The organism is Thiorhodovibrio winogradskyi, from assembly GCF_036208045.1.
GTDB classification, from domain to species: domain Bacteria; phylum Pseudomonadota; class Gammaproteobacteria; order Chromatiales; family Chromatiaceae; genus Thiorhodovibrio; species Thiorhodovibrio winogradskyi.
Genome location: NZ_CP121472.1, coordinates 975,344 through 1,203,061, shown reverse-complemented (window position 1 = coordinate 1,203,061; position 227,718 = coordinate 975,344). Strand labels below are relative to the sequence as shown.

218 protein-coding genes, 5 tRNA genes, 1 other RNA gene and 3 pseudogenes (2 of these 227 only partly in view) are annotated in these 227,718 nt (G+C 60.4%); 92 read left to right on the top strand and 135 right to left on the bottom strand.

The window, feature by feature from the left end; genetic code table 11:
* Positions 1-294, top strand: the 3' end of a protein-coding gene (locus Thiowin_RS05495) for a PAS domain-containing sensor histidine kinase (RefSeq protein WP_328986732.1). Its footprint begins 804 nt before the window's first position; the window shows 294 of its 1,098 coding nt (coding positions 805-1,098); the start codon falls outside the window, past its left edge; its stop codon occupies positions 292-294.
* 72 nt (positions 295-366) lie between these two features.
* Here the strand turns inward: Thiowin_RS05495 and Thiowin_RS05490 are convergent, their stop codons facing one another.
* The 4 genes from Thiowin_RS05490 to Thiowin_RS05475 form a co-directional block, all read right to left on the bottom strand.
* On the bottom strand, positions 367-2,094 hold the full coding sequence (locus Thiowin_RS05490; RefSeq protein ID WP_328986731.1) for a diguanylate cyclase: 1,728 nt from the start codon (positions 2,092-2,094) through the stop codon (positions 367-369).
* A gap of 126 nt (positions 2,095-2,220) precedes the next feature.
* On the bottom strand, positions 2,221-2,910 hold the full coding sequence (locus Thiowin_RS05485) for a sensor histidine kinase (RefSeq protein WP_328986730.1): 690 nt from the start codon (positions 2,908-2,910) through the stop codon (positions 2,221-2,223).
* Entirely contained in the window at positions 2,907-4,133 is a 1,227-nt protein-coding gene (locus tag Thiowin_RS05480; protein ID WP_328986729.1) for a response regulator, read from the bottom strand. Before Thiowin_RS05480 ends, Thiowin_RS05485 begins: the two co-directional genes overlap by 4 nt.
* A 77-nt stretch (positions 4,134-4,210) precedes the next feature.
* Positions 4,211-4,531, bottom strand: coding sequence for an endoglucanase (locus Thiowin_RS05475; RefSeq protein ID WP_328986728.1), 321 nt, complete (start codon positions 4,529-4,531; stop codon positions 4,211-4,213).
* 269 nt (positions 4,532-4,800) lie between these two features.
* Between Thiowin_RS05475 and Thiowin_RS05470 the strand changes: the two genes are divergently transcribed.
* Positions 4,801-5,337 carry a retropepsin-like aspartic protease family protein gene (locus Thiowin_RS05470; protein WP_328986727.1) on the top strand — a complete coding sequence of 179 codons (537 nt, stop codon included), beginning with the start codon at positions 4,801-4,803 and terminating at the stop codon, positions 5,335-5,337.
* Between the two features lie 93 nt (positions 5,338-5,430).
* Here the strand turns inward: Thiowin_RS05470 and Thiowin_RS05465 are convergent, their stop codons facing one another.
* Positions 5,431-6,384 (bottom strand): KpsF/GutQ family sugar-phosphate isomerase, encoded by a 954-nt coding sequence (locus tag Thiowin_RS05465; protein WP_328986726.1) that lies wholly within the window; start codon positions 6,382-6,384, stop codon positions 5,431-5,433.
* Between the two features lie 171 nt (positions 6,385-6,555).
* Entirely contained in the window at positions 6,556-7,782 is a 1,227-nt protein-coding gene (locus Thiowin_RS05460) for a TraB/GumN family protein (protein WP_328986725.1), read from the bottom strand.
* A 357-nt stretch (positions 7,783-8,139) separates the two neighbouring features.
* Here Thiowin_RS05460 and Thiowin_RS05455 point away from each other — a divergent pair, with 357 nt between their 5' ends.
* Positions 8,140-8,490: a hypothetical protein gene (locus Thiowin_RS05455; protein WP_328986724.1), complete on the top strand. Its 351-nt coding sequence runs from the start codon at positions 8,140-8,142 to the stop codon at positions 8,488-8,490.
* A 175-nt stretch (positions 8,491-8,665) separates the two neighbouring features.
* Here the strand turns inward: Thiowin_RS05455 and Thiowin_RS05450 are convergent, their stop codons facing one another.
* The 11 genes from Thiowin_RS05450 to Thiowin_RS05400 all read right to left on the bottom strand — a co-directional run bounded on the left by Thiowin_RS05450 (position 8,666) and on the right by Thiowin_RS05400 (position 17,396).
* Entirely contained in the window at positions 8,666-9,091 is a 426-nt protein-coding gene (locus Thiowin_RS05450; RefSeq protein ID WP_328986723.1) for a ClpXP protease specificity-enhancing factor, read from the bottom strand.
* Between the two features lie 170 nt (positions 9,092-9,261).
* Positions 9,262-9,867 carry a glutathione S-transferase N-terminal domain-containing protein gene (locus tag Thiowin_RS05445; protein WP_328988011.1) on the bottom strand — a complete coding sequence of 202 codons (606 nt, stop codon included), beginning with the start codon at positions 9,865-9,867 and terminating at the stop codon, positions 9,262-9,264.
* A 329-nt stretch (positions 9,868-10,196) separates the two neighbouring features.
* Positions 10,197-10,943, bottom strand: coding sequence for a cytochrome c1 (locus tag Thiowin_RS05440; RefSeq protein ID WP_328986722.1), 747 nt, complete (start codon positions 10,941-10,943; stop codon positions 10,197-10,199).
* Entirely contained in the window at positions 10,940-12,181 is a 1,242-nt protein-coding gene (locus Thiowin_RS05435; RefSeq protein WP_328986721.1) for a cytochrome b, read from the bottom strand. Before Thiowin_RS05435 ends, Thiowin_RS05440 begins: the two co-directional genes overlap by 4 nt.
* Positions 12,181-12,774, bottom strand: coding sequence for a ubiquinol-cytochrome c reductase iron-sulfur subunit (petA, locus tag Thiowin_RS05430; protein ID WP_328986720.1), 594 nt, complete (start codon positions 12,772-12,774; stop codon positions 12,181-12,183). Before petA ends, Thiowin_RS05435 begins: the two co-directional genes overlap by 1 nt.
* A gap of 566 nt (positions 12,775-13,340) precedes the next feature.
* Positions 13,341-14,093, bottom strand: coding sequence for a Nif3-like dinuclear metal center hexameric protein (locus Thiowin_RS05425; protein ID WP_328986719.1), 753 nt, complete (start codon positions 14,091-14,093; stop codon positions 13,341-13,343).
* A gap of 69 nt (positions 14,094-14,162) precedes the next feature.
* Positions 14,163-14,663: a hypothetical protein gene (locus tag Thiowin_RS05420; RefSeq protein WP_328986718.1), complete on the bottom strand. Its 501-nt coding sequence runs from the start codon at positions 14,661-14,663 to the stop codon at positions 14,163-14,165.
* Positions 14,664-14,869: 206 nt separating this feature from the next.
* Positions 14,870-15,100, bottom strand: coding sequence for a hypothetical protein (locus Thiowin_RS05415; protein ID WP_328986716.1), 231 nt, complete (start codon positions 15,098-15,100; stop codon positions 14,870-14,872).
* A 5-nt stretch (positions 15,101-15,105) separates the two neighbouring features.
* Positions 15,106-15,279 carry a hypothetical protein gene (locus Thiowin_RS05410; RefSeq protein WP_328986714.1) on the bottom strand — a complete coding sequence of 58 codons (174 nt, stop codon included), beginning with the start codon at positions 15,277-15,279 and terminating at the stop codon, positions 15,106-15,108.
* 235 nt (positions 15,280-15,514) lie between these two features.
* Positions 15,515-17,017 (bottom strand): helicase HerA-like domain-containing protein, encoded by a 1,503-nt coding sequence (locus Thiowin_RS05405; protein ID WP_328986713.1) that lies wholly within the window; start codon positions 17,015-17,017, stop codon positions 15,515-15,517.
* Between the two features lie 64 nt (positions 17,018-17,081).
* On the bottom strand, positions 17,082-17,396 hold the full coding sequence (locus Thiowin_RS05400; protein ID WP_328986712.1) for a hypothetical protein: 315 nt from the start codon (positions 17,394-17,396) through the stop codon (positions 17,082-17,084).
* 51 nt (positions 17,397-17,447) lie between these two features.
* Here Thiowin_RS05400 and Thiowin_RS05395 point away from each other — a divergent pair, with 51 nt between their 5' ends.
* A complete protein-coding gene (locus Thiowin_RS05395; protein WP_328986711.1) occupies positions 17,448-18,053 on the top strand; it encodes a peptidylprolyl isomerase in 606 nt (201 codons plus the stop codon).
* Between the two features lie 18 nt (positions 18,054-18,071).
* Here Thiowin_RS05395 and Thiowin_RS05390 read toward each other — a convergent pair whose 3' ends face one another.
* Positions 18,072-18,572, bottom strand: coding sequence for a Slp family lipoprotein (locus tag Thiowin_RS05390; RefSeq protein ID WP_328986710.1), 501 nt, complete (start codon positions 18,570-18,572; stop codon positions 18,072-18,074).
* A 94-nt stretch (positions 18,573-18,666) separates the two neighbouring features.
* Positions 18,667-19,272, bottom strand: coding sequence for a Slp family lipoprotein (locus Thiowin_RS05385; RefSeq protein WP_328986709.1), 606 nt, complete (start codon positions 19,270-19,272; stop codon positions 18,667-18,669).
* Between the two features lie 155 nt (positions 19,273-19,427).
* On the opposite strand from Thiowin_RS05385, the gene Thiowin_RS05380 reads away from it, so the two are divergent.
* From Thiowin_RS05380 to Thiowin_RS05365, 4 genes are all read left to right on the top strand, one after another.
* Positions 19,428-19,916 (top strand): hypothetical protein, encoded by a 489-nt coding sequence (locus Thiowin_RS05380; protein ID WP_328986708.1) that lies wholly within the window; start codon positions 19,428-19,430, stop codon positions 19,914-19,916.
* Positions 19,917-19,985: 69 nt separating this feature from the next.
* The gene (locus tag Thiowin_RS05375) at positions 19,986-20,216 is read left to right on the top strand and encodes a hypothetical protein (RefSeq protein WP_328986707.1); all 231 of its coding nucleotides are present in this window, start codon (positions 19,986-19,988) and stop codon (positions 20,214-20,216) included.
* Between the two features lie 288 nt (positions 20,217-20,504).
* Complete coding sequence (locus tag Thiowin_RS05370) at positions 20,505-20,984, top strand: hypothetical protein (RefSeq protein ID WP_328986706.1); 480 nt, start codon at positions 20,505-20,507, stop codon at positions 20,982-20,984.
* Positions 20,985-21,374: 390 nt separating this feature from the next.
* On the top strand, positions 21,375-21,638 hold the full coding sequence (locus tag Thiowin_RS05365) for a hypothetical protein (RefSeq protein WP_328986705.1): 264 nt from the start codon (positions 21,375-21,377) through the stop codon (positions 21,636-21,638).
* Between the two features lie 459 nt (positions 21,639-22,097).
* Here the strand turns inward: Thiowin_RS05365 and Thiowin_RS05360 are convergent.
* From Thiowin_RS05360 to Thiowin_RS05335, 6 genes are all read right to left on the bottom strand, one after another.
* A tRNA-Lys gene (locus Thiowin_RS05360) sits at positions 22,098-22,173 on the bottom strand.
* A gap of 22 nt (positions 22,174-22,195) precedes the next feature.
* Positions 22,196-22,271 (bottom strand) — tRNA-His (locus Thiowin_RS05355).
* A gap of 37 nt (positions 22,272-22,308) precedes the next feature.
* Positions 22,309-22,385 (bottom strand) — tRNA-Arg (locus Thiowin_RS05350).
* A gap of 91 nt (positions 22,386-22,476) precedes the next feature.
* Positions 22,477-22,553 (bottom strand) — tRNA-Pro (locus tag Thiowin_RS05345).
* A 237-nt stretch (positions 22,554-22,790) separates the two neighbouring features.
* A complete protein-coding gene (locus Thiowin_RS05340) occupies positions 22,791-23,204 on the bottom strand; it encodes a DUF6858 family protein (RefSeq protein WP_328986704.1) in 414 nt (137 codons plus the stop codon).
* Positions 23,205-23,284: 80 nt separating this feature from the next.
* A complete protein-coding gene (locus tag Thiowin_RS05335) occupies positions 23,285-24,217 on the bottom strand; it encodes an SLAC1 anion channel family protein (protein WP_328986703.1) in 933 nt (310 codons plus the stop codon).
* Here Thiowin_RS05335 and Thiowin_RS05330 point away from each other — a divergent pair.
* From Thiowin_RS05330 to Thiowin_RS05315, 4 genes are all read left to right on the top strand, one after another.
* Positions 24,216-24,392, top strand: coding sequence for a hypothetical protein (locus tag Thiowin_RS05330; RefSeq protein WP_328986702.1), 177 nt, complete (start codon positions 24,216-24,218; stop codon positions 24,390-24,392). The two genes, Thiowin_RS05335 and Thiowin_RS05330, sit on opposite strands and share 2 nt — an antisense overlap.
* Positions 24,393-24,723: 331 nt before the next feature.
* Positions 24,724-25,809, top strand: a complete 1,086-nt coding sequence (locus Thiowin_RS05325) for a hypothetical protein (RefSeq protein WP_328986701.1) — start codon at positions 24,724-24,726, stop codon at positions 25,807-25,809.
* Between the two features lie 18 nt (positions 25,810-25,827).
* On the top strand, positions 25,828-26,607 hold the full coding sequence (locus Thiowin_RS05320) for a hypothetical protein (protein WP_328986700.1): 780 nt from the start codon (positions 25,828-25,830) through the stop codon (positions 26,605-26,607).
* A gap of 133 nt (positions 26,608-26,740) precedes the next feature.
* Positions 26,741-27,301 (top strand): ankyrin repeat domain-containing protein, encoded by a 561-nt coding sequence (locus Thiowin_RS05315; protein WP_328986699.1) that lies wholly within the window; start codon positions 26,741-26,743, stop codon positions 27,299-27,301.
* Between the two features lie 55 nt (positions 27,302-27,356).
* Here the strand turns inward: Thiowin_RS05315 and Thiowin_RS05310 are convergent, their stop codons facing one another.
* Together Thiowin_RS05310 and Thiowin_RS25200 are read right to left on the bottom strand one after the other, a co-directional pair.
* Complete coding sequence (locus Thiowin_RS05310) at positions 27,357-28,007, bottom strand: hypothetical protein (protein ID WP_328986698.1); 651 nt, start codon at positions 28,005-28,007, stop codon at positions 27,357-27,359.
* 113 nt (positions 28,008-28,120) lie between these two features.
* A complete protein-coding gene (locus tag Thiowin_RS25200) occupies positions 28,121-28,288 on the bottom strand; it encodes a BPTI/Kunitz domain-containing protein (RefSeq protein ID WP_408034201.1) in 168 nt (55 codons plus the stop codon).
* A gap of 273 nt (positions 28,289-28,561) precedes the next feature.
* Here Thiowin_RS25200 and Thiowin_RS05305 point away from each other — a divergent pair, with 273 nt between their 5' ends.
* Positions 28,562-29,422, top strand: coding sequence for a CHAD domain-containing protein (locus Thiowin_RS05305; protein ID WP_328986697.1), 861 nt, complete (start codon positions 28,562-28,564; stop codon positions 29,420-29,422).
* A gap of 116 nt (positions 29,423-29,538) precedes the next feature.
* Here Thiowin_RS05305 and Thiowin_RS05300 read toward each other — a convergent pair whose 3' ends face one another.
* From Thiowin_RS05300 to sdhC, 5 genes are all read right to left on the bottom strand, one after another.
* Positions 29,539-29,829, bottom strand: a complete 291-nt coding sequence (locus tag Thiowin_RS05300) for an FAD assembly factor SdhE (RefSeq protein WP_328986696.1) — start codon at positions 29,827-29,829, stop codon at positions 29,539-29,541.
* A gap of 100 nt (positions 29,830-29,929) precedes the next feature.
* A complete protein-coding gene (locus tag Thiowin_RS05295) occupies positions 29,930-30,622 on the bottom strand; it encodes a succinate dehydrogenase iron-sulfur subunit (protein ID WP_328986695.1) in 693 nt (230 codons plus the stop codon).
* A 76-nt stretch (positions 30,623-30,698) separates the two neighbouring features.
* On the bottom strand, positions 30,699-32,462 hold the full coding sequence (gene sdhA, locus Thiowin_RS05290; protein WP_328986694.1) for a succinate dehydrogenase flavoprotein subunit: 1,764 nt from the start codon (positions 32,460-32,462) through the stop codon (positions 30,699-30,701).
* A gap of 3 nt (positions 32,463-32,465) precedes the next feature.
* On the bottom strand, positions 32,466-32,831 hold the full coding sequence (sdhD, locus tag Thiowin_RS05285) for a succinate dehydrogenase, hydrophobic membrane anchor protein (protein WP_328986693.1): 366 nt from the start codon (positions 32,829-32,831) through the stop codon (positions 32,466-32,468).
* Entirely contained in the window at positions 32,828-33,226 is a 399-nt protein-coding gene (gene sdhC, locus Thiowin_RS05280) for a succinate dehydrogenase, cytochrome b556 subunit (protein WP_328986692.1), read from the bottom strand. Before sdhC ends, sdhD begins: the two co-directional genes overlap by 4 nt.
* A 151-nt stretch (positions 33,227-33,377) precedes the next feature.
* Here sdhC and aroK point away from each other — a divergent pair, with 151 nt between their 5' ends.
* Together aroK and aroB are read left to right on the top strand one after the other, a co-directional pair.
* On the top strand, positions 33,378-33,902 hold the full coding sequence (aroK, locus tag Thiowin_RS05275; protein WP_328986691.1) for a shikimate kinase AroK: 525 nt from the start codon (positions 33,378-33,380) through the stop codon (positions 33,900-33,902).
* 100 nt (positions 33,903-34,002) lie between these two features.
* On the top strand, positions 34,003-35,100 hold the full coding sequence (gene aroB / locus Thiowin_RS05270) for a 3-dehydroquinate synthase (protein WP_328986690.1): 1,098 nt from the start codon (positions 34,003-34,005) through the stop codon (positions 35,098-35,100).
* Positions 35,101-35,125: 25 nt separating this feature from the next.
* Here the strand turns inward: aroB and Thiowin_RS05265 are convergent, their stop codons facing one another.
* Positions 35,126-35,815: a hypothetical protein gene (locus tag Thiowin_RS05265; RefSeq protein WP_328986689.1), complete on the bottom strand. Its 690-nt coding sequence runs from the start codon at positions 35,813-35,815 to the stop codon at positions 35,126-35,128.
* A 107-nt stretch (positions 35,816-35,922) separates the two neighbouring features.
* On the opposite strand from Thiowin_RS05265, the gene Thiowin_RS05260 reads away from it, so the two are divergent.
* The 4 genes from Thiowin_RS05260 (at position 35,923) to Thiowin_RS05245 (ending at position 38,526) form a co-directional block, all read left to right on the top strand.
* Positions 35,923-36,597 (top strand): Fe2+-dependent dioxygenase, encoded by a 675-nt coding sequence (locus Thiowin_RS05260; protein WP_328986688.1) that lies wholly within the window; start codon positions 35,923-35,925, stop codon positions 36,595-36,597.
* 549 nt (positions 36,598-37,146) lie between these two features.
* On the top strand, positions 37,147-37,314 hold the full coding sequence (locus Thiowin_RS05255; protein ID WP_328986687.1) for a diguanylate cyclase domain-containing protein: 168 nt from the start codon (positions 37,147-37,149) through the stop codon (positions 37,312-37,314).
* Between the two features lie 9 nt (positions 37,315-37,323).
* Positions 37,324-37,791 carry a hypothetical protein gene (locus tag Thiowin_RS05250; protein WP_328986686.1) on the top strand — a complete coding sequence of 156 codons (468 nt, stop codon included), beginning with the start codon at positions 37,324-37,326 and terminating at the stop codon, positions 37,789-37,791.
* Positions 37,792-38,526 (top strand): response regulator, encoded by a 735-nt coding sequence (locus Thiowin_RS05245; protein ID WP_328986685.1) that lies wholly within the window; start codon positions 37,792-37,794, stop codon positions 38,524-38,526. It abuts the gene before it with no gap.
* Between the two features lie 50 nt (positions 38,527-38,576).
* Here Thiowin_RS05245 and Thiowin_RS05240 read toward each other — a convergent pair whose 3' ends face one another.
* The 8 genes from Thiowin_RS05240 to Thiowin_RS05205 form a co-directional block, all read right to left on the bottom strand.
* A complete protein-coding gene (locus tag Thiowin_RS05240) occupies positions 38,577-41,015 on the bottom strand; it encodes a sensor domain-containing protein (protein WP_328986684.1) in 2,439 nt (812 codons plus the stop codon).
* A 32-nt stretch (positions 41,016-41,047) separates the two neighbouring features.
* Positions 41,048-42,292: an HD-GYP domain-containing protein gene (locus Thiowin_RS05235; protein ID WP_328986683.1), complete on the bottom strand. Its 1,245-nt coding sequence runs from the start codon at positions 42,290-42,292 to the stop codon at positions 41,048-41,050.
* Between the two features lie 224 nt (positions 42,293-42,516).
* Complete coding sequence (locus tag Thiowin_RS05230) at positions 42,517-43,251, bottom strand: endonuclease/exonuclease/phosphatase family protein (protein ID WP_328986682.1); 735 nt, start codon at positions 43,249-43,251, stop codon at positions 42,517-42,519.
* On the bottom strand, positions 43,229-45,409 hold the full coding sequence (locus tag Thiowin_RS05225) for a VTT domain-containing protein (protein ID WP_328986681.1): 2,181 nt from the start codon (positions 45,407-45,409) through the stop codon (positions 43,229-43,231). Before Thiowin_RS05225 ends, Thiowin_RS05230 begins: the two co-directional genes overlap by 23 nt.
* A gap of 39 nt (positions 45,410-45,448) precedes the next feature.
* Positions 45,449-47,623, bottom strand: coding sequence for a catalase/peroxidase HPI (gene katG, locus Thiowin_RS05220; RefSeq protein WP_328986680.1), 2,175 nt, complete (start codon positions 47,621-47,623; stop codon positions 45,449-45,451).
* Between the two features lie 86 nt (positions 47,624-47,709).
* Positions 47,710-48,108 (bottom strand): response regulator, encoded by a 399-nt coding sequence (locus Thiowin_RS05215; protein WP_328986679.1) that lies wholly within the window; start codon positions 48,106-48,108, stop codon positions 47,710-47,712.
* Positions 48,109-48,525, bottom strand: a complete 417-nt coding sequence (locus Thiowin_RS05210; protein WP_328986678.1) for a DUF1523 family protein — start codon at positions 48,523-48,525, stop codon at positions 48,109-48,111.
* An 84-nt stretch (positions 48,526-48,609) separates the two neighbouring features.
* The gene (locus Thiowin_RS05205) at positions 48,610-49,635 is read right to left on the bottom strand and encodes an ATP-binding protein (RefSeq protein ID WP_328986677.1); all 1,026 of its coding nucleotides are present in this window, start codon (positions 49,633-49,635) and stop codon (positions 48,610-48,612) included.
* A 539-nt stretch (positions 49,636-50,174) separates the two neighbouring features.
* Between Thiowin_RS05205 and Thiowin_RS05200 the strand changes: the two genes are divergently transcribed.
* Both Thiowin_RS05200 and Thiowin_RS05195 read left to right on the top strand, forming a co-directional pair.
* Positions 50,175-50,456 (top strand): type II toxin-antitoxin system ParD family antitoxin, encoded by a 282-nt coding sequence (locus Thiowin_RS05200; RefSeq protein ID WP_328986676.1) that lies wholly within the window; start codon positions 50,175-50,177, stop codon positions 50,454-50,456.
* Positions 50,453-50,791, top strand: a complete 339-nt coding sequence (locus Thiowin_RS05195; protein WP_328986675.1) for a type II toxin-antitoxin system RelE/ParE family toxin — start codon at positions 50,453-50,455, stop codon at positions 50,789-50,791. The genes Thiowin_RS05200 and Thiowin_RS05195 overlap by 4 nt, the downstream gene beginning before the upstream one ends.
* 222 nt (positions 50,792-51,013) lie before the next feature.
* Here the strand turns inward: Thiowin_RS05195 and Thiowin_RS25195 are convergent, their stop codons facing one another.
* The 3 genes from Thiowin_RS25195 to Thiowin_RS05180 form a co-directional block, all read right to left on the bottom strand.
* Positions 51,014-51,262 carry a hypothetical protein gene (locus Thiowin_RS25195; protein WP_408034167.1) on the bottom strand — a complete coding sequence of 83 codons (249 nt, stop codon included), beginning with the start codon at positions 51,260-51,262 and terminating at the stop codon, positions 51,014-51,016.
* A 16-nt stretch (positions 51,263-51,278) separates the two neighbouring features.
* Positions 51,279-51,476 (bottom strand): hypothetical protein, encoded by a 198-nt coding sequence (locus Thiowin_RS05185; RefSeq protein ID WP_328986674.1) that lies wholly within the window; start codon positions 51,474-51,476, stop codon positions 51,279-51,281.
* A 226-nt stretch (positions 51,477-51,702) separates the two neighbouring features.
* Positions 51,703-52,290: a hypothetical protein gene (locus Thiowin_RS05180; protein WP_328986663.1), complete on the bottom strand. Its 588-nt coding sequence runs from the start codon at positions 52,288-52,290 to the stop codon at positions 51,703-51,705.
* Positions 52,291-52,560: 270 nt separating this feature from the next.
* Between Thiowin_RS05180 and Thiowin_RS05175 the strand changes: the two genes are divergently transcribed.
* The 3 genes from Thiowin_RS05175 (at position 52,561) to Thiowin_RS05165 (ending at position 54,836) form a co-directional block, all read left to right on the top strand.
* Positions 52,561-53,898 carry an FAD-binding oxidoreductase gene (locus Thiowin_RS05175; protein ID WP_328986673.1) on the top strand — a complete coding sequence of 446 codons (1,338 nt, stop codon included), beginning with the start codon at positions 52,561-52,563 and terminating at the stop codon, positions 53,896-53,898.
* Between the two features lie 387 nt (positions 53,899-54,285).
* Positions 54,286-54,564 carry an AbrB/MazE/SpoVT family DNA-binding domain-containing protein gene (locus tag Thiowin_RS05170; RefSeq protein WP_328986672.1) on the top strand — a complete coding sequence of 93 codons (279 nt, stop codon included), beginning with the start codon at positions 54,286-54,288 and terminating at the stop codon, positions 54,562-54,564.
* Positions 54,561-54,836 (top strand): PIN domain-containing protein, encoded by a 276-nt coding sequence (locus tag Thiowin_RS05165; protein WP_328986671.1) that lies wholly within the window; start codon positions 54,561-54,563, stop codon positions 54,834-54,836. Before Thiowin_RS05170 ends, Thiowin_RS05165 begins: the two co-directional genes overlap by 4 nt.
* 21 nt (positions 54,837-54,857) lie before the next feature.
* Here Thiowin_RS05165 and Thiowin_RS05160 read toward each other — a convergent pair whose 3' ends face one another.
* The 3 genes from Thiowin_RS05160 to Thiowin_RS05150 form a co-directional block, all read right to left on the bottom strand.
* On the bottom strand, positions 54,858-55,577 hold the full coding sequence (locus Thiowin_RS05160; protein ID WP_328986670.1) for a transposase: 720 nt from the start codon (positions 55,575-55,577) through the stop codon (positions 54,858-54,860).
* Positions 55,578-55,664: 87 nt separating this feature from the next.
* Positions 55,665-56,042, bottom strand: a complete 378-nt coding sequence (locus tag Thiowin_RS05155) for a type II toxin-antitoxin system VapC family toxin (RefSeq protein ID WP_328986669.1) — start codon at positions 56,040-56,042, stop codon at positions 55,665-55,667.
* The gene (locus tag Thiowin_RS05150) at positions 56,042-56,290 is read right to left on the bottom strand and encodes a type II toxin-antitoxin system Phd/YefM family antitoxin (protein ID WP_328986668.1); all 249 of its coding nucleotides are present in this window, start codon (positions 56,288-56,290) and stop codon (positions 56,042-56,044) included. Before Thiowin_RS05150 ends, Thiowin_RS05155 begins: the two co-directional genes overlap by 1 nt.
* A gap of 294 nt (positions 56,291-56,584) precedes the next feature.
* On the opposite strand from Thiowin_RS05150, the gene Thiowin_RS05145 reads away from it, so the two are divergent.
* Positions 56,585-57,841, top strand: a complete 1,257-nt coding sequence (locus Thiowin_RS05145; RefSeq protein ID WP_328985128.1) for an ISL3 family transposase — start codon at positions 56,585-56,587, stop codon at positions 57,839-57,841.
* Between the two features lie 436 nt (positions 57,842-58,277).
* Positions 58,278-58,394: a helix-turn-helix domain-containing protein gene (locus Thiowin_RS05140; RefSeq protein WP_328986667.1), complete on the top strand. Its 117-nt coding sequence runs from the start codon at positions 58,278-58,280 to the stop codon at positions 58,392-58,394.
* A 54-nt stretch (positions 58,395-58,448) separates the two neighbouring features.
* On the opposite strand, the gene Thiowin_RS05135 is transcribed toward Thiowin_RS05140, so the two are convergent.
* The 4 genes from Thiowin_RS05135 to Thiowin_RS05120 form a co-directional block, all read right to left on the bottom strand.
* On the bottom strand, positions 58,449-59,168 hold the full coding sequence (locus Thiowin_RS05135) for a transposase (protein ID WP_328986666.1): 720 nt from the start codon (positions 59,166-59,168) through the stop codon (positions 58,449-58,451).
* Between the two features lie 185 nt (positions 59,169-59,353).
* Positions 59,354-59,551, bottom strand: coding sequence for a hypothetical protein (locus Thiowin_RS05130; protein WP_328986664.1), 198 nt, complete (start codon positions 59,549-59,551; stop codon positions 59,354-59,356).
* Positions 59,552-59,777: 226 nt separating this feature from the next.
* Complete coding sequence (locus Thiowin_RS05125; RefSeq protein ID WP_328986663.1) at positions 59,778-60,365, bottom strand: hypothetical protein; 588 nt, start codon at positions 60,363-60,365, stop codon at positions 59,778-59,780.
* 171 nt (positions 60,366-60,536) lie between these two features.
* Complete coding sequence (locus Thiowin_RS05120; RefSeq protein ID WP_328986662.1) at positions 60,537-61,256, bottom strand: transposase; 720 nt, start codon at positions 61,254-61,256, stop codon at positions 60,537-60,539.
* 324 nt (positions 61,257-61,580) lie between these two features.
* On the opposite strand from Thiowin_RS05120, the gene Thiowin_RS05115 reads away from it, so the two are divergent.
* Positions 61,581-62,168, top strand: coding sequence for a Uma2 family endonuclease (locus Thiowin_RS05115; protein WP_328986661.1), 588 nt, complete (start codon positions 61,581-61,583; stop codon positions 62,166-62,168).
* Between the two features lie 120 nt (positions 62,169-62,288).
* Here the strand turns inward: Thiowin_RS05115 and Thiowin_RS05110 are convergent, their stop codons facing one another.
* Both Thiowin_RS05110 and Thiowin_RS05105 read right to left on the bottom strand, forming a co-directional pair.
* Entirely contained in the window at positions 62,289-62,975 is a 687-nt protein-coding gene (locus Thiowin_RS05110) for a hypothetical protein (protein ID WP_328986660.1), read from the bottom strand.
* A gap of 141 nt (positions 62,976-63,116) precedes the next feature.
* Entirely contained in the window at positions 63,117-63,815 is a 699-nt protein-coding gene (locus tag Thiowin_RS05105; protein ID WP_328986659.1) for a transposase, read from the bottom strand.
* Positions 63,816-64,644: 829 nt separating this feature from the next.
* On the opposite strand from Thiowin_RS05105, the gene Thiowin_RS05100 reads away from it, so the two are divergent.
* The 3 genes from Thiowin_RS05100 (at position 64,645) to Thiowin_RS05090 (ending at position 69,604) form a co-directional block, all read left to right on the top strand.
* Positions 64,645-65,634, top strand: a complete 990-nt coding sequence (locus Thiowin_RS05100; protein WP_328986658.1) for a hypothetical protein — start codon at positions 64,645-64,647, stop codon at positions 65,632-65,634.
* A gap of 261 nt (positions 65,635-65,895) precedes the next feature.
* On the top strand, positions 65,896-68,178 hold the full coding sequence (locus Thiowin_RS05095) for an efflux RND transporter permease subunit (protein ID WP_328986657.1): 2,283 nt from the start codon (positions 65,896-65,898) through the stop codon (positions 68,176-68,178).
* A 490-nt stretch (positions 68,179-68,668) separates the two neighbouring features.
* Positions 68,669-69,604, top strand: a complete 936-nt coding sequence (locus tag Thiowin_RS05090; RefSeq protein ID WP_328986655.1) for a PEP-CTERM sorting domain-containing protein — start codon at positions 68,669-68,671, stop codon at positions 69,602-69,604.
* A 111-nt stretch (positions 69,605-69,715) separates the two neighbouring features.
* Here the strand turns inward: Thiowin_RS05090 and Thiowin_RS05085 are convergent, their stop codons facing one another.
* From Thiowin_RS05085 to Thiowin_RS05070, 4 genes are all read right to left on the bottom strand, one after another.
* Positions 69,716-70,582, bottom strand: coding sequence for a ThiF family adenylyltransferase (locus Thiowin_RS05085; protein WP_328986654.1), 867 nt, complete (start codon positions 70,580-70,582; stop codon positions 69,716-69,718).
* Positions 70,583-71,333: 751 nt separating this feature from the next.
* Complete coding sequence (locus Thiowin_RS05080; RefSeq protein WP_328986652.1) at positions 71,334-71,564, bottom strand: type II toxin-antitoxin system HicA family toxin; 231 nt, start codon at positions 71,562-71,564, stop codon at positions 71,334-71,336.
* Between the two features lie 29 nt (positions 71,565-71,593).
* Positions 71,594-71,938, bottom strand: coding sequence for a hypothetical protein (locus Thiowin_RS05075; RefSeq protein WP_328986651.1), 345 nt, complete (start codon positions 71,936-71,938; stop codon positions 71,594-71,596).
* A 674-nt stretch (positions 71,939-72,612) separates the two neighbouring features.
* Positions 72,613-72,990, bottom strand: a complete 378-nt coding sequence (locus Thiowin_RS05070) for a hypothetical protein (protein ID WP_328986650.1) — start codon at positions 72,988-72,990, stop codon at positions 72,613-72,615.
* Positions 72,991-73,654: 664 nt separating this feature from the next.
* Between Thiowin_RS05070 and Thiowin_RS05065 the strand changes: the two genes are divergently transcribed.
* The 5 genes from Thiowin_RS05065 (at position 73,655) to Thiowin_RS05045 (ending at position 78,870) form a co-directional block, all read left to right on the top strand.
* A complete protein-coding gene (locus Thiowin_RS05065) occupies positions 73,655-73,858 on the top strand; it encodes a type II toxin-antitoxin system HicB family antitoxin (protein ID WP_328986649.1) in 204 nt (67 codons plus the stop codon).
* 259 nt (positions 73,859-74,117) lie between these two features.
* A complete protein-coding gene (locus tag Thiowin_RS05060) occupies positions 74,118-74,993 on the top strand; it encodes a DUF2887 domain-containing protein (RefSeq protein WP_328986648.1) in 876 nt (291 codons plus the stop codon).
* Between the two features lie 256 nt (positions 74,994-75,249).
* Entirely contained in the window at positions 75,250-76,242 is a 993-nt protein-coding gene (locus Thiowin_RS05055; protein WP_328986647.1) for a hypothetical protein, read from the top strand.
* Positions 76,243-76,487: 245 nt separating this feature from the next.
* The gene (locus tag Thiowin_RS05050; protein WP_328986646.1) at positions 76,488-77,453 is read left to right on the top strand and encodes an RpnC/YadD family protein; all 966 of its coding nucleotides are present in this window, start codon (positions 76,488-76,490) and stop codon (positions 77,451-77,453) included.
* Between the two features lie 346 nt (positions 77,454-77,799).
* Positions 77,800-78,870: a hypothetical protein gene (locus Thiowin_RS05045; RefSeq protein WP_328986645.1), complete on the top strand. Its 1,071-nt coding sequence runs from the start codon at positions 77,800-77,802 to the stop codon at positions 78,868-78,870.
* 190 nt (positions 78,871-79,060) lie between these two features.
* On the opposite strand, the gene Thiowin_RS05040 is transcribed toward Thiowin_RS05045, so the two are convergent.
* Positions 79,061-79,462 (bottom strand): type II toxin-antitoxin system VapC family toxin, encoded by a 402-nt coding sequence (locus Thiowin_RS05040; RefSeq protein ID WP_328986644.1) that lies wholly within the window; start codon positions 79,460-79,462, stop codon positions 79,061-79,063.
* The gene (gene vapB, locus Thiowin_RS05035) at positions 79,459-79,722 is read right to left on the bottom strand and encodes a type II toxin-antitoxin system VapB family antitoxin (protein ID WP_328986642.1); all 264 of its coding nucleotides are present in this window, start codon (positions 79,720-79,722) and stop codon (positions 79,459-79,461) included. The genes Thiowin_RS05040 and vapB overlap by 4 nt, the downstream gene beginning before the upstream one ends.
* A 498-nt stretch (positions 79,723-80,220) precedes the next feature.
* Between vapB and Thiowin_RS05030 the strand changes: the two genes are divergently transcribed.
* The 3 genes and pseudogenes from Thiowin_RS05030 (at position 80,221) to Thiowin_RS05020 (ending at position 83,064) form a co-directional block, all read left to right on the top strand.
* Positions 80,221-81,168, top strand: a complete 948-nt coding sequence (locus Thiowin_RS05030) for a hypothetical protein (RefSeq protein WP_328986641.1) — start codon at positions 80,221-80,223, stop codon at positions 81,166-81,168.
* A gap of 531 nt (positions 81,169-81,699) precedes the next feature.
* On the top strand, positions 81,700-81,867 hold the full coding sequence (locus Thiowin_RS05025) for a hypothetical protein (RefSeq protein ID WP_328985932.1): 168 nt from the start codon (positions 81,700-81,702) through the stop codon (positions 81,865-81,867).
* A 122-nt stretch (positions 81,868-81,989) separates the two neighbouring features.
* Positions 81,990-83,064 (top strand): annotated as a pseudogene (locus tag Thiowin_RS05020) (reverse transcriptase domain-containing protein).
* Positions 83,065-83,382: 318 nt separating this feature from the next.
* On the opposite strand, the gene Thiowin_RS05015 reads toward Thiowin_RS05020, so the two are convergent.
* Together Thiowin_RS05015 and Thiowin_RS05010 are read right to left on the bottom strand one after the other, a co-directional pair.
* A complete protein-coding gene (locus Thiowin_RS05015) occupies positions 83,383-83,811 on the bottom strand; it encodes a group II intron maturase-specific domain-containing protein (protein ID WP_328986640.1) in 429 nt (142 codons plus the stop codon).
* 15 nt (positions 83,812-83,826) lie between these two features.
* Positions 83,827-84,648 (bottom strand): reverse transcriptase domain-containing protein, encoded by an 822-nt coding sequence (locus Thiowin_RS05010; RefSeq protein WP_328986639.1) that lies wholly within the window; start codon positions 84,646-84,648, stop codon positions 83,827-83,829.
* Between the two features lie 456 nt (positions 84,649-85,104).
* Here Thiowin_RS05010 and Thiowin_RS05005 point away from each other — a divergent pair, with 456 nt between their 5' ends.
* Positions 85,105-85,260, top strand: coding sequence for a hypothetical protein (locus Thiowin_RS05005; protein WP_328986638.1), 156 nt, complete (start codon positions 85,105-85,107; stop codon positions 85,258-85,260).
* A 440-nt stretch (positions 85,261-85,700) separates the two neighbouring features.
* Here Thiowin_RS05005 and Thiowin_RS05000 read toward each other — a convergent pair whose 3' ends face one another.
* From Thiowin_RS05000 to Thiowin_RS04940, 11 genes and pseudogenes are all read right to left on the bottom strand, one after another.
* Positions 85,701-86,462 (bottom strand): IS110 family RNA-guided transposase, encoded by a 762-nt coding sequence (locus tag Thiowin_RS05000; protein WP_328986637.1) that lies wholly within the window; start codon positions 86,460-86,462, stop codon positions 85,701-85,703.
* Between the two features lie 13 nt (positions 86,463-86,475).
* On the bottom strand, positions 86,476-86,721 hold the full coding sequence (locus Thiowin_RS04995; protein WP_328986636.1) for a helix-turn-helix domain-containing protein: 246 nt from the start codon (positions 86,719-86,721) through the stop codon (positions 86,476-86,478).
* Between the two features lie 476 nt (positions 86,722-87,197).
* Positions 87,198-90,215 (bottom strand): annotated as a pseudogene (locus Thiowin_RS25190) (type I restriction endonuclease subunit R); the annotation flags it as partial.
* A 116-nt stretch (positions 90,216-90,331) separates the two neighbouring features.
* Positions 90,332-91,450 carry a Fic family protein gene (locus Thiowin_RS04975; protein WP_328986633.1) on the bottom strand — a complete coding sequence of 373 codons (1,119 nt, stop codon included), beginning with the start codon at positions 91,448-91,450 and terminating at the stop codon, positions 90,332-90,334.
* A complete protein-coding gene (locus Thiowin_RS04970; protein WP_328986632.1) occupies positions 91,447-91,584 on the bottom strand; it encodes a hypothetical protein in 138 nt (45 codons plus the stop codon). Before Thiowin_RS04970 ends, Thiowin_RS04975 begins: the two co-directional genes overlap by 4 nt.
* Positions 91,585-91,605: 21 nt before the next feature.
* A complete protein-coding gene (locus tag Thiowin_RS04965; protein WP_328986631.1) occupies positions 91,606-91,872 on the bottom strand; it encodes a type II toxin-antitoxin system RelE family toxin in 267 nt (88 codons plus the stop codon).
* Positions 91,869-92,123: a hypothetical protein gene (locus Thiowin_RS04960; RefSeq protein WP_328986630.1), complete on the bottom strand. Its 255-nt coding sequence runs from the start codon at positions 92,121-92,123 to the stop codon at positions 91,869-91,871. Before Thiowin_RS04960 ends, Thiowin_RS04965 begins: the two co-directional genes overlap by 4 nt.
* A 459-nt stretch (positions 92,124-92,582) precedes the next feature.
* Positions 92,583-92,849, bottom strand: a complete 267-nt coding sequence (locus tag Thiowin_RS04955; RefSeq protein ID WP_328986629.1) for a restriction endonuclease subunit S domain-containing protein — start codon at positions 92,847-92,849, stop codon at positions 92,583-92,585.
* Between the two features lie 338 nt (positions 92,850-93,187).
* Positions 93,188-93,412 carry a type II toxin-antitoxin system MqsA family antitoxin gene (locus Thiowin_RS04950; RefSeq protein ID WP_328986628.1) on the bottom strand — a complete coding sequence of 75 codons (225 nt, stop codon included), beginning with the start codon at positions 93,410-93,412 and terminating at the stop codon, positions 93,188-93,190.
* A complete protein-coding gene (locus tag Thiowin_RS04945; RefSeq protein ID WP_328986627.1) occupies positions 93,409-93,681 on the bottom strand; it encodes a DUF4258 domain-containing protein in 273 nt (90 codons plus the stop codon). The genes Thiowin_RS04950 and Thiowin_RS04945 overlap by 4 nt, the downstream gene beginning before the upstream one ends.
* Positions 93,682-93,692: 11 nt before the next feature.
* On the bottom strand, positions 93,693-94,052 hold the full coding sequence (locus Thiowin_RS04940; protein ID WP_408034166.1) for an N-6 DNA methylase: 360 nt from the start codon (positions 94,050-94,052) through the stop codon (positions 93,693-93,695).
* A 206-nt stretch (positions 94,053-94,258) separates the two neighbouring features.
* On the opposite strand from Thiowin_RS04940, the gene Thiowin_RS04935 reads away from it, so the two are divergent.
* The 7 genes from Thiowin_RS04935 to Thiowin_RS04905 all read left to right on the top strand — a co-directional run bounded on the left by Thiowin_RS04935 (position 94,259) and on the right by Thiowin_RS04905 (position 98,531).
* The gene (locus tag Thiowin_RS04935; RefSeq protein ID WP_328986626.1) at positions 94,259-94,459 is read left to right on the top strand and encodes a hypothetical protein; all 201 of its coding nucleotides are present in this window, start codon (positions 94,259-94,261) and stop codon (positions 94,457-94,459) included.
* A 6-nt stretch (positions 94,460-94,465) separates the two neighbouring features.
* Positions 94,466-94,768, top strand: coding sequence for a hypothetical protein (locus tag Thiowin_RS04930; RefSeq protein ID WP_328986625.1), 303 nt, complete (start codon positions 94,466-94,468; stop codon positions 94,766-94,768).
* A gap of 67 nt (positions 94,769-94,835) precedes the next feature.
* The gene (locus tag Thiowin_RS04925) at positions 94,836-94,958 is read left to right on the top strand and encodes a hypothetical protein (protein WP_328986624.1); all 123 of its coding nucleotides are present in this window, start codon (positions 94,836-94,838) and stop codon (positions 94,956-94,958) included.
* Positions 94,959-95,135: 177 nt separating this feature from the next.
* A complete protein-coding gene (locus Thiowin_RS04920; RefSeq protein WP_328986623.1) occupies positions 95,136-95,420 on the top strand; it encodes a hypothetical protein in 285 nt (94 codons plus the stop codon).
* 680 nt (positions 95,421-96,100) lie between these two features.
* A complete protein-coding gene (locus tag Thiowin_RS04915) occupies positions 96,101-97,492 on the top strand; it encodes an MBL fold metallo-hydrolase (RefSeq protein ID WP_328986622.1) in 1,392 nt (463 codons plus the stop codon).
* A gap of 12 nt (positions 97,493-97,504) precedes the next feature.
* Positions 97,505-97,630: a hypothetical protein gene (locus Thiowin_RS04910; RefSeq protein WP_328986621.1), complete on the top strand. Its 126-nt coding sequence runs from the start codon at positions 97,505-97,507 to the stop codon at positions 97,628-97,630.
* Positions 97,631-97,748: 118 nt separating this feature from the next.
* Positions 97,749-98,531, top strand: a complete 783-nt coding sequence (locus Thiowin_RS04905; RefSeq protein ID WP_328986620.1) for a hypothetical protein — start codon at positions 97,749-97,751, stop codon at positions 98,529-98,531.
* A gap of 15 nt (positions 98,532-98,546) precedes the next feature.
* Here the strand turns inward: Thiowin_RS04905 and Thiowin_RS04900 are convergent, their stop codons facing one another.
* Genes Thiowin_RS04900 through Thiowin_RS04890 form a run of 3 tightly spaced genes read right to left on the bottom strand, consistent with a single transcriptional unit; the run spans position 98,547 to position 101,841 of the window.
* Positions 98,547-100,574 carry a copper-translocating P-type ATPase gene (locus Thiowin_RS04900; RefSeq protein WP_328986619.1) on the bottom strand — a complete coding sequence of 676 codons (2,028 nt, stop codon included), beginning with the start codon at positions 100,572-100,574 and terminating at the stop codon, positions 98,547-98,549.
* Between the two features lie 11 nt (positions 100,575-100,585).
* Positions 100,586-101,395 (bottom strand): family 1 encapsulin nanocompartment shell protein, encoded by an 810-nt coding sequence (locus Thiowin_RS04895; protein ID WP_328986618.1) that lies wholly within the window; start codon positions 101,393-101,395, stop codon positions 100,586-100,588.
* Positions 101,392-101,841: a ferritin family protein gene (locus tag Thiowin_RS04890; protein WP_328986617.1), complete on the bottom strand. Its 450-nt coding sequence runs from the start codon at positions 101,839-101,841 to the stop codon at positions 101,392-101,394. The genes Thiowin_RS04895 and Thiowin_RS04890 overlap by 4 nt, the downstream gene beginning before the upstream one ends.
* A gap of 384 nt (positions 101,842-102,225) precedes the next feature.
* On the opposite strand from Thiowin_RS04890, the gene Thiowin_RS04885 reads away from it, so the two are divergent.
* Positions 102,226-103,629 carry a GH1 family beta-glucosidase gene (locus Thiowin_RS04885; protein WP_328986615.1) on the top strand — a complete coding sequence of 468 codons (1,404 nt, stop codon included), beginning with the start codon at positions 102,226-102,228 and terminating at the stop codon, positions 103,627-103,629.
* Positions 103,630-103,660: 31 nt separating this feature from the next.
* Positions 103,661-104,563 (top strand): glycosyltransferase, encoded by a 903-nt coding sequence (locus Thiowin_RS04880; RefSeq protein WP_328986614.1) that lies wholly within the window; start codon positions 103,661-103,663, stop codon positions 104,561-104,563.
* A gap of 243 nt (positions 104,564-104,806) precedes the next feature.
* Here Thiowin_RS04880 and Thiowin_RS04875 read toward each other — a convergent pair whose 3' ends face one another.
* Together Thiowin_RS04875 and Thiowin_RS04870 are read right to left on the bottom strand one after the other, a co-directional pair.
* A complete protein-coding gene (locus tag Thiowin_RS04875; protein ID WP_328986613.1) occupies positions 104,807-105,151 on the bottom strand; it encodes a diacylglycerol kinase family protein in 345 nt (114 codons plus the stop codon).
* Complete coding sequence (locus tag Thiowin_RS04870) at positions 105,126-105,383, bottom strand: hypothetical protein (protein WP_328986612.1); 258 nt, start codon at positions 105,381-105,383, stop codon at positions 105,126-105,128. The genes Thiowin_RS04875 and Thiowin_RS04870 overlap by 26 nt, the downstream gene beginning before the upstream one ends.
* On the opposite strand from Thiowin_RS04870, the gene Thiowin_RS04865 reads away from it, so the two are divergent.
* Positions 105,373-105,531, top strand: a complete 159-nt coding sequence (locus Thiowin_RS04865) for a hypothetical protein (protein ID WP_328986611.1) — start codon at positions 105,373-105,375, stop codon at positions 105,529-105,531. The genes Thiowin_RS04870 and Thiowin_RS04865 overlap by 11 nt on opposite strands.
* A 398-nt stretch (positions 105,532-105,929) precedes the next feature.
* Here the strand turns inward: Thiowin_RS04865 and Thiowin_RS04860 are convergent, their stop codons facing one another.
* The 4 genes from Thiowin_RS04860 to Thiowin_RS04845 all read right to left on the bottom strand — a co-directional run bounded on the left by Thiowin_RS04860 (position 105,930) and on the right by Thiowin_RS04845 (position 112,147).
* A complete protein-coding gene (locus Thiowin_RS04860) occupies positions 105,930-106,919 on the bottom strand; it encodes a Nudix family hydrolase (protein WP_328986610.1) in 990 nt (329 codons plus the stop codon).
* A 24-nt stretch (positions 106,920-106,943) separates the two neighbouring features.
* Complete coding sequence (gene argJ, locus Thiowin_RS04855) at positions 106,944-108,155, bottom strand: bifunctional glutamate N-acetyltransferase/amino-acid acetyltransferase ArgJ (RefSeq protein ID WP_328986609.1); 1,212 nt, start codon at positions 108,153-108,155, stop codon at positions 106,944-106,946.
* Between the two features lie 45 nt (positions 108,156-108,200).
* Positions 108,201-111,074 carry a preprotein translocase subunit SecA gene (gene secA / locus Thiowin_RS04850; protein ID WP_328986608.1) on the bottom strand — a complete coding sequence of 958 codons (2,874 nt, stop codon included), beginning with the start codon at positions 111,072-111,074 and terminating at the stop codon, positions 108,201-108,203.
* 89 nt (positions 111,075-111,163) lie between these two features.
* Positions 111,164-112,147, bottom strand: coding sequence for a M23 family metallopeptidase (locus Thiowin_RS04845; RefSeq protein ID WP_328986607.1), 984 nt, complete (start codon positions 112,145-112,147; stop codon positions 111,164-111,166).
* Between the two features lie 83 nt (positions 112,148-112,230).
* Here Thiowin_RS04845 and Thiowin_RS04840 point away from each other — a divergent pair, with 83 nt between their 5' ends.
* A complete protein-coding gene (locus tag Thiowin_RS04840; protein WP_328986606.1) occupies positions 112,231-112,899 on the top strand; it encodes a DciA family protein in 669 nt (222 codons plus the stop codon).
* 24 nt (positions 112,900-112,923) lie between these two features.
* Here Thiowin_RS04840 and lpxC read toward each other — a convergent pair whose 3' ends face one another.
* The 28 genes from lpxC to Thiowin_RS04700 all read right to left on the bottom strand — a co-directional run bounded on the left by lpxC (position 112,924) and on the right by Thiowin_RS04700 (position 144,675).
* Complete coding sequence (lpxC, locus tag Thiowin_RS04835) at positions 112,924-113,835, bottom strand: UDP-3-O-acyl-N-acetylglucosamine deacetylase (RefSeq protein WP_328986605.1); 912 nt, start codon at positions 113,833-113,835, stop codon at positions 112,924-112,926.
* A 573-nt stretch (positions 113,836-114,408) separates the two neighbouring features.
* Positions 114,409-115,578 carry a cell division protein FtsZ gene (ftsZ, locus tag Thiowin_RS04830; RefSeq protein WP_328986604.1) on the bottom strand — a complete coding sequence of 390 codons (1,170 nt, stop codon included), beginning with the start codon at positions 115,576-115,578 and terminating at the stop codon, positions 114,409-114,411.
* Between the two features lie 81 nt (positions 115,579-115,659).
* Entirely contained in the window at positions 115,660-116,889 is a 1,230-nt protein-coding gene (ftsA, locus tag Thiowin_RS04825) for a cell division protein FtsA (protein WP_328986603.1), read from the bottom strand.
* Between the two features lie 10 nt (positions 116,890-116,899).
* Positions 116,900-117,769 carry a cell division protein FtsQ/DivIB gene (locus Thiowin_RS04820; protein WP_328986602.1) on the bottom strand — a complete coding sequence of 290 codons (870 nt, stop codon included), beginning with the start codon at positions 117,767-117,769 and terminating at the stop codon, positions 116,900-116,902.
* Between the two features lie 11 nt (positions 117,770-117,780).
* Positions 117,781-118,710, bottom strand: a complete 930-nt coding sequence (locus Thiowin_RS04815) for a D-alanine--D-alanine ligase (RefSeq protein WP_328986601.1) — start codon at positions 118,708-118,710, stop codon at positions 117,781-117,783.
* The gene (murB, locus tag Thiowin_RS04810; protein WP_328986600.1) at positions 118,707-119,612 is read right to left on the bottom strand and encodes a UDP-N-acetylmuramate dehydrogenase; all 906 of its coding nucleotides are present in this window, start codon (positions 119,610-119,612) and stop codon (positions 118,707-118,709) included. The genes Thiowin_RS04815 and murB overlap by 4 nt, the downstream gene beginning before the upstream one ends.
* Positions 119,609-121,024: a UDP-N-acetylmuramate--L-alanine ligase gene (murC, locus tag Thiowin_RS04805; protein WP_328988010.1), complete on the bottom strand. Its 1,416-nt coding sequence runs from the start codon at positions 121,022-121,024 to the stop codon at positions 119,609-119,611. The genes murB and murC overlap by 4 nt, the downstream gene beginning before the upstream one ends.
* A 110-nt stretch (positions 121,025-121,134) precedes the next feature.
* Complete coding sequence (gene murG / locus Thiowin_RS04800; protein ID WP_328986599.1) at positions 121,135-122,241, bottom strand: undecaprenyldiphospho-muramoylpentapeptide beta-N-acetylglucosaminyltransferase; 1,107 nt, start codon at positions 122,239-122,241, stop codon at positions 121,135-121,137.
* Positions 122,226-123,500: a putative lipid II flippase FtsW gene (gene ftsW, locus Thiowin_RS04795; RefSeq protein ID WP_408034165.1), complete on the bottom strand. Its 1,275-nt coding sequence runs from the start codon at positions 123,498-123,500 to the stop codon at positions 122,226-122,228. Before ftsW ends, murG begins: the two co-directional genes overlap by 16 nt.
* A complete protein-coding gene (murD, locus tag Thiowin_RS04790; protein WP_328986597.1) occupies positions 123,497-124,939 on the bottom strand; it encodes a UDP-N-acetylmuramoyl-L-alanine--D-glutamate ligase in 1,443 nt (480 codons plus the stop codon). The genes ftsW and murD overlap by 4 nt, the downstream gene beginning before the upstream one ends.
* Positions 124,936-126,018 (bottom strand): phospho-N-acetylmuramoyl-pentapeptide-transferase, encoded by a 1,083-nt coding sequence (gene mraY / locus Thiowin_RS04785; protein ID WP_328986596.1) that lies wholly within the window; start codon positions 126,016-126,018, stop codon positions 124,936-124,938. Before mraY ends, murD begins: the two co-directional genes overlap by 4 nt.
* A gap of 2 nt (positions 126,019-126,020) precedes the next feature.
* Positions 126,021-127,487: a UDP-N-acetylmuramoyl-tripeptide--D-alanyl-D-alanine ligase gene (locus tag Thiowin_RS04780; RefSeq protein ID WP_328986595.1), complete on the bottom strand. Its 1,467-nt coding sequence runs from the start codon at positions 127,485-127,487 to the stop codon at positions 126,021-126,023.
* 1 nt (position 127,488) lies between these two features.
* A complete protein-coding gene (locus Thiowin_RS04775) occupies positions 127,489-129,117 on the bottom strand; it encodes a UDP-N-acetylmuramoyl-L-alanyl-D-glutamate--2,6-diaminopimelate ligase (RefSeq protein ID WP_328986594.1) in 1,629 nt (542 codons plus the stop codon).
* The gene (locus Thiowin_RS04770; RefSeq protein WP_328986592.1) at positions 129,114-130,907 is read right to left on the bottom strand and encodes a peptidoglycan D,D-transpeptidase FtsI family protein; all 1,794 of its coding nucleotides are present in this window, start codon (positions 130,905-130,907) and stop codon (positions 129,114-129,116) included. The genes Thiowin_RS04775 and Thiowin_RS04770 overlap by 4 nt, the downstream gene beginning before the upstream one ends.
* Entirely contained in the window at positions 130,897-131,184 is a 288-nt protein-coding gene (gene ftsL / locus Thiowin_RS04765) for a cell division protein FtsL (protein ID WP_328986591.1), read from the bottom strand. Before ftsL ends, Thiowin_RS04770 begins: the two co-directional genes overlap by 11 nt.
* On the bottom strand, positions 131,181-132,071 hold the full coding sequence (gene rsmH, locus Thiowin_RS04760) for a 16S rRNA (cytosine(1402)-N(4))-methyltransferase RsmH (RefSeq protein ID WP_408034164.1): 891 nt from the start codon (positions 132,069-132,071) through the stop codon (positions 131,181-131,183). The genes ftsL and rsmH overlap by 4 nt, the downstream gene beginning before the upstream one ends.
* Positions 132,072-132,206: 135 nt before the next feature.
* A complete protein-coding gene (gene mraZ, locus Thiowin_RS04755) occupies positions 132,207-132,641 on the bottom strand; it encodes a division/cell wall cluster transcriptional repressor MraZ (protein ID WP_408034163.1) in 435 nt (144 codons plus the stop codon).
* Positions 132,642-133,128: 487 nt separating this feature from the next.
* Entirely contained in the window at positions 133,129-133,704 is a 576-nt protein-coding gene (locus Thiowin_RS04750) for a DinB family protein (protein ID WP_328986588.1), read from the bottom strand.
* Between the two features lie 49 nt (positions 133,705-133,753).
* Positions 133,754-135,442, bottom strand: coding sequence for a glutamine--tRNA ligase/YqeY domain fusion protein (locus Thiowin_RS04745; protein WP_328986587.1), 1,689 nt, complete (start codon positions 135,440-135,442; stop codon positions 133,754-133,756).
* A 227-nt stretch (positions 135,443-135,669) separates the two neighbouring features.
* Positions 135,670-137,532, bottom strand: a complete 1,863-nt coding sequence (locus Thiowin_RS04740; RefSeq protein ID WP_328986586.1) for a phosphoenolpyruvate carboxykinase (GTP) — start codon at positions 137,530-137,532, stop codon at positions 135,670-135,672.
* Positions 137,533-137,775: 243 nt separating this feature from the next.
* Entirely contained in the window at positions 137,776-138,615 is an 840-nt protein-coding gene (rluB, locus tag Thiowin_RS04735; RefSeq protein ID WP_328986585.1) for a 23S rRNA pseudouridine(2605) synthase RluB, read from the bottom strand.
* Entirely contained in the window at positions 138,612-139,367 is a 756-nt protein-coding gene (scpB, locus tag Thiowin_RS04730) for an SMC-Scp complex subunit ScpB (RefSeq protein WP_328988008.1), read from the bottom strand. The genes rluB and scpB overlap by 4 nt, the downstream gene beginning before the upstream one ends.
* 20 nt (positions 139,368-139,387) lie before the next feature.
* Positions 139,388-140,239, bottom strand: coding sequence for a segregation and condensation protein A (locus tag Thiowin_RS04725; protein WP_328986584.1), 852 nt, complete (start codon positions 140,237-140,239; stop codon positions 139,388-139,390).
* A gap of 10 nt (positions 140,240-140,249) precedes the next feature.
* Positions 140,250-141,425, bottom strand: coding sequence for a tryptophan--tRNA ligase (locus Thiowin_RS04720; protein WP_408034162.1), 1,176 nt, complete (start codon positions 141,423-141,425; stop codon positions 140,250-140,252).
* Between the two features lie 123 nt (positions 141,426-141,548).
* A complete protein-coding gene (locus Thiowin_RS04715) occupies positions 141,549-142,238 on the bottom strand; it encodes a site-2 protease family protein (RefSeq protein WP_328986582.1) in 690 nt (229 codons plus the stop codon).
* A gap of 16 nt (positions 142,239-142,254) precedes the next feature.
* Positions 142,255-142,655, bottom strand: an RNA gene (rnpB, locus tag Thiowin_RS04710) — RNase P RNA component class A.
* A 49-nt stretch (positions 142,656-142,704) separates the two neighbouring features.
* Positions 142,705-143,136, bottom strand: coding sequence for a DNA polymerase III subunit chi (locus Thiowin_RS04705; RefSeq protein ID WP_328986581.1), 432 nt, complete (start codon positions 143,134-143,136; stop codon positions 142,705-142,707).
* Positions 143,137-143,175: 39 nt separating this feature from the next.
* On the bottom strand, positions 143,176-144,675 hold the full coding sequence (locus tag Thiowin_RS04700) for a leucyl aminopeptidase (protein ID WP_328986580.1): 1,500 nt from the start codon (positions 144,673-144,675) through the stop codon (positions 143,176-143,178).
* Between the two features lie 121 nt (positions 144,676-144,796).
* On the opposite strand from Thiowin_RS04700, the gene lptG reads away from it, so the two are divergent.
* On the top strand, positions 144,797-145,858 hold the full coding sequence (lptG, locus tag Thiowin_RS04695) for an LPS export ABC transporter permease LptG (RefSeq protein WP_328986579.1): 1,062 nt from the start codon (positions 144,797-144,799) through the stop codon (positions 145,856-145,858).
* Positions 145,859-146,165: 307 nt separating this feature from the next.
* Complete coding sequence (locus Thiowin_RS04690) at positions 146,166-150,455, top strand: nSTAND1 domain-containing NTPase (protein ID WP_328986578.1); 4,290 nt, start codon at positions 146,166-146,168, stop codon at positions 150,453-150,455.
* A gap of 39 nt (positions 150,456-150,494) precedes the next feature.
* Here Thiowin_RS04690 and Thiowin_RS04685 read toward each other — a convergent pair whose 3' ends face one another.
* From Thiowin_RS04685 to rsxA, 7 genes are all read right to left on the bottom strand, one after another.
* Positions 150,495-150,758 (bottom strand): RnfH family protein, encoded by a 264-nt coding sequence (locus Thiowin_RS04685; RefSeq protein WP_328986577.1) that lies wholly within the window; start codon positions 150,756-150,758, stop codon positions 150,495-150,497.
* A gap of 174 nt (positions 150,759-150,932) precedes the next feature.
* On the bottom strand, positions 150,933-151,646 hold the full coding sequence (locus Thiowin_RS04680; protein ID WP_328986576.1) for an electron transport complex subunit E: 714 nt from the start codon (positions 151,644-151,646) through the stop codon (positions 150,933-150,935).
* Positions 151,630-152,289, bottom strand: a complete 660-nt coding sequence (gene rsxG, locus Thiowin_RS04675) for an electron transport complex subunit RsxG (protein ID WP_328986574.1) — start codon at positions 152,287-152,289, stop codon at positions 151,630-151,632. The genes Thiowin_RS04680 and rsxG overlap by 17 nt, the downstream gene beginning before the upstream one ends.
* The gene (locus Thiowin_RS04670) at positions 152,286-153,458 is read right to left on the bottom strand and encodes an RnfABCDGE type electron transport complex subunit D (RefSeq protein ID WP_328986573.1); all 1,173 of its coding nucleotides are present in this window, start codon (positions 153,456-153,458) and stop codon (positions 152,286-152,288) included. The genes rsxG and Thiowin_RS04670 overlap by 4 nt, the downstream gene beginning before the upstream one ends.
* A 326-nt stretch (positions 153,459-153,784) precedes the next feature.
* Positions 153,785-155,287: an electron transport complex subunit RsxC gene (gene rsxC / locus Thiowin_RS04665; RefSeq protein ID WP_328986572.1), complete on the bottom strand. Its 1,503-nt coding sequence runs from the start codon at positions 155,285-155,287 to the stop codon at positions 153,785-153,787.
* A complete protein-coding gene (rsxB, locus tag Thiowin_RS04660; RefSeq protein ID WP_328986571.1) occupies positions 155,287-155,889 on the bottom strand; it encodes an electron transport complex subunit RsxB in 603 nt (200 codons plus the stop codon). The genes rsxC and rsxB overlap by 1 nt, the downstream gene beginning before the upstream one ends.
* Positions 155,890-155,933: 44 nt before the next feature.
* On the bottom strand, positions 155,934-156,509 hold the full coding sequence (gene rsxA, locus Thiowin_RS04655) for an electron transport complex subunit RsxA (protein WP_328988006.1): 576 nt from the start codon (positions 156,507-156,509) through the stop codon (positions 155,934-155,936).
* A 659-nt stretch (positions 156,510-157,168) separates the two neighbouring features.
* Here rsxA and nifL point away from each other — a divergent pair.
* From nifL to Thiowin_RS04630, 5 genes are all read left to right on the top strand, one after another.
* Positions 157,169-158,767: a nitrogen fixation negative regulator NifL gene (nifL, locus tag Thiowin_RS04650; RefSeq protein ID WP_328986570.1), complete on the top strand. Its 1,599-nt coding sequence runs from the start codon at positions 157,169-157,171 to the stop codon at positions 158,765-158,767.
* A gap of 60 nt (positions 158,768-158,827) precedes the next feature.
* Positions 158,828-160,393, top strand: coding sequence for a nif-specific transcriptional activator NifA (nifA, locus tag Thiowin_RS04645; RefSeq protein ID WP_328986569.1), 1,566 nt, complete (start codon positions 158,828-158,830; stop codon positions 160,391-160,393).
* Between the two features lie 391 nt (positions 160,394-160,784).
* The gene (locus Thiowin_RS04640; RefSeq protein ID WP_328986568.1) at positions 160,785-160,982 is read left to right on the top strand and encodes an Alvin_2107 family globule sulfur oxidation protein; all 198 of its coding nucleotides are present in this window, start codon (positions 160,785-160,787) and stop codon (positions 160,980-160,982) included.
* Between the two features lie 211 nt (positions 160,983-161,193).
* On the top strand, positions 161,194-161,517 hold the full coding sequence (locus tag Thiowin_RS04635) for a tetratricopeptide repeat protein (protein WP_328986567.1): 324 nt from the start codon (positions 161,194-161,196) through the stop codon (positions 161,515-161,517).
* A gap of 108 nt (positions 161,518-161,625) precedes the next feature.
* Positions 161,626-162,561 (top strand): DNA ligase, encoded by a 936-nt coding sequence (locus tag Thiowin_RS04630; RefSeq protein ID WP_328986566.1) that lies wholly within the window; start codon positions 161,626-161,628, stop codon positions 162,559-162,561.
* A gap of 479 nt (positions 162,562-163,040) precedes the next feature.
* Here Thiowin_RS04630 and Thiowin_RS04625 read toward each other — a convergent pair whose 3' ends face one another.
* Together Thiowin_RS04625 and Thiowin_RS04620 are read right to left on the bottom strand one after the other, a co-directional pair.
* Positions 163,041-163,604 carry an arsenic resistance protein gene (locus tag Thiowin_RS04625; protein ID WP_408034161.1) on the bottom strand — a complete coding sequence of 188 codons (564 nt, stop codon included), beginning with the start codon at positions 163,602-163,604 and terminating at the stop codon, positions 163,041-163,043.
* Entirely contained in the window at positions 163,601-163,849 is a 249-nt protein-coding gene (locus tag Thiowin_RS04620; RefSeq protein ID WP_328986565.1) for a thioredoxin family protein, read from the bottom strand. Before Thiowin_RS04620 ends, Thiowin_RS04625 begins: the two co-directional genes overlap by 4 nt.
* Before the next feature lie 244 nt (positions 163,850-164,093).
* On the opposite strand from Thiowin_RS04620, the gene Thiowin_RS04615 reads away from it, so the two are divergent.
* The 4 genes and pseudogenes from Thiowin_RS04615 to Thiowin_RS04600 all read left to right on the top strand — a co-directional run.
* The gene (locus tag Thiowin_RS04615; RefSeq protein WP_328986564.1) at positions 164,094-164,483 is read left to right on the top strand and encodes a metalloregulator ArsR/SmtB family transcription factor; all 390 of its coding nucleotides are present in this window, start codon (positions 164,094-164,096) and stop codon (positions 164,481-164,483) included.
* 153 nt (positions 164,484-164,636) lie between these two features.
* Positions 164,637-165,158, top strand: coding sequence for an arsenate reductase ArsC (locus Thiowin_RS04610; RefSeq protein ID WP_328986563.1), 522 nt, complete (start codon positions 164,637-164,639; stop codon positions 165,156-165,158).
* A gap of 71 nt (positions 165,159-165,229) precedes the next feature.
* On the top strand, positions 165,230-166,321 hold the full coding sequence (pstS, locus tag Thiowin_RS04605) for a phosphate ABC transporter substrate-binding protein PstS (RefSeq protein WP_328986562.1): 1,092 nt from the start codon (positions 165,230-165,232) through the stop codon (positions 166,319-166,321).
* Positions 166,322-166,457: 136 nt separating this feature from the next.
* Positions 166,458-166,817, top strand: a pseudogene (locus Thiowin_RS04600) (ArsJ-associated glyceraldehyde-3-phosphate dehydrogenase); the annotation flags it as partial.
* A gap of 105 nt (positions 166,818-166,922) precedes the next feature.
* On the opposite strand, the gene ubiV reads toward Thiowin_RS04600, so the two are convergent.
* From ubiV to Thiowin_RS04585, 3 genes are all read right to left on the bottom strand, one after another.
* A complete protein-coding gene (gene ubiV, locus Thiowin_RS04595) occupies positions 166,923-167,894 on the bottom strand; it encodes a ubiquinone anaerobic biosynthesis protein UbiV (RefSeq protein ID WP_328986561.1) in 972 nt (323 codons plus the stop codon).
* A gap of 98 nt (positions 167,895-167,992) precedes the next feature.
* Entirely contained in the window at positions 167,993-168,988 is a 996-nt protein-coding gene (gene ubiU / locus Thiowin_RS04590) for a ubiquinone anaerobic biosynthesis protein UbiU (protein WP_328986560.1), read from the bottom strand.
* 97 nt (positions 168,989-169,085) lie between these two features.
* Positions 169,086-170,033 carry a TIGR01212 family radical SAM protein gene (locus tag Thiowin_RS04585; RefSeq protein ID WP_328986559.1) on the bottom strand — a complete coding sequence of 316 codons (948 nt, stop codon included), beginning with the start codon at positions 170,031-170,033 and terminating at the stop codon, positions 169,086-169,088.
* Positions 170,034-170,241: 208 nt separating this feature from the next.
* On the opposite strand from Thiowin_RS04585, the gene kaiC reads away from it, so the two are divergent.
* From kaiC to Thiowin_RS04570, 3 genes are all read left to right on the top strand, one after another.
* Positions 170,242-171,948 carry a circadian clock protein KaiC gene (kaiC, locus tag Thiowin_RS04580; protein ID WP_328986558.1) on the top strand — a complete coding sequence of 569 codons (1,707 nt, stop codon included), beginning with the start codon at positions 170,242-170,244 and terminating at the stop codon, positions 171,946-171,948.
* The gene (locus Thiowin_RS04575; RefSeq protein WP_328986557.1) at positions 171,945-172,277 is read left to right on the top strand and encodes a circadian clock KaiB family protein; all 333 of its coding nucleotides are present in this window, start codon (positions 171,945-171,947) and stop codon (positions 172,275-172,277) included. Before kaiC ends, Thiowin_RS04575 begins: the two co-directional genes overlap by 4 nt.
* Positions 172,278-172,344: 67 nt before the next feature.
* Positions 172,345-174,528 carry a sensor domain-containing protein gene (locus tag Thiowin_RS04570; protein ID WP_328986556.1) on the top strand — a complete coding sequence of 728 codons (2,184 nt, stop codon included), beginning with the start codon at positions 172,345-172,347 and terminating at the stop codon, positions 174,526-174,528.
* Here Thiowin_RS04570 and Thiowin_RS04565 read toward each other — a convergent pair.
* On the bottom strand, positions 174,522-175,103 hold the full coding sequence (locus Thiowin_RS04565) for an NUDIX hydrolase (RefSeq protein WP_328986555.1): 582 nt from the start codon (positions 175,101-175,103) through the stop codon (positions 174,522-174,524). The genes Thiowin_RS04570 and Thiowin_RS04565 overlap by 7 nt on opposite strands.
* A 151-nt stretch (positions 175,104-175,254) precedes the next feature.
* On the opposite strand from Thiowin_RS04565, the gene glgX reads away from it, so the two are divergent.
* Positions 175,255-177,330, top strand: a complete 2,076-nt coding sequence (gene glgX / locus Thiowin_RS04560) for a glycogen debranching protein GlgX (protein WP_328986554.1) — start codon at positions 175,255-175,257, stop codon at positions 177,328-177,330.
* A 93-nt stretch (positions 177,331-177,423) separates the two neighbouring features.
* On the opposite strand, the gene Thiowin_RS04555 is transcribed toward glgX, so the two are convergent.
* Positions 177,424-177,975, bottom strand: a complete 552-nt coding sequence (locus tag Thiowin_RS04555) for a Uma2 family endonuclease (RefSeq protein ID WP_328986553.1) — start codon at positions 177,973-177,975, stop codon at positions 177,424-177,426.
* Between the two features lie 163 nt (positions 177,976-178,138).
* Here Thiowin_RS04555 and Thiowin_RS04550 point away from each other — a divergent pair, with 163 nt between their 5' ends.
* The 7 genes from Thiowin_RS04550 to Thiowin_RS04520 all read left to right on the top strand — a co-directional run bounded on the left by Thiowin_RS04550 (position 178,139) and on the right by Thiowin_RS04520 (position 191,857).
* On the top strand, positions 178,139-179,458 hold the full coding sequence (locus Thiowin_RS04550; RefSeq protein ID WP_328986552.1) for an FIST signal transduction protein: 1,320 nt from the start codon (positions 178,139-178,141) through the stop codon (positions 179,456-179,458).
* Between the two features lie 69 nt (positions 179,459-179,527).
* Positions 179,528-181,798 carry a putative bifunctional diguanylate cyclase/phosphodiesterase gene (locus Thiowin_RS04545; protein WP_328986551.1) on the top strand — a complete coding sequence of 757 codons (2,271 nt, stop codon included), beginning with the start codon at positions 179,528-179,530 and terminating at the stop codon, positions 181,796-181,798.
* A gap of 243 nt (positions 181,799-182,041) precedes the next feature.
* The gene (gene gnd, locus Thiowin_RS04540) at positions 182,042-183,058 is read left to right on the top strand and encodes a phosphogluconate dehydrogenase (NAD(+)-dependent, decarboxylating) (RefSeq protein WP_328986550.1); all 1,017 of its coding nucleotides are present in this window, start codon (positions 182,042-182,044) and stop codon (positions 183,056-183,058) included.
* A 94-nt stretch (positions 183,059-183,152) separates the two neighbouring features.
* Positions 183,153-184,736: a glucose-6-phosphate dehydrogenase gene (gene zwf, locus Thiowin_RS04535; protein ID WP_328986549.1), complete on the top strand. Its 1,584-nt coding sequence runs from the start codon at positions 183,153-183,155 to the stop codon at positions 184,734-184,736.
* A gap of 25 nt (positions 184,737-184,761) precedes the next feature.
* Positions 184,762-188,244: a mechanosensitive ion channel domain-containing protein gene (locus Thiowin_RS04530; RefSeq protein ID WP_328986548.1), complete on the top strand. Its 3,483-nt coding sequence runs from the start codon at positions 184,762-184,764 to the stop codon at positions 188,242-188,244.
* A 198-nt stretch (positions 188,245-188,442) separates the two neighbouring features.
* Complete coding sequence (gene ppx, locus Thiowin_RS04525; protein ID WP_328988005.1) at positions 188,443-189,960, top strand: exopolyphosphatase; 1,518 nt, start codon at positions 188,443-188,445, stop codon at positions 189,958-189,960.
* Between the two features lie 151 nt (positions 189,961-190,111).
* Positions 190,112-191,857, top strand: coding sequence for a diguanylate cyclase (locus Thiowin_RS04520; RefSeq protein WP_328986547.1), 1,746 nt, complete (start codon positions 190,112-190,114; stop codon positions 191,855-191,857).
* A gap of 90 nt (positions 191,858-191,947) precedes the next feature.
* Here the strand turns inward: Thiowin_RS04520 and Thiowin_RS04515 are convergent, their stop codons facing one another.
* Positions 191,948-192,421, bottom strand: a complete 474-nt coding sequence (locus Thiowin_RS04515; RefSeq protein WP_328986546.1) for a molybdenum cofactor biosynthesis protein MoaE — start codon at positions 192,419-192,421, stop codon at positions 191,948-191,950.
* A 457-nt stretch (positions 192,422-192,878) separates the two neighbouring features.
* On the opposite strand from Thiowin_RS04515, the gene Thiowin_RS04510 reads away from it, so the two are divergent.
* The 4 genes from Thiowin_RS04510 to Thiowin_RS04495 all read left to right on the top strand — a co-directional run bounded on the left by Thiowin_RS04510 (position 192,879) and on the right by Thiowin_RS04495 (position 199,595).
* Positions 192,879-194,801, top strand: a complete 1,923-nt coding sequence (locus Thiowin_RS04510; RefSeq protein ID WP_328986545.1) for a PrkA family serine protein kinase — start codon at positions 192,879-192,881, stop codon at positions 194,799-194,801.
* A gap of 72 nt (positions 194,802-194,873) precedes the next feature.
* Positions 194,874-196,142 (top strand): YeaH/YhbH family protein, encoded by a 1,269-nt coding sequence (locus Thiowin_RS04505; RefSeq protein WP_328986544.1) that lies wholly within the window; start codon positions 194,874-194,876, stop codon positions 196,140-196,142.
* Between the two features lie 3 nt (positions 196,143-196,145).
* Positions 196,146-197,756 carry a SpoVR family protein gene (locus Thiowin_RS04500; protein ID WP_328986543.1) on the top strand — a complete coding sequence of 537 codons (1,611 nt, stop codon included), beginning with the start codon at positions 196,146-196,148 and terminating at the stop codon, positions 197,754-197,756.
* 102 nt (positions 197,757-197,858) lie between these two features.
* On the top strand, positions 197,859-199,595 hold the full coding sequence (locus tag Thiowin_RS04495) for a putative bifunctional diguanylate cyclase/phosphodiesterase (RefSeq protein WP_328986542.1): 1,737 nt from the start codon (positions 197,859-197,861) through the stop codon (positions 199,593-199,595).
* Positions 199,596-199,645: 50 nt separating this feature from the next.
* Here Thiowin_RS04495 and Thiowin_RS04490 read toward each other — a convergent pair whose 3' ends face one another.
* The gene (locus Thiowin_RS04490; RefSeq protein ID WP_328986541.1) at positions 199,646-199,927 is read right to left on the bottom strand and encodes a cupin domain-containing protein; all 282 of its coding nucleotides are present in this window, start codon (positions 199,925-199,927) and stop codon (positions 199,646-199,648) included.
* 117 nt (positions 199,928-200,044) lie between these two features.
* On the opposite strand from Thiowin_RS04490, the gene Thiowin_RS04485 reads away from it, so the two are divergent.
* From Thiowin_RS04485 to Thiowin_RS04455, 7 genes are all read left to right on the top strand, one after another.
* Positions 200,045-200,551 carry a CinA family protein gene (locus Thiowin_RS04485; RefSeq protein ID WP_328986540.1) on the top strand — a complete coding sequence of 169 codons (507 nt, stop codon included), beginning with the start codon at positions 200,045-200,047 and terminating at the stop codon, positions 200,549-200,551.
* A 196-nt stretch (positions 200,552-200,747) separates the two neighbouring features.
* Positions 200,748-201,827, top strand: a complete 1,080-nt coding sequence (recA, locus tag Thiowin_RS04480) for a recombinase RecA (RefSeq protein ID WP_328986539.1) — start codon at positions 200,748-200,750, stop codon at positions 201,825-201,827.
* A gap of 176 nt (positions 201,828-202,003) precedes the next feature.
* Entirely contained in the window at positions 202,004-202,525 is a 522-nt protein-coding gene (locus Thiowin_RS04475; RefSeq protein WP_328986537.1) for a regulatory protein RecX, read from the top strand.
* 64 nt (positions 202,526-202,589) lie between these two features.
* Entirely contained in the window at positions 202,590-205,193 is a 2,604-nt protein-coding gene (gene alaS / locus Thiowin_RS04470) for an alanine--tRNA ligase (RefSeq protein WP_328986535.1), read from the top strand.
* A 25-nt stretch (positions 205,194-205,218) separates the two neighbouring features.
* On the top strand, positions 205,219-206,454 hold the full coding sequence (locus Thiowin_RS04465) for an aspartate kinase (RefSeq protein ID WP_328986534.1): 1,236 nt from the start codon (positions 205,219-205,221) through the stop codon (positions 206,452-206,454).
* Positions 206,455-206,716: 262 nt separating this feature from the next.
* Complete coding sequence (gene csrA, locus Thiowin_RS04460) at positions 206,717-206,944, top strand: carbon storage regulator CsrA (RefSeq protein ID WP_328986533.1); 228 nt, start codon at positions 206,717-206,719, stop codon at positions 206,942-206,944.
* Between the two features lie 142 nt (positions 206,945-207,086).
* Positions 207,087-207,177: transfer RNA gene (locus Thiowin_RS04455), tRNA-Ser, on the top strand.
* Between the two features lie 698 nt (positions 207,178-207,875).
* On the opposite strand, the gene Thiowin_RS04450 is transcribed toward Thiowin_RS04455, so the two are convergent.
* Both Thiowin_RS04450 and Thiowin_RS04445 read right to left on the bottom strand, forming a co-directional pair.
* Complete coding sequence (locus Thiowin_RS04450) at positions 207,876-208,181, bottom strand: hypothetical protein (protein ID WP_328986532.1); 306 nt, start codon at positions 208,179-208,181, stop codon at positions 207,876-207,878.
* Positions 208,182-208,214: 33 nt separating this feature from the next.
* A complete protein-coding gene (locus tag Thiowin_RS04445) occupies positions 208,215-208,553 on the bottom strand; it encodes a hypothetical protein (RefSeq protein ID WP_328986531.1) in 339 nt (112 codons plus the stop codon).
* 88 nt (positions 208,554-208,641) lie between these two features.
* Between Thiowin_RS04445 and Thiowin_RS04440 the strand changes: the two genes are divergently transcribed.
* Both Thiowin_RS04440 and Thiowin_RS04435 read left to right on the top strand, forming a co-directional pair.
* The gene (locus tag Thiowin_RS04440) at positions 208,642-209,034 is read left to right on the top strand and encodes an RpnC/YadD family protein (RefSeq protein ID WP_328986529.1); all 393 of its coding nucleotides are present in this window, start codon (positions 208,642-208,644) and stop codon (positions 209,032-209,034) included.
* Positions 209,035-209,320: 286 nt separating this feature from the next.
* On the top strand, positions 209,321-210,256 hold the full coding sequence (locus Thiowin_RS04435; protein WP_328986528.1) for an Rpn family recombination-promoting nuclease/putative transposase: 936 nt from the start codon (positions 209,321-209,323) through the stop codon (positions 210,254-210,256).
* Positions 210,257-210,474: 218 nt separating this feature from the next.
* Here the strand turns inward: Thiowin_RS04435 and Thiowin_RS25185 are convergent, their stop codons facing one another.
* Positions 210,475-210,726 (bottom strand): IS66 family transposase, encoded by a 252-nt coding sequence (locus Thiowin_RS25185; protein ID WP_408034200.1) that lies wholly within the window; start codon positions 210,724-210,726, stop codon positions 210,475-210,477.
* A gap of 863 nt (positions 210,727-211,589) precedes the next feature.
* Here Thiowin_RS25185 and rsgA point away from each other — a divergent pair.
* Positions 211,590-212,672, top strand: a complete 1,083-nt coding sequence (gene rsgA / locus Thiowin_RS04425; protein ID WP_328986526.1) for a ribosome small subunit-dependent GTPase A — start codon at positions 211,590-211,592, stop codon at positions 212,670-212,672.
* A gap of 6 nt (positions 212,673-212,678) precedes the next feature.
* On the opposite strand, the gene Thiowin_RS04420 is transcribed toward rsgA, so the two are convergent.
* On the bottom strand, positions 212,679-213,125 hold the full coding sequence (locus Thiowin_RS04420) for a zinc-ribbon domain containing protein (protein WP_328986525.1): 447 nt from the start codon (positions 213,123-213,125) through the stop codon (positions 212,679-212,681).
* A gap of 146 nt (positions 213,126-213,271) precedes the next feature.
* On the opposite strand from Thiowin_RS04420, the gene Thiowin_RS04415 reads away from it, so the two are divergent.
* From Thiowin_RS04415 to Thiowin_RS04405, 3 genes are all read left to right on the top strand, one after another.
* On the top strand, positions 213,272-213,745 hold the full coding sequence (locus Thiowin_RS04415; RefSeq protein WP_328986524.1) for a putative molybdenum carrier protein: 474 nt from the start codon (positions 213,272-213,274) through the stop codon (positions 213,743-213,745).
* A gap of 194 nt (positions 213,746-213,939) precedes the next feature.
* Positions 213,940-214,071, top strand: a complete 132-nt coding sequence (locus Thiowin_RS04410; RefSeq protein ID WP_328986523.1) for an NAD(P)H-binding protein — start codon at positions 213,940-213,942, stop codon at positions 214,069-214,071.
* Between the two features lie 123 nt (positions 214,072-214,194).
* Complete coding sequence (locus tag Thiowin_RS04405) at positions 214,195-214,656, top strand: YaiI/YqxD family protein (RefSeq protein ID WP_328986522.1); 462 nt, start codon at positions 214,195-214,197, stop codon at positions 214,654-214,656.
* A 96-nt stretch (positions 214,657-214,752) separates the two neighbouring features.
* On the opposite strand, the gene nadC is transcribed toward Thiowin_RS04405, so the two are convergent.
* Entirely contained in the window at positions 214,753-215,631 is an 879-nt protein-coding gene (nadC, locus tag Thiowin_RS04400; RefSeq protein WP_408034160.1) for a carboxylating nicotinate-nucleotide diphosphorylase, read from the bottom strand.
* A gap of 351 nt (positions 215,632-215,982) precedes the next feature.
* Here nadC and ampD point away from each other — a divergent pair, with 351 nt between their 5' ends.
* Positions 215,983-216,630, top strand: a complete 648-nt coding sequence (ampD, locus tag Thiowin_RS04395) for a 1,6-anhydro-N-acetylmuramyl-L-alanine amidase AmpD (RefSeq protein WP_328986520.1) — start codon at positions 215,983-215,985, stop codon at positions 216,628-216,630.
* A 5-nt stretch (positions 216,631-216,635) separates the two neighbouring features.
* Here the strand turns inward: ampD and Thiowin_RS04390 are convergent, their stop codons facing one another.
* Entirely contained in the window at positions 216,636-217,451 is an 816-nt protein-coding gene (locus Thiowin_RS04390; RefSeq protein ID WP_328986519.1) for a UDP-2,3-diacylglucosamine diphosphatase, read from the bottom strand.
* Between the two features lie 248 nt (positions 217,452-217,699).
* Between Thiowin_RS04390 and Thiowin_RS04385 the strand changes: the two genes are divergently transcribed.
* Positions 217,700-218,923, top strand: coding sequence for an argininosuccinate synthase (locus tag Thiowin_RS04385; protein ID WP_328986518.1), 1,224 nt, complete (start codon positions 217,700-217,702; stop codon positions 218,921-218,923).
* Between the two features lie 76 nt (positions 218,924-218,999).
* On the opposite strand, the gene Thiowin_RS04380 is transcribed toward Thiowin_RS04385, so the two are convergent.
* Together Thiowin_RS04380 and Thiowin_RS04375 are read right to left on the bottom strand one after the other, a co-directional pair.
* Complete coding sequence (locus Thiowin_RS04380) at positions 219,000-219,425, bottom strand: DUF971 domain-containing protein (RefSeq protein ID WP_328986517.1); 426 nt, start codon at positions 219,423-219,425, stop codon at positions 219,000-219,002.
* Between the two features lie 54 nt (positions 219,426-219,479).
* Positions 219,480-221,927 carry an HlyD family secretion protein gene (locus Thiowin_RS04375; RefSeq protein WP_328986516.1) on the bottom strand — a complete coding sequence of 816 codons (2,448 nt, stop codon included), beginning with the start codon at positions 221,925-221,927 and terminating at the stop codon, positions 219,480-219,482.
* Positions 221,928-221,973: 46 nt separating this feature from the next.
* Between Thiowin_RS04375 and Thiowin_RS04370 the strand changes: the two genes are divergently transcribed.
* Entirely contained in the window at positions 221,974-222,879 is a 906-nt protein-coding gene (locus tag Thiowin_RS04370) for an alpha/beta hydrolase family protein (protein WP_328986515.1), read from the top strand.
* A 20-nt stretch (positions 222,880-222,899) separates the two neighbouring features.
* Here Thiowin_RS04370 and Thiowin_RS04365 read toward each other — a convergent pair whose 3' ends face one another.
* Entirely contained in the window at positions 222,900-224,249 is a 1,350-nt protein-coding gene (locus tag Thiowin_RS04365) for a serine hydrolase domain-containing protein (RefSeq protein ID WP_328986514.1), read from the bottom strand.
* A 127-nt stretch (positions 224,250-224,376) separates the two neighbouring features.
* Positions 224,377-227,718, bottom strand: the end of a protein-coding gene (locus Thiowin_RS04360; RefSeq protein ID WP_328986513.1) for a non-ribosomal peptide synthetase. The gene runs 4,416 nt beyond the window's last position; only the last 3,342 of its 7,758 coding nucleotides appear in the window; its start codon lies off the right edge, out of view; the stop codon is at positions 224,377-224,379.

Genomic DNA, 227,718 nt, shown 5'->3' with positions numbered 1-227,718 from the left:
TTCGAGGCGTCACCTGCCGCTGCCCGGGTCCGCGTGCGCATTGAGCAGCAGGGGGATGGCGCACGGGTTGAGATCCACAACCAGGGAAAAATCCCAGCCGAGATTCAGCCGAAATTTTTCGACAAATATGTGACGCAGGGGAAAAACACTGGCAGCGGCCTTGGCACTTACTCGGCCCGACTGATCGTCGATGCCGTGGGCGGAAACATTGGCTTTCACAGCTGCGAGGAGACTGGCACCCTGCTTTGGGTCGAGCTGCCGGGCGACAGCCGCCAGGCCAAATCCCTGCCCTAGGCGTTGCCCGCTCAGGATGCATGGTTGGCAGTGGGTGGGTAGTGTTTGCCGGGCGCTGTTGCCGATAGCGAGTTACACACCGAGCTCCTTGCGCAACAGCGGCTCAAGCAAAACATACTCCTGCTTGAGATCCTCGACCAAGGCTCTGGCCAGGGTCAGGGTCGGGGCTGACTTCTCCAGTCTCTCGGCCAAGGTTTGCAGACGTCGCGCCGAAACAGCACCGGCCAGTCCTTTCAGGCTGTGCGCCTTGAAATGCAGCTGGTCGAGATCTTCCGCCTCCCAGGCCGCCCGCATCTCCTCAAGTCGCACCGGCGCATCGGCCAAGAACTGCTCGATGGTCGCATCGGCAATTTCCCGATCATCCCCCATGCGGCGCATCAGCTCCGTGACATCAAAGTGACCCAGATCCGCATTCTCGGAAACCCCTGGAGGCCACGAAGGCGACAACCCCTCTGAGCATCCTGCCCTGGCCCCAGGCGAGGGACCAGCGCAGACGGCTGCTGGCTTCCCGGGGGCCACCGATGCAAGGGTCGAGTCGAGGCGAGAGGGCTCCGCCGGCATGACCAGGGCATGGGCATGGAGCCGCTCAACCAGATCGCTCGCCGCATCATAGAGACTGTCAAGCTCCGCGTGCAACTCGGCATTCAGCGGCAGAAGGTAGAGCGCGCTCAATGCCTGCAGAACCTTTTCGGGTTGCGACAGGACTTCAGCCTCGGCCGAAGTCCCGCCATGGCGCCGCCGCTCCGGCATATCTTCGAGGCTCTCGACATCCAAGTAGGCAGGTTCCGCCGAGTCCGTGGCACCCTCCACGCTCACCTCGTCCCTCGCCAAGGCGTCGTCCGAGCGCTGGGGCGCCGCGATCACCCCTTCGTCGAGTTCGGCATCCATGACCTCATCCATCAGCACCACCCGATCGCGTCCCAAGGCTTTCGCGCGGTTAAGGGCACGGTCCGCCAACTCCAGCAGATAGGTGGCCTGATGCTCTTCGCTTGCTTGCACGGCTGCCACCCCAAGGCTGACGGTGACATGTGAACCCGCCGAGGAGTACTTGTGCTCCAACTTGAGTGCATTGACCGCGGCGCGCATGGCCTCGGCCGTGACCCTCACGCCCTCCATGTCTGTCTCGGGCAGAAGCGCGACGAACTCCTCGCCACCATAGCGCGCGAGCAGGTCTCCCTGGCGCTTGAGCGCGCTACCCAGCGCCGCCGCGCCCTGTTGCAGACAAACATCGCCGGCACCATGGCCATAGTGATCGTTTAACGCCTTGAAGTGATCGAAGTCGATCATGATCAGTCCCAGAGGCTTGCCGCTGTGGCGCGCACGCTGCCATTCCTTGTGCAGCAAAGTATCGAACTTGCGTCTGTTGTAGACGTGTGTCAGGCCGTCGATATAAGACATGGCCTCGAGCATGTCCGCTTTCAGGCGCATATTGATCTGATTGCGCACCCGCGCGCGCACAATCGGCAGGCTGATGGGTTTGGCGATATAATCCGCCGCGCCAAGGTTCAGGCCAACCTCCTCGGCCGCGCTGTCGCCAATGGCGGTGACAAAGATAACGATAATGTCCTTGGTCTCGTCGTCGGCCTTGAGACGTCGACATACTTCAAAGCCGTCAATCTCTGGCATCATGACGTCGAGCAGGATCAGGGCCGGCTTATCCGGGCCACGGGCAATGGCCAGCGCCTCCTCGCCACCACGCGCCTCGGCAATGCGGTAACTATCGCGCAGCATGCGGGAGAGCAAATAAACATTTGCCGGTTCATCATCGACAATGAGTATGCGGTAATCCTGCCTGTTCACGATACTGTTACTGTCAACTCCCGCACGAAATCCAAAAGCACCATCGCCACTCCAACCTTGTCTCAATCCTAGCCTGCCAAGGGCTTTGTTACCAGGGCCAGGCTTGCCACATCTGTGATGAAAGCCCTACCCCAGTGCTGGCAGTTTCAGCTCAAAATGACCACCACCCAGCGAACCAGCGTTGCTGAGCTCAATGAACCCGCAAGAGCCATCGGACCTGCGGTGCCGCTCGGCGACCAGGGCGCAGAAGTGCAGCCCCAAGCCAGTGCTGCCAAGCTTGGCGTCAGGCTCGGCGCTATCCCGCAGGCGTCGCCGCCCGAGCATTCCGGCAGGGAAGCCGGCACCGTCATCATCCACGCTCAAGCACAACCAGTTGCCGTCCTCGCGTGCGCTCAGGCGAATGGCTCCTCGGGTATATTTGATTGTGTTAGTTAGCACGTTTTCAATCAGAGATGTGACCAAGTAGTCATCAAGCGTCCAGATCAGTTGTTCATCGCAGTCAATGACAAAGGATAACTTGCAATGCTCCGTCATTGGTTTATTGTTGAGCCAAGCATCCTCCAGGAGCTCAAAAACATTGGTCTCGGCAAAGTTGGGCTCATACATGCCGTGGTCGTGGCGATAGATGGTCAGCAACAGGGTTAGATTATCCTTCATCCGCCGCGCTTCGTACTGAAGCTGCGCGAGCGACTCCTGCTCGTCCTTGCCGCATTCGCAGCCGGATAACGCATCAACGGCGCTCAGCACCCGGTTCAGGGAATTTTTCATGTCGTGAATGCCAATGGCCAACACGGCACTGAAATCAAGCTCGCTCATGTGTCAGTCTCCTTTACGCGCAAGGCTGCCAATGCCGGATAACGCGCCAGCTCACCAATGCTTGCCACGGCATCGGCTAGCGCGGCGCCCACGCGTTTGGGCAGCGGTGCCTTGTCAAGCAGGCCATCAAGCTCTTGTAGCAGAGATTTGTGCTCCGCGCCATCACTTAGTTGCAAACATAGCACTCTGGCCGCAAGTTCCCAGTAACCCAGCTGTCTATCATCGGCACAACGCCGGCTCATGGTCTTGGTGCGCTGCCGCGCCTCACGCAGGTCACCACGCACCACCAGCACCTTGATCAAACCCAGATAATCAGCCGCGTCTGGCAACCCCATCTGCTGCGCGATTTGAATCGCGCGGCGCCACGCCGGCTCAGCCAGTTGATAGCGCTGCAACCGGGTTGCCAGCCGTGCCAAAGCGCGCTGGCGACGTAACGACTTGGGCGAGCGTTCCAGTGCCGCCACCAGCACCTCGAGCGCTTCCTCCGCTCGACCCTGCTGTTCGCAAAGCGCGGCCAGGCGGTCATGCGCCGCCATATAGTGCGACGTCAGCTTGATCGATTCCCGATACAGCGTCTCGGCAGCAACCGTATCTCCTCTCGCTTCGGCAATCTCGCCACGCCGCGTTAGTGCCCAGGCCAGAGGTTTCCCGGCCATGGCCTCGGCACAGGCGGCCTCGGCGGCATCAAGATTGCCCGTGGATAGTGCCAGCTCGGCGCGGATACGCAGCAGATCAAGACGATTGGGTGGATTGTTGCCAAGCAACACCTCAAGCGCCTCCAGTGCCGCGACTGGCCCCTGAGAGCCTAAAGCAGCCGCCACTGGCGCTAGGGGCTCGCGTCGCTGCAACGCGCGCCCAAGACGCACGCGAAACAGGTCTTTGGTAAAGGGCTTGGAGACATAGGCATCGGGCGCGAACTCGAGTGCGCCCATCACCATCTCGTTGGAGTTTTCGGCCGTCACCATCACAAAAACAGTGGCAAGATTGATCACGCCCTCGGTGCGCGCCTGATCAAGCAATTGCTGGCCGTCAATCCCGTCACCGAGATTGTAGTCGCACACAACAACATCGAAGCGTTTGGCGCGCAGCGCCGCCAATGCCTCCTCACCGGTGGCCACGGGCGTGATTCGCTCAAAGCCGATCGACAACAGCATCTGCCGCAGCGTGCTGCGCATATTCTGGAAATCATCGACGATCAGCACTGTTTTCTTCGCCAGATTCATCGCCACACTATACCGAATGGGCGCGCAATCTGCAGGCAGAGTCAGACACAAACACGCAAGTTCGCCGAAACAAGAGGTCAGACGTAGATGTCCACACCGAAGACAGCGCGCACATACTCGCGCTCCTGATTGGTGCTCACATCATGATAGGCATCAAGTGCCTGGCGGGCCCTGGGGCTGTTTTCCTCGACCGCTAGAGCCGAGGAGCGTGCGTGACGACGGCTGAAGCGCTCGGCTTGCTCGGGCTCGAGCACAGGTCGCGGCGTAAAGGGCCTTTGCTCGGTTTTATCATCCGCCGGATGGGTTGCCGCCGGCTGCGCGGCCTCACGCTCCGCAAGCGAGGGCTGATCCCACTGACGGTTAAGAGGAAGGAGGTTAAGATGGCCGGAAATCAGCATAAATCTGGGCAATCCGGGTTAGGTCTGGTCCACTTACGCCGACCGACACGCAGGTGCAACCTCGAGCATGGGAGCAGTGTCAACAAGAGTGATGCTGGCAAGATTGATGCTGGCAAATCTCGCCATGAAAGAGCTGATTTCTCTTCCGGGGTGGTGACGCCCCATAAGCCATAAGTATAGTTGAGACAGCCACAATCGCATAAAGGTGCCTGCGGCTGATAGGGTTATCCTGATTTGAACTGGATTTAAACTGGGAGCAGAAGCGACCGATGCAAGACCCACAGCCCGGTTTTCGTGACCTGCCCTCGCGTCTGGGCCAGATCATGCTATTTGCTGCCTGGATTGGTGGACTCGGGCTCTTGGGACTGTTTTTCCAGCAGTATATCGAGGCTGCGCACAACCCTAATCGAAACCTGCGGGTCACGGCAAGCAGCGATGGGCGCGCGCGGGTCGTTCTCAAACCCAACCGCCTGGGCCATTATGTCGCGCCAGGTACCATCAATGGGAGCCCTGTCATTTTTCTGGTCGACACCGGCGCGAGCGCCGTCGCGCTGCCGCTTGATCTTGCGCGCGAACTCACACTCCCATTGCGACCGGGTGGACGCAGTAAGACGGCCAATGGTCTTGTTGACACCTGGACCACGCGTATCGACAAACTCACCATCGGTGCGCTGCACGCCAAGGACATCCATGCGATAGTCATGCCCAACATGCCTGGCAATGAGGTACTACTCGGCATGACCTTTTTGCGTCATGTTGAACTGCTGCAACGCGATGATGTTTTGACTTTACAAGCCCCGCGGTAACACAGGCGTCGATGGTCTCTCCCCCCCCAGTGAGCCCAGTGATCCCAGTGAGACCAGTGAGACCAGTGAGACCAGTAGACACCTAAAACCGGGTTATTTCTGAACCACGCCGAGAATGCCCGAATCATCCACTACAATCAGAGATGTAATCCGCCGTTCGGCCATGATCTCCACTGCAGCGCTCATGCGGCTATCGGGGCCAATGAGCATGGGATTGGGTGTCATCATGTCATCGGCTCGAGATTGAAAAAAACGCTCCTGATTGGTCTCGAGCGCGCGCCGCAGATCTCCGTCGGTAATCACGCCCAAGGGAGTGACGCCATCCTGACTGACAATGGCAAGGCCCAGCCGACCGCCGCTCATGGTTGCCACTACCTCCGCGGCCATAGCGTCCGGTTTGATAAAGGGCAGGTCATCGGTGCGCATTTCATCGCGCACCAAGGCAAGCATGCGCCGTCCCAGGTTTCCGCCGGGGTGAAAGCGCGCGAAGTGATGGGTCTGAAAATCGCGCGCCCGCATCAGGGAGACCGCTAGGGCGTCACCCATGGCTAAAGCCGCCGTGGTGGAGGCGGTTGGCGCAAGCTGCAAGGGGCAAGCTTCTCGCGCCACATGCACCCAGAGATGATGATCAACCTGACGCGCAAGCGTGGAACGAGTATTACCTGTCAGCGCAATGGTGCAATTGCCATTGTCCCGCAGAAAAGGCAGCAGACGCAGCAACTCCTCGGTCTCTCCCGAATGCGAGAGCGCAATGAAAATATCATTGCCGTCGACCATCCCAAGGTCACCGTGGTACGCCTCGGCCGGGTGCATGAAAAATGACGGGGTACCGGTGCTGGCCAGGGTCGCGGAAACCTTCTTGCCAATAATGCCAGACTTGCCCATGCCACAAACAATGGTGCGACCGGTGCTTGCCAGAATGGCTGACACGGCGGCACTGAAGCTCCCATCGACATGGGCCGCGAGCCCAGCAACGGCCTCTGCCTCTATGAGGAAGACCTCCTGCGCGATAGCCGCATAATCCAGTGGGTCCGATGATACAGACATGGTCAGTCGATCCCCATGGTGACGGCGAGACACCATCCCCGCGAATGACACGGCTGTTTAGGGTCATCTTGCGCAGGGCGCGCCTGACCTCCGACAACATATTTGGCACCCACCATCTCAATCCTTATCGTCATTTGTTTGCGGGATATTGGTCATTAGCGAAGCAGAAGGCTAGCCAAACAACTGTGCCACCAAATGGAAACCGGCGATATAGGTACCTAGGGCTGAACCTATTGTACTGAAAAGAAAAACCAACAAAATACGCGCCACACGGTTACGCCACCAGCCCGTCCAGCGTGCGATCTCATCGCGCAGACGATGGAAGTCACCAACCCGCGGGCGGCGCAGCGCAAGCTCGATCCCAGCGGCCACCATGCCAGCACCAATGGTGGGATTGAGCGACGTCAGGGGCGCGGCACAAAAGGCGCCTAGGACCGTCAGCGGATGCGCACCCGCCAGCGCGGCCCCGAACGCGGATAGTCCGCCATTGATGAGCACCCAGTCACCAATCACATTCCAGCCAACATCGGGACCCTGTGTGAAACCGTAAGCAAAAAGCCCAACAATGATCACAACCACCAGCCAGGGGAATGCGCGCCAAAGCTTGCCGGGAGGTGGCACCGACTGCAGCTCGGTGATGAGCTCATCCGCGGGACGCGACTGCTGTCGAAGCTCGCGCGCCACCCCCTTGCTATGTCCCGCGCCTATGACCGCAAGCACCCGCGGATACCGGTGTTGGCTGATTTCCTCGCGCAGCCGGGCGGCCATGAATTGGTCCCGTTCGCTGATCAGGGGCGCAAACAAATCCTGACGGTTCTCGGCAAACTCGCTGAATGCGGTTTCGAGCACATCTCCCTGCTTCAGCGCCTCAATGTCCTCTTCGGTGACTTGATCACGCGAGAGCAAACCCGCAACGAGTCCGACAAACAAGTTGAGCCGCTTGAAAAAGCCCATGTTGCGGGCTGCTCGCCTGAGCGTCACACCAATTTCTCGGTCAATGAGCAGCACAGGCAACCCAAGGCGCCGCGCCAGCATGATCGCTTCCCGCTGTTCAGCGCCTGGTTCGACACCAATTTGGTCCGCCAAGCGCTGCTGGTAGGCGGAAAGGGCAAGGTTCGCGGCAACCATGTGCGCTCGCTTTTGGCGAATGACAGCAAAAAGATCAAGCTCCGCGAGGGCATCCGGGTCAATCAGTGCCTGATACCGACTCTGGCAGAGCTCCACGGCCACAGCCTCATAAGCACCGGGCTCCCGTAGAAGCTCCCTGACTTTTTCAACGCTGGCACGCGAGACATGGGCAGTGCCGAGGAGAGTCACACTCGCATCACCAACAGACAGCGTCTCCATAGGCTCTTCACCAGCGCCGGCAGCAGCCCTTGAATCTCGCGCCAGCGTCATTTCAAACTCCCAGCGCGCAACAGCGCCCCGCGGCAAATCCCCGCTAGTTGACAAAAGAGATCTTGACGAACGCCAGCGGGTTGGGTTCCATAGCTAGACTGAAAGCCTTTTGCCAATCCCGAGAATCGATGTGCTTCAGAGTCATGCACATCGCAACGCGCCCACCCGGAGAATAAAGCGGTTGATTCACGGCAAAGCAACCGAGTTAAAATAACCCGGGTTGACACAAAGAAGCCAAAACTCGCCCGCTGAATCCTTGCCAATCCAACCTCGCGGAAAATTCGCAACATCATGCGCCCTCATCGCCCTTTGATCCTGGTACTTTGTCTCGCGATACTGTCATCCCTGCATGGATGCATGCAAGTCAAGGAGGAGCGAAAACATCGGCTGCTTGAGAGCGCGACCAGTGGCTACCGCCAAGCCATCCGTTGGGGCTACCATGATGCAGCACTGCAATTTATCGCACCAGAAAAGCGTCCTGAAGAGCCATCCAAACTGCTTGAGAATATTCGCGTCACTGGTTATGAGGTGGTGCGTGCACCGGTGATCCTCGAAGATAACAAGGCCGAACAACTTGTTCGTATCGAATATGTGTTAACAGATCGCCAGCAACTCAAGACTCTCGCCGACCGCCAGCATTGGCGCTATGATGAAGACACTTCAAACTGGTGGTTAGCTTCTGGCATGCCAGCATTCCAAACCCAATAGGCATTGGATACCAAGACACATTGGCGAGAGCGATTCTCGATGATGTCTGGGTGATGTCTGGGTGCTATTTTGACGTTATTTGGGCAGAACCGTATTTGGGCAGGGCTATTTGGGCAGAGTCGGGGTCGATTTTTTCCGAACTTGAGCAGGACCGCATCGCCCTGTGTGGGCCTGTCTATTTCACCACGCGAAGAGCCGGGCGCTTGGATTTTTTCTCGTCTTTGGTGTCTCTCCCTCCTTGTCCACCAACACTGGCCCCTTCTTGATCTCCCGATGCGCGGCTTTCAAGCTCATCTTCTTGCGGGAAGATCATGCCATGACCATTTTCGCGCGCGTAGATACCGAGCACGGCGCTTGGCGGCAAAGCGACTGCCGAAGGAACTCCTCCAAACCGGGCTGAGAAGGTGATCATCTCGTTGGAAATCAGCAGATCTTTAACCGCTGTTGGGGCAATATTGAGAACAATACGTCCCTCTTCAACAAACTTACGCGGCACATCGGCACCTGGATGCATCGCATCCACCAGCAAATGCGGCGTCATGCCGTTATCCAGTATCCACTCAAACAGCGCCCGTATCAGGTAAGGTCGGTTAGATAGCATGTTGTAGTCCTCCCGTGTCTGCCTGGGCCGACACAACCGGATTTGAACCCTGTTGTTCTAACGCGCGGGGCCCAAACCAAGCATACAGCCAAGGTAGATTGGCCCGACCAACGGGCGACGTGGGGATCAATTTCCCAAAAATTGTCATTTAACGGAAACGCACAGAACTGTCAACGCGCATCCGCCACCATATCACGCTCAACCTGAGTCAGGCTTTCCTGGAACGAGGGCCAGTCAAACAAGCGACGCGCGTATTCCTTGGCCGCATTCGCGGCCTGGGGAAGTTCGACACCCAGCACAGGCAGCCGCCACAAGAGAGGCGCGACACAGCAGTCCACCAGAGAGAATTCCGGGCTCATAAAAAACGCATGAGCACCAAACACCGGCGAGGTTGTTACAAGGCTATTGCGCAACTGTTTACGCGCGTCAGCGGCTTCAGCCGCAGTACCCTTCATGATGCGCGCCATCAAAACGGACCAGTCGCGATCAACCCGATACATGTAGATCCGAGTATTGGCCCGAGCAACCGGATCGATTGGCATGAGCGGAGGGTGCGGAAAACGCTCGTCAAGGTACTCCATGATGATCCGCGACTCGTACAGCCGCAGATCGCGGTCTACCAAGGTTGGCACTGAGGCATAAGGATTGGCATCGAGAACCTCTTCCGGGAGGTCGGATGCATCGACATCAAGGATATCGACCGTCATTCTTTTTTCGGCCAGAACCATGCGGACCCGATGGCAATAGGGGCAGGTGGGATCTGAAAACAGAGTCATTACTGAACGTCGAGGTGAGACCACGGCGAGCTTTCCTCATCGAGGCCGCGCACCGCCTAGCGGGAACACTGCGGCGGAGAAGTGGCGGAGAGACCAACACATCAGCAGGTCTTTCCGGAGTACGCCAACCCGGTTTGGCAGAATGCCAGCCCCGGGGAGCACAGAAAAAGAGCAGGTTGACGGACTAAAGAACAGAGGGATTACCCGCGCCTGATGGATCCGGCTAAATTGGGGTCACTTCGGGGCGGGCAGAGTGAGCCCATATGGTTATAGACCCACCCTGCGCCAGGGATTGACCGAATGGGGATCACCCAAGGATCGCACCGCCTCTAATGAATGTCTTTCCAGTACTCTTTTTTCAGGTTGTAGGTCAAGAAGAACATCAAACCCAAAAACAAGAGGACGTAAATGCCAAGCCGCCTGCGCTCGAGCTTCATCGGTTCACCGACATAGGTCAGGAAATTGGTGATATCCCGCGCCATGTTGTCGTATTCCTCTGGCGTTAGCGTGCCTGGCTCAACTAGCTTCAGCCCGGCGATATGGCCGTCGTCCTCGTGACCGCCGCCCTTGTAGACTGCTTCCTGCACCCCCTGCAGCCCGGCCAGCACATGCGGCATGCCGACATCGGGGAACACAAGGTTGTTGACTCCATAAGGGCGGGAGTCATCAACATAGAAGGACTTGAGGTAGGTATAGACCCAGTCCGGCTCGCGCCAACGGGTTGCCAGCGTGAGATCGGGAATGGCCGTTCCGAACCATTTTTCTCCGTCCTCGGGACGCAGCGCGTTGGTCATCAGTTCGCCGGATTTGGCGTCACCGAAGATGAGGAACTTCTCGAGTTGCGCCTCGGTGATGCCGATATCCGCCGCGACCCGGTTATACCGGGAGTACTGGAGTGAATGACAGCCCTGGCAATAATTCACGTAATACTTGGCGCCGCGCTGCAGCGAAGCCTTGTCTTTCAGATCAATGCCCGAGTGCTCCAGCTCTGGCCCATGCCCACCAGAGGCCATGACCAAGGCAGGGGCCAGCAGAGGCGTGGCGATCAGCAAAATTGCAAATAGACTCTTTCTCATGAGGTTACCCTCTCCGGCACCGGCTTAACCTTATCGAGCTTGCTGTAGATTGGCATCAGAATGAAAAACGAGAAGTAAACCACGGTGAATATCTGCGCCAGTAGCGTGTAGAGGTCACTCGATGGCTTGAGCCCGAGGTAGGCCAGCACCACAAAGGAGACCACGAAGGCACCCAGCATGAACCTGGAAATCGGGCCTTTATAGCGCATGGACTTCACCGGGCTGCGATCCAGCCAGGGCAGCAGGAAGAGGATCGCGATGGCGCCAAACATCACCAGCACGCCAGGGAACTGCGAACCCCCGATGGGCGGCACCGCGCGCAGCATGGCGTAGAAGGGCGTGAAGTACCAGACCGGAGCAATGTGCTCGGGCGTTTTGAAGGGGTCCGCGGGCTGGAAGTTGGGCGCCTCGAGGAAGAGACCACCAAAGTCCGGCGCGAAAAAGACCACCATGGAGAAGAGCGCCAAAAAGACCACCACACCAACCAGATCCTTGACCGTGTAATACGGATGGAAAGGAATGCCGTCGAGCGGAATGCCATTTTCGTCTTTCTTTTCCTTGATTTCGATCCCATCCGGGTTGTTGGACCCAACATGGTGCAGCGCGACGATGTGGATGAACACCAGGGCCGCCAGCAGGAAAGGAATCAGAAAATGGAAGGCAAAGAAGCGATTCAGGGTCGCATCCGAGATAACATAGTCACCACGCACCCAGGTGGAGAGTTCCTCGCCCACTTCTGGCACGGCGGCGAATAGGTTGACGATGACCTGCGCGCCCCAGTAGGACATCTGTCCCCATGGCAGCAGGTAGCCAAAGAAAGCCGTCGCCATCATCGCCAGGTAAATCACCACACCGATAATCCACAGCAATTCTCGCGGTTTACGGTAGGAACCCCACATCAGCCCGCGGAACATGTGCAGGTAGATGACGATGAAAAAGGCCGATGCACCCGTGGAGTGCAGGTAGCGGATCAGCCAGCCCCAGTCGACATCGCGCATGATGTACTCAACCGAGGCGAAGGCATCTTCAGCCGAGGGCTTGTAGTTCATTGCCAGCCAGATACCGGTGACGATCTGCAGCACGAGCACCGTGATGGCCAACACACCGAAAAAAGACCAGAAGTTTAGGTTTTTTGGCGCGTAGTAGCGCGCCATGTGGTCGTTCCAGACGCTCAGAATTGGGAAGCGCTTGTCGAACCACCCAAGAAGACCGCTGGGTTGCGCGTGTTCAGCACTCATTAAGCCTGTCCTCCATCCTCACCCACCAGGATGGTGGTATCAGTCAGATAGGTATGTTTTGGGATGACCAGGTTGGTCGGAGCCGGTACGCCCTTGTAAACGCGACCGGCAAGGTCAAACTTTGACCCGTGGCAGGGACAGAACCAGCCGCCTTTCCATTCCGCACCCAGATCATCGGGTGCCAGCTCCGGCCGGTAGGTCGGTGAACAGCCGAGGTGAGTACAGATGCCAATGGCGACAAAATAATTCGGCTTGATCGACCGAGTTGGATTCTGGCAATACTCAGGCTGTTGCGGCACGGTCGATTGCGGATCGACCAGTTTCGCGTCAAGCGTGGGCAGATTCTCCAGCATCTCGGGCGTGCGATTCACCACCCAGATCGGCTGGCCGCGGAACTTGACCCGCAGCAACGCGCCGGGCTCGAGTTTGCTGATGTCTGCCTTGACAGGCGCGCCAGCCGCACGCGCCTTGGCGCTTGGATTCATCGACGCGATAAAGGGTACAGCGACGAAGCCAGCGCCAACGGCACCGACGACGCTCGTGGCGGCGACGAGGACCCGCCGCCGCGTCTTATTAACGCCTTGTGCGCTCATTTGATCAAAAGACCCCCGTAGGCTCGTCCGGACGACGCCTCGGACCGGAGGCGTTCGCACAGTATCGAAAGAAAAAGGAAAATAAGAATATCGCGAAGCACTTCACAAAAGATCGCGCATTCTGGCCGATCATTGCCATGGCGGTCAAGCCGCTGGCAAGATTTTGACGCAGATACGGGGCTTAACCCGCGTTTGTGCGGTCTCTGACGCCAGACCCAACGCATGCCGCGGCCAAACCGACTGCAGCCAACCCGGGGCCCAGCCTGAGTCCAAGCGGGATCCTGGCTGGAACCGGACTGGAACCGGTTTGGAGCCGGGCTACGATCAGACTGAAACTGGGCCAGCTGCTCAGGTACCGGAGCAATCCCGGTGGCTCCGCGAGGTCCGATCACCCCGGCATTAAATGCTGCTGAGCCAAGACCCGGCCACGACATTCCGCAAATACCCCTGGAGTTTGATCGGATTTACCACCGCGCATCCCATATCAGGATCCCGGGACACTGATTAACCGGATCGACTGGTTTCAATGAAGCCAGGCCCCAGGAATCCCACACCAGAGGTATCGATCAAGCAGGGTTGTCAATATCAATGAAACGATGCCCTATTGCAAAGCGCTGGCTCAAATGCTCGCCAAGCGCCCGAATCCCCGCACGCTCGGAGGCATGATGACCGATGGCGAAATAATCCACCCCGGACTCGCGCGCCTGGTGCGTGGTCGACTCAGAAATCTCACCGCTTAAAAAGGCATCCACTCCCAGGCTCGCTGCCTGTTCAAGGTAGCGCTGACCACCCCCAGTGCACCAGGCCAACATGCGAATTGGTCGTTCGGAGGCGGGAATGTGCAATGGCAACCGTCCGAGCGCCTGGGCAATGCGCGCGGCAAACTGCCGCGGCGACTCCGCGGCCGCCAGATGCCCGCGCCACAGCAAGGGTTGCGCAGCCGAAACCGGCCGCGGTTGCTCAATGCTCAGTAATTGCGCGAGGCCACGATTGTTGCCAAGCTCAACGTGAGCATCCAGCGGCAGGTGATAGGCGAGCAGGGAGAGCCCGGCCGCATGCAGCGCCTTGATCCGGCGGCCCTTGATACCAACCACGCAGGGGTCTTCCCCTTTCCAGAAAAACCCATGATGCACAAACAGGGCATCGGCCCTATCCTCCGCGGCGGCATCAATGAGCGCCTGACTGGCCGTCACGCCCGTGACAATGCGCCCCACGCGCGCCCGACCCTCGACCTGCAGCCCATTTGGACAGTAATCCTGAAACTGCTCAATGGCGAGAATATCAGCACAGTAGTCAACCAGTGTTTGCAATTCAACCATTTTTTGGCATCCGTTTGTGCTGCATGGGTCGCCTGCATGGGCACCCATAGGGATACTTACAGCTGTGGGTCAGGGAGATTCCCAGCCCGCTCGGACGGAATTCGCGGGAGGACTGGAAAACCCGGGCCTCGCCGGTAAATCTGCTTCGCTGAGAAATCCGGAGCGGAGCAGAATCCCGGCCAGCGCCCATGCAGCGCGAGCCAGGTCATGGACATCGCCAAGCGTCGGCTGGATCCCCTGCGCAAGGCGCGCATCCCAATCAGCCAGTGTCTGCTCGAAGTGTTCGACTCGCTTGATGATGCAATCACCGCAATCGCCATCACAGTCCAGATCATCCAGGCGCGCCCGCGCAAGCAAGAAACGCGCCTGCGCGATCAGTCCCCGCATGGCACTGCGCGAATCCGGTTTGCGGGCACGCATGAAATAACTGGACATCATAGATGAGAATTTTGCATCTTCGGGAGCATTGTCAAGTATCCCAGCAATTCCAAAATTGGGTGTTTCATCTGGTGAAGATAAACGGGCCAACAATCGGGCGCTGGATAACGAAATTTGGAATTGCTGCTGCAAGCGCCAATTGAACGATGTCACAGCAACGGGCAACTCAAGGTAATGAACGCTTTGCGCGCAAGCGGGGAACCTGCTCCGGCTCCCGCTAAGTCGTTTGCAGGCAGGCCGAGCAGATAAGTTCAGGACACCTTATGTGTATGACCCAAGCCCGGAATCCGCCCCTGCCAGTCTCGCCGGTCTTCAGGGTTGGAGCGCTTCTCAGCCACTTAGTATAGGACTTGGCTGACATCATAGAGCGTGCGCGCCGGATTCGGCGCTCCTGGCACCTTCAACTCCGGCACCCAAGGTTTTTCGCTCGCCACGCCTTTCGCGAAGAGATCAACAATCTTGCCGTCCTCGCCAGACTGGCAGACGCGCAAGACGCGACAGGCGGCTTTATTACCCCAATCCTGAGAGAGCGGCCCATTGGCCCAAGCGGTCACGTGCTCAGCGGACACTTCTGTCAGTTGCCACAGATCAGGCGCCCGATGTCCTGCACGACCATGCCCATGTCAACCCTGATCGCGGGAGGAATTTTGTTCAGGTTCAGATGCTGGTCATGGATGTCGCGGAACTCCTGCTTGGTCTCGCCAATGATCATGCCGTTGGTGCAAACAAACCGCAGCCAACCGAGCAACAGTACCAGCTAGCTTGTCCCATCGACAGAGTTGAAGACATCAAGCCATATGTCGCACGAAAATTGGCTAGCCCAAAGGTTGGAATTAGCTTACTGACCTCCGGCCAAATACCGCTCTAGTAGCTGACCGGGCGAGCGCGCCAGCGCCAGTTTCCGTCAAGGGCTTTAAGGTTAGTAGTGCGAACGTCACCACTCAGATGCTTTCCACTCTACCCAGCTCTAATCCAAGCGCCGATCAGCGCCGCCTGCTGCCGCCAAAGAGCGAGCCCATGGCGCCGCGCACCAGTTGCCGACCAAGCTGGCTGCCGACTGAGCGCAGGGTGCTCTTTAACATTGCCTCCATGGGGGTTTGGCGGCTGCTCGAGCGGCTTGTGCCACGCGATTGCCTGGTTGTGGGCGGCGGTGGCTCATCCCCACGCTGCTCGGCGGCCCTGGCGGCCTGCTCGGCCATGGCCTTGAGGCTTTCATAGGCCGAGACGCGGTCGATGGCCTGGTCATACACACCACTGACCAGCGACTGACGCATTAGCACGCTGCGCTCCTCGGCGCTGATTGGGCCAAGGCGGCTGCCGGGCGGGGCGATCAATGCCCGCTCGACCGGGGTGGGAATGCCATCATCATCCAACACCGAGACCAGTGCCTCGCCGACGCCAAGCGAGGTGATGGCGCTTTCGGTGTCAATGGCCGGGTTTTGGCGGAAGGTCTGGGCCGCCGCGCGCACGGCTTTTTGGTCGCGCGGGGTGAAGGCGCGCAGCGCGTGTTGCACCCGGTTACCAAGTTGACCGAGCACTGTGTCTGGAATATCCAGCGGGTTTTGGGTCACGAAATACACCCCAACCCCCTTGGAACGAATCAGCCGCACCACTTGCTCGATTCGCTCGACCAAGACCTCGGGCGCGTCGTCGAACAGCAAATGCGCCTCGTCGAAAAAGAGCACAAACTTCGGCTTATCCGGATCGCCCACCTCGGGCAGTTGTTCGAACAACTCCGAGAGCAACCACAACAGAAAGCTGGCATAAAGGGTACGATTGTGAATCAGCGTCTCGGCAACCAGGATATTGACCACTCCCCGCCCGTCGATATCTGTCTGCATTAGATCGGCCAGGTCCAGCGCCGGCTCGCCAAACAGCGCCTCGGCGCCAGCCTGTTCGAGCCGCAGCAGCCGTCGCAGGATAGCGCCGACCGAGGCCTGGGACACATGACCAACGGTGGTGCGCAGTGCATCGGCCTGCTCGGAGGCGAAATTCAAAATCGCGCGCAGGTCCTTGAGGTCTAGCAGCAGAAGGCCTTGTTCATCGGCGAGATGAAAGCAAATGTTGAGCACACCCTCCTGGGTGTCATTCAGCCCCAGCAGGCGCGCGAGCAGCATGGGGCCCATTTCGCTCACGGTGGTGCGCGCGGGATGCCCGAGCGAGCCGCCGATGTCCCAAAAGCTGACCGGGTTGTGGTCATAGCGAAAACCCAGTGCTTCCAAGTCTAGCTCGCGCACCCGCTCGGCGACCTTGGTATTGTCGCCGCCCGCCTGGCTGATGCCGGCGAGATCGCCTTTAACATCGGCCATGAACACTGGCACGCCGATGCGGCTGAATTGCTCGGCAAGGGCCTGCAGGGTGACGGTCTTGCCGGTGCCGGTGGCCCCCGCGATCAAGCCATGGCGGTTAGCCTTGTCCGGGCGCAGCCAGATGACATGCTCGCTATCGCCAATCAGACTTTTGCCAATGAGAAGTGGCTCAGGCATGGGATGACTCCGTGGATGAGACTGATGTGCCAATGATCGGTGCAATCCTATCGCGCGTCCAGCCTCAGCAATTCCAAATTTCGTTTTCCAGCGCCTGGTGATTGGCTCTGTCATCAGTAGACGCGCCATTTTGGCGCGTCATGAAGCGGCTGGAAGCCGCTTCTACAGCGAATAAGACACCCAATTTTGGAGTTGCTAGTCCACAGCATTGGTTGATGCTTGGCTGAGTGACTAAGCCTTGATGTAAGGTGTCCGGGCGCGACGCCCCAATGACGAGGGTGCATCCGGGGTCCACCTCGGGAGGATCCAGATTGCCAAACCGCAGCCGTGCTTCGACAATGGCGCGCCGGCACGCGTTGGGAATCAAGGTTCTTTTCATTTTTCATTCTTCATCATCCTTTTCAACCTTGTTGCAGGAGACGAAATCCCCATGACGATCACAATCATAAAGCCTTCGCTGATTTTTCTTGCAGCCTCGAGCTTGGCGATCGGGCTGGCCTTTGCCGAGGACGACACTGAGCAGGCGGGCGAGACGGCGGCCAATCCGAAGGTGGCCATGGATGTGAGTATCGGCGGTGAGCCGGCTGGGACCATTGCGTTCGAGCTGTTCGCCGATACCGTGCCCAAGACGGCGGAGAATTTTCGTGCGCTCTGCACCGGACAGAAGGGCGAGGATCTGAGCTACGCCGGCAGCCCCTTCCACCGGATCATTCCCGGCTTCATGATCCAGGGCGGCGACTTCACGCGTGGCAACGGCAGCGGTGGCAAGTCGATTTATGGTCGCAAGTTCGATGATGAGAATTTCAAGCTCAAGCACAGCAAGCCTGGATTGCTGTCCATGGCCAATTCCGGACGTGACTCCAATGGGTCGCAGTTCTTCATCACTGTCGCGCCTACCTCTTGGTTGGATGGCAGGCATGTGGTTTTTGGTGAGGTGATCAGCGGCATGGAAGTGGTCGAAAAAATGGAGGCCACCGGCTCGCGTAGAGGTGCGACCAGCGCGCCTGTCGTGCTGGAGAGTTGCCGGGAACTTTGAGGGCGTCTCGGGCGCGCATTAAAAGCTGATGCCGATGCCGCCGCCGCTCCAGCCGGAACCGGCGCCGATGCTGATGCCGATGCGGGGACGGTGGCGGACCTGATCCGCGAGGGAAAGGAGGTCAAGGTTTGCTTGCGTTATCAACGGAATCCGCTCGCCCGCGTCAGCGCGGGTTTCCACCGAGGCGAGGCGCCCGGAGACGCGCAGCGGTTGACCTGGGAGAAGGTGTGCGGTTTCAACATAGCCTGGGTAGCGCACCCGAAAACGTCCGAGCGCCGGGGCATTGCCTTGGATCCGGCAAAAGGTGTCGAGCGGTCTTGCACTGATGTCGAGCTCGGTTGCCTTGGCCAGATGACGGGTTTCGATCAGGATGCCAGCCCAGGTGAAATGTTCTCCGAGCGGCAGGGTCTCGGGTGGCAACCCCTGCATGGCCGCCGGCGATGGGTAGGGATTGTCGACAGTGGCTGGACAATGTCCGCCATTGCTGGCACAGCCGCCGAGGATGATTCCTGTCAGCAAAATCCCTGCCAGCAAAACCCCTGCGGGTAGCATTCCAAGAGGTAAAGAATGCCCGCTCGAGCCGATGCCGGCCAGGCTTGACTGCTTGGATCTCTTACCAGATGCCATAACCGAAGCCTGTAGGGTACCAGCGGGGACCACAACACCAAGGGCCGCCAAAAGGATCGAACCCCGGCCCCCACCAGCCGTGGCCGTAGGGATAACTAATGACCACAGGATCGGGCACGGGCCAGAGGTAGGCTGTCAGCGCCGCGACCACCGGGTAGGGATAGGAGTAGTCGCCGATGGCATGGGGCTCGACGGCGATGATAGGACCGGCCACCGTCAACAAACGCTTGGCTGGATACAGGGTGGGGTCGATAAAACCCTGGAATTCCGCGATGAAGCGCCCGGTTGAGGGAGATCCCTCGCTGGGGCGTCCATCCTGCCCAAGCTGGCTTGCGAGGACGATGACGCGGGTTTTGTTGGCGCCATTGTTGACTTTGAGAATGCGCCCGCCCCAACGTGCCGACCGACCAATAAAGACCTCTGGCGTCTGTTGCACCTCGCCGAGCTGGATACTAGGCTGCACGGGGTCGCGAATCGCCACGGGAACCGGGCTGGCGCAGGCAGTAAGCAGCGCGCAACAGGCGACCAGGAGCGTGCCGCGCACGCCAGGAGGGTTGGAGTGAGCTGGCTGGCAGTTCGGGCTGGAGGGCACGGATTTTCACCATTGACCGTCGATCATGGGCCTGTACAACAGTATACGTCAGTGTCACCCAGGACATGGAAGGTCAGTTTCGCGAGGGGCTGTTGCGCCTGGCCGGGTGAGCCTTGTTCAAGGAAAACGAGGGCTTTCGCCAGACCCGCGGCCTAATGCAATTCACCGCCCGCTTGCTGCGCAGCGTCTGGATGCGCGACACCAACGATGTCTTCCTGATCGGCACCCAGCATCTCAATCTGAACGCTGTCGAGATGGGTGACGAGATCCAGCGCTTCAACGCCGCGCTCCTGCCCGCCCTGGTCAACGACATCGCCGACCATGGCAACGCGCGCGCTGAGGAAATCGACGCCGATCTCGGCTGCGATGCCGCCGGTCAGGTCGCCAAGTTGGTGCTCTCGGCCTCGCTGTCGCGAGCCGTCGGCGCCCGCAGCGGTCTGACGCAAGAAGACATCATCGAATACCTGGTCGCCCCGCACCCCAAGGCCGATGAATTCCTGGCCGGACTCGAACGCCTGCGCAAACGCGCCTGGTACCTGCACCGCGAGAACGAGCAGTTTTATTTCAAAGAAACCGAAAATCTTGGCCGGCGCATCAAGCGCGATGCCCGACAAGCGCCGCCGCCCAAAATCGAGGCGGCTTGACTGTGACGCCTCACCGGCCTGTTTCAGTCGCAGAGCCACTCGCGCGCCGCCTACCAAGACGTCCAGATCATGCCCCAACTGGACGAGGTGAAGCTCTCCGGCAATCGCATCCCGCTGGTGGTGCAGCCGGATGGGCGCACCCCGCCCGAGGCGATTCGCAGCTTCTACGAATTCCAGCAGGAAACAAACAATGTCCTGATCCTGTCTGGCAATGACAGCCACCTGGCCGACGAGGTCGAGGCCTGCCTGCGCGAGCCTTGGATTCTTAATGCTGATGTGGCCGTCAAGCCCCTCCCCTGATCTCAAGCAGGGGTCATCAGGAACGGGCGGTTAAAGGCTATAACCCACACAAGCCTGGCCGCCCATCGCATACCTACCACACCTATTTCATTGCCGGTTTGCGCTTGGTGTTGGAGGTCGAGGTCAAACCAGGCAACGAAAGTAACTCGAAATACAGCGCACCTGGCTTGTGGGAACTCCTGGGTCGGTTGCCTCGCGCATGATGGCCATCGCTGATCCGGGGGGATCGCGACTGGGCACCGAGGTCAACCCCTCTTTGGAATCGGGGCGCGTGCCGAGCAGGAAGGTGTGCCATTCCTGTTTAAGCCTCGCATGACCAAGGGCGTCAAGCAAAGCATCGAGCGACTGATGCGCGAGGTAGACTGGTGCGATGCCGGCGACGGTTGCCAAGGCGCGGAAACTCCGCTGCGCTTGCAGGGCTGGGGCCACCACCGCCGTGCCATCGTGTTGCGCCGACGGATCAAGACCGACGTCGGCGTCGTCGATGAGCGCAATTCCGATCAACTGCAGCTGAGCTTCGCTGAATTGACCGAGGAGAAGGTGGTCTATGAGCACGACTTGTTTATCACTTCACTCGCCAATGAGATCCTCACCGTCGCTCAGCTCTATCGCCACCGCGCCGATGCCGAAAATCCGTTTGACGAGCTGAAAAATCACTGTCGGCGGCCTGCCCGACACCATCCGCGACGACTGGATCGACGACCTCGAAACCCTGGGCGAGAAGATGGACCAGTACATCGCGGAGCACCGCCAGGCCACCGGCTTTGACCTGCGCTACAACGACAACATTAAACCGAGCGATGCCGCCCGTGCTGCCAAATGTCGCGACTGCCGACCGTGCTGGCCCGCCGTGATGTCGAGAATTTGATGCGGCAGGGGTGGGGTGGGTAAGCGGGACCAAGTGACAACCCGAGGATGAGACATTGGCACCACTTCTGCAAAGAGACAGGCCAAGCTGCGCGAGCGAGTCAAGGCGCTGCTGGCTAGCACCGATGCGACTGCATTCGCATCCGCGAGCAAGGCACAACTGATCGATGCCATCACCCGGGCGGCAGGCAAAGAGCCGAACCCAGTTGCTCTGGAATTGGCCGCTCGGGCGCCGCTGGAACGCATCGGCGGCATGCTCGAACCTGTTACCGTGACAACGCCTGCCCCCGCGTGGCGCTGGTTAATGCTGATCTCAGTCAGACCAACAAAGAGCTGGCCGCCCCAGACGTGAAGATTGCGCGCATGGAAAAGGCTCATGCTCACGAGGTCAGGCGTCTTGAGGATCGCGCTCAAGAGCTGGTCACGGTGAATGACAGCCTCGGAGATAAATACAGCGCCACCGTCTTGGAACTGGACAGGCTAAAGCGTCACGATCCTGTCACAGTAACGACCAAACCTAAGTGGGCACCGCGCCACAAAGCTGCTGCGGGCTGATCTTGGGCGATGGACAAATCCGGGCATCGGCAAGCACTGGTCGAGCATGAACTAGGACCATTGCCGGTTTTCGCTAGACGCGGTGAAAAGGATTAGCAGCGGTTTTTCCCGTTTTGGGGAATTGCAACGATCATTGCCTTTACCGCTCGGACATGGGGAGGACGTTGGAATAGCCATCTTGCCGCTTGCACCCAGGCCGCGCCGGGAGAGCTGGCTAGAAAACCTTAGTCTCGATGCTTCTCTGCAAGCATCGCTCGCGCTGCCGGGCCGAGGCTACAAAAGGCTACATCTCACTAACTTCAGCGGATGCCTCCTCGGTGGTTTCCTGGCTGCTGGAGCAATGCAAGAATCAGTTTCGAACGACGCCTAAGGCTTCCAGAATGTTACCCCCAGCGTTACCCCGAGGCACTGAAAAACAAAACGGCTTAACCCCGATTGAAGCTAAGCCGCTGATTTTCTTGGTGGGCCGTGAAGGATTCGAACCTTCGACCAAGGGATTAAGAGTCCCCTGCTCTACCAGCTGAGCTAACGGCCCTTTAGGTGCATTTTTTTGGTGGTGGGGTGGACGATGGGAATCGAACCCACGACCACAGGAGCCACAATCCTGTGCTCTACCAACTGAGCTACGTCCACCATTGTTACGCTGAAAAGGCCGCATCAACGACCGTATTGGCACGCCCGGCAGGACTCGAACCTGCGACCCACGGCTTAGAAGGCCGTTGCTCTATCCAGCTGAGCTACGGGCGCCAGCTGAGCCTTGGGTACCTGCCCAAATTTGTTAATTAGCGGTCTGATGATTGCCCCGCGTGGGGAGCGAAAAATGCAGGGCCTGCGAACATGGTCGGGGTAGAGGGATTCGAACCCCCGACATCCTGCTCCCAAAGCAGGCGCGCTACCAGACTGCGCTATACCCCGGTTTTTCAACCCGGCGAAAGTTCCAGCGCATTCAAGAGCCGTCCTATTTGAACGGCTTCGAGAAGTCGCGAAAGCTAAGAGCGGAGATGATACGTGCGAGCAAGAATGGCGTCAATACCTGAAATCGCATCTTCCGTGACGGGACTGGGTGTTAAAGGAAAATACCGCCGAGTCCGCTGGTGCCAGATCGGACCTTAGCTAGGTAGGATCTGGGCCAGGTCGGAGGTTGCGACAGGCCTAACCAGCGGTTGCAGGTTGAGGTGAGTCCACCAGGGCGCGAACCCAGGATTCCATGGCATTGTTGGCAAGTGGCATGGGCGCCTCCAGAAAGCTGATGACGAATTCGTCGCCCTGTTCAACAACGCCAATCGAACGGGGGCGCACCGCCATGACATGAGGATTGGGCAGGTGAGTGCCAAAGCAGAAAACAATGTGCTTGGCCGCGGTGATGTCCTTGGCAATTTCCCCACCGGGCATGTTGCTGGTGTGCTGGTGGTGATCGAAAATCGCGATGAAGCACGCCTTCGGGTGCTCTTCAACGCGGGTTTTTAGGTTGTCGATAATTTCATCGACATTTTGAAAGGGAGTTTCGCTTTTCTTGGTTTCAAGGGTGTAGACGGGGTATTTTTCCTGCAGCAGGGTTTGTTTCATGTGTCAGCCTCCAATGCGGTGAATTGGTTGAAAACGCCGGTTTGAAAATTGCCGGCTTCTTTCAGTAAAGAACGAAGGTGTCAATGCCCAGGCAAACAGATGCGATGCTTGCTGATAGCGACGATGGTTTTGATCATTAACAAGCAGACCACGCTGCTGACAATGAGCAGAAGACCCGCGCCAATATAGCCGAAAGCAAGTTTGTCTGTCATTTCATAGAACACTAGACTGGCAATACAGATGGCCGCCAAGGGGAATGAATAGGCCCACCAGGACAGAAAGAATTCCAGCTTGGCAAATCGACCCACCTGGGTGAATAGCAGCAAGGTGAGAAAAAGTCCGCTAAAGTAGAGCAGCCGTGCAATGGTATCGATATCACCAGTCAGGCGAGTGTAGGCAATAAAGCCAACCGCCGGTGGCGCGATCAGAATGAACAGCGTTGGCATCAGACGGTCGTCGATTGGGTTGTGAAATAAAATGCGATAAAACACAATGGTCATCAGCATGCCCCAGAAGACCATGCCGGTGCTGAAAAAGAACCAGGATACATCAACAAACCCAAGCGGAACCCCTGCCACTGGCACCAGAACATTGCCGACGGCGGGAATAAACCAGGCTGGGTTCATGTGATGGACCTCGAAATGCTCGTGGTGCATCCAAACGCTGACCACATAGAGCGTGAAGAACAAATGCAGTAGAGTGCCTGCCATCCATAGTGGGCGGCTGATGGCGGGATTGATGGCCAAATAGGCAATAGCCAGCAACAGCAAGCTGATTGAAATGGTCGGGAAAAAATTCAACTTGACTGGATGACGCAGTTCGGAAACCACGGCTTTGCGATAAAGTATGAGCTTGGCGGTATAAAACAGGCCAATCACCGTGAAGGCAATTGAGCTTAATACAACCAGCCAGATAGTAATGCCGATATCACGTGAGAAGACATGTTGGGCTTTTTCCCAGGCAATGGTGAGACCGGTCAGGCCCATGACAATAGCAAAGAATGAAATTGGCATGAAAGGCAGCCGACCGGAGGCCTGCCGCGCGCTTGCCTCCGCCGTTGGCTTTACTCTTGATTTTGCGGTTGTCTGTGTTGGCAATGGCCGCGAAGACGAAGCTGCCGCGGAAGCTGGTGGTGACATTGGGATGGCAGTCATGGCGAACATCCAGTTGGAAGGCTTTAATAATTGAGCGTAATTGTAGGGATTGGCGGTGGCGTGGCAATGAAGATTCGCAATCGCGCGGCATCGGCGGATCTCGGTAGCCTAAGAGACTCGGGACGAATTGAGCGAAGAATTTGGCCGCGGAGTTTGGCGTGGATGAATCAGAACTCCGAGCTTTATCCCTAGCCATGGGCTGCGACTTCAAGCGACCCTATGACTCAGGTGCGAGTTCTGGTGTGCTAAGATCGGGCGCTTGAAGCAAGCTAGGGATGTGTGGCGTTATGTCTGTCGGTACGTGCGACGGTTCGGCTCGAGAGCCAAGTATAACCAGGCTGAAGGCGGGCTGGGGTGATTCGCGCATGAGCGTTGATGCGATCGCCGAAGCCAAGCATGGCTTGATCCATGCGTGGATCGTCAGACGGGCATTGGGTATTGCCCCGGCAGCCTTGTTGCTTGCCCTTGCTCTCCTTGGCGGTGGTTGCGCAACAACGCCCAGCAGTTCTGGCGCTTACAGTACCATGAAGGGTCAGCCCAGCACTGTCCTGCAAGGCGCCGGGATTGACGCAGCGCGCTCGATCGCGATGGCCTCGGCACGCAGCAAAGGCTGGACCCTTGTCTCTGTTGCCGACGAATCAGAATCCGCGCAGCAAGGCTTAAAGTTGGAACGGGGCCTTTCTCATACTTCGCCGCAGGCGATCGCGCTTGGTGCTTTACCTGACGGGCCAGCGCCAAAGGTACAGGTCAGTGTCGACTTTGAGCAGCACGACCTTGGTACCGAGGTTGGTTTGCGTGCATTTGTGATTGTGAACCCCGGCACTGAGAGCGAAAAACGCATTGAGTATACGGATGATTACCAGGATGCTTTGGCCATCTCCTTGAGTTCATTGCAAAGCGCTTGGCTGGCGACCGGGCATCGACTGGCCTCGGCCGCACCGGTGCCGGAAACACCGCGGCCCGCGCCAGATGACATCACTGATCCCAGTGCCGCGGAGCAGGCGCAGGTTGCAAGAGTTGCGACTGAGTCCGCTATCGATGGAGCTGAGCGCGCGGAGGTTGCATCCGAAGATGGAGCAACTGCCGCCCCAGATCAGAACCTGCATCTGAATCAGGAACAGGAGCCGGAGCCGGAGCGAAACCAGCCCCAGACCCAGCAAGTCGCCGATGCTTCTGCTGAAACCGTGGAATCGACAATCGTCAGACGCGCGACAGATGACAACAGCGCAGCCGGACAAAATCAGATGCTGGTGCTCAATACTGGTGCTCGCACGGGCACTTGGGCTTACTATGCCGAGGGTTTCGCGGAACGACAGGGTTGTGAAGTGACCAGCAATGGTGCTGTCTTGTTGCAGAAGAACCCCACCTTTGAACTGCACGAGGTTGCTTGCCGCAATGGTCCGAACCTTCTGCTGAAGTGTCAGGACGGCGTCTGCGGGTCGATTCGATAGCTTGGGCTTGCTTTCGCGATGGCACGCTGTCTCCCCACTCTCCTGTGGTTGTTGCCTGTCCTGCTGCCTGGGCTGTCAAGTCATGGCGCGCTGGCGAATCCGCCCCTGTCTACCTATGAACCACCGCGCGTCTACCTGGATCAGGCCAATGTTCCTCGCGCGAAGGGGCTGGCGCTTGATGCCGCGCTGACCAAAGGCTGGCAGGTGGCGGTGAGTCAGCGAGACCACAGCGTTTTTGAGACCCTTATTCACGAATCCCGAGACGTGGGTGGTGGTGCCGATGCGCCGCCCGTTCCGGTGCTGTTGCGTATTCGTGCCGATTTCATACGGGATGCGGGGGGCGTGCTTGTCTCCTTGGCGGCAACGGAGATTCGCTCGCCAGGGACCAGAGCCGAGGTTCAGCGCGATGTAACCCAAAATTACCGTGTCAATCTCGAAAACGCCCTGGGTTCACTGCGCCAACAGTGGGAAGAATTTGCCTTGGGTGGTCGCCCTAGCCGCCAGCCACAAGCTCTTGAAATGAGCATCCGGGGAGGTCGGAGACAGGCTCCACGCCGGCCAGCGGTCGCGCGCGCGGCTGCCTCCGAGCAGGCATCGCCCGTGACTGGCCAGTGGTCTTACGAGGCGGAAAGACTTGCCGGTCAGTACGGCTGTCAGGTATCTGAACGCGGAGCCACACTTTTCGGCGACCGCGCTGAAAGCGACGCGACTGGCCATGAAGTCCATCGGGTCAGTTGCGACAACCGCTCGGCGCTTTTGGTGCGTTGCGATAGCGAGGGCTGTCGCATAGCACAGTGAGCCGGCTGCAGCGGCCGCAACCCGCCAAGCCAGCTTGGACAGGTTGCGGTTCAGGCAGAGATTAGCGATGGCGGCCAGGCGTCGTTGCGTTCCATCATTGCCCGGCGAGGCGCAAGCGGGCAGTCTCGCGCTGATGAAACACAAGACTTTTCGCTTGCCAAAGCGCGTTTTACTCGGGTGTGCTCTCGCTGCTGTTGCTGGCTGCGGTGACAATACAACAGAGTCAGGCGCGGAACTCCTGCAGCTTGCCGAGAGCGGCGATACTCAGGCGCTGAACGCCTTGCTCGGCCGGCGGGCAGAGCCCAATTACCGCGATGCCTGCCAGTGGACGCCGCTGATGAAAGCGGCTGTCAATGGACACTTGGATGCAGTGCGCTCTTTGCTGGATGCGGGAGCCGTGGTGGACGCCGCCGATACGGGTGACTATACCGCGCTCCTGCTTGCGGCTTCCAACAACCACGCCCGGGTGGTCGAAGCCTTGCTGGCGCGGGGTGCCATGATTGACCATCAGGAAAACACCCAGGGTTTTACCGCGCTCATCTGGGCAGCCAAGCGCGGTCATGCGCAAGCCGTTGATGCCCTGGTGCGCGCCGGCGCGGACAAAACCCTGCCGGATCATGAGGGACGCACCGCGGCCGACTGGGCTGCTGCCGAGGGACATGACCGGGTGCTGGCGCTGTTGCGGGAGGATTGAGAGGCGCGTCATCCACGAAATAAATCATCTAGACACGAAGACGCCGGCGATCAGTTCAGTCGCCCACTGTCTGACCTGGCCGCAGCAGCGGTGGAACTTCTTTGGCAAGTCGCTCGGCGGCTTGGGAGAAGGGGATGAACCGCAACCCGGGCAGAGGTTGTCGCCTGAGGCGCTCACTCAACGGACCGGTTTCGGTTAGCAAGATGGTGGGGCGGCCACTGGCGAGGCTGGTCGCTATATCGCGTTCAGTAATGGCTCCGCCACCAATGGCAAGGGTGACCGAGCCCGCGTCACCGGCGATGGTGGTTGCCAAGGCGCTGATCCAAGGTACCTCATCACCCCAGTGGTTGCCCGGTACCAAGAGATAACCGCTATGGTCTGGGTTGAGTCGCGCGCCCTGTGCGGCGTCTCCCGCCGGCGGGGCCAGAGTCCCACTGGCTGCCACGCCAAGCAGCGGGAAATCAACTCCCGCGCGACCTCTGGCACGCCCGAGCAGTGCCATCACACCATAATCCGTGCCACCGTCAATGGCAAGGGCGCCGCATTGCGCGATGATGGGCACAACCGTCTGCGTAAAGAGTGGCAATACGCACTCGGCAAGCTCTGGGTCAAGGCTTGCTGCCGCGCCGACCAGCACCAGCACCGGACGCGGCGTTTGAACGCCAAGCTTTGCGCTGGCCGTGGTGAGCTCGGATTCTTCCGTCACCCGGACGACAGGGATTCGGCTGGAAGACTTCAATTCGTCTTCTTAGACACAATAATTTAGCGACAGACCCAAAAAAAGCGCATTATTCCGCCCTTCCAAGTCGACTGCTGGCGCTAGGGACCGGCCTTGGCGCGGCATGCCTTGATGCAGGCCTTCATGGACTCGAACGGACGTGCTCCGTCGCAACCGCCGTAGGTAAAACGCTGGCAGCGATTGCTTTCATAATCGTAAAAAAACCCGGGGAAGGCGCCCTTGCAAGGGCCTGGATCAGGCGGCGTCATGCAATCCACATGAATTAGATCCTTCTGTAGTCCGCTGTTCATGCAGCCGCTGAGGAGGAAGGTCGCGGCAAAGGCTGGGACCAGATAGTTTGGATGGAAAGCGCGGAAAAGTGCCAAGTGTTGCGGCTCCGAAAAACAGTCAATGAAAAGACGCGAGCTTGCAGTCGTTGCTGCCCGGCGCTAATGTGGGACAGATTATCACCCGTTTCCATCTGGCGGAAGTTTTGAGCATTGGCAGCAAAGGTTAAATCATCCCCTCCCCTGACCGCCGAAATGCCTGTGGCCGCCGCCATTCGGGTCATTCTGCGGCACAATCTCGAGGCGCTGCTCGCCCATCAGGAAGTTGCACGCCACGGGACGGACATTGAGGGCGTTCATCAGATGCGCGTGGCTTTGCGACGCATGCGCTCGGCGTTGTCGCTGTTTCGCGCGTTGCTTGATCGCGAGCAGACGCGCGCCTGGCGCGAGCAAATGCGACAGCTGGCCGGGCAACTCGGGCGGGCGCGCGATCTGGACGTTTTTATTGATGAGGGCTTGGCCGATACCGCCGGTAAATTGCCATTGCCGGGAGAGACCGCGCTGCGCGAACTGGCCTTGGCTCGACGAGAGCAGGTATATGCCAGCGAAGTTCGGCCGCTGCTCGAAAGCGAGGCCTACCGGCACTTTTGCACCGAATTCCCGCGTTGGATAGAGCAGGGTCTCGATCTGCCCGAACCCAAGCTCGCACAGCCAATCCTTGCAAGGGCACGCAAGCTGCTCGATAAACAGGAACGCCGGGTGCTGGATGCGGGCAGTGCGGTCAATCGCCAAGACGCGTCGGCGATGCATCAATTGCGCATCGAATGCAAGAAGCTGCGCTATGCGGCAGAGTTCTTCCGGCCGCTGTTCACCGACATGGCAGAGTTCATTCGCTGCATGAAAGGCATTCAGGACCTGCTTGGCGTGATGAATGACTTGGCACTGACCCAAAGCCTGCTCGACGATCTGCTAGGGAACACTCCACAGGATCGCGATCTGCAGCGCTTTGCCGGCGCCCTGATTGGCTGGCGTAGCTATCATTTTCAAGGGTTGCTCGATGACTTCGACAACCGCTGGGAAGCGTTGGTTGCCGCTCGCCGTCCCTGGTGGGATTGATCTTGATTTTGCGCTGGGATGGGAGCTGGAGATTGAACTGGCTAGATTCGGCGGCAATGGCGCCTTGGTTTTGGCCCATCAGAGCAAAGGACAGCGACGGCAGGCGGAGTCCCTTATCACGGCCTGACCTCTTGACCTGGCTCCAGCTGAACGCTCCGGATGCGCTCAACCAGCGCGCGCAGCGCGGCATCTGATGGTTCGGAATGGCCAATCAGCCAGTCGTGCAGACGTTGGTCCTGACATCCAAGCAGACGCGCGAAGTCCGCTCTTTCGGTACTTGAGAGTTGGGCGTAACCCTGATCGATAAAGTCGCTGAGCAGCAAGTCGAGTTCAAGCATTCCGCGCCGGCATTGCCAGCGCAAGCGGCGCAGGTCGGCATCGGCTGAAAGAGGCTCGGTATCGTCCATGTATTGCTTTAGGGGCCCGGGTGGATCACAGCGGTCGGTGAAACTGGCCGGTTGGCAGTAACAGCAGCCGCATGATTTGTGGGAGCTGCATGCTTGGCGCCTAAACCGCCTTCTCGAGCATCAACTCTTTGATCTTGCCGATCGCCTTGGTCGGGTTGAGCCCTTTCGGGCAGACCTCGACGCAGTTCATGATGCTATGGCAGCGAAACAGCTTGTAGGGGCCCTCGAGTGCATCCAGGCGCTCATCGGTGGCCTGGTCGCGGCTGTCGGCGAGAAAGCGCCAAGCCTGCAGGAGCGCGGCCGGCCCATGGAACTTGTCCGGATTCCACCAGAAGGACGGGCAGGCGGTCGAGCAGCAGCCGCACAGAATGCACTCATAGAGACCATCAAGGCGGTCGCGCTCGGCCGGTGTCTGGCGGATTTCTTGCTCCGGCAGCGGTTCGGTGCGAATCAAGTAAGGCTTGACCGCGCGGTATTGCTCGTAGAACTGACTCATATCGACGATCAGATCGCGAATAACCGGGCGGCCGGGCAGGGGGCGGACCTCGACCGGTTCCTTCAGATCAGCCAGGGGGGTCACACAGGCCAGGCAGTTGACGCCATTGACATTCATGCCGTCAGAGCCACAAACGCCCTCGCCACAGGAATGGCGAAAGCCAAAGCTCTCATCAAGCGCGCGAATCTCAAGCAGCGCCTCGCGCAACATCATGCCCGGACGCGCCGCGACCTCAAAGCTCTGCATGCGCGGCTTGGTATCGCGCTCTGGGTTGAATCGATAAACCCGAATTTTCATCCCAAGTGCTCCCCACGAAAACTGCGTGCTGTCACCAACGTCCCCCAATCAACCCTTAAACTTCACCCTTCACCCTTCAATAAACCCGCGCCTTGGGCGGAAAGCTGTCCACCGTCAGCGGCTTGGTGCGCACGGGTTTGGCCTCGACCCGATCGCCTTCGCGCCAGAACAGGCTGTGCTTCATCCAGTGGACATCGTCGCGTTCGGGGAAGTCGACGCGCGAGTGGGCGCCGCGGCTTTCCTCGCGTGCCAGCGCCGTGGCCAGGGTGGCCATGCCGACATCGACCAGGTTGTCGAGTTCCAAGGCTTCGATGCGGGCGGTATTGAAGGTTCGGCTGTGATCCTGCAAGCGTGCGCTCTCGACCCGTGCGCGCAGCGCACGCAGCTTCTCGATGCCCTGCGTCATGGTGTCATGGTCGCGAAAGACGCCGCAATGATCTTCCATCAGCTTGCGCAAATCGGCTTTGACCACATGCACGGGTTCGCCGTCGCCCTGGCGCTCCCAGCGCGCGAGCCGAGCCAGGGCCGGCTCGAGATGGTTGGCGGTGAGGGGACGATGATTGGGGTTCTCGCTCAGATAGCGTTCGATGTCCTGCCCAGCGGCGCGGCCGAACACCAGGATGTCCAGCAGTGAGTTGCCACCCAGGCGATTGGCGCCATGCACCGAGACACAGGCGCATTCACCGGCGGCATAGAGTCCGGGGACGTATTCTTCCGGTCCATGGCGAGCCGGCGCCACCACCCGGGCGGCGCGGTCGGTCGGGATGCCGCCCATGGCATAGTGCGCGGTCGGAAACACTGGAATGGGTTTTTCAGCCGGATCGATGCCCTGGAAGACCCGGCAGATGTCGACGATACCGGGCAGGCGCTGATGAACAACATCGGCGCCGAGATGATCGAGCTTGAGCAGCACATGATCACGCTGCGGGCCGCAACCCCGGCCTGCGCGAATTTCGGTCACGATAGCGCGCGCCACCACGTCGCGGCTGGCCAGATCCAGCGCCTTGGGCGCATAGCGCTCCATGAAGCGCTCGCCAGTGGCATTGATCAGATAGCCGCCTTCACCACGCGCGCCCTCGGTGATCAGCATGCCCTTGCCAGCGACGCCGGTTGGGTGGAATTGATAAAACTCCATATCTTGCAGCGGCAAACCGGCGCGCAGTGCCATGGCCATGCCATCGCCCGTATTGATGAAGGCATTGGTGCAGGTGCGAAAGACCTGTCCATAGCCGCCGGTTGCAATCAGGGTGGTTTTTGCCTCGATCACCAGCGGTTCGCCGGTGGCGATATCCAGCACCAGGGCGCCGAGCGCCACGCCATCCTCGTCGCGCAGCAGGTCGACCGCGAAGACCTCATCGAAAAAATGGGTGCGTGCGCGGATATTCTGCTGATACAGGGTGTGCAAAATGGCATGCCCGGTGCGATCAGCCGCGGCGCAAGTCCGCGCGGCTTGCTCGCCACCAAAGTTTTGACTCATGCCGCCAAAGGCGCGCTGATAGATTTTGCCATTCTCGAGCCGGGAGAAGGGCACCCCGGCGTGTTCCAGTTCATAGACGGTCGGAATGGCCTCGCGGCACATGGTCTCGATGGCGTCCTGGTCACCCAGGTAATCAGACCCCTTGACTGTATCGAACATGTGCCAGTGCCAGTTATCCGGCAGCACATTCGCCAGGGCCGCGTTCACGCCACCCTGAGCCGCCACCGTGTGGGAGCGGGTCGGAAAGACCTTTGACACCACAGCGACGCGATAATCGGCGCTGGCCAGGCGCAGGGCCGCGTTCAGTCCGGCGCCGCCGGCGCCAATGATCAGGGCATCGAAATGCCGGTGCTGTAAATCCATGTCTTACCCCATGCCTCCCGATCCGATCACCAGAGCGCGTGCCAAAACCACCGCTTGCGCGGCCCAAAGTCCAGAGGCAAGCAGCATCAGGGCGAACAGGCTGAGTAACCCCATGCGCAGTCCGGACGGCTTGACATAGTCAATCAGCACATCGCGCACGCCGACCCAAGCATGCAGCAGCAGCAGCGGGATATAAAGCAGCAGCGCGAGCGCCACCAGCGGAGAGGCCAGCCAGCCGACGAAGGCTTGATGATCGACGGGGGGGGCGAACATCAGGCGAATAACCAGGTAGCTGCCGAACAGCGCGATATAGACCGCACTCAAGCGCTGTATCACCCAGGCTTTGAGGCCAGAGGCTTGACGGCTCATAGCAACACCCCGCCGAGAATGAGTGTGATCACCAGTCCCGCGCCCAGCGCGAGGGCCGCCGTGAGCCGCGCTTGCTTGAGGTCGATCGCCTGACCAAGGTCCATGACAAGGTAGCGCAGACCCGCGAACAGGTGATGCAAAAAAGACCACAGGAGCACCAGGAGCGCGAACTTAATCAGTGGAGCGCTTAATAGACCAGTGATGCGGTCATAGCCCGCTGGCGTCACCACGGCCGCCCCCAGCGCCCAAGCACCGACTGGGATCGCCAGCACCATGAGCACGCCGCTGATGCGATGCAGAATGGAAACCACCCCGGGCATAGGCAGGCGGATACGCCAAAGCTCGAGAAAGACGGGACGCGGCTGGGCCGTGGTCAGAGGCTGATGGGGGCTCATGTGCTAATGATGGGATCAGAATCAGCAAGGGTTCATTGTGACAAGGGGACCGAACGAAGGCCGACTAGTATAAGCGCGCTCAGGGCGTCCGCGCAGAAAGATTGATCGCTTGCCTTGCCCTGAGTCGGCAAATCTGGCATATCTGTGCGCCATGACATTGCCTCCAAATATTTTTTTGGTCGGACCCATGGGTGCCGGCAAAAGTACCATTGGGCGCCAGTTGGCCGAGACGCTGGGATACGAGTTCCTCGATAGCGATCAGGAAATTCAGCAGCGCACGGGTGTTGATATTCCCACGGTGTTTGAGTTCGAGGGGGAAGCTGGCTTTCGCGCCCGCGAGCGCCAGGTGATCGAGGATCTCACTGAACAGGACGGCGTGGTGCTCGCCACCGGCGGTGGTGCCGTGATGGTGGCCGAAAACCGTCAACGTTTGGCCGCGCGCGGGTTCGTGATCTACCTGCACTGCAGTGCCGAGCAGCAGCATGCGCGCACCGCGCGAGATCGCAACCGCCCCCTACTCGCGAACGAGGATCCCTTGACCACACTGAAAGAGCTGATGGCCGTCCGTGAGCCGGTGTACCGTCAAGTCGCTGACATGGTGGTCTCGACCGAGCGACGGGGAACCGCATCCGTGGTCAAGGAAATCGCCCGTCGGCTGGAAGATGAAACACCCTAAGGTGAGGTTTCAAGAACAACCTGGACGGGTAGGATCGATGAAGCGAAGCGGATCCACCCATCCCACTATGCTCCAGACCAGTCCTTACTCAACCAGCCTCATGAACAAACGGCTCGATATCAATCTTGGCGCTCGCTCCTACCCCATTTTCATCGGCCCCGGACTGCTGCGCGAGCCGGATCTGCTGCGGCCTTGGATCGGCGCCCAACAGGTCATGGTGGTCAGCAACACCACTGTCGCGCCGCTCTATCTGGAGTCGCTGCGCGCTGGGCTGACGGGTCTGCAGGTCGCCGAGTGCATTCTTCCCGATGGCGAAATTTACAAGGGACTGAACACCTGGCATGGCATTTTCGACGCCTTGCTGGCGCGGCGTTTCGCCCGCGACTGCACTCTGATCGCCCTCGGCGGCGGGGTGGTCGGCGACATCACCGGCTTTGCCGCCGCCTGCTATCAGCGCGGGGTTTCCTTCATTCAGGTGCCGACCACCCTGCTCGCGCAAGTGGATTCCTCCGTCGGTGGCAAGACCGGCATCAATCATCCGGCCGGCAAGAACATGATCGGCGCTTTTCATCAGCCGGTGGCGGTGATCGCCGACACCGACACCCTGAGCACCCTGCCCGCGCGTGAACTCGCGGCTGGCTTGGCCGAGGTGGTCAAATACGGGCTGATTCGCGATCCGGCCTTTTTCGACTGGCTTGAGGCCCGGGCCGATGCCTTGTGCAACCGCGATGCCGTCGCGCTGATCGAGGCCATCGAGCGTTCCTGCCAGAACAAAGCCGAGGTGGTCGAGGCCGATGAGCGTGAACTTGGCCAGCGCGCGCTGTTGAATTTGGGTCATACCTTCGGCCATGCCATCGAGGCCGGTCTGGGCTATGGCGACTGGCTGCATGGCGAGGCGGTCGCGGCGGGCATGGTGATGGCGGCGGAACTCTCGCGCCAGCTGGGCTGGCTGGATGCCGCTGCGGTGTCACGCATCCGCCGGCTGCTCACACGCTTCGGGCTGCCGGTGGCGCCACCGCCCGGGCTTGGCGGCGAGCGCATGCTGGAACTCATGGCGGTGGACAAAAAGGTGCGGGCCGGCGCCCCGCGGCTGGTGCTGCTGCAAGGCATTGGCAGCGCCCTGGTCACACGGGATGTCACCGCCGAGCAGATCATGGCCAGTATCGATGCCACCCGTGATCAGTCCGCTGGCGGCTGAGAGACAGTGTGCGAGGGCCTTTTGATCAATCCGCGCGTTGCAGAGCCTCATAACGACTGCTGAAGACTTGTTCGCGAAGCCGCTCGGCTTCCTCCTGGGTTTTCAGCAGGGGGCCGTCCCGCCAGCTTTGCGCGCTGTGATCGAACACCGAGAAACGGTAACCCTTGCCGACCTTGAACACCTTGGTCACATCTTGTCCGGCTTGCGCCATGGCGGCAAGTTTGCTGAGTCCGCGCGGAGCGCCGCTGCAATCCCGCGCGGTGGCCTTGAGCTGCTCGGCAGCCGGGCTGACGGCGCTCTCGGCCTCATCGCCAGCAGCCTGCACCGGTGGTTTGTTTGAGCTTTCGCTCTGTGGTGTGGGTTTAGCGGTGGTCATGTTGTTCGCCGCCGCCGGATGAAAAGAAAACTGATTGTTCTGAATCTCGCCCTGGATGTCGAGTTCCACGGATTTCAGCCCCGGCAGGCGGGCGAGCAGATAGCCGGCCATCAGCATGCCGAGCTTTTCGTTCTCGTTCTCCAGCGCGGTGAGCAGCTTGTCCGCGACAATCTGCCCGCGCTGCAAGCGGTCAGGCGCGGCGACCCAATCACGGCTCATCTGCCAGCCCTGATCCATATCGCGGTCGAGTTGGTCAAAAAATCCGCTGGCCTGGCTGAGCAGGCTCTCGGGGACGTTCAGGCTGAACACCTGGTCGTCAACAATGGCTTCTAGAATCATCAATAATTCTCCGGGCGGCCCTGACATCAGTGTTGCGTCGATCATAAGGACCGGCAGGCACTTTGACCACCGTGCCAGCGCAAAGAACCACCCGAGGTGATCCATTTATGTTGCTGACCATCCCTGAACTCCTCAACCAGGCGCAGCTCGAGAAACTGCAGCAGCTGCTGGAGGGCGCCAACTTTGTCGATGGCAAACTCAGTGCCGGCTTCGCCGCCGCGCGCGTCAAGCACAACCAGGAGCTGGCTGGAGAGCCCAAGCGCATGGACTTGCTCGCGCGCATCTTGATGGCGAGCCTCGGGCATCATCCGGTGTTTCGTTTCGGTGCCCTGCCGCACCGGGTGGCGGAGCCCATTGTCGCGCGCTATGCGCCGGGCATGACCTATGGTGCCCATATCGATGATCCCGTCATGGGCACCAGCGGCCCGCGCTTTCGCACCGATCTGTCGCTCACCGTGTTTCTGAATCCGCCCGAGTCCTACGCTGGCGGCGAGCTGACCATTCGCACCAGCTTTGGCGAACGTGCCATCAAGCTCGCGGCGGGCGACGCCGTGCTCTACCCATCATCGAGCCTGCACTGGGTCGCGCCCGTGACTCGGGGCGAACGCCTGGTCGTCCTGACCTGGATTCAAAGCTATGTGCGCGATCCGGCCCAGCGCGAACTGCTCTACGAACTCAACCAGGCCCGCGAGCAGTTGCTGAAAGATGCGCCCGAGGCCGGGCATACCGCCTATGTGGATCGCTCCTACAACAACCTGCTGCGCATGTGGGCGGAGTTGTAAAGGCGCCGCAATTCCAAATTTGGGTGTCTTATTCGGTGTAGAAGCGGCTTCCAGCCGCTTCATGACGCGCCAGGATGGCGCGTCTACTGATCACCGGGTGCTTGAAAACGAAATTTGGAATTGCTGGTAAAGAAGTTTCTATTTGTGAATGAATTGTGTTGGCAAAATCCAATCTCCGCGCGGAAGAAAGACGGCGCGATCGGGTAACGCAGCAGCCGATGGCGGATCAGTGAAACATCGCTTCCGACCTGTCCGCCTGTTGCGGCAATCATGAACCCGGGTGTAAACTTTAAATAAGCGGATACCAGTCTATTGTGTTTTCTATCCTGCCTGTTACCCATCCGTCTGGAGTTATCGATTTGTTGCCGGACAAGGATGGCACTGAAAACAGCACAGGCCAACTCCCGTTCAAATCCAGTTCAAATCCAGTTCAAATCCAGTTCCGGACATCAAGCATTGCAACCATGCGTGAAGTGTAATAACACAGGGTAACGTACTAAAACACGCAGCCCCATATCGGCTAAAATTATTTCTTAAATCCATGTTTCAATGATATCTAACACAGCCAACACAAACTTTTATGACCGCGCCACCGACTTGCCCAACCGGGACTTTTTTCTCGAGTCTCTGCAACGCCTGCTTGATCAGGGCGACACCACCAATGTCAACGTCCTGGCGGTGGAAATGGATGCACTCAAACGGGTCGGCATGAGATAGGGGCAGGCGGTGACCGAACCCCTGGTGCGCGACATCTCACGACGACTGCTCACCGAGCTTGGCATGGAACCGCCCAGACCGCCGCTCAAAGCTCCACTTGCAGTGAATCCCCAACAACCGCTGCTGGCGCGCATCAGCGACTCGGCCTTTGCGCTCCTGACCATGGGGGAGACGGGAGAAACCCTGGCGCTCGGGCAACGCTTGCTGACGGGACTCAACCACCCGTTGGAATTGGCGGGCATCGACCTGCCGATCAAGGCCAAGGCCGGGCTGGCCGATGCGCGCGGGACCGATCTCGATGCCGATACCCTGCTGCGGCACGCGCTCGCCGCGGCGGCCAGCGCGCGGCATGAATCAGGTGGCGTACAGCCTTACCGGTCCGATCCGTTGGAACGTGACACCTTTTTGCATCTGCTCGACACCAACTCATCGCCACGATGGAGGGCTCTGCCATGTCCACCACTTACCGATTATTGATTGTTGATTGTTGAGGATGACCCGGTGGATACCGAAATCATCCGCGAATACCTGAAAGAAACACCCTACCTACTGGAGTGCGCCAGCGACGGCGAAGCCGCTTGGTACCTGCTCGATGCCGAACCGGAGCGCTTCGACGCCATTATTCTTGATCGCGTGATGCCGCAGCTCAGCGGCATCGAGGACTGCTGCGCCGGCTTTGATTGGCGGCGCTATCTGGACTTCGACCCCGAGCGGATGTTTCACGCCGGCATTGCACCCGCTGACACCGCGGAGAAGCGCCAGAACAAAGCAGTCAACCCCGAGCCGCCCTTGGTTGATTGGACCGCGCTACGGCAGCGTTTCGAGAGCTCACCGGGCTTTGTACCGCGCCTGCTTCAAACCGCCATCAACAGCCAGCGAGACACCCCAGGGCGGATTCGGGCAACGGCGGCCAGTGGGGAGCTTGATGCCTTTTTCCGGCTCACCCACGCCATCAAGGGCTTTGCCGGCAACCTCTGCGCCGAGCCGCTGCGCGAGCAGGCTGACCGTCTGTGCGAACAAGCCCGAGGCGGTGACCATGGCGCCCTCGACAGCGCCGACGCCCTGGCCAGCGCGCTCGAGTGCCTGCTCAAGGAACTCGCGCGCCAGGTCGAGACCAGCACAGCTGATCGCCGAGATGCCGTGGGCCAACAGAGGGCCCGCGAAGGCGATAAGGCACCCAGGCATTCAGATGAAACCAGCCCACCGGGATGATGTGCCCATCAACAAAGCGGAAAATCAAACCGGCTCATCAAACTGGAGGATCAAAGCAGGCGCTCGCACAACGACACAAACGCCTCTGGCGCAACGGCCGGGGAGCATAAATAGCCTTGATATTCATCGCACCCGGCGTCCAACAGGAATTGGCGCTGACGCTCGTTCTCGACACCTTCGGCGATGACGCGCAAATTCAATGAGTGCGCCAGATTGATCACCGCGGTGGCAATGGCCGCGTCGCTGTCATCATCGGGGATATCGCGCACAAAGGATTGATCGATTTTGAGTTTATGGAGGGGAAAGCGTTTGAGATACCCCAGGCTCGAATACCCCGTCCCGAAGTCGTCAATCGCGAGCTTGACGCCCAGATCCGCCAGCGCCTTGAGTCGCACCAAGGTGTCATCGACGTGCTGAATGAGAATCGACTCGGTCAGCTCGAGTTCAATCTGCCCGGGCGGCAGGGTGCTGGCGCCAAGAAGCGCCACCAGGGAGTCAACAAAACCGGCATGGTGAAATTGCACGGCGGAGACATTGATCGACAGCGTCAGACGCATACCGCGCGCGTTCCACGCCTCGCCCTGCCGCAAGACCTCGCGCAGCACCCAGGCACCGAGAGGAATAATAAAGCCCGTCTCTTCAGCTATGGGGATGAACTGAGCGGGTGAGACCGCGCCCATGGTCGGATCGGTCCAACGCAGCAGCGCCTCGGCGCCGATGAGCTGACCGCTGCGCAGATCGAGTTGCGGCTGATAGGCCAGGTGAATCCGCTGATGATCGAGCGCCTCGCGCAGGGCATGCTCGGTCTTCACGCGCGTCAACAGATCGAAATTCATCTGTCGCCGATAGAAACGAAAATCGCCGCGCCCGCGCTCCTTGACGTGGTACATGGCGCTGTCGGCGTTCTTGATCAAATCGTCCAGGGTCTCGCCGTCCTCCGGGTAGATAGCCACCCCGATACTGCACCCCAGGGAAAACTTCATATCTTTGATTTCAAAAGGCCGCGACATGGCCTCGAGCAACCGCCGCGCGATTGTCTCGGCACCCGCGCCATCGCTTTGGTGCAGCAGCAGGACGAACTCGTCTCCACCGAGACGCGCGGTGGTATCGACCCGACGCAGAGTGCAGGTAATGCGCCGCGCCACTTCAATCAGCACTTGATCGCCGAAGACATGGCCAAGCGAGTCGTTGATCTGTTTGAAACGGTCGAGGTCAATGAAGAGCACGGCAAAGTGGGAGCGCTCGCGCCGGGCAAGACTGATAGCAAACTCGATGCGCTCGCTCAGTTGCGCCCGGTTGGGTAGCCCGGTTAGCGCATCCGTATAGGCGAGTTGTTCAATGCGCTGGCGGGCAGCCACGGTTTCCGACAGGTCTTTGGTAAAACCGACATAGTTCGCCGGCTCGCCATCGCTGCCAGCAACTCGCACCAGAGAAACCAGGCAGGGAATAGCGCGACCGTCTTTTGTGCGTTGCTCGGTCTCGCCCTGCCAGAATCCATCGCGCTCGAAGGCGCGGTCCAATTCCAAGTTCAAGGCGAGCTCACCAATCAGCGGCTGCAAGCGCTCCAAGGGGTGGCCAGAAAGTTCAGCCGCTGCAAAGCCTGTCAGACGCTCACAGGCAGGATTAGCCGCTTGCACGCGAAAATCAGGACCAGTGATCATGATGGCATCGAGACTGGCATCAAAGACACGAGATGCCAGCTTTAGCCGCTTTTCGTCCGCAAGACGCTGTGTAATATCGCGAAAAGAATACACCCTACCAATGGGATTGCCGCGAGCGAACTGCGGCAAGGTGACGCGCTCCAACACCCGCCCGATGCTCAGGCCAATAATATCCGTTGCCTCGCGCAGGGGATCGCCGAGGATGGCGGCGAGGCGCCCGGCATAGGCATCGGCGTCTAGCACCTGATCCGCCATCCAGGCATGCACGGACGCATCGTTGCGCTCGGTCAACAAGCTCTCTGGCAGAGCCCACAACTCAGCGAAACGTTGATTAAAACCGCGAATACCACCCTCAAGGTCCGCCACCAGAATGCCATCGGCGGTGGATTCGAGCGTGGCGCGCAACTCCGCGACCAACTTTTCCAACTCTGTTTCAGCCGCCTGACGGTCGCTCTGATCACAGAACCCAACAAAATAGTAGGTGATGTGATGACGGCAACGAACCTGGCTAATTCGTCGTTGCACGTTTACAAGGGTACCATCCGGGCGGCGGACCATGGTCTCGGAGTGCAAGTCCTGGGCGCGGCCAGCGGCGACTTCTTCCCAGAAAATGAGATCTTCGGGAACGTCCGCCAGATCGATCACCCGCTGGCCAATCAGCTGCCGCACCTCCCTACCGTGCAGTTCCGCCGCGACCCGGTTTGCCGCGACAATACGCAGTGCCCTGGGCTCAACGACCAGCACACCCTCAATCAAACCCTCGATGGCACCCTGCCACAGCTCAATGCAATCAGCTGCATCAGCACAGCCAAGGGGGTTGGGGGCCATGGCATCGTCCCGCGAATGATGTGGCGGTCCCATCAGCCGCCAGCCCGCTGCTCGAGTTGCCGCGCGCGCTCAAAGAAATAGCACATGCGTTGGCGCGGCGAGAGATAGTCGAATACCGCTCGCGGGAGCTGCACAGGTTTGATGCTGGCGCGAATGCCCAGGTCGTCGTGTTGTTCCAAGTCAATCACAGGGGCGTGCCGCGCCGGCACCCGCGGCTCGTGAATCAATAACCTTGGTTTTAGCGGTCGCGCGGCATTGACTGACACCACTAGGGCATAGCGGCTATCGGTTAGCTGCACCACGGACCCGGGAGGATAAACGCCCATCATGCGGATAAAGGCCCCGAGAATGCCCGCATCAAACTTTTCTCTGGATTGCGCGTACATCAAGGCCAGCGCCCGATGCGGCGTGGCCGCTGCCCCCGGATTGGGCGGGTTGCACAGACTGTCGTAATGGTTGACCAGCGCCACGATGCGCGCCCCGACTGACTGCGCCTCGCCGCGCAGGCGTCCAGGATAGCCACTCCCGTCGGCATATTCGTGATGCTGCGCGATAATGGTTCGAACCTCCCCGTCCAATTGCATGGCGGCGGCCATCTCGGTGCCAAATTCAACATGCTGCCGCAGCAGACCACGTTCGGCCGACGACAGCTCATGCTGCCCCCAGCGAATGCGCGAGGGCAATTCCATTTTGCCAATGTCATGCAATAGCGCCCCCACCCCCAGCCGCTTGAGCGCATCGGCATCCAAGCCAAGGCTCTGGCCAAGCAACAAGGAAATCACTGTCACATTGACCGCGTGCAGGGAGGAGGCTTCGCCGGCATTTTCAGACAGCAGGCGAATCATGGACTCGCCTTGATCGAGCAGACTGTCAACCACGCCGCCCACCATGGCGTCGGTTTGCGCCCGCGCCGCCAGCGGGTCGGTCTTGACCTGCGCGAGAATCTCCCGATAGGCGCGCGAGGCTTGATTGAACTCCCGATCGCAGCGCGCCAGACTTGCATGCTGGACCAGCAAGCGCTGTTCGGCCGCATCGACCTTGGTCTGGGGCGCGCGCGCGGGCGCCTCGGTCGCGGGTGGTTCGGGGAGGTCACTGCGCTCCGGTGACCAACGCAGTTGCTTCAGCCCCAGACCGCGAATGGTATCGATCTGGCTGTCCGAGCTGATCTTGAAGTTATTGACCGAAAACGGATGGGCCATCCAGCCGAGATCAAGAAAGACATACATGCCGACCCGGAGCTGATCAACATCGATGAATTGTGCCTGGCTCTCACTCATCGCCTCACTCGATCTGGCTCACGTTCTGCCTGCGGATGATCCCAAGGAAGCGGACCGGTATGGCCGAAGTATATCGCAGAAAACCCAGCCCACCTGGACCACGAACCTAACCGATAAGATGTGTTGCTCGCAGTCACTGCCGCAGCTGTGAAGACCCATGTCAACAAAGATCGCCAGACCGACGTCACCGATGATGATGACGGTCCAGAACTCGGTCAAGCGGATCAAGCAAAACGCGCCCACAGCGGGCGATGGTCCGAGGCCTGGCTACTCACTGGACCGCGCTCGACGCCCCAGGCCCGCAACTGCAAACCGCCGGCGTAGAAGATCCGATCCAACGCCAGCAACGGCCAGCGGGCCGGATAGCTCGCCCGCGCGGGCACGGCTGACAGACGCATGCGCAGGGGCTTGAGACCCGGCGCGAAGGGAACCCAATGATTAAGATCGCCGAGCAGCACCAGCGGCGGGCGCGGGTTCAGCGACTGCCAATGATCGATGCGCCGGGCGAGTTGGGCCACCTGGAGCCGCCGCTCGCGCATCCCCAGGCCCAGATGGGTCGCCATCACCCACAAGGTTCGCACGCCCGCATGGAGTTCCGCCTCGATCAGCCCGCGCGGCTCGCGCCCTGGCACGCTCAGATCCTGCCGCTCGCGCGCAACGACCGGCCAACGGCTGAGCAGCAGGTTGCCATAGTCGGCATCTCCATTGCGCAACGTGGGATCAAACAGCAGTTCATAGCCAAGCGCGGTCAGGCGCGGCAGCAGCGCCAGGGTGTCGGCCGAGGGCGCCGGTTCGGCCGGTGTTTCGACCTCTTGCAGGGCCAGCACATCGGCATCCATGGCGGCGATCACCTGGAGTATCCGCTCCCAGTCGCGACGACCGTCCGCCCCCAGGCCGCGATGAATATTGTAGCTTGCCACCGAGAGCACGCCGCGGTTAGTCCCCCTTTTCTTTCTCATTCTCACTGGCGCTGGCCAGCACACGCCGCCCCACCCAGAACAAGCCGCCAAGCGCCAGCACCCCGACCAGCAGCAGAGCCAGGGCACGCGGATCGGCGCGACCCAGCACGGCGATCAGCCCCTCGGCAAAGACCGTCAAGGCCAGGATGCCGGGCAGCATGCCGATCAGGGTGCCGAGCAGATAATCGCGCCAGCGCAGCGGCAGCACACCGGCCACCAGATTGAGCACCGCGAAAGGCGCGACAGGCACAATGCGCACCGTGAGGATAGTCAGCAGCCCACGCTGGCCCAGACGGTGCGCGATGCGCGACACCGAAGGCCCGGCCAGGCGTTCGAGCAGACCACGCCCGAGCCAGGCGCCGAGTTCACGCCCGGTCGCCGCCGACAGGGTCGCGCCGGTCAGGGACACCAGCATGCCGGTGAGCGGATCGAACAAAAGCGCACTGGCCAGAATCAACAGGGTCACCGGCACCGCGAGCAGGCTGGCGAGAGCAAACCCCAGGGTGGCCAGGGGCGGCCCCCAGAGGGTGCCTTGCATGCTCGCGGTCGCCGTGGCCAGCGTCCGAGGGTTCAACCAGCTGCCGAGCGGTGTCCAGCGCCAGAGCGCGGCCAGCGTCAGAAACAGCGCCAGGATGCCGAGCGCCGCCGTCAGCCGGCGGCGCACCGGCGTGGCCTCGGGATCCTCGGCGATCAGGCTGGTGACCCGCGCCGGATCGAGCGGTCGGTCGGGATCGACCAGGCGCTCATCGGGCATTTGACGCTGCCAGTCAGGATCGACGCGGCCATCAAGCGCGACCAGATGCGGGGCGGAGCCATCAGTGAGGCGCGCGCGCAGCTGTTCGATCGTAGCGATCAGTCCCCTACCCTGCTCCCCGTCCTGTTTCCGGTCCTGCTCCCACATGGCGGCCTCCTGCCGCTCCACCTCGGCCGGTGTGAGTCCTAGCCAGGGCGCCAGCAGCCGATGGCGCAAGGCGGCGATGGCGCTCTGCTCGGCGGCATCACGCGCCTTGACGCTGAGATCGCATTCACTGTCCAGACCCATGGAGCGGTCACTCAGATTAGCCGAGCCAACGCGCAGGATCCGATCATCGGCTATCAACAGCTTGGCGTGCACCATGGGCGTGCCCTCGACCAGGCCGGGCACTTCCGGGCAGTAAACCTTGAGCCGCCCATGGCGATCAGCCCGGCGCAGACTCGCCAGCCGGCGGGCGCGTATCACATCCATGGTGCGCTGTTGCAGCCAACTGCCGGTCTGCTTGGGCAGCAGGATCACAATCTCAGGCCCATCCGACCGCCGCAGCGAGCGGCACAGGTCGGCCACCGGCACACGCGCGGTCAGATATTGGTTTTCAATGTACAAAAAGCGTCGCGCGGCGGCGATCTGGGTGCGATAGAGCCGCTCGACCTCGCGCACTTCGGGCATATCCCCATGGGCTGGGAAAGTACAGGCGATGGTCACCGGAATGTCGCGCAGCAGTGGCTCGACACCAGGTGGCCAGGGGTCCGCCGTCGCTGGTCCGGTCGCGCAGGCCTCGGCCAAGCCGGAACCTGCCCCGGCACGTTGCCAGCGTGTGATCAAGAGCTGCTCGAGCGCCTCGGCCGCGTCCCCATCGACCAGCAATTGCACATCATGAAAGGGCGGATAGGGCGCGCCCTTGGGATCGCGTCGATGCGGCTCCTCGGCCCGGTGCGCCGGGGTATCCCAGCGCCATTGCCCGAGATCGAAGCCGCCGTTATAGGCGATGCGACCATCGACAGCGACCAGTTTCTGATGTTGGCTGGCTGCCAGAGGATGGGCGGAGTCCTTGCGAAAATACAGGCGCGGATGCCCTTCCCAGGGATCGTGACCAAAGAACAGCGGTTCGCGCTCCAGGGCGTAGATGGGGGCATAGTCCCACAGCAGGATGAAGACTTGCAGATCAGGCTCACGCGCAAGCTGATGAATCAGCAACGCGCCGAGCTCGCGCGGATGGCCGTCATCGGCGCCGCCGCGCTGTAACAGAATGCGGCTGTGCAGATCCCAGGCGGCGATGATGATCCGCCGGCGCGCGCGCAGGATGGAAGCGCGCACGGCGGCGAAATAGGCCTCGCCATCGACCAGGGCCGCCAGACGCGCGGCCTGCGCCGCGCGCGGCTGTTCGGGCAAGTGTTCAAGCATTTCGGATAACCTGATGCGCACCGAGCGCGGTGCCCTGATTTATGCCAGATCAAAACGATCCGCGTTCATGACTTTGGTCCAGGCGGCGACAAAGTCGCGCACGAACTTCTCGCGATTGTCATCCTGGGCATAGACCTCCGCGTAGGCGCGCAGGATGGCGTTGGAGCCGAACACCAGATCGACCCGGGTCGCCGTCCACTTGACCTGATCGCTCTTGCGCTCGCGGATCTCGTAGAGGTTGTTCGCCACCGGCTCCCAGCGGTAGGCCATGTCGGTGAGATTGACAAAGAAGTCGTTGGTCAGGGTGCCCTCCCGATCAGTGAAAACGCCATGCTGGCTACCGCCATGATTGGCGCCCAGCACCCGCAGGCCACCGATCAGCACAGTCATCTCGGGAGCGGTTAGTCCCATGAGCTGAGTGCGATCGAGCAGCAGCTCCTCTGCACTGACGGCATAGTCTTTTTTCAGCCAGTTGCGATAACCGTCGTGGATGGGTTCGAGCGGCGCGAAGGAGTCTGCATCTGTCATGTCGTCGCTGGCATCGCCGCGCCCGGGCGCGAAGGGCAGGCTGATCGAGAAACCTGCTGCTTGGGCGGCCTGTTCGATCCCGAGATTGCCGGCCAGCACGATCACATCGGCCAGGCTGGCGCCGGACGCGGCGGTGATGGGTTCGAGCAGGCCCAACACCTTGGCCAGACGCGCGGGTTCGTTGCCCTCCCAGTCTTTCTGTGGTGCCAGGCGGATGCGCGCGCCATTGGCCCCGCCACGCATGTCCGAGCCGCGGAAGGTACGGGCGCTGTCCCAGGCGGTGGCGACCATCTCGGCGATGCTCAAGCCGCTGGCGGCAATGCTGGCCTTGACGGCATCGACATCGTAGTCGGTGCGTCCCGCCGGGATGGGATCCTGCCAAATCAGGTCTTCGCTGGGCGCCCAGGGGCCGAGGTAGCGCGCTTTCGGACCCATGTCGCGATGGGTGAGCTTGAACCAGGCACGCGCGAACACCTCGGAGAGGTAGGCGGGATCCTGGTGGAAGCGCTCGGCGATCTGGCGATACACCGGGTCCATTTTCATCGCCATGTCCGCATCGGTCATGATGGGGTTGCAGCGAATCGAGGGATCCTCGACATCCAAGGGTTTGTTTTCGTCCTTGATGTCGACCGGTTCCCACTGCCAGGCGCCGGCGGGGCTCTGTTTCAGCTCCCACTCGTGGTTGAGCAGCATGGCGAAATAGCCGTTGTCCCACTGCGTCGGGTGGGTGGTCCAGGCGCCCTCGATGCCGCTGGTGACGGTATCGCGACCAATGCCGCGCTTGGTTTTATTGACCCAACCAAACCCTTGATCCTCCAAGGGCGCCGCCTCGGGCTCGGGGCCGAGCAGAGCCGCGTCGCCGTTGCCATGGCATTTGCCGACCGTGTGGCCGCCGGCGGTCAGGGCCACGGTCTCCTCATCGTCCATCGCCATGCGCGCGAAGGTCTCGCGCACATCGACGGCGGTCTTGAGCGGATCGGGCTTGCCATCGACGCCTTCCGGGTTAACGTAAATCAGCCCCATCATCACGGCGGCCAGGGGGTTTTCCAGGTCCCGCTCGCCAGCGTAGCGGCTGCCCTCGCTGTCGCTGGGCGCGAGCCATTCTTTCTCGGAGCCCCAATAGGTGTCTTTCTCGGGATGCCAGATATCCTCGCGGCCGAAGGCGAAGCCGAAGGTCTTCAGCCCCATGGACTCATAGGCGACAGTGCCGGCGAGAATGATCAAATCCGCCCAACTAATCTGGTTGCCGTATTTCTTTTTGATCGGCCACAGCAGCCGGCGTGCCTTGTCGAGATTGGCGTTATCCGGCCAGCTGTTGATGGGCGCGAAGCGCTGGTTGCCGGTGCCAGCGCCGCCACGCCCGTCGGCGATGCGATAGGACCCGGCGGCGTGCCAGGCCATGCGAATCATCAGGCCGCCGTAGTGGCCCCAGTCGGCCGGCCACCAGTCCTGACTGTCGGTCATGAGCGCATGCAGGTCGCGCTTGAGCGCCTCGGCATCGAGCTGCTGGACGGCGGCGCGATAGTCGAACGCCGCGCCCAGAGGATCGGTCTTGCGATCATGCTGATGCAAAATATCGAGATTCAGTGCCTTGGGCCACCAGGCCATGTTGCTGCTGGCGGCTGTTGTGTTGGCGCCGTGCAACACGGGACACTGGCCAGGTGAGGTGGTTGTGTTCTTGTCCATATGTTTTTCCTCGCATCGTGATGATTGCGGCTTTGCTTGGGTGATGTATCCAATGATGAGTAGGACGCATCTTAGGTCGCGCCCGACTAGTCGGCTAATCGTTTGAGGATATCGCCGGCAGCGCGTTTGGCTCCGCCGAGCACCACCGTCAGGCGATCAAGCGGACAGGGTTTTTCCAAAAAGTCATAGGCGCCCAGGCGCAGGGCGCGCACTGTGTCGGTCACCCCGCCATAGCCGGTGAGCAGAATCCATTCGCCCGGCACACCCTGCCCGCGCATGTCCTCGACCAGATCGAGCGCGTAGCCATCGGGCAGGCTCATGTCGGCGAGGATGACCAGCGGCTCGAAACCGCGGCCGACCAGAACGTCGCGCGCCTCGGCGAGCGTGCCGGCGGTGCGTGTCTCCCAGCCCTGACGGGCGAAGTGACGCGCCAGCTCATCGGCGAGCAAGCGTTTGTCTTCGAGAATTAGCAGTGGGTTGGCCATTTAGGTCGAGACACGCGCGGCCTCGTCTTTCGTCGGTGCTTTGCGACAGCGTTCGGGCGCGTCGATGGAAACGGCATTCGGGAACATGTCGAGCCAGGGAATACGAAAACCATAGCCGTTAACGGTGACCGCTTCCCGCGGGCATTCGCGTGTCACGCGACTGGCGATGGATTGCAGACTTGCGGAGTTGAATTTGAAATACGGCGGCGCAAAGCCGGCGTCGGCATTCTTGAAAATCAGGGTATCCGAGGTACCGGCCTTGACGGTTTCAATGCGGTACTGCACCTCGCGCCCGTCGCCAGTCACGCCGGTAATCTGCACCTCCCAGGAACTCGGCCCCCAGCGCAGCCACAGGAAACAGAGAATAAGGGCAGCGACAGTCGCCGCGCCGATGCCGAGTTTGCGTTTCATGGTCATGGTATTCCTCTCCTGTGTGATTCAAGCGCTCGCCCAAGGCTAGTTCCACGCCCGCCGCGAATGATCGGCGGAGATGGATCTGTTTCAGTGCAGCGGAAGCTTAGGAATAGTGTTTTTTACTCTTGCGTTCGCACCGATCCGCTCCACAGTCGGTGCCGCGGCTTTTGTCTCTGAAGTCATTGGTTGGTCTATGATCGCTTGACGGTCTGGCATATTAGCCTCCTGCTGTTGGTTTCTTGAGTTGGATGATTGAACATCTGGTGACACCACGCGCAGGCGCAGCAGCAGCCGGGTTGGCTCGATCTCCAGCCCTCCCCCCTGCTCGGCAGCGAAGCGGCGCAGCCGTTTCAGGCGCAGTGGAGCAAGTCCCTGCGCTGGCAGTTCGACATCCAAGTAGCGGTCGAGGGAATCGAGCGGTTGTTTGGGGGTGAACGACAGTTCCACCTCCTTGGCGGTCTCGACCAGAGACAGGCGCACCTGCCCGTTGCCACTGCCGAGCCGCGCCAGGGTCAGCGCCTGGCACAGCGCCAGTTCGCAATCGGACGCCGCAGCGGCAATCCACACCGGACCGCCCGGCCCGCCTTGATCCTCTCGGCTTGGCTGCCGGCTTGGCTCCCGGTCTGGCTCCCGATCTGGCTCCCGATCTGGCTCCCGGTCATGTTTCCGACGGTTTTCCTGATGGTTCTCCGGTCGTTCGCATTCGAGTCCTTCGGCGGCCGCCAGGCGCGTACAGACAAGGTTCAGATCTAGCGGACGCGGCACAGGCCAGCGCGGCACCACGGAACCTAGGGTGTCATCCAGTGCATGCTTTAGCTTGGCGGTGGCGCGCAAGGCAACTTGCACACGTTCTGCGATCTCGGAATCCGGATGTTCCAGCACCAGGCTCTCGCACACCAGGTCAATGGCCCCAAGCGGACTGCGCAACCGGTGGGCCAGTTCCCGCGCCTGCTCGGCGACCAGTGATTGGCATTCGAGATCGGCGAGATGACCTATCCTCTGACATCCGCCGCGCTCACTCGCGCCACCCGACCATTGGTCGTTTGGCCGGTTGCGAGCGGCCGACCCCAGTTGATCGCTGCTATCGCCGCTCGCTTGCGCTCTACTCTGCATCGGTTCCGCTCCTGTGGCCCCATCGGTTCCACTGCCAATGGATTTCAGTTGCCAATGGGTTTCAACAATCCAAGCCACTCAAACTTGGGCGCACTGTCCAGGATGCGCCAGGATGAGCCAGGATGCGCGCGCCCATCGGCTTGCAATCGGCTCACGCTTGGTCTCAGTATTGAAAGGAATTCGAGCAAAGATAATACCAACACCGCCGCCCCCCCCGGACTCCAAGTCTGGGCTGCACTTTACTAAGGCTGGAAAGGCCGATGGGCGTCTGACCCCTTTAGACCTAGCCATAAGGTTTGGGTGCAGACGGTTTAAATGCACCGCTTCCGGTGCTTATGCACCAGCCCTCCCGGTTCCCGGTTCCCGAAAGCGAAGCGCATCCCGCCAAAGCAGCCCCGATTGTGACAGGCGAGAATGGCCTGTCTACGCAAGCGGCAAGTTCAGGTGACCCGGATAATGATCAAGGCCCTTGAGGTAGTTTGCGTCATTCAAGGCTTGTTGGCAGAATCCGCCAGCCATGCAGCCTTAGGAATCATGCGATGCCCACTCGCAATGTCGTGCTGACCGATGTTCAAGCCAAGTTCGTCGAACAGATGGTCGCCAGCGGCCAGTACCAAAACGCCAGCGAAGTCCTGCGTGAGGGCTTGCGCCTGGTGCAGACCCGCGAGGCGGAGCAGGCGGCCAAACTCGCGGCCTTGCGCGAGGCAGTGGCGGTGGGCATCGCGGATATCGAGGCTGGGCGCTACACGGACTTCGCTACTGCTGAGGCACTGGATGCGCATCTCGCGACTCTGGCTGATGTTGCCATCAACGGCGCATGATGAGCTGCTGGCGTGTGCGTCTCTCGGAACCGGCCGAGAGCGAATTCTTTGCCATTTTGCGCTGGATGACCGAGCACTTCGGTAAACAGCAGGCGCGCGTTTACGACAGTACGCTGCTCGCGGCCTTGAAAGTACTGATCGAGGGACCGGGCGTCCTGGGTAGTATCGCTCGCTCGGAGCTGGGACCAAAGATTTCGACCTTGCATATAGCGCGCAACCGCCGCAAAGGCCGGCACTTCATCCTCCATCGCGCGCATGAAGTCGATCAACAGATTGAAGTGCTGCCTATCCTTCACGACAGCACGGACCTGGCACGGCATATCCCGCCGTCTTAGGCTAACAGATCATCAAAGCGCTTCTCCATGGCCTCGAAGTTTGCTTCTCGTTTTTCATCGGAATCGGTGTAGGACAACCAGGGTAGTGGCTTCGCGCCGCGAGCAACAAGGAGACACCATCATGGCTCTCGCGCAGGAAGACCTTCAACAAATCGGGGAATACGTCAAGGACCACATCAGTGAATGGATCGCCGAGCAAAGCCTTGGCAAACCGCCGGTGGTCTAAGAAATCGAACTGCGCGAGCGCATGGTGCGCGTCGAGGAAGAGCTCAAGCACCAACGGGAGCTGATGCGCCAGGCTTTGAGCAAGTCGACAGGCGTTTGGAACAAATCGACAAGCGCTTCGAGCAAGTCGACAAACATTTCGACGAGATGCGCGAGCGCCATGATAAGCACTTTATGTGGCTTGTTAGCTTTATCGCCACTGGCGTTGGCCTGGTGATTACCGCGATACGCTTTCTCTAACGTCATGGATCCGGCCTCGGCGCTAGCGGCGCACTCCGCCAGTCGCGGTTAAGTCTGGAGCGCCACCACATTGGTCACTCTCATTGTTCAGCAGATAGCGACAATTCAGGTCGAAGATCGCCTTGCGACCCAGAGTGCTGGCGCCTTGGTTCTCGGCACTGCAACACTGCAGCTCCTTGATCTGGTGCCGTTGTGAACTGACTGAGTCAAATTCTAGCATTCACAGCTTTATTGTTTTCGTGGTCTGCCCCGGGTTTTCGTCCCGGGTTTTCCCTTCTTCGATCAGTGAGTTGGGCTAACATTTGCCCAAGGAACTGGTAGATGCCTTCGGACCACTGGATGAATGGATCGCGAACGATCATGATGGGACTTCCCGCAGCTTGATGTCGTAGACCTCCGGTGGCTTGCTTAGGCCCTGGTGTTCTGACAACCAGCGCTGCCCCGTGCTACCAATCACGCGGAGTAAAATCCTCCGGATTAACGATCCGGGCTGAATCCCCGGTCGCGCGGATGCTAAACAGCCCCTGGCTGACCGCCATGGTGTCCGCGCCCGCGTCGGCCTTCAGCCACGCCACGGCACCATAAAGGCGATTCTTGGCATAACGTGGCAACCAGGTTTTGAAATGATTCATCCGTTCGAGAAACTTGCGCACATGCCCGGGTCTCAGCGTGGTCTTCACCTCCACGACCACCACCACCTCACCATCGTGTGCCAGGATGTCGAACTCATAATTCCCGCCGTCGGGTAACTGACCTTTCAGCCGCGTGGTGGTGTCGGAAATCGCAATACCCCGCGCCTGGAGCAAATTCACCAGATCACCCTCGACCAGGGACTCCATCAGCTTGCCCCACTGGCTCTCGAACAAATCCTGCAGCTCTTTCATGCGCCGGTCGGTTTCCTTCATCCGCCGATCCGTTTCCTGAGACATTTCCTGATATTTCCGGTCAGTTTCCTGAAACTTCCGGTCGGTTTCCTGAAACTTCCGGTCAGTTTCCCGGAACAGCTCCAGCACCTCTTCATAGGTTACACTCATTGTAAAACTCCATAACTTTCAGGACGCATTGATTATGGTATGACCACCGATGGCAGAGTCTGTTGCCGGTGATTACGGGATATGAACGCAGGAAGCCTGCTCAACATGATGGCCCTTTCCTATTCTCTCTGGAGGTAGGAGGGGAAAATCTGCCAGCAGGTGGGATCAGCGAGAACAATTCAGTAAACTCCCTAGCAACTCACTAAAATCATCAAAAACCCCAGCAGCCAAACCCATATACATGAGCCTGACAACTCGGGAAGAACCTCAATGCCCAACGCCACCAACACCCCCGCCGCGCTCACCGACTGGCGCAGCCTCCTCGGTAACGCCCAAGTGCTCGACGGCGCACAAGCCCAGCAAGCCTATGGCGCCGATACCACCGGCGTGCGGCGCACCCTGGCCGGGGCGCTGAGGCCGACCGATGCCGAACAAATCTCCGAGATTGTCCGCATCGCCGCCCGCCATCGCCAGCCGCTCTATCCCATTAGCACCGGCAACAACTGGGGCTACGGCGGCGCCCTGCCGGCGCGCGATGACTGCGTCATTCTGGATCTCAGCGGGCTCAAGCGCATTCTGCACTTCGATGCCGAACTTGGCGTGGTCACCGTCCAGCCCGGCGTCACCCAGGCCATGCTGGCGGACTTTCTCGACCAGGGCGGCCACCCCTTCCTGGTGCCGGTCACCGGCGCCGGGCCCCATTGCAGCCTGCTCGGCAACGCGCTTGAGCGCGGCTATGGCATCACCCCGGAGACCGACCACTTCGGCGCCGTCTCCGACCTCGAAGCCATCCTGGCCGACGGCACCCGCTATCGCAGCGCGCTGCGCGAAGCCGGCGGCGAGGACATCGCCCGACTGTTCCGCTGGGGCATCGGCCCCTACTCGGCGGGGCTCTTCACCCAGAGCAACTTCGGCATCGTCACCCAGGTGAGCATCCAGCTGGCGCGCCGGCCCGATGGCGTCTGCGCCCTGCTGTTCAGCCTCAAGGACGACAGCCTGCTGGAAACAGCCGTTGAGCGCGTGCGCACCATTTTGCAGCGCCTGCCGGGTGTGGTCGGCGGCATCAACCTGATGAATCAGCATCGGGTGCTGGCCATGACCGCGCCCTTTCCAGCCGACCGGCTCGACGCGCACGGACTGATTCCGCCCGAGGTGTTGCGGGAGATGGGCCGGGACTATCATGTCTTCCCCTGGACCGGCTTTGGCACCCTTTATGGCAGCAAGGGCTTGATTGCCGCCGCGCGGCGCGAGATTCGCCAGGCGTTGAAGGGCATCGCCTCGCGGCTGCTGTTCCTGAGTCCGAGCAATGCCAAAACCCTGGCCGGTCTGGCGAGCCTGTTGCCCGGCGCCTTCGGCCAGCGTCTGGGCAAAACGGCCGCCACCCTGGGTCGCTCACTGGAGCTGGTTGCCGGTCGGCCGAACGAAACCGCGCTGCCGCTGTGCTACTGGCGCCATCCGCGAGGGATGGGGGAGGGGCCGCTCAACCCAGCTCGCGATGGCTGCGGGCTGCGCTGGTACGCCCCCTGGTGCCCATGCGCCCGACCACCGTCCGCGCCTATGTCGAGATGGTCCGGCGCGTTGCGCCCCAGCATGGCATTGAGCCATTGATCACCCTCACGTCGCTCAGCGCGCGGGTGTTCGATAGCACCGTGCCATTGATTTTTGCCCGCGATCAACAGGCCTCGGTCGCCGCCGCCGAGCCTGCTATTGGGATCTGCTGCAAGCCGGGCGCGAGGTCGGCTGCTTCCCCTACCGGTTGGGGGTCGACAGCATGGAGCGGCTAGGTGCCGCCTGCGGGGAGTCGCGTCGTTTTCATGCGCGCTTGCATAATGCGCTGGATGCGGAAGGCCTCTTGGCACCTGGGCGTTATCTGGCACCTGACTGATGTGGGCAATGCTTCCAGCGTGATTCGGCAGGTGGAAAAATTGTTTTTAAAAACTGAACTGAACCAGTGCCCCTAAGCTGGTGACCTAGGTATTCCCAAGGAGAAAGCCCATGTCAACCATGACCCTCTCTGCCAAACGCCAGGTGGTGCTGCCGTCTGCATTGTGTCGCCAGCTCGCGCTCACCCCGGGAACTCAGGTGGAGGTTCAGCTCGCGCCTGATGGTGGGTCGATTATAATTGCGCCCGTGCGTAAGGGGGGAAAGAAACCGGCTACCGTGCTGTTTAATCGGGCGATTCATCGCGGCAAACCGGTTGTGATCGAAGACATGGATGCTGCCGTTGTCGCGGCGCGGCTGGCGCAGTCTGAAGCGTATCCAAAGGCCTCATGATTGCGCTTGATACCAATATTCTTGCGCGCGCCATCATTCAGGAGGCCGAGCCCGACGAAGCAACGCAATGCCAGCAGGCTGCTGCACAGGCGCTGCTCACATCTGGCCAGGCGTTGTTTTTGCCGGTCACCGTTTTACAAGAGCTGGAATGGGTGTTGCGTGGCGTGTACAAGCTGCCCAGAGACCAAGTGCTTGGGGTGATTGAAGACTTATTGGTGATCGAACATCTGGTGATTGATCGTGCTGCCGCCATGGCAGAGGCTGTTGAGTAAAAACAGGGACAGACCACCTTTTCAAACGGGAAGCTCACCCTGCTGGCTGATGTCACTCTCTTTACGCGGTCGCCCCGGCGATCCCCTCCAGGTTCGCCGCCCCACCATGGCGGCGATCTGCCGCTCGAATTGCTGACTACCGACCACGAAGCCGCCGTTGGTGCCCTCGCGCAAGCACTCCAGCAACTCCGTGCTGAGTGCATCTTCAAACAACCGCCGATAGGCGGCCAGGCGTTCGCTCTCGATGTCCGCCAGTTCCATGTATCGCGCATGCGGGCGGACGATCGGATCCGCGCTACCCAAGGCATTGGCGCGATAGCTTGACCAGGGATAATCGCCGGGCGCCACCACCAGCGACGCCCGCATCGGATTGAGTTCAATGTAGCGATAACAAGCCAGCAGGTAGCGATCCGCCTCGATCAGCGCGGAGCGGTAGCGCCCCTCGAACAAGCCTCCAGTTCTGCGGTAACGGCGATTAATCCGCTGTGCATACCCTTGTGCAACCTGCTTCATTACCTTCGGTATCCCTTCGGTCCGCTCGGCTGTCATCAACAGGTGAAGGTGATTGGTCATCAGCACATAGGCATGCACCGCCACCGAAGCCTCTTGCGACGCCATCCCCAAGGTGTCAAGGAAAAACCGCCGATCCTCGTCCTCAAAAAAGATCGCCGCACGGTCGATCCCGCGCAGAATCACGTGAACCGGGTAGCCGCCGGCGAGAATACGCGCGCGTCTGGGCATTGACAGACAGGCACTGAACAGATCAAAAGGACGAAAGTCTAGCAAGAAAACATGGTCTGTCCCGGTTTTCCGCTCCCAGCTATGGTGTTATGGCCTGAAAACCTCAATGTCAAGTCCGTCGACCATGCGGTAATGCTTGTCGTTGGCGGTGACCAGCGTGGCGCCAATTGAGATGGCGGTGGCGCCAATCAGTGCGTCGGCCATTTGCAGACCGTGACTGAGGGCGAAGGTCTCCATCAAAAAGATCGCCCTGGTAGAGATCTCCGGATCCAGCGGTTGTACATTCGCGCCCCAGTATTGTAGGGACCTGCGTAAAACCCCCAGCTCTGGTTTATCGCGAACGCCCTGAATCAGCTCCATATAGCTGACTGCGGACAAGACAAATCCACCTGCATTATCGAGCAGTTCGGCGGCTCTTACGTTGCCGCGAAGGTTCCAGATCAGGACATCCGTGTCGATGAGCATTAGCCGAAACTCCGAGGTGTGCGCAGCACCCGGACTTCTTCGTCAACGCTGAGGCTTGTCGCATGGCTGGCGTCGGCCCATAGACCAAATGCGGGATTGCGCTCTGCCCGACGCGCAGTCGGCGCTTCAAGCGCAGTCAGCATCGCTCGGGGCTTGCCGCGGAATGTGATGATCACTTTCTCACCGCGTTCGGTGGCGGCGATCAGCTCGCCTGCACGCAAACGAAGGTCTTTAGTTGTAGCTTGCATCGCCGATCCTCAGAAAGTTGCCTCTCTTACGTCTGGTATGGATTTTGGCTTGAAAGCCGGGCCGCGAAGCGGCATCTTTCCGAGAAAATTAATGTTCAACCAGTTGTAGGGCCTGTGGGTATGTGGGCGCGAGGCCCGAGAGTGTGGGCAACCCCGGGAGCGCGCCGCCCCCCGATCTTGCAGGTTTTCGGCGATGCTTGCTCGGCGCGATACTGGGGTTGTCCACACGTCCCGTAGGGCTCGGGCCGGTCCGCAGGACGCGTCCACATATCCACAGGCCTCGGAGGCCTGATCATGGAAACCACGTCGCTGTTCTCTGTTGCCCTGGGCTTGTCTGCTCCCTGGTTTGTCGATGATGTGCGCTTCGATCCAGTGGCTGGACGCATCGACTTCGCGCTCGGCTATCAACGTGGGGCGCACTTTCCCTGCCCGCATTGCGGCACCGAGCATCAGCCGGTTCATGACACCCAAGCGCGCGAATGGCGGCATCTGAACTTCTTCCAATACGAGGCGTATCTGCAGGCGAAGGTGCCGCGGGTGCGTTGCGCGCAGTGCGGCAAGACAACGCAAATTCCCGTGCCCTGGGCGCGGCCCAACACCAGCTTCACCCAACTGATGGAAGCCTTGATTGTGACCTTGTGCCGGGCCATGCCGGTGGCTGGGGTCGCGCGCTTGCTGCGCGTGAGCGACATGCGTGTGTGGCGCGTGCTGGAGTCCTATGTCGATGCCGCCCGTGCGCAGGAGGATTTCTCCAGCGTCAAGGACATCGGCCTCGATGAGACCGCCGCGCGGCGCGGACATCACTACATTAGCTTGTTCCATGATATGGAGGCTGAGCGACTGGTGTTCGCCACCGAGGGGCGCAAGGCGGAGGTGGTCGATCAATTCGCCGAGGATCTTGAGGCCCATGGCGGCTGCGCCGAGAACATCCGCTCGGTCTGCATCGATATGTCGACAGCTTATCAGGCCGGCGTCGCGGAACACTTGCCCTGGGCCGACATCACCTTCGATGAGTTCCATGTCATTCAAATGGTCAACAAAGCCGTTGATGAGGTGCGTCGCGCGGAGGTGAAAACCGAACCCGGTCTGAAGCGTTCGCGCTACCTATGGCTGAAGGACAAAAGCGACTGGACGCGCCGCCAGATCGGACAGTTTGCCGACCTGCGTCGGCTCAATCTCAAAACCCACCGTGCCTGGCGAATCAAGGAGGCACTGCGCGAGATTTTCCGCACCGCGACCTCCCGTGAAGAAGCCGAACCCTTGCTAAAAGCCTGGGTCAGTTGGGCGCGTCGCTGCCGCCTTGAGCCGATGAAGAAGGTCGCTCAGACAATCAAGGACCATTGGGAAGGCGTGCTTAACGCGTTCGATTCGCGCCTGACCAACGGTCGTGTCGAAGCCATCAATGGCCAGATCCAGGCCGCCAAAGCCAAAGCCCGTGGCTACGGCACGGTGAAGCATTTGATCACCATCGCCTACCTGATCGCCGGCAAGCTCACCCGACTGCCCGCTTGTCCCTTTGATGCAGCAGCGTGTGCCACCCTTTCGGCTTAACCTGCTGTGTAAAAAATCGGTTACCCATACCAAACGTAAGAGAGCCAGAAAGTTTCACATTGAAGTGTGACTTCAAAGCGCGTTTTCTACAAGCAGCGAATATCGGTTGGTCTAGCTGGCGATAGTCCTGGGGAAAACGGGGGCGGACCCCCGCGAAAACAGGCGCGTGAAAAAAGGGACTGAAAAAAGGGGTGGAGCACCTTTTTAAACTCGCGACGCCACCCCCAAGGTGTCAAGGGAAAACCGCCGATCCTCGTCCTCGAAAAAGATCGCCGCACGGTTGATCCCCCGCAGAATCACTTGAACCGGGTAGCCGCCAGCGAGAATACGCGCGCGTCTGGGCATTGGCAGAAAGTGACTGAACAGGTCAAGAGGACGATAGTCTAGCAAGAAAACGTGGTCTGTCCCGGTTTTTCCGGTTTTTCCGGTTTTTCGCGTGAGTCAGGCGGCGTTGGCGCAGATCGAATCGGGCAAGCACAAGACACGACAAGCCACACTGACTAAACTTGCCGAAGCGCTCGGCGTGAACCTCGAGCAGCTGGCCTTGGATTGATGTCGCTCTCGCATCACTGAGCCATTCGAGTACGCTGATATCGGGACCACCTTTTCAAACTGGAAGCTCACCCTGCTGGCTGATGTCATTCTCTTTACGCGGTCGCCCTGGCGATCCCCTCCAGGTTCGCCGCCCCACCATGGCGGCGATCTGCCGCTCGAATTGCTCACTGCCGACCACGAAGCCGCCGTTGGTGCCCTCGCGCAAGCACTCCAGCAACTCCGTGCTGAGTGCATCTTCAAACAACCGCCGATAGGCGGCCAGGCGTTCGCTCTCGATGTCCGCCAGTTCCATGTATCGCGCATGCGGGCGGACGATCGGATCCGCGCTACCCAAGGCATTGGCGCGATAGCTTGACCAGGGATAATCGCCGGGCGCCACCACCAGCGACGCCCGCACCGGATTGAGTTCAATGTAGCGATAACAAGCCAGCAGGTAGCGATCCGCCTCGATCAGCGCGGAGCGGTAGCGCCCCTCGAACAAGCCTCCGGTCCGGCGGTAACAGCGATTAATCCGCTGAGCATACCCTTGTGCAACCTGCTTCATCACCTTCGGTATCCCTTCGGTCCGCTCGGCTGTCATCAACAGGTGAAGATGATTGGTCATCAGCACATAGGCATGCACCGCCACCGAAGCCTCTTGCGACGCCATCCCCAAGATGTCAAGGAAAAACCGCCGATCCTCGTCCTCAAAAAAGATCGCCGCACGGTCGATCCCCCGCAGAATCACGTGAACCGGGTAGCCGCCGGCGAGAATACGCGCGCGTCTGGGCATTCGCAGAAAGGGACTGAACAGGTCAAGAGGACGACAGTCTAGCAAGAAAACGTGGTCTGTCCCGGTTTTCTTTGACGAGCGCCATGATAAGCACTTTATGTGGCTTGTTAGCTTTATCGCCACTGGCGTTGGCCTGGTGATTACCGCGATACGCTTTCTCTAACGTCATGGATCCGGCCTCGGCGCTAGCGGCGCACTCCGCCAGTCGCGGTTACGTCTGGAGCGCCACCACATTGGTCACTCTCATTGTTCAGCAGATAGCGACAATTCAGGTCGAAGATCGCCTTGCGACCCAGAGTGCTGGCGCCTTGGTTCTCGGCACTGCAACACTGCAGCTCCTTGATCTGGTGCCGTTGTGAACTGACTGAGTCAAATTCTAGCATTCACAGCTTTATTGTTTTCGTGGTCTGCCCCGGGTTTTCGTCCCGGGTTTTCCCTTCTTCGATCAGTGAGTTGGGCTAACATTTGCCCAAGGAACTGGTAGATGCCTTCGGACCACTGGATGAATGGATCGCGAACGATCATGATGGGACTTCCCGCAGCTTGATGTCGTAGACCTCCGGTGGCTTGCTTAGGCCCTGGTGTTCTGACAACCAGCGCTGCCCCGTGCTACCAATCACGCGGAGTAAAATCCTCCGGATTAACGATCCGGGCTGAATCCCCGGTCGCGCGGATGCTAAACAGCCCCTGGCTGACCGCCATGGTGTCCGCGCCCGCGTCGGCCTTCAGCCACGCCACGGCACCATAAAGGCGATTCTTGGCATAACGTGGCAACCAGGTTTTGAAATGATTCATCCGTTCGAGAAACTTGCGCACATGCCCGGGTCTCAGCGTGGTCTTCACCTCCACGACCACCACCACCTCACCATCGTGTGCCAGGATGTCGAACTCATAATTCCCGCCGTCGGGTAACTGACCTTTCAGCCGCGTGGTGGTGTCGGAAATCGCAATACCCCGCGCCTGGAGCAAATTCACCAGATCACCCTCGACCAGGGACTCCATCAGCTTGCCCCACTGGCTCTCGAACAAATCCTGCAGCTCTTTCATGCGCCGGTCGGTTTCCTTCATCCGCCGATCCGTTTCCTGAGACATTTCCTGATATTTTCGGTCAGTTTCCTGAAACTTCCGGTCGGTTTCCTGAAACTTCCGGTCAGTTTCCCGGAACAGCTCCAGCACCTCTTCATAGGTTACACTCATTGTAAAACTCCATAACTTTCAGGACGCATTGATTATGGTATGACCACCGATGGCAGAGTCTGTTGCCGGTGATTACGGGATATGAACGCAGGAAGCCTGCTCAACATGATGACCCTTTCCTATTCTCTCCGGAGGTAGGAAGGAGAGTAAAAACAGGGACAGACCACCTTTTCAAACGGGAAGCTCACCCTGCTGGCTGATGTCATTCTCTTTACGCGGTCGCCCCGGCGATCCCCTCCAGGTTCGCCGCCCCACCATGGCGGCGATCTGCCGCTCGAATTGCTGACTACCGACCACGAAGCCGCCGTTGGTGCCCTCGCGCAAGCACTCTAGCAACTCCGTGCCGAGTGCATCTTCAAACAACCGCCGATAGGCGGCCAGGCGTTCGCTCTCGATGTCAGCCAGTTCCATGTATCGCGCATGCGGGCGGACGATCAGATCCGCGCTACCCAAGGCATTGGCGCGATAGCTTGACCAGGGATAATCGCCGGGCGCCACCACCAGCGACGCCCGCACCGGATTGAGTTCAATGTAGCGATAACACGCCAGCAGGTAGCGATCCGCCTCGATCAGCGCGGAGCGGTAGCGCCCCTCGAACAAGCCTCCGGTACGGCGGTAACAGCGATTAATCCGCTGTGCATACCCTTGTGCAACCTGCTTCATCAGCTTTGGTATCCCTTCGGTCCGCTCGGCTGTCATCAACAGGTGAAGGTGATTGGTCATCAGCACATAGGCATGCACCGCCACCGAAGCCTCATGCGACGCCATCCCCAAGGCGTCAAGGAAAAACCGCCGATCCTCGTCCTCAAAAAAGATCGCCGCACGGTCGATCCCGCGCAGAATCACGTGAACCGGGTAGCCGCCAGCGAGAATACGCGCGCGTCTGGGCATTGGCAGGAAGGGACTGAACAGGGCAAGAGGACGAAAGTCTAGCAAGAAAACGTGGTCTGTCCCGGTTTTCTTGTGAACTGACTGAGTCAAATTCCACCATTCACAGCTTCATTGTTTGCGTGGTCCGTCCCGGGTTTTCCTTGGAACGGCGAGATGGTGCAGCGGGGAGGCGCGTACCTTATCATGCGCGCTTGCATGACGCGCTGGATGCGGATGGACTTTTGGCGCCGGGGCGTTACGCTGTGCGGGACTGAGCGGGCGCGACGGCATCCTTCCTTTATCGAGGTTCCGCATCGCATTCAATCTGACGACCGAGGTGGATCCATGTCATCGCTCCCTGCATTGAATCCCGAGATCACCTTCGACGACTGGCTGACCGGTGAGCGTGTCAGTCCCGACCAGCGGACCGAATTCGTCAGTGGCGAGGTCTTCGCGATGAGCGGCGGCACTGCCGAGCACAACGCGATTCTCACCAACATCAGCGGCCAGCTTTGGAGCCAGACGAAAGGTCGCCGCTGCTGGGTCTACGCGAGCGGAATGAAGCTCCGTATTCAGCAGGCCGACGCCGGCAAATACCCAGATCTGATGGCGCTCTGCGGCGAACAAGCCTTTCATGACGAGCGCCGCGATCTGCTGCTTAACCCGAGCCTGATCGGCGAGGTGCTCTCCAAATCCACCGAAGGTGATGACCGCGGCGAGAAATTCGCCCTCTACCGGCGCATCCCCTCATTGCGGGACTACCTGCTGGTTTCCCAACACCGGGTTCTCGTTGAACTCTACAGCCGCGAGAGCGACGGACGCTGGATTCTCGGCAGTTACGAGCATCTTGCCGACCGGATCAGACTTGAGAGCATCGACTGCACCTTGGCCCTGGACGAGGTGTATGACAAGGTTGATTTTTGCTCGCGGTGATGCGGTCAAAAAGCCGATCACTCTTTGATGATCCGACCACTGGAAACTTGATGATCCGACCACTGGAAACGCCTTGGCCTGACAATCTGCTCTTCACCCACGACTTTCTTAAAGCCAACATCAGAGCATCGAGAAACTCCGCAGAACGCCGGCGAGCCGCTCGTCTTCCCTGGCCAGATTGCGCAGCACATTCAGCAGGCGAGTCGGCAAGGAGCCCTGTTCGTGGCGCAGCTGGAGGTCCCGCTCCAGGTCTTGCTCCAACTGCGCCAGGCGCGCTTCCAAGGGACGCAACGCGGTGCGACGGTCCCATACGATGTAGCCGAAGAGGGAGACAATCAGCAGTGTCGTGACGGAAAACATGGTCAGCATCATCGCCAGCAGGTCATCAAAGCGCTTCTCCATGGCCTCAAACCGCTGATCCATGCTTATTTCCATGGCCGCGAACCGCTGGTTCATGGTCTGCTCCATGGCCACGAACCGCTGGTTCATGGTCTGCTCCATGGCCACGAACCGCTGGTCCACGTTTTCCTCCATGGCCGCGAACCGCTGGTCCATGGTCTGCTCCATGGCCGCGAATCGCTGGTTCATGGTCTGCTCCATGGCCGCGAATCGCTGGTTCATGGTTTCCTCCATGGCGGCGAACCGCTGATTCATGTTTTGTTCCAACGCCTTTTGTCCAACATCCAGACGCGTCAGCGACTCGATGATCTCGCGATCCGAGATGCGCGGTGCCGTCTCGATCGCCGGGGCATCCAGGCTTGCAAGGGCACATGCCAAGGTGCAGCACAAGGACATCCGGTAGCGCATGAAAGACCTCCGGCTCATTGACCTGACTGACGCAAATTCTACCAGCGCCCCGCGCACCTTTCAGCCATCGGTTGGCGCCCCTGTTAAATCGTTCGAAGCCCTGTGAGCTGACGGGGCAGCGAGTGAGTCAAATTCCACCATTCACAGCTTCATTGTTTTCGTGGTCCGTCCCGGGTATTCCCTCCAGCGAGAATACGCGCGCGTCTGGGCATTGGCAGGAAGGGACTGAACAGGGCAAAAGGGCGAAAGGCTAGCAAGAAAACGTGGTCTGTCCCGGTTTTCTCGATAGGCGGCCAGGCGTTCGCTCTCGATGTCAGCCAGTTCCATGTATCGCGCATGCGGGCGGACAATCGGATCCGCGCTACCCAAGGCATTGGCGCGATAGCTTGACCAGGGATAATCGCCGGGCGCCACCACCAGCGACGCCCGCACCGGATTGAGTTCAATGTAGCGATAACACGCCAGCAGGTAGCGATCCGCCTCGATCAGCGCGGAGCGGTAGCGCCCCTCGAACAAGCCTCCGGTACGGCGGTAACGGCGATTAATCCGCTGTGCATACCCTTGTGCAACCTGCTTCATCACCTTCGGTATCCCTTCGGTATCCCTTCGGTATCCCTTCGGTATCCCTTCGGTCCGCTCGGCTGTCATCAACAGGTGAAGGTGATTGGTCATCAGCACATAGGCATGCACCGCCACCGAAGCCTCATGCGACGCCATCCCCAAGGCGTCAAGGAAAAACCACCGATCCTCGTCCTCAAAAAAGATCGCCGCACGGTCGATCCCGCGCAAAATCACGTGAACCGGGTAGCCGCCAGCGAGAATACGCGCGCGTCTGGGCATTGGCAGGAAGGGACTGAACAGGTCAAGAGGACGACAGTCTAGCAAGAAAACGTGGTCTGTCCCGGTTTTCTCCTCATCGTCCCAAGGGCCGCCCCTGCCCGCTTTTCTGGTCCAGTCCCTGTTTCCCCTCTGACGCTTACTGCAAACTCCGAGTATTTCATCGATGGACTGTCAGGTTTTTTTACAGTTTAGATTTCACCCAAGCTAACACGGTGCGGATAGTTGCCAGCCTAGAATGCAAGATTAAATCAGTTGGTTATTGCGTTTTTTGGCCTTTTTGTCTGCAATTGATGGGAACAGCAGCACAGCTAGCGTGCCATGCTGTTCTCGGAATGCTCAAGATACACGCGCAACCCGCGCGGGAAAGTGTCAGGTTTTTTTACGTTCTCTAAATGAGAAAAATTCTACGTAGCGCGCAAAGTTAAATCATTATTTTTTAAAAAAATCAACATTCTAATGGAATGGTTATCGGAAAATATATTGAAAAAATGCTTTTTTGAAGCCAAAAAGAGAATTTTTACGAGTTTCGACAGCGGCTCTGGTCCTGTGAAACTGTCAGTTTTTTTACACTTCTGGCCATTGCTGCTTGTCCTGTGGTCGGCATGACCAACAACGCTGGTCTTATATAAATAAAAAAGCCTTTAAAACCAATATCAAAATATTTTCTCTGTTGTGTTGGCGCGAACTTTGCTTGAAAATATTCAGGTGCTGTATCGGAGAACGGGGGCTGTCCTCGAGTAGCGTTTTGCACAGATTTACAGCTTAACTAGAGCAGAAGGCACGCAACCTTCAGTTCGGTCGCCGTATTCAATTGAATAGGAGATTTCAGATGAGAATATTAACAATTTTAAGTGCAAGTGCTGCTGGCGCGCTGCTACTGAGCGGGCCTAGCTATGCGACTGTTTTCCCTTACACGCCGAGTGTGACCGGCGCGATTGAGGTTCAGACAAACACGCTTGCAGCTAATCACCTTAGCTCGGTTCAGATAACCGGGATCTATAAAAATGACGGATCCTTGGATCTTAGTGACCTGAGTTCGGCAACCAACATCATTACCGGTTCCCCACTTGATTCCACGGGTGCCCTGGGTTTCGTAACCTCGCCAGATAACGACTGGGGTAAAACGCCGTCGCCAAACATCGGTGAATTATATGACGGTCTGCTAAATGGTGAGGTTGGAGGGCCAGGTCAAGGGGATTATTATGTCGATCCCAGTTACTTTCTCACGAATCAAAACGATTCTTGGGTCGACGAAAATACCCCCGGCTGGATTTCTCTGGCGACATCTGATTACGAAGGCGAAAATGCAGGAGAGTGGTTCTCCGCTGACGCTTTAGCAACTGAGGATGAAAATGGCGATCCCATCGATCCCATCAGCTCTTATGGCTCAGTCAATGGCTATGATCTGAGCCAAGTATTGGACATTTCATTTACTTCGGAGGGCACATGGTCGCTACTTGTGGACCCATCTGCGATTCAAGCAGCAACGATTGAGCTTGGTCGACCAACAATTTTCGACCACCTGGCCTTCGTGCTAAAGGGTTCAAATAACGCAGACGCTAGTTGGGCGATTTTCGATTTCAATTTCTGGGATCTCATCGATAAGGGACTTGACATTAGCCTCGGTGATACCGTGTATTACTTTACTGGAAGATGGGACACAGGTGTTATCAACAATCAAGATCTGTCGCATGTCACGATCTGGGCACACGATCCTCCCGCAGGTAGCACTTCCGTCCCGGCCCCAACTCCCCTCGCACTGCTTGGTGTCGGCCTTCTGGCCATGGGCTTTTCGGGTCGCCGAGGGAAAAGGCGCTGAAGGAACTTGGCTAGCTAGCTTGGCTTCGGCCTAAAGCTGGCCACATCGTCTCGAACCCGCGACAGTCGCAAGCTGTCGCGGGTTTTTTTGTTCATCGGCATGCGCGCCTGCTGTGTGCCGAAAGATCCATTGTCCCCTTTGTCGCCGTTATCATGTGGCGGGCATGCGCGAGGTGTTACCGCGCATGCGTGCATACCTTTCACAGGCACGAGCTCATGAACCCTGTCTCTTCTTAATCCGCAAGTCGTACGGGAAGCCCCAATGAAGCCCTTTCTCCTCTCAGGGCGCACCGCCCTCATCATTCTCATCCTGGTGGCGCTCCTGGCCAACACCGCCCTTGTGCTGATCCGCCTGGACAACGCCCCAGAAGCCTACTTCCCCACCAGCTCGCCCACCGTGCAGTTCGAGAACCAACTGCGCGAGACCTTTCCGCTCGATCAAGTCCTGGTCGCGCTGTTTGAAGGCGAGGGCGATACCCTGTGGCAAGACGCCTTTCTCGCGCGGTATTTCGCCCTGGGCGAGGCGCTGGCGCGCGACCCCATGGTTGATCGGGTGCTGTCGCTCGCCAATCAGGACCACATCCGCAGCACCGAGGACGGCTTTGCCATCGAGCCCCTGCTCGATCAAGCCCAGGCGGATCAGCTCGATAATCCAAGGGAGCGCCGCGCGCGGGTGCTCGGCGACCGCTTCGCCGGCGGCATGCTCGCTAGCGAGGACGGCCAGGCCCTGGCCTTGGTGGTGCGCCCGCGCGCGCTAAACAACAGCCTGGAGCGGTTGGAGCTGGAAAACACCCTGCGCGCCGCCATCAGCGCCCACCAGCTTGATGATCATCTCACCGCCGTCGCCGGCCAGATCGCCCTGGATGTGGCGCAACTGCGCGCCATGATTCACGACACCCTGGTGCTGGTGCCCGCGACCCTGGGGTTTGGGTTGCTCATCATCTGGCTGATGTTTCGCCGCTGGCTGGCGGTGGCGGTCAGCGCCCTGGTGATTGCCGCCGTGGTCAATGTCAGCGTGGCGCTGCTGATTCTTGCGGGTAAACCCTACACCCTGATTTCCGCCATTCTGCCGCCGCTGATGTCCGCGCTCACCGTGGCGGCCTTGATTCATTGGCTCAACGCGGTGGCGCTCGCCGCGCGCCAGGGCCTGAGCGGGCCAGAGCGCGCCGCGCGCGCCGCCCATCAGGTCGGCAAGCCGATTCTGTTCGTGGCGCTGACCACTGGTGTGGGGCTGCTGTCGCTCAGCTTCAGCTCCATTCAGCCCATCGCTGCTTTCGGACAAGTGGCCGCCGCCGGCATGCTGGCCCAGGCTGCCATTATGATCTGGCTGGTCCCGCCCATTTTCGCCCGCTGGGATCGCGGCGCCTGGAGCCACCGTCGCCGGGGTGTCTCCTGGATTGACCAGAGTGTGCGCGCGCTGCGTCGCCAAGGCATGCGCCGCCCCCTTTGGGTGCTGGGACTCTCCGCCGTCCTGCTGGGCATCGGCCTGCCGCAAATCGCGCGCATTCAGACCGAGACCGATCTGCTGCGCTTTTTCCCACCCGCGCATCCCATCACCCAATCGACCGAGCGCATCGGCGAGCGGTTGGTTGGCGTCACCGCGCTGGAACTCGTCTTTCAGGCCAAGGGGCAGCGCGATGCCTTCAAGCAGCCCGAGGCGCTGCGATCCATCCAACGCACGCAGCAGTGGCTGGAGGCGCAACCAGAGGTGGATCGCGCCCTGTCGCTGGTGGATTTTATCGAGGAGATGCACCTGAGCTTCCATGGGGGAGACCCCGCCTACCGCGCGCTGCCGGACAGCCAGAACCTGATTACCCAGTACCTGCTGGTCTATGACGGGACCGATCTTTACGAGCTGGTCAACCGCGAGTTCGACCAAAGCCGCCTGGTGCTCAATCTCAACGTGCGCGGCGCCCGCGCCATTAACGATCTGATCGCGCGCATCGACAACCAGCTCGCCGACCAGAATCTCGGCGACCTGCGGGTACGCGTCGCCGGCTTTGGGCGCCTGTTCGCCGACCAGGAGCAACTGCTGATTCAGGGCCAAGTACGCGGTTTGGCCGCCGCCGTGCTGCTGATCGCGCTGCTGATGCTCATCCTGTGGCGCTCCCCGGTGCAGATGCTGGTCAGCATGATCCCCAACCTGGCCCCCATCGCGCTCATCTTCATCATCATGGGGCTGCTCGGTGTCTGGCTCGACATGGCCACCGCCATGATCGCCAGCGTCACCGTGGGCATCGCGGTCGACGATACCATCCATCTGATGCACAACTACCGCCACCGCCTGGCCGCCGGCAGCGCGCCCGTCTGGGCGCTGGCCCGCGCCTACCAGCAAACCGGGCGCGCCATCGTCGTGACCACGCTCATCCTGGGCGGACAGTTCCTGCTCATTGGCACCTCCGCCTTCAACCCCACCGCCGCCTTTGGCCTGCTCACCGCCGTCGGACTGGTCGCCGCGCTCTTCTTCGACCTTCTGGTGCTGCCGGCGCTGCTGCTTCTGACAACCCGGCGCCGGAAACCAAGGCCCCAACGCCAAGCCGAGTGACGCCAGCGCCGCCCGCTGGCCGGGGCAAAAGGCCAGCGGCTGGCGCGACTGTCAGCTTTTTTTACACCTGGCTTTTTGGCCCTTGGCGACATCCTGTTAAGTGTCTTCTTTATTCATAAAAACAGGTAGTTAAGTGATTTTTTCGGCCCTTTTCCCGTGCTGTGCGGCGCCTGTTTTGACCTTGATTGGGCCGTTTTGAGCCTGTTTTTCCGCTCAAATCGCGTCCACGGGTGTCAGGTTTTTTTACAGCTGGGCCATGCTGGCGTTTTCAAAAATAATGCGATAATAATCAGAGCCTTGAGAAGGTTTTTCGCCGTTAGCCCGCTTGTCATCAGGCTCTTCGGGGTGATTTTAGGCAAATCGAGTGTCAGCTTTTTTTACAGTCACGGCAGGGGGTGAAAAAAGAAGTCTTTTGAAACAATATGTTATAAGTTGGCATCTGGATTGCTTTAGAGATTTGCGTGGAGGGTTGGTGAGATCGGTCCTGTCCATGAACAAATTCAACTTACTGGGGAACAAAGAAATGAAATTGCACAAGAAGCATTTTGTGGGGTTTGCGCTGACGATGGCGGCTGCGCAGGCGGGTGCTACTCCATTTTTCGTCGATACCGACGGCACAGGGGTCGGGATTTCTGGAACCTTCGATGCAACGGTCTGTGCTACCTGCTCTGGCTTAAAGACGCAGATGGATTTCAGCTACAACTCTGAAACGACGATCACCCTGGACGACGCGAACCTGGTTGGTGACGCGATTACCACCATTGGCGGTCTTGGTGTAGATGGCTTTAATGACATCGGCTATGGCTATAACCGCATCAGCGGCTTTTTGCCCGGTAACGCTTCAGCTGGCTTCGTAAATGATTCCATTTTCTTTGATGTTTTTAGCGGCAGTTGGGGGTTGTCCTTTGACTTCGAACTCCAAGGGGAAATTACCGCCGCTTCTGGCAGTACAGTCGAGAGCTTGAAATACAACTCCGGCCTCATTGAGGTCTTTCTTGTCCGAGACGCCGATCCTCTTACTTCCGGCGGCGGCCTTGAATTCATCAATATCTTTGACATGACCGTGACCGGAAGCGACAACAGCAATAACCAAAACTTTATCGTAAACGGCTTTGTTTCCTTCAGCGGTGACGAAGACCCGCTTTTCCAAGACTTCTTCAATACCACAGGGGCCTCGTGTGCCGGATCTGGCAGTAGCTTCTATGACCTTGCAACCTGTGTGCCACCCGTTGAGGTGCGCTGGGTGCTTGACCAGAATCTTGACGACGAAGAAGTGACGTTCACTGCAGATCCGACGGTGGCAATGCTTTCGGGCAACCATAACGGGAGCATTAAGTTTGACGTACCCGAGCCAGCATCACTCGCATTGCTGGGCGCTGGCTTGCTGGGGTTTGGCGCTTTCGGTCGCAAAAAGGCCGCTGCGTAAATGCTTAATCCATGGGCTAACTGATTAGTCCGATATGGAAGGCGCCCTAAAAATTAGGGCGCCTTCTTTTTGCGTTGTTTTTTGGTGTAAAAAAACAGCTTATCCCGTCAGTCAATCAAGCAGGAGCCGCCGGATATACCAAAACATCAACCGCTGCATGGGGTGGCGATTGCCCCATGGCCGATAGGTTTTGATCAGCTTGTTGCGATAGGCATCAAAATGCAGCCCGTGCGGCACGCTGACCACATCACCACGCTGGAGCAGAAATTTCACCGCATTGGTACAAGCCACGCCAGCGGCCAACTCAATGCCAATGGCGGTGGAAGGCACCTTCTTCTTAAACAGATTTACCGAGCGGCGATCGACCAGATAATGCCGCTGCTGCATCGACGGCGATACGCCGACGATAAACTTTAAAATCTGATCCTCGAACGCAAAACCGTCCAGGCAGAAATACTGCTCAAAGCTCATGCCCTTGGGGTCGAAGGCAAGCATGGAGGTGCCCATTCCCATGGGCGCGGCGGTCACGGCGGGAATGCCGCGCTCATGACAGCGGGCGAATACCTTGCGGCGAATCTCCAGCGCGAACATATCCAGACTGTCCATGTACAAATCAACGCCGTCCAGAAAGTCATCGATATTCTCCAGGCTCAGTCCATTTGGCATCAGTGACAGTTGCACCTCCGGGTTGATGTCCCGCACCTGATTGGCCAGCACATCCAGCTTGGGCTTGCCCATGGTCGACTTCATCGCGCCCGCCTGCCGATTGATATTCGCCCACTCAAAGGTATCCAGATCTGTGATGGTGAACTGTCCCACCCCAAGCCGGGCAAGGGTCAGCAAATGGCTGCCGCCAACCCCGCCCAGGCCCCCAACAGCCACCCTGCAGCCGCGCAAACGCGCTTGCTCGGCTTCAGTAAACCACCCAATATTGCGCGAAAACGCAACCTCATAATCAAAGCGCTCTTGCTGAGACATTCCACACCTCTTTGTTAGCCGGCATTTCAAACAGCTCCCGCGCGTTCCGGTGAACCTTTACTGGGGAGTTTTTCGCGAGAGTTCTGGGAGTTCCGGGAACAGAAAACGAGCAAAAGGGGTCAGGATCGAATTAATTTTCGAGCCGCCCACCGGCTGCGGCACTTACCAAGCCCGGCACCCTTGACCCTGATGAAGAGCACGGACGCACAAACTCCCATCCAACCCCGCACCCGAGCCCTCGATGCGGGGTTTTTCATGTTTATCTCTGAGCATGAGCGGAGCCTGGGGCGCGGTTGCGCAGGTGTTTGCTCAGCCGGATGGCTTGAACTTGGGGTTGACTGCTTTTAGATTGTTGGCCCCGAGCTGGGCACCCGAGGGGGCGGAGGTTTAGGGGGAAAACCGGGACGGAAAACCGGGACAGACCACGTTTTTTTGTTGAGTTCCGGTGGCAGTTACTCCATGGTTTCGGCGCCGCCCTTCGGCGACCGCGCCATGCCAAACCGAGTTCTGGTGACAGTTTACTGAATCGAGCAGTTCCGGTGACAGTTTACTGAATTGATCTCGTTCATCTTGGCTTGTGCAATGGCAAGTTCCGGGTAATCAAAGGAATCAGGTTTGAATTATTTTTTGCTAAAATCTAGGCATGCAAAGACGCCCCGGTTGGGGGGCATGAGTGGCTCAGGGTGGTTGTTTAAAATCGCGTACAAAAACCCCACTCGCTGGCAGTGGTTTCCTTGAGGTGATGGTCTGGCTACCAGAGCCAGTGCCATTTTCGTTTCTTATCCGCTGCGCGGTAAAGCTCACGGCGAGTGATCCCAGCTTGCTTGGCCATGGAATCAGCAAGATCAAGCGTAAATGGCTCCTTCGGACAATCAACTGTGACCTTATGGAACTGTTGACCGTCCTGCTTGATCCACTGTTCGTGCGAGGTGCCAGTGCGTTTGGCAGGAGAGAAACCGAGTGCCTTCAGTGCGCGCTTCACCTCCGCGCAACTTAGATTCGGCCAGCGACTCATGCGTGGTGGGGTGCCACCGACGGCTGTGCGCTGCGCGCGAAATCGCACGCCTGGTGACGCAGTAAGAAGCCGGCAAGGCGCAAATGGATCAAGTAATACTTCAGTCGCTGCCGCCATGGGGCCATGCGTGGGACCAGTTGATCGTAATAAGCGCGATCAACGGTGTTGGCCTCCTCAATATAGCTGTCGATCTGCACGTCGAGCTTGCATCTGGCGTCCTGAGCGCTCTCGCCTTGGGCGGCCAGGCAAAGATCAATGCATACAGCGACCCACATTCGGGGAGCTTGCTGTTCGGCATAGCAGCGCAGGTGCAGCGGCGCTGGTTGGGTGAATTTTTTCATTCGCCACCACTCGATGTTGTGCTCGCAGCATCGTGTCTACACAAGACCCGGTGTAGGCAACGTATCGCGACCAGCAGATTTTCTCGTTACTCCTGGTTTAGTCTAGCAGGAATTGCGCTTCCAGCCTCCAAAGTTTACTGTTCAGGAGCATTTTGTGTTGTCTTGCAGGGGAATTAGGAATTAATGGGGTCAGTGCGGCCTGGCAAGGCCGCGTGTTCTAGCGGGTTAGAGTCCCGCCTGGGTAATCGTGAGCCGCGAGCCCAGTATCAAGCCTTGCGGCGCGAAGGGTAACTGACGCGACGATGCGTAGGCGTGAAAACAGGCGAGGTGCAAAGGTAACGGGTGAAGCCGACCCTGAAGGTGTAGAGCCCCGAAAATTGAATTGAGCAAAAGTGAGCAAAAGGGGTCAGGATCGAATTAATTTTCGAGCCGCCCACCGGCTGCGGCACTTACCAAGCCCGGCACCCTTGACCCTGATGAAGAGCACGGACGCACAAACTCCCATCCAACCCCGCACCCGAGCTCTCGATGCGGGGTTTTTCATGTTTATCTCTGAGCATGAGCGGAGCCTGGGGCGCGGTTGCGCAGGTGTTTGCTCAGCTGGATGGGTTGAACTTGGGGTTGACTGCTTTTAGATTGTTGGCCCCGAGCTGGGCACCCGAGGGGGCGGAGGTTTAGAGATAGCGTATCGCGGTGATGACCAGACCAACGCCAGTGGCCATGAATCCGACAAGCCACATGAAGTGTTTGTCATGGCGTTTGATCATCTCGTCGAAGCGCTTGTCGACTTGCTCGAAGCGCTTGTCCATGTCGGCTTTCATCAAGTCTAAGCGCTTGTCGACTTGCTCGAAGCGCTTGTTGATTTGGTCAAAGCCTTCGCGCATCAGCTCGCGTTGGTGCTTGAGTTCTTCCTCGACGCGCACCATGCGCTCGCGCAGTTCGATCTCATAGACCACCGGCGGTTTGCCAAGGCTTTGCTCAGCAATCCACTCACTAATGTGGTCTTTGACGTACTCGCCGATTTGTTGCAGGTCTTGCTGAGCCAGAGCCATGTGCCGTTCTCTGTGTTACCGGTGGGGCTGTTCCGCAACGGGTGATTTTACCAGGGGATTTGCAGCCGCGCGTAGTTGACCTGAAAGCTCATTTCGCGCCCAAATGCAGTGCGGTTGAAATGCTTCAAGGATGCGTTGCAGTTTAGTCCAAGGTGCGGCGGATTGGAAGACAAAGGGTGGAGTTCCAGGGACAGTTCCGGGGACATATATGGTCCGCCCCGCGATGCAAGGGGGAAAACCGGGACAGACCACGTTTTTTTGGGGAAAACCGGGACAGACCACGTTTTTTTGTTGAGTTCCGGTGGCAGTTACTCCATGGTCTCGGCGCCGCCCTTCGGCGACCGGGCCATGCCAAACCGGCGGTCATGGAGTTCTGGTGACAGTTTACTGAATCAGAAGCAAAGGGGGCAGGGTCGAATCGGCCAAATGGGGCCAGGCTCGAATTAATTTTCAGTTCTCCTGACCTGAAGGTCACGGACGTACGCACCCACTTCCAACCCCGCTCCCGTTTATACGGGGCGGGGTTTTTCGTGTTTGGTTGGCAAGGCAGGGCGCGCTGTTCGCGGCTAAAGACGGTCACACCCGAACGCTGAACCCTAGAATCGGCCAAACTTCAACCAAGAGAACAAACACACTCGAGAGGCTTGAATAGGAGTTAATGGCAATGCAAATGACCGTGCAAACTGAACGAGAAAGCGATGGTCGTTGGTTGGCTGAGGTCATCGACATTCCGGGCGCGATGCAATATGGCCAGACGCGCGAAGAGGCTGTGGCGCGCGCCGAGGCGCTGGCCTTGCGGGTAATGGCCGAGCGTATCGAACAGGGCGAGCCACCAATCGAGCCGATTCAGGTGACCTTTGCCGCATGAGGAGCAAATGGTGCGAGGCTTGAATTCATGTCGAGCCACCGACCGAGTGAAGCGCAGCCCGAACCCGGCTTGACTGAACGGGCACGGATGCCCGAGACCCTCATCCAACCCCACTCTCGATCCCTCGGGGCGGGGTTTTTGGCGCGTGGGTCAGCGCATGAGGCACTGTTCGCGACCTAAAGCCCTTCCCAATCTCGCCACCCAATCGGCTAAACTCCGCCCATCACAGCCGACACCGATATACCCCGCCCGGCCCGCGATGAAGACCGACCACCCGATTTATCTTTTTCTGCGCAGCGGTCCCGAAGCCTTCCGGGTCCTCACCGGCGGCCTGGAGCTCCAAGGCCCCTATACCGCCTGCTCGCTGACGCTCAAAACCATCGAGCGTCGGATCGATGGTCTGCTTGAACCCATTCATCACCCGGGGCCGACCTATGTGGTCGAATTCCAAGCCCAGCCGTCGGCCAAGGCGCTGTACAATCTGAGCAGCAAAGTCGGCCTCTACGGCGAGGAGCATCCAGAGCGGGAAGTGGTCGGCATCGCCGTGTTTCTCCATGCCGCCGACATCCCGAAACACCCACGCTGGGTCCATGCGCCAGGCTCGCCCATTCACTGTGTTGCCCTCGACAGCTTCCTGCGCGCGTTGCTTGATCGCGAACCGCACAACCCCTTTGTGGCGGTATTCGCCCCGCTGGTGATCGAGCGTGACGCCGAACTGGCCGAGCGCGCCCCGGCGCTCTGGCAGAGCATCCAACAAGCGCCGCTGGGAGACGAGATCCGCGCGACGCTGTCGGACGTCATGGAGTTTTGGTTTTTTGAGCGCTACAAAGACAAGTCAGCAAAGGAGATTTGGGCCATGTTGAACCTGATCACCCCGATCCAAGAAACCAAGGCGTATCAATCGATTTATGCCGAGGGATTGGCGGATGGCGAGGAGAAGGGCAAAGCGGAGGGCAAAGCGGAGGGCAAAGCCACAACATTGCATCGGCAACTGACCCGGCGCTTCGGCTCGCTGCAACCCTGGGTCGAGCGGCGGATCGCCGCCGCCTCCGAGGCGCAGCTTGAAACCTGGCTCGATGGCATTTTTGATGTCACCAGCGTTGAGGATTTGCTCGGAGGCGAGGACCGGCACTGACGCGCGGAAGCGAGCAAAAGGCGAGCAAAAGGAGCAAAAGGCGAGCAAAAGGAGCAAAAGGCGAGCAAAAGGAGCAAAAGGGGTCAGAGGAGCAAAAGGGGGCAGGATCGAATGGCAATTAATGTGGCCATATATGGTCCGCCCCGCGATGCAAGAGGAAAATCGGAATTATGGGGGCTCAATTCCTCACACTGATCCCTCCAGACCGCTGGCCCCACCATCTAGCCCCTGGGTTCGCGCCTCGCGAGTTTTTCCTGTGGCAGCCAACCATCACCACGCCATCGCCTCCCCCACCCCCCCCGGCAGATCGACTAAACTGCTACCATGCGCCGCCGCGACCAACGCATCCCCTGGCACAAACTCCTTAGGCCTTGCCCAGGCCGATGCCCTGATCGGTTTGCGCTATCAGGTCAGCACCGAAGAAGAACTTGCCCTGCGCAGTCAGCGCCTCGATGTGCTCATCATCGAACAGGGGCAATCCCCGGAGACAACCAGCAGACCCGCCGACGACAGCCCGGATGGACTGGAAGACCTGACCAAGCACAACCTGCTGAGCTTCAAAGCCGCCGATGCGCCCTTCAGCGCCTGGTTTGCCGAAGAATTGCTCAGTCACTCCGTCACCTATCGCAAAGTCGCCTCCCTGCGCGCCCTGGGCAAACGCCAGTCAGGCAAAGACCAACCGCTGGAGGAGCCCAAGGAAGGCTACCGGCTGTTACCGGCCGAGGACTTCCGCTGCTACGCCATCGCCACCCGCTTTCCGCGCCAACTGGTCAAACAACCGCGACCGGGCAGTTGTCAAAAGACCGAGAAAGCGGGAATCTATCACCTGCGCTTTGGCACCCGCGACCTGCGCCTGGTAGTGATCAACCAACTCGAACGCCACCCGCGCAACGCGCCCTGGGGCCTGTTCGCCACGGATGAAACACAGTGGCGCGCGGCCTATGCCAACTATCGCTCGCACAGCGACATCGGCATTCACCTGCACAATCTCATTGGGTATTTTCGCCTGGGAGAAGGACACATGGCCTACACGCAAGAAGACATGCACCGCGATGCCCGCGAATGGCTCAAGGGCGCACTGAGCGAACTCGACCCTGAAGAAGTCCTCCAATGTTACGCTCCCGAGGATCGTCTCAAGGGGCTTGATCCCGAGGATCGTCTCAAAGGGCTTGATCCCGAGGATCGTCTCAGGGGGCTTGATCCTGCCACCATCGAAGCCTGGTTGGCCAAGCAGCGCTGGGATCACTAAGCGCGGATTGCCCATCCCTCTGACTGCTCGGTTAAAGGGTTAAAGGGATCGATTTATTCTCGAGGCATTGCCCGGCGAAGCGCAAGCCAAGCCCGGCACTCCGGATCAGATAGGCAATGACGCCCAAAACCCCTTTCCAACCCCGCTCCCGAACCATCGGGGCGGGGTTTTTTGCGTTTGGATTGGCGGGGCTCGTGGCTCGGCTGCTCCCCTCTCGGCCACCAAATCGGCTACACTCGCCCCCCATGAGAGCCGACACCCAAGCCAGCGACACCAGCGACAAAGCCGACTACGACAGCCCCTGGAAAGAAGCGCTGGAGCGGTTCTTTCCAGAGTTTCTCGCGCTGCTGTTCCCGGCCATCCATGACCAGATCGACTGGCGCGTGGCGCCAGAGTTTCTTGACAAAGAACTCCAACAGATCGGCGGCAACAGCCCGCGCGGCCGCCGCCATGCCGATAAACTGGTTCGGGTGCGCGCCAAAGACGGCAGCGATCTTTATGTGCTGATCCATGTCGAAGTCCAAGGCGACCCCGAGGGCGACTTTGGCGCACGGATGTTTCTCTACCAGACCCGCCTGCGGGATCGTTACAACACAGATGTCGTCAGCCTCGCGGTCCTGACCGACACCAGCCCCCGCTTTCGCCCGAAGTCATTTCGCCACGCCCGCTGGGGCTGCGGGATCGTCTTTCGCTTCCCCATGGTCAAACTGCTCGACTACACCAGCCCCGAGCGCTGGGCCGAGATGGAAGCCAGCGACAATGTTTTTGCCTTGGTGGTCATGGCGCAAATTCAGGCCAAGGTCACCGACGATGCCGAGACACTGAAACGCTGGAAATTCCGTTTGATGCGCCTGATGTACGAGCGCGGCCACGAGCGCGCGCTCATTGAAGAGGTGTTACGCCTTATCGACTGGATGATCCGCCTGCCCGCGGCGCTGGAGGCGGAATTTCGCCAAGAACTCTATGCCTACGAGGAGCAACGCCAAATGCCTTATGTCACCACGTTTGAGCAAGCCGGAATTGAGAAGGGGATGGAGCTGGGAGTGCAGCAGGGCGAGGCCAGGACATTGCTGCGTCAGCTTGATTTAAAATTCGGCCCCGAGGCCGTGCAAACGCACCGCGAGCGCATCGAGCAGGCCGAGCTTGAGCAACTCGACACTTGGCTGGGTCGCATCCTCAGCGCCGAGACCCCCGAGACCATCTTCCACTGAGGCCTATGGCGCGCGTCAGTCAACGCCTGGGCGGCGCAACGCATCATCTCCGACGATTCCGAGGCACAGGTCGAGACCTGGCTGGACGGCATTTTCGATGCCACCAGCGCGGAGGATTTACTTGGGGGCGAGGACCGGCACTGACGCGCGGCGGCGCAAAATGCGAGTTCTGGTGACCGAGTTCTGGTGACAGTTTACTGAATCAGAAGCAAAGCAGAAGCAAAGGGGGCAGGGTAGAATTAATTTTCGCCATCCCCGGGACATAGACTCAATTCCTCACACTGATCCCTCCTGACCGCTGACCCCACCATCCAGCCCCTGGGTTCGCGCCTCGCGAGTTTTTCCTGTGGCAGCCAACCATCACCACGCCATCGCCTCCCCCACCCCCCCCGGCAGATCGACTAAACTGCTACCATGCGCCGCCGCGACCAACGCATCCCCTGGCACAAACTCCTTAGGCCTTGCCCAGGCCGATGCCCTGATCGGTTTGCGCTATCAGGTCAGCACCGAAGAAGAACTTGCCCTGCGCAGTCAGCGCCTCGATGTGCTCATCATCGAACAGGGGCAATCCCCGGAGACAACCAGCAGACCCGCCGACGACAGCCCGGATGGACTGGAAGACCTGACCAAGCACAACCTGCTGAGCTTCAAAGCCGCCGATGCGCCCTTCAGCGCCTGGTTTGCCGAAGAATTGCTCAGTCACTCCGTCACCTATCGCAAAGTCGCCTCCCTGCGCGCCCTGGGCAAACGCCAGTCAGGCAAAGACCAACCGCTGGAGGAGCCCAAGGAAGGCTACCGGCTGTTACCGGCCGAGGACTTCCGCTGCTACGCCATCGCCACCCGCTTTCCGCGCCAACTGGTCAAACAACCGCGACCGGGCAGTTGTCAAAAGACCGAGAAAGCGGGAATCTATCACCTGCGCTTTGGCACCCGCGACCTGCGCCTGGTAGTGATCAACCAACTCGAACGCCACCCGCGCAACGCGCCCTGGGGCCTGTTCGCCACGGATGAAACACAGTGGCGCGCGGCCTATGCCAACTATCGCTCGCACAGCGACATCGGCATTCACCTGCACAATCTCATTGGGTATTTTCGCCTGGGAGAAGGATACATGGCCTACACACAAGAAGACATGCACCGCGATGCCCGCGAATGGCTCAAGGGCGCACTGAGCGAACTCGACCCTGAAGAAGTCCTCCAATGTTACGCTCCCGAGGATCGTCTCAAGGGGCTTGATCCCGAGGATCGTCTCAAAGGGCTTGATCCCGAGGATCGTCTCAGGGGGCTTGATCCCGAGGATCGTCTCAAGGGGCTTGATCCCGAGGATCGTCTCAAAGGGCTTGATCCTGCCACCATCGAAGCCTGGTTGGCCAAGCAGGGCAGGAGTTCCGGGGACAGTGTTCTTAATTCCCCCTGACTGATCCCGCTTGACTACTGACTCCCACTATCCAGCCCCGGGGTTCGCACCTCGGGGCTTTTTTGTGTGCTCATATTGTGCGAATTAATGGGGTCGGGTTCGATTTAATTTTCGAGACACCCACCAGTCGCGGCGCCTGCTAAGCAGCCTAAATGCCTCGATCATAAAGTTATCGCGGTGCGCTGGCGGCTTAATCGGTTACCCAGTTTTCAACAACGAGGCCTGGGTAATCTTCAAAGTCCAACTCGTTATTGGTTACCAATATGGCTTGAATGCTCAATGCGTGTGCAGCAATTAAGCGATCCATGGCATTGCGCCTTCGATCAGGAACGGCGGCGCGCAGTACGCCGTATGCGTTGGCAGCGGCTTGACTAAAAGGCAAGTATGGAACACGCTGCTCGAAAAGCTCTAATGCTTTTTCATTGTGAGCCTTGGTATCAGCGTTTTTCTCGATGCCGGCTCGAAGCTCGGCATAGGTGATAATCGACATGCCAACATCGCCCCGTTTTAATGTCTCGAAGCGAGCGGCCACCGATGCCGACTGATGTTGCATAATGTAGATACAGATATTGGTATCGAGTAAATACCTCATGGCTGCTCTGCTGCTTTTCCAAAAGTACCCCAATCTCTGTCCGTTTCTGGCGAGGGCGCGCGCCCATCAGACATGAAGTCTGGCGTAAACATGGTACAAATATCCATGATGTCTGCAAGGGACTGAGCTTCCGTCGGTCTGAGGACGAGCGCGGTTCCAATGCGTTCAATCATCACTTCCTGGACGTTGTCTGCAAATGCAAGTTCTTTGGGAATACGCACGGCTAGGGAATTGCCACTTTTGAAAATACGGGTTTGCATCGGTCTGATTCCATGGTGTCGGAGTATATTCAGTATATACATTAAGCGCGGCTCCGGCCAAGCCCAGAACTCCTGACCTGAAGGGCAAGGACGCCCGCACCCACTTCCAACTTTGCTCCCGTTCATTCTGCCTGCAGTTCTGGGCCCAACTGCGTCGGGGAGTTCCGGGGACATACTCAATACCCCTGACTGATCCCGCCTGACCACGGCTCCCACCATCCAGCCCCCGGAATAAGTTCTGAGTTCTGAGTTCTGAGTTCTGAGTTCTGAGTTCTGAGTTCTGGTGACAGTTTACTGAATCAGAAGCAAAGGGGGCAGGATCGAATTAATTTTCGCAATCCCGGGGACATAGACTCAATTCCTCACACTGATCCCTCCTGACCGCTGGCCCCACCATCCAGCCCCTGGGTTCGCGCCTCGCGAGTTTTTCCTGTGGCAGCCAACCATCACCACGCCATCGCCTCCCCCACCCCCCGGCAGATCGACTAAACTGCTACCATGCGCCGCGACCAACGCATCCCCTGGCACAAACTTCTCGGCCAAGCCCTAGCCGATGCCCTGATCGGTTTGCCCTATCAGGTCAGCACTGAAGAAGAACTCGCCCTGCGTAGCCAGCGCCTGGATGTGCTTATCATCGAACAGGGGCAATCCCCGCAGGCAACAAGCAGACCCGCCGACGACTGCCCGGATGGACTGGAAGACCTGACCAAGCACAACCTGCTGAGCTTCAAAGCCGCCGACGAGCCCTTCAGCGCCTGGTTTGCCGAAGAACTGCTGAGTCATTCCGTCACCTACCGCAAAGTCGCCTCCCTGCGCGCCCTGCGCAAGCGCCAGTCAGGCAAAGACCAACCGCTGGAGGAGCCCAAGGAAGCCTACCGGCTATTACCGGCTGAGGACTTCCGCTGCTACGCCATCGCCACCCGCTTTCCGCGCCAACTGGTCAAACAATTGCGATCCGGCAGTTGTCAAAAGACCGAGAAAGCGGGAATCTATCACCTGCGCTTTGGCACCCGCGACATGCGCCTGGTGGTGATTAACCAACTCGAACCCCACCCGCGCAACGCCCCCTGGGGCCTGTTCGCCACGGATGAAGCACAGTGGCGCGCGGCCTTTGCCAGTTATCGCTCGCACAGCGACATCGGGATTCACCTGCACAATCTCATTGGGTATTTTCGCCTGGGAGAAGGATACATGGCCTACACACAAGAAGACATGCACCGCGATGCCCGCGAATGGCTCAGGGGCGCGCTAAGCGAACTCGATCCTGAAGAAGTCCTCCAATGTTACGCTCCCGAGGATCGTCTCAAGGGGCTTGATCCCGAAGATCGTCTCAAAGGGCTTGATCCTGAGGATCGTCTCAAAGGGCTTGATCCCGAGGATCGTCTCAAAGGGCTTGATCCTGCCACCATCGAAGCCTGGTTGGCCAAGCAGCGCCGGGATCACTAAATGGTTAAAGGGGTCAGTGCGGCCTGGCAAGGCCGCGTGTTCTAGCGGGTTAGAGTCCCGCCTGGGTCATCGTGAGCCGCGAGCCCAGTATCAAGTCTTGCGGCGCGAAGGGTAACTGACGCGACGATGCGTAGGCGTGAAAACAGGCGAGGTGCAAAGGTAACGGGTGAAGCCGACCCTGAAGGTGTAGAGCCCCGAAAATTACGTTGGAGAGTGCCGACGGGTTTGGCCCCCCGGCAGGCAACAATGCATGTCGCGTCACTGGTCAGTGGCATGGATACTCCCCGGGGTCCGAGGCCGTGTCGAGCCTTATATTGAGAGCACGTGGTAACCAGGGAGATCCGTGCATCGGTCCGCTGGAGGCGGGCACCGGCGAACAAGTGTAAAAAGCGAGGACGCCGGCGGTGGTGCACGGAAGTCGGAGCCACTCGTAAGAGCGATGACGCCCGGTAATGCGGGTCGAGCATAAGGGGTGGCGGTCTGAGATAACGTGACAGTGACACACGTCCCTACGCTGAGAGGACTAAGAGCGTGACAACCAAACTGAAACGTTTCACACTGAAGGCGCGCGAGGAACTGCGCACGCGGTTCACCTCCCTGATGGGGTTGTTGTTTGATCCCGAGGGGTTGCTTGATGAGCTTCGGACGCCAAGACGGACGCCCCGATTGGGCACAGGGCGCCCGGAGTTGATGGGGTAAGAAAGGAGGACTATGCCAAGGGCCTATTGGCTCGCTTGGAGGACTTGTCGGCACGGATACGCCGACTGGGCTATCGGCCGCAACCGGTGCGGCGAACCTACATCCCGAAAGGGGACGGACGCATGCGTCCGCTGGGTGTTCCGAGTTTTGAAGACCGTCTGGTGCAGGATCGCCTCAGCCAAATCTTGCAGGCCATCTGGGAGCCGGAGTTTCTGGACTGCTCCTATGGCTTTCGCCCTGGGCGCAGTGCGCATGATGCGCTACGTCGGGTCGCGGAGGTCATCACCAACGAACGGACGTTGCGGGGTGGTTGAAGCTGACATCAAAGGCTTCTTCGACCACGTCTCCCATGCCCACCTGCTGCGCTTTCTAGAACATCGCATCGGCGATCCGAACCTTCCACGGATCATCGAGCGGTTTCTGAAAGCCGGCATCATGGAAGATGGCGTATTTGCAGCCAGCGTCGAAGGGACGCCGCAAGGCGGATTGGTCTCGCCCGTACTGAGTAATATCTACCTGCACTACGTGCTCGACCTTTGGTTCGAGAAGCGTTTTGCAAAGCAGTGCGCGGGCAAGGCCTACCTGATTCGCTACGCCGATGACTATGTGGCCTGCTTCACGCACGAGGTCGACGCCCGCGCCTTTCTCACCGAAATGCAAAAGCGCTTGGCCGAGTTCGATCTGGAGATCGAGCCGAGCAAGACGGCGCTGCTGCAAGTTGGCAGTGCCCTGTTGACATCAAGAGGGCTTGGACGCTCGCGGGTGCAATACCAAGGACCACGCACCTTCAGCTTCCTCGGCTTCACCCATTATGTGGGTCGGAGTCGGACGGGGCGCTTCGTTGTTGGTCGCAAAACCGACGGCAAGCGCCTGCGCAAGAAGCTCAAGGCCCTCAACGACCGCCTGCGGGAGATGCGTACTGAGGGAGGGAACGCCATGGTGGCGTTTCTTGCGAGGCATCTGCAAGGACACATTCAGTACTATGGTGTCAGCGGTAACAGTCGCGGGCTGTCGAGCTACATCTACTTTGCCCAACGGCTGCTGTTTACGTGGCTAAACAGGCGAAGCCAGAAGCGCTCGCTTAACTGGAAGCAATTCTCGGCCTACATACGCCGCCTCCTGCCCAAGGCAGAAATTCGCCACAACCTTTACCCCGTCCCTTGGTGGATGACTCAGACTGGGAGCCGGATGCTGTAACACTCCAAGTCCGGTTCTGCGAGGAGCCGGGTAACAAAGCTGCGCATGGTCATAATATTGTGGCACCGCCGGGAAACCAGGCGGAAACAGAGAAAACAAACCTTGACCTAAACGCGGACAAGTTCCCGGCTTACTCTCCGAATGGTTAAAGGGGTCGGTTAAAGGGTAGAGTAGAGAGCATGTTGTCATCACTCGCTTTAGCTCATCTGTTTTCCGCCGCTTTGGCGGTGCCTTATAGCCGAGGCGTAGCGATGACTCCCAGCCCTCCCTCATCATACCGTGCATGCGATTTTCCCGCACACGGCTTTCCGATGCTCTTCACACCAAGGCATGCACCGTCTTCCAGCCGGGCACCTTAGGGAGCTTGTGCAGTCCATGGCGGTCATAGAGGTCGCGAGACGGGAATTTGGCATGGCCTGCCTTCCAGTTCTTGACCTTATGTCGCTTTCGCAAGTGGATTCGCAGCCGCTGTTCGGCGTGGTTTCTGACCTTACTCATCGCCAGACTGGAATTGCGGAAATGGAAGTAGCCCGCCCAGCCTCTCAGGCTGCGGTTGACACTCCCCACCACATCGTCCAGCGGGATACAGGTCAGTTCTCGTCGTGTTAAGTCCGTCACTTTTGCCATGATTTTTCCCACAGCTTTGTCCGACGGGCGCACGTTCAGGTACCATTTGCCGGTCTTGGCGCCTCGGCTCATCTGGAGCGTAAAGCCCAGAAAGTTGAAGCCCGATTCCTTGGCATCCACCACATGGGCCTGATCTCAATCGGGCGTCTCATTGAGCGTCAAACCCAGTCGATCCACGACGTGGCGGACGACCTTCAGCGGCTCTTCCACACCCTGCTTGCAGAGCACGACAAAATCATCCGCATAACGGACAATGTGCGCGCCCAGCTTCTGTTTCAGCCGATGTCGATCCCAAATACGATCCAGCAAGTGCAGGTAGAGATTCGACAACAGAGGGGATATTACACCACCTTTTGGTGTTCCAACCCGGTTGCCTTTCCCTCCACCGACGGTCATGCGTTTTCCTTGATCATTCACGCCAATGACGGGGGCCTTCAGCCACTGTTTCAGGAGCGCCAGGATGGCTCCATCGACCATGCGTTCAGCGACCACCGCCATGAGGTTGGCGTGGGGAATGGTGTCGAAGTCGCTCGACAGATCAGCGTCAATCACTTGGGTGTGACCGGCCCAGAGTGCGTTGGCAATGTCGTCGATGGTATCGTGCGCCGAGCGTTTGGGTCGAAACCCGTAGGAGTGCGGCGTAAAGTCCGCCTCGAAGATCGGCTCGATGACCAGCTTAACCGCCATTTGCACAACACGGTCGCGGATGGTGGGTATCCCCAGCGGCCGCTCGCGGCCATCTCCTTTGGGAATCATCACCCGCCGTACCGGTTGGGCACAGTAGCGTTTCTCTTGCAGTTCCTCTGCGATGCCCTTCAGGAACCCTTCTACCCCTTCGCCTTGCTCGATCATCTCGAAGCTTACCCCGTCAATGCCAGGGCTGCCTCCATTTGACCGGACAAGATTCCAGGCGTGACGGAGGATGTCCTCCCGGTACATCAAGGCAATAGAGCGCATGGAAGCGGTAGCCAGGTTCTTGCTTGGCACAAGGCGGATAGCTTCCTCTGTAGTGTCCTGATCTTCTCCGGGGTTGTTAGCGACATGGCAATCCCCTGATCCTCCACTCGTTGGTTGCGTGAACAAAGTAGGGTCCCTTCCCTCGACCAAGGGGTTACTGCGAACGGCCAGGCTCGAATTAATTTTTGAGCACCCCTGACCTGAAGGGCACGGACGGCAGTTTTGGGGACAATAGTGTACTTAATTCCCCTGACTGATCCCGCCTGACTACAGACTCCCACTATCCAAAATCAAAGGCGCGATTTATTTTTTGCCACCCAGGCAAGGACGCCTAGCCCCTGACAGATTCTGCCTGACCGGATGTTTTACACCCAGTCCCCGAGGTTCGCGCCTCGGGTTTTTTTGGGGGCTGTGTTATGCTTGGCTGATACGTAACCTGTTTGGGAGTGACCGCCGATGACCGAGAATGTCGACAATTTGGTGCTAGAGCACTTGCGGGCATTACGCTCCGAAATCCAAACCTTACGTATTGAGATGCACACTGAATTCAAAGATGTCAAATATCGTCTGAGTACGCTCGAAGTCGCCATGGCTGCTGTAAAACGTGATTAAGCGGAAACAATGGCCGATACTGCCCTCCAACAGATACGCATTGATCAGGTGATTGAGCGGATTCAACAAATTGAACGCCGCTTGGAGTTAATCCCGTAACCCAGGGAAAAACCGGGACGAGTTCCGGGGACATATATGGTCCGCCCCGCGATGCAAGAGGAAAATCGCCATTAGCAGAAGGAAACGTTGCGGCCAACTATCCGGCATCGATGTCGGGACGCATTGCGGTCCCCGTGCCCTAATGGAATTCGCGTACCTCGCCGTCCTCAATCAGACTATCAGTCTCAGCTTAAGCTGGCTGCTGTCCCCTTCAGGTTTTCAGCGCGGCGGTCGTACCTTTCATGCCATTACAGTGACTTTCTCTCTTCGCAACTCGTGGTGTGGAACTCGGTTGATGCCCTATCGGCGGGTTAATCGGAATGGTTCGTGGCCGATAGGCGTTACGCAGTAACAGCTGCAGGCTTCGCTAATGCGCCGCGTTCGGCATCGAATGCTTTCCCGGTGGTCATCACCGCCCAGGCGATGCGCACGAGCCCCCGATGAGAACAAGCGGCCATCGCAACCACGGCGACATTGGCATGACGGCGTTGCTTGAGACCGCGCGCCCTATGACTGAGGGCGTCGTCTTTGTTCTCAACCCAGCGCCCATTGTTCAGATCAGGGGCACGCGCCCCGTTGATCAGCAGTTTGCGCATGTACACATCACCGCGCTTGCTGATCCCTAACAGACGTGGTTTCCCACCGGTGGAGTGCTGTCGCGGCACCAGCCCCAGCCAGGCGGCCAGCGCGCGGCCATTGTTGAACAGCCCCCAATTGTCGCCCAAGGTGGCGATTAAGGCGGTGGCCACCAGCGGCCCGATGCCGGGGATCGACATCAACAGCTGTGCTGAAGCATTTGTCTCGGCCTCCGTTTTGATCTGTGCATCGTAGTGAGCGATCCGCGTATCCATGTGGCGCAATTCCTCAAGGAGACCGTTCAATTCAGCGCGAAACCGCTCACTGAATCCATTCCCTGCGTCTTCAAGGATTTCGGGCAGACGGCGCATGAGTTCAGCGCGTCCCTGCGCAATCACAATCCCAAATTCGGCCAACAATCCCCGGATCTGATTGACCAGCGCCGTGCGCTGATCAATGACCATTGAGCGGATGCGGTGGACGCCCTGGACATCTTGCTGTTCAACGCTTTTAATGGGGACGAACAACTGGCGCGGGCCCTCAGCCGTCCTTGAGTTGCCAGTCCATCAGTAGAATATCCGGGCGATGCCGGCGCACGGCCTCCATCAGACCTTGAGCCGTCATCCGACGGTCAACAACCTGAAACTGCTGCTGGGCTTGTAGCAGCGCCTGAAGACCATGCAATACAATCGGGTAGGTGTGGGTGAGCAGGACACGGATGACGGTCTGCTCAAGAAGGGTTGCATCGGCAACGGTGGAGAGGGGTGCCGGAGGAACATCGACCATGTCGGACTCACTACGACTGTTGCCGGCTGGCAAGGAACAGAACCAAATATTCGTAACGCCTGTGCTTGCTGGGGTGACACTGATAAGGAGTGTTACGACAGCGACGACGTGACGTTGAACCTTTTTGAGTATAGTCCATAATCCGCAGGTCAGCGACCGAAGAGTATATGGCTAAGAGTGAGTGGCACTGATGGGAAAGAGCGGGAGAGATCAGGTTTCGCAGTGCAGGGTCCAGCAGACGATACTCTTTTTTTTAGAGTAGAGAGCAGGCTGCCAGCACGTTAGTCTCGGCTTATCCGTTGGCCGCCCATGCTACCGCGAGAGACGATGACCACCACCTCCGTTCGTCCAGTGGCCACCCAACGACTTTCGCTGTCTGAACAAAGGGTTGGCGTATCCAACCTTTGTTCACGAGCCTTCATCAAGGTCCACTTGCGTTACGGCCTGCTCCTTTGGTTTTTGGGAAACTCACGACCATTGTTACCAGGACGCCCGTAGAAGGCCAGTTCATCCTGGCTGAGCCCTTCCTCCTCGCCACGCGCTTGTGCCGCGCGGACATCCTTGGCCAGGTCGATGAGTGCTTGCAGCACCTCGACGGTGCTGATGGCGTTGGTGTGATAGCGGGCGATGGCGTCTTCCAGGCGCTCGGAGAACTTGCGGCTTTCGGTGACGTTGCTTTTGCTGCGTGAGCGCACCTGATCATTCAGCAGTTTGCGCAGGGCCTCCAGCGCCAGGTTCTTCTGTTCGGTCTGGGCGATCTCGGCGAGGAACTCATCGGACAGGATGGAGATGTCAGGCGAACTGATGCCAGCGGCACCGAGGATGTCGACGATCTCGGTGGAGACCACCGAGCGGTCGATCAGTTGGGCAATCGCCGCGTCGCGCTCGGCGCTGCCCGGCCCCGGGCCGGTGGTGGATTTGACCAGGGAGGCGCGGATGGCCTGGAAGAAGCCGACCTCGTCGCGGATGGCCTTGGCCTCCTCGCTGGCGGAGGCGAGCGCATAGGCTTTGGACAGTTGCAGCACGGCATCCTGAAAGCGGCGGTGGATGCGCTTCTTGGCGGTGGCGTCGATTTCCCGGGCGGCGGCTTGCTGCTGTTTGCTCAGTATCCACTCGATGGCCTGACCCATGAGCGCCAGGCGTTGTTTGGGGTGCCGGTCAGCGCGGCCTGATCGTCGGAGCCATAAAAATTGAAACCATGAAATTGGGCCTGCACGATCTCGAACTTCTCCAGCATCACCGCCACGGCCTCGGCGGTATCCACGCCGGTGCGCTCGCGATCCGAGGGCGAGTATTGGCCGAGGGCTTCTTTCAGGCGCTGGGCGATGCCGATGTAATCGAACACCAGCCCGGCGGGTTTGTCGCGGAAGACGCGGTTGACCCGGGCGATGGCCTGCATCAGTCCATGGCCACGCATGGGCATGTCGACATAGAGGGTGTGCAGCGCGGGAGCGTCGAAGCCGGTCAGCCACATATCCCGCACGATCACCAGCTTGAGCGGATCGCTGGGATTCTTGGCGCGGGCGGTGAGGCGTTCGCGCTGGGCTTTGTTGCCAATGTAGGCTTGCCAGTGCGCGGGGTCGGCGGCGGAGCCGGTCATCACGATCTTGATCGCGCCCTGGTCTTCGGCGTCGCTGTGCCAGTCGGGGCGCAGGGCGACGATGGCTTCATACATGGCGACACAGATGCGCCGGCTCATGCAGACGATCATGGCCTTGCCGTCGAGGGCTTCGAGGCGGCGCTCGAAGTGCTCGACGAGATCGGCGGCGATGCGGTTGATGCGGTCCTCGGCGCCGACCAGGGCCTCGATGCGCGACCATTTGCGCTTGAGCTGTTCCTCGACGCGATCATCGTCGGCCTCATCAGTCAGATCATCCAGTTCCTCATCCAGCGCGGGTTTCTTGTCCTCGGGCAGCGCGATGCGCGCCAGGCGGCTTTCGTAGTAGATCGGCACCGTGGCGCCGTCTTCGACCGCGCGGCTGATGTCGTAGATGTCGATGTAGTGGCCGAACAGCGCCGGGGTATTCACGTCCTCGGCTTCGATCGGGGTGCCGGTGAAGCCGATGAAGGACGCATTGGGCAGGGCATCGCGCAGGTGTTTGGCGAAGCCGTAGCCGACCGCGCCCGTCTTGCTGTCCACCTTGGCCTTGAGCCCGTATTGGCTGCGGTGGGCCTCGTCGGCGATGACGACGATGTTGCGGCGGTCGCTGAGTTGGCCGAGCTGGGGCTGGCTTCCATCGGGGCTCATTGAAGGGGCGAACTTCTGAATGGTGGTGAAGATCACCCCGCCAGAGGCGCGTTGGCATGTGTGTAATCGGGGCGGCGCGCAGATCGGCGCGGCTGTCGGCCTGTTGCGGAGTTTGGCGCAGCAGGTCGCGGCACATCACGAAAGTGGCGAACAGCTGATCATCCAGATCATTGCGGTCGGTGATGACCACGATGGTTGGATTGGCCATGGCCGGGTGGCGCACCAACTGGCCGACGTAGAAGGCCATCAGCAGGCTTTTGCCGGAGCCTTGGGTGTGCCAGATCACGCCGATGCGGCGGTCGCCACGGCGGTAGCCTTTCACGCCGGGCAGGCCATAGGCTTCCGGGTCTTCGCCAAGATTCGGGCGGGCATCAGGATCGGCCAGCGCCAGCGCGCGCAGGGTGGAAGCGATCGCGCGCAGCACGGCATGGAACTGATGGTAGCCCGCGAGGATCTTGATCGGCCCGGCATCGGTGCGCCCGAAGACGGTGAAGTCGCGCAGCAGGGCGAGCAGACGCGGACGCTCCAGCGCGCCCTGGACCAGCACCGGTTGCTCCGGCGTGCCATCAGGGGCGATGGTCTCACCGTCGGTGGTGCGCCAACGCATGAAGCGCTCGGCATTGGCGGTCAGGGAGCCGATGCGCGCCATCTGGCCGTCGGAGAGGATCAGCGCGGCATTGGTGCGAAACAGGCTGGGGATCTCGGCCTTGTAGGTCTGGAACTGTTGGTAGGCACTGTGGATGCTGGCCTGCTCGCTGCTGGGGCTTTTCAGCTCGAACACCACCAGCGGCAGGCCATTGACGAAGAGCACCACATCGGCGCGGCGGTTATGGCCAGCCTCGATGACGGTGAATTGCTGCACCGCGAGCCAATCGTTGCGCTCCGGGTGGTCGAAGTCGATCAGCCACACGCGCCCGCCGCGCAGGGTGCCGTCGCTGTCGTAATACTCGATCTTGACGCCTTCGGTGATCAGGCCATGCAGGCGGCGGTTTTCCTCGATCAGCGACGGGGCGACGGTGGCGATGACCTGGCGCTGGGCCTCGGCGCGGGCGTCGGGTGGGAGATCGGGGTTGAGCCGATCAATGGCGGCTTGCAGGCGTCCCAGTAGCAGGACATCGGAGAAGGCCTCGCGCTCGGCGGCGCTGCCGTCGGGGCCGATCTCGGCTTCGGTGGTGGTCTGGTAGCCGAGGGCGGCTAGCTCGGTGAGCAGGGCGGCTTCAATGTCGGCTTCAGTCAAGAAAGCCATCGCTTTGTCTCGCGGTTGAGCCTGCGTTGTTGCTCATCGGTGATGCCCAAATGATGTTGTCGATCATTTTTGACGATTTTTGATTGACAACGACGTTTGTCGTGCATGGATGATCATCAAAAGGCCTCGCTGCCCTCGGCCAGGTTGAGCAGTTCCGGGAAGATCAGCACCGCCGCTCGGCGGCCGCTGGCCGGTCGCAGCTCGGTGAGCAAACCTTGTTCGCGTGCCGTGCGTAGGATGCGCCCGGCGGTTGGCGCGGGGATATCAACCGATGCGGCGAAATCCGAGGCCTTGAAAATCGGTCGCAGGAAAAACCAATCCAGCGCACGCACCCCGTACTGGGATCGCGTCACCGTGGCAATCCAGTCCTTGCGGCTGTTGTAAAGGTCCATGATCGCCCGCGCCTTGCGCTCGTTCTCGGCGGCTTGGGCGATCAGCGCCTCCAGAAAAAACACGCACCAGCCGGTCCAGTCGCCTTCACGCGACACCGCTAGCAGGCGGTCGTAATACTGATCGCGCCGCGACTCGAGAAACTCGCTCAGATAGAAGCTCGGGCGCACCAGCAGTTGTTTCGCGTACAGATAGAGCGGAATCAACAGCCGTCCCAGGCGGCCATTGCCATCGAGGAAGGGATGAATCGCCTCGAATTCCGCGTGCAGCACCGCAAGCTGGACAAGCAGATCGGGCGTCGCGGCATGAATATAAGCCTCCCAGGCGTCCATCGCGGCGGACACCCGATCCGCGCCACAGGGAACGAAGCGCGCATCCTCGATTCCGCATCCGGGCGGCCCGATCCAGTTCGGCACCCGCCGGTATTCGCCCGGCGATTTGTTCCGCCCGCGCACCCCTTGCATCAGCACCTCGTGCGTCTGGCGGATCAAGCGTTGCGACAGGGGCAATTCAGTGAGCAGTCGCGTGGCCTCCGCGAGCGCGGCGCGATAATTCAGGATCTCGCGAATGTCGGCCTGCTTCGGGGTGGTTTCGTCGAGCGGACCACCCTCGGCCTCCAATTCCAGCACCTCGCCCAGCGTCGCCTGGGTACCCTCGATGCGACTGGAGAGAACAGCCTCGTTTGTCGTCAGCGGCGAGAGCAGGACTTGCGGGTTGGGCACGCCGTGCAGAACGCCCTCGTAGCGAGCGATCGCCGCGTTTGCCGGCCCAATGAGCGGAATCAATCGGGGCCAGTCGAGTTCGACCGGTGGGAAGCCGCCCTCGTGGTAGAGAACCGCCGTCACAACACCGTCTCCACCGTTCGTTCGGCGGCGTCGCCATCGGGGCCGATCTCGGCTTCGGTGGTAGTCTGGTCGCCGAGGGCGGATAGCTCGGCGAGCAGGGCGGCTTCGATGTCGGCTTCAGTGAGAAACGCCATGTTCAATCCAGACGAGGCGAGCTAAGGGAAATAGCGATAGATGTCGCGGCGATGCAAACATCGCACACACTCAACCTGATTGTCGTCGATTTTTAGACCCAAACGATAATCCCCAACGCGCAGTCTGAAATAGGATCCACTGCCGGTGAGTTTTCTCAGATTCCTCAGGTCGGTGAGGGACTCGGCTTGTTCAATGTGCAGAATTCCGGCGCGAATGGCTGTTAGCACGTCAGGATCCTGAATTTTTTTCAGATCGCGCACAAAGCTGCTACGAAAAAGCGTATTCAAGATGTTTCTTCTAACACTGCAAAGACCGCATCACGTTCAACAGTTTCGGTCGCTTCACCTTCACGGATGGCATCAAGCAAAGCGACATCTTCCAAGGCATCGGCAAAGACCTCGCGCAACAGGTCGCGTTGTTCCGTCAAGGTTTCGGTCAGGGCTTGTTTCAGAAGCTGTTTCAATTGTGGGATTTCAAATAACGTCTGGGGCATAAGAAGCGCCTCTGTATCGGTTGATGTGTGGGTCGTCAAGGCCATAGCGGTCGATCAATTCGGATTCCGGCGGCAGGTCGATGCAGAGTTGTCTGGGAGCATCGTTAATTTGGCTTTGCAGGATGGTCATGGTTGCTGTTGCCTCATGCGTGGGTTCACAACACCGCCTCCACCGCCCGCTCGGCGTCGCGCAGGCGGATTTCGCCGGACATTAGCTTGGGGAGGAGGAAGTCGCGGGTTTGGGCGAGGGTTTCGTTCTCAATCTTGTTGTTTACAATCTGTCTTTATAGTGTTTGCGTGAGGTCATTGAAGGCACTCAGGCACTGCTCCTTTGGAACAAAAATTGGGATGGGTCGAAATACCATACCTTTTTACTGATCTCAGCAAACGTCGAACCACCTGCAATATCCTTGATGTAATCAAGGTTCTGCTCACACCAAAAGAAAACGAAGAGGTTTGAAAGGCGTTTGTTGCAGACCATCGCAATAAAGCCTTGGTAATTTGTCATTCTGTATTGAACAGCACAGGGCCTTGCAGGCGGGACATATCTTTGGGCGTTGCCCAGTTGTAGGCACCACCTGCCCAGTATTCCTCAATTTTTGTGCTGGGTGTGCCGCCGCCAACAGCATCAACTTCTTTGCCGATTTCGGAGTTCTCCCACCCCACCGGCTTATCCTCATCATCCAGCGCATCGGGGAAGAGATCCCACAGCTCCGGGGCGAGATAGGGCGCGCCGCCTTCGGCCTTGGTGCGGGTGGGGCCGAAGTCCACGAACCAATCCTTGAACAGCGCCCGCGCCAGGGCTTCCAGCGTCGAGAAAGCACGACATCACAAGCTTCTGGCTTTGCTTTCTTGGTCCATTCTTCGTAGTCTTGATGACTGATCTTTCGCGCATTTGTAAGGTCAAGTTCACCGCCTCGCATCTCGGGAATTGAAATGTAAGGCATGCCGATGTATTGTTTGCCTGGAGTCTTGTGAAGGCAGTCGATCAGTTCCACACCAGCTTCAGCCAGAGTTAATTCGGGCCACTCATCCATCAACAACCACCCCATCCAACTTCTCCCGAATCACCGCCCCCAACTACATCCCCCTCCGCCAACCGCGCCCAATCACGCCGCATAACGCAAAACCTCCACTTCAACCCGCCGCGCCACCGCCGCGTCGGCTTGCTGGTATAGCCGCTCCGCCGTGGCACTGTCCAGGTAGTATTCGCCGCAGTTTTCGCACACCTCGGCGGGAACCTCCTTTAGAACCACGACCGTGTCGCCCCGAGTAAGGGTCACGGTGACCATGCCTGGCGTGGTTTCTCCGTGCTTGCAGAGCGTGCAATTCATCGATTTCTCCGGGTCTTGAAGTCGTCGCGCCAAAGCTTGGCATCTGGAATATAGACTGTGACCACGACGCAATCCTCGGTCAACGGATTTTTCGCAACAACCAGATGCACGGGTGTTTGCTGATGGAAGGCAAGCAACAAGACGCTGGGAAAGGGACGTTCATCCGGATATTCCTTTATCGGCTCAGCGGTCGCGATAGACTGTTCGACCACCGCTGGTGACAACCCCCGCTCGAACATCCGCTCAAAGGCGTGACGGGAAAAGCGCAAAGTCGCACAGTTCAAGGCGCGACCACCCCATCAAACTTCTCCCGAATCACCGCCCCCAGCTTCTCCCCCTCCGCCAACTGCGCCTCCAGCTTCGCCCGCAACTCGGCGAACTTCTCGGCAAAAGGCACCCCGTCATCCTCCACCACCGCCGCGCCGACATAGCGCCCCGGTGTCAGCACATGCCCATGGCCGCGAATCTCCTCCAGGGTGGCGGACTTGCAGAATCCCGGCTCGTCGGCGTAGTCGCCGGCGTCCGGCTCGCCGCGCCAGGCGTGGTAGGTGCGGGCGATGCGCGCCACGTCTTCGTCGGAGAACTCGCGCCGGGTGCGATCCACCAGCGCGCCGAGCTTGCGCGCGTCGATGAACAACACCTGCCCGCGCCGGTCGCGAAGTCCGGCGGCGGCCCCGGTCTAATCAGCAACTCGATTTGGGTCACCAGGGAAGCTCCTTGATGAGGATAAAACCACTTCACCCGATCATGCCAAGCTTTCTTTTATTTTGCCAGAATTATTTTTATATAAAACGAATAACTGTGTCAGTGTTTGTCCAAAAAACGACTTCTTGACGTCGGACGGAAATGTCCAAAAAACGTCGGGTAAGACGGAGATTCAAGCGCTTACGTGGGAGGAAAAATCTGGACCTGGGAGGTCTGAAAGAAGCCTTGGAGCGGTTCTTCCCGGAGTTCCCCGCGCTGCTATTCCCAGCCATCCATGCCGAGATCGACTGGCCAAAGGGCGTGCAGTTTCTCGACAAGGAATTCCAGCCCAATCCCACCTAAAAGGTTGTGCGCGAGGCCAAGACCACCCGGCGCTATGCCAACAAGTTCGTCGGCCTCACCCGCCGCGATGACACGACGGTGTGGGTGCTAGCCCATGTTGAAGTGCAAGGCGATCAGCAAAGCGCCTTTGCCGAGCGGATGTTTACCTACAATTACAAAATCCGAGATGCCTACTTCTACTTTGTTAACTTTATCTTCTTGATTTATCGATGTTTACACGATGTGACCCAGTCTTTTGCCGGCCCTGGATGCCGTCATGGCTTTTCCAACCCTCAACCGACTGGACACGATTCTAATACGGGCTTCTAAATCAATAGTATCCGAGAACTAGAATTTAACAAAGCAGAACTACCAAGTACCGGTCGCGAGCCTGGCGGTGTTGGACGATACGAATCGCAATTTCCGCCCGCACCGCTACAGCACGGCGCTGTGGGACTGTCGGGTGCAATTCGACTTCCCGATGGTCAAACTACTTGGCTACACCACCCCCGAGCGCTGAGCCGAGCTGGAAGCGAGCGACAATGTCTTTGCCTTGGTGGACATGGCCCAAATTCGGGCCAAGGTCACCGACGATGCCGAGACCCTGAAACGCTGGAAATTCCGCCTGATGCGCTTGATGTAAGAGCGCGGTTACGAACGGGCGCTGATTGTCGAACTCTTCCGGCTGATCGATTGGATGATCCGCCTACCCAAAGAGCTAGAAGCGGAGTTTCGCCAAGAACTTTATGCCTACGAGGAGCAATACCAAACGCCATTCGTGACGACTGTTGAGCGAGTGGGGATTGAGAAGGGAGTGCTGCAGGGCGAGGCCAGGACATTGCTGCGTCAGCTTGATCAAAAATTCGGTCTCGAGACCGTGCAAACTCACCGCGAGCGTATCGAGCAGGCGGAGCTTGAGCAACTCGACACTTGGCTGGGTCGCATCCTCAGCGCCGAGACCCCAGAGACCATCTTCCACTAAGGGCCCAGGGAGACAGCCTCATTTGCCCACCACAATCTCCCGCACCAGCAAGCAATCGTGTAAATCGCTGCCATAAAGGGTATATAAAGGCTACGCAGCGAAAGCCGTTTTGCCTGGCGTACCGGCTTTGAGTGCTGTGATTCGGCGCTCGCAATCTTCGTTTGCCTTGCGCAAAACCTCGCGCTCCGCGATGGACCTATGAGCGTATCCCACAGAGGGCCGCCGAACCATCGCCATCGTAGCCAGAGACGATGACCGATCAGCCTGCCATTCCAATGCTCGTTCAGTGAGCGCAGAAAGATCGTGATCACGTCCGGCAATCCTCTCAGCGTTGAGATCGGCTTGAGGCGGATTTCGTCTCCGAGAATGTGCAAATCTCGTTTTTCCGGGATAGTGAAGACATGATCCAGCTGAATGAGCAATCGCTCGGTGATCAATACCACCTGTAATAGCAGTGCCAGGGTGTCTTGGTCGTGTCTCAACTGGTTTCAGTTAGACAGAGCGGGGGATTTGAACTGTTCGCTGGTTGATAGCGACCATCGCTGGTTGGATTGACCGAGCACTCGGGTAGCGCTGCGTGAAGCGTCTGACGGGCCAATGGGCTGGCTGGTGTAAGAACTGGCGCAACCTTTGCTTTCAATACGGAAGCTGAACAATTCCCTTGCTGAAGGAGCGCCTCGATGTTCTTCAAACAGTTTTACCTGCCGAGTCTCGGCCATGCTTCCTATCTGGTCGGTTCTGAAGACTCTGGAGAAGCCCTTGTGCTCGATGTGCGCCGCGATGTCGAGACCTATTTCGCCGAGGCGCGCGAGCAAGGTATGCGCATTCGCTACGCCTGCGATACCCATCAGCACAATGACTACCTGAGCGGCATCTGCGAGCTGCCCGCGCGGGGCGAGGTCCAACTCCTCGCCGGCGCACGGGCCGAGGTCGGCTATCCGGTGCGGGCGATGGACGACGGCGAGACGCTCGAGATGGGCGAGGTGCGCTTCGAGCTGATGCACACCCCGGGACACACGCCAGAGCACATCAGTCTGCTGGTCACCGACCGCTCGCGCGGCGACGAGCCAGCGATCCTGTTCTCGGGCGGGGCGCTCTTGGTCGGCGATCTGGCGCGGCCAGACCTGCTGGGCGGTGAAGAGGAGACACGCAAGGGCGCTGAAGCCTTCTGCGAGACGCTGCAGCACAAGATCCTGCCACTGCCGGATTTCGTCGAGGTCTTCCCGACCCATGTCTCCGGTTCGCTTTGCGGCGGCAATATCGGCAGCCGGCTATCGACCACGATCGGCTATGAAAGGCGCCTGAATCAGGTGCTGAGCAGCCTGTCGTCGAGTGCCGAATTCGTCCGTCAGTGCATGGACCTGACCGATCTACCCGCGGTACCCCCGTATTGGCCACGGATGCGTAAGCTCAATACCGAGGGTCCGCCACTGCTCGGCGTGCTGGCCGATCCGCCGCCGCTCGGCATCGAGGAGTTTGAGAAGGCGCGGGACGAGGGCGCACTGATCCTCGACTGCCGCAGCCCGGAGGCCTTTTCGGCCCACATTCCGGGCGCGATTAACGTTGGTATCGGCAACAGCTTTGCAACCTGGGCTGGCAGTGTGCTGCCGTCGGATACTGATCTGATCTTAGTACTCGACCGCGCCGGCGATCTCTGGGAGGTCTGCTGGCAGCTGTTGCGGATCGGCTATCCGCTGCCGCGCGGCTGGCTGGGCGGCGGCATGTTCGCCTGGCGCACCGCCGGCCAGCCGATCGACGTCTTGCCGCAGTGGACGGTGCACCAGCTTCGCCGAGCGCTCGATCAGGACCGCGATCTGCTCGTGCTCGATGTGCGCCAGCCGGCCGAGTGGAGCGCTGGTCACATCCCGCAAGCGCGGCACATCACCGGCGCCGAGCTTGTCAAGCGCGCCGACGAGCTGCCCAAGGACAGGCCTATCGCCGCGATCTGCGGCAGCGGTTACCGCTCATCGGTCGCCGCCAGCCTGCTCAAGACCCGCGGTTATCGCGAGGTCTACAACGTCCTTGGCGGCATGACCGGTTGGGAGGCCGAGGGCTTGCACACAGCAACCTAAGCGAGGACCGCGATGACAGCCAACGATGACAACGCAGGTCGGCAAAGCGGCTGGCCAAAACCACTCCACTGCGAGCAGTGTCAGCAGGAGATACCGCCTGATGAGGCGCTGCATCCCGAGGGGCAAGACTACCCCTAGCCTTTTGCTCGCCGACCTGCCACGCGCTCTGGCGCGATGAGCAGGCCGAGCCGTTGATCTCGCAACACCGTCAGCGCAGTGGTCGGAACTAGCGAAAAAAGCACTCACGGAGCACTCGATGAATCAGAGTTATCTGTCACTAACCAATCTCTTCGGCTGGCGTTTGCGCACCACTGACGGCATGACGGCCGGGCTGCGCGACGCCCTGCTCGATACCGATCAATGGACCATTCGGCTGCTCGCGGCCGAGGCGGAAGGCTGGGCGCCGGCGCGCGAGTTGCTGATCGCCCCACGCATGGTGGTCGGCTATGATGAGGCGCGGGCTGAGCTTGACCTGGACGCCGATGCCGAGACGCTCCTCTCAAGCCCCACGATGGCGACCGAGGATGGGCTCGCCGGTTTCGGTGATGAAGACGCCTTGCCGCCCGACTGGGCCGCACATTGGCGTGCCGAGATCGACCCCGACGTCGTCGTCGAACCGCCACCGGCGCCGGCCGATGAGGTTGAATCCGAGGTCGCGGCAGATCTGGGTGCGGAGACGGATCTGTCGGCGGACGATGTGCTACGGGCTGAAACCCTCCTCGGGTGGAGCGTCGAGACGGCGGACGGAGTGGCCGTGACCCTCAATGACTTGGTCTTCGATGATCGTGACTGGGCGCTGGCCTACCTGGATCTGAGCATGAGTGGGCCCAGCACCACCGCTGGTGGCCCTTCTGCCGCGGACCCTCACGGCAGCGAACAGCCGTGCTTGGTGTCACGACAATCGATCAATTGGCTTGACCCTGCTGGAGAGACCTTGCATCTGACGGTTGGTGCGCGGGAGCTGCGCGCATCCCCGGCGATGCCGAGTCCCGTGGCATTCGACGAGCGTGCTCAGGTGTACCTCTACGAGCCGGCCTGAACGGCGTACCTTGTTTCAGGCACCCGAGGGCTTGAAGCGCCCGAGCAGCTTGGCATTGATGGCGACGATGACGGTCGACAGCGACATCAATGCAGCGCCGACGGCGGGGCTCAGCAGGATGCCGGAACCATAGCCAACCCCGGCTGCGAGCGGGATAGCCGCAGCGTTATAGCCAGTCGCCCAGAACAGGTTCTGGATCATCTTGCCGAAGGTGGCCCGCGAGAGCTCGATCACATCGGCGACGCGCTTAGGGTCGGATTCGACCAGGACGATATCGGCCGACTCGACCGCCACATCGGTGCCAGCGCCAATGGCGATGCCGAGGTCGGCCTGCACCAGTGCCGGGGCATCGTTGACGCCGTCGCCGACCATGGCGACGATGCGCCCGCCACGCTGAACCGCTTCGATGCGCTTGGCCTTCTCGTCCGGTAGCACCTCGGCGAAGTATTCGCTCAGGCCCAGCTCGTCAGCGACCGACTTGGCCACGGCATCGGCATCGCCGGTGAGCATCAGGCAGTCGATGCCCATCGCCTGGAGACGGCTGATGGCCTCGCGCGACTCATCGCGGATCAGGTCCGCGAGCGCGATGGCGCCGAGCGGTCGCTCATCCTCCAGCAGGTAGACCAGCGTCTTGCCGCCCTCGCGCAGCGGGGCCACCGCGTCCTCATCGACCGATATCGCCTGCTCGCGCAGATAACCGGGGCTGACTACACGGATCAGGCGGCCCTCGACTTGGGCCTTGGCACCACGGCCGGAAAGATTCTCGAACTCGCTGGCCTCTGGGATCTGCAGCCCCTTGTCCCGCGCCGCCTCGACGATACCCTGGGCGATGGGGTGCTCGGAGCGAGCCTCCAGGCCTGCGGCCAAGCGCAGCATTTCGTTCTCATCCAGGTCGCCGAAGCGGGTGACCCCCTGAACGCCGAAGCGCCCCGCGGTCAGGGTGCCGGTCTTATCAAAGACGACCGCGTCAAGCTTGCGCGCGCGCTCAAAGCCGGCGCGCTCGCGAATCAGCAGACCACGGCCGGCGGCCAGGCTGGTACTGACGGCCACGACCAGCGGCACCGCGAGGCCGAGGGCATGCGGGCAGGTGATGACCATCACGGTGACCATGCGCTCGAGCGCAAAGTCGAAGGCGTAGCCAACGAAGAGCCAGGTACCCAGTGTGATCACGCCAGCCGAGAGGGCGATATAGGTCAGCCAGGCCGCGGCGCGATCGGCCAAATTCTGTGCGCCTGAGCGCGACGCCTGCGCCTGGCGCACCGTCTCGACCACCTGTGACAGGTAGGTGTCGGCGCCGGTCTTCCGCACCTCCAGCGTGATGCTGCCCTCGCCGTTGATGGCACCGCCGACGGCCTCGTCGCCTTCACCCTTCTCGACCGGGCGGGACTCACCGGTGAGCATGGACTCGTTCAGGCTGGTCTTGCCCTCGACGATGGTGCCGTCGACCGGTACCTTCTCGCCGGGGTGGACCCGCACGCGGTCGCCCTTGTGCAGCTCGCTGATCGGCACCTCCTTGACCTTGCCGCTGTCGTCGAGGCGCAGCGCCCGGTCTGGCATCATCTGCACCAGGCTCTCCAGCGCGCTCGAGGCCCCCATCACCGACTTCATCTCGATCCAGTGGCCGAGCAGCATCACATCGACCAGGGTGGCGAGCTCCCAGAAGAACACCTTGCCTTCGAGTCCGAGCACAACGGCCGCTGAATAGCCATAGGCGACGGTGATCGCCAGGGCGATCAGGGTCATCATGCCGGGCGCGCCGGCGCGCAGCTCAGACAGGAGGCCGGTCAGGAACGGCCAGCCTCCATAGAGGAACACCGCGGTGGAGAGGGCGAGCAGGGCAGACTGATCGCCGGGAAAGGCGAGCGCATCGGTCAGTCCGAGAAAAGACTGAATCAAAGGCGACAGCAGCAGGATCGGCACCGTCAACAGCACCGAGATCCAGAAGCGCCGGCGGAAGTCGGCGATCATGGCGCCATGGTCGTGGTGCGCGTGCTGATCCTGACCTTCGGGCTCCTGCTCTTGTGCTTGTTCTTGCTCTCGCATTGGATGTCCCCTCAGCGGCTCTCTTCCAGGGTGCAGATCGCCGCTGGATCATCGAGCAGAAAGACCAGGCTTTCGGAGATGAACAGCTTGAGGTGGATGCCATCGCTCGCGGCAAAGCCGACGCGCAGATCCTGTCCGATCTTGATCTCGCCGACGCGGGGGTCGACCAGAACAGCGCCGTCGATGGCAGCCTTGTAGACGCCAGCCTCGCAGAGTCGCCTCAGATGGTCGACCTGCAGCATGTCGCCGCATTGGTAGCGACGGAACAGGGCGTTGTAGCGTGGCGGTGACAGGGCCAATGCGTAAGGGCCGCTGAAGCCGTTCGCATCCAGCTTGTTGACCGCGTTCAGCACATCATCGAGCGCCTGCTCCACCTGGCTCCAATCGCCACCGGCCGAGGTAGCGCGGCCGTTCGCGGTCAGTAGGCCTTCCAGGCCAAGCTCTGGCACGCCGTTGTAAATGACCTGCTCTTCCCGTCGGGCAACGGCCTCGGCCGCATCCTCCGCCGCGCGCAGGTCGAGTGGGAGCGCAAGCCCGAGGTGGCCCTCGACCCGCCGCCGGCTGAGGCTGAATGAATGCTGCAGCAGTGGCACCGGCAAGGCCCGGCTGCCGATGGTGGTGGCCAGCTCGTCGCCGCCGTCCGCGGCAATGGTTTCCGGGCCAGCCTCAATGCTCGTGAGCCCAAGCCCATAGGGACCGTCGAGATCCAGGAAGCGGCGGCCGGTGAGCACCTCGCTCGCGGCCTTGAGCGCGCTCTCATCAATGCGCTCCCAGACGGTTTCCGGCAGGCCTGCGGCCGCACGGTTCAGATAGATCATCATGTCACCTCCCGATCTTGTTTGAGGCTGCCAAGGGTAAGAGCCGGAGGGAAGGCAGGCGGGGCGGCAGCCGGCGTGACAGCCGAAGCGGCCGCGGGCTTCGCGCTTTCTGGGCTGTTGGCGCCCGCGTCTCCGACGCCGCTCGTCGCGGCCTCCTCGGCTTCGGTGATGGGTAAGTCAGTGAAAAGGTAGGTGCGCAGGTGCTGGTTGAAGGTGGCATCGCAACGCCGCAGCCATTCCAGCAGCATTGAGCCGTGCTCGATTTCTTCGCGCATGTTGTGCAAGAGCACCTCGCGCAGCTCGTCGTCGCGACAGGCCTCGGCGCGCTGGCGATACCAGTCCACGGCTTCGAGCTCCTCTTGGAGTGATATCAGCGCACGGTGCACATCACGGGTGAGCGCGCTCAACTCGGACGCCTCTTCATGGAGGCCTTGGGCGGAATCTGCCATCGGGATTCGGCTCCTTGGTTGATGGGTCACATTGCGAGATTGGCGCTTCATGGCGCGGCGCGAGGGGGCTGATGCGGCATGATGGCGCGCCACCCATGCAGCAAAGTCGGTGCCGATTTTCTGGTGAGCGCCGGTCAGTGCCGATACGGCGGGGATCAGGGCCTCAGGCCGGATGAGGCTGGGGCATTACAACCATTAAGCGGGTGATTTCACCCGTAGCGCAAAGCCATTGATCGCCGCGCGCATCCCTGCCGAGCATCTCGGCTGAGCAGGTTCGCGCCCGCGGCATCCAATAAAGTGATTACGCGGTCCGCGCGCGAACCGATCCGCGCCCTGCTTTCTGGAATGATTTTTGCTTATAATCAAACACTCTGGAGGATTAAGATGCGTGTTCAATTTCCCAAAAGGTTGCTGTGGGGGGCGGCGACTTCGGCCTATCAGATCGAAGGGGCGCCGACGGCGGATGGCAAGGTCGAGTCGATTTGGGATCGCTTCACCGCGCGACCGGAGCGGATCTCCGACGGAACCGACGGCGCCGTCGCCTGCGAGCACTACCGCCACTACCGCGAGGACATCGACCTGATGGCCGATCTCGGTCTGCAGGCGTATCGTTTCTCGATCGCCTGGCCGCGCGTGATGACCGATCCGTCAGGGCAGGTCAATGACCGCGGCCTTGATTTCTACGAGCGCATGGTCGACGGCCTGCTCGCGCGCGGGATTCGCCCTTTCGCGACCCTCTATCATTGGGATCTGCCCTGGTTCGAGGATAAGCGTGGCGGCTGGGAGCAGCGGGAGACGGCCTGGCGCTTTGCTGAGTATGCCGAGGTGGTCGCGCGCCGCCTCGGCGACCGCGTCCAGGACTGGGTAACCATCAACGAACCTATGACAATTACCGCCGCCGGCTACCTCGCCGGCCAGCATGCACCCGGACGGCGTAACCTGGTGCGCGCGCTGCGGGCGGCGCATCACCTGCTGCTCGCCCATGGCGCCGCCCTCGAACCGCTGCGCGCCCAGGCTCCCGAGGCGCGCGTCGGCCCGGCGCTGAACCTGTTTCCGGTGCTGCCGCAGCGCCGGCAGGATATCTGGATCGCCGAGCGTCTTGATCGCTTGGCCAACCGGGTCTTCGCCGACCCCATCCTGCGTGGTCACTACCCGCGCACCATCCGGCGCCTGATGCGGCTTTTCAACTGCGGCATGAGACCAGAGGACTTGGCGCTGATCTCACGGCCGGTGGATTTCATTGGCGTCAACCATTACTCGCATATCGTCGTTAGGCGCGGTTGGCCGCCCGTGCTGGGGTTTCGTGTCGGCGCGAGCGAGGACCCCAAGGTCCGCTACACCGACATGGACTGGGAGATCTATCCGCAGAGCTTCCTGGCCACCCTGACCTGGCTGCGCGAACGCTATGGCAATCCGCCGGTCTATGTGACCGAAAACGGCGCCGCCTTCGATGATCGGGTCGACGTCGACGGCGAGGTTCGGGACCCGGCGCGGCGCCGCTATCTGGCCGCCTACCTGGTCATGTTGCGCAAGGCCTTGGACGAGGGAAGCGATATCCGCGGCTATTTCGTCTGGAGCCTGCTCGACAATTTCGAGTGGGCATTCGGGTTGTCGAAGCGCTTCGGATTGGTCCACGTCGACTATGCGACCCAGCGCCGTACCCCAAAGGCCAGTGCCCGCTGGTATACCGAGATCTGCCGCACCGGCGGCTTCGACGTCGACGAGCGCTGGCTGCAAGAGGTGTTGGACGGGACCGAGGATGCCGTCCATGATCTGATTGAGCCCTGATTGAGCCTGAAAAACCACGGGAGAACGCCGCATGAAGGCCAGCATTGTCATCCCGACCCTCAACGAGGCCGAGCTGCTGCCGGGGCTGCTTGATCGCTTGGCCGCCCAGAGCTTCCGCGACTTCGAGGTGATCGTCGCCGATGCGGGTTCCAGCGACGGCACCCGCGAGCTGGTGCGCGAACGCGGTCTGGTCCTCACGGACGGCGGACTGCCCGGCGTCGGGCGCAACCGTGGCGCGGAAATCGCCCGCGGCGACCTGCTCTTCTTCTTCGACGCTGATGTCTTGCCGCCGCCGGATTTTTTGGAGAAGGCGATCGCGGAGATGGAGGCAGAGAGGATCCGTCTGGCCACCTGCTGGTTCGAGCCCGACTCGGATCATCCGCTCGACGCGCTGCTGTTCGACTTGGCCAATCTCTATGTCAAGTTCAGCCTGCGCACCGATCCCCACGCCGGCGGCTTCGCGATCTTCATCGCGCGTGCCCTGTTCGAGCGGATCGGCGGCTTCGATGAGCGCCTCAAGCTGGCCGAGGATCACGAACTGGTCAAGCGCGCAGCGACCCAGGCGCCGCTTCATTTGCTGCGCTCGACGCGCATCCGCATAAACGTGCGCCGCTTGGTCAAGGATGGTCGCTTTAACTATGCCGGCAAGTGTCTACGCGTCGAGCTGTACCGTCTCTTCCACGGCGAGGTCACCGAGGCGGTCGTCGACTATCGGTTCGGGTACGACTCGCAGCAGCAGCACGGCCAGCAGGATCCCGTCCTGACCCGGCTACGCCAGGGCCTCGCCGATTGGAATCGGGACTATACCGACACCCTCGAGCGCCTGTCGCGGGAGTTGCGGCAGACCACCGCCCTCCAGCAGGAGTCGCTGCGCAAGCTCGGCGAGCGTTTCGATGCGCTCAAGGAGAAGGTGCGCGGCCAGCTCGTCGACTAGTCCGCCGAGGCGGACCTCGCGCGCGCTCGGTACCCGCACCCGCAAGGCCTGCTCGCGAATCCGGTATTGGAGTGGCGGACGCATCGCCTCGATCTCGCCGTCGTGCGCCACGCGCAGCCGGTCGCGAAGGGTCTCCACCGCCAGTCTGGTGGTGGTAAGTGCGCGGAAAGCCGGGGCCGCTGGCAAGCGACCGGTCAGCGCGTGGATGATCAGCCCGGGCAGCGCCAGCCGCCCGCTGCGTTCCTAAAGGTAGACCGACAGGCGGCCGCCGCGCAGATCCAAGGGCATGCCCAGTTCGATGGCGAAGTGCTTCAGGGTTCCGAGCGGCAACAGGCCAAGCGTCTTCTCGCTGCCGGCGAGGCTCTTGGCGACCGCGCTCAGGGTCCCATCGCCGCCCGCCGCGACGAGATGTTCGACTTCTTTTCCGAGGTCATCGGTCACTCCACCGCGCTTGGTTTCCGCGGCTTTTGCCGCGACGCCGCCTATCAGCTGCCCGGCAAGGTCTGGCAGGTGCTCATCAAGCGCGCCCGCGAGGCCGCGCCGATTGGCTGCTTGATCAGTATCAGAGCTTCCGCGATCTGGCGCCATCCATCGCCTTTCCGGAGAGCCACGACACCGCCCGGCCGGTCGAGGAGTCCGATGGCGACAGCCGCGAGTCCCGCTTCTGGTATCTGTTCGCGGCGGTCTTCTCCACCGGCCTGATGATGCCGATCGGCATGATTTCTATTTCCTCCATGTCAAAGGCCTCGCCCTCGGCCACGCCGGACGCATGAAAAAGTTCGGGGCTTAGCGAGAGACAGGATGCGCCGGTGGACTTCAAGCATCACCCCAGCACCGACTTTCGCCCGCTCGAGGCGCTGAGTCGAGACCATGCGGCGGAAGAGATCGAGGCGCTGCGCGAGGGCATCCGCCATCACGATTATCTGTACTACGTGAAGGCGGAGCCGGCGATCTCGGATGCGGTCTAATACCAGCTCTTCGACCAGCTGCGGCATAGCCGTCAGGCTAGCGCTTTTTATTAAAAAATATCAATATGATACGGACACAAGGATAGGTGGAAGGACATAGCCGCCAGGCTAAGGACAGCCAATGTTGCAAATGCACAAATAAAGTGAGAGCTAACATGTGGCCCCCCAGCGATCCATTCGCACTTTTTTGGGAAATGCCGCACCCACGGCAAAAAAGGTGGCACCGATCTCGATACCTATTCCGCCAAGCTGATGGCCACCACCAGGGGCTTTGACATTTGCATGGCCACTTCGGATAGCAACAATAGCACCTGCATTGACGTATCCATGCACATCGGCCAGTTCGGCCAATCGGGTGCCCCCCCGCACTAGCGACCCTGATCGAATAGCGGTGTCAATCAGCTCGTAGAGTCCCACTCCGCGGGAAAAAGGCCACGCATGGCCGCGACGCCCTGAGCGCCATGCGCCCAGGCCTGCGAGAGCTCGGCGGGCGTTAAACCACCCAGTGCATAGACCGGCAAGCGCGCGGGTCGAACCAGCCGCGCGAATTCATCCCAACCCAGAGGTTGCGCGTCCGGATGACTGCGGGTCGCCTGCACGGGTGACAACATGGCGTAATCGAGCTCCAGATCACTCGCCCGCGCCAGATCTTCCGCCGTATGACAGGAAGCTCCCAGCAAGCCAGTGCGTTTGGTGAGCGGCTCCGGCAATTCATGCAGATATCTGGCCGTTAAGTGAACTCCCTGAGCCGATAGCCCACTCAAAGCACCGGGTGCACGGTTTAACACCATGCGCATTCCGCGCGCCTGGCAGACGGGAACCAGGGCGCGCGCCAGCGCGGCAAAGGCAGCGTCGCCGAGGGCATGGGCGCGCAAGAGCACAAGCATGTCACCAGCGTCGGTGGCACGCTCGAGACAGGCAAGAAACTGCTCCATGCGTTGTTTTTGCCCCTGATCCGTGGGATCGGGGGCGTCCTGGGGGGTAATCAGACATAAGGACGGCAGCCCCAGGGCCTGGATAACAGGGCGATCCGCGGGCGGAAACCTATCCTGATTCAAGGCATCAATCGGCCACCAGGCCAAGGGCTGGCCCTCGCATCCTCGGGGCTCGCCCCGATAACTCGACACCAGATGCACATCAAGGAGCACCCAGCGGTCGCCGTAATCATGCTCAACCTGTATCAGAGGGCGGCTGGCAAGGAGCTCAACACCCAATTCTTCGTGCAATTCACGCGCAAGCCCTTGCTCGGGCGTCTCTCCCGGCTCGAGCTTGCCTCCCGGGAACTCCCACAGACCTCCCTGGTGGGATTGGGCTGGACGTTGCGCGACCAGCACCTGGCCAGCCGTATCACGCAGCACCCCGGCGACGACCTGAATCGGCGCTCGCACTAACAGAACCCGCGCCGCTCGGTCTCAGCTGCGGTATTCGGCGTTGATGCGCACATAGTCGTAAGAGAGGTCGCAGGTGAGCATGCGGAGTTCAGCGCTGCCTCGACCGAGATGGACCTCGATCTTGAAGCTATCCTGTGCCATGACCCGCGCACCATGCTCTTCCCGATAGTCCGGGTCACGCCCACCACCAGCGACGATGCGGACGTCATCAAGCCAAATAGTCACCCGATCAATATCAAGCCCGACGACCCCGGCACGACCCACCGCGGCCAGAATGCGGCCCCAGTTGGGGTCACCAGCAAACAGCGCGGTCTTGACCAGGGGCGAATGGGCAATGGTTTCAGCCACCAGGCGCGCCTCGTCACAGGTACTCGCCTCACGCACCGCGACCCGCACCAGTTTGGTCGCGCCCTCGCCATCGCGCACAATGGCGGTGGCGAGTTCCAGGCAGAGATCATCAAGCACCTGTTGCCAGATCGCCAATCCCTTCGGATCCCCATCCTCCAGAAGCGGATTGCCCAGTGCACCGGTTGCCGCCAGCAGGCAGGCGTCGTTGGTGGAGGTGTCACCATCAATGCTGATAGCATTGAAAGTACTGGCCACGGCCGTGTTCAGACTAGAGCGCAGTGGCCCTTCGGCGATGGCCAGATCCGTGGCGACAAAGGCCAGCATGGTGGCCATGTTGGGACAAATCATGCCAGCGCCCTTGGCTATGCCAACCAGGGTTGCGCGATGTCCATTGAGTTCGAACTGACGCCGGACCAGCTTGGGCTGGGTGTCAGTGGTCATGATGGCGCGGGCAGCGGCTTCCCAGGCATCCGCCCGCAGCCCTTGGAACAATGGTGGCAGGGCGGTGCCGATGCGCGCGACCGGCAGATACTCACCTATCACCCCGGTGGAAAAGGGCAACACCTGATTGGCCGCGCAACCTGCCTGGTCAGCGACCAGAGCGCAACACGCGCGGGCATCAGCAAGCCCGCGGGCGCCAGTACCGGCATTGGCGTTGCCTGAATTGATCAACAGATAACGCGGCGAGGTCACGTTCAGATGCTGGCGGGCCAGGGTCACAGGCGCGGCACAAAAGGCGTTTTGAGTAAAGACCGCGGCCGTTTGGGTGCCAGGGGCAAGCTCCATCAGCACTAAATCCTCGCGCCCGCTGTAGCGGATGCCGGCGGCGGCGGTGGCAAGCCGTACACCCGCGACGCGAAAGGCGGTGGAAGATTCAGCGCTCATCGACTGTGACTGACGGCCAGGTCCGAAATCCAAGATCACAGCCGCTCAGCCGAGCTTGCCGTGGCATTGCTTGTACTTTTTGCCCGAACCGCATGGACAGGGCTCGTTGCGGCCGATTTTGCGCCCGGCGCGCACGAAGGGCTGCTGATCGCTGGCGGATTCTGTCCCGCCACCAGTCTCCCGTGCTAGCTCGGGTTCGCCCGCTGCCCCAGACGCTGTTTCAGATTCTGCTCCGGATACTGGGCCCGATCCCAAACCACCAAAACTTTCGTGCTTGAACTCGAAAGCGCGTTCTCGGTCGAACTGACGCTCGGCCAGACTGGACAGCTCGGGCGGCATTTGCACCTGCATGCGCGCGAGGGTGCGAATCACGTCCTGCTTGATGCTATCAAGCAGCGCCGAGAACATCTGGAAGGCCTCGCGCTTGTACTCCTGCTTGGGATTCTTCTGCGCATAGCCACGCAGATGGATACCCTGGCGCAGGTAGTCCATCTGCGCCAAATGTTCCTTCCACTGGGTGTCCAGTGTCTGCAGCATGACAGCCTTTTCAACCTGACGGAAATTCTCTTCCCCTACCTGGTCTTTCTTGTCGCGATACCGGCGCGCGAGTTCATCATCGATACGCTGGCGCAGGCTCTCCTCATGCAGCTCATCGTCTCGATCCAACCATTGTTGAATGGGCCAGTCGCCGCCAAATTCATCGACCAACGCCTGGGTCAGACCCGGCACGTCCCATTGCTCTTCCAGACTGTGTCTAGGAATATGCTGATCGATCAAGCGACCGAGGACGTCCTGGCGCATCGCCTCAATGGTCTCGGAGACCTCGGTCGCGTCCATCAGCTCGCGGCGCTGCCGATAAATGACCTTACGCTGATCGTTGGCGACGTCGTCGTAGTCGAGCAACTGCTTGCGGATATCGAAGTTGCGTCCCTCGACCTTGCGCTGGGCGTTTTCAATCGCTTTGCTCACCCAGGGATGCTCGATTGCCTCGCCTTCCTGCATACCGAGCTTCTGCATCATGTTCGCGACTCGGTCGGAGGCGAAAATGCGCATCAAGTTATCGCGCAAGGACAGATAAAAGCGGCTGGAGCCGGGATCACCCTGGCGGCCGGAGCGCCCGCGCAACTGATTGTCGATGCGGCGCGACTCGTGCCGCTCGGTGCCAATCACATGCAGTCCGCCGGCGTCGATGACCTGCTGGTGACGGGCTTTCCAGTCAGTCTTGATGCGCTCTCGCTCGACGGGATCCTCGGCATTTTCCAGCTCGGCCTCGAGATTGCCGCCCAGCACGATGTCGGTGCCGCGACCAGCCATATTGGTGGCGATGGTGACCGCGCCCGGCTCGCCGGCGCGCGCCACTATGCCCGCCTCGCGCTCGTGCTGCTTGGCATTCAGCACCTCGTGCGGAATCTTCTCGGCGCTCAGCAGTTTATCGACCAGTTCGGAGGTCTCGATGGACGCGGTGCCGACCAGCACCGGCTGACCGCGCGCGACACAGTCCTTGATGTCCTCGATGATGGCCTTGTACTTCTCATCCTGGGATAGATAGACCAGATCGCCGTGATCGGCGCGGATCATGGGCACATTGGTTGGAATCACGACGACCTCGAGCCCATAGATCTGCTGGAACTCGAAAGCCTCGGTGTCCGCCGTGCCGGTCATGCCCGCAAGCTTGGGATAGAGACGGAATAGATTCTGAAAGGTAATGGAGGCGAGCGTCTGGTTTTCCTGCTGGATGGCCACCCGTTCCTTGGCCTCGACTGCCTGGTGCAGCCCCTCGGACCAACGCCGCCCTGGCATGGTGCGACCGGTAAACTCATCGACTATGATGATCTGCCCATCGCGGACGATGTAGTCGACATTTTTCTGGAACAGCGCATGCGCACGCAGAGCAGCATACACATGATGCATCAGAACGATATTGGAGGCATCATAGAGGCTCTCGCCCTCGCCGAGCAGGCCAAGCTCGGTCAGCATGTCCTCGACCTTCTCGTGACCGTCCTCGCTCAAATAGACTTGACGCGCCTTCTCATCGACTGAGTAATCACCAGGACCAAAGTCCGGCTGGCCTTCCTCGTTGGTGATGGGTTCCTGGCGCTCGAGCTTGGGTACGATCTGGTCGATCTGCAAATATAGATCGCTATTGCCCTCCGATGGACCTGAGATAATGAGCGGCGTGCGCGCCTCGTCGATCAGGATGGAGTCAACCTCGTCGACAATGGCATAGAAAGGATCGCGCTGCACCCGCTGCTCCGGGGTGAAGGCCATGTTGTCGCGCAGGTAGTCGAAACCGAACTCGTTATTGGTGCCGTAGGTAATGTCGGCATGGTAGGTCTCGCGCCGGGTGACGGGGCGCAAATGGCGATAGCCGCTGCCACCAGCAGCCGGTTCGAACTCTGGATCGTAGAGATAGGAAGCGGAATCCGGGCCAAGACCACCGGAAGAATTCACCACCCCCACCGAGAGCCCGAGGAAGTGATAAACCTGCCCCATCCAGGCCGCGTCGCGGCGGGCGAGATAATCATTCACCGTCACCACATGCACGCCCTTGCCAGGCAAGGCATTGAGATAAGCCGCCAGGGTGGCGACCAGGGTCTTGCCCTCGCCGGTGCGCATCTCGGCGATCTTGCCTGAGTGCAGCACCATGCCACCCACCAACTGAACGTCGAAGTGGCGCATGCCAAGCACCCGCTTACCGGCCTCGCGCACCAGGGCGAAGGTCTCGGCCAGCAGGTCATCTAGCTTGGCGCCCTGCTCCAGTCGTTCGCGGAACTCCGCGGTTTTGCCGCGCAGGGCATCATCCGGCAAGGCGGCTAGTTGTGGCTCGAGCGCGGTGACCTGCTCGGCCGTTTTCAGCAGTCGTTTGACCAAGCGGTCATTACGACTACCGAACAGTTTCTTGAAAAGGTTCATCCCCATGAGTGGCTCTCAACGGAAGCGCGAAAAAGGGCGCCAGTATAGCGCTTAGGTCGCACCCGCGCTCCAGAACCGCGCATTCTAGGCGAGTGTCAAAGACGCGCGATACGGGCTGTGCCACGTGGACTCAAGTAGGTTCTCGGATTGATGGGCGTGCCATTCTTGCGCACTTCGAAGTGAACATGGGGCCCAGTGGAGCGACCGGTGGAGCCCAGAGTGGCGATTTCCTGCCCCCGCCGAACCAGATCTCCTTCCCTGACCAAGTTGGTTTGATTGTGGGCATACCAGGTTTCAAGCCCGTTGCCGTGGCGAACCTCAACAATGTTACCGTAACCGTTCTTGCGCCCAGCGAAGACCACCAAGCCGTCTGCCATGGCCAGAATTGCGGTACCAGTTTTGCCTGATATATCAATACCCTGATGCATGCTGCGGCGGCCGGTAATCGGGTGGCGACGGTAGCCAAATTCCGAGGTCACTATCCCGCCAGAACGCAGAGGCCAACCTTCTGGCTTGGTGTGCTTGGTCAGGTCACGTTCCATGATGAACGTCTCAAGGAGTCCAAGCTTGCGCTTTCGATCATCGAGCGCGGCCAGCACTTTCGCAAGATCCTGCGCGACTTCGTTGATTCTGTTGGACTGATCCTTGTAGCGATCCGGACCGCCGGCGCCGGCTGGATTCTCGAAGTCGAACTCGTCGCTGTTCAAGCCAGCCATCTTCACCAATCGCTGCCCCAGCGCGTTCATACGGAGAACCTCTGCCTGCATCTCGGCAACGCGGACCGCGATAGTGTCAATATGCGCCTGGATCTGGCGTCGTTTCTGCTCAAGCTCAAGCTTGGCGTCTTCAAGATCGCGGGTTAGCGCAAGCTGACCGCTGATCGGGGAAGCATCGTTGAGGCGATATTTCCCCAGCCAATAGCCGAAGCCACCGGCCATCAGGCCAACCATCATAATGATCAGCAAAATTACGGAGCTGAACCCTTGCTCGGCGGCAAACACCTGACGTCGATGCATAATGACTCCTAAATACAGTTCTTGTTGGGCGAATTTTCGAATGGGGGGCTTGGCTGATTGCATCGAGCAGCGACGGTCACTACATTGACAGGAATACCTAACAAGAAGGCCGTCGCACCATTACTCTCGGAGGGAGGCCACGCGCTTTGCGCGCGACACTGGTATCCCGGCCATCGGTCAATCGGGTTAAAGGTCTCGAGCGCCGTCTGTCATCTCCATCGCCAAGCCGTAATCAAGCATTTCCGGTATCAGCTAATCCCGGCATCAATAAATTCAGCATGTTAAAAAAACTCCGCCCCACCGCAAAGCTAGCGGGTCCTGATCGCGAAACAGCCCTTGCCTCGGTTCTGCGCGAACTCAAGCAGCGTGAGCAGTTGCTTCGCACCATCAAACCCCTGCTGCCCGAGGGTGTCCGCCGACATTGCTCCCAGGCGAGCACTGATGGTGATTGCCTGCAGTTGTTTGCAGACTCGCCCGTCTGGGCGGCAAAGCTCAGGCTGTTTACACATCAGATACTTAATGTGTTATCAGAGCAGGGACTCACCCTGAAACAATGCCAGGTCCGCGTGTCCCCCCCCCTATTTGTTGGCAATGGACCGCAAGGACACAGGCATGCCGACTCCCACACCACCCTTGATCTTGATGGTTCTGGAGATCATGACCAGAAGCACGGCGTGACAGGCAACCCCAAAGGGCGCCTCTCGGCGATCGCTGCATCACACTTAAAGCAGGCGGCAAGTGCGATATCAGATGAGCGCATTGCAGCCTGCTTTGAGCGTATAGCACACCATCACGGCCAACACGCGCTAGAATAAACCAAATCCAGAATTAACTAGAAATTATGCCACGGGAACCGGATGAGCGTAGCTAATCGGCGCTTTTTTCGGGTCGCCAAAGGTCACTTCTTCCCAGGCTTCTTCATTGGCTAACAAGGCACGCAGCAACTGATTGTTGATGGCATGACCTGACTTATAACCATGAAAGGCGCCAATCAGTGAGTAGCCTAGCAGATAGAGATCACCTATGGCATCAAGGATTTTGTGTTTGACGAATTCATTGCCATACCTCAGACCTTCTTCGTTCAGTACCCGGTAATCATCGACCACGACAGCGTTATCCATGGTGCCACCAAGAGCCAGATTCTGTTGACGCAAAGCTTCGATATCGCGCAAGAAACCAAAAGTGCGTGCACGGCTGATCTCTTTGACAAAGGAGGTGGTTGAGAAATTGATACAAGCCGACTGTTCGCGAGACGAAAAAGCGGGATGATCAAAGTCAATCACGAAAGATACCTTGAAACCGTCAAAGGGGTCGAACTGGGCAAACTTATCGCCGTCCTCGACCCGAATACGACGCTTAATTCGAATAAAACGCTTCGGCCGTGATTGCTCCTCAATGCCAGCGGATTGAATCAAGAAGACAAAGGGGGCTGCGCTGCCGTCCATGATGGGCACCTCAGGGGCACTGACCCGGACATAGGCGTTATCGATTCCAAGTCCAGCAAAGGCAGAGAGTAAATGCTCGACAGTCGAAATGCGTACACCGTCGCGCATCAATGTTGTAGACAACCGCGTATCTCCAACATTCGCCGGACACGCCTTGATTTCGAAAGGCTCGTTGAGATCGTCCCGGATAAAAACGATACCTGTATCAGGTGCAGCAGGCGACAGAGTGAGGTACACTTTTTCGCCGGTGTGCAATCCGACACCAGTTGCTCTGATGACATTCTTGAGTGTTCGCTGCCGGATCATTGATAAAGCTCTCCGTTCACCGCGGCGGTCCCTGCGGCGTCGCCACTTGCTTGCTCTTAACTCGAGCTGCGTTCGATCTGGGCGCTCATATCGCGGCCATCGGCGTCAGTCTCGTCCTGGGGACCGGAGGATTTCGACTCCTCCGGCCAGCGTCTGTTAACTCATCAAGGCAACATCATCGACTCATTCGCGCCTGTGCGGCCGGCGGATGCTTGAAATGGCACGGCACCTTGGAAGTCAGTGGTCAGAATCCGCGCCAGCGTTATCTGCCTTTGGTCGCCATATTAGGGTTTTCCCGAATTAGAATCAAGCACCCGAATCCAACCTTTTATGAAAAAACCGAACCTTGTCGCCAACGACCAAGTTTCGCGGATTCGAGCCGCTCTCTACACCAATGCAAAAACAACGCCTTACTAGTTTTTCAGGCGTTCTAGGCCCTTACCCTCAAGCATAACGGTAGTTTGAGCGTCCAGGATCCTTTGGACTCGGCGCCTCGGTCAAAGGGTGCGGCGCGACATCATTGACGATGCCGCGTCGGCAATGCCTCCCTTTGCTCAATCCGATGCATGGGATTCAATCCGCCTGTCGGCGCAGGAAGGCCGGGATGTCGAGATAATCCAGATCGGCCGCCGCCGACCCTCCTTCGGCAGCGGCAGCGTTGGCCGCCGCACGCTTGTTGCGAATGTAAGCCGGTTGGTCCATGTCCCGGTAATCCGGTGCCATGCCGCGGTCAGGTTCGTTGGACACCAGACGCATCTTTGGCTGTTCAGCCTGCGCGGCGGCGCGAGCACCAAGCCCGGTGGCGACCACGGTGACGCGCATTTCCTTGTCCATACTGGTGTCAATGACGGTGCCAACCACGACAGTGGCGTCATCGTCCGCGAAATCCCGCACGGTATCGCCAACCTCGGTGAATTCACCGATGGTCAAAGAGCTGCCGGCTGTAATATTGACCAGAATGCCGCGCGCGCCGGACAGATCGATATCCTCGAGCAGGGGGCTGTTGATGGCGGCTTCCGCGGCTTCGCGCGCACGCTCGTCACCACTTGCCGCCCCCGTGCCCATCATGGCCACGCCCATTTCCGACATCACCGTCTTGACATCGGCAAAGTCGACGTTAATCAGACCAGGGCGCGTGATTAGCTCGGCGATGCCCTGAGTGGCGTTGCGCAACACATCATTCGCGGCACTGAAGGCGTCAAGCAGGCTCATGTCCTTACCGAGCACAGCCAGTAGTTTCTCGTTGGGTATGGTGATCAGGGAATCGACTGATTTGGCCAGCTCCTCGATACCCGCGTCCGCCACCTTGCGCCTTTTACCACCTTCGAAAGGAAAAGGTTTGGTGACCACGGCAACGGTGAGTATTCCAAGCTCGCGCGCGATCTGTGCGACCACGGGAGCAGCTCCAGTGCCTGTGCCTCCACCCATGCCCGCGGTGATAAACACCATGTCGGCCCCTTCGAGAGCGTCCTTAATGCGTTCACGGTCTTCCTCTGCCGCGGTGCGCCCGACCTGTGGATCGGCACCAGCGCCCAGGCCCTTGGTGATGTCGTTGCCAAGCTGCAAAATGGTTTTGACATTGGAGCTTTCGAGTGCCTGCGCATCGGTGTTGGCGCAGATAAACTCCACTCCTTCGATATCCGAAGCCACCATGTGATTGACGGCATTCCCGCCTCCGCCGCCAATACCGATCACGCGAATCACGGCAGTTTGGGTCTGGGCATCTATCAGTTCAAAAGTCATTGCAGTTCTCCTGATTTCTGGTCATGTAATAGGGATGGAAGCTGTCATGTCCTGAAACGACCGCCGTGATAGCGATCAATACTAGAGATCGCCGCTCAGCCATGAGCGGAATTTATGCCAGGCAGCACCGATCCCCCGCGTCTCGCGATACTCGGGATGGGCCTCGAATCTGTGCTGCTTGGCGTAGATGAGCAGCCCAACGCCACTGGCGTAGACAGGGTCGCGCATGCGGTCCTCAAGCCCGGTGAAATACTGGGGGACACCAATGCGCACCGGCATGCGAAACACATCCTCGGCCAATTCCACCAGCCCCTGCATCTTGGCGCTGCCGCCGGTCAGCACCACGCCGCCCGGGACCATGTCCTCGAAGCCGCTGCGGCGCAGCTCTCCCTGAAGCAGGCCGAGCAATTCTTCGTAGCGCGGCTCAACCACATTGGCCAGAGTGTGATGGGAAAGCTGGCGCGCGGGCCGGTCACCGATACTTGGCACCTCGATACTCTCCTTGCTAGCGGCATCGCATTGAGCACAGCCGTGGCTGATCTTGATGGATTCGGCGTGATGAATGGGCGTGCGCAGCGCCACCGCGATGTCGTTGGTCACTTGATCGCCGGCGATGGGCACCACGGCTGTGTGGCGAATGGCGCCATCGGTAAAGACAGCCATGTCAGTGGTGCCGCCACCCATGTCGATAAGGCAGACACCGAGTTCCTTTTCGTCCTCGGTCAGCACTGAATAGCTCGAACTGAGCTGATCGAGCACCAGGTCATCGACTTCCAAGCCGCAGCGACGAATGCACTTGACAATATTTTGGGCGGCACTGACCGCACCTGTGATGATGTGCACCCTTGCTTCCAAGCGTACACCACACATACCCACGGGCTCGCGGATGCCTTCCTGATTGTCGATGATGAACTCCTGCGGCAGGATGTGGAGAATTTTCTGATCCGCCGGTATGGGCACCGCGCGCGCGGCGTCTATGACCCGATCAATATCGCCCTGGTTGACTTCATGTTCCTTGATCGCGGTGACCCCATCGGAATTGCGGCTGCCAATATGGCTGCCGGAGATGCCCGCATGCACGGAATGAATCTCGCATCCAGCCATCAACTCAGCTTCCTCAATCGCGCGCTGAATGGACTGGACCGTTGACTCGATGTCCACCACCACACCTTTTTTGAGCCCGCGCGAGGGATGCAAGCCAAGGCCCACGATCTCGATGCTGTCATCGGCTTTGATCTCCCCAACCAGGGCCGCCACCTTCGAGGTGCCAATGTCGAGCCCCACCACTAAATTTTCTCTGCGTCTTGCCATAACCTGTGCTCTATCGCTGTTCGTTGAGTGCCGCCATGCGCTTTCCCCGGGCATGGAAATCGCTTTCCCTGTCGGTGGGCTCTCTGTCGCTATGTCCACTGCCCCTTTGCCAAAGCACCGCGAGACCATTGCTGTAGCGCAGATCGATACGCTCCGGCACCGCCACTGCCTCGATGCGCGGAAAAGTCGCCAGCAGCCGGGTCAGGCGCCGCTCGAGTTGCTCGGTGCCAAAATGCAGCACCGGCCCGCCGAGCAGCTCCAGTGTCCAGTCGCCGCGGCGGTCGCACTCAAGCGCGTCAATCAACAGGCCGAGGTCGGCGAGGCGCGGCTGCCACAGCAGCAGTCGGTCGACCACCTCCACGGCTCGCTCATCCGCACCCGACAGACGCGGCAATCCGGCCGGAACCCGACGGTCCTGGGGATGGAAAATCACCCCCTCTCGCGTCACCAAACCATCTTCACCCCAGCGGGCCACCGCCTCATGTTCGCTTACTTCGAGAATCAACCGATCCGGCCACACCCGCCGCAGGCTCGCCCCCTTGACCCAGGGCAAGGCCTCGACCCGCTCGCGCAGGGCCCCGAGATCCTGCGACAGAATGCCGCCGGTCAGGTGACTGGCCACTCGCTCCTGCAGTGCCTGACGCGAAAGGCTGCGCATCTCGCCATCCACGGTGATGACCCGAATGGGCAAGATGCGCGGCTCCCACTCCGCCGCCAGCCACAGGATCGCGGCCAGCGAGATCATCAGCGACAGTGCCACGAACAGGCGCAGCAGCAGCGTCTCGGTGGTCACGCCCAGACGCATTTGGCGGCTGGGAGCATCGCGCCTGAGAGTGGCCGCGATCAGGCTGTAGTGCTTGGGGTCCGCGGGATTGACCATGAGTATTTTGGTTAGCGGCTGGGTTTCAGGCTGGTGCGCAGAATGCGCGCGACCAACTCGGTAAAATCCATCCCCCGAGCGGCGGCTGCCATGGGCACCAAGCTATGGTCCGTCATGCCAGGGACTGTGTTGACCTCAAGCAAGCGCGGCTGACCCGCGGCATCGAGCATGAAATCCACCCGACCCCAGCCGGTCGCGCCAACGGCCTCGAAGGCGCGCAGGCAGAGCGCGCCGTATTCGGCTTCGCGTTCCGCCGTCAGACCGCAAGGGCACAGATAGCTGGTGGTATCGGCCTGATACTTGGCCTCGAAGTCATAAAAAGCGTTCGGTGTTTCGAGGCGAATCATGGGCAGCGCCTCGCCGTCGAGAATGGCGCAGGTGTACTCGGCCCCGCTCAGCCAGATCTCGGCAATGACCTCGGCATCGAAGGCGGCGGCAGCCCGATACGCATCAGTCAGCTCTTGCGGCGAATCAGCCCGCGCCATGCCAAGACTTGAGCCTTCGTGCGCCGGTTTGATCATCAGTGGAAAGCCAAGCCGCGCCGCCGCATCCATATCCTGCTCCGAGCGCAACACCACGAATTCGGCCGTTGGCAAGCCGCCACCGGCCCAGACCAATTTGGTGCGCACCTTGTCCATGCCGATGGCCGAACCCAGCACGCCGGAGCCGGTGTATGGCACGCCGAGGGTTTCCAGGGCGCCCTGAATCTGGCCATCCTCGCCACCGCGCCCGTGCAGGATGATGAAAGCGCGATCAAAACCACCGCGATCAAGCCGCTCCAGCACCCGCTCATCCGGATCGATGTCCTCCGCATCCACGCCGAGTTCACGCAGGGCTCGCAGCACTGCGGCACCGCTTTTGAGCGAAATCGCCCGCTCCGCCGAGCGCCCGCCCATCAAGACCGCGACCTTGCCGAAACGGCTGACTTCAATTGCCTTCATGCCTGTCCACCTCCAACGCGATGCACTTCGGGAACCAGGCGGATGCCATATTGTTGCTCGACGACCGCCCGCACATGGTCAATGAGCGCGAGAATGTCCGCGGCACTGGCATCGCCGCGATTGATGATGAAATTCGCATGCTTCTCCGACACCAGGGCTCCGCCAATACGGAAGCCTTTCAAACCGGCGCTGTCGATCAGGCGCGCCGCCCGATCGCCCGGCGGATTGCGAAACACCGAGCCACAATTGGCAGTGCCGGTGGGCTGAGTGGCCGCGCGCTGTGCTAGCAATTCCTTGATCCAGTTGGCGCCGACCTCCGGGTCGCCCACCGCCAAGCGCAACTCAGCGGACAAAAACCACTCCCCCGGCGGACCCTGGACCGAGCGATAACCGACCTTGAAATCCTCTGGATCGCGCTCTCGCACCCGTCCGCCGCGATCAATGGTCTTGACCCGGCTGACAAAGTCCCAGGTCTCGGCACCCCAGGCACCGGCGTTCATCGCCAGCGCCCCGCCGATGGTGCCGGGAATCCCGGCCAGAAATTCAATACCCGCCAAGCCCTGACGCACGGCATAGCGCGCCGCCTTGGCACTGGCCACACCCGCCTGGGCACGCAGGCGTTCGGAACCGACGCACATCAGCTCATTCAGGCAGCCTTGGGTTTGGATCACGGTCCCGGCAAAGCCGGCATCCTCGACCAGCAGGTTACTGCCCAAGCCCAGCCATAACAGCGGCTCCCTGGCATCGACCCCCTGCAGAAAAATTGCCAGATCCTCGGCATCCGCCGGGCGGTAAAAGCGCGCCGCCGGCCCACCCACCCGCCAGGTGGTATGCCTGGACAATGGCTCGTTGAGTCTCAGCTCCCCGCGCAAGGGGATGCGCTCGCCGACGCCCGCGCTCATGTCCCCTCTCCCCGCGCTGGCTCGCCCGCCAACACCCGCGGCAGGCGCGCGGCCAACGCGCCAATGTCGCCGGCGCCACTGACCAGCACCATGTCGCCCTCTTCGAGCAGATGCGCAAGCACGTCGGGCACTTCGTCAAGATCGGGCACAAACACCGGATCCACCTGACCACGAGCGCGAATGGAACGGCTCAGACCGCGCCCGTCAGCTCCTGGCAGCGGTTGTTCGCCGGCTGGATAGACCTCGCACAGAACAAGCACATCCACGCTTGAAAGAACCTGGACGAAGTCGTCGAACTGCTCAAGGGTGCGCGAATAGCGATGCGGCTGGAACACCAACAGCAGGCGCCGGCCGGGCCAGCCCTGACGAATGGCCGTCAGGGTTGCCGCCAGCTCGCGCGGATGATGGCCATAGTCATCCACCAGGGTGATCCGATGGCCGTCGGATGTGGTGACCTCGCTGACGACAAAGCGACGACCGATTCCCTGAAAGCGCGCCAGCGCGGTCTGAATCGCCTCGGGCGCGACCTGATGCTCCAGGGCCACGGCAATGGCCGCCAGCGCATTGAGCACATTGTGCTGACCGGGCAGATTCAGCTCGACCGGTAAGTCGAGCCCAGAATCCCGATCCTGTACACGAAAATCCATGCGCGCGCCTTGCTGGGGGCGGATGTCCAGTGCCCGCAGATCAGCGCCGGCGCCCGTGCCATAGGTACGCACCGGGCGCGCCAACTCCGACTGCACGGCGGCGACCTGGGGATCATCGGCGCACAAGACCGCCAGACCATAGAAAGGCAGATGGTGCAGAAACTCGACGAAGGTCGCTCGCAGGCGGGAAAAATCGTTGCCATAGGTGATCATGTGATCGGCATCGATATTGGTCACCACGGCCATCATCGGCTGCAGCAGCAGGAAGGAGGCATCGCTCTCGTCGGCCTCGGCAATCAGGAATTTGCTGCTGCCAAGGCGCGCGTGACTGCCGGCGCTGTTGAGCAGACCGCCAATGACAAAGGTCGGATCCAGCCCGGCCTCGCCGAAAATACTGGCAATTAGGCTAGTGGTGGTGGTCTTGCCATGGGTTCCGGCCACGGCCACGCCATAATAAAAACGCATCAGCTCGGCCAGCATCTCGGCGCGCCGCACAATGGGCACGCGCGCGGCACGCGCGGCTTCCAGCTCGGGGTTCTCGGTATCGATGGCGGATGACACCACCACGGCATCCACGCCACGGACCTGCTCGGCGCGATGCCCGACGAACACTGCCGCACCCAGGCGCTCCAGCCGCTCGGTCACGGCACCGCGTCGGCGATCGGAGCCCTGCACCTGATAGCCCAAGGTCAGCATCAGCTCGGCAATTCCGCTCATGCCGGCTCCGCCGATGCCGACGAAATGCAGCCGCCGGATGCGCCCCATGCTGGCGGCGGTATGGGACTGATCGATGGGGGACGGATCAAGGGGGGACGGATCAATGGCCCCCTGCTTGATGCCCGCCGCCGGTTCCAGTGTGATGGGATTCGGCCAGATCATGACGCGACCAGCTCCATGCAAGCATCGGCAATGCGCGCGGCGGCATCAGGCCTGGCCTTGGCACGCGCCGCCTCGGCCATCTTCAGGCGCCGGGCGGGGTCGGCCAGCAGCACCTTGAGCGGCCCAGCCAGGGTCTCGGCACTCAGGTCCGATTCCAAAAGCAGATTGGCCGCACCCGCCCTGACCAGATACTCGGCATTGCCGACCTGATGATTGTCGACCGCATAGGGAAAAGGCACAAAGATGGCTGGCACGCCAACAGCGGCGATTTCCGCCACTGTCAGCGCGCCGGCGCGGCAAATCATCAGATCCGCCCAGGCATAGGCCTCGGCCATGTCGGTGACAAAGGGCTGGATATCGGCCCGCACACCCGCCTCGCGATAGGCCTGTTGGGCCAGGCCCAGGGTTCGCTCGCCCGCCTGGTGGCGCACCTCGGGGCGCAAGGCCTCCGGCAACCGGGCCAGTGCCTGGGGCACCATTTGATTCAAAGCGCGCGCTCCCAAGGAGCCACCGAGCACAAAAAGCCGCGCGCGCGTCCCGAGTTTCTGGCTCCCGGCTTCCGCCAGGCGGCCGGCCCAACGCTCGGCCGGCGGCGGCAGGGCGGCAATCTCGGCGCGCAGCGGATTGCCGCTGGTAATGGCCGCGCGTGCCACGTGGAAGCTGCCGGGAAAGCCCTCGAACACCCGATCAGCTAGGCGCGCGAGCCATTGATTGGTCATGCCTGGCACGCTGTTTTGTTCTTGAATCACCAGCCGCCGTCCCTGCCGCCAGGCCATGAGTCCACCGGGGCCAGAAACGAAACCGCCCATGCCGAGCACCAGATCGGGCGTCCGCCGGCGCAACACCTGCCCAGCCTCGCGCAGCGCGACCATCAGCCGCCAGGGCGCCATCGCCAGTGTCTTCATGCCCTTGCCGCGCAGCCCTTGCACCCGCAACCATTCGATCTCAAAGCCATGCTCGGGCACCAGGCGGGCTTCCAACCCGGCACGGGTGCCCATCCAGAAAGGCTCGGCGCCACGCGCGCGCAGTTCGTGCGCGACCGCCAGCGCAGGAAAGACATGACCGCCGGTGCCACCGGCCATCACGGCTATGCGCGGCGCCATTGGTTTGCTCCCGTGGGTTTGGGTTCCTGCGCCTTGCGCCGCAACTCGGCATCGAGGCGTAACAGCAAGACCGCACTCATCATGGCGACGATGATGGAGTTACTGCCATAGCTCATGAAGGGTAGGGTCAACCCCTTGGTCGGCAGCAATCCGGTATTGACACCGGCATTGACAAAGGCCTGAAGGCCAATCAGCAGGCCGATGCCATGGGCCAGATAGGAGGAAAAATCCTCGCCCATCTCGTGCGCGCGCGCGCCTATGGCCAAGGCACGCCAAGTGACAAAACCCAAGGCGGCAATCACGACCGCGAAGCCGACAAAGCCCAGTTCCTCGCCAATGACCGCGAGCAGAAAATCGGTATGAGCCTCGGGCAGGAAGTATTGTTTCTGAATGCCATTGCCGAGCCCGACGCCAATCCACTCGCCACGCCCCAAGGCGATCAGCGCCTGACTCAGCTGATAGCCACTGTTGAAGGGATCGGCGAAAGGATTCATGAAGGAGGTCACCCGCTCGAGCCGATAGGGCTCGAACAGAATGAGGGCGACCAGCGCCAGGGACACCAGCGCGATCAGCACCACGAAATGCTTCAGCGGCGCACCGCCCAGAAACAGCAGCCCAAGCACGGTCGCCAGCAGCACGGCGGCGGTACCGAAATCCGGCTGCGCCATGACCAGGGCGCCCGCGGCGCCAAGCAGCAGCAAGGGGCGCAGCACATGACGCACCTCCAGCCCAGCGGCCAGGGGACAGCGCACCAAATAGCCAGCCAGATAGACCACGGCAAAGAGCTTGACCAATTCGGAGGGCTGTAAATTGAAGCCGGCCAGGCGAATCCAGCGCGTGGCCCCGTTGACGCTATAACCCACCCCAGGAATCAGCACCAGGACCAGCAGACCCATCCCGCCGAGCAACAGCCAAAGGCCGGCACGCTGCCAGAAGACCACGGGCAGACACCAGCAAACAAAGCCCGCCACCGCGCCCAAACCCAACGCCATGAGATGCCGATACAGGTAATGGAGCGGCTCGTTATGCGGCGGCTGGGCACCAATGGGCATGGAGGCCGAGGCAACCATCACAAAACCCATGCCAAGCAAAAAGACCACGGCCAGCAGCAGCGGATAGTCCACTGGCGCGAGGGTCGCACCCACACGCGTGTGCCAACTGCGCGGCATGCGCGGCATACGCTCGAGCGCGACCATCGCTTTGCCTGGAGCCGTGCCCACGCCCGTGGCTGGCGTTGCGATACTCTCGTGCGCCGTCACTTCGCCACCCTCAACACCGCCTCGGCGAACATTCGGCCGCGATGGCGATAATCAGTAAACATATCGAAACTTGCGCAGGCTGGAGAGAGCAACACCGCGTCACCAGGCCGCGCCAGCTCGGCGGCACTGGCGACGGCTGCCTTCATATCCACGGCTGTCTCAACTGGCAAGCCGGGCGGCGCGATGGCTTCTAGCAGCGGTGCGTCCCGGCCGATCAGCACCAGCGCGCGCGCGCTTTGCGCCAGCGTTTGCGTCAGGAGAGAAAAATCAGCACCCTTGCCGTCACCACCAGCGATCAAAACCACCTTGCCCGCGCCCGTCAGTTCGCGCGCGACACCCTCGAGCGCCGCGATGGTCGCGCCTGGATTGGTGCCCTTGGAATCATCGATCCAGCGCACGCCCCTGGCTTCAGCGACCAGAACGCAGCGATGGGGCAAGCCAGGAAATTCCGCCACGGCCGCGCGCATGGGCGCCAGTGGCAACCCACAAAGATCACCCAAGGTCAATGCGGCCAACGCATTGGCGAGATTGTGCGCCCCGGCCATGCGCACTTCGCGCGCAGGGAAGAGCGCCCGAGGCCCGCGACTGATCCAGAGTTCCGCCGCCTGATCGCCCTCGCCCGGCAGCAGGCCCCAGTCTTGTTCACCTTCGGGTGGCCCAAGGCCGAAACTGACCACCCTGGGCACGCCAATCGCCAGATCGCGCGAGGCGACATCGTCGCGGTTGACCACGGCTGCCTCGGCACCGGCAAAAATGCGCTGCTTGGCCTGGGCATAGGTTGCCAAGTCCGGATAGCGATCAAGATGATCGGCCGAGAGATTCAGTAAAGCCGCCGCTCGCGGTTGCAGTGAAACCGTGGTCTCAAGTTGGAAGCTGGAGAGTTCTAGCACATAGAGTTCAACATTGGGCGCGAGCAAATCGAGCGCTGGAGTGCCAAGATTGCCGCCAACCGCCACCTTGATGCCAGCATCACGCGCCATCTGGCCAAGTAGTTCGGTCACTGTACTTTTGCCATTGGAGCCAGTGATGGCCAGCACGGGCGCCGGCACTGAGCGGGCAAACAGCTCGATATCGCCGCACACCGGGATATCCCTTCCGCCAAAGTACGGCAGCAGGTCGCTTAGGGAAACCCCTGGGCTGATCACGATCTGATCGGCGACGGCAAAGGCGCCCGCATCCCAGCCGCCGAGCATCATGGCGACATCTGGCCCGGACTGTGACAAGCCCTCGCGCAGCGCATCAACACCCGGCGGATGAGCGCGGCTGTCGGTGATCGCGACCTGACAACCAATGCTGGTCAGATAGCGCACGCAGGAGAGCCCGGTGACTCCCAGGCCAACCACCAGCACCCGGGCGCCAGGCAGTTGCGGTAAAACACCGATGCTAGGTCCACTATTTGGCCCATTGTTGGGCCCATTGTTGGGAGTCTTGGCGTTCATCGAATCTTCAGGCTCGCCAGGCCAATCAGGACCAGAATCACGGTGACAATCCAAAAGCGCACAATCACGCGCGGCTCGGGCCAGCCCTTGAGCTCGTAGTGGTGATGCAGGGGCGCCATGCGGAAAATGCGCTTGCCGGTCAGCTTGAAACTGGCCACCTGCAGCATCACCGACAGGGTCTCGAGCACGAAGATGCCACCCATGATGAAGAGCACCAATTCCTGCTTGGCCACCACGGCAATGGCACCGAGCGCGGCTCCCAGGGCCAAGGCACCGACGTCGCCCATGAACACCTGCGCCGGGTAAGTGTTGAACCACAGAAAACCGAGTCCCGAGCCCACCAGGGCGCCACAAAAGATCACGACCTCGCCGACCTGGGGAATGTGGGGGATTTTCAGATAATTGGCGATTTCAGCATGACCAGCCGCATAGACCATGATGCCAAGTCCGCCGGCCACCAGCACCGCTGGCAGCACCGCCAGGCCATCAAGCCCGTCGGTGAGATTGACCGCGTTGCTCGCCCCGACGATGACCAGATAGGCAAAGACAATGAACAGAGGGCCCAGCTGAATGGCGACATTCTTCAGATAGGGCACCAGCAGCTCGGTCTCCTGCGGACTGATGGCCGAGTAGTAGAGATAACAGGCCGCCGCCAGTCCAAAGAGGGTCTGCAGCAGGTATTTGTAGCGCGCCGGCAGTCCGCGCGCGTCGCGCAGCACCAGCTTGCGATAGTCGTCGATGAAGCCGATGGCGCCGAAGGCCAGGGTGGTCAGCAGCACCACCCAGACAAAGCGATTGGAGAGATCCGCCCACAACAGGGTGCTAATGGCGATGGCAACCAGAATCAAGGTGCCACCCATGGTTGGGGTGCCGGCCTTGGAGAGATGACTGCTTGGCCCATCATCGCGCACCACCTGTCCGACTTTGTAGCTGCCAAGCCAGCGGATCAGTGGTCGGCCGACCAACAGCGCGATGGCCAAGGCCGTGAGCACGCCCAGAATGCCGCGCAGCGTCAGGTAACGGAACACATTAAAGCCGGTGTGAAACTGCGTTAGCCAGTCGGTCAAGAGCAACAGCATCTTTAGTTCGCCTCCAGGTCCATCGCGGGTCCATCCGTTTCCGAGTCATCCATTGCCGCATCATCCATTCTTGGGCCATCCATCTTTGGACCGGCGCACAGGGCATCGGCAATGCGATCCATGCCGGCGAGACGCGAGCCTTTCACCAACACCACATCATCGGGTCGCAGCCGCGCCCGCAGCGCTTGCAACAACTCGGCCTGCGATGCGAACGCCGCGCCGGTGGGAGCGGCTTCGGCCACGAGGCCCTCACCAAAGGCAGCGGCTGCCCGGCCAGCAAGGTCACCAACCGCGAACAATAGATCCACTCCAGCCGCACGCGCCCGCCGCCCCATGTCGGCATGCAGTGCGGCACTATCGGGGCCAAGCTCACCAAAATCCCCGAGCACCAGTAGATGGCGACCCGGCAGATCCACCAACACATCAACCGCGGCCGCGAGTGAGTCGGGATTGGCGTTGTAGCTGTCGTCGATCAGGCGCACGCCCTCGGCGGTGAGGCGCGGTTGCAGGCGCCGCGCCACCGGTTGCATCAAGGCGAGCCCGTGGGCGATGGCATCCACTGGCACATCCAAGGCCAGCGCCAAGGCCATCGCTGCCAGCGCATTGTTGACATTGTGCCGCCCGGCGAGTCCCAGGCCGATCTCGCAGGGCTCCTCCCACCCCGGCAGACAGGCCTCGAACAGGGTGCGAAAACCCGCCTCGTCCCAACGCGTGCGAATGGAATCCGGATTAGCCCGCAACTCGGCCCCCGGACCGGTGCCAAAGGCGATGTGCCGACGCCCACCGGCCAGTTCCCGCCACAGTGGCGTCCAGGGCACATCGGCCATGAAGGCGAAGGTCCCGTCGGCGCGCACACCCGAGGCAATTTCCCCTTTGGCGTGCGCGACACCCTCCAGACTGCCGAAGCCTTCGAGGTGGGCACGCCCGGCATTAGTGATAACCGCCACGTCGGGGGCGGCGATGCCGCTCAGATAGCCGATCTCACCGTGGTGATTGGCACCCATCTCAAGAATCAGGAAGTCCTCGTCGCGCGCCGCGAGCAGAGTCAGCGGCATGCCGATGGCGTTGTTCAGATTGCCGGCGGTCGCGCGTGTGGAACCGACCTGACGACAAATGGCCGCGGTCATTTCCTTGCAAGTGGTCTTGCCATTACTGCCCGTGATGGCGATCACCCGCCCTGTGAAGCCTGCGCGCCAGGCGGCCCCCAGGCGGCCCAGCCCCAGCAGGGGATCATCCACCATCCATTGCGGCAGCGCGGCCGCGACCGGGCGGGAAACCATGGCCGCCACCGCGCCGCGCTCCAGCGCCTTGGCGACATAGTCGTGACCATCGAAGCGCTCGCCGCTCAGGGCAACAAAGAGCTTCCCCTCACAGTCCTGACGGCTGTCGGTGGTCACGCCGTCGAAAGCCACATCGGCGCCCTCGAGACGCCCTCCCGCACTTGCCACTGCCTGCCCAAGAGTCCACATATCAGATCCTCCCTCGCCACTCGCGCAGCGCCTGCACGACTTGGGCGCGATCACTGAAGCGCACCTTGAGCTCGCCCATGTCCTGTTCGCTCTCATGGCCCTTGCCGGCGATCAGCACCGCATCCTCCGGACCGGCCAGCAACAAGGCGCGACGAATCGCCACGGCACGCTGGCGTTCAATCTCTGAAGTGGATATCCCGCCATCGACCTGTCGTCCGCTGGCATCTAATTTATGTGTTCCGATCCCATGCATGCCAGCCAGAATCTCAGCAATAATGGTGTCGCCGTCCTCATGGCGCGGATTATCGTCGGTCAAAATGATGTGGTCAGCCAAGCGTGCGGCAGCACGCCCCATCAGCGGACGCTTGCCACGGTCACGCTCGCCACCGCAGCCAAAGACCACAATCAGCTTGCCGGCGCAGTGAGAGCGTAGCTCACGCAAGGCCTGCTCGAGTGCATCCGGAGTGTGGGCGTAGTCGACCACACACAGAGGCTCACCCGGCGCGCCGAAGCATTCCATCCGCCCTGGCACGCCCCTGACTTGACCGAGTTGACGCAAGGCGGTCTCGAAACGCGCTCCACGCGCCAGCAGCAGGGTTAGGGTGGCAAGGAGATTGGCGGCATTGAAGCGTCCGACCAAGTCGGCCTGAATGACGCCCTCTTGCAAGTCACCTCCGGCCGCCGGTCGCCATGCCTGGACGCTCAGGCTCAGTCCGCGCTGATGCAGAGCCAGTTCCTGGGTACATAGCAACAGGTCACAGCGTCCTCGCACCCCGGCCGGGAGACTGAGCACGGGCTTCAGGCTGTAAAGCGCCAGTCGAACCTCTTGCGCCAGGCTCCCAAGCACTCGGCTAGTGAAGTCATCATCGGCATTGAGGATGGCCCAGCGCAGGTCCGGAAAGGCAAAGAGTCGCGCCTTGGCCGCCGCATAGGCATCCATGCTGTCGTGATAGTCGAGGTGATCCCGGGTCAGGTTGGTCAACAGCGCGAAATCAAAATGCACCGCATCGGCACGCCGCTGCGCCAGCGCATGCGAGGAGACCTCCATCGCCACCGCCTCGGCGCCCTGCTGGCGCAGATCAGCCAGCATGGCCTGAAGACTCAGCGCATCCGGCGTGGTCATGCCGGTGCCAGACAGGGCACCGGGAAATCCTTGCCCAAGAGTGCCAATAACGGCACAACGCGTCTCGGGCGTCAGGCTCTGGGCGACAAAATGGCTGACACTGGTCTTACCATTGGTGCCGGTGATGCCGATCACCTCGAGCGCAACGCTAGGGTCATGATGGAAACGCGCCGCTATGGCTCCCGCGCGGGTGCCAAGTTGCTCAACCGGAATGACTGGCAGATCAAGCTCAGTGGCCAATGCGCTGATGGCTGCCGCAGGCCAAGTGCCACTGGGCTCAGCCGCAATGGCGCCAAGTCCGCGACCGGCCAGTTCGCGGGCAAAATCGAGCCCATGCGCCTGCCCGCCCTGGCAGGCCAGAAACAAGGCGCCCGGACCGGCCTTGCGACTGTCGAGCGCAAGCCCCGCGAGCGGTACCGACGGCACCTCGATACCAGGCGCGATGAAGCCCGCGAGCAAGTCATCAAGCCGCCAGACACCGGCGGAAAGCGCGGGGGCCGCCATCATCTGGGCACTCCCGCGCGGCCGTCCGCGCCGGCTGTCAGCAAGAGGCTGGCCGCTGGATCATCCGGAGGCACGTTGTAGAGGCGCAACGCCATTTCCATGACCTTGGCAAAAACCGGTGCCGCGACCAGACCACCGTAGTAGTCCTTGCCACCCGGCTCATCGATCATCACCACCATGACGAAACGTGGATCGCTCGCGGGCGCCATGCCGGCAAAGACCGCCTGGTACTGCCCATCGACATAGCCGCGGGGGCCGGCTTTCTTGGCAGTCCCCGTCTTACCCGCGACGCGATAGCCTGTCACGGCGGCTCTTCGAGCCGTGCCCTCGGCCGAGACCACGGTTTCCATCATGGCGCGAACCTCGCGCGTGGTGCGAGCGGAGAACACCCGTCGCGCCTCGCTACCGCGATCCCGCCGCAGCAGGGTCGCGGGTCGCAAGACGCCATCGCCGGCCAGCACCGCATAGGCACTGGCCAGTTGCATGGTGGTGACATTAAGTCCATAGCCGAACGCCAGGGTGGCATGTTCGAATTCCGACCAACCCTCAAAATTCGGCAAGAACCCAGACCCAGTGCCGGGGAAGGGTTGCTCATCGCCAACCCAGCGCAGCGGCTGCCCGAAGCCGATCCGATCATAGAGTTGCCATAGCAGCGCGGGATCCATCTGCCGGGCGATTTTCACAATGCCAACATTGCTCGATTTGGTCAGCACGCTGGTGGTGTTAAGCAGGCCAAAATTGCGCACATCACGCACCCGATTGCGCCCGACCTGCATAAAGCCTGGACCGGTATCCACGATGCTGTTTGGATTCAAGACGCCATTTTCCAAAGCCATGGCAATGACCAAGGGCTTGACCGTCGAACCGGGCTCGAACAGATCGGTAAAGACGCGATTGCGGCGTTGCGCGGCCAACTCAGAGCGTGGCGCATTGGGATTGAAGGATGGCTGGCTGGCCGCCGCCAGCACTTCGCCGGAATCAACATCCAGCAGAACAGCCGTACCGGCGACGGCCTGATGCTCACTGACCGCGCGCTTGAGTTCGCGGTAGGTCAAAAACTGCAACCGCCTATCCAGGCTCAGCAACAAATCATCACCATGGCGCGGCGGGCGAATCTGCTCGATCTCCTCCACCACCCGGCCGCGACCGTCCTGAATCACCCGGCGCTTGCCGGGAATCGCACGCAGTCGCGGGTCATAGGCCAATTCAATGCCCTCCTGACCCTGATCGTCGATATTGGTGAAACCCAGCACATGGGCAAAGACCTCACCACCGGGATAAAAACGACGATACTCGGTCTCGACACCAAAACCCTGCACGTCATAGCGGTGCACGACATCCTCGGCCGCCTCGGCCAGACGCGGCTCGACACGACGACGTAGGTACATGAAGGCTTTGGCATGAAAACGATCAAGCCGCTGCCCGAGTTCCTTTGGGTCGAGTTCCAGACTCCGCGCCAGGGGCGCGATGGCCTGGGGCCGTTCAAGCAGGGAGCGCGGATCGATACTCAGGGTAGCCACGGCGGTGCTGATTGCCAGCGGCTCTCCGTGGCGATCCATGACCATGCCGCGACGGGCTGGAATCTCACGCTCGCGCACCGAGCGCAGATCGCCCTCATGCTTGAGAAAATCCGTCTCCAACACCTGACGATAGAAAGCGCTGGCCAGCACGGCACTGAAGGCGACCCCCAGGCAAAGCACGAGGACCGTCCGGCGTGCCGAGTAATTTGGCTTTTGCGTCAAGGCCTTCTGCCAGCGTTCGGCGCGTTTTTCGCGCTCGAGCCTAGTGGCCATGGGTCACCACCTCCAGCACCCGCACATCCGCCGCCTGGGGCAGATGCATGCCGAGTGCCTGGCGCGCGCGTTCCTCGAGCCGCGAGTGCGCGGTCAGCGATGCTTCCTCAAGGCGCAGACGCCCCCACTCCACATCCAGGGCATCGCGTTCGGCACGGGCCTCCTGCAAGCGCACAAACTCAGCGCGCGTAAGATACTTTACGTAAGAAACGGACACGGCACTAACAAGCACTGCGACCATGAGCAACGCCAGGCTAACTTGGCTCGAGCGAGTCATGAACGCCGCTCCGCCACCCGCAGGATGGCACTGCGCGCACGCGGATTGAGCGCGAGTTCAGCCTCGCCTGGGCGCAGCGCGCTACCAACCGACCGCAGCGGGCCACTGCTGGCGGCAGCGCGCACCGGCACCGATTTGGGCAACACCGGCCCGCGCGCCTGATCGCGAATAAAGCGTTTGACGATCCGATCCTCAAGTGAATGAAAGCTGATCACCACCAGCCGACCGCCAGCGGCGAGCAGATCGGTCACACCCGCCAGGCAGGCGCGCAGTTCATCCAGCTCTTGATTAATGACAATACGCAGTGCTTGAAAGCTTCGAGTGGCCGGATGCTTGCCGGGCTCGCGGGTCGGCACACTGCGCTCAATCAAGCCGGCCAGAACGCCCGTGGTCGTCAGAGCCCGCTGCGCGCGCTCGCGCTCAATGGCACGAGCGATGCGCGCGGCATAGCGCTCTTCGCCATAGTCTTTCAGCACCCGGGTGATCTCAGCTACAGGTGCGCGCGCCAGCCAGGCCGACAGAGGCTCGCCGTGGTTTGGGTCCATGCGCATGTCAAGGGGGCCATCCTGGTTGAAACTGAAACCACGCTCGGGCGTATCGAGCTGCGGCGAGGACACGCCAAGATCGAGCAGAAATCCAGCTATGCGTCCCTGCAGACCCAGGGCCTTGAGCCGCGCCGGCGTCTCGGCCAGCCGGCTGTGAATGATCTGCAAACGGTCATCGCTCTGCCGCAGAGTCTCACCAGCACCAATCGCCTCGGGGTCGCGATCAAAACCCAGCAGCCGGCCATGCGGGCCCAGACGTTGGAGCAGCGCGCGCGCATGCCCGCCGCGCCCGAAGGTCGCATCGACATAGGTCGCGGCCGGATTGATCGCCAATGCATGCATGGTTTCTTCCACAAGGACCGGGCAATGTTGTGCGTTCCCGAGAGCCGTGCCGCCTCCGGGGTGGTCACAGCCAATCGGGCCCATCCTGTTCTCCGTATGGTTGCCCCGGCTGGCCGGTTTAAGCGGCTGGCCGGGTTAAATGGATAGCGAACCGAGTTCCGGACTCGCCGCCAGGTTCGCCATGTCGAAAGAGGCTTCGGCGTCTTTCAGGGTTTGACGCCAGATCGCCTCATCCCACAACTCAAACTTATTTCCAACGCCAACCAGGGCGACACGTTTATCGAGGTTTGCATACTCCCGCTGCTCGCTGGTAACCATCACGCGTCCCTGGGTGTCGATTTCGACATCGTTGGCGTAGCCGATCAGTAACCGCTGCATGGACCGACTTGTCGGATCGAAAGACGGCAGCTTCATCAGCTTGTGCTCGATTTCCGCCCAAGTCGTTTCTGGATAAACCAGTAGACAATGTTGCGGGTCAGCGGTAATTACCAAACGCGAGTCGCACATGCGCGCCAGACGCTCGCGCTGCCGCGCGGGTATCGCCAGACGCCCCTTGGCGTCAAGATTCAAATAGCTGACCCCGCGAAACACAGCTGCTGTCGCTGAGCGACTTACCCCCTAATTCCCCACAATCCCCCACGCGAGCTTGATATTAGGAGAGCCTGATCCATCGGTCAAGGAAGTAGCAGCCATTTTTAACGGGTTGCCAGCAACTTACGCAACTTGCTTAAACCTCAACCGAGAAAATTGGAAAATAACCAATTTTCATATAATTGCACGAAATTGCTAAGATCTATTCGAGGTTTTTTTGAGGTCTTTGGGGCAGGTGTTTGGCCCTGGGGAAAGGTCCGCAAGTCGGGCAGCGCGAGACACTGGAAAGCCCGATTTCACGCGAAATTTGAAACTGCTAACGCCGGATCACTGGCGCTGAACATCGGGCACAACGACCGTTCGTCGGAAACTTGGAGCGAGTCCGCCTAGAGCTCAAAATAAGCCCGGCGGGAGCTCGGGAAAGAACCTCAAGAACCGGCTGTGGGGAGAAGTGGGGCGCCCGCGCCTAGCGCACTTTCAGGATGCGTTCGATCTGGCGACGGTGGGTACTGGTATGAAAGGCAGCCAGCGCATGCCATTGCGCGGCGGAGAAATTACCGAACCAGGGGTGGGGACAGCGGGAGCCGGCGTGGAGGTTGCCGAGCTTGTCGACCACCTCGGTATAGCGCTCGCGCAGAGTGGCGAGACTTTCGATCTGCTCGGGCCCGGCGCTGGGGACGGGTTTCAGATCCTCGAGTGGAAAGTCGATACAGGGATCACGTCCTGAGTATAGGCGCGGCAGCTGAGCCGTAATCGCGGTATTGGCGATAACCAGATGTTCCAGTGTCATGAAGACCGACCAGTCACAGCTCTCGGCCTCGACGCCGAAGAAGCGCGGGATCCTCACCCGTCGTTGGCCCTCCTCAAGCGACAGGCGTGACGCCAGCTCCAGTGCCAAATGCGCCTCCTCACGGAACATGGCGGTGATGCGATCCTTGCTGTAGAAACGCGCCGTCAGCCGGATGCTGGCAGCCAGAAAAGCGCGCTCCAGGGCGGGGATACCTTGGCTCTGAACCTTGGGCGGCTTGGATGTCTCCGTCATGCTGGCCTCGTCTCGAACGTCATTTCGATTCCCGTTGCGGCCGCCAACATCAGGCGGCCCCGCGCGCGGCCTGCTGCTTGCCCCAGGTATCGCGCAGGGTCACTGTGCGATTGAAGACCAGGCAGTCCGCCCGGCTGTCATCATCGACGGCGAAATAGCCCTCGCGCTCAAACTGAAAGCGCTCGCCAGGCAGCGCATCGCCCAGACTGGCCTCGGCCTGGCAGCCAGTCAAGACGCTCAAGGATCCGGGGTTGAGATCGGCGACCATGTCGCGCCCTCCCGCACCAGGATTGGGCCTGTTGAACAGCCGATCATAGAGTCTGACCTCGGCGCTCACCGCGCCCTGGGCCGCCACCCAGTGAATCACGCCCTTCACCTTGCGACCCCGCGGATTGCAGCCCAGGGTATCGAAGTCAACCGAGGCTCGCAGCTCGACCGGGGTGCCATCCGCGTCGCGGATCACCTCTTCGCAGCGAATGACATAGGCGTTACGCAGGCGTACCTCGCCACCCGGCACCAGGCGCTTGAAGCCTTTGGGCGGATCCTCGGAGAAATCCTCGCGGTCAATCCACAGCTCGCGGCCAAAGGGCAGTGTGCGGAGCCCCATGCTGTCATCCTTGGGGTGACGTGCCGCCTGGAGCTCATCAAGGCGTTCCGCCGGCCAATTGTCCAGCACCACTTTGAGCGGGCGCAGCACCACCATGGCGCGCGGCGCGCTGGCGTCGAGATGGTCGCGGATGGCGCTCTCGAGCATGCCCATTTCGACCAGATTGTCCGCCTTGGTCACACCGATGCGGGTACAGAAATCGCGAATGGATTCCGGCGTGTAGCCGCGTCGACGCAGCCCGGCGATGGTCGGCATGCGTGGATCATCCCAACCGGCGACCAGGCCCTCCTCGACCAGGCGGGTGAGGATGCGCTTGCTCATCACGGCATATTCGAGATTCAGCCGGCTGAACTCAATTTGGCGCGGCCGCGTCGGCACCGAGACATGCTCGATGCACCAGTCATAGAGCGGGCGATGATCCTCGAATTCAAGCGTGCACAGCGAATGGGTCACGCCTTCGAGCGCATCGGAGAGCGGATGGGTGAAGTCGTAGGTGGGATAAAGACACCAGGCATTGCCAGTTTGATGATGGATCACGCCTCGCTTGATGCGGTAGAGCACCGGATCGCGCAGGTTGATGTTGGGCGAGGCCATGTCGATGCGCGCGCGCAGTGTGCGGCTGCCATCATCAAAGTCCCCGGCGCGCATGCGTTCAAACAGCGCCCGGTTCTCCGCCACCGAGCGCTCGCGATAGGGGCTGTCGCGTCCGGGCTCGGTCAGGGTGCCGCGATGGGTGCGGGTATCCTCGGCGCTGAGATCGCAGACATAGGCCAATCCCTGATCGATCAACTCGAGCGCGAAGCCATAAAGCTGCTCGAAATAATCGGAGGCAAAAAACACACGTTCGCCCCAGTCAAAGCCAAGCCAGCGCACATCGGCCTGGATGGATGCGACGAACTCGGGGCTTTCCTTGAGCGGATTGGTATCGTCAAAGCGCAGATTGCACTGACCACCGAGGTCTTGCGCCAGGCCAAAGTTAAGCACAATCGACTTGGCATGACCGATGTGCAAATAGCCATTGGGCTCGGGCGGAAAGCGCGTGACAACGCGCGCGTGCTTGCCCGCGGCAAGGTCCGCCGCGACGATCTGGCGAATGAAATGGGTTGCGGGCGCGGCGGGTGTGTCGGACATCGAACGGGGCTTCTGTTTGGCCAGGGAATTAAGCTAGGTGAAAGTAAGCTGGGTGAAAAAGATGGCAATTCTAGCGAATGAAACAGCCCCTACGGACCAGCATCTCAGAACGCCTGCCGATGCAGCTTGAGCGCAAGGATAGCTTGTTCGCGAAGAGACTGCAGCAATGGAAATCGGAATATCGGCGGCGCACAATGGCCGCCGGTCTCCCACTGCCTTGGCCTGCCTCAGCCTTGATCGGCCTCGGGCAACTTCCAAACCTCTGGAGAATGGTACAGGCGTGTGAGCAGCAATTCGCGCTGCTGCTCCAGTTCGCGCGGCAGGTGGTCGCCAAAGCGCGCTAGAAGTTCTTCCTGGTCGAGCGCTTCACGGCGGGCAATCTCCTTGTCGATATTCATGATGGAGTCGAAATCGGCCTTGCTGAAGTCGATTCCCTTCCAGTTCAGGGCAGCATAGGGTGGCAACAAACCAAATGGACTCTCCACCGCGGGCGCGCGGCCCTCGCAGCGTGCGACTATCCATTCCAACACCCGCATGTTGTCACCAAAGCCAGGCCAGATGAAGTGGCCATGGTCATCCTTGCGAAACCAATTCACGCGGAAAATTGGCGGCGGCGTGGCCACCTTCTGCCGCCCGATACGCAGCCAGTGCTTCCAGTACTCGGCCATGTTGTAACCGCAGAAGGGCAGCATGGCCATGGGATCGCGCCGCATCGACTGCTGGCTGACGGCCGCGGCCGTGGCCTCCGAGCCCATGGTGGCGGCCAGATAAACGCCGTGCTCCCAGTTGAAGCTTTGAAACACCAGCGGAAAGTTTTTGCTGACACGCCCACCAAAGAGAAAAGCGCTAATGGGCACACCGGCCGGATCCTCCCAAGCAGGGTCGACCGACGGACACTGGCCAGCCGGCGCGGTGAAGCGAGAGTTCGGATGCGCGGCCGGGCGGTCGCTGTTCGGCGTCCAGTCCTTGCCCTGCCAGTCAATCAGGTGCGCCGGCGGCTCCTTGGTCAACCCCTCCCACCACACATCGCCATCGTCGGTCAGGGCGGTGTTGGTGAAGATGGCATTTTCCTTCAGCGAGGCCAGCGCATTGGGATTGGAGCTCTCGTTGGTGCCGGGTGCGACACCGAAATAGCCGTACTCAGGGTTGATACCATAGAAGCGCCCATCCTCGGGATTGGGCTTGATCCAGGCAATATCATCGCCGACCGTGGTGACCTTCCAGCCGTCGAAGGCTTTGGGTGGAATCAGCATGGCGAAGTTGGTCTTGCCACAGGCGCTCGGGAAGGCGGCGGCGACATAGTGCTTCTTGCCCTCGGGCGACTCCACGCCAAGAATCAGCATGTGCTCGGCCAGCCAGCCCTCGTCGCGCGCCATGACCGAGGCAATGCGCAACGCGAAGCATTTCTTGCCAAGCAGGGCATTGCCACCATAGCCGCTGCCGAAGGACCAGATTTCACGGGTCTCCGGGAAATGGACAATGTACTTGTCCTCGATATTAGTCGCGCAGGGCCAGGGCACGTCGTCCTGGTTGGGTTCCAGCGGCGCACCAACACTGTGCATGCACGGGACGAAGTCTCCCTCCTCGCCCAGCACATCCAGCACCGACTGCCCCATGCGGGTCATGATGCGCTGGTTGGCGACCACGTAAGCTGAGTCTGTAATCTCAATGCCGATATGCGCGATGGGAGAGCCAAGGGGTCCCATGCTGAATGGGATGATATACATGGTGCGCCCGCGCATGCAGCCGCGAAAGCGTTCCTTGAGTTCGACGCGCATCGCCTTGGGGTCCATCCAATTGTTAGTTGGACCAGCGTCTTCCTCGCGCTCGGAGCAAATAAAAGTGCGATTTTCCACCCGCGCGACATCGCTCGGGTGCGAGCGGGCAAGAAAGCTGTTCGGACGCTTCTCGGGATTGAGACGAATGAAGGTCCCGCCCTCCACGGCCTGATCGCAAATACGTTTGTATTCTTCCTCCGAGCCATCGCACCAACAGATGCGGTCCGGCGTGGTCAATGCCGCCATTTCATCCACCCAGGCGAGCAATTTGGCATGGCGGGTTCTGGTTGCGCCATCATGGGTCATGGTCATTGTGAAAAACTCCTGTGATTAAAAAAACTGGCAGGGCAAGAACCTACCCAAGCCTGGCAAATACAATCTGGCAATGCTTGTCGATGCCTCGTCAGATTGCGCCTGCAATCAGAGCAAGAGCAATGAAAAGCATCATGAAGCAACAGGCTTTGCCGCGGATTTCACGCAACTATTGCGCCAGCAGTCTGGTGCGCCAGCAGTCTGGCGCGCCCCTGCTTCCAGAGCCCCTAGGAGCAGGCCGCGTCAGCCCGCCCGCGACCAAGCGCTCCCGGTTCCCGTTCGACCTCCGCCACCACCGCGACCTGCGGGTCTAGGAGAGGCGGGCAGCCCGGCCAGCGCCAACAACCCAGACTCCTCCTCTTCGGTTAGCGGCCGCCACTGGCGCGGCAAGGGCCGAGCGCCAAGGATCACATTGCCAAAGCGCACGCGTTTGAGGCGGCTGACGGTGCAACCGGCCGCTTCCCACAGACGCCGAACCTCGCGATTGCGCCCCTCGCACAGCACCACGTGAAACCACTGATTGAAACCGCTGCCGCCAGAGGCGACGATCTCCTCGAAACGCGCCTCACCGTCATCGAGCTGCACCCCGTGCGTCAGCCGATGCAACACCCCGTCGGCGACTGGTCCTTGCACCCGCACGGCATATTCGCGCTCCACCGCGCGCGAAGGATGCATCAAGCCGTTGGCCAGGGCGCCATCGTTGGTCAGCAGCAGCAACCCGGCTGTGTTGATATCGAGACGCCCGATAGCGATCCAGCGCCCGTCATGAAGCCCGGGCAGATGCTGAAAAACCGTGGTGCGGCCCTCGGGGTCGCGCCGGGTGACCACCTCGCCCTCGGGCTTGTGATAAGCGATGATGCGCCGACGCTTGAAGGCGTCACGCCGCAGACGCACCGCGCGCCCATCAAGCAGCACCTTGTCACCCGCGACCACGCGATCGCCGAGTTTCGCCACACGTCCGTTAACGCGCACCCGCCCTGCCGCGATCCACTCCTCGATCCGCCGCCGCGAGCCCTGACCTGCCTCGGCCAGTGCCTTCTGCAGACGCACGCCCGCGAGTGGGTTGTGCTCATCGGCGCTCATGATGGGGATTCCTCGCTGTCGGTGGCCGGCTGCCCTAATGGCTCCCCAACTGCCTCATTATCTGGCCGCGGATCAGGGTGTGGCTGCTCGCTGGCGTCTGTCTGCTCGCCCGATTCGTGCACGCCGGAGTCCAGCTCAGGCGGCGCCAACTCGGCCAGGGACGGATGCTCGCGCAATAAATCGGCTGGCTCGCGCAGGGCGGCCAGTGGGGGTAATTCGTTCAGGGATTTCAAGCCGAAATAGTCCAGAAAGGTCTTGGTGGTGGTGTAGAGCGCCGGGCGTCCCGGCACATCACGATGACCGACCACCCGCACCCAGTCGCGCTCCTGCAGGGTGCGGATGATCTGGGTGCTGACCGAAACGCCGCGAATGTCCTCGATTTCTCCGCGCGTGATGGGCTGGCGGTAGGCGATGAGCGCCAGGGTCTCAAGCAGCGCGCGTGAGTAGCGCGAGGGTTTTTCATCCCACAGGCGCGCCACCCGTGGTGACACCTCGGCGCGTACCTGGATGCGATAACCACCAGCCACCTGCATCACCTCGATACCCCGTCCGTTGTAGTCCTGCTCCAGGGCCGCCAGTGCCGCGAGCACGGCATCACGCGGGGGCTGTTCGTCCTCGCCATAGAGGGATAACAGCCGCTCGACGCTGAGCGGACCGCCCGCCGCCAACAGCGCACCTTCAACAACTTGTTTTAGATCGGGTTCGTGCGCGCTTTTGCAACCAGGCTCGGGTGCGGTCTGGGGTTCAAGCACAAAATCAGGTTCCGCCACCTTCAGGCCACTCCCGGCTCGTCGGCCGCATCCCGGGTGCGAACATGAATGGATGCAAAGGGTTCGGCCTGCACCAATTCCAGCACAGCCGTCCTAATCAATTCCAGAATCGCCAGAAAGGTCACCACCACGCCTGGGCGGCCTTCGGTCACATCAAACAGCTCAACGAAAGGCGTGAAGCCCCGCCCATGCAGGCGCTCGAGCACCATGGTCATGCGCTCGCGCAAGGACAGTGACTCTTGCGACACCCGATGCGCGGCGGACAGATCCGCGCGCTCAAGCACGGCGCGCAGGGCTGCAAGGATCTCGGACAGGTCGACCTGGGGCGGGATGCGACGCAAGTAGACAGTCGGCACCTCAATCTGGGTCTGCAACCAGTCACGCTCCAGCCGCGGCAGCTCATCGAGCTTGCGCGCCGCTTGCTGGAAGCGTTCATACTCAAGTAGGCGGCGCACCAGCTCGGCGCGTGGGTCCTCGGCCTCCTCATCCTCGGTCGCGGGACGCGGCAGCAGCATGCGCGATTTGATTTCGCACAGGAGCGCGGCCATGACCAGATATTCGGCGGCCAGATCCAGGCGCATTTCTTTCATCAACTCGACATAATCCATGTACTGTCGGGTGATGTCGGCAATGGGGATATCGAGAATATCCAAATTCTGCCGTCTGATCAGATACAACAGCAGATCGAGCGGCCCTTCGAAGGTTTCCAAAAACACCTCGAGTGCATCTGGCGGAATAAAGAGATCCTGCGGCCACTCATTGAAGGGCTGACCATGCACCAGCGCCCGCAGTGACTCGCCGGGCAACGCGACATCGGGATCGGAATCAAGAATAACATCGGCAGCCGCGACCATCGGCGACGGGCTAGTTCTGCGTCAGCGACATGGCATGGCGCACCTCGGCCATGGTCTCGCGCGCCACATCGCGCGCATGATCGCAGCCATCGTTGAGGATGGAGCGCACCAGCTCGGGTTGATGCTCAAGCTCGCGCGCCTGCTGCTGTATTGGCTCCAGCTCGGCAAGCACCGCGTCGATGATGGGGCGCTTGCACTCGATACAACCAATACTGGCGGAACGACAGCCCTCCCGCACCCAGTCCCGACGCGCATCATCGGAGTAGACCTGATGAAACTGCCAGACTGGGCAAACATCCGGATCGCCCGGGTCGGTGCGGCGCACGCGCTGGGGATCGGTTGGCATGGTGCGCAGCTTTTTTTCGATCTCCGCCGGATCATCACGCAGGCCGATGGTATTACCATAGGACTTGGACATCTTCTGGCCATCGAGCCCTGGCATTTTTGATGCCTTGGTCAGCAGCGGCTTGGGCTCGGGCAAAATCACCCGCCCGCCACCCTCGAGATAGCCGAACAACCGCTCGCGATCACCCATGGTCAAATTCGCCTGGGTCTCGAGCAGGGCGCGGGCAACCCCGAGCGCCTCCTGATCGCCCTGCTCCTGGTAGCCACGGCGCAGGTCGCTGAACAGGCGCGCGTTCTTCTTACCCATTTTGCGCACGGCTTGTTCGGCCTGTTCCTCAAAATCCGGCTCGCGACCGTAAATGTGATTGAAGCGGCGGGCAATCTCGCGCGTCATCTCGACATGGGCGACCTGATCCTCGCCCACCGGCACCAGTCCGGCGCGGTACATCAGGATATCGGCGCTTTGCAGCAGCGGATAGCCGAGAAAGCCATAAGTGGCCAGGTCTTTTTCCTTGAGCTTCTCCTGCTGGTCCTTGTAGGTCGGCACCCGCTCAAGCCAACCAAGCGGCGTGATCATGGACAGCAGCAAATGCAACTCCGCATGCTCGGGTACCCGCGACTGCACGAACAGGGTGGCGGACCCGGCATTGATGCCCGCCGCCAGCCAGTCGATCACCATCTCCCAGGTCGCCTGGGGGATATTGCCTGGCTGCTCGTAGTCCGTGGTCAGGGCATGCCAGTCGGCGACAAAGAAGAAGCAGTCATACTCATGCTGCAATTCGAGCCAATTTTTCAGCACGCCATGATAATGCCCCAGATGCAGGCGGCCGGTCGGGCGCATTCCTGAGAGCACACGCGCATGCGCGGCGGATACCGAAGACAATGTTGCTATACCTCGTGGTGATGAAAAGTGCTCGGTTAAAGCCTATGGAGCCAAATCGGTATGGACTCAAATCGATAGGAATCAAAGCGGAAAGAGCTCGCGCACGATATCGGCGCCGGGCAGCACCGATAGCACGGCTGACACCGCTGGAAGCAGGATGAGACCGAGCGCGCCGGTGAAGAGCATGAAAATCAAAATCATCAAGCCAAAGGGCTCGAGCCGACTGTAGTAAAAGGATAGGCGCGGCGGCAGAGCGGCATTCAGCACCCGCCCGCCATCGAGCGGCAGCAGGGGGAAAAGATTCAACACCATTAGTAGCAAGTTAATCAGCACCCCAGCGGCGCCCATGTAGATCAGCGGCAGCGCGATCCACTGCGAGGTTGGCAATAAAAGGGCACCGAGTTTAATCATCAGCCCCCAGATCAGGGCCATCAGCAGATTGGCTGTTGGACCAGCCACGGCTACCAGCGCCATGTCCCGACGCGGATGATGCAAATTGCGCCAGTTGACCGGCACAGGCTTGGCCCAACCGAACAAAAAGGGCGTGCCCCCCAGCGAGGAGAGCAGAAAAATGCCCAGCGGCACCGCGATGGTTCCGACCGGATCGATATGCTTGATCGGATTGAAGGTCACCCGCCCCAGCATCAGCGCCGTCTTATCGCCACGCTTGCTGGCCACCCAGCCGTGTGCTGCCTCATGCACAGTGATGGCCAAGAGCATCGGCAAGGCCAGTACGGCAATCAAAGGAATCAGTTGGTTAAGGGTATCCATTCAATTCTTCAACAGTGAGGGGAGTCGGCCGATAAGCCGGGTTCTGTCGTGGACAATCATTCATCTGGGACAGACGTCACCGTCTGCCTCATGCGACCTACCCGGGAGCCCATGCGGGCCGCATGGCGCAATCAACTCATTGATGATCGCCTGCTCCTCTATTTGGTCTTGCTCCGGGTGGGGTTTACCCTGCCACTTCTGTTACCAGAAGCGCGGTGCGCTCTTACCGCACCATTTCACCCTTACCGCCCGCCGACCAGATGACTGGCGGCGGGGTTGGCGGTATCTTTTCTGTGGCACTTTCCGTAGGCTCGCGCCCCCCAGGCGTTACCTGGCACCCTGCCCCGCGGAGCCCGGACTTTCCTCCCCCCGGCACCTTGCGAACAAGGCCCGAACAGCGATTGTCTGGCCGACTCCCACGCGCAGTCTAACCAGCCTGATCGCGGGCGCCAAGCGCCGCGCCGACTTAACCGCCAATGCGATGATGCTCAAGGCGAACGGACTGCTGTTTATACCAGGCCCAACGCTGCCGGCCAGCGGTCAAGACCCGCGGAGCTTGATCGATCAGCTCGCAGACCCGCTGGAAGCGCGAGAAGAAATCCGGCACCTCTTGCGCCAGATTGATCAGCACCTGATTCTCCACCACTGGCTCACCGTTCGGGCTGATCAGCACCGGCGTCCATTCAGCATCGACCTGACCGACTAGTCCATGCGGCACAAAAGCCTCGTCGCGAAAGGTCCACAGCAGCCGGTCAAGCGCCCGCGCTTGCGCGATATCTGGGCAGTGGACCAAGACGCGCAGCCCTTGGGTGCGGATTTTTTCAATGAGTCGGCAGGCAAAATCAAAGCGGTTGCCGCGAAAACTGGGCTCTAGGCTGTAGAAATCGACGCGCGTCATCGCATGTCCCTTGCCACCATGCCGGAGCCGGTCCGCTCGCTAGTGCACCAGCCCGGCCCGGCGGATCAGATACTCCAACAACAAGGGCACAGGGCGACCGGTCGCGCCCTTTTCCTTGCCGGTGATCCAGGCCGTACCGGCAATGTCGAGATGCGCCCAGGTAAAGTTGTTGGTGAACTTGGCCAAGAAGGCCGCCGCGGTGATGGCGCCACCATCGCGCCCGCCGATATTAGCCATGTCGGCAAAGTTGCTGTCGAGCTGGCTGTCGTAATCCTTCCACAGGGGCAGACGCCAGAGGCGATCTCCCGCTGCCTCGCCAGCGACGAGCAGTGCCTCGGCCAGCGCGTCGTCGTTCGCCAACAAACCCGAAGGATGCCGGCCCAGCGCCACGATCACAGCCCCCGTCAGGGTCGCCATATCAATGACCACATCGGGCTCGAAGCGCTCGCAATAGGTCAGCGCATCGCACAAAATCAAGCGGCCCTCGGCGTCGGTATTCAAAATCTCAATGGTCTGGCCAGACATGCTGGTGACGATATCGCCCGGTTTGTTCGCGGCACCATCGGGCAGATTTTCCGAGGCCGGTACCACGCCGATGACATTGAGCGGGAGTTTAAGATCGCGCACCGCCCGCATGGCGCCGATCACCGCCGCGCCACCACACATGTCGTATTTCATCTCATCCATTTCAGCGGCCGGTTTGATGGAAATCCCACCGGCGTCGAAGGTGAGCCCCTTGCCGACCAGCACGATGGGCTTCTGGTCATCCCGCCCGCCGCGATACTGCATGATGATCAATTTGGCTGGTTCGCGACTACCGCGCGCCACCGACAACAGCGCATTCATGCCGAGTTCGCGCATGGCGGCTTCATCTAGTACCTCGACACTCAGGGCATCGGCCCCATCGGCCATGCTCGCGGCCTGTTCGGCCAGATAGCTTGGCGTGCAGACATTGCCCGGCAGATTGCCGAGATCACGCGCCAGATTAACACCGGCGGAGATGGCCTGCGCATGGGCCGCGGCCTGCTCCGTCTCTGCGCGCTGGGCATCGGCCTGCACCCAAAGCGACAGGGATGCGAGCGCAGCCTTGGCGTTGGGCTTCTTGGCTTTGGTATGCTCGTAGCGGTAGGCACTCCACGCCGCAGCCTGAGCGAGCGCAAGCTGGCGCTGGTAAGCTGTCATTTCCTCGACGGCCAGGTCAGCCAAGAGACAGGTTGCTTCTCCCAGACCTAAGTCCGCACAGCGCGCAAACACGGATTTAAGGAGTTTCTCGTAGGCACGGCGGTCAAGTTCCTCGGCCTTGCCGCAACTGACCAGCATCACGCGCTCGGCCACCACCCCTGGCACCTGGTGAACCACCAGGGTCTGACCGGCATCGCCATCGAGATCGCCGCTCTCAAGCAGTTTACCCAGCCGCCCCCCGCTGGCATCATCGACAGCCCGGGCCGCGGCGGAAAACTGGCGCTGCTCCAAAACACCAAGAATCAGACAGGCTGTCTTCAGCGTGGCAAGCTCACCTGTTTTGATTGAGAATTCCATGCATCCTCCACACAATGCTGTTTGCTGCCCGATTTCCCGCCAGGGCTGGCGCATCACACAGACCCGCTCCGATGAGCGACGGGCAAACCAGCCACCAGTCTAACGGATTCCCGGCCGCCCGATGAAGATTCTCGACCGTTATCTCGCCATGGCCGTGATCGCCGGCACCCTGATCACCCTGGCGGCCTTGCTGCCCTTGCTCGGTATTTTTATCCTGGCCGACGAGATGGACAACATGGGCACCAACGCCTATGGCTTCTCCGCGGCCTTGCTCTATGTCACCCTTAGTCTGCCGCGCTACGCCTACCAACTCTTCCCAATCGCGACCCTCATCGGCGCCCTGGTCGGACTTGGCATGCTGGCCAGTCGCTCCGAGTTGGTCGCCATGCGCGCCGCCGGTGTCTCCATCGGCCGCATCGTGCTCGGCGCACTTGCTGGCGGCCTGGTGCTGGCCATCGCCGCCCTGCTGCTGGGAGAGGGCCTAGCCCCGCTGACCGATCAGCGCGCACTGGCATTGCGTACCAGCGCCCAGAGTGGCCAGGACATTCAAATCACCGAACACGGCTTTTGGGCACGCGATGACAATGCTTTTATCAATGTGCGCCAAGTGTTACCGGATGCGCGTTTGCGCGATATCGTCATCCTTGAACTTGAGGGCACCCGACTCATCACAGCCACCCATGCGCGTGAAGCGCATTACGAGAGTGATCGCTGGATCCTCAAGGACATCTCCCGCAGTCATATCGGCGAGGACAGCGTGCGGGCGGAACACCTGGCACGAGATCGCTGGCAATCACTGATCGACCCGGCGCTCCTGAAGGTCATGGTCGTGGAACCTCACTCGCTGCCAATTTGGGGGCTATGGCGTTATCTACGTTTCCTCGATGAGAGCGAGCAGGACAGCGGCCCCTACCAAGTGGCGTTCTGGGGCAAGCTCGTTCACCCAATTCTGGTACTCGCCATGATCTTCATCTCCATCCCGGTGCTGCTCGGCTCCGCACGCAGCACCGGATTGGGCATCAAAATCTTTGCCGGTATTTTGATCGGCATCGCCTTCTATCTCATCAACCGCACTTTCACCTACCTGGCGCTACTCTATGGCCTGGACCCCGCCCTGGCAGCCTTCTTCCCGCCAGCCATGTTCGTCCTCATCGCGCTTTGGATCCTGCGCCGCGTTGGCTAGAGGCAGCCAATCCCAGATGGGTCTCGCGATACCCGCCCCGCATGAGCGGGTATCTTCTTTCCCCCGAGCAACCAGCAACTCCAAATATAGGTGTCTTATTTGGTATAAGCGGCTTCCAGCCGCCTCATGACGCGCTAAGATGGCGCGTCCAATCTTCTGATAACCATACCACGACCCATCAGTCCCATGACCCATCGGTTGGTATGTCTTGCCCGATTCCTGGCTCCCACGCTTCAGTTTTTGTGTCAATATCCTGCTTGATGCTCGAAAATGGCGCGTGCTTCACTGAATCTCTACGGCAGCAACCATGCCTGAGCGCATTCCTGTCACCATTTTTATCTCCTCGCCCGGCGATGTAGCCGCCGAGCGGCGTCGTTGCGTGCTGGTCATCAACCGCTTGAACCAGGAGTTTGGCCGATTCCTGGATATTCGCCCGGTGCTATGGGAGACCGAACCCATGCTGGCAGGAGGCCACTTCCAAGATATTATCGAGCCGGAGCCAGGCGACAGCGACATCGTTGTCGTCATTTTGTGGTCACGCATAGGTGTTCCGCTGCCGGAACGCACCGAGAAACGCGCGTATCAGGGTCTTGACGGACGCGTGCCCGTGACTGGAACCGAATGGGAAGTCGAGCATGCCCTGAAGGCACATGCCGCCAAGGGTCGCCCTGATTTGCTGGTCTACCGCAACCGTGGCGAAGCCTTGGCAAGAGGCCAGGACGCTCGTGCCCTGCGTGACGCCGCCGCCCAACTCGACGCGCTCGAGGTCTTTTGGACGCGTCACTTCGCAGACACCAAGACCGGTGGTTTCAAGCTGGGCTACAACGGTTACACCAGCGCGGATCAGTTCGAGGAGCAGCTGGAGACTCATCTGCGCGCCCGCCTGCGGCGCTTCTTGCCGGCGCAACCCGCGGTGCCTGTGGTGCCTGGCGGAGACAGGCCGGAGGCTGGCCTGTCGTGGTACCAGGGATCGCCCTTCCGGGGACTTCAGAGCTTCGATGTCGAGCATGCGCCAATATTTTTCGGGCGCTGGCAGGCACGCACTCAGGTTCTCGATAGGCTGAGCGCGCGCGCCGAACAGGGGCGCGCCTTTGTCCTTGTGCTTGGGGCCAGCGGCAGTGGAAAGTCCTCGCTGGTGCGCGCTGGCGTGCTGCCGCTGTTGGAGCGCCCAGGTGTGACCTCGGGTGTGTCGCTGTGGCGACGCTGCATCCTCACCCCCGGGGCCGATGGCGCAGTAGAGGAGGAAGACATATTCGACCGCCTGGCGCGGGCGTTGCAGACACGCCAGGCGCTGCCGGAAATTGCCGAGACAGGTTTCGACCCAGAACGTCTGGCCGCGCGGTTGCGCGATGGAGCTGGCGGCGACATCCTCGAGATCGCATTGCGCCGGGTGGCCGAGCGCGAGCACCTGGCGGCGCGACCAGGCGCTTTGCCGCCGGCGCGGCTGGTACTGGTGATCGACCAGTTGGAGGAGATTTTCACCGATCACCGCGCCTTCTCGCCCCAGATGGCGGAGCGCTTCGCCGACTTGCTGCGGTCCTTGGCGCAAAGCGGTGCGATCTGGGTGATCGCCACCCTGCGCTCGGACTACTTCCATCGGCTCGCCGAGGTGCCGTCGCTGTTGGAGTTGAGCGGCGGAGACGCTCAGATCAATCTCATCCCGCCCAGTGGCGCGGAGCTTGACCAGATCATCCGCCTGCCAGCGCAGGCGGCAGGGTTGAGTTTCGAAGAGCATCCGGAAACCCGGGTCGGTCTGGATATTTCGCTGCGGGAGGCGGCAAGCGGTCAAGACGCGCTGCCGCTGGTCGAATTCGCCCTGGACGAACTCTACCGGCGCGATGTCGAGCAACAAGACCTGTCGGTCTTGACCTTCAAGAGCTACGAAGCCCTCGGTGGTCTGGAGGGTGCGATCTCCAGCCAGGCCGAGGCTGTCTGCGCTGCGCTGGGGCCGCATCGGGCGGCCGCGGTGGACGGCGTGCTGCTTGCGTTGGCCGGGTTGGAAGCAGGTGCGGGCGCGCAGGGTAACGAGGCAGCTCGGCGGCTGGTGGGCTGGGCCGACCTGGGGCGCAGCCCGGAACGCGCGGCGGTGGTCGAGGCCCTGGTGCGGGCGCGTCTGCTGATCAGCGACGCCGGCCCGGGCACGCAGAAGAACGGCGAACGGGCTGGAGTGACCGTGCGCTTGGCGCACGAGGCATTATTGCGCCGCTGGCCGCGCTACCGTGCCTTGCTGGAGCGGGAAGGCGCTTTCCTGAAAGCGCGAAGTCGGGTCACGGCCGCCTTGGGCGTCTGGCTTGACCAGAACAAAGATACCGCGCGGCTGCTGCCCGATGGCATCGCGCTGGCCGAGGCAGAGGATCTTCTGGCTCGTCGGCGCGAGGATCTCGATGCCCTGGACATCGCCTATATCGAGGCGTCGTCTCGCGCGGCCCGCGCACGGCGTGATCGTCGTCTGCGTCGCATCCGTTTGGTCGCCGTCATCATGGCCGTGCTCGCCATGCTCTCAGGCCTTGGCGCATGGTACGGATTCACTGGACAGTTGGAGGCCGAACGCCAGGCGGCGGAAGCACGACGCCAAGGCAGCATTGCAGAGCAACGTCGGGTCGAGGCTGAAAACGCCCTGCGCGCCGCGACCGCGAGCGCGAACACCCTGGTATTCGATCTCGCCGAGAAGTTCAAAGACTCGCGCGTGCCTAGCGCCATCATTCGCTCCATCCTAGAGCGCGCTCGGCGTCTACAGGACAACCTGGCCGAGGCCAATCCCCATGACAGCATGTTGCAGCGCAGCCGCTCAGCCGCCCTGCTGGCGATGGGAGACCTTTACGCCCGGCAGGGAAGCCTTGAAGACGCTCTGGCGGCCTACCAAGAGTCATTGCTGATCGACAGGATGCTGGTCGCGGGCGATCCAAACAATGCCGAAGCCCAGCGCAACCTGTCGGTGACCCTGGACCGCATTGGCGACGTCGAGAAAGAACGTGGCCAGGCCGTGGCGGCCATGGCGGCCTATGAGGAATCCCAGGCCATCTGCCACACCCTCGCAGCCGAGGACACTACCAATAGATTGTGGCAACGGGATGTTTCCATCGGGTGGGATAAGATTGGCGATATCCGCCTGCAGCAGGGAGATGCCGCGGGCGCCCTTGCCGCTTACGAGGAGGGGCTTGCCACCCGGCGATCGCTGGCGAGGCAAGAGCCGGAGAGCCCGACTGCCCGCCGTGACCTGGCCGTGAGCTTGAACAAAACCGGTGATGTGCGTGTGCTGCGCGGCGACACCCAGGGCGCCCTCGACGCCTACCAGGAAGCCATGACCCTCGTCCAGTCCCTGGCGAAGAGCGATCCTGACAACACCAAGTGGCAGCGCGACATTTCAGTGACCCTGGAGCGCATCGGCAATATCCAGCGGCAGTTGGAGCAGACGGCTACCGCGCTGACGACCTATGAGGAGGTGCTAGACATCCGCCGCGCGCTCAGCGGGAGCGATCCGGAGAACAGCGATTGGATTCGGGACACCGTGGTGGCCCTAACCAAAATTGGAGATCTGCACCTGGCCGTCGGAAACCCCCGCGCCGCGCTGACCGCGTTCAGCGAGGGACTGCAATTGTCCCGGGATCTGGCCGCGCGGGATCCGCAAAACAGGGTATGGCTTCGCGACCTGACCATTGGTCTTAACCGAATCGGTGACCTGCATCTGTTGTTCGCGGAGGTCGATCAGGCTCTGCATCATTACCAGGAAGCCCTAGGCATTGCCCGTGAATTGACCTCCGAGGATCCGAATAACCGGGAGTGGGGTCGCGACCTTGCCATCAGTCTGAACAAGGTCGGAGATATCCTGCTGCAACAGGGCGATCCATCCGCTGCCCTGGACATGCACAGAGAATCCCTGGGAATCTGCCGCGAGCACGCTGCGCAAGATCCGAGCAATATCCAGTGGCAGCTCGACCTTTGGTACACTTATCGCCGGATCGCCGGTGTTCACGCCGCCACAGGTGATCAAACCACCGCCTTGAAAGCCCATGAAGATGCGCTGGCCATGGTCCTGTCCCTGGCCAAACAGCACCTCGACAATCACCTCCTGCAACGCAATATCCTGCTCTCGCTGCAGGACATCGGTGATGTTCGCTTGCGGCAAGGCGAGGTGGCCGCCGCCCTTGCCGCCTATCAGGAAGGCCTCCCCATCGCCCAGTCCCTTGCGGAAAGGGATACCAACAATCCTGATCGGCAGCGTGATGTCGCCATCAGCTTGAACAAAATTGGCGACGCCCAGTTGAGGAATAACAACCCAGCCGCGGCGCGCATGGCCTTTGAACAGGCCCTGACAATCGTCCAGGATCTCATTGAGCGTGATCCGCAAAACACCCTGTGGCAGCGCGATCTGTTCATCTCACATGCCATCGTCGGCGGGTGGCACGCCGATCATGGCGAGCCCGGGGTGGCGCGAACGCACTTCGACAAGGCGCTCACACTCGCCGAGGAACTCGCCAAGAGCGAGCAACTGTCGCCCATGGATGTCGCTGTCATTGCGGAACTGAAGCGTCGCGACTCAGAACTGCCCGAATCCGACCATCCGCAGTCCCGCGCACCCGACGATGAAGATCGATGATTTTATCCAGAGTTTTCGGCTTGCAACGAGCGTAGCCGGTTACTCCTGATCGCGCCGTGGAATGGTCTCGGGGTCAGCAGTAATGGGGCGGTAGATTTCCACCCGGTCACCGGGTTTGAGCTTGGCCTCGAGCTTGCTCAGACGCCCGAAAATGCCGACCCTCTGGGTGTCAAGGTCGATGTTGGGGTACTGACGCAGAATGCCGGAGTGCTCGATGGCATCACCAATGGTACTGTCATCGGATACATCCAGAGTCAGCCAGGTTTGTTTGAATTTATCCGCATAGGCGACGCCAACTTGCATGCTTTGCTCCTTTCTCGCGCACCTTTATCTCGATGGGTGGAACCACCGCACGCTTGCTCCAACCGAGCTGCCCAGTGACTAACAAGGGTTCAAGAATCAGTGATACAACTTGGTTTGAAAAAGTTGCGCCTGCTTCGCCTGGCCCAGCCTACCCTATCGCTCATTTCTGTCCCTTTACTGAGTTCGCGCGCTGGCGCGCCGGTCGATAAGCCGCTTGCCAGCAAGCAGAAAGCCGAGCGCGAGGAAGCCGCCCGGGGGCAGAATCATCAGCAGAAAGCCGCGATAGTCGGGAATGATGGTCAACTCCAAAAAGCCCAGGCCCTCGCCAAGCAGCAGGGATGCGCTGGCGAAGAGGGTGCCGAAGCCGATGATCTCGCGCACCGCCCCCAGGGCAACCAAAACGAGCGTAAAGCCCAGACCCATCATCAGCCCGTCGAAGGCCGCCGGTAGCACCCGATTGCGCGAGGCAAAGGACTCCGCCCGCCCGAGGATGGCGCAGTTGGTGACAATCAGCGGGATGAAAAGTCCCAGCACCTTGTGCAGATCGTGCATCCAGGCGTTCATGCCAAGGTCCACCAGGGTGACCAGGGTGGCGATCACCAGTACAAATACCGGAATGCGCACCTGTGGGGTGATCAAGCCGCGCAGCAGGGCGATGACGAAACCGGACATCACCAGCACGACGGTCGAAGCCAATCCCAGCCCCAGCCCATTGGTCGCGGTGCCGGTAACCGCCAGCAGCGGGCAGAGTGCTAGCACCTGGGCGAAGACCACATTGTTGTCCCAAAGCCCGTCGCGGGCCAGGCGCGCCCAGTCGGTGCTTGGGGCTTTGACCCCGTCCGCCGCCTTGGCGCGCGGGCGGCCGGCGGCTTCAGTCGCTGTTGCCATGGCTGTGCTCCTGCTGAATCACGGCTGAGCTGGTGAGGGCATCTCGGTTGGCGGCGAACCATTCCAAGCCCCCGCGAATGGCCTTGACCACGGCGCGCGGGGTGATGGTCGCGCCGCTGAATTGATCAAAGTCGCCGCCGTCTTTTTTCACCGCCCAACGCTGGGGTGGCGGATCATCGAGCGACAGCCCGTCGAAGCCGAGAATCCAGTCATCGCGCGCCACCTCGATTTTGTCGCCCAGTCCCGGGGTTTCGGTATGGGCCAGCACCCGCGCACCCAGGATGCGACCCTTGGCATCCAGCCCCAGCATCAGCGCAATCGGCCCGGCATAGCCTGGCTCGGCGACGCGGAAGGCGACGGCTTGCACCTCCAGCCCTTGCAGCGCGCGATAGACGGTCAGGGGCGCGTCGTCCGGGCCGTTGAGTTCCAGGGTGGTGGCGAGCAGGTCGTTGTCGTGAGTGGCCGGCGGGATCACCTGCTCCAGGGATGCCAGCAGATCCTCGGCGCGGCGCTCGGCAATGGCCTCGCGAGTGGCAATATCGCCCATGGTGAGCAGCGCGGCGGCGACCATTGCAAAGCCACCAAGCAGCCCGGCCTGATAGCCAATCCGCTGGCGATAGCTGGGGTTGAGAATAGCGGTCATGACCGGCCTCCCGGGTTGGCCGCCGGCGCGGCGGCCGCGCGTTCGGGCACCTTGAGCGGCTGTCCGCGACGGTCACGGCCATGGATGCGCGGTTTTAGATAATGATCAATCAGCGGGGTGCAGGCATTCATCAAGAGCACCGCGAAGCCCACGCCCTCGGGGTAACCGCCCCAGGTGCGAATCACATAGATGAGCACCCCGCAGCCGGCGCCGAACAGCAACTGCCCGGCGCGCGACACCGGTGAGGTGACCGGATCCGTGGCGATGAAAAAAGCGCACAGCAGGGTAGCGCCCTGAAGCCAGTGAAACAGCGGTCCGGGATAACGCCCGGCGTCGAGCAGATGCATCAGCCCCGCCAGCAGTCCCAGGCTGATCAGCACCGCCAGGGGAATCTCCCAACGGATCACCCGCTGCTGGAGCAAGAACAGCCCGCCGAGCAACAGCAACAGCGCCGAGGTCTCGCCCAGACTGCCGGCCACCCCGCCCCAGAAGGCGGCGAGGGGGTCGAAGACGCCGGGCAGAATGGCGTCGAGCCCTTGCCCCTGGCCCAAGGCGGTGCGCACCGAATCGAGCACCGAGGCGCCGCTTAGCGCGTCGTAGGCCCCGAGCCCGCCGCCATCTGGACTGACACCTGGGCTGACAAGACCGGCTTCGGGCCCAGTTCCAGCGCCCTGGCCCAGCGAGATCATGAGCCCATCGAGAAACCCAGGCGCGCCAGACGAGAACAGGGGGGCCGGCGCGACAAAGGTCGTCATTTCCAGCGGCAGCGCAATCAGTAGGGCAATGCGCGCGACCATGGCCGGATTAAAGAGATTCTGCCCCAAGCCGCCAAAAATCTGCTTACCGACAATGATGGCCAAAAATGCCCCGAGCAGCCCCACCCACCAGGGGGCCCAGGGCGGCAGAGTCATGGCCAGCAGCCAGCCGGTCAACAGTGCCGAGCCATCAAGCAATCCCGGGCGCGCGGGTTTGCCCGCCAGCTTCAGCCCCAGCGCCTCCCACAGCAGCGCGCCCAGCACAGTGATGCCAAACAAAAAGATCGCCGGCCAGCCGAACTGATAGAGCCCAAAGAGCGTCGCCGGCACCAGCGCCAGCATCACCAGACGCATGGTCCGCGCGACACTGTTCGGCGCGTGAGTGTGGGGATTGGCGGCAAAGGCTGTTGGCATTTTTTAGGTGTTAGGTGTTAGGTGTTAGGTGTTAGGTGTTAGGTGTTAGGTGTTAGGTGTTAGGTGTTAGGTGTTAGGTGTTAGGTGTTAGGTGCTTGTGGCTATTAGGTGGTTAATACAAATGCGGCCTCAGCATGATGTCGCCCTCTATTCCGACGCAACAAGAAAAGGCTCGCGCAGAGGCGCGGAGACGCAAAGGGAAGAGAAAGGACTGGTCGATTTCCCAGCAGGTTTCTCCTCTGTTCCTCTTCTTCTCCGCGCCTTTGCGTCTTTGCGTCTTTGCGCGAGATTTCTTCTTCCTCGCTTCGCAAACGCATTTCCACTCATTACTGGCCACTCGCCACTTTCTTCCTCTCCGCCATGGCCGCGCGCTTGGCGGCCTTGATGGCCTCCATGCGTGCTCTACGCTGCTCGGCGAGGCGCTTGGTTTCCATCTGTTTTTGCTTGACGCGGTCGCGTTCGGCCATGGCGCCCTTGGCGTGAACAAAGTACTGCACCAGGGGCAGATGGGCCGGGCAGACGTAAGCGCAGCAACCGCAGCCGATGCAGTCGAGCAGACCCGCATCCAGCGCGCGTTTGGGTTGCCCGGCGCGCACCAGGGCGGCCATTTCCAGCGGCACCAGTCCGCAGGGGCAGGCCATGACGCATTGGCCGCAGCGAATGCAGGCGGAGGGCTCGCGCACCCGGGTCTCGACCTCGGTCAGTGCCAGGATGCCATTGGTGCCCTTGATGACAGGTGCGCGTTGGCTGGGGATGACCTGCCCCATCATGGGACCGCCGCTCAACAGTCGCGCCGGATGCTCGACAAAGCCGCCGCTGGCCTCGAGCAGCGTCTCGATACGGGTGCCAATGGGCACGCGCAGGTTGCGCGGGTTCTTGATGGCGCCGCCGCTGATGGTGACGACGCGATCAATCAGCGGGCGCCCCTCGCGCAGCGCCTGGTGCACGGCAAAGGCCGTGGCCGGGTTATGCACCACCACGCCAATGTCCGCTGTCAGCCCGCGTGCCGGGGTCTCCTGCCCGGTCAGGGTCTGCACCAGATGCTTCTCCGAGCCCATGGGGTAGTGCATGGGCAAGCCGATGACCTCAATGCTGGCCTGCCCGCCATGCTGTCCGCCGTCATGTCCGGCGCCGGCAGGCCCAGGCACAGCCCCAGCCCTTTCGGCGGCCGCTTGCAGCATCGCCTGCTGGGCTTGGGGTTTGTTGTTCTCAATGGCGACAATGATCCGTGTCACCCCCAGTACATGGGCCATGATGCGCGCGCCATCGAGTACGGCGGCGGCCTGCTCGCGCATCAGCCGATCATCGCAGGTCAGATAGGGCTCGCACTCGGCGCCATTGATGACCAGGGTATTTAATTCATAGCGATTGCGTAGATTGAGTTTCACCGCCGCCGGAAAGGTCGCGCCGCCCAGGCCGACCACGCCGGCGGCGGCCACACGCTTGGCAATCTCCGCTGGCTCGAGCGCGAAGGGGTCCCCCGCGCCCTCGATGCCATCGGCCCAGCGGTCCTCGCCATCGGGTTGCAAGGAAATGGTGCGCACCGACAAACCCGAGGGATGATTGGCCGGATACAGCCCAATGCCGGCGATGCGTCCCGAGGTGGGTGCATGAATGGGCGCGGAGACCGGCCCCTGGGCGCGCGCGATCAACTCGCCCTTGGCGACTCGCTGACGGCGCTCGACCACGGGGTTGGCCGCGGCACCGATATGCTGTTGCAAGGGGATGTGCAGCAGCGACGGCAAGGGCAGAGGCTCGATGGGGCGTTCGGCCGACAGCTGCTTGCGGTCATCGGGATGGACGCCGCCACGAATACGGAATAGACGCATTAGGCGGCGACCTCCGGCATGATGAGCGCGGTCGAGGTTGGACTCGGTGTCGTGCCCGCGCTCGTTCCAGCCCCCGGCCCAAGGTCCGGCAAGGGCCAATACCAGCTCTGAGGTGTGTGGCCGACAGGACGCATTTCGATGCACTCGGTCGGGCAGTCGTCAAAGCACAGCCCGCAGCCAGTGCAGGCATCGGCGAAGACGGCATGAATCATGTCCTTGGCGCCCATGATGGCGTCGGTCGGGCAGCGTTTCATGCACTTGGTGCAGCCGATGCAGGACCGCTCATGAATGAAGGCGACCCTGGGCTCGGCATCGCTCACGGCCGATGCATCAAGCGAGACGCCAAGCTTCTCGGCCAGCGCCTCGGCCAGTGCGCGCCCGCCCGGTGGGCAGCAGGTCACGGCTGCCTCGCCGCTGGCAATGGCGGCCGCGGCCGGTGTGCAACCAGGATAACCGCACTGCCCGCACTGGGAGCCCGGCAGCAGGGCTTCAACCTCGGCCTCCAGTGGATTGCCCCGCACGCGCAGAAAGCGGTCGGCAATGCCAAGCAGGGTGCCCAGGGCTAGGCCAAGCGCGGTAAGACTGAGGATGGCGCTGATCATTCTAGTGGCTAGTGGCTAGTGGCTAGTGGCTGGTTGTTGGCGGTTCACGCTAAGCCGGCGAAGCCCATGAAGGCGAGAGAGAGCAGCCCCGCGACCACGAAGGCGATGGGGGTGCCGGCGAAGGCATCCGGCACCTGGGCCAGGGCGAGGCGCTCGCGCAGCCCGGCGAAGAGCACCATGACCAGGGTGAAGCCGAGCGCCGAGCCGAAGCCGTAGAGCAGGCTTTCAGCGAAAGCATGCGCTTCCTGGACATTGAGCAGGGCCACGCCGAGCACCGCGCAGTTGGTGGTGATCAGGGGTAGAAAAATACCCAGCACCTGGTAGAGCGTCGGGGACATTTTGCGCACCGCCATTTCGGTAAACTGCACCACGGCGGCGATGGCCAGGATGAAGGTCAGGATGCGCAGGAATTCCAGATTCAGCGGCTGCAGCAGCCAATGTTCCAGCAGCCAGCTCGCGGCGCCGGCCAGAGTGAGCACAAAGGTGGTGGCCAGTCCCATCCCCAGGGCACTGTCGAGCTTGTTGGATACGCCCATGAAGGGGCACAAGCCCAGGAATTTGACCAGGACCACGTTATTGACCAGCGCGGTGCCGAGAATCAAGAGTAGAGCATCGGACATGGCAATCAGGACCAAGGCAGCGGTGGTGTTCTGTCGGGCGTGCCGAAGCAGCGGGTCTGCCTGAGCAAGCAAGGCCGGTGCCAATCGCCGCCGGCGCCTGTCGCGAGCGGCTGGCCGGCGTTTGCGACGCGCGCGCTTGTCGCGGATGCCACAGGTTGCCTGGAGGACTGGGCTGTCTTTGTCGCCTTCCCGACAAGGCGTTCGTTTCCTCAAGCCTTCCCAGGCCGCGGGGCCCTAAACGAGTTCTGGTTCTGGTTCTGGTTCTTCTTGTTCTGGCGCGTTACGAAGCGGCTGGCAGCCGCTTCTTCAGCTCGCGAAGGATGCACATCGACGCTGGCGCGAATTCTGCTTTATGCTGTCGCCATCTAAAGAGGCAGGCTGGCCGCGGCGCGCCGGCTTGCTCCCCACTGGGTCACACAGCGGTCGGTCGACTTGGTTAGTCACGGGGCGCCGGTCAACTGGCCTCAGCCAAGGCGCACAGATGCTGGAGGAAATTACTCGTGGCTGGATCAAGATTCGCCCAAGCAGAGGCCCGACCCGGGACCGGAGCCGATGTCAGACTGACCGTCGGGCCCGATGCCGCGCCAGGCGCCAATACGGGTTCCAGAACGGGGGCTGGCGCAAGCACCAGGCCGCCAAGCGCGGAAGAAACCGAGGCTATGAACGCCTTGGCGCGATTTCTCGCCGCGCCCCCAGCCGACACCCCGCCCGAGGTGCTGCGCGTGCTCACGCTCATGGCGGGTGATCCGGACGCGCCCCTGCCGCCACGGGTGTATTTCGAGACCGTCGAGCAGGCGCCCGTGGCCATTTCCATCACGGACGACAAGGCGGATATTCTTTATGTCAATGCCGCCTTTGAGCAACTCACTGGCTATGATCGTGACCAAGTCATCGGGCGCAACCAGTCGATCCTGTCCAACAACGCCACGCCTAGCAGCATCTACCAGCAACTGTGGCGCACCATCCAGAGCAAGAATACCTGGACGGGTATTTTGGTCAATCGCACCCGCGATGGCGGCGACTATCTGGCCGAGCTGATCATCTCCCCGGTGCTCGATGCTGGCGGGCGCATTCGCTTTTTCCTCGGCATGCACCGCGATGTGACGCGCGAGCATCGCCTGGAGGCCGATCTGCGCGCGCAAAAGATTCGCAGCGAGGCGGTGCTCAATGCCGCCCCGGTGCTAGTGGTCCTGCTCGATGCCGAGGGGCGGATCATGCTCGATAACATGGAGTACAAAAAACTCCTTGGCGATCTGCGTGGCGAGGAACCGGCCAGGGCGCTGCGGCAGGCATTGATTGAACAGGCCGGCTTCGATCCGCTTGAGCGGGTGCTCAAGGGCGACGGCTTCAAGGATGTTGAAATTAGCCTGCTAGCGCCTGGCAGCAGCGCGCCGCGCTGGTTTTCCTGCTCCGGCGTGGCGGTGAACGAATCCGACGCCAGCGTGCGTGGCTACTTTGGCGCCGCCGAGGCTGGCGAGCATCGGCTGCTGCTGCTGGCCAATGAGGTGACCGCGCGCCGGCGCGAGATCGACCGCGCCCATCTCGAGCATCTGCGCGCGCGCCTGGCCGAGCAGCAATTATCCGAAGGGGTGCGCGAGGCCTTGGCGGCGGCCAGTTATCAGATCGAGCAGCCGCTGAATCTCATCCGCGCCGCCACAACCATGTTCGGTGATCGCGACGGCGAGCTTGGCCTGTTCATCGATCATCTGCGCCAGATCAGCACCGCCAGCGAGCGGGCGCTGGCCACCCTGCGCGCGGCCTTGCCGAGCGAGGCGCCCGAAGCCGGTGTCATGGTCAATATCAACGAACTCCTGCGCCATGTCTTGGAGCTCGAAACCGACCGCCTGCTGGCCGCCGGGGTGGTGATCGACTGGCAGCCGGCGATGCAACTACCCGAGCTGTCAGGGCATCGCAATCAGTTGCGCTCTTTGTTCAAATACCTGATCGACAACGCCCTGCAAGCCTTGCACGAGAGCCGCCGCGCCCAGCGCGAGCTGCGCCTGGCCACGCGCGCGCTTGACGGCTCGGTCGAAGTCATCATTCAGGACAATGGCCCTGGTTTGCCCGCCGCCGACCGACTCAAGGCGTTCGAGCCCTTCTTCGTCGGCTGGCGGCGCCGACGCGGGCGCGCCGGCATGGGGTTGGCGCTGGCGCAGGAAATCGTCAACCAACATAGTGGCACCATTGAGATCGACGACGCCTTCGACGATGGCTGCCGGGTCAAGCTGGTGCTAAGTCACACCCCTTCACAGGAGTAAGAGCGCGATCGTGGTGAATACTGTGGCAGAAACTCTGGCGGACACTCAAGGATGCAGAGCATGAAGCAGACCGATGCTGACACTGGCGCGCCGGGCGAGCGCGCGCGCCTGACGCAGCTCGAGTCCCAGCTCGAGACCCTGTTCGAGGTCAGCCGGGTGCTGAGTCGCTCGCTCGACCTTCACCAGACCCTGCGCGCGCTGCTCAAGACGCTGCACGAACGCGGCGGGCTGGAGCGCGGCATTGTCTGCCTGATGGATGAGGAAAGCGGCGAGCTGATGCTAAGCGCCATCCACGACGAGGTTGCCGAACCCTTCGAGACCATCCGCTATCGCCCCGGCGAGGGGGTGATCGGACACATCCTCGAGGCCGACGAGCCCTGGATTTTACCGCGCGTCGGCGACGAACCGCGCTTTCTTGATCGCTTAAATCTGTATCACCGCGATCTGCCCTTCATCGGCGTGCCCATTCGCCTGGGCGAGGAAGGCGCCATTGGCGTTTTGGCCGTGCAGCCACCGGATCGTGACACTTTGCTTGAGGAACGGGCGCTTTTTTTGGAGATGGTTGCCAACCTGATCGGCCAGGCTGTCAGGCTGGCGCGCACCGTGGCCGCCGAGCAAAGCGCCCTGCGCGAGGAGCGCGACAAGTTGCGTCGCCATCTCAAGGGTGCCCATGGGTTCGAGAACATCATCGGCCATACCCAGCGCATGCGGGTGGTGTTTGACCAAGTGCGCCAGGTGGCCAAGTGGAACACCACGGTGCTGATTCGCGGTGAGTCCGGCACCGGCAAGGAGTTGATCGCCAGCGCCATCCATTACAATTCCCCGCGTGCGCGTGGCACCTTCATCAAACTCAACTGCGCCGCGCTGCCGGATAGCCTGCTGGAATCCGAGTTGTTCGGGCATGAAAAAGGCGCCTTCACCGGCGCGAGCGGCCTGCGCAAGGGCCGCTTCGAGCAAGCCGACGGCGGGACGCTCTTTCTGGATGAAATCGGCGAAATTAGCGCCGTATTCCAGGCCAAGTTGCTGCGCGTACTGCAGGAAGGCGAATTCGAGCGAGTCGGCGGCAATCGCACATTAAAAGTCGATGTGCGGGTGATCGCCGCGACCAATCGCAATCTGGAGCAAGAGGTCCGCGAGGGCCAGTTCCGCGAGGATCTCTATTATCGCCTGAACGTCATGCCCATCTACATGCCAGCGCTGAGCGAGCGCATCGAGGACATTCCGGATCTGGCGCGCTTTCTGGTTGCCAAAATCGCCAAGACCCAGGGCCGGGAGCTGACAATCACCGACTCCGCCGTGCGTGCCCTGATGCGTCACGACTGGCCCGGCAATGTGCGCGAACTGGAAAACTGCATGGAACGCGCGGCGGTGATGAGCGAGACCGGCGTGATCGACAGCGACGTCATCGACCTCACCGGCCCGCGCGTGGAGCCCGGCATGGATCTCCCCGCCCCACCCAATGCCGTCGACCTGCAAGACCCGGACCTCGACGAGCGCGAGCGCGTCATCGCGGCGCTCGAGCAAGCCGGCTGGGTGCAGGCCAAGGCCGCGCGCCTGCTCGGCATGACCCCGCGCCAGATTGCCTATCGCATCCAAACGCTCAATATTCGCGTCAAGCAGTTCTGATTGGAAAAACGGAAAGACGTCTCTATTTCGTCACCTTGATCGAAGCTAGTGTGTTGGATATTCCGCAAGCCACTTTCCGCATTAAACGTTTACGCAATAAGCGGTCTCTCTGTTCGGAATCACGTCCTCTCTTCTTGTTTGGCTGGGCGGCTCGCGCCATCCTAGGGATGACATCCATCGGAAAAATACAGTATTCTAATCAGCTATCCTCCCGCGGACGGGGATCAGGCCGCGCGCCGCACGACTGGGCCAGCAGTTTGGAGCCGGAATCAATTCCCGTAACCCGTCACCGCGCTGCATTAGGGCGCGCGCAGGCCCGAGGATGCCCCGTCGATTCGACACAGGAATAACCACAGGTCATAGACCATCAGCTAGCAGTCCGGAGAGCGGAATGAACCAGTTCTATTACGATGCAGTCACGAAAATGGAACAACTCGGCGTCGACGACGAGTATATCCAAGGATGGCAATGTGGCTTTCTGCAGAACCCAAAGCGCGAGGAGCAACGCCTGACCGAAGCCTACGAGTCCGGCTACGCCGACGGCGAGGAAAAAACCACTGACAACTTTGAGAAGTGGGTCAAGAGCTAAGCCAAGATTCCCAGGCAGCGTTAAGCAACAGGCCCGGGGCCGGCGGCAGTCACCTTTGCGATGCCACGCGCGCCCGGTGCCTATTGGCCTCCTGACACACGTTGACTGATAATGGCTTCATAATCCCCGCTTTGTTGTCACCGGCCCTCTCTTTCCGGATCCTGGTTCTAGGTTCATGGCTTCCGGATCCTGGTCACCTGGCGCAGCGCCCATGACCGATAACAATTATCTTAAGCATCTCATTCTGCTGCGCAACGACCCCTCAAAGGTACCGGCCGTGCGAGCGGCCGCGCAACGCGGCGAGGTCGACGCCCAATTCGCCATGGGTCTGATCTATGCCGAGGGTCGCGGCGTCCCCATCGACCTTGCACAATCTCACTACTGGCTGTCCCTCGCCGTCGACCAAGGCGACCGCGACGCGGAGAGCCTACGCAATATCATCGGCAGTCAGATGAATGAAGAAGAATACCAGGCCGCGCGCAGACTGCGCTCCGGCGCGGTGCTCTCAATCATCAAAGGCAAAGACCCAAGCTAGAGGCGAATCGGTTTTTTTCCGCGGGACTACTCTGCCGCTGCCCGCTCTGATTCTCGCTGTTATGGCTTCGAGCCAAGCAAGCCAAATCGCCTCTCGCCGGTGATCTCCATGACATCAACCAGTTCCAAATCTTCACCCCGCCGCTTCTTGACCAGCGGATTTTGCCTGCTGGCGCTGACACTGCTCGCGCCAGCCATCTTGTGGAGTGCTGAACCCCGCGCGCCCCAAGCCGACCAAGCCGCATCAAAAGCACCGCGCCCGCCCGAACCGCCAACGCTGATGTTGGCCCAAGACTACCAACAGGGGCTGGATGTCACCCATTACTGGATCAGCGAAAAACTCGACGGCGTGCGTGCGCGCTGGGACGGCACCCGCCTGATCAGTCGCGGCGGGCATCTCATCCGGGCTCCAAGGTGGTTTGTCGCCGGCTTTCCGTCCATGCCACTTGATGGCGAGTTATGGCTTGGACGCGGCCAGTTTGCGCGCATGTCCGGACTTGCAAGGCGCCTGGAGCCGGATGAGGACGCCTGGCGCGAGGTGCGCTTTATGGTGTTTGATCTGCCTGGGCTCCAAGCCCCGTTCAGTGCGCGGCTTGCCGAGTTAAAGCGCCTGCTCGCGGACGCGCCCGCAGAGCGTATCGCCGCGATCAAACAGTTTCGCGTCCCCAATGAGACCGAACTCATGGCGGCTCTCGCCGCCGTCGAACAAGGCGGCGGCGAAGGTCTGATGCTGCATCACCAGAACGCACACTACCGCGGCGGCCGCTCCAACGACCTGCTCAAGCTCAAATCCAAACAGGACGCCGAGGCACGCGTGTTGGCCCATCTGCCCGGCCGTGGCAAGTACCAAGGAATGCTCGGCGCCCTGGAGGTTGAAGACGACCAGGGCCGACGCTTTCGCATCGGCACCGGCTTCAGCGACGCGGAGCGGCGCGATCCGCCCCCCATAGGGAGCATTATCACATTCCAATACCAGGGCAAAACGAAAACCGGCCTACCCCGCTTCGCGCGCTATCTGCGGCCTCGCGAGGCGGGTCGGCAGTAAAGCCATGCTGGAGTGTCCGACCAACTATTCGCCAACAAGGGCCCAATACGGCCCCCAACAAAGTAGCAAACTGCCACGCACAATGGCATACACTTTTCGCGCACCACCTTCCAATTAAGCCGACGAAGCCGCACTGTCCTATCCTTTCGCGCCAATTCCAAATTTGGGTGTTTCATTTGATGTAGAAGCGGCTTCCAGCCGCTTAATGACGCGCCAAGATGGCACGTCTACTGATAAACGGGCCAACAATCGGGAGCTGGATAGCGAAATTTGGAATTGCTGCCTGAAGCTGGGCAATGGCTCCCCAGCGACCACCAACCCTCTGATCGCTGATACTCCTATACGTTACGCAACGTAAAGCAGACGATTACCCTTTTCTAACTGTATAAAATCCCTGCTCGCGCGGCTACAATCGTTGTCTAAGGCTCAAGCCCGCGACCACTGGAGTCTTCCCGGCGGAATGGCTTTACGGGGAAGATTCAACCGTCCATACCGAATTCCATCAACGTTGGACGGGATTCTGTCAGGGCTGCCGCCAACGAAGATCCGGTATCGGTCGAGTCTGACAACGGCGCGTTTGTTCCGCCGCCCAGCCAGCGGCTCAAGAGCATCCCGGCGCCGAGGATGATCATGCCAGCGATGTAACTGTCGATCTGCCCCGCGGGCAAATAAGGCCGGAACCACTCGCCAATGAACAGCCACGCCAGCACCGCCATTGAAAACGGCTTGATCGCCCAGTTGACCACCAGGGTCACCACCGAGCCGCGCCAGTGGGCGGTCACCCCCGAGAGCGCGGTGAGATCGACCTTGAGCAGCATGGGGATGATCATCAGCCAGATCAGTACCGCGACCGGCAGATTGATCCGCGCGACTTCAAGCGAACCGATGGCTTGGAAGGCATCGGCGGTAACATGCCCTAGCCCGATGCCGGTCAGGATGCAGAGCACCACCCACAGGCTCAGGTAGCGCTCGAAAAGACTCATGCCGTTATCGGCAGCGGCCCCGGCTTCCTGGCGGGCAAGCGTTTCGCACTGAACGCTCATGCGCCTGCCTCGTTCTTGAACCAGCCGCGCACCAGATCCGGCCCCGGCACACTGCCGGAGTGCACCACCTGGCCGTCGATCACCACGCCGGGGGTGGACATGACGCCGAAGCCCATGATCGCGGCGATGTCGGTGACCTTGATCAAATCAATGGCCACCCCGGCCTGCTCGGCAGCGCTGGCGATGGCCTGCGCGGTGATCTCGCAGTTGCGGCAGCCGGAACCTAAAACTTTGATTTCTTTCATGGCACAAGATCCGTGTTGGGTGAATGGACGCCGGGGGGGAGGGGGGGCAGTGCGGCTCTCAAAATACGGAATACGTTATATTGGATTAAACATATCTATTGAATTGCCCAGCGTCAAGCACGGATTATTACGCTGACCGCGGATATCGGCCAAGTCGTGAAGGTTTAAAGCCGCCCGGCCTTGGTTGACAAGATCATCGCGACGGCGGCACTCTCAATCCCCTCTCACCAACGCTCCACTGTTCATGTCCCATTCAGCCCTCCCGCCCACATCCATCGCCGCCACGGCCTTCTTTGCCGCCCTGGCCAACGACACCCGCTTGCGCATGCTGATGTTGCTGTTGCGCGAGGGCGAGCTGTGCGTGTGTGAGTTGACCGGGGCCATCGGCGTCTCCCAGCCGCACATCTCGCGTCATCTAGCGCAACTGCGCGAGCTGGCGCTGGTCGCCGACCGCCGCGCCGGCACCTGGATTTACTATCGTATTCACCCCGATCTGCCACCCTGGGCCAAGGCGGTCCTGCGCGAGCTAGTGGCGGGACTCAGAGGAGCAGCACCCTTTGACGATGATCAAAGGGCACTGGCGGCGCTGGCCAATCGCCCCGGCGCGCCGCGCTGCGAAGCCGCGGTGGACTGATGCCATGATGGATCGCGCTGATTGGCCATGGCCCGACGCCGGTCCGGTTGGCGAAGGTGCGGTTGGTGTCATCAAAATATAACAAAAGACAGATATTCTGCCGCCCATGACCTGTTGTTTCACTTCAATACTGCTCCAACCCGGACAGGTTTCATGGCTGAACCGATTTACAACGTCTTATTCCTTTGTACCGGCAACTCGGCCCGCAGCATCTTTGGCGAATGCCTCATCCAACGCTGGGGCCAGGGCCGCTTTCGTGGCTTCAGCGCTGGCAGCCACCCGCGCGGCGAGATCAACCCGTTCGCACTCGAGGTGCTGCGCAAGTACAACCACGCCACCGAGCACCTGCGCAGCAAGGATTGGGCGGAGTTCAGCCAGCCGGACGCGCCCGAGATGGACTTTGTCATCACCGTCTGTGATGCCGCGGCCACCGAGCTCTGCCCGACCTGGCCAGGGCAGCCACTGACCGCGCACTGGGGCATCACCGACCCTGCCACCGTCGAGGGCGAGCGCCTGACCCGACTGACGGCGTTCCAAACCGCCTTTCGCGAACTGGACAACCGCGTCAAGATTTTCACCGCCCTGCCCATCGCCTCGCTGGATCGGCTCAAGCTGCAACGCGAGATGGATCGCATCGGCGGGCTGCGCGCGAACAATCTGGCCAAAGCCGACTGAAGCCGACTGACAAGCGGACATCAAGGCCGCCAGATCCCACTCTCAACCTCCCGAAGACCGAGGTTTCCGCCATGACATCCAAGCATTTTCTGCTGGCCGGGTTGCTGATTGGCGCTAGCCTTGTTGCTAGCCTAAGCGGCTGCGGCCCATCCGACCCCTCTGAGAAAGCCGCATCCGGCGCGGCGGAAACCCAGGCAGCCTCGGCCCTGACGGCTGCCGGCTCCAGCTTCGCCGCGCCACTGATCAGTCGATGGATGAAACGCTATGGCGAGCAACACCCCGATCTGGCGCTGAGCTATGCCTCGGTTGGCAGTGGCGAGGGGATTAAGCGCTTCATCGCCGGGGAGGTGGCCATCGGCGCCACCGATGCACCACTCAAGCCTGAGGAGATCGCCCAAATCGACGGCGCCTTCGCGCAGCTTCCCATCACCGGCGGCATGATCGCGCTGGCCTATAACCTGCCTGGTGTCGATGGCCCGCTCAATCTGCCGCGTGATGTCTATGTGGATATTTTCCTCAACAAGATCCACCGCTGGGATGACCCACGCATCCAGGCGGCCAATCCTGGTTTGGCATTGCCCAGCAAATTGATTCAAGTGGTCGCCCGGCGCGACAGCAGCGGCACCACCTTTGCCTTCACCAACCATCTCGCCAGCATCGCGCCCGCGTGGGCCGAGCAATACAGTGTCGGCAAGCAGATTGGCTGGCCGTCCGGCACCATGCTCGCATCCGGCAACGAGGGCGTCGCCCAGCGGGTCAAAATCACTCACGGTGCTATCGGCTATGTCGAGGCCGGCTTCGCCCGCCGCCTGCATTTGCCACTGGCCTGGCTGGAAAATCGCACGGGTGGACTGATCGCACCCACCGCCGACACCGGCCAGCGCGCCCTGGCCGATGGCTCGGATGCCATGCCGGAGGATCTGAGCGTCACCGTACCCGACCCCGAGGGCGCGCGCTCCTATCCCATTGTCACCTTCACCTGGGCGCTGGTGCGGTCCGACTACCCGGAACCCTTCAACACCCGCGCGGTGCATGACTTCCTGCGCTGGACGCTGACCGAAGGGCAAGCTCAGGCCGCCGATCTGGGCTTCGTGCCCCTGCCGGAGACTCTGGCCAGGGCGAGCTTGCTGGAGCTCGATGGTCTGAGTGGGATCGCGCGCTGAAGACAAGCCCTTAGCGCCTTGCGGATTTTTTTTGCATCGGCCACGGCGCCGAGATTCGATCAAGAGCCGGCGATCCGCAAGCCCGGGGCGCCGGCTCTTTTTGTTGTGGTTTAATCTGTTTCTTGAAATGCGACCGATCACCAACACCCAGCGCATCGTCGATCTGGGTCATAAGGATCCGCGCCGAGCGCGTGCCTGCGGCCAGTCGCTCATCCCCACCACCGGCAGCGCGCGGGCCATCACCAAGATCTTCCCCGAACTGACCGGCAAGCTCAACGGCCACGCGGTGCGAGTGCCGCTGCTCAATGCCTCGCTGACCGACTTTGTCTTCGAGGCCGAACGCAAGGTGACGGCCGAGGACATCAATGCGCTGCTCAAAAACGCAGCCGAGGGCGAATTGGCCGGAATTCTCGGCTATTACGCCTGGTACGACAATGAGTGGGGCTATGCCAATCGCCTGGTCGATATTGCGATAATGCTGGCCCATTCGCTCTGATGCAGCGGGTTTGATTCAAGAATAGCCGCCATGAACAGCGCCACCCGCAATTATCTAACGATAACGGCCGGCTACTGGGCCTTCACCACTACAGGGCTGTTCACACTACTGGACCGTCTTGACCTGCTGCTCCATGCCAGCACCGCCATGCCAATAACCATCGCAAGCGCCCGTTGGTGTTAGCTCCGTTGCCTTGGTCGCGGCCTCGGCCGGACTGAGTTCCCCACGCAAGGCCAGGTCGAACAGCCGGATGATCTCATCGGTCTGCTCAGCCTGCGGGCTGATGCGCAAAATGTCGACTTTCAGTTCCCGCATGCGTGGCAATTCGGCCAATAGGTTGGCCGTGCGTGCGGACAGGGTCTGGATGCCATTGAGCGCAAGAAAGCTCTGATCGTCCTGGGTCGCGACCACCAGGCCATCGGGATAGTCGATACAGCAATAACGGCAGTCATCCTTGGGCAGATTGCGTGCGCGCGCGGTGAAACAGCGAGCGGAGTACGCCAGGGGCAAGCGTCCATAGGCCAACACCTCGGTCTCCACGCCGTCCGGGCGCCGCTCTTGCATATCGGCCAGGGTCTCGGCGGTCAACTCCACCGGCAGCACCCAGCGTTTAAGACCCTGCCGGGCCAGCAGCGCCAGACTGCGGTCGTTATAAATGTTGACACTGTGTCCAACCACGAAGGGCCGGCCCTGGAGCAGATGCACCGCACCCATGTCGTTGGCCTCGACCAAAAATCGGCCGTTATCACAGATGAAGCGCAGGCGAATGAGTTCGGACTCGGCCTCCAGCAGACTGAGGGTGGACAGCACCACCTCCTTGCCCGACTCCAGCAGGCGCTCACCAATGGCCAGCCAGTCCTCGAATTTCAGCTCCTTGCGCTTGGAGCAGAGAGTTTCGCCCAAGTAAACAATGTCCACCGGCAGTTGCGCGACCTGGGCGTAGAAGGCATCGACTCTGTCCTTGGGCCAATAGTAACCAATGGGGCCAAGTGATAGGCGCGGACCGGGACGAGAAGCCGCCTTTGTTACGCCTGGATTGCCAGATGGTTTGCCAGTTGGCGTCGTGGCCGGAGTCACGGTTGGGCTCGCGGCTTGTGTTGAGGCTGAGGTCATAGTGGTCTTCATCTGTGAGAATCAATCACGGACAATACGCCAGGCTGGGTTATCTGGGGCATCTACTGCCAGGGTCGGTGATAAGCTCCCAGAGTGGTCTGCGCGCCCTCGGACACCTTGCCTAGCTCGGCGGTCCATTCCGGCCTTGGCGTGAAGTGCTCTGGATCGCGCGCGAAGGCATCAAGCGCCTGACGCCACACCTTGGTCACCTGACCGACATAGACCGGGCTGCGCTGACGCCCCTCGATCTTGACAGCCTTGACACCCGCGGCGGCCAGCTCCGGCAGCAACTCCATGGCATTCAGGCTGGTGGGCTCCTCGATCGCGTGATAGGTGTGATCACCGACCCTGAAGGTGCCCTTGCACAAGGTTGGATAGCCGACATTCTCGCCTTTGGGGTGGCGCTGGATGAGCACACCACCCAAGCGCGTATCGAGCCCGTCTGGCGTTTCAATCCACTCCACATGACTGGCCGGCGAACAGGCACCATAGGTGTTAGGCGAACGGCCGGTGGCATAAGAAGACAGAATACAGCGCCCCTCGACCATGACGCACAGACTGCCAAAGGCGAAGACCTCGATTTCCAGCGGACTGTTCTCCACCACATGGCGAATCTGGCTCATGGACAACACCCGCGGCAGCACCGCGCGGCGCACGCCGAAGTGCTCATGATAAAAGCGCAGCGCCTCGTAGTTGGTGGCCGAGCCCTGCACCGACAGATGCAAGGTCAACCCAGGATGCTTGGAGCTGGCATAATCCAGCACCCCAAGATCCGCCGCGATGAGTGCGTCCACGCCAAGATCAGCCGCTCGGTCCACCGCCTCCTGCCAACGCCCGAAGCCGTCGGGGCGTGGATAGGTATTGAGCGCGATGAACACCCGCACCCCGCGCCCGCGGGCGTATTCCACACCCTCGGCCATTTTGTTGGGCGCGAAATTCAGCCCGGCGAAATGTCGCGCGTTGGTATCGTCGCGAAATCCAAAATAGACCGCGTTCGCGCCATGATCGACAGCGGTTTTAAGCGACGGCAGATTGCCGGCAGGACAAACCAGTTCCATCAGCGATTTCCTTCAGGGCAGGATAAGGGGAAAAGTAAGGGAAAAGTTAGGAGGAAATAATTGGGGACAACAATCGGGGACATAAGGGTAGTGATGCTCAAGCCGCATCGCAGGCGCCGGTGAGCGGATCACCCACTCGAGCACCCTGCCGAGTGCCGCGTCGCCGCAATGCCTGCTCGATGCCATTGAGGACCGCCCATTTTTTTGAGCACCAGTCAGGCGCCAGCAGAATATCGCGCGATGCGGTGCCCGTCACACGATGAAAGACCACATCCGAGGGCGTACGTTCGATGAGATCCGCCGCGATCTCGATGTAGGCATCCATGGTCAGAGGATGATAACCACCCCGCCGCCAATGGTCGGCCAGCCTGGTATGCCGCACGACGTGCAGCGGATGGAACTTGAGACCAGAGGTACCGCGCTCCAATACCCGCTCCAAGGATGCGAGTGCCGCCTCCCGTCCTTCGCCCGGGAGCCCGACAATCAGATGCGTGCAAACAGGCAGACCGCGCTGCCGGGCCTGATCGAGCGCCCGGCAATAATCGCCGAAATCATGCCCACGATTCACGCGCGCCAAGGTCGCGTCGAATGCCGACTGCAGCCCTAGTTCCAACCACACCTCATACCCTTGGTCACGCAGCCGCGCGAGCAGGTCGAGCGCGGGCGCGGGCACCGCATCGGGACGAGTACCGACCGCCAAGCCGATCACATCGGGCTCGGCCAGCGCCTCGCGATACAAGGCCCCAAGCCGTTTCGCATCTGCATAGGTATTTGTATACGCCTGAAAGTACGCCAAAAACTTGACCGCACCCGTGCGCTTGCGGACCACGGCCCGACCCGCGGCAATCTGCTCGGCAATTCCCGGTTCGCGCTGGGAATGCGGGCTGAAGGAGGCATTATTACAAAAACTGCAGCCGCCCACCCCTTTGGTACCATCGCGGTTCGGACAGGTAAAGCCAGCGTGGATGGCGAGCTTGTGCACGCGCGCCCCGTAACGACGGAGCAGGTCAGACCCAAAGGTGTGCACAACTTCAGATAACGCCATGCGCCCGCCAAACCTCCGCCGCTCAGACTCACCAAAGATCGGTGCGGAAGCATCCCATAACAGTCCGCGAACGGCAAGGATGCCAATCAAAGCCCAGTGCCCCGCGCAAGCCCCTTGTTGGCAAATCTCATCAAGAGACCAGGTCGCCATCAGTGGTAAACTTCCGGGTTAACCATTCTCTATCCTAGCCCCAAGGTTCCTGCCCCCCATGTCCTGCGTAAACACCCCTGTCAACAAGGCAAAAACCGGTATCCAGGGATTTGACGAGATTACCGGCGGCGGACTGCCGGCCGGGCGAACCACCCTGGTCTGCGGCGGACCTGGTTGCGGCAAGACACTCTTTGCCATGGAGTTTCTGGTCCGCGGCGCGACCGAATTCAATGAGCCCGGTATCTTCATGGCGTTCGAGGAGAGCATGCCGGAGTTGTGCGCCAATGTTGCCTCGGTCGGCTTCGACCTACAGAGCTTGCTGGTGGAGAAACGCCTGCTGGTCGACGAGGTGGAGCTGGATCCGGAAACGCCGGCGGTCACTGGCGATTTTGATCTCGACGGGCTCTTCCTGCGCCTGGCCGATGCCATTGATCGCATTGGGGCCCGCCGTCTGGTGCTCGACACACTCGAGAGACTCTTCGGCAATCTGCCCAACCCAAACATTGTGCGGCGCGAACTGCACCGCTTATTCCGCTGGCTAAAGGAACGCGAGGTCACAGTCATCCTCACCGCGGAACGTGGCGATGGCACCCTCACCCGGCATGGACTGGAGGAATACGTCTCCGACTGCGTCATCGTGCTGAGTCATGAGCTTGAACACCTGGTCTCCACCCGCCGGCTGCGGGTGTTGAAGTACCGCGGCTCCGGTCACGGCACCAACGAATATCCCTTTCTGATCGATGACGAGGGCATTTCCATTCTCCCCGTCACCTCGGTCTCACTCGCGCATGAGGCGAGTCAGGAGCGCATCTCATCCGGCGTCGAGCGCCTGGATGACATGCTCGGTGGCCAGGGGTTCTTTCGTGGCAGTTCGATTCTGATCTCGGGCACGGCCGGTACCGGCAAAACCAGCCTAGCCGGCCATTTTGCCAACGCGACCTGCAAGCGCGACGAGCGCGCGCTTTACTTCGCATTCGAGGAATCCCCAAGCCAGATCGTGCGCAACCTTTGCTCCATTGGCCTCGATCTGAGCCCCTGGATCGAACAAGATCGCCTGCGCATCGTCGCCACCCGACCATCCTTCGCGGGTCTGGAGATGCATCTGGCGCTCATGCACCGGCAGATCACGGATTTCAAACCTCAGACGGTTCTGCTCGACCCGCTGAACAGTTTTCTCGAGTCCCATGAAACGCAGCAGCTTATCGAGGTCAAAGCGATGCTGATGCGGATGCTGGATTTCATCAAGCTACAGGGTATTACCGGTTTTTTTACCAGCCTCACTGGAGGAGGCGAGGTCTCCGAGCGCACGGATGTGGCCATTTCATCCCTGATCGACACCTGGATCGCACTCACCGCCGTCGATGCCAATGGCGAGCGCAACCGTCGTCTTGGCATCATCAAGTCGCGCGGCATGGCACATTCGACCCAGACCCGCGAGTTCCAGCTGACCAACTCTGGCATCCAGCTGATTGACCCCTACCTGGGCATTGATGGGCGCCTGACGGGCTCGGCCCGCGTCGCCGAGGAAGAGCGAGCGCGGCGCGCGGCGCGCGAGCGCGAGCGCGGCCTTGTGCAACAACGCGAGGAACTGGAATTGCAGCGCACCCTGATGGAAACCCGCATCAACACACTCAGAACCGAGTTCCAGCTTCTTGATCTGCGCACTCAGGGCACGCTGGATACTGAAAACACCGCACTGCATGACGCGGGTCACATGGCCAATACCGCGAGGCAAGGGGCAACCAGCACCGGAGAGCCCGAGTGAGTATTTCGGTTCCGGGCGCTGGCAGGTGCACGCCCGATTCCCCTCTGCTCCTGCGACTCTATGTCGCCGGGCAAAGCCCAAAATCCGTGGCGGCCTATAGCAACCTGACACAGTTGTGCGAACAACGTCTTGCCGTCCCCTATCGCATTGAGGTGATCGACCTACTCGACAACCCGGCACTCGCACGCGAGGATCAAATCCTTGCCATCCCCACCCTGGTACGTCGCCATCCCGAGCCGGTGCGCAGAGTCATCGGCGATCTTTCCGACGGTGATCGCGTGCTGCTCGGCTTGGATCTCCCAGTCACACCTCCTGCCGCCAAACCTTGACGCCGCTGCTAGAACGCCCGTGACCAGCGGCCAGGAATTGCCCGCCGGCGCATCGCCGGCCGGTGCGATGTTTGATCAACTGAGCGCCGAAAACCAGCATCTGCGCGCGCGCCTCGCCGACGCCGAGGAAACCCTGCGCGCCATTCGCGAGGGCGAAATCGACGCCCTGGTCATTTCCAATAATCAAGGTCTGAGCGAGCGCCTGTTCACGCTCGAGGGCAGCGATGCCTCCTACCATGCCCTGATCGAATCCATGAGTGAGGGCGCCCTGGTGCTGACCGCCGCGGGCCTGGTGTATTACGCCAACCGACGTCTGTGCGAGATGCTCAAGACAACCCATAAGGCCCTGGCCGGCACCCCATTCAAGCAGTGGATCAAGCCCGCCGATCACCCCTGGTTCGACAGTCTGCTGCGCCAGGACACCACGCATCGGGCCCACGGCATCGAGATCATGCTAGTGGCCTCGGATGGGTCCGAGACCCCCTGTCATCTCTCGGTCAGCGTGCTACCCGTCGGGCATGATCAAGTCTATTTCAGCCTGGTCGCAACAGACCTGGCCGAGCAAAAAGCCCATGAGGATCGCATTCTCGCCGCCGAGCGACTGGCTCGCTCGATTCTCGACCAGGCCACCGAGGCCATTGTGGTCTGCGACCGCACCACCCAGGTGGTGCGAGCCAATGCCCTCGCGCGCCAACTCTGCGCTGTTAACCCTCTGGGTCAGGTCTTTGCCAACGTCCTACCGCTGCGACTGCCAAGTGGCGCGCAGTTCGATTTGCATGGTTTTATTGGAGATCGTGATCGCCATCCGTTCGAGGCACATCTTGAATTGCAAGATCAGAGCCTGACCATGTTGGTCGGCGTCGGCCCCTGGCTTGGCAGCGATGGCGGCATGCTCGGTACCATCGTCACCCTGACCGACATCAGCGAGCGCAAAGCGGCCGAAGAAGAAATCTTTCGCCTGGCTTTTTACGACCCGCTCACCAGCCTGCCCAACCGGCGACTGCTCGAGGAATGGGTTAGCCGCCAGATTGTGCAGTACATCCGCAGTGGCCGCCACGGCGCCCTGGCCTTTATCGATCTGGACAACTTCAAAACGCTGAACGATACCCGCGGGCACGATGTTGGCGATATTCTGCTCCAGCAGGTCGCCGCGCGAATCAAGAACGCCATTCGCGAATCCGATATCCTGGCGCGGCTCGGCGGTGACGAGTTCGTACTCATCCTGGGCGAGCTCGATCAGGACCGGCACGAGGCCCAGCAGCAGGCCGAGGCTGTTTGCGCCAAGATTCACCGCAACGCGCGCGAACCCTACCTCATTGATGGACATGAATCCCGCAGCACGCTAAGCATAGGTATCACCCTCTTTGGCGAGCAAAAAACCTCCCTCGACGAACTCCTCAAACGCGCAGATCTGGCCATGTATGAGTCCAAGGCCAGCGGACGCGACACCTGGCGCTTTTTTGACCCGCAGATGCAGCAGGCACTCGAAAGCCGAGCACGACTTGAGGATCGCCTACGCCTCGCGCTGCGTGACGGCGGCCTGTGGCTGGACTACCAGCCGCAGATCAACCGCGAGCGGCGCCTCATCGGCGCCGAGGCCCTGCTGCGTTGGCAAGACCAGGCGGAAGGGCAAATCTCGCCGGCAGTCTTCATCCCCCTGGCCGAAGAGACCGGACTCATACTGCCTCTGGGCGACTGGGTGCTTGACCAAGCCTGCGCACAACTTGCCAATTGGGCCAAGCAGCCGGGAACAGCAGCACTGACGCTGGCGGTCAATGTCAGCGCCCATCAATTTCAGCAGCCGGACTTCGTCGCCCGGGTTCGCGAAGTGATCGCCCTTCACCACATCAAACCCGGCCACCTCAAGCTCGAACTGACCGAAACCCTGTTGCTGAAAGATATGACCGAGGCCGCGCAAAAAATGGAGGCACTCAAGGGAAGTGGGATCGGATTCTCCCTTGATGATTTTGGCACGGGCTACTCCTCGCTTGCGTACCTGAAACGCTTGCCGCTTGATCAACTGAAAATCGATCAGTCCTTCATCCGCGACCTCCTGGAAGATTCAAGCGACGCAGCCATTGTCGACGCCATTCTCGGCATGGCCCGCAGCCTGGGCCTCCAGGTCATTGCCGAGGGAGTGGAGACCGACGAGCAATACAACTTTTTGCTCGGACACGGTTGCGACGCCTTCCAAGGCTATCTGTTCGGGCGCCCCGGGCCATCGAACCAACTCAGTGCGGGCATTCAGTAGAGCAGCACACGGTAGTGTCGCTCCGATCCGGGGTTGCGCGTGGTTTCGCGATGAATATCGCCAGAATGGAGCAAGGTCCCGGCGCTGCCGCGGTCAGAAAAGTAGAGCTTGAGGGTCTCGGTGACCACCGCGAAGGCGATTCCCGACCAGGGAAGCTCGGCTTCGGTGAAAAGCCCCACCTCGGTGCTCTCGTCACCGGCGGAAAAGTCCAGATCGAGCAGGCGCGCGCGAAACAACAGGTAAAGCTGCCCGATGTGCGGCAGATTAAACAGGCTGTAGAGCGGGCCGATGTCGACCCGGGCATTGGCTTCCTCAAGGGTTTCGCGCGCCGCGCCCTCGCGCGCCGACTCGCCATTTTCCATGAAGCCCGCGGGCAGGGTCCAGAAGCCCCGCCGCGGCTCGATAGCGCGCTTGCACAGCAGGATTTTGTCCTCCCATTGCGCAATGCAGCCAACCACCACCTTGGGATTCTGGTAGTGAACGGTGCCGCAGGCCTTGCAGACATGACGCGGGCGATGGTCCCCTTGTGGAACCCTGACAGCAACGGGCGCACCGCACTCACTGCAAAATTTCATCGCGGTTGATCCTCTTCGCTGGGCTTGGGCTGTTATTCTATACCTGTTCGCCGCCACATTTTGCCTGGCTGGGGTCCAAAACCCAGGTCGCTTGCGACCAGCCGCGACCCAGTCTCCCTTTTTTCGTTTTCAGTTTGTTTAAGGTATTTCCATGGCACTGGGCCCATTCGAGGTCGCTACCGGAACCTGGCACCGCGCGGGCGCGCGCTTGGTCGAGGGTGGCGTGAACTTTTGCTGTTTCTCGCACACCGCCACCCGGGTCGAGCTATTGCTGTTCGAGCAGGCCGACAGCCAGGCGCCCTTCCAGACCGTCGCGCTTGACCCCAGACAACACCGAACCTTCTTCTTCTGGCATCTGCTGGTGAGGGATCTGCCCGAGGGCATCTTCTACGGCTGGCGCATGGACGGTTCCTGCGACACGCAACGCACCGGCTGCCGGCATGACCCAGGCAAGCTGCTCCTCGACCCCTGGGCCTCGACCGTGAGCGACCGACTGTGGGATCGTGCCCGCGCCTGTCAGCCGGGAGACAATGTCGCCAGCGCCATGCGCGGGCAGATTGTGCGCGACAACTACGACTGGGAAGGCGATGAACATCCACCAATTCCCTTGGTCGATGCCATTATTTACGAACTGCACGTCGGCGGCTTCACTCGCCACCCCTCGGCGCGGGCCGAGCATCCCGGCAGCTTTCGCGCCCTGATCGACAAAATCCCCTATCTCCAGGAACTCGGCATCACCCATGTGGAATTGTTGCCCATCATGGCCTTTGACGTGCAGGACGCGCCGCCCAAAACCCGCGAACTGGGGCTTGAGAACTACTGGGGCTACAGCACCCACAGCTTTTTCGCGCCCCACCCGGGGTATGCGGTGGACCAGAGCCGCGCGCGCGATGAATTTCGCGACATGGTCAAGGCGCTCCATCAGGCCGGCATTGGCGTTATTCTGGATGTGGTCTTCAACCATACCGCCGAGGGTGGCGCGGCCGGGCCTATCATGAACTTCAAGGGGATGGACAACGAGGTCTTTTACCATCTGGGCTTTGAAAACCGCGCTCAATACCGCGACTACACAGGTTGCGGCAATACGGTGAATTGCAACCACCCACTGGTGACCCGTTATCTGATCGACAGCCTTTATTATTGGGCACATGACATGCACGTCGATGGCTTCCGCTTCGATCTTGCCAGTGCCATGGCACGCGGGGAGGACGGCGAGCCGCAGCATCACGCGCCCATTCTCTGGTCCATTGAACTCTCGCCCGAGCTGGCTCGTGCCCACATCATCGCCGAGGCTTGGGATGCGGCCGGACTGTACCAGGTGGGGGATTTTCCCGGTTATCGCTGGGCGGAATGGAATGGCAACTACCGTGATGTGATTCGCTCCTTCGTGCGCGGTGATCCTGGAATTGATGAAGTGGCCACCCGCATTGCCGGATCAAGCGATTTGTACCAGGCACGCGGGCGCCGACCGGGTAACTCCATTAACTTTATTACCTGCCACGACGGCTTCACGCTGAACGATCTGGTCAGCTATAACGAAAAGCGCAACCATGCCAATGGCGAGGACAATCGCGACGGTCATAATGACAATCGCAGCTGGAATTGCGGTGTGGAAGGCCCCACCGATGACCCGGCCATTATCGCGCTGCGCCAACGCCAGACGATGAACTTCATCGCCATTCTGATGCTGAGTCAGGGCGTACCCATGATACTGGCGGGCGATGAGGTTCTGCGCACCCAGCGCGGCAACAATAATTCCTATTGCCAGAACAACGAGCTGAGCTGGTTCGACTGGAGCCAGGTGGAACCCAACCGGCGCATGCTGGACTTCACCCGCGGTCTGATCACGCTGCGCCGCCGCCATCGGAACCTGCGCCGTCGGCATTTCCTCACCGGCGAGGTCGAGCGCGACCATGGTCTGCCCGACATCAGTTGGCATGGCGCGCGCCTGAATCGCGCCGCCTGGGGCGCGGCCGATGCCAGACTGCTGGCCTTCACCCTGACCGCGCACGAGGACGGCGAGGAGCATCTGCATGTGATCATGAACATGAACGACAAATCCGCCCTGTGCGAACTGCCACAATTAGCCGGCCGCCAGTGGTTCCGTGCCGTGGACACCGCCGATCAACGCCCGGTGCTGCCACCGCCAGAGCAGCCAGGTATCAGCGTCGCGCGCCTGATGGTGGTGGCGCGCAGTGTGATGGTGTTTGAGTCGCGCGCCACTTGATCATCAATGGTTGATCATCGATGCCGGCGTGATCGGCTACCCCAAAGCGAGCAAGCCCCCCAAAGGATCAAGCCCCCCACAGGATTAATCCCCTCAGCGGAAGACTTTGTCGTAGATATCCGCCATGGCCAGCGCGCAGTCCAGGCTTGGCAGGACGACGCTGGCTCGCGCATCGGTGATCTCACTCATTAACCAGTGGGCATCATCCTGGCGCTGGTAGTGGATCACCCGCGCTGAGTCCTGCGCGACCAGCACATACTCCTGCAAACTTTCGATCTGGCGATAGCGCGCGAACTTGCCGCCCATGTCAAAATCCGCCGTGCTCGGAGACAGCACCTCGACGATCAGACTGGGGTTCATGAGATTATCCCCGTCGGCAAAGCTTGGATCACCGCAAACAACACTGACATCGGGGTAGAAATAACTATCGGCGACCCAGAGTCGCAAATCGCTGGGGTAGACGCGGCACGGGCGTTGTTTCAGGGCCGAATTCAATTCGGTCACCAGATTACCCACGATCAAATTGTGCGCGGGGCTGGCGCCCGCCATGGCAAATATCTCGCCCGCAACATATTCGCTCTTGTTTTCGGCCCGTCTCTCCTGGTCCAGATACTCAGCTGGCGTGATTTTCGGCAATGCGGTCATGGCACTCCTCTCGATGACATCTTTAAGTGCAAAAGACCTTTGACCCGGCTTGCGCATCAAGGCCTGGTTTGAATCTAGTATACTGACGGCTGAAAGCATCGTGAAACTGGCGACAGCCTGCCGCCACCTTCGCCCTTCCCGAGACCCCGGAAGATGTATGCCCATGCCTTCGAATCATCCCGGTCATGATGTCGCCGTTGGGCAGGCCCGCCACGCCGATGCCTCCACAGCCGCTCGCCTGGCCGCGCGACAGGCATTGGACCAGCTCCGACTCACACCGCATTGCTATCGGCAACCCAATCCAGACCCCGCCCGGGAACCCGCCCAGAAACCCGCCTGGCTGCTTGCCTTCGCCGGCGGACAGCACGACCCCGCGGCCATCCTTGAAGGGCTGCGCGCCGAACTCGGCCCTTTGCCCGTCATCGGCGGCAGCGGCACGGGCATCATCACCGCGCAAGGCGCCCACAGCAGCGGCTATGAATGCGGACTCATGCTGTTCAGCCAGGCGCTGGCGCCTGCGGCCATCATCCGTGTCGCCGGGCTGGAGGTGGACGAAGCCGCGGCCGGTCGCGCGCTTGGCCAGCAGCTCAACGCCCTGGCGCTCGGTCCCGAGCGCCTGGTGCTGCTGTTCTATGATTCAGTCAATAACAAGACCTGCCCCCCTAGCTTGCATCTGTGCAGCCGCCTGCTCGACGGTCTGCACCAGACGCTCGGCACCGACCCGCCGCTGATTCTCGGTGCCGGCACCCTCACCGATCTCGAGATGTCCGACAGTTATCTGTTTGATGGTGAGGGCATGACCCGCCACACGGCCGTGGCCGTGGTCCTGCCCGCCGGACTGCGGGGACACAACACCATCATGCACGGCTGCCTGCCATCCAGCGATTTTCTTGAAGTCACCCGCATCGACGGCGCCCGCCTGCTCGAGATCGACGGCCAGCCGGCGCTGCGGGTGGTCGAGGAACGTCTGCGCCTGACCCGCGAGGAACTCCTCGCCCGCCAGCCGCTGCCGTCCATCACCATCGGCGAGAAACACGGCGACCTCTACGCCCCCTTCAATGACGACCAATACGTCAATCGGCTCGTGGTCGCCATCGATCCGACCGAGGAAGCCCTGATTCTAACCGAGGCCGACTTCCATCCTGGTTCCCGCATTCAAATCATGAGCTACGCACCCGAGCGCATGATCGCCTCCGCCCAAACCCAAACAGAGGCGCTGCGCGAGCGACTCACTGGCCTTCAGCCAGTCTTCGCGCTCTATATCGACTGCGCCGGCCGCTCCATGGCCTTCGCTGGCCTCGATGAGGACGAATCCGCCCCGGTGCGCGAGTTGATCGGCGCACTCTGCCCGCTGCTTGGCTTTTATTCCGGCATCGAGATCGCGCCCTTCATCGGCCGCGCCCGGCCACTCGACTGGACCGGCGTGCTGCTGGTCTGCACCGCCGGCGCGCCGACCTCGTCCGGCCAGACGACAGCGAACTGACCACGGGCATCTGAGCAGCCAAGCTGACACGCACCCTCCCAAGGAAAAACACCCCGCGGAACCTCAACTGTGAACGACCCGCTCAACCCAGACGCCCTCGCCTACTATCGCCAGCAGTGCGATGAACTCGGCGCCCGCATCATGCGCTTGCAGGAGGCAGTCGCCCGCGCCCAGCGCGAGGCCCAGCGCAGCCGCACCTTGGCGCTGGTGGTGCAACAGGTCCATGCCGTCTCCCAATCACTCCCTGAAGAAGACAGCTACCCCGAACAACTCGGAGCGCAACTGCTGATGCTGCTGGTCGAGCAGCTAAAGATTGACGCCGCCGGTCTTATTCACGTAACGAATACACCTGGCCACTATCGACTGGTGCAAGCGCTCGGCATTCCGCCGCAAAGCGTCATACCAGTACTCGAAGAGTCACCGAATCGCGACGCCTGCCTGCCGCTGGAACACCCCATCCTGCGCGCCACCGGACTGGCCGAAGCCCTGTGGGTCGAAGCACCGCCGTCGCGCTGCATGCTGCTGCTGGGACTCCGCCCCAAGGCCGGAGCCCGCCACCGCCAGCTCAATGCCGCCGACAGCCAGATCGCGGAGGCCGCCATCAGGGTCTACGATGGTCTGCTCGGCCGCCAGAGCGCGCTCAGCGCCCAGCGGCACCTGCAAGAACGCCTGGATCTGGCGCTCGAGGGCGCCGATGTTGGCCTCTACGAGGTCAATCTCGAAACCGGCCAAGTCCATTACGACGACCGTTTCGTGCGCATTCTCGGCGGTGACCCGGCGCACATCCCACGCAATATCAGTGAATGGCGGGAGCGCATTCACCCCGATGATGCCCAGACCGTGGAGCACATTGCAGCCGAAGCGCTCACCGGCCAAAGAGACCGAGTGCAGCTCGAGTACCGCTTCCGCCATCAATCCGGCGCCTGGATCTGGCTGCTTGACCGTGGCAAGGGTTTCGAGCACGATGCCAAGGGACGCCCACGCCGCGCTGCTGGGAGCTGCCTCGACATCACCGAGCACAAAATGAGCGAGGCCGCCATCCATCAGCTCGCCTTCTTCGACCCCCTAACCGAACTGCCCAACCGGCGCCTGTTTCTCGATCGCCTTGCCAGTGTCCAGGCCAGCGCGAGACGCAATGGTCGTGTCGGCGCCGTACTGTTCCTCGATCTCGACCGCTTCAAGCAGATCAACGACGCACGCGGGCACGAAATCGGCGATCAACTCTTGCGCGAGGTGGCCTCCCGTCTGCGTGCGCTGCTGCGCGCGGAAGACACGGTCGCGCGCTTCGGCGGCGATGAGTTCGTCATCCTCCTCGGTAATCTGTCCGAGGACGAGGCCGAGGCCTCCCACTACGCCCGCGCCGTGGCGGAAAAAATTCGCCACAGCGTCGCCCTGCCCGTCAACCTGCCCGCGGGCGAAATCCACTCGGAAATCAGCATTGGCATTACCTTGCTGCGCGGCACCGAGGATGGCGATCATGACTTGCTGCGGGAAGCCGACACCGCGCTCTACCGCGCCAAGGAGGGTGGCCGCAATTGTGTGCGTTTTTTTGAAAAATCCATGCAAGAGGCCGCCGAGGCGCGCTTTAATCTGGAGCGCGAACTCAAGCAAGCGATCGAGGCAGAGCGTGACCTAACCCTCTACTACCAGCCGCAGGTTGACGCCTCGGGACGTCTGACCGGCACCGAGGCCCTGCTGCGCTGGCGCCATCCCGGCCAGGGCATGATCTCACCGGCCGTCTTCATCCCGGTGGCCGAGGACACCAGCCTGATCCTACCCATCGGCCGCTGGGTGCTGCGCCAAGCGTGCCATTTTCTCGCCCACACCGACACACACAAGCATGCGTTGCGCATGTCCGTCAATGTCAGCCCCAGGCAATTCCACCAGGCGGATTTCGTCAGCCAGGTCCACCAGGCCGTGCGCGACGCCGGCATCCCGCCCGAGCGCCTGACCCTGGAACTGACCGAAGGCGTCGTCATTGAGGACATTCAAAGCACTGTGCTCAAAATGCGCGAACTCAAAGACCTCGGCGTGCGCCTGTCCATTGACGATTTCGGTACCGGCTACTCCTCGCTCAGTTATCTCAAGCGCATGCCGGTCGATGAGCTGAAAATCGATCGCAGCTTCATCCAGGATCTAAGCACCGACTCCAACGACGCCGCCCTGGTGGAAGCCATCCTCTCCGTCTGCCGCCATCTGCGGGTCAGCGTGATGGCCGAAGGTGTCGAGACCGAAGAGCAACTGCACTTCCTGCGCGCCCGCCGCTGCGACGGTTATCAGGGCTACTACTTCGGCATGCCAATGCCTGGCGAGACCTTGCTGCAAAGCCTTGGGGATTAGGTACTTCCAGGCGATACCAAAGTCATCGTTAACGCCTTGATGAGTGATCAGCTTGCACTCAACAGTCGCCAAAGACGGATATACTGGGCACCTCATCTCAAACCTCTGTCTTTAACCATTTTCAAGCCTTCGCGGAATCGCGACAACGGCGGGCCGGTGTTTGCCGTGATCTTGACTGAAACCCAAGAAACCCCTATTCCGCCGAACTGAACCCACTCGCAACCCACCCCAGGGAGACAACCAATGCAACTCGGAATGATCGGACTTGGCCGCATGGGCGCGAACATGGTACAGCGGCTGATGCGCGCTGGTCACGGCTGCGTGGTATTCGACAACAACCCAGCACAGATCCAGGCATTGGCCGAGCAGGGCGCGACCGGCGCCGCGAACATGGCGGATTTTTGCGCCAAGCTCGGCGCGCCACGCGCGATCTGGATCATGGTGCCGGCGGCCGTGGTCGAGTCGGTGATCGATCAGCTCGAGCCACATCTGACAACCGATGATGTGCTGATCGACGGCGGCAACTCTTATTATCAGGATGATATCCGCCATGCCAAACGCCTCGCCGAGCGTGGCGTGCATTTTCTCGACTGCGGCACCAGTGGTGGTGTTTGGGGACTGGAACGTGGCTATTGCCTGATGATTGGCGGCGACACCGAAGCGGTCGAGCGGCTTGACCCGGTTTTTTCCGCCTTGGCCCCTGGCTTAGGCGAGATTGAGCGCACCGCGGGGCATCAGGGCCCACCGAGCCGCGCGGAGCAGGGTTATCTGCACTGCGGACCGAGCGGCGCAGGACATTTCGTAAAAATGGTGCACAACGGCATTGAATACGGCCTGATGGCCGCCTATGCCGAGGGTTTTAACATCCTCAAGCATGCGGGCGTCGGGCGTGCCGACCATGCCACCGATGCCGAGACCGCGCCCCTGTCGCATCCGGAGTTCTATCAGTATGAGATTGACTTGGGCCAGGTGGCCGAGGTCTGGCGCCGTGGCAGCGTGATCGCCTCTTGGCTGCTCGACCTGACCGCCAATGCGCTGGCCGATGATCCGCGTTTGAACCAGTTTGGCGGCCGGGTATCGGACTCGGGCGAGGGCCGCTGGACCAGCATCGCGGCCATTGAATCCGGCGCCCCGGCTCCGGTCCTCACCGCCGCTCTGTTCGAGCGCTTCAGCTCGCGCGGCGAGGGAGACTTCGCCAACCAGCTCCTCTCGGCGATGCGTTATCAGTTCGGCGGCCACCACGAAAAACCCCAGTCCTGATCAGCGCAACAGCGCTTCCATCCGCCACCCTGGCGCCACGACGGGAATCCGGCAGCACCCCTTCCAACTTCCAACTTCCAACTTCAAAACGTCTATGTCCCTAACCCACACCGACTTCATGCAGGCGCCGCCCGCCACGCCCAATGTGATGATCATCTTCGGCGCCGGCGGCGATCTCACCCGGCGCAAGTTGGTGCCGGCGCTCTACCACCTGTGCGCCGCCGGCCTGTTGCCGGAGAGCTTCGCCATGTTGGGGCTCGACCGCCTGGAACTGGACGACGACAGCTTTCGCGAACGGATCGCTGAAAAAATGGCCGAGAGCGTGGGCGATGGCTTTTCCCTGGATGTGTGGGAGCGGCTGCGAGGGCGCCTGCACTATATGCGCATTGATATGCTCGACGGCCAGGACTACGAGCAGCTGTGCGAGCGTCTGACGCACATCGACGCACTGAAACAGCATGATGAGCACAGCACCGAGGGCAATTATTTGTTCTACCTGGCGGTGCCGCCGAGCCTGTTCGGACCCATCACCGACCGCCTGGGCGAAGTCGGCCTGCTGCATGAGAGCGACGGTGACTGGCGGCGGGTGATTATCGAAAAGCCCTTTGGCCGTGATCTCGAATCCGCCGTGGCGCTAAACGATGCGCTGCATCGCAACATGAACGAGGAACAGATTTATCGCATCGATCATTACCTGGGCAAGGAGACGGTGCAGAACATCATGGTGTTCCGCTTTGCCAATGGTTTTATCGAGCCGCTGTGGAACCGCCATCACATCGACCATGTGCAAATCACGGTGGCCGAGTCGGTCGGCGTCGAACATCGTGGCGCCTACTACGAGGAAGCCGGCGCCCTGCGCGACATGATTCCCAACCATCTGCTGGTGTTGCTTGGTTTTCTCGCCATGGACCCGCCGAATTCCTTCGAGGCCGAGGCAGTGCGCGAGGAAATCAACAAAGTACTCGATGCCATCACGCCGCTGACGCCCGAGCAGGTGCTCACCCACGCCGTGCGCGGCCAATACGGCGCCGGCACCATGGCCAATGGCGAACAGGTCGGCGCCTATCGCGACTCGCCCGATGTGGATTCGGAATCGCGCACCGAGACCTTCGCCGCGCTCAAGCTGCAAATGGACAACTGGCGTTGGGCTGGCGTGCCCTTTTACCTGCGCACCGGCAAGCGCCTGGCCACCCAGTACACCGAGGTGGCAATACAGTTTAAGCGCGCGCCCACCATGATGTTTCAGGACACCGACACCGAGCAGCTCGAACCCGACATGCTGGTGCTGCGCATCCAGCCCAACGAGGGCATTCAGATGAGCTTTGGCGCCAAAATCCCTGGGCCCAAGATGCAGGTCGGCACGGTGAACATGGATTTTTGCTATGAGGACTATTTCGGCAACAAACCTGCCACCGGCTACGAGACCCTTATCTACGACTGTATGAATGGGGACGCGACCCTGTTCAAGCACGCCGACACGGTGGAGAAAGGCTGGGAAATCGTGCAGTCGGTGATGGATGTCTGGCACGCGCTGCCGCCGCGCGACTTTCCCAACTACCAAGCTGGGACCTGGGGCCCCTGCGCCGCTGGTGAACTGCTGCGTCGCGATGGACGGCGCTGGCGACGCATCGAGCATCATGGCGTGACTGACACCAGCTGTGATGAAAAGCGCTCCTAGGAGCCCCAAGTCCGCATTGCCCATCATGTGGTCATCCCCTGGCCAAGGCGTCGCCATCAAGTCATTGTCCGCCCGGACAGTCACCGCCTTGGTGCTGGCCCTGGGCGTGCTCCTTGGTCCGAGTTGCACCGCGGCTCAAGCGGACACGGCCCAACCTAGCCCCCCCGACGCCCCCCTTGAATCCAGCCTGACGCCGGCGCTGATCGAGAGCAAAATCAAGGAAGTCGAAGCCAGCAGCAGCCTTACCCCCGAGGCGGTCAAACGCCTGGTGGAACAATACCGCGTCGCGCTCAGCAACATTGAGGAGTTGAACCTCTTCGCCTCGCGCGCGGCAAGCTTCCGCACCGCCATTGAGCAGGCGCCGCGTGATGCCGAGGCCTTGCGAGCTCAGGCCATCGAACAACGCGCTCAATCGCTTCCCGCCGATCCCCTGCCCGAGGACGCCAATCTGGCGCAAGTGGAACAACAACTGGCACAACTCCTCGCCGAAATAACCGCCGTCGAGGCCAAGCTCGCCGAACTCGACAAGGTGCTCGATGAGAACGCGCGCGAGCCGACACGCGCACGCAAGCGCATCACCGAGGCCAATCGCGAACTCGATGAGGTCAACGCTCAACTCAGCGGCAACGAGCAGACACTGCTAAGCCCACTCGAAGTCCAGGCCCAGCGCTGGGCGCTTGAGACAGCCCGCGACCGCTTGCGCGCGGAAGTCCTGATGCTCGACCAGCAACTCCTGAGCACCAGCGCGCGCAGCGATCTCAATCTCGCCCGCCGCACCCTGGCCGAGCAGACCCTGGCCGATCTGCGTGACCAGCGTGCCCTGCTCGAAAACGAGGCCGACCGTCTGCGCCAAACCGAGGCTGAACGCCTAAGGAGCGAAACAGCCGACGCCGAACGCGATCTGGCCGACGCTCACCCACTGGTGCGGGAACTCGCGCGCGAGAACACCCGCTTGAGCGCCGCTATCACTGAATTGACCGAACGCCTCAATTATCTAGACGAACGTCAGAGCGAGCGCGACGACAGTCGCCGCAAGGTGGATGACGCCTTCCGTAGCGCCCGGCAACGCTTGGAGGCCGCCGGCCTAAGTCGCGCGCTCGGACAAGCGCTGGTCACCCAGTACCGACAACTTCCGGACGCCTCCGCGTTGCGCACGGACATCACCGACATTGCCGACCGCATCGCCGAGACCAGCCTGAACCTGGTGCGCTACCGCGACCAGTTACGGCGCGACAAGGAACTGGAGCAACGCATCGCTGCTGCCATCGACGCGCTTCCGCCCGCTGAACGAGAGGCACTGGAGCAGCGTCTGCGCGATCAACTCGCCCGTCGCGACGATCTTCTTCACCGGCTGATCGCGATTGAAGAAAGCTACCTGCGTGCCATGAGTGAACTGGATGCCAGCACCCGCGCGCTGATGCGCGGTGTCAGGGACTACCGAAATTTTCTCAGCGAACGCCTGCTCTGGGTGCGCAGCGTGGTACCCATCAGTGAGCAATCCTTTGCTGATTTCCCGGCCGCGCTGGCCTGGCTGAGCGCACCCAATAGTTGGCGTTTGGTGGTGGACATCATCAAACACGAAATCACAACATCTCCCCTGCTTTGGATCGGTCTCACCCTGGTTTTCATCCTGTTGGTAAAAGGCCCGGCGCTACGCCGGGCCATTCGCGCCGCTGGCGAGCCCCTGCGTCGCGTTGGCAGCGACAAATTTGCATACACGATGAAGGCCTTGGTGCTCACTCTAATACTGGCGCTGCCCTGGTCGCTGCTCCTGGCGCTCACCGGCTGGCGGTTGGAGGTTTCCACCATCGCCACTCCCTTTAGTATCGCCATTGGCAGTGCCCTGGCGGCGGTTGGCTTCGGGCTCTACTACCTGCGCGCCTTTCATCTGCTCTGCCTCCCGGGTGGTGTCGCGGACCGGCATTTTCGCTGGAGTTCCCACGCCATCACCCAGCTGCGGACAAACTTCCGCTTGGCCACGCTGGTGCTAACTCCACTAGGCCTGATTGCCGGCGCGACCGTTCTGCATCCAGACCCCGGCTTTAGTGGCACCCTGGGGCGTTTGGCGCTGGTGGCTTTGATCCTGGCGCTTGCCGTGTTTACGGTGCGACTCACCAATCCCACCACGGGCGTCTTTCGCCCCTTGCTGCTTGCCCATCCCAAGGCCTGGTTGAGCCGCCTGCGCATGCTCTGGTATCCGGCGCTCATCGCGGTGCCCGTGCTGCTCGCCTTACTGGCACTGGCAGGATATCTTTACACGTCAGGGATTTTACTCGAGTATCTGATCAGCGAGCTTTGGCTCATTCTCAGTCTGGTCGTTGTCCATCAACTCATCGTTCGCTGGCTGATCCTGACCCGGCGCAGTCTGGCTCTCCAGGCAGCGCTGGATCAGCACATCAGTGACCCCGCCGATGACTCCACCGCAGCCCCCGCGGAAATGTCTAGACCGCCAGACAGCAGCGTCAACCTGGCCGCGCTCGACGAACAGACCCGACGACTGATCAACAGCATGATCCTCGTCGCCGGCGCCGTTGGCGTCTGGCTAATCTGGTCCGATGCCCTCCCCGCGCTCGGGCTGCTTGATCGTCTCACCCTGTGGCATTACACCGCCACCGTCGACGGATTGCAGACCCGGATCCCGGTCACGCTTGCCGACCTTGGCCGGCTGCTACTGATCATCAGTGTCGCCCTCATCGCCGGCAGGAACCTCCCCGCCCTGCTTGAGATCATCCTGCTGCGTCACACCACGATCAGCCCCGGCATGCGCTACACCCTGATCACCCTCACCGGCTACAGCATCACCGCGGCCGGCGCACTGCTGGTCTTCAGCACCCTGGGACTGTCCTGGTCGCAGGTCCAGTGGCTGGTGGCGGCACTGAGCGTGGGCATCGGCTTTGGTTTGCAGGAGATCGTCGCCAATTTCATCAGTGGTCTGATCATTTTGTTCGAGCGTCCGATCCGCGTTGGCGACGTGGTCACTGTCGGAGACACCACCGGCATGGTCACCCGCATTCAGATCCGCGCCACCACCATTCGCAACTGGGACAAACAGGAGTTACTGGTTCCCAACAAGGAATTCATTACCGGACGACTGCTCAACTGGTCTCTGACCGATAAAATCAACCGCATGACCCTGGTGGTGGGCGCCGAATACGGCTGCGACACCCGCAAAGCGCTCGCCCTGCTGGCCGAGGCCGCCGCCGAAAATCCACGGGTGCTCGAAGACCCGGCCCCGCTGATCACCTTCGAGGGCTTTGGTGACAACTCGCTCACGCTGGTGCTGCGCTACTATCTCGGCGAACTTGACTGCCGGCTGTCGGTCACCTCGGAACTGCACCAGGCCATCGCTGACAAATTCCGCGCCGCCGGCATTGGTATCGCCTTCCCGCAGCGCGATATTCACCTGCATGCCAGCGCGCCTATTCCGGTCGCGCTGCAGGCAGCGGAGAACCGTCCAAGAGTAACACCGGACCCCGTCGCCGCCGGCACCCCCCAACCTGGGCTATGACGGACTGACCCGAATTTTCCGTGGCTACCATGCCGGCTTTTGCTAAGCTGAGGTCTCCTTGACGCCTGCTCACCGCTACGATAGCTGGCGCGCTCCCGCTTGCCAAAGGCCGCGAGCTGATTCTTTATGGAACCAAAGACCATCGACGCGGACATGTCACTCCCGACTCCGAGCACCACCGACCAACCCCCGCCGCGCATGGATCCACTGAGCGACAAGGCGGTCGAGGACGCAGGCGAGACCTTCGCCGCGCTGGACCTGGGCTCCAACTCCTTTCATCTGCTCATCGCGCGCAGCGATGGCGGAACACTCAAGGTCATTGATCGCTATAAAGAGATGGTCCGCTTGGGCGAGGGGCTGACCGAGAGTAGGGACTTGCGCCCGGACGTGGCGGAACGCGCGCTGGCCTGCCTGGAACGCATCGGCCAGCGACTGCGCGCACTCAAGCCCGCCAATGTGCGGGTGGTGGGCACCAATACGCTCCGCCAATTGCGCAACGGCGCGGATTTTCTCGCACGTGCCGAAGCAGCCGTGGGGCAACCCATCGAAGTGATCGCCGGGCGCGAGGAAGCGAGACTGATTTACCTGGGTGTCGCCCACGGACTGGCCATCGGCGATGAAAAGCGACTGGTGATCGATATCGGCGGTGGCAGCACCGAACTGATCGTTGGTCATGGCTTTACCCCGCTGCTGCGCGAGAGTTTGCACATGGGCTGTGTCAGCATGTCGCAACGTTTTTTCAACGACGGGCGCATTACCCTGGAGCGCATGGATCGCGCCGAGTTGGTCGCGGCCATTCAAATCCGCCCGGTGCGAGAACTCTTCCGCCAATCAGGCTGGGAGACGGCCACTGGCAGTTCCGGCACCATCAAAGCCATTGCCACCGTCCTCGCCGGCGAGGGCTGGTGTCATGAAGGCATTTGCGCCGCCGGACTGACCCAACTGCGTGAAGCCCTCATTGACTGCGGCGAGCGCGACAAACTCAGCTTCAAAGGCCTGAGTGACAGGCGCCGCCCAGTCTTTGCCGGCGGTGTCGGCGTGCTGCGCGCGCTCTTTCAGAACCTGGCCATTGAGCACATGCACGTATCCGACCAGGCGCTGCGCGAGGGCGTGATTTATGAGCTCATCGGACGCATCCATCACGAGGATGTGCGCGAGCGAACCGTGGCTACCCTGTGCCGTCGCTTCGATGTTGATCAAGAGCAGGCCGAACGCGTTCGACACACGGCCTTGCAACTCTATGACCAACTTGGCGAAAGCTGGAAGCTCAATCGCCACGAATACGCCTGCATGCTCGGCTGGGCAGCGCAGTTGCACGAGATCGGCCTGGCTGTTTCCCATAGCCAATATCAAAAGCACGGTGCCTACCTGCTGCGCAACGCGGATCTCTCCGGCTTTACCCGCCAGGAGCAGGAGGTGCTCGCCACCCTGGTCATGTCGCATCGGAGAAAAGTCCCCAAAGAGGCCTTTGCCTCGCTACCCGAGGGGAAAAGAGACTGCGCGCGCCGGCTCTGCGTGTTACTGCGCCTCGCTGTTCTCATCCATCGCGGCCGCTCGGCAAGCGCCAAACCCAACCCAATACTCACCGCCGACAATGCCACCCTGTCACTCTGCTTCCCCGACAACTGGCTTGCCAAGCATCCGCTATCGCGCCTGGAACTCGAGGAAGAATCAGAACGCCTGAGCCAGGTTGGTATCAGCCTGGCGTTCTGCTGACCAACAACACCCAATTTGCCGGCGAACTATGCTTGCAGCGCGGCAGCTTCACCTCGGCCTTGGCACTGTTAAGTGACCAAAACCGATGAAGTGGTGACTGCCATCCTGATCTAGACCCAAGGTTCAACAAAACACAGCCAACTAGCCTCTGATGCGTTCGCAACTGCGTTTGTTGATTCCAAGTGCCCTGCTATTTGTCTGGCTGGTCGGTCTTTTTCATTACATCATCGACCTCGAACGCGAGCGACTCGCTCAGGATCGGCGCGAACAGGTTTCCCTGGAGTTGACCGATTTCATGGTGCGCCTTGAATCGGAGCTTAATGCCAATGTGTTTCTTGTCAATGGCTTAATCGCGCATATCGCAGCGGTCCAAAGAATTGACGAGGAGCAGATTCAAATTGCGTTGCAAACGCTATTCGAACTGGGTCGCCATGTGCGCAATGTCGGCATTGCACCTGGCAACCGGATTTCCCACGTTTATCCCCTTGCCGGGAATGAATCGGCAATAGGTCTGTATTATCCAGAGCATCCCAAGCAGTGGCCGGAGGTGCGCGCGGCGATTGAGTGTCGCTGTACCGTTCTTGCCGGCCCTGTCGAACTCTTTCAAGGTGGTCAAGGATTGATTAGCCGCACGCCAGTCTTTCTTGGCGACAGCCACTACTGGGGGATGATCAGTCTGGTACTGGATTTCGACAGCCTTTTTGCCGCGGTTGGACTGACACCGCAAGTGCGCGGCATTCGCTTCGCGCTGCGCAAGGTTCCGGCAAGCAAGCTGGAAAATACCCAAAAGCTGCCATTTTTTGGCAATCCCGATCTGTTCACGACGGATTCCCTGCGCCGCTGGATGATGGTTCCTGGCGGCTCTTGGGAAATTGCGGCCAAACCCGTCGCGGGCTGGCAAGCAAAATCTGTCTTGCTCAATCTTGCCACCTGGATGGGTCTGATCTTCGCGGCTGTCATGGCAGGACTGCTGTGGGCGTATTTAAGCAATCGCCAACAGGTCATATTCAGCGAGCGGCGTTTGCGCACCATCCTTGCCACGACCCACGATGGCATGATCGTGATCGACGCGAAAGGCAGAATTCTGGAATTCAATCCTGCGGCAGAACGCATGTTCGGTTACAAAGCACAAGAGTTACTTGGCGGCTCGGTCAATCAACTCATGCCAGAAAACGATGCGCGCCAGCATGACCATTATGTGCGCGCATCCTCCGTCCCCGCCAATCGTACGCGCAAGATGAGCGGACGGGAGATCGAAGGGCAAAGAAGCGATGGAACGCGCTTTCCGCTCGAGATCACCGTGGGTCATGCCGAGATGGCCGGACAACGCTTGTTTGTCGGAGTATTGCGCGACATCAGCGAACGCAAGGACATCGAAGCCAAACTCATCCGTCTGGCCACCACCGACAGCCTGACGGGGACACTCAATCGGCGCGCCTTTCTGGAAAGCGCCGAGGATAGCTGGCAATTGGCCATCAGACATCATCGCCCGCTCTCCTTGCTACTGATTGATGCTGATCATTTCAAACAAGTCAATGATACCTATGGACACCAAATTGGTGATCAAGCGTTGCAGTCCCTTGCGGATAGTGTGCGCAAGTGTCTGCGCAACCGCGACCGACTTGGGCGTTTTGGCGGTGAGGAGTTTATCGTTTTGCTGCCGGAGACAGAATACGCACAGGCCATCCATGTGGCCGAGCGATTACTCAGCACAGTTCGCGCCGTACGAATTTTGGTGGCTGGTCGAGAACCGCTCGCAGTGACGATCAGCATCGGACTAGCTACGCGCGAACCGACCCTGGCACGCCTCGACGATCTGATTCGACGCGCCGACGAGGCGCTTTATCGCGCCAAGCACGAGGGTCGGGATCGTATATGCGCATGGAAGGCATCTTGAAGGGAGCTTGCCACCCCAGTGAACGCCACCCCAGTAACACTAGCCCTGCGCGGAGGCGGCCTTGGAATGGCCAGATTCTGGAATAGTCTTCTAATTCAATGGCTGACATGAGGATGTCCATCGCTCTGCCGCCAAGGCATCCTGCTCGCGGTTTTGGACCCAACGGGGACCCTCGGGTGTGAGTTCGCGTTTCCAGAACGGGGCTTGGGTTTTGAGTGCGTCGATAAGAAACTCGCAGCCACGAAAAGCATCGCCGCGGTGGGTGCTGGCAGTCAACACAAGCACAATGGCATCGGCGGGCTGCAGGGGGCCGACTCGATGAATGACGCGCGCACCGGCAAGCGACCAGCGGGCGCGTGCCTCATCCAGCAGTCGCTGCAAGACTTTTTCGGTCATGCCGGGGTAGTATTCCAGCATCATTTCTCGCACCTCCTGCCCATGGCTCGAATCTCTCATGATTCCAACAAAGCTGACCACCGCACCGATACCAGGCAGGCGCTCACGAAAAGTGAGCTGCTCCTGCTCGGGATCGAATGCCCCAGGCTGTACCCGTACATCGAACATAGCAATTTTCCTTTTTGTCAATCTCGAGGGTTCATCGTCCGGAGCGAGCCGAAACCATGAAAGATCAGGTGGTTTCCGGGGAATTCTGTGCCAAGATGGCAATCTGAAGGTGAACTAGCGGCTTCATTTTCCGGGGCTGTACCGCACCATGCGCCTTCGCTGGGCGAAATACCTCGATTTATTAGGCGGACCACCAAGCCATTAAGCTCGAGGACATGCCCCGATCGCCCGCGCCAGAGTTGACAGGGCTGAACCCCCTCCCGTCCCGGGAGGTCAAAAATAATCGCTTCGCGGGCTCGTGAGAAGATGTGTCCACCCTCATAGTCAAAGGTATCGAGGGTCGGAGCGACCGTGAAGATTCCCGTGCCGCGCCAGAGCGGGAACCCCGCGTGGGGTCATCCCAGCGGATGCCGGCTGACTGTCAGATCACTGCCGATCGATTCAAGAGGTTCCATCGATGTCGATTTTCGAGCGTTACCGTGCCAGGTATGAGTCCTCGCGTGAAGAGGAAATGGCCCTGAATGAGTATCTCGAGTTGTGCCAGCGCGATCCGCTCGCCTATGCCGGGGCGCCCGAGCGGCTGTTAAGCGCCATCGGCGAGCCGGAACTGGTTGACACCCATGATGATTTGCGCCTGAGCCGCATTTTTCAGAACAAGGTGATTCGCCGCTACCCGGCGTTCCGTGACTTTTATGGCATGGAAGAGTCCATTGAGCAACTGGTATCCTATCTAAAACACGCGGCCCAGGGACTCGAAGAGCGCAAGCAGATTCTCTATCTGCTCGGCCCGGTGGGCGGCGGCAAATCTTCCCTGGCCGAGAAACTCAAAGAGTTGATGGAACAGGTGCCTTTTTATGCTATCAAAGGCTCCCCTGTCTTCGAATCGCCGCTCAGCCTGTTTTCGCCGGAAGAAGACGGACCCATTCTCGAGGAAGACTACGGCATCCCGACACGCTATCTGCGCACCATCATGTCGCCTTGGGCGGTCAAGCGCCTGCAGGAGTACAACGGCGATATTACCCGGTTCAAGGTGGTTAAGCTCTTTCCCTCGATTCTCGAGCAGGTGGCCATCGCCAAGACCGAACCCGGCGATGAGAACAACCAGGACATTTCCTCCCTGGTTGGCAAGGTGGACATCCGCAAACTGGAGCATTTCGCGCAGAACGATGCCGACGCCTACGCCTATTCTGGCGCGCTCTGTCGAGCCAATCAGGGGCTGATGGAATTCGTCGAGATGTTCAAGGCACCCATTAAAGTGCTGCATCCGCTGCTAACGGCGACCCAAGAAGGCAATTACAACCCAACCGAGGGGCTGTCCGCCTTGCCCTTCCAGGGGATCATTCTCGCGCACAGCAATGAATCGGAATGGCAAAGCTTCCGCAATAACAAAAATAACGAGGCCTTTCTCGACCGCGTATATATTGTGAAAGTGCCCTATTGCCTGCGGGTGACCGAGGAAAAGCAGATTTACCAAAAGCTACTGCACAGCAGCTCGCTCAATCAAGCCCCCTGCGCGCCGGGAACGCTCGAGATGATGTCGCGGTTCTCGGTGCTGACGCGCATGAAAGAGCCTGAGAATTCCAGCATCTTCTCCAAAATGCGGGTTTACGATGGCGAGAATCTGAAAGACACCGACCCCAAGGCCAAATCGGTGCAGGAATATCGCGACTATGCTGGCGTCGACGAAGGCATGTCCGGCATTTCCACCCGCTTTGCCTTTAAGATTCTGTCGCAGGTATTTAACTTCGACCATGGCGAGGTTGCCGCCAATCCGGTACACCTGCTCTACGTCCTTGAGCGCCAGATCGTGCGCGAGCATCTGCCACCCGAGGTGCAGGATCGGTATCTCGGCTTTTTGAAACAGTACCTGGCACCACGTTATGCGGAGTTCATCGGCAAGGAACTGCAAACCGCTTATTTGGAATCCTATGCCGAGTATGGTCAGAACATCTTCGACCGCTATGTCACCTATGCCGATTTCTGGATTCAGGATCAAGAATATCGCGATCCCGACACCGGTGAGATGATGAATCGCGGCGCCCTCAACGAGGAGCTCGAAAAAATCGAGAAGCCGGCGGGCATTTCCAACCCCAAGGATTTCCGCAACGAGATTGTGAACTTCGTGTTGCGCGCGCGCGCCAACAACAAGGGCTCCAATCCGCGTTGGACCAGCTACGAAAAGCTGCGGGTGGTGATCGAGAAAAAAATGTTCTCCAACACCGAGGAATTACTGCCGGTGATTTCCTTCAATACCAAGGCATCGGCCGATGAAAAGAAAAAGCACGAGCAATTCGTTGATCGCATGGTGGAAAAAGGCTACACACCCAAGCAGGTTCGGCTGCTCTCTGAATGGTACCTGCGTGTGCGCAAGGCCCAATAACGCCATTTCGGCGTTGACAAGCGGCAAGTCAACGACAACTCACCACTAACGACTCATCACGTTTTCAAGCGCATGTCGCATTTTATCGACCGTCGCAGTTCCTCGAAAAACAAGAGCGCCGTCAATCGTCAGCGTTTTCTCAAGCGCTACAAGTCGCAGCTCAAGCGTGCTGTCTCTGATGCGGTGAATCGTCGCAGCATCACCGACATGGACGCCGGCGAGAAGGTTGGCATTCCATCAAGGGATCTGTCCGAGCCGGTGTTCCATCACGGCCCGGGCGGACAGCGCGAGCAAATTCATCCTGGCAACAAGGAGTTTGCCGCCGGCGACCGGGTTCCGCGACCGGAAGGTAGCGCGGGCGGGCAGGGCTCGGGCCGGGCAAGTCGGGACGGACAGGGCGAGGATGATTTTATCTTTGAACTCTCGCGCGAAGAGTTCATGGATCTGTTGTTCGACGACCTGGAATTGCCCAACCTGGTGCGCAACCAACTGCTCGGCACCACCGAATTCAAAACTATCCGTGCCGGCTACACCACCAGCGGCGCACCAAGCAATATCGACGTGGTGCGCTCGCTCAAAGGCGCCATTGCCCGGCGCACCGCGCTCGGCGCCCCCCATCGCGCACGCCTGCGCGAGCTGGAACTTGAACTGGAGGCACTGCTTGCCGCCGGCGCCACCGAAACCGACCCGCGAGTGGCGGCGCTACGCGAGGAGATCGAGCGGCTGAAGGCCCGCATCGCCGCGCTGCCCTTTATCGATACCTTCGACCTGCGTTATCAATCCTTCACCCGCGAGCCGCAACCGAGCAGCAAAGCGGTGATGCTTTGCATCATGGATGTGTCGGGCTCCATGGACCAGATGCGCAAGAATCTGGCAAAACGCTTTTTCATCCTGTTGTATCTTTTTCTGCAGCGCAATTATGACAAAATCGAGGTGGTCTTTATCCGCCACCACACAGTTGCGCAGGAGGTGGACGAGCAGGAGTTTTTTTACTCGCGCGAAACCGGCGGGACAGTGGTCAGCAGTGCGCTGAGCCTGGCACATGACATCCTCAGCGAGCGCTATGACTCAAGTCAGTGGAACATCTATGCCGCCCAAGCCTCGGACGGCGATAACTGGGACTCGGATTCCAGCATCTGCCGCGACCTGCTGATCGATCAACTCATGCCGCTGATGCGCTACTTTGCCTATATTGAAATCACACCGCGTCAGCATCAGAGCCTCTGGTATGCCTACGAGGATGTGAAAGCGGCCCATCCACATTTCGCGATGGAAGAAATTGGCGGTGCCGAGGATATTTTTCCGGTCTTCCGCGAGTTGTTCAAAAAGCAGGAGGCCTGAGACATGAGCACTGCAGAGCCAGCGACTGGACCAGCAACTGGGCCAGAGACCGATGATCCGGTGAATGATCCGGCGGCGGCCAGGGAAGAGAAGACCCGACAAGACGAGCCCAAAGGCTCCGCGAGCCAGAACCAATTCATCTCAACGTCATCGGAATGGAGTTTCCCACTGCTCGAGCGTTTTGATCGCGAGATCGGCAAGATCGCGCATCATGAATTCGGCCTCGATACCTACGCCAATCAGATCGAGGTGATTTCCTCCGAGCAGATGATCGACGCCTACTCATCGGTCGGGCTACCCATTAATTACAACCATTGGTCCTTCGGCAAGCAGTTTGTCGCCACCGAACAGACTTACAGACGCGGGCAGATGGGTCTGGCCTATGAAATCGTGATCAACTCCGATCCCTGCATTGCTTACCTCATGGAGGAAAATACCCTGCCAATGCAGGCCTTGGTGATCGCGCATGCCTGCTATGGCCACAATAGTTTCTTCAAAGGGAATTATCTGTTTCGCACCTGGACCAATGCCGATGCCATTATCGACTATCTAGTCTTTGCCAGGGCTTACATCGCGGAATGCGAAGAACGCCATGGCCAGGAAGAGGTCGAATTGCTGCTTGACTCCTGTCATGCACTGATGAACTATGGAGTGGATCGCTACAAGCGCCCAGCGCCACTGTCAATGGCGGAAGAGAAAAAGCGTCAGCACGAACGCGAGGCCTATTTGCAGACGCAGGTGAACGATCTGTGGCGAACCCTGCCAGTGGCACCTGACTCGGCAACCGAGGAGGAAGAACAGCGCTTTCCCTCCGAGCCACAAGAGAATCTCCTCTACTTCATCGAGAAAAACGCCCCACTGCTCGAGCCCTGGCAACGCGAAATGGTGCGCATTGTGCGCAAAATTGGACAGTATTTTTATCCTCAACGCCAGACTCAGGTCATGAATGAGGGCTGGGCCACCTTCTGGCACTATACCCTGCTCAATCGGTTGTATGAAAAGGGTCTGGTCAACGATGGCTTCATGATCGAAATTCTGCAGTCGCACACCAATGTGATCTACCAGCCGCCCTTTGACTCGCGTTATTATTCCGGCATCAATCCCTATGCCTTGGGCTTTGCGATGATGCGCGACATCCGCCGCATCTGCGAGGAGCCAACCGATGAGGACCGCTACTGGTTTCCGGATTTTGTCAATCAGGACTGGATCAAGGTACTCGACTTTGCCATGCGCAACTTCAAAGACGAGAGCTTTGTCGCCCAGTACCTCTCACCGCATTTGATGCGCGAGTTCCGCCTGTTCGCGGTGCGCGACGATGACCGCGAGGAAGCACTCGAAATCACCGCCATTCACGAGGAAGCCGGCTACCGGGCGCTGCGCAAGTCACTGGCTGATCAGTACAATCTCGGCAGCCGCGAGCCTAATATTCAGGTTTACAAAGTCGACACACGCGGCGACCGCTCACTGACACTGCGCCACTATCGCTACAACCGCCGGCCACTCGGTGATGGCGCCACCGAGGTGCTACGCCATATCCGCCGACTGTGGGGATTTGATGTGCGCCTTGAAGCGGTCGAGGAAAACGGTCACGCTCATCTGATCGCCGAGGCCTGAGCCGTCACCGAGACGCGCGGGCAATATCCGCTGACAACTTCCCTTCAAAGGCTTTGTTATACTTCGGTACAACATAACCCCCCCGATCAGATCGATCTGGTAATGGCATCGAATCCACTCCTGTCCTATACCATCCTGGTGGTCGACGACGAGCCGACCAACACCAAGGTGCTCGACAAAATCCTGTCGAAAGCAGGCTATACCTCCGTGGTCGCCACCAACGACTCGCGCGAGACCCTCGCGCTGGTGCAACGCCATCGCCCCGGGGTGGTCTTGCTCGACCTCAACATGCCACACATCAGCGGTTTCGGCGTGCTCGATCAACTCAGAGGCGAACTTGAGGACGACTGCCCGCCCGTGGTCATACTGACAGCGCAAAGCGATCAGTCCTCGCGTTTGCAAGCCCTGCAAAGCGGTGCGCGCGACTTCTTGACCAAACCCTTCGACCGAGCCGAGCTGCTGGTGCGCATCGAAAACATGCTGGCACTGCGTCGGGCCGAGGAAGAACGGCTGCGCTTTTACTCGCAGTACGACAACCTCACCGGACTGCCCAACCGCGACTACAGCATCCGCTTGCTCGACGATAACCTGACCAACCGCCAAGATGAGCCCATCGCGGTACTGCTGCTGGCACTGCAACGCTTTGACCGCATAAACCAAAGCCTGGGTCACGAGGCCGGCGACCGCTTCCTGTGCGCCTTCAAGGATCGCATCCTCAAGATGTTCCCCCAGCGTCAGACCATTATCGGGCGCATTGAGGGGGCTCGCTTCCTGGTGGTGATGCTGGGGCTGGAGGCCGCGCATCTGGGCAACCTAGCTGATCGCCTGCAGCATTTGCTCGATGACCTCTATTTGCCGCTGCAAATTGACGATGTGGAATTTCGACCCGCGGCGCATATTGGCGCCTCCATCTTTCCGAAAGACGGCCGCAGCGCGCGCGAACTGCTCGCCAGCGCCGACTCGGCCCTCACCCGCGCGCGCAATCAGGCCGATTTGGCCTATGCCTTCGCCGATGCGTCCACGGACGCGCAGGTCCGCGAGCAAATTCAACTCGAAACCGAACTCCACCGCGCACTCGAGCGCGAAGAGTTTTTTCTGGTATTCCAGCCGCAGGTCGCCCTCACCGATGGCTGCATCGTCGGACTTGAAGCGCTGTTGCGATGGAATCACCCAAGCCGCGGCGTGGTTCCGCCAGGCCAGTTCATCCCCTTGCTCGAGGAAACCGGGCTGATTATCCCGGCGGGGGAATGGATCATTGATCAAGCCTGCGCTCAGGCGCGCACCTGGCTCGATACCCTGCCAGGCCAATCCTCGCTGCGCATTGCCATTAACCTCTCGCCCCGGCAGTTCCAGAGCAACAATTTGCTCGAGCAGATCAAAAATGCCATCACACGCTATAGTATTCCGCCGCAACAGCTTGAGCTGGAGGTGACCGAGAGCCTGCTGATCGAGGATTTCCCAGGCACCCACCAACTCCTGAGCCAGCTTGACACAATCGGCGTTCGTATCGCCCTGGATGACTTCGGCACTGGCTACAGTGCGCTGACCTACCTGCAGGCCTTCCCCTTCCATGCGATGAAGGTCGACCGCTCCTTTGTCAGCACCGTTGGTGGGTCGCGCAAGTCAGAGGCGCTGCTGAAAACCATTGTACAAATCGGCAAAAGCCTGGAACTGGAAGTGATTGCCGAGGGCATAGAAACCAAAGCCCAGTTCGACTTTTTGCGCAAACACGACTGTGATCTTGGACAGGGTTTTGGACTTGCCCGACCGCAGCCGGTGGGCGAGGTGGAGGCCCTGCTCGCCAAAAGCCATATCCGCACACTACTCGGTGATGAGTGACAGCTGCCTGCCCGCTTGGCAAACCCGGGACTCCCTGACGCTCACCAGGATCAGCCAAAATCGTAATATTTCTCAACTGCCTCGGTGATCTCCCAGGTGCAATGCATCCCGACTGGAAAAGTGATCAAATCACCGCGGCTGAACTCCCGCGGCTCCCCGCCCGCGGGCGTCACCTTGAAGCGACCACGTATGATGTAGCAGGTCTCGGGTTGGTCGTAATGCCAGTCGAAGGTTGACGGCTCCTTGCGCCAGATTGGCCATTGTTCAACCCCCAGAACCTCCAACTTGGCCGGTGAGGGCTTATGCTCGCAGAGAATCCGCAGCTCGGACATAATTCAATTCTCCATTCATTCAAAAAAATGATTTTATTAACAATATTGAGTTTTCAGGCGACCCGCCCAGGCATCCATTCACCGCCCAATTTTCAGCATTGTGCAACCGCCTAAATAGTGGTCACAGACGCACAACTCCAGCAACTCGCCATCTCGATTGGAGAGCGCCTGCGCGCGCGCAACTGGCGGCTGGTCACGGCGGAATCCCTGACCGGCGGCTGGATTGCAAAAATCTGCACCGATATTCCCGGTAGTAGCACCTGGTTCGACCGTGCCTTTGTCACCTACAGCCCCGAGGCCAAACAGCAGATGCTCGGCCTGTCATCTGAACTCCTTGAGCGCGCGGGCATTGTCAGCGAGGCGGTCGCGGCAGCCATGGCAAGCGCCGCCCTGACCCGTGGCCAGGCCGATATTGCCCTCGCCGTCACTGGCGTGGCCGGGCCTGGTGGCGGTAGTTCCGCAACACCAGTCGGCACCCTCTGCAGCGCCTGGACAGACATTAATCGCCAGGCACAGCAACAACCACCCTGGGTTGAGACCTGCCACTTCCAGGGAGATCGCGACCAGGTCCGTCGCCAAACAGTTCACCACGGCCTGGCCCGTCTGCGTGACATCTTGGCATAGGATGCCGCGCCCTGCGAGACGACGTCTCGCCAAGCCATGCGCCTAGACAGCTCTTCGCGAATATCCGAGAGTGCGCGATGACGAGCAAGATGGGCCTGTGTGATAATCTTGCCTAACAAACTCAGTGCCACACGACTGACTGAGGAGACCCACCCCTCGCAGCAAGGCGACTTGGCGCGTGCCGACCGGAGAAACAATGGACGATAACCGCAAAAAAGCCCTGGCCGCCGCCTTGGGGCAGATCGAAAAGCAGTTTGGTAAGGGCTCGGTCATGCGCATGGGCGATGCCGGGGCCATTCGCAACATTGAGGTCGTCTCCACCGGCTCCCTGGGCCTGGACGTCGCCCTTGGCATCGGTGGACTGCCGCGCGGACGTGTCATCGAGATCTACGGACCGGAATCCTCGGGCAAAACCACCCTGACCCTGCACGCGGTGGCCGAGGTGCAAAAAACCGGCGGCACCGCGGCCTTTGTCGATGCCGAGCATGCGCTTGACCCGCAATATGCCGAGAAGCTCGGCGTGAACATGAGCGATCTGCTGGTCTCCCAGCCCGACACCGGCGAACAGGCACTGGAGATCACCGACATGCTGGTGCGCTCGGGCGCGGTGGACATGGTGGTGGTGGACTCGGTCGCCGCGCTCACGCCCAAGGCGGAGATCGAGGGTGAGATGGGCGATTCCCACGTTGGCCTGCAGGCACGCCTCATGTCCCAGGCGCTGCGCAAGCTCACGGCCAACATCAAGCGTTCCAACGCCATTGTCATCTTCATCAACCAGATCCGCATGAAAATCGGCGTCATGTTCGGCAGCCCGGAGACCACCACCGGGGGCAACGCGCTCAAGTTTTATTCCTCGGTGCGCCTGGATATCCGCCGCATCGGCTCGCTGAAAAAGGGCGAGGAAGTCATCGGCAACGAGACCAAGGTCAAGGTGGTCAAGAACAAGGTCGCCCCGCCTTTCAAGCAGGTGACCTTCGATATTTTGTACGGTGAGGGCATCTCCCGCGAGGGTGAGATTATTGATCTTGGCGTGGCCGGCAACATCATCGATAAATCCGGTGCCTGGTACAGTTACTCCGGCAACCGCATCGGCCAGGGCAAGGACAATGTCCGCAACTATTTAAAGGAAAACCCGGACATGGCGGCGGATATCGAGGCCAAAATCCGCGCTCAACTGCTGCCAAGCGGAGAGGTGACCGAGAACGACCCCAAGGCCGCCAGCGCCGAACCACCGCCAGCCAAGGCCGGAAAGAGCACCAGCCAGGCCGCGACTTGATCCAGCCCGTCGCCGATCCCTCTTGGCTTTCTTACAGTTCATGCCAGAGAGTCCATCCTAGCCAGGTCATTCCATCCCTTGCATGCCAGTCCTACAACACATCGGCACCGGGCCCAGTCCAGCGTGAACCCCATGCATTCATGCTCCTGGGTAACCGAGACCATGAGCGTCAAACCATGAGCCTCCTGCCATCCGACGTCGCGCCAACAACGGGCGAACCCGCCGTTGAGCTTCGCAACCGAGCGCTGCGTCTGCTCGGTCGTCGCGAGCACAGCCGACTGGAACTCGAGCGCAAGCTCAGAGGGCACGACGGGCCATCGCCGGCCATCGACCTGGTGCTTGATGAGCTTGAACAGGAAGGCTTGTTGCACGAGGATCGCTTCGTCGAGGCCTATGTATCGGAGCGTTTCGACAAAGGCTTCGGCCCGTTGCGCATCCGCTCCGAACTCCAGACCCGAGGCATCGGCGAGGCGCTGATCGACCGCCATGCGCGCATTGACGACGAGACCTGCTTTGAACTCCTCTGCCGAGCCGACAGCCACTGGATGAACCTCAACCAAAGACCCTGTGCCGATGAGCCCGAGGCGGCCGCCTGCCGGCGCGAGACCGCTCGGCGCGCGCGTTTTCTGGAATCACGCGGCTTCCCCACGCATCTGATCGCGCGTCTGCTCCGCCAGGACGACGCCTTTTTTTCATGACATCCCAGTCGATATCGTCTGTCGCACATCCAGTCCCACACGACATCCCCACACGACACTCAAGATGAATAGCAGCGCCGAGCTTCGCCAAGCCTTTCTCGACTACTTCGCCCAGCAGAACCACAGCCTGGTGCCCAGCAGCCCGCTGGTACCGGGTAACGACCCCACGCTCCTGTTCACCAACGCGGGCATGGTGCAGTTCAAGGACACTTTCCTTGGACGCGAGAAGCGCCCCTACAGCCGCGCCGCCAGCTCGCAACTGTGCGTGCGAGCCGGCGGCAAGCACAACGATCTGGAAAATGTCGGTTACACCGCGCGCCACCATACTTTCTTCGAGATGCTGGGCAACTTTAGCTTTGGCGACTACTTCAAGCGTGAGGCCATCAACTACGCCTGGGATTTTCTCACCCAGATCCTGCACCTGCCACCCGAACGCCTGTGGGTCACGGTCTACACCGAGGACGACGAAGCCGCCGACATCTGGCTAAAGGAACTCAAGGTCGACCCAACACGCTTCTCCCGCTGCGGCGAGAAGGACAATTTCTGGTCCATGGGCGACACCGGCCCTTGCGGTCCTTGCTCGGAAATCTTCTACGACCACGGGCCCGAGATCCCCGGCGGCCCGCCTGGCTCCGAGGACGCCGAGGCTGATCGCTATGTGGAAATCTGGAATCTGGTGTTCATGCAGTTCAACCGCGATGCCAGCGGCCAACTCAGCGCCCTACCCCGCCCCTCGGTGGATACCGGCATGGGGCTGGAACGCCTAGCCGCCGTGGTCCAGGGCGTGCATAGCAATTATGACATCGACCTCTTCCGCAATTTGATTCGCGCCGCCGCCGAGGCCACTGGCTGCCAGGATCAACACAGCAAATCCTTGCGCGTGATTGCCGATCACATCCGTTCCGCCGCCTTTCTGGTCGCCGATGGTGTCACTCCCGGCAACGAGGGCCGCGGCTATGTGCAGCGACGCATTATCCGGCGCGCCATTCGCCACGGTTATCAACTTGGCCAACAGCAGCCCTTTTTTCACCGCTTGGTCGCGCCCCTAGTGGCCGAAATGGGCAGCGCCTACCCACACCTGGCCGGCAAACAGGATTACATCGAGCGCGTGCTGCGCACCGAGGAAGAACGCTTTGCCGACACCCTCGAACTGGGGCTGCGGCTATTCGATGATTTGGTCGCCCAGGCCCGGGGTGACCAGATTCCGGGCGAGGCGGTGTTCAAACTCTACGACACCTATGGCTTTCCGGCCGACCTGACCGCCGACCTGGCGCGCGAACGCGGGCTGACGCTCGACCTGGCCGGCTTCGATGCCGAAATGGCGCGGCAAAAAGAACGCGCGCGCGCGGCCAGTCAATTCGGCGGCGCCGCCATGGAACGGATTGAACTCGAGGGCAAGACCGACTTCACCGGCTACGAGGGCATCGACGACCAGGGCACCCTGGTGGCGCTCTACCGCGACGGCGAGGAGCGCGACAGCTTGAGCGAAGGCGAAACTGGCCTGGCGATTTTGGATCTCACCCCCTTCTATGCCGAGTCTGGCGGCCAGGTCGGTGACACCGGCGTACTCGAAACCCCGAACGCCCGCTTCGAGGTACTCGACACCCAAAAGCACGGCGACGGCGTCATTGGCCATCATGGCCGGGTGGTCAGCGGCGAGTTGCAAGTGGGTGATCAGGTCACCGCACGCGTCGATGGCGAGCGCCGCGGCGCCACTGCCCTGCATCACTCCGCCACCCATCTGCTGCACGCCGCCCTGCGCCAGGTGCTCGGCGATCACGTCCAGCAGCGCGGCTCCCAGGTTGGTCCCGAGCGACTGCGGTTCGACTTCTCCCACTTCGAGCCCATCAAGCGCGAGCAAGTGCGCGCCATCGAGCATCTGGTCAACCGCGAGATCCGCAACAACCACACAGTCGAGACGCGCATCATGGAGATCGAGGACGCCAAGCGCTCTGGCGCCGTGGCCCTGTTCGGCGAGAAATACGGCGATCAGGTGCGGGTACTGCGCATGGGCGATTTCTCCGTCGAGCTCTGCGGCGGCACCCATGTGCGCGCGGTCGGCGATATTGGCCTGTTTAAGATCCTGTCGGAAACCGGCATCTCCTCCGGCGTGCGCCGCATCGAGGCGGTCGCCGGCGAACCCGCCCTGCGCTGGGTCGAGGACGAAGAAAGCCGCCTGCACCGCATCGCCGAACTGGTCAAGGGCAGCCCGACGGATGTCGATGACAAAGTCAGTCAGCTCGCCGAGCGCGCCCGCCGACTGGAGAAAGAACTCGAGCAGCTCAAGGGCAAACTCGCCAGCGCCGCCGGCTCCGATCTAGCCCAGCAGGCCATCGACATCAATGGCATCAAGGTGCTGGCCGCCCAACTCGAGGGCGTCGACCCGAAATCCCTGCGTGATACGCTCGATCAGCTGAAAAACAAACTCGGCTCCGGCGTGCTGGTTCTGGCAACGGAAAACGCCGGCAAGGCCAGCCTGATCGCCGGCGTGACCAAGGATCTCACCGACCGCTTCAAAGCCGGCGACCTAATCAAAGTGGTCGCCGCGGCAGTGGATGGCAAAGGCGGCGGCCGTCCCGACATGGCCCAGGCGGGCGGCAACAACCCCGCCGCCATCCCCGCTTCTCTCGCCCTGGTCGAGCCCTGGGTGCGCGAGCGCGTCAACTAGCCACTAGCCACTAGCCACTTCTTCAATGTCACTGATCGTACAAAAATACGGCGGCACCTCGGTCGGCAGCATCGAGCGCATCCAGGCCGTCGCCTCCCGCGTCAAACAAGCAACCGACCAAGGCCACAGCCTGGTCGTGGTGGTTTCCGCCATGTCCGGCGAGACCGACCGCCTGCTCGGATTGGCCAAGGCCGTGCAAGCCGTGCCCGCGCCGCGCGAACTCGACGTGCTGCTGTCCACCGGCGAGCAGGTCACCATCGCCCTGCTCAGCATGGCGCTCGAGGCCAGCGGCTGCCCGGCGCGCTCCTACACCGGCGCCCAGGTCCACATGCTGACCGACAGCGCGCACAACAAAGCCCGCATTCGCGACATCGACGCCGCCCGCGTGCGCGCTGACCTCGACGCCGGGCGCGTGGTGGTGGTCGCCGGCTTTCAGGGCGTTGATGAACAGGGCAATATCACCACCCTCGGGCGCGGCGGCTCGGACACCTCCGCCGTGGCCATGGCCGCCGCGCTCAAAGCCGACGAGTGCCAGATTTACACCGATGTCGACGGGGTCTACACCACCGACCCCCGCATCGAACCCAATGCGCGCAAACTCGAACGCATCACCTTCGAGGAAATGCTTGAAATGGCCAGCCTCGGCTCCAAGGTGCTGCAAATCCGCGCCGTCGAGTTCGCCGGCAAATACCGCGTGCCCCTGCGCGTCCTCTCAAGCTTCGAGGAAGGCGCCGGCACCCTGATCACCTTCGAGGACGACACCGTGGAAGACGCCCAGATCGCCGGCATTGCCTTCGCCCGCGACGAAGCCAAACTGACCATCCTTGGCGTACCGGATCAACCCGGCATCGCCCATCGCATTCTCGGCCCCATCTCCGAGGCCAACATCGAAGTCGACATGATCGTACAAAATGTCGCACCCGATCAGCGCTCGACCGACTTCACCTTCACCGTGCATCGCAACGACTACGACCGCGCGATGGCTATCCTGCGCGAGACCTGCACCGGGCTGAACGCGCGCGAGGTACTTGGCGACCCGGCCATTGTCAAAATCTCCTTGGTTGGCGTGGGCATGCGCTCCCATGCCGGCATCGCCAGCCGCATGTTCGAGGCCCTGGCGGTCGAAGGCATCAATATTCGCATGATCTCCACCTCCGAGATCAAAATCTCCGTGGTGGTCGATGAGAAATATCTTGAGCTTGGTGTGCGGGCGTTGCACAAAGCATTTGGGCTTGATGAACCAAGCGTCACTCCAGCCTGATGTCCGGGAATATCCAAAGCATGCACTTTTGCGTGCGCGCACTGATTACGTACAGGTATTTTCGACGCGACAGGGGTTAATTTTGCGTTTTTGGGCTATTGTCGAACTGTAACAATTGCTAAACTCGCGCCAGCGGATCAATAATCGCCGCAAGAATTTCGCGCGATCCCATCTCCGGGTGCGTCGCACGGCCGCCAGGAACCGGTGGAATCGGAAGACAAGGATCGCAACGCGAAAGAAGGATAAACAGGGAGACACAACCATGCTGATATTGACTCGCCGAGTCGGGGAAACGCTGATGATCGGTGACGAAGTCACAGTCACGGTATTAGGCGTCAAAGGCAACCAGGTCCGCATCGGGGTCAACGCCCCCAGAGACGTTGCCGTTCACCGTGAAGAGATTTACGAGCGCATCAAACGCGAGCAAACGCCCACAGGCGAGGCCGGTAGCACCGATGAGCAAGCTGAATTCAGGCAGGATGATGACTGACGCTCCCCAACCTCGGGTAACACGGCAACTCACAACCTGAGCCACGCACCCCAACAGCCGCTCAGCAAAGGAACTCGGCAACCGGTTAGGCAAAAAATCCCCACCAAAAAAGCGCGCTCCTTTGCTACAATGACACCCCCACGGAGAGATGGCCGAGTGGCTGAAGGCGCTCCCCTGCTAAGGGAGTATGGGCTAATCCCCCATCGAGGGTTCGAATCCCTCTCTCTCCGCCATTAACTAACCTTAAGCATCTGATAATTAAGATAAAAAATTTGGTTCACCGTCGCGTCGCCCCACAATCCATCCCACATACTGACCTAGGCAGCCCAGGACTTTGCTGGCCAATCTGGAACAAATTACTGCTCTGACGTCCGCCGTATTCGCCCCTTTGGGGCAAGCAGCTTCGATTAGCACAGACAGCCATTGATCGAGACTGACCAGTCTCGTGTCAGAAAGGAAGAGAGGCATCATCAGCCCGGCCATTTGTCAGCTGCTTTCACCAAGAGAGTCGTGGCGACGACTGTTCCCGAGGTGTTCCTTTTCTAACCGGCCTTCCTGAACATATCGCTGCTTGAGCATGAGCCGCTAGTCGCACCATCATCGACAGACGTCAGAATCCGCCTGAATCAACCGCCAGGCGTCTCGTTCGGTTTCGGGTCGCGACACCCCCCATCGAACTCGGTGATCGCCGCTCGCTCATGGAATCGCTCCGGTATGTCCTCGCGCTGCTCTTGGCTGAGGGACGAATGGAACAAGAAATGCGCTAAATCTGACTGTGGTGGGAGTGCTTCTGAAGTGCTGTCGCTTTTGGCGTAAACCGCCCCACGATGGTGGAAAACTGCTCCGATGGCTAGGTCGCCACTAGAACAACCAGCCTGAAAGCTTCTCCCCTCTGCCGACACGCAGGCCGCATCCATGATCTCCAGTGCTGTCATCCGCGGATCTCTCGTGCATCATCAAGCTCGTCCTCTGGGACACTTACCGCATAGACATTGATATTTTTGCCTTGAATCTTGCGCTGCAGGCGATACCTGTCCCCACCGCCCTTGCCCAGCCAGCCGGCCCTGTCCAGGGCGATCAAACCGCGTTTAAAATCCTGCCCGCTCAGCGCCTCGCGCAGACCACTCGCCAGGAAGAGATCGGTGACCTGCCCGGTACCCGGATCCTCTTCGGTATAACCGGCTCGATCACGGGTCGGCGGCCCGGATGTCACGGAGCGCGAAAAGGCTCTCGCCATGGCGCTCAGTGAAGCTGCGCAGGCGTCCAGGATCTACCGATCCTCGGTCTGCCCATGGCCCTGCTCGGCGGACCACAACCGATAAGCCTCCAGTGCGGCCTCGGCGGCGACCCCAAGCGGCCAGCCGGTAATATCCGCTGCCGTGGCCAGCTCACCGGCGGTGCCGGTCACGGACAACTGCTTGGCCACGCGCGCCGCCTGTCCATGAGTGACCGGCATCCGCTGCATCAGATGCGCGACCGCCTTGGACAGCGTCTGATCCTCTTGCTGCTCGACAAGCCAGTGCACAAAGGCCCGCCCGACCGTGCCATGCAGACGCTTGGTGGCCGGCGACGAGAGCATCGGCGAAGGCGGCCCCGTCTGAAAAGCCATGGATTTGATCAAAAGCCCCATAGGCACGCCAGTGACAATGTTTTTGCCTTGTTGGTCATGGCGCAAACCCGCGCCAAAGTCACCGACGATGCCGAGACGCTGGAAATTCCGCCTGATGCGCCTGATGTATGATCGCAGCTATGAGCACACGCTGATTGAAGAGCTCTTCCGCATCATCGACTGCATGGTCCGCCTGCCAGCAGAGCTGGAAGCCGAATTTCGCCATGAACTCTATGCACTAGAGGAGCAACGACAGATGCCTTTTGTCAACACATTGGAACAAGCAGGGATTCAGAAGGGGATGGAGCTGGGAGTGCAGCAGGGCGAGGCCAGGACATTGCTGCGTCAGCTTGCTCAAAAATTCGGCCCCGAGGCCGTGCAAACGCACCGCGAGCGCATCGAGCAGGAGAAGCTTGAACAACTCGATACTTGGCTGAGTCGCATCCTCAGCGCCGGGACCCCCGAAACCATCTTCCACTGAGGCCTATGGCGCGCGTCTAATCAAAGGGGCATATAGGTCCGCCCCGCAAATCAAATCAAAGGCGCCAGGTTCGATTTTAATTGCAATTCGCAATTGCAATTCGGGGGACAGCGCCGAGGGAAAAACTGTTACCCCTGACCAGACCCCGCATCAAAGTGATTCGCGAGGCGGTTTTGCTCGTGGCGCGTGTTTTTTTGGCACAGAAGTATACCCGTTGGGTAAGGTTTGCCCTCACCTCTTGTGCTAAACTGCCCGCATTCTTGAATCATCCTGCCTGAGGTGATTGATGCTCGGTCACTATGTCAACCTCTTCACTGATTTTGGCTTTAAAAAAATCTTTGGCGAAGAAAGCAGCAAAGCGCACCTCATCAGCTTTCTCAACACCCTGCTGCCCAAAAAACACCAGATCCAGGATTTAACCTTCATCCAAAACGAATACCAGGGAGCAACAGTACTGGATCGCAAAGCAATTTTTGACCTGAACTGCGTGAGTGATGCCGGCGAACACTTTATTGTGGAGCTGCAAAAAGCCAAGCAGAACTTTTTTAAAGACCGCAGCCTTTTTTACGCCACCTTTCCTATCCAGCAACAGGCGAAAAAGGGCGACGACTGGAATTTTAAACTGGCCGCCATCTACACCATCGGCATTCTGGATTTTGTGTTTGATGAGGATAAAAACGATCCCCAGCATAAGGATCAGGTGGTGCATCAGGTGCAGCTGAAAAATCAGCACAATCAGGTGTTCTACGACAAACTCACCTTCATCTACCTGACGCTTCCCAACTTCAGCAAAAGCGAAAACGAGTTGGAAACCCTGCAAGATAAGTGGTTCTTCCTGTTTCGACACTTGCACCGCCTGCAAGAGCAGCCCGAAAAACTGCAAGAGCGAATTTTTAATAGCCTGTTCAAACAAGCCAACATCGCCCGTTTCAAGCCCGAAGAACGCATCGCCTACGAATCCAGCCTCAAATACTACCGAGACTTGACCAATGTTGTGGACACTGCACGAAATGAAGGCAGAGAGGAAGGCAGAGAGGAAGGCAGAGAGGAAGGCAGAGAGCAGGGTTACCAAAAAGCTCGGGCTGAGGCTGAGCAGCGTCTGCAAGAAATGGTACTGAAGATGCTGCAAGCCGGTCTGCCGGATAGCCAAGTAATGGCTATTACTCAGATCACGGCTGACGAACTGGCAGCCATCAAAGAACAGCAAACCTGTCAGGCGTGAATTTCTGGGACATACTTCATTTCTTTCACTGATTCGCCGAGGTAAAAACTGTTACCCCTTACCAAAGCCCGCATCGAAGTGATTCGGGACTGATGTTGCTGGAACCGGTCTACGAGCAGGACTTTCTTGACTGCTCGTCCGGTTTTCGACCGGGCCATTTCCTTGATGCCGCACAACGCGCGAGCACTTTGTAGCAGGTCATCATCGAAGGTAACTACTCACCCCCTCATGCGTAGAATTCCCCAGACAGCGCCATTTGGATTGCCACCAAGGGATTTGTAGCCGCGATAGGCCATGTTCTGCAGATAGCTGGAGATACGGCAATAGGCTTCGGCGTACTGGCGGGTTCGGAAGCACCCCGAGATCTTCTGCTTGACCTTGCTCATGCGTAAGTCACGCTCCGCGCGGTTATTGGTAAAGGCCACCTCCGGGCGCTTGGCGAACAGCAGCACCGCGCTCTCATAGCGCACCAAGCGCTATGAGCTGGAGGGGGTGAGTAGTTACCATCGAAGTTCCGATCAGGGTCATTGGCGCAAGCAATTGAGTTTTCGCAATTCTTTGACCTTGACCGTGCGATCATCTGGAGTTCGGATGGACTGAAGATGCGGGTGCGAACGGATGCCTCGGGAGAATGAACCGGCGTGGTCCGCGCTGCGCCGGGTCTGGCGCCGGGCTGGACGTCAGGCATACTGACAGCCCGGTGCGCTGAATAATTCGAAGGAGCTGGGCATTGAGCTGCATGACTTGAATGGCCGCGCTGATTAGGGTTCTTCGGTCTTCCCGGCTGCCTAGCGCGGAGCTGCGGATCAATGAGACCAGCGTTGTATTTTTCAAATGGGGCTCGATGCGCACAAATCTGTTGCGGCATCACCTCACGGTCTAACAGTGTCTATAACACTCATGGTCTATTTTACACGTTTAATATGATCGCATAGGACCGAATGGAATCAACTGGGACGCTTTATCCTGCGCCTGTAAAATGGCAAAGCAGAGTTTCGAGATTTCCTGATCGCCAACGCGGTGAGAATCGGATGACTCCGGCTATCGGGTTGAATGATCGTCCAATCCCTGCAGGAAGACCCTGATCACCGACCGCTATGATCGTTCTCGGTGGCGGCCGGGCGCTGGTGCGACAGCCGCTCCATGGTCTGCCCCTTCCAGCTTGATCCAACCGATGCCGAGGGCGTCATGACCTTCATTCCAGAGCCAAGGGCCTACGAAAAAACCGTGCTCGCGGATCTGTAAGTTGACAAACGCGCGCCGAAACACTCGGAAAGTCTATTCCTTGTATCGCGGATTTAAACAATCCTGTCTACCGTTAGAGACCATCACGATGCCCCCTGAAAACGCCACCGAAATCGCCGACAACCTGATCATCGAAGCAGACAATCCACACCATCAGACACTCGCGACTTTCGGCTGGGAATCCTTCTTCGCTCGGCAGATCAGCCTGGACGCACTGTCCCACACGCCCCCGGTGCGCGTCGTGGCCGTGCATCGCAGCGGCCTGGAGGTGGTTGGTGTAGAGATCGATGCACTCATCCCGCCGCGCGCCGACGCCACGGTGGGGGATTGGCTGCTGCTTGATCCGGCCCGAGCGCACGCGAGCCGCCTTCTGACACGCAAGAGCCTGATCAAACGCCGCGCAGCGGGGACCGATCGGCAGGTGCAGTTAATCGCGGCGAACATCGATACTGTTTTCATCGTCACCTCCTGCAATCAGGATTTCAACCTGGCCCGCCTGGAGCGCTATGTAGCACTGGCTTTCGAGGCCGGGATCACGCCCGTGATCGTGTTGACCAAGGCCGACCTCGCGGTGGATGTGGCTTCCTGGCTGGCAGCGGCCAGCGGCATCTCGGAGCGGGTGCCCGTGGTGGCGCTCGATGCGCGCGGGGATGAACCGCGCCAAGTCCTGTCGCCCTGGTGCCAGCCAGGGCAGACGGTCGCCTTTTTGGGTTCCTCTGGTGTCGGCAAGTCCACCCTGACCAACGCCCTGATCGGTACGGATGCGATCACGACCCAAGCCATCCGCGAAGACGATGCCAAGGGGCGCCACACAACGACGCGGCGCGCCCTGCATCGCATCCCCGGCGGCTGCCTGGTGCTCGACACACCGGGCATGCGCGAATTGCAATTGACCGACGCCGCCGCCGGCATCGCCGAGACCTTCGAGGACCTGGAAGCCCTCGCCGCCCAATGCCGTTTTGCGGATTGCCAGCACGATGGCGAGCCAGGCTGCGCGGTGCGCGCGGCCATCGACGGTGAGCGGCTCGACCCCGCGCGGCTGCGGCGCTGGCACAAGCTGATCGCGGAGGACCGTTTCAACTCCGCCAGTCTCGCCGAACGCCGGTCGAAGGATCGCGCCTTTGGCAAGATGGTCCGCAAGACCATGAAGGACATCAAGGCGCGGCGATGATCCTGATCAAGAACGGGTACCGACAGATAAGCTTGAGGAGAAACGCATCCGCCGTCGAAAAAACGCCTCGTTCGGATGTCGCGGTTTCGCCGCCAAGGCGGCCATGTGTCGCTTCTGCGCCAGTTTCTGCTGGCGAATGCGCTGACGACAGGCGCGACAGCGCACCGCGAAGGAATCGATATGCCCCTTGGCGACTTCGTACCACCATTTCTGCTGCTTTGCCGTCCAGGTCTCCGCCGTGCCGCAATCGCTGCAGATAAAGGGGCGATCGAGGTAATAATCGGGAAGCAAGCCATAGGTGTTGATATGGCTCAGCGCGCGATGGTCCGCCGCCAACGCCCCCGGCGGTCTCTCGGGTAACCGCGCCTTGTGCTGCAAGCGCTTTTGCCGTTTCATTGCCTTGCGGGCACGTTCTTCTTTGATCTCGGCGCGGCGCTGTCGATTGCTTTTCATCGGATCTTTCCTTTCAAGCAACTGAGCCGATATTCTCACATTCCCAGGCAGGACAGCGCCAGAATGGCCTGGAACATGGCACTGGCTGCCGCTGGTGTGTGATCTTGGTCCACTGAGGTCAGTTATTTCGGTGTATCGGAGCTGTCATGTCGATATTGCACAAGATTGTCTCCGGTGGACAAACCGGTGTAGATCGCGCGGCCTTGGATGTGGCGCTGGCGCTTGGTGTCAATGCCGGCGGCTGGTGCCCGGACGGACGTCTGGCCGAGGATGGGCGGATTCCGGGGCGCTATCCAGTCATTCCGCTCCCCGGCGCGGGCTACCGCCAGCGAACAAAGAGAAATGTCGCCGACAGCGATGGGACCGTCATTATCTATTTTGGCTCTCCGAGCGGTGGCACCGAACAAACCCTGCTGTGCTCCATTCAGATGCAAAAGCCTTACCTCCTGATCGATGCCACCGAATTGAGCGTTGCGCGCGCCAGTGACAAGCTTGCGCGCTTCATCCGGGAGGTCGGGATTGGGGTGCTGAACGTCGCCGGACCCCGTGCCAGTGGAGCGCCCGAAGCCTATTCTTACACTTACCGATTACTTGAGAGCTTACTTGGCTATCGCGCTTGATTGGTCCATTGACAGCCACCGTCAGGACGAAGCTCCCCATCGGTGTGCTGACGGCGCCGGCAAAGGGGCATCCACCCAATCGGTTATGCGCAAATCAACATCGCCATGCTTCGTTCCGGTTTCCGAGAGCATCATCCAGAGCCGATCATCGAACCCATAAAAACCCCCGTTTTTGAGGCTTAATCCCATGCGTATTGCACTCTTTTGGCGCTACCGGCGGCACCGGCCGCGAGGTACTGGCCCAAGCGCTGGAACAAGGACATTCCATTCAAGCCCTGGTGCGCGATCCTGCTCGGCTGCCATCCAACCCCGAACGCCCGCGGTGACCTGAGGCCATGCAGGCGGCCATGCAGGCGCCTTGCTGGACGCGGAACCACCTGATGGCAGTGGACTCAGGGGTCCAGGCAGCCGTTTTACCGACCATGAGAACATTTTGACTTCTGAATTTCATGGATATTTGGGTTGACGCCGACGCCTGCCCTGGTGTCGTCAAGGAGATTCTCTATCGCGCTGCTCAGCGTGTCGGGATTCCGCTCACGCTAGTGGCCAATCAAAGGTTGGAGACGCCCCCGTCGAGACTGATCCGCAGCGTTCAGGTTGCGCGCGGTTTTGATGTGGCTGACAGTTTCATCACGGAGCATGCTGCGCCCGGTGATCTGGTCATTACCGCCGACATTCCCTTGGCCGCCATCCTGGTTGACCAAGGCATTGATGTCCTCAATCCTCGCGGTGAACATTATACTGTGGAAAACATTCGTGAGCGCTTGGCGCTGCGCGACCTGCTGACAGAACTGCGCGACAGTGGAGAACAGGGCGGCGGTCCGCCACCACTTCGTCAGGCGGATCGGCAGGCATTCGCCAATGCACTGGACAGGCTGCTGGCACGCAAGGCTCTGCCCAGCGAAAGATGATGAATGGCCGGAACCTGGTCGATATCGATTGCTTGCTGGAGAGCGAAATGCTTGGCGGTCGGGGATAGGCTTTGGGCTATGGTGTATGCCCGAGCCTCACCCAAGTCGCAGTGACAGGTCCACCGCCTCGACGCTTTTGGTCAAGTCGCCGACCGAGATGTCATCCACGCCGGTTTCGGCAATGGCGCGCAAGGCACCGAGAGAAATGCCGCCCGATGCCTCCAGTCGTGCGCGACCCGCTGTTAGCTTGACTGCCTCGCGCAGTAGATGCACACCGAAGTTATCTAGCAGTACCCGCTCGGCGCCGGCGGTCAGTGCCTGTTCGAGCTCGTCGAGACTCTCGACCTCCACCTCCACCCGCACGCCGACGGCCGTCTTGCGTGCGGATGCAACGGCAGCGGCGATTGAGCCGGCGGCCATGATGTGGTTTTCCTTGATCAAAATCGCGTCGAACAGCCCCATTCGGTGATTGTGGCAGCCGCCGCAGAGAACGGCGTATTTCTGTGCCAGACGCAGTCCCGGCAGCGTCTTGCGCGTGTCGAGAATCCGGGTGGGCAGGCCCGCGACGGCGTCGGCGTAGCGACGCGCCCGGGTTGCCGTGCCGGACAGGGTCTGGAGAAAATTCATCGCCGTGCGCTCGCCGCTGAGCAGCTCCCGCAGCCCGCCTTCGAGGACGCACAGGCGTTGGCCTGCAATCAGACGCTCTCCATCACGGGCCTGCCAGACGGCGCGGTAGTTGGGGTCGAGCGCCAAAAACACAGCATCAAACCAAGCGCTGCCGCTCAGGACCGCGGGTTCGCGGGTGATCAACTCGGCGCGTCCGCATTGTCCGGCAGGCAGAAGCGCGGCGGTGATGTCGCCGCTGCCCAGATCTTCCTCTAGCGCGGTGCGCACATCTCGCGCGATCATTTCGGGCGGGGGTCGGTGACGAGCAAGAAGGTCAGGCTCGGGGGGAGGCATGGGGGTTGGCGACATCGGGACTTCCCTAGGATTCCAATAGGCGTGATTGCGTGGATTGTATCTTTGTGCTTCTGGCTGCCGTGCCAGAGACCTTGGGCTCATCTTGATCCAGTCCGCGGCCAGGCACGGTGCCTTGTGACTATACTCCATCACTTAGGCGAAGCGTGTCGCGGCTCTCCGCGCGAGTCGGATATCCGGGGGGTGCGCCTGCTTTGGTAATGTTCGGGATATTCCGCATTCGCCTGGGAATCTCAAAGGAGCGGTGCGGATCAGTTGGACTCTGCCGCTTGATCATCTGGGTGTTGTGTCTTACCAATAAGCCCTGGGGATTTTGTCAGCGATTTGTGATGAATGGATGATTGAACCATGAAGGAGCCGATGCAAGATGACTCTCTGTTCAGCAATTGGCTGTCCAGCGGCTGGCTGAGGTCGGCCCGCCCCTGCCCCTCGCCCAATCATGGCCAGCGCCCGCCGGGTATGCCCGTGGATCTGCTGGTGATTCACAATATCAGCCTGCCGCCGGGTGATTTTGGCGGGCCTTGGATCGAGCAGTTGTTTTTAAATCAGCTCGATCCAGGGCAAGATCCCTTTTTCGCAACCATTGCCGGCTTGCGGGTCTCCGCCCATCTACTCATTCGCCGCGATGGAGAGCTGGTGCAGTTTGTCGATCTGCGCGCGCGTGCCTGGCATGCGGGTGAATCGGTCTTTGCAGGGCGCGCTGACTGCAATGACTTTTCGATTGGGATTGAGCTTGAGGGGACGGACGAGACACTCTTTACCGACGCCCAGTATCAACGTCTGGTGGGTGTCACCAAGGAGATTTTGCGCGACTTTCCGGATATCAAGCCGGGCCGCATTGTGGGGCATGAGCATATCGCGCCCGGGCGCAAGACGGATCCAGGGTCCTGCTTTGATTGGGCGCGATATTTGGGGGAGGTTTTTGGGCGCTTGCCCGCGGGCGACTCAATGCGCCTCCCTGTTTATCTCTCGTCCACAACAGGGGATTGGGATTAGCCGCGTCAGGCTGCTTTGGCCAGAGGCGAGCGGCCGATGGAGGCATCGCTGCCGAGCACTTCGCGAATTTCGGTCCAGCGCAGCAGTTCCATGCGGCCGTCGTGGTGTTCGACCAGTGCGGTGCAGCTCTCGACCCAATCGCCGCAGTTGCAGTAGTTGATGCCTTCGATTTCGCGAATTTCGGCATGATGGATGTGGCCGCACACCATCCCATCGACCTGGTGCCGCTGTGCCTCGGCGGCGACCGCCTGCTCGAAGTTGCCGATGTAATTGACCGCGTTCTTGACTTTTTGTTTGAGAAAGGCGGCCAGCGACCAGTAGCGCAGTCCAAGCCGTCGCCGGATGCGGTGCACCGGCTGGCTGATTGCCAGCAAGGTATCGTAGAGAGTCGCGCCCAGCATGGCCAGCCAGCGACCGCTTTGCACCACCTGATCAAACTTGTCACCATGGAGCACTAGCAGGCGACGGCCATCGACCGTGGTGTGCACTAGCTCATCGCGGATGGCGACGCCGGCGAATTCAGCGCCAAGATGACCGCGCAGCAGTTCATCGTGATTGCCTGGCAAATAGGTGACCTGCGTGCCCGTGCGCGCCTTCTCCAGCACCGCCTGCACCACTGCGTTATGGGTATCAGGCCAATAGAGGCCTTTCCTTAGTGCCCACATATCGATGATGTCACCGACCAGGTAAAGCTGACGACAGGCGGTCGCGCGCAGAAAGTCGAGCAGAAAGTCCGCCTGACAGCCGCGAAACCCCAGATGCACATCCGATATCCAGATGGTGCGATATTTTAGCGGCCGCAGGGCCTCGACCTGACTCATGCTGCATTACCCCTCATGGCTGAACGTGCGCCAGCATCCGCACCGCAGTGAACAACTGCGCGCTATGGTCACTGAGCTTTGTTGCAGGGCCGTTGAGAGACTGTGAAGGTCTGGTTAAAGATCACCATGTCGCGTGGCTTTGGCCGCCATGGACAAATGCGGGCGCGTCGGCGCTAACAGGCTCGGGGCATCTCTGTCGTGCGATAATGTGCCGCTGATCCGGTCAACAACATTCATGGAGCCATTGCATGCCCGCACAGCAGATCAACAAGGTCGTGCTCGCCTACTCCGGCGGCCTCGATACTTCCGTCATCCTCAAATGGCTACAGCAGGAATATGGCTGCGAGGTAGTGACATTTACCGCTGATATCGGTCAAGGCGAGGAGTTGGAACCCGCGCGCACCAAGGCCCTGGCCGCCGGGGTAAAGGAGATCTATATCGACGATCTGCGCGAAGAGTTCGTGCGCGACTTCGTCTACCCCATGTTCCGCGCCAATGCGCTCTACGAGGGCGAATATCTGCTTGGTACCTCCATCGCCCGTCCACTGATCGCCAAGCGTCTGGTCGAGATTGCCCGCGAGACCGGCGCCGATGCCATCTCCCATGGCGCGACCGGCAAGGGCAATGATCAGGTGCGCTTCGAGCTGGGCGCCTATGGGCTGAATCCGGAGATTCAGATCATCGCCCCCTGGCGCGAATGGGATCTGCTCTCGCGCGAGAAACTGCTGGCCTATGCCGAGCAGCACGGCATTGCGGTGGAAATGAAGCGCGACGGCACCAAATCACCCTACTCCATGGATGCCAACCTGCTGCATAATTCCTACGAGGGCTATGATCTGGAAGACCCCTGGGTCGAGCCGGGTGCCGACATGTGGCGCTGGACGCGCGACCCGCGCCAGGCGCCCGACCGGCCGCAAGAGATCGAACTGCGCTACGAGCGCGGTGATATCGTCGCCATCGACGGCAATCCGATGAGTCCGGCCCAGGTGCTGGCGGAACTCAATCGCATCGGCGGCGAGCATGGCATTGGCCGCGCCGATATTGTCGAGAACCGCTATGTCGGCATGAAGTCGCGTGGCTGCTATGAAACCCCTGGTGGCACCATCATGCTGAAAGCGCACCGGGCGATGGAGTCGCTCACGCTGGATCGCGAGGCCGCGCATCTGAAAGATGAACTTATGCCACGCTACGCCAGCCTGATTTACAACGGCTATTGGTTCAGCCCCGAGCGCACCATGCTCCAGGCCGCGATTGATCAGACGCAGCAGGTGGTCAATGGCGAGGTGCGACTCAAGCTCTACAAGGGCAATGTCACGGTGACCGGCCGACGCTCGGCCAGTGACAGCCTGTTCGATGTCAGCATCGCCACCTTCGAGGAAGACGCTGGAGCTTATGATCAAGGCGACGCGACCGGCTTTATCCGTCTGAACGCGCTGCGCCTGCGCGTGGCCGGGCGCAAGAGGCGGCTCTGATCCAATTAGGGTTGTTCCCTGGCGGTTTTTTTGATGCAAGCGCGGTCCGGGGTTGAAGCCCTCCGAGCTGCCGCCGCTAGTGCACCCGTGGCAGCTCGGAGGGCGCCGCGCCCCGTGCTTGCAGTTGATCGAAGGGATCGTCGCCCGCGCGCGTGCGGCCAGCATCGCGCAGTCGCTGCAGATAATCCTGCCACAGCGGCTGCCAGCCGCGGCCAAGCTTGTAAAGATAACCCCAGTCGAACAGCCCTGATTTGTGCCCGTCGTCAAAAAAAATCTTCACCGCGTAGTTGCCAATCGGCTCCAGATTGGTGATGTTGACAGTCTCCTTGCCAATCTGCAGCTTAGCCTGATCCGGCGTATGCCCGCGCACCTCCGCCGAAGGGGAGTAGACCCGCAGATACTCACACGGCAGGTGAAAATGGGCGCCATCGTCGTAGATGATTTCAAGTACGCGCGACTGGCTGTGCAACTGGATATCGGTTGGGCGGGGGTTGGTTTGCATCGGGTCTCCCTCAGGCAATTAACAGGTGCGAGATAGATGAGGGCACACCCTCGCCTAGGGAAGCCAGGACCAGATTTCAATCAAGAAGAATCGCACCAGGGCCTTGGTGAAGGCGATGATGACCAAGGTGTCTCCTGCTGCAATCTTTCCGTAGCCGCTCATTCCTGTCTTTAATGACCCATCCGGATTCGGCAATATCGCCACGACTTTGACGATGGGGCCGAAGGTTTCCGCCGTGGCCTCTGGCGCGATTTCCGTGACTGTCCCTGAGAACGCCTGGTAGGGATTCATCCATGCTTTAAATCGCACCTGGCTGCCAAGGTTGACAGCGGAGATGTCCGATTCAGGCACGTCGATTTCTACCCGAACCTGCCGTGCATCCTCCACCACGGCGAACAATTCACCCTCGGCCAGATATTTGGAACGGAGATTTTGTAGGTTCTGAGTAACAATGCGCCCTGTAATCGGCATGCGCAGGTAAGTGCGCAGGAGTTCTTCCCGGAAAAAGGTTAATTCCTGCTCTAGCTTGTCGAGCGCGGCTTGTTCCGCTGCAATTTCATTTGGGTTGATCTGAGCCTTTAGGGCATCAAGATTCGCCAGGCTTTCCGCGACTTTCTGCGCGGCCACATCGCGCTCTTTTTTTGCATCCTCGTTGCTCTGAACCGAGACTGACCCTTGGTTGAAGAGCTTTTCAATCCTCTCGGCTTTATCAATACTGTATTGCGACTCCAGGCGTGCAATTTCCAATTGCTTCTCGGCCAGGTGGATTGATTCGGCTGAAGGCGTAGTTCTTAGGCGAGCAATCTCGTGACGCTTGGCCTCAATGGCGGATTCAGTCGCGAGCACATCCTTTTGCTGCCGGTGGTTGGCCATGGCGGCAATCACGGTGCCCTCACTCAGCCATTCACCACCGCTGAAAAACACCCGATCGACAATTCCCTCCTGGCTTGGGTAGATCTCATGACGCGCACTAGGGAGAACTGCTGCATTGCCACCGACCTCGTAGGGATAGGGCAGGAACAGGCAGGCGATGAGCAACAACGGAAACAGAGAACGACGGACAACCCTGAACATGGACTTTTTCGTGCCACCATCGCTTCCTGGGCCTGATGCTGGGCCAAATGCTGAATTGGATGTTGTCTCTCGCCGTCCAGGAGATGCTTTGCTCGGGAGTTTTGACATTGTGTTGCGCGATTCGAAACGGGAGGCTCGGGCAGGGGGCGCGTCCCCCCGTTCCGCGGCGCGCTGGCGCAGTAGATGGCGGGTGACATACACCGCAAGAAAGAGAAATAATGCGACGCCGGCCCCCTGGTAGTTTGACTCCAATCGCTTTGCCAGGATTGATGCGATCAGCGCGATCAGTGTCGCCGGAAAAACAACTGAAGCGGCACCAAAGAGCACCAATGCTGGGGAGTCTTTGAAGTATTTTTCCAGCACGCGTGGGCGCCCGAAAATCAGTGCGCGCAAGGCACCTTTTGCGCGCTCGCGTAAATTTGGATTGCGCGCATAGTTGGCCAGTAGTCGATAGCTGTCACTCGACCATAGTGGGGTGGCCGCCAGGAGGAAGCTAATGGCCGCGATCAAAGCCAATTTGGCGCCAATCGTCGATAGCAAACTGCCTGATGGCCGCATGGCAAGCCAGAAGGTTGTGCCCAGGCTAAATAGCACCATGCGCACTAACAATGGGGTGGCACTGAGCCACATGCGCTGAAGTCGGGTTGTTTCGGGAGTCAAGAGAATTTGTGCATTGAAACGCGGGATCAGACCGAACGCCAGAATCAAACCAAAACTCGGCACCTTCAACCCGTAGCGGCGGGCGACCAAGGCACGCATGATTTGAATGCTCAAATTGATGGTGAACCCCATGAAGATCAGGTGTCCAAGGAGCCCAAATTGTAGCCTTGCGCTGGCCAGTGAATCAGCCACCAAGTCCCGATTCAACCAGACTGCAACGACAGCATAAAGAAGGAATAATGGGATCAACCAGACAAAGAATCGCAGCGGCTGCATGAGTCGCAGCAGAGCATCAGCAACAGGTTCGGGCCGCAACAGGTGCCAATGTCCTGGCTGGGCGGTTTTTTCCGCTTCCTCTTGCAACTCAGGCATTGCATCGCGCTGGTTGGATTCCGCTTCTCGAGGACCCTCTTCGCCATTTGGTTGAAGTGGCTTAATTGGGTGGGGATCAACTTGCGACGCCCTCGGTGCCAACGAGCTGGAGGCAGCCCTGGGTTGTGGTGAATCCCGATCTTGCCCTTGGCTTTCACGGAGCAGTCCCCAACCCTGCAAGATGTCCAAAAACTCCAGTAACGCCTGTGGATCCTCTTCGCGGTCGAATTTGGCCTGAAATTCGGCCATAAGGGCCCTGGGGTCATAGGGATTCCGCAACGACTCGATGAGAAATGCTTCTTCAACTCCAAACTCGAAAATTTTCTCCGTGATTGGATCGCGCACATGCAAACTGGTGTGATCCCGTGACCAGCTTAAGACGAGATCCTCGCGCAACCGCGACCTCTTTTGGTTTGAGTAATTTCTCATCGCGTCATCACTTATGACTGCTTTACCCCACGCCGTTCGTCCTCGGGCTCTGCTGGTCGAGCGCAACATCAGATATCGTGACGCTGATGGATGCGACCCGGATGCTGTCAGTCTTGATATCTACTATGAGAAGCCTAAGCCGAAAGACGAGAAGCGCGCCATGATTGTTTTTGTTCACGGTGGGGGATGGGATGGAGGCGATAAGGCGTGCTTTCTGGCATCGGATCAAGAAAAGATGCCAGGGTATTTTGTCAGCAAAGGGTATGTCTTTGCCTCTGTGAATTACCGCCTTGGTGGAACGCCAACATCGTCAGGCGTTGGAATTCCCGAGATGGCAGCGGATATTGCAAAAGCCATCAAGTGGTTGTCTGTTAACGGACGTCGTTATGGTGGGCGCCAAACAGGGTTTGTTCTGATTGGTTATTCATCTGGTGCGCACCTTGCTTTACTCGTCGCCACCGACCAGCAGTACCTAAGACATTTTCGGCTGATGCCCGATACGTTATCCGCGGTCATTGTGCTGGACATGACCCATTTCGATATTCCAATGACGATGCGGATCATGGAAACCAAGGCAACGGGGTTACCAAATCAAGAGCAGCGCCTTGCGCACCTTTATAAAATCTTTGGCCAGGAAACGGCAGGCCAGGCGGCGTTATCGCCGGCAAACCACCTCGGCTCTTGGCTGACACGGACAGCGGTTCTTATTGTTTCCGTCGGCCTATGTTTTGGCCATCGACAATGGCTGACGAAACGCATGGGAGAAAACTTTCAACGCCGACTTGAGGCGATCGGCGTGCGGGTAGAACATTTGCATCTTGAGGAGTGGGAACACAATTATCTTGTCACGCATTTTGATGGTGAACTCGCCGATGGCATTGTCCAGTTCATCGATACCTTGGAAGAATCAGCGGTCTAGTCATACTGGATACCGCGATTTCACCCACCATAATAGCGAGAACCCATGCCTGATACATGAGCAGGGTGGCGTTGTTGCAGGATGGATGCCATCAGTCGCATGCCGGTCCGGATTAAACCCTTAAGGTTTCCGCGATTTGCCAACAGAACCAAACCGACTTTTGGGTCTTCGAGCCAGATGATGACGGCAGTGTATCCAGCAACGAAGCCCGCTTTCGAATGCACATTGAAGCCGCGTGGCGTATGTTTAATCCGATGTGCGTAACCAATGGCGGAATCGGCTTGGTCCTCCCCCGCCTGACCTATCTCGCGGTTCATCTCCGCGGCCGCCGACACCAGACCCCCCCCACTCAAGCCGGTTAGAACACTCAGAAGTCGATTCATATCCTTGGCATTGCTAATCAGCCCTCCGGAACCGGCGAGGATTCCCATGTCGGAAAGCGGGACCGGTGTGAGTGAGTCGTTCTGCTGATCATAGCGATATCCCTGTGCCAAGGAGCCCCTGCGCCCATCGAGACAGGCAGGCGTATTCATGCAGGTGCTCGTCATCTGAAGGGGCTGGGTGATCAGGGACTGAATTAACTCCCCGGAATTTTGATAATGGTAGTGATTTTGCAGCGCAATGCTCAGCATGCCAATGCCAAGATTCGAGTAAGCGGAACTGGCGCCGGGAGGGGTCATGGGACGGCAGCCATTCTGGCGGAGGCAGGCGACGAGGTTTGCCTTGCTGTAGTTCTTGGCGGGCATCATCTGGCGCTCAATCGGATCTTTCGCCACATTGTCCCGTGTCTCCATGTTGGTGGGGAAATTGGGTAACCCGGAGCGATGGGTCACCAGATGTTGCAATGTGATGCGCTCGTCAATCTGTATTGATTCGTCGAGAAAATCATTGAGTTTTTGCGTCAGTTTGAGGTCACCATCGGCAACGGCCTTTGCGAGGATCAGTGCGGTAAATATTTTGGATACTGACCCGATGCCAAAGAGGGTATCTCCATCGACCGCGATGTGCTCGCCTGCCTTTTGAGTGCCAAATCCAAGCGCGAGGCGTTCCTGGTCGGTAACCAGCCCGACCGCGATTCCAGGCGCCTGGTCCTCTCCATATTCACCGACATGCGCGCTAACATATTGCGCGATGAGGTCATGAATGGACTGACTCGATGAGCCGCTTGGCTCGAAAGAGCGGCTTTCGCTCAAGGTGGGTTGAAATTGCGTCGAAGAACCCTGCAAGGGCTCAAAAGAGGACTCAGCCTCAAGCCCTGGGGCAAATCCCTTGGTCGCAAAAGACCCGGAATCAAAAAACTCGCTAGGCGGTTGTGTCGAATAGGCTCCAAACGAGCCTGGATACGACTCCAGGGAGGTGATGGGCGCCATGTAAGGCGGATAATCCGACAGATTTTGGGCGCAAGAGAGAGTCGCCGTCATGGAGATAACAGCAACGCTCAACATCACCGTCGAACGATAGCATGATGTATTCATAGTCTTTTGCAAGCGAGCCTTATCATTCAGAGATGGAAATGTCGATCAATCGTTCAAGGACGCTGATCACGGAATCGCAGTATCCCTGAATCGTCGCCTCCTGGAAGCGCCGAGCCCCATAGGCGAAGCGAAACCTGAGCCTGCCCCGCATAATGCCAGCGCCAATCTCGATAAGATGCCGTCGCGGGCCCTGATCCGACTCGGCAAGTTGAATCTTCCCGGTTTCTGTCAGTCTCCCCCAGGAAGACCGATCATTGGACACGCTTTCATCCGGGGTATCAGCGGCGTCCGTTTGTCCAGTAAAGTTGAAGGCGATTTGCGGCTCTGGCATGGCGCGCATGGCGCGCGTGATGATGTCATCCGAGCGCAGGTAGCGCAGCGCGGAATAGCTGATTCCCCGACCAGGCACGGCCTCAATGGTCTGAATGGCTGCCCTCATTTTGCCAATGAGGTGTTGGGATGTGTTGATGGAAAAGGTCACGGGATAAAAGCTTGTGAACCAACCAAGTGAACGGGATAGGTTCAAGTCGGTACCAATGGGTTCTCGTCCTTGACCTTCCACCTTGATTTGAATCAGCGGATTTTTGGACTCTTCACTGAGTCCAATGGCCAGGGCCGCAAGGATAAGATGGCTGAGGCGCGTTTCGAGCATCGCTGGCAGGCGGTCGAGCAGTTGCTGTGTTCTGGCAACCGACAAATCAGCAAAAATTGAAGCGGTTGTCGATAAGGAATGATCCACATCCGGGGCATCGACTGGCAAGGTTGCTTGAGGAAATGGTCGCGTCCAATACCCGACATCCGCGACTGCCGCGGGCGAATCAGCAAAGTCCACCAAGGCGATCGCCCAATCCTTGAAAGAGCTGGTTTTCAATGGCAAACGTGGTGTTTGATGGGTGGAGAGTTGGCGATAGGCGGTCATCAGATCATCAATGAAGGGTGACCAGGAAACAATGTCCATGACGATATGATGCACGATGAGGAGTAACCGCCCCTCCTGTTGTGATCCGGCGTCCAACCAGCAGACTTGGAACAAGGGGCCTTGTTGGAGGTCGATGGAACGGTTCAGCCGCGCGAAGGCCGCATCAATCCGAGATGCCCACTCTGGTTCTGGCAGGGCCGCGAGTTCAATGACGCTGAAAGGCACCGGGTCGAGGTCGGTGGACTGAAACTGTGACCAGCGTCCCGCTTCATCCCGGCGGTAACGCATGCGCAAGGCGTCATGGTGCGCGCTGATCGCGCGGATGGCGGCTTTCATCTTGGCTGGCTCGAGTGCTGGAGGTGTCGGGATGACCATCCATTGGTTGAAAAAATTGGGCTCTTCGCTCCGTTGCTCAAAAAACCAGCGTTGCACTGGTGTTAAAGGGACATCTCCGCTCACCAGGCCTTGATCAGCCTCAATCGCAGCGGTGCCAGCGCTCAAGGCAGCCGCGAGTTCCGCCACCGTTTGGTGTTTGAACATTTCCTGCAAGGACAATGGATGCCCGGCCTCGGTGAGTCGCGCGACAACCCGAATGCTCATGATGGAATCGCCGCCAAGTTCAAAGTAGTTTGAGTGAATGCCTACCTTTTCGAGGCCGAGCACGTCCTCCCAGATACGGGCGATCAGCTTTTCGAGGTCCGTTTCGGGCGCGACATAGGTGTCGCTGGATTGAAGCTCGTTCGATGTGGGCGCTGGCAAGGCGTTGCGGTCGATCTTGCCGCTAATGGTCATCGGAAAGGCATCGCAGGGGATCAAAAAGGCCGGAACCATGTAGTCCGGCAAGCTATTTTTTAGATGGCGACGAAGCGCATTGATGTCGGCTTTGGTCCTGTTGGCCGACGTCACATAGCCCGCGAGTCGAGTGGCGCCCTCGCCACGATGAACCACCACCACGGCTTGATCGACGCTGGGATCGCGCCTCAAGGCGGCTTCAATCTCGCTAAGCTCAATGCGGTAACCGCGGATCTTGACCTGGTGATCCATGCGCCCGAGAAAGTCGAGCTGTCCATCTGGCAGCCAGCGGACCAGGTCTCCCGTGCGATAGAGGCGTTCTCCGGGTTTGTTGCCAAAGGGGTGGGGAACAAAGGCGGCGGCCGTTTGGGCTGGGCGACCCAGATAGCCGCGGCTAACACCGACGCCACCAATATACAGCTCGCCCGGTGTTCCGAGCGGAACATGTCGCATCCAGGGGTCGAGCACGTAGGTCTCGACATTGGGCAGTGGCCGCCCCAACGGGGGTTTGCCGCCGCTTTCCCAGCCCCAGGCCAGGGTGGCGCCGATGGTGGTCTCGGTCGGCCCGTAGCCATTCATAAGATGGCGATGTCTTTGCCAGTCACTGGCAAGTTGTGGGTCGAGGCTGTCGCCGCCGACAGTGAGGCTTTTGAGTTCGGTCAGTTGTTCGGATGCCTTGGGCAAGGCCGCGAGCGCGGCGGCTGAGAGAGTCAGTGAACTGATATGCCGTGTCTTGAGCTCTTCGATGAGCATCGGACCCGGCATTGTGGCCTCCGCGTGTGCCAGGTGCAGTGTCGCGCCTGCCATGAGGGTGCGAAAAATCTCGCCAAGCGCCGCATCAAAACTTAGCGAAAGTGTCTGCAGAACCTGGCTGTTTTCATCGAGCTTGAAAAGCGGAATTTGTGCGCGGATGACATTGGCCAGATTCTGGTGCTGAACCATGACTCCCTTGGGCAGTCCGGTGGAGCCAGAGGTATAAATGACATAGGCCAACTGATTGGGTTGCGTGTTGACCGAAGGCGGTGTCGTCGGGGTTGCGGAGTCGAAAATGTCTTCTTGTTCGAGGAGCAGAGGTTGGCAGCCGTGTGGCAATCGGTCAGCCAAGCGACCTTGGGTGACGACCAGAGAGACTCCTGCATCCTCGAGCAAATAGGCGATGCGCTCCCGAGGCAGGCTTGGGTCGATCGGCAGGAAGGCCGCGCCTGCCTTCATGATCCCCAGCAGACCGATAAAGATCTCCAGAGAGCGCTCGCCACACCAGCCAATGATCGTTTCCGCTCCCACGCCATGCGTGAGCAAGCGATGGGCTAGCTGGTTGGCGCGCTGGTCAAGCTCGCGGTAGCTAAGGCTTTGATCGCCAAAACGAATGGCGATTTGATTGGGTCGCGTCACGCCATGCTCGGCAATGACCTCATGGGCACTGCGTTCTTCCAGCGCGTGCGTTGCCGACTGACTGAATTCGCGCAGAATGCGGTGGCGCTCCTTGGGGAGCAGCATCGGCGCATTGAACAGCGGTCGATCCGGTTCGCTGACCGCGTAGCGAATGAGTCGCTTCAGATGCATGCCCATGCGTTCAATAGATCTTTTCGCGAACAGATCGGCATTGAAAATCAGCTTGCATTCCAGGTGATCAGCGTACTCCTGGGCATTGAG

Bases quoted from the DNA above. Each gene is read 5' to 3' on its own strand.
- Thiowin_RS05485 (WP_328986730.1), bottom strand. From the start codon at position 2,910: ATGAGCGAGCTTGATTTCAGTGCCGTGTTGGCCATTGGCATTCACGAC.
- Thiowin_RS05480 (WP_328986729.1), bottom strand. From the start codon at position 4,133: ATGAATCTGGCGAAGAAAACAGTGCTGATCGTCGATGATTTCCAGAAT.
- Thiowin_RS05475 (WP_328986728.1), bottom strand. From the start codon at position 4,531: ATGCTGATTTCCGGCCATCTTAACCTCCTTCCTCTTAACCGTCAGTGG.
- Thiowin_RS05470 (WP_328986727.1), top strand. From the start codon at position 4,801: ATGCAAGACCCACAGCCCGGTTTTCGTGACCTGCCCTCGCGTCTGGGC.
- Thiowin_RS05465 (WP_328986726.1), bottom strand. From the start codon at position 6,384: ATGTCTGTATCATCGGACCCACTGGATTATGCGGCTATCGCGCAGGAG.
- Thiowin_RS05460 (WP_328986725.1), bottom strand. From the start codon at position 7,782: ATGACGCTGGCGCGAGATTCAAGGGCTGCTGCCGGCGCTGGTGAAGAG.
- Thiowin_RS05455 (WP_328986724.1), top strand. From the start codon at position 8,140: ATGCAAGTCAAGGAGGAGCGAAAACATCGGCTGCTTGAGAGCGCGACC.
- Thiowin_RS05450 (WP_328986723.1), bottom strand. From the start codon at position 9,091: ATGCTATCTAACCGACCTTACCTGATACGGGCGCTGTTTGAGTGGATA.
- Thiowin_RS05445 (WP_328988011.1), bottom strand. From the start codon at position 9,867: ATGACTCTGTTTTCAGATCCCACCTGCCCCTATTGCCATCGGGTCCGC.
- Thiowin_RS05440 (WP_328986722.1), bottom strand. From the start codon at position 10,943: ATGAGAAAGAGTCTATTTGCAATTTTGCTGATCGCCACGCCTCTGCTG.
- Thiowin_RS05435 (WP_328986721.1), bottom strand. From the start codon at position 12,181: ATGAGTGCTGAACACGCGCAACCCAGCGGTCTTCTTGGGTGGTTCGAC.
- petA (WP_328986720.1), bottom strand. From the start codon at position 12,774: ATGAGCGCACAAGGCGTTAATAAGACGCGGCGGCGGGTCCTCGTCGCC.
- Thiowin_RS05425 (WP_328986719.1), bottom strand. From the start codon at position 14,093: ATGGTTGAATTGCAAACACTGGTTGACTACTGTGCTGATATTCTCGCC.
- Thiowin_RS05405 (WP_328986713.1), bottom strand. From the start codon at position 17,017: ATGCCTGAGCCACTTCTCATTGGCAAAAGTCTGATTGGCGATAGCGAG.
- Thiowin_RS05400 (WP_328986712.1), bottom strand. From the start codon at position 17,396: ATGAAAAGAACCTTGATTCCCAACGCGTGCCGGCGCGCCATTGTCGAA.
- Thiowin_RS05395 (WP_328986711.1), top strand. From the start codon at position 17,448: ATGACGATCACAATCATAAAGCCTTCGCTGATTTTTCTTGCAGCCTCG.
- Thiowin_RS05380 (WP_328986708.1), top strand. From the start codon at position 19,428: ATGCAATTCACCGCCCGCTTGCTGCGCAGCGTCTGGATGCGCGACACC.
- Thiowin_RS05375 (WP_328986707.1), top strand. From the start codon at position 19,986: ATGCCCCAACTGGACGAGGTGAAGCTCTCCGGCAATCGCATCCCGCTG.
- Thiowin_RS05340 (WP_328986704.1), bottom strand. From the start codon at position 23,204: ATGAAACAAACCCTGCTGCAGGAAAAATACCCCGTCTACACCCTTGAA.
- Thiowin_RS05330 (WP_328986702.1), top strand. From the start codon at position 24,216: ATGAAAGGCAGCCGACCGGAGGCCTGCCGCGCGCTTGCCTCCGCCGTT.
- Thiowin_RS05335 (WP_328986703.1), bottom strand. From the start codon at position 24,217: ATGCCAATTTCATTCTTTGCTATTGTCATGGGCCTGACCGGTCTCACC.
- Thiowin_RS05325 (WP_328986701.1), top strand. From the start codon at position 24,724: ATGAGCGTTGATGCGATCGCCGAAGCCAAGCATGGCTTGATCCATGCG.
- Thiowin_RS05320 (WP_328986700.1), top strand. From the start codon at position 25,828: ATGGCACGCTGTCTCCCCACTCTCCTGTGGTTGTTGCCTGTCCTGCTG.
- Thiowin_RS05315 (WP_328986699.1), top strand. From the start codon at position 26,741: ATGAAACACAAGACTTTTCGCTTGCCAAAGCGCGTTTTACTCGGGTGT.
- Thiowin_RS25200 (WP_408034201.1), bottom strand. From the start codon at position 28,288: ATGACGCCGCCTGATCCAGGCCCTTGCAAGGGCGCCTTCCCCGGGTTT.
- Thiowin_RS05305 (WP_328986697.1), top strand. From the start codon at position 28,562: ATGCCTGTGGCCGCCGCCATTCGGGTCATTCTGCGGCACAATCTCGAG.
- Thiowin_RS05300 (WP_328986696.1), bottom strand. From the start codon at position 29,829: ATGGACGATACCGAGCCTCTTTCAGCCGATGCCGACCTGCGCCGCTTG.
- Thiowin_RS05295 (WP_328986695.1), bottom strand. From the start codon at position 30,622: ATGAAAATTCGGGTTTATCGATTCAACCCAGAGCGCGATACCAAGCCG.
- sdhA (WP_328986694.1), bottom strand. From the start codon at position 32,462: ATGGATTTACAGCACCGGCATTTCGATGCCCTGATCATTGGCGCCGGC.
- sdhD (WP_328986693.1), bottom strand. From the start codon at position 32,831: ATGAGCCGTCAAGCCTCTGGCCTCAAAGCCTGGGTGATACAGCGCTTG.
- sdhC (WP_328986692.1), bottom strand. From the start codon at position 33,226: ATGAGCCCCCATCAGCCTCTGACCACGGCCCAGCCGCGTCCCGTCTTT.
- aroK (WP_328986691.1), top strand. From the start codon at position 33,378: ATGACATTGCCTCCAAATATTTTTTTGGTCGGACCCATGGGTGCCGGC.
- aroB (WP_328986690.1), top strand. From the start codon at position 34,003: ATGAACAAACGGCTCGATATCAATCTTGGCGCTCGCTCCTACCCCATT.
- Thiowin_RS05265 (WP_328986689.1), bottom strand. From the start codon at position 35,815: ATGATTCTAGAAGCCATTGTTGACGACCAGGTGTTCAGCCTGAACGTC.
- Thiowin_RS05260 (WP_328986688.1), top strand. From the start codon at position 35,923: ATGTTGCTGACCATCCCTGAACTCCTCAACCAGGCGCAGCTCGAGAAA.
- Thiowin_RS05255 (WP_328986687.1), top strand. From the start codon at position 37,147: ATGATATCTAACACAGCCAACACAAACTTTTATGACCGCGCCACCGAC.
- Thiowin_RS05240 (WP_328986684.1), bottom strand. From the start codon at position 41,015: ATGGCCCCCAACCCCCTTGGCTGTGCTGATGCAGCTGATTGCATTGAG.
- Thiowin_RS05235 (WP_328986683.1), bottom strand. From the start codon at position 42,292: ATGAGTGAGAGCCAGGCACAATTCATCGATGTTGATCAGCTCCGGGTC.
- Thiowin_RS05230 (WP_328986682.1), bottom strand. From the start codon at position 43,251: ATGAGAAAGAAAAGGGGGACTAACCGCGGCGTGCTCTCGGTGGCAAGC.
- Thiowin_RS05225 (WP_328986681.1), bottom strand. From the start codon at position 45,409: ATGCTTGAACACTTGCCCGAACAGCCGCGCGCGGCGCAGGCCGCGCGT.
- katG (WP_328986680.1), bottom strand. From the start codon at position 47,623: ATGGACAAGAACACAACCACCTCACCTGGCCAGTGTCCCGTGTTGCAC.
- Thiowin_RS05215 (WP_328986679.1), bottom strand. From the start codon at position 48,108: ATGGCCAACCCACTGCTAATTCTCGAAGACAAACGCTTGCTCGCCGAT.
- Thiowin_RS05210 (WP_328986678.1), bottom strand. From the start codon at position 48,525: ATGACCATGAAACGCAAACTCGGCATCGGCGCGGCGACTGTCGCTGCC.
- Thiowin_RS05205 (WP_328986677.1), bottom strand. From the start codon at position 49,635: ATGCAGAGTAGAGCGCAAGCGAGCGGCGATAGCAGCGATCAACTGGGG.
- Thiowin_RS05200 (WP_328986676.1), top strand. From the start codon at position 50,175: ATGCCCACTCGCAATGTCGTGCTGACCGATGTTCAAGCCAAGTTCGTC.
- Thiowin_RS05195 (WP_328986675.1), top strand. From the start codon at position 50,453: ATGATGAGCTGCTGGCGTGTGCGTCTCTCGGAACCGGCCGAGAGCGAA.
- Thiowin_RS25195 (WP_408034167.1), bottom strand. From the start codon at position 51,262: ATGACGTTAGAGAAAGCGTATCGCGGTAATCACCAGGCCAACGCCAGT.
- Thiowin_RS05185 (WP_328986674.1), bottom strand. From the start codon at position 51,476: ATGCTAGAATTTGACTCAGTCAGTTCACAACGGCACCAGATCAAGGAG.
- Thiowin_RS05180 (WP_328986663.1), bottom strand. From the start codon at position 52,290: ATGAGTGTAACCTATGAAGAGGTGCTGGAGCTGTTCCGGGAAACTGAC.
- Thiowin_RS05175 (WP_328986673.1), top strand. From the start codon at position 52,561: ATGCCCAACGCCACCAACACCCCCGCCGCGCTCACCGACTGGCGCAGC.
- Thiowin_RS05170 (WP_328986672.1), top strand. From the start codon at position 54,286: ATGTCAACCATGACCCTCTCTGCCAAACGCCAGGTGGTGCTGCCGTCT.
- Thiowin_RS05165 (WP_328986671.1), top strand. From the start codon at position 54,561: ATGATTGCGCTTGATACCAATATTCTTGCGCGCGCCATCATTCAGGAG.
- Thiowin_RS05160 (WP_328986670.1), bottom strand. From the start codon at position 55,577: ATGCCCAGACGCGCGCGTATTCTCGCCGGCGGCTACCCGGTTCACGTG.
- Thiowin_RS05155 (WP_328986669.1), bottom strand. From the start codon at position 56,042: ATGCTCATCGACACGGATGTCCTGATCTGGAACCTTCGCGGCAACGTA.
- Thiowin_RS05150 (WP_328986668.1), bottom strand. From the start codon at position 56,290: ATGCAAGCTACAACTAAAGACCTTCGTTTGCGTGCAGGCGAGCTGATC.
- Thiowin_RS05145 (WP_328985128.1), top strand. From the start codon at position 56,585: ATGGAAACCACGTCGCTGTTCTCTGTTGCCCTGGGCTTGTCTGCTCCC.
- Thiowin_RS05135 (WP_328986666.1), bottom strand. From the start codon at position 59,168: ATGCCCAGACGCGCGCGTATTCTCGCCGGCGGCTACCCGGTTCACGTG.
- Thiowin_RS05130 (WP_328986664.1), bottom strand. From the start codon at position 59,551: ATGCTAGAATTTGACTCAGTCAGTTCACAACGGCACCAGATCAAGGAG.
- Thiowin_RS05125 (WP_328986663.1), bottom strand. From the start codon at position 60,365: ATGAGTGTAACCTATGAAGAGGTGCTGGAGCTGTTCCGGGAAACTGAC.
- Thiowin_RS05120 (WP_328986662.1), bottom strand. From the start codon at position 61,256: ATGCCCAGACGCGCGCGTATTCTCGCTGGCGGCTACCCGGTTCACGTG.
- Thiowin_RS05115 (WP_328986661.1), top strand. From the start codon at position 61,581: ATGTCATCGCTCCCTGCATTGAATCCCGAGATCACCTTCGACGACTGG.
- Thiowin_RS05110 (WP_328986660.1), bottom strand. From the start codon at position 62,975: ATGCGCTACCGGATGTCCTTGTGCTGCACCTTGGCATGTGCCCTTGCA.
- Thiowin_RS05105 (WP_328986659.1), bottom strand. From the start codon at position 63,815: ATGCCCAGACGCGCGCGTATTCTCGCTGGCGGCTACCCGGTTCACGTG.
- Thiowin_RS05100 (WP_328986658.1), top strand. From the start codon at position 64,645: ATGAGAATATTAACAATTTTAAGTGCAAGTGCTGCTGGCGCGCTGCTA.
- Thiowin_RS05095 (WP_328986657.1), top strand. From the start codon at position 65,896: ATGAAGCCCTTTCTCCTCTCAGGGCGCACCGCCCTCATCATTCTCATC.
- Thiowin_RS05090 (WP_328986655.1), top strand. From the start codon at position 68,669: ATGAACAAATTCAACTTACTGGGGAACAAAGAAATGAAATTGCACAAG.
- Thiowin_RS05085 (WP_328986654.1), bottom strand. From the start codon at position 70,582: ATGTCTCAGCAAGAGCGCTTTGATTATGAGGTTGCGTTTTCGCGCAAT.
- Thiowin_RS05075 (WP_328986651.1), bottom strand. From the start codon at position 71,938: ATGAAAAAATTCACCCAACCAGCGCCGCTGCACCTGCGCTGCTATGCC.
- Thiowin_RS05070 (WP_328986650.1), bottom strand. From the start codon at position 72,990: ATGGCTCTGGCTCAGCAAGACCTGCAACAAATCGGCGAGTACGTCAAA.
- Thiowin_RS05065 (WP_328986649.1), top strand. From the start codon at position 73,655: ATGCAAATGACCGTGCAAACTGAACGAGAAAGCGATGGTCGTTGGTTG.
- Thiowin_RS05060 (WP_328986648.1), top strand. From the start codon at position 74,118: ATGAAGACCGACCACCCGATTTATCTTTTTCTGCGCAGCGGTCCCGAA.
- Thiowin_RS05050 (WP_328986646.1), top strand. From the start codon at position 76,488: ATGAGAGCCGACACCCAAGCCAGCGACACCAGCGACAAAGCCGACTAC.
- Thiowin_RS05040 (WP_328986644.1), bottom strand. From the start codon at position 79,462: ATGAGGTATTTACTCGATACCAATATCTGTATCTACATTATGCAACAT.
- vapB (WP_328986642.1), bottom strand. From the start codon at position 79,722: ATGCAAACCCGTATTTTCAAAAGTGGCAATTCCCTAGCCGTGCGTATT.
- Thiowin_RS05030 (WP_328986641.1), top strand. From the start codon at position 80,221: ATGCGCCGCGACCAACGCATCCCCTGGCACAAACTTCTCGGCCAAGCC.
- Thiowin_RS05010 (WP_328986639.1), bottom strand. From the start codon at position 84,648: ATGCGCTCTATTGCCTTGATGTACCGGGAGGACATCCTCCGTCACGCC.
- Thiowin_RS05005 (WP_328986638.1), top strand. From the start codon at position 85,105: ATGACCGAGAATGTCGACAATTTGGTGCTAGAGCACTTGCGGGCATTA.
- Thiowin_RS04995 (WP_328986636.1), bottom strand. From the start codon at position 86,721: ATGGTCGATGTTCCTCCGGCACCCCTCTCCACCGTTGCCGATGCAACC.
- Thiowin_RS04970 (WP_328986632.1), bottom strand. From the start codon at position 91,584: ATGGCGTTTCTCACTGAAGCCGACATCGAAGCCGCCCTGCTCGCCGAG.
- Thiowin_RS04960 (WP_328986630.1), bottom strand. From the start codon at position 92,123: ATGGCCTTGACGACCCACACATCAACCGATACAGAGGCGCTTCTTATG.
- Thiowin_RS04950 (WP_328986628.1), bottom strand. From the start codon at position 93,412: ATGAATTGCACGCTCTGCAAGCACGGAGAAACCACGCCAGGCATGGTC.
- Thiowin_RS04935 (WP_328986626.1), top strand. From the start codon at position 94,259: ATGTCCAAAAAACGTCGGGTAAGACGGAGATTCAAGCGCTTACGTGGG.
- Thiowin_RS04920 (WP_328986623.1), top strand. From the start codon at position 95,136: ATGATCCGCCTACCCAAAGAGCTAGAAGCGGAGTTTCGCCAAGAACTT.
- Thiowin_RS04915 (WP_328986622.1), top strand. From the start codon at position 96,101: ATGTTCTTCAAACAGTTTTACCTGCCGAGTCTCGGCCATGCTTCCTAT.
- Thiowin_RS04910 (WP_328986621.1), top strand. From the start codon at position 97,505: ATGACAGCCAACGATGACAACGCAGGTCGGCAAAGCGGCTGGCCAAAA.
- Thiowin_RS04905 (WP_328986620.1), top strand. From the start codon at position 97,749: ATGAATCAGAGTTATCTGTCACTAACCAATCTCTTCGGCTGGCGTTTG.
- Thiowin_RS04900 (WP_328986619.1), bottom strand. From the start codon at position 100,574: ATGCGAGAGCAAGAACAAGCACAAGAGCAGGAGCCCGAAGGTCAGGAT.
- Thiowin_RS04895 (WP_328986618.1), bottom strand. From the start codon at position 101,395: ATGATGATCTATCTGAACCGTGCGGCCGCAGGCCTGCCGGAAACCGTC.
- Thiowin_RS04890 (WP_328986617.1), bottom strand. From the start codon at position 101,841: ATGGCAGATTCCGCCCAAGGCCTCCATGAAGAGGCGTCCGAGTTGAGC.
- Thiowin_RS04885 (WP_328986615.1), top strand. From the start codon at position 102,226: ATGCGTGTTCAATTTCCCAAAAGGTTGCTGTGGGGGGCGGCGACTTCG.
- Thiowin_RS04880 (WP_328986614.1), top strand. From the start codon at position 103,661: ATGAAGGCCAGCATTGTCATCCCGACCCTCAACGAGGCCGAGCTGCTG.
- Thiowin_RS04875 (WP_328986613.1), bottom strand. From the start codon at position 105,151: ATGGCGCCAGATCGCGGAAGCTCTGATACTGATCAAGCAGCCAATCGG.
- argJ (WP_328986609.1), bottom strand. From the start codon at position 108,155: ATGAGCGCTGAATCTTCCACCGCCTTTCGCGTCGCGGGTGTACGGCTT.
- secA (WP_328986608.1), bottom strand. From the start codon at position 111,074: ATGGGGATGAACCTTTTCAAGAAACTGTTCGGTAGTCGTAATGACCGC.
- Thiowin_RS04845 (WP_328986607.1), bottom strand. From the start codon at position 112,147: ATGCAATCAGCCAAGCCCCCCATTCGAAAATTCGCCCAACAAGAACTG.
- lpxC (WP_328986605.1), bottom strand. From the start codon at position 113,835: ATGATCCGGCAGCGAACACTCAAGAATGTCATCAGAGCAACTGGTGTC.
- ftsZ (WP_328986604.1), bottom strand. From the start codon at position 115,578: ATGACTTTTGAACTGATAGATGCCCAGACCCAAACTGCCGTGATTCGC.
- ftsA (WP_328986603.1), bottom strand. From the start codon at position 116,889: ATGGCAAGACGCAGAGAAAATTTAGTGGTGGGGCTCGACATTGGCACC.
- Thiowin_RS04820 (WP_328986602.1), bottom strand. From the start codon at position 117,769: ATGGTCAATCCCGCGGACCCCAAGCACTACAGCCTGATCGCGGCCACT.
- Thiowin_RS04815 (WP_328986601.1), bottom strand. From the start codon at position 118,710: ATGAAGGCAATTGAAGTCAGCCGTTTCGGCAAGGTCGCGGTCTTGATG.
- murB (WP_328986600.1), bottom strand. From the start codon at position 119,612: ATGAGCGCGGGCGTCGGCGAGCGCATCCCCTTGCGCGGGGAGCTGAGA.
- murC (WP_328988010.1), bottom strand. From the start codon at position 121,024: ATGGGGCGCATCCGGCGGCTGCATTTCGTCGGCATCGGCGGAGCCGGC.
- murG (WP_328986599.1), bottom strand. From the start codon at position 122,241: ATGGCGCCGCGCATAGCCGTGATGGCCGGTGGCACCGGCGGTCATGTC.
- murD (WP_328986597.1), bottom strand. From the start codon at position 124,939: ATGAACGCCAAGACTCCCAACAATGGGCCCAACAATGGGCCAAATAGT.
- mraY (WP_328986596.1), bottom strand. From the start codon at position 126,018: ATGCTGTTGCTCTTGACCGACTGGCTAACGCAGTTTCACACCGGCTTT.
- Thiowin_RS04780 (WP_328986595.1), bottom strand. From the start codon at position 127,487: ATGTGGACTCTTGGGCAGGCAGTGGCAAGTGCGGGAGGGCGTCTCGAG.
- Thiowin_RS04775 (WP_328986594.1), bottom strand. From the start codon at position 129,117: ATGATGGCGGCCCCCGCGCTTTCCGCCGGTGTCTGGCGGCTTGATGAC.
- Thiowin_RS04770 (WP_328986592.1), bottom strand. From the start codon at position 130,907: ATGGCCACTAGGCTCGAGCGCGAAAAACGCGCCGAACGCTGGCAGAAG.
- ftsL (WP_328986591.1), bottom strand. From the start codon at position 131,184: ATGACTCGCTCGAGCCAAGTTAGCCTGGCGTTGCTCATGGTCGCAGTG.
- rsmH (WP_408034164.1), bottom strand. From the start codon at position 132,071: ATGCATGCATTGGCGATCAATCCGGCCGCGACCTATGTCGATGCGACC.
- Thiowin_RS04750 (WP_328986588.1), bottom strand. From the start codon at position 133,704: ATGACGGAGACATCCAAGCCGCCCAAGGTTCAGAGCCAAGGTATCCCC.
- Thiowin_RS04745 (WP_328986587.1), bottom strand. From the start codon at position 135,442: ATGTCCGACACACCCGCCGCGCCCGCAACCCATTTCATTCGCCAGATC.
- Thiowin_RS04740 (WP_328986586.1), bottom strand. From the start codon at position 137,532: ATGACCATGACCCATGATGGCGCAACCAGAACCCGCCATGCCAAATTG.
- rluB (WP_328986585.1), bottom strand. From the start codon at position 138,615: ATGAGCGCCGATGAGCACAACCCACTCGCGGGCGTGCGTCTGCAGAAG.
- Thiowin_RS04725 (WP_328986584.1), bottom strand. From the start codon at position 140,239: ATGGTCGCGGCTGCCGATGTTATTCTTGATTCCGATCCCGATGTCGCG.
- Thiowin_RS04720 (WP_408034162.1), bottom strand. From the start codon at position 141,425: ATGCGCCCGACCGGCCGCCTGCATCTGGGGCATTATCATGGCGTGCTG.
- Thiowin_RS04715 (WP_328986582.1), bottom strand. From the start codon at position 142,238: ATGGATACCCTTAACCAACTGATTCCTTTGATTGCCGTACTGGCCTTG.
- Thiowin_RS04705 (WP_328986581.1), bottom strand. From the start codon at position 143,136: ATGACGCGCGTCGATTTCTACAGCCTAGAGCCCAGTTTTCGCGGCAAC.
- Thiowin_RS04700 (WP_328986580.1), bottom strand. From the start codon at position 144,675: ATGGAATTCTCAATCAAAACAGGTGAGCTTGCCACGCTGAAGACAGCC.
- lptG (WP_328986579.1), top strand. From the start codon at position 144,797: ATGAAGATTCTCGACCGTTATCTCGCCATGGCCGTGATCGCCGGCACC.
- Thiowin_RS04690 (WP_328986578.1), top strand. From the start codon at position 146,166: ATGCCTGAGCGCATTCCTGTCACCATTTTTATCTCCTCGCCCGGCGAT.
- Thiowin_RS04685 (WP_328986577.1), bottom strand. From the start codon at position 150,758: ATGCAAGTTGGCGTCGCCTATGCGGATAAATTCAAACAAACCTGGCTG.
- Thiowin_RS04680 (WP_328986576.1), bottom strand. From the start codon at position 151,646: ATGGCAACAGCGACTGAAGCCGCCGGCCGCCCGCGCGCCAAGGCGGCG.
- rsxG (WP_328986574.1), bottom strand. From the start codon at position 152,289: ATGACCGCTATTCTCAACCCCAGCTATCGCCAGCGGATTGGCTATCAG.
- Thiowin_RS04670 (WP_328986573.1), bottom strand. From the start codon at position 153,458: ATGCCAACAGCCTTTGCCGCCAATCCCCACACTCACGCGCCGAACAGT.
- rsxC (WP_328986572.1), bottom strand. From the start codon at position 155,287: ATGCGTCTATTCCGTATTCGTGGCGGCGTCCATCCCGATGACCGCAAG.
- rsxB (WP_328986571.1), bottom strand. From the start codon at position 155,889: ATGATCAGCGCCATCCTCAGTCTTACCGCGCTTGGCCTAGCCCTGGGC.
- rsxA (WP_328988006.1), bottom strand. From the start codon at position 156,509: ATGTCCGATGCTCTACTCTTGATTCTCGGCACCGCGCTGGTCAATAAC.
- nifL (WP_328986570.1), top strand. From the start codon at position 157,169: ATGAACGCCTTGGCGCGATTTCTCGCCGCGCCCCCAGCCGACACCCCG.
- nifA (WP_328986569.1), top strand. From the start codon at position 158,828: ATGAAGCAGACCGATGCTGACACTGGCGCGCCGGGCGAGCGCGCGCGC.
- Thiowin_RS04640 (WP_328986568.1), top strand. From the start codon at position 160,785: ATGAACCAGTTCTATTACGATGCAGTCACGAAAATGGAACAACTCGGC.
- Thiowin_RS04635 (WP_328986567.1), top strand. From the start codon at position 161,194: ATGACCGATAACAATTATCTTAAGCATCTCATTCTGCTGCGCAACGAC.
- Thiowin_RS04630 (WP_328986566.1), top strand. From the start codon at position 161,626: ATGACATCAACCAGTTCCAAATCTTCACCCCGCCGCTTCTTGACCAGC.
- Thiowin_RS04625 (WP_408034161.1), bottom strand. From the start codon at position 163,604: ATGAGCGTTCAGTGCGAAACGCTTGCCCGCCAGGAAGCCGGGGCCGCT.
- Thiowin_RS04620 (WP_328986565.1), bottom strand. From the start codon at position 163,849: ATGAAAGAAATCAAAGTTTTAGGTTCCGGCTGCCGCAACTGCGAGATC.
- Thiowin_RS04615 (WP_328986564.1), top strand. From the start codon at position 164,094: ATGTCCCATTCAGCCCTCCCGCCCACATCCATCGCCGCCACGGCCTTC.
- Thiowin_RS04610 (WP_328986563.1), top strand. From the start codon at position 164,637: ATGGCTGAACCGATTTACAACGTCTTATTCCTTTGTACCGGCAACTCG.
- pstS (WP_328986562.1), top strand. From the start codon at position 165,230: ATGACATCCAAGCATTTTCTGCTGGCCGGGTTGCTGATTGGCGCTAGC.
- ubiU (WP_328986560.1), bottom strand. From the start codon at position 168,988: ATGGAACTGGTTTGTCCTGCCGGCAATCTGCCGTCGCTTAAAACCGCT.
- Thiowin_RS04585 (WP_328986559.1), bottom strand. From the start codon at position 170,033: ATGGCGTTATCTGAAGTTGTGCACACCTTTGGGTCTGACCTGCTCCGT.
- kaiC (WP_328986558.1), top strand. From the start codon at position 170,242: ATGTCCTGCGTAAACACCCCTGTCAACAAGGCAAAAACCGGTATCCAG.
- Thiowin_RS04570 (WP_328986556.1), top strand. From the start codon at position 172,345: ATGTTTGATCAACTGAGCGCCGAAAACCAGCATCTGCGCGCGCGCCTC.
- Thiowin_RS04565 (WP_328986555.1), bottom strand. From the start codon at position 175,103: ATGAAATTTTGCAGTGAGTGCGGTGCGCCCGTTGCTGTCAGGGTTCCA.
- glgX (WP_328986554.1), top strand. From the start codon at position 175,255: ATGGCACTGGGCCCATTCGAGGTCGCTACCGGAACCTGGCACCGCGCG.
- Thiowin_RS04555 (WP_328986553.1), bottom strand. From the start codon at position 177,975: ATGACCGCATTGCCGAAAATCACGCCAGCTGAGTATCTGGACCAGGAG.
- Thiowin_RS04550 (WP_328986552.1), top strand. From the start codon at position 178,139: ATGCCTTCGAATCATCCCGGTCATGATGTCGCCGTTGGGCAGGCCCGC.
- gnd (WP_328986550.1), top strand. From the start codon at position 182,042: ATGCAACTCGGAATGATCGGACTTGGCCGCATGGGCGCGAACATGGTA.
- zwf (WP_328986549.1), top strand. From the start codon at position 183,153: ATGTCCCTAACCCACACCGACTTCATGCAGGCGCCGCCCGCCACGCCC.
- Thiowin_RS04530 (WP_328986548.1), top strand. From the start codon at position 184,762: ATGTGGTCATCCCCTGGCCAAGGCGTCGCCATCAAGTCATTGTCCGCC.
- ppx (WP_328988005.1), top strand. From the start codon at position 188,443: ATGGATCCACTGAGCGACAAGGCGGTCGAGGACGCAGGCGAGACCTTC.
- Thiowin_RS04520 (WP_328986547.1), top strand. From the start codon at position 190,112: ATGCGTTCGCAACTGCGTTTGTTGATTCCAAGTGCCCTGCTATTTGTC.
- Thiowin_RS04515 (WP_328986546.1), bottom strand. From the start codon at position 192,421: ATGTTCGATGTACGGGTACAGCCTGGGGCATTCGATCCCGAGCAGGAG.
- Thiowin_RS04510 (WP_328986545.1), top strand. From the start codon at position 192,879: ATGTCGATTTTCGAGCGTTACCGTGCCAGGTATGAGTCCTCGCGTGAA.
- Thiowin_RS04505 (WP_328986544.1), top strand. From the start codon at position 194,874: ATGTCGCATTTTATCGACCGTCGCAGTTCCTCGAAAAACAAGAGCGCC.
- Thiowin_RS04500 (WP_328986543.1), top strand. From the start codon at position 196,146: ATGAGCACTGCAGAGCCAGCGACTGGACCAGCAACTGGGCCAGAGACC.
- Thiowin_RS04495 (WP_328986542.1), top strand. From the start codon at position 197,859: ATGGCATCGAATCCACTCCTGTCCTATACCATCCTGGTGGTCGACGAC.
- Thiowin_RS04490 (WP_328986541.1), bottom strand. From the start codon at position 199,927: ATGTCCGAGCTGCGGATTCTCTGCGAGCATAAGCCCTCACCGGCCAAG.
- recA (WP_328986539.1), top strand. From the start codon at position 200,748: ATGGACGATAACCGCAAAAAAGCCCTGGCCGCCGCCTTGGGGCAGATC.
- Thiowin_RS04475 (WP_328986537.1), top strand. From the start codon at position 202,004: ATGAGCCTCCTGCCATCCGACGTCGCGCCAACAACGGGCGAACCCGCC.
- alaS (WP_328986535.1), top strand. From the start codon at position 202,590: ATGAATAGCAGCGCCGAGCTTCGCCAAGCCTTTCTCGACTACTTCGCC.
- Thiowin_RS04465 (WP_328986534.1), top strand. From the start codon at position 205,219: ATGTCACTGATCGTACAAAAATACGGCGGCACCTCGGTCGGCAGCATC.
- csrA (WP_328986533.1), top strand. From the start codon at position 206,717: ATGCTGATATTGACTCGCCGAGTCGGGGAAACGCTGATGATCGGTGAC.
- Thiowin_RS04450 (WP_328986532.1), bottom strand. From the start codon at position 208,181: ATGGCGAGAGCCTTTTCGCGCTCCGTGACATCCGGGCCGCCGACCCGT.
- Thiowin_RS04445 (WP_328986531.1), bottom strand. From the start codon at position 208,553: ATGGCTTTTCAGACGGGGCCGCCTTCGCCGATGCTCTCGTCGCCGGCC.
- Thiowin_RS04440 (WP_328986529.1), top strand. From the start codon at position 208,642: ATGCCGAGACGCTGGAAATTCCGCCTGATGCGCCTGATGTATGATCGC.
- Thiowin_RS04435 (WP_328986528.1), top strand. From the start codon at position 209,321: ATGCTCGGTCACTATGTCAACCTCTTCACTGATTTTGGCTTTAAAAAA.
- rsgA (WP_328986526.1), top strand. From the start codon at position 211,590: ATGCCCCCTGAAAACGCCACCGAAATCGCCGACAACCTGATCATCGAA.
- Thiowin_RS04420 (WP_328986525.1), bottom strand. From the start codon at position 213,125: ATGAAAAGCAATCGACAGCGCCGCGCCGAGATCAAAGAAGAACGTGCC.
- Thiowin_RS04415 (WP_328986524.1), top strand. From the start codon at position 213,272: ATGTCGATATTGCACAAGATTGTCTCCGGTGGACAAACCGGTGTAGAT.
- Thiowin_RS04405 (WP_328986522.1), top strand. From the start codon at position 214,195: ATGGATATTTGGGTTGACGCCGACGCCTGCCCTGGTGTCGTCAAGGAG.
- nadC (WP_408034160.1), bottom strand. From the start codon at position 215,631: ATGTCGCCAACCCCCATGCCTCCCCCCGAGCCTGACCTTCTTGCTCGT.
- ampD (WP_328986520.1), top strand. From the start codon at position 215,983: ATGAAGGAGCCGATGCAAGATGACTCTCTGTTCAGCAATTGGCTGTCC.
- Thiowin_RS04390 (WP_328986519.1), bottom strand. From the start codon at position 217,451: ATGAGTCAGGTCGAGGCCCTGCGGCCGCTAAAATATCGCACCATCTGG.
- Thiowin_RS04385 (WP_328986518.1), top strand. From the start codon at position 217,700: ATGCCCGCACAGCAGATCAACAAGGTCGTGCTCGCCTACTCCGGCGGC.
- Thiowin_RS04380 (WP_328986517.1), bottom strand. From the start codon at position 219,425: ATGCAAACCAACCCCCGCCCAACCGATATCCAGTTGCACAGCCAGTCG.
- Thiowin_RS04370 (WP_328986515.1), top strand. From the start codon at position 221,974: ATGACTGCTTTACCCCACGCCGTTCGTCCTCGGGCTCTGCTGGTCGAG.
- Thiowin_RS04365 (WP_328986514.1), bottom strand. From the start codon at position 224,249: ATGGCGCCCATCACCTCCCTGGAGTCGTATCCAGGCTCGTTTGGAGCC.